At 39.3% G+C, this 230,686-nt stretch carries 203 protein-coding genes, 6 tRNA genes, 3 rRNA genes and 3 pseudogenes (2 of these 215 only partly in view); 88 read left to right on the top strand and 127 right to left on the bottom strand.

The genetic code is table 11. From position 1 onward, the window contains the following. The 3 genes in view from tilS to ppx are tightly spaced (at most 33 nt apart) and all read right to left on the bottom strand, a layout consistent with a single transcriptional unit that may run on beyond the window. Positions 1-211, bottom strand: partial view of a tRNA lysidine(34) synthetase TilS gene (gene tilS / locus H2677_RS03035; protein ID WP_212639119.1) — the 5' end (the start) only. Its footprint begins 1,181 nt before the window's first position; only the first 211 of its 1,392 coding nucleotides appear in the window; its start codon is at positions 209-211; its stop codon lies beyond the left edge, outside the window. Continuing rightward, positions 148-972 (bottom strand): acetyl-CoA carboxylase carboxyltransferase subunit alpha, encoded by an 825-nt coding sequence (locus H2677_RS03030; protein WP_039047753.1) that lies wholly within the window; start codon positions 970-972, stop codon positions 148-150. The genes tilS and H2677_RS03030 overlap by 64 nt, the downstream gene beginning before the upstream one ends. 33 nt (positions 973-1,005) lie before the next feature. Beyond that, positions 1,006-2,526, bottom strand: a complete 1,521-nt coding sequence (gene ppx / locus H2677_RS03025; protein WP_004906756.1) for an exopolyphosphatase — start codon at positions 2,524-2,526, stop codon at positions 1,006-1,008. 274 nt (positions 2,527-2,800) lie between these two features. On the opposite strand from ppx, the gene trxA reads away from it, so the two are divergent. The 3 genes from trxA to H2677_RS03010 all read left to right on the top strand — a co-directional run bounded on the left by trxA (position 2,801) and on the right by H2677_RS03010 (position 5,346). Next, positions 2,801-3,127 carry a thioredoxin gene (gene trxA, locus H2677_RS03020; RefSeq protein ID WP_004906753.1) on the top strand — a complete coding sequence of 109 codons (327 nt, stop codon included), beginning with the start codon at positions 2,801-2,803 and terminating at the stop codon, positions 3,125-3,127. A gap of 327 nt (positions 3,128-3,454) precedes the next feature. Further along, on the top strand, positions 3,455-4,723 hold the full coding sequence (gene rho / locus H2677_RS03015; RefSeq protein WP_004955720.1) for a transcription termination factor Rho: 1,269 nt from the start codon (positions 3,455-3,457) through the stop codon (positions 4,721-4,723). Between the two features lie 389 nt (positions 4,724-5,112). Beyond that, positions 5,113-5,346, top strand: a complete 234-nt coding sequence (locus tag H2677_RS03010) for a hypothetical protein (protein WP_125299418.1) — start codon at positions 5,113-5,115, stop codon at positions 5,344-5,346. Positions 5,347-5,446: 100 nt separating this feature from the next. On the opposite strand, the gene H2677_RS03005 is transcribed toward H2677_RS03010, so the two are convergent. Genes H2677_RS03005 through pheS form a run of 3 tightly spaced genes read right to left on the bottom strand, consistent with a single transcriptional unit; the run spans position 5,447 to position 9,134 of the window. After that, positions 5,447-5,743, bottom strand: a complete 297-nt coding sequence (locus H2677_RS03005; protein ID WP_004664224.1) for an integration host factor subunit alpha — start codon at positions 5,741-5,743, stop codon at positions 5,447-5,449. After that, on the bottom strand, positions 5,740-8,121 hold the full coding sequence (gene pheT / locus H2677_RS03000) for a phenylalanine--tRNA ligase subunit beta (RefSeq protein ID WP_212639118.1): 2,382 nt from the start codon (positions 8,119-8,121) through the stop codon (positions 5,740-5,742). Before pheT ends, H2677_RS03005 begins: the two co-directional genes overlap by 4 nt. A gap of 32 nt (positions 8,122-8,153) precedes the next feature. Next, a complete protein-coding gene (gene pheS, locus H2677_RS02995) occupies positions 8,154-9,134 on the bottom strand; it encodes a phenylalanine--tRNA ligase subunit alpha (RefSeq protein ID WP_004955712.1) in 981 nt (326 codons plus the stop codon). A 231-nt stretch (positions 9,135-9,365) separates the two neighbouring features. Between pheS and H2677_RS02990 the strand changes: the two genes are divergently transcribed. Continuing rightward, positions 9,366-10,367 (top strand): hypothetical protein, encoded by a 1,002-nt coding sequence (locus tag H2677_RS02990; RefSeq protein ID WP_212639117.1) that lies wholly within the window; start codon positions 9,366-9,368, stop codon positions 10,365-10,367. 25 nt (positions 10,368-10,392) lie between these two features. On the opposite strand, the gene H2677_RS02985 is transcribed toward H2677_RS02990, so the two are convergent. The 3 genes from H2677_RS02985 to rpmI form a co-directional block, all read right to left on the bottom strand. Beyond that, positions 10,393-10,896 carry a GNAT family N-acetyltransferase gene (locus H2677_RS02985; RefSeq protein WP_212639116.1) on the bottom strand — a complete coding sequence of 168 codons (504 nt, stop codon included), beginning with the start codon at positions 10,894-10,896 and terminating at the stop codon, positions 10,393-10,395. A gap of 342 nt (positions 10,897-11,238) precedes the next feature. Then, positions 11,239-11,598 carry a 50S ribosomal protein L20 gene (gene rplT / locus H2677_RS02980; protein ID WP_000124858.1) on the bottom strand — a complete coding sequence of 120 codons (360 nt, stop codon included), beginning with the start codon at positions 11,596-11,598 and terminating at the stop codon, positions 11,239-11,241. A gap of 11 nt (positions 11,599-11,609) precedes the next feature. Continuing rightward, complete coding sequence (gene rpmI, locus H2677_RS02975) at positions 11,610-11,804, bottom strand: 50S ribosomal protein L35 (protein ID WP_004637967.1); 195 nt, start codon at positions 11,802-11,804, stop codon at positions 11,610-11,612. Positions 11,805-12,039: 235 nt separating this feature from the next. Between rpmI and H2677_RS02970 the strand changes: the two genes are divergently transcribed. After that, positions 12,040-13,293: an MFS transporter gene (locus H2677_RS02970; protein ID WP_212639115.1), complete on the top strand. Its 1,254-nt coding sequence runs from the start codon at positions 12,040-12,042 to the stop codon at positions 13,291-13,293. A gap of 35 nt (positions 13,294-13,328) precedes the next feature. Here H2677_RS02970 and H2677_RS02965 read toward each other — a convergent pair whose 3' ends face one another. From H2677_RS02965 to thrS, 6 genes are all read right to left on the bottom strand, one after another. Continuing rightward, the gene (locus tag H2677_RS02965; RefSeq protein ID WP_042891713.1) at positions 13,329-13,754 is read right to left on the bottom strand and encodes a YqaA family protein; all 426 of its coding nucleotides are present in this window, start codon (positions 13,752-13,754) and stop codon (positions 13,329-13,331) included. Next, entirely contained in the window at positions 13,754-14,107 is a 354-nt protein-coding gene (locus tag H2677_RS02960; protein WP_212639114.1) for a hypothetical protein, read from the bottom strand. The genes H2677_RS02965 and H2677_RS02960 overlap by 1 nt, the downstream gene beginning before the upstream one ends. A 91-nt stretch (positions 14,108-14,198) precedes the next feature. Further along, positions 14,199-14,816 carry a glutathione S-transferase N-terminal domain-containing protein gene (locus H2677_RS02955; protein WP_004906725.1) on the bottom strand — a complete coding sequence of 206 codons (618 nt, stop codon included), beginning with the start codon at positions 14,814-14,816 and terminating at the stop codon, positions 14,199-14,201. 116 nt (positions 14,817-14,932) lie between these two features. Continuing rightward, a complete protein-coding gene (locus H2677_RS02950; RefSeq protein WP_212639113.1) occupies positions 14,933-15,262 on the bottom strand; it encodes a DUF7709 family protein in 330 nt (109 codons plus the stop codon). 149 nt (positions 15,263-15,411) lie between these two features. After that, positions 15,412-15,963 (bottom strand): translation initiation factor IF-3, encoded by a 552-nt coding sequence (infC, locus tag H2677_RS02945; protein ID WP_075696111.1) that lies wholly within the window; start codon positions 15,961-15,963, stop codon positions 15,412-15,414. A 5-nt stretch (positions 15,964-15,968) separates the two neighbouring features. Beyond that, the gene (gene thrS, locus H2677_RS02940) at positions 15,969-17,891 is read right to left on the bottom strand and encodes a threonine--tRNA ligase (RefSeq protein ID WP_212639112.1); all 1,923 of its coding nucleotides are present in this window, start codon (positions 17,889-17,891) and stop codon (positions 15,969-15,971) included. Positions 17,892-18,157: 266 nt separating this feature from the next. On the opposite strand from thrS, the gene H2677_RS02935 reads away from it, so the two are divergent. Continuing rightward, positions 18,158-19,801, top strand: a complete 1,644-nt coding sequence (locus H2677_RS02935; protein ID WP_099948114.1) for an acyl-CoA synthetase — start codon at positions 18,158-18,160, stop codon at positions 19,799-19,801. A 45-nt stretch (positions 19,802-19,846) separates the two neighbouring features. Here the strand turns inward: H2677_RS02935 and yjgA are convergent, their stop codons facing one another. From yjgA to mazG, 9 genes are all read right to left on the bottom strand, one after another. Next, complete coding sequence (gene yjgA, locus H2677_RS02930; protein ID WP_004955693.1) at positions 19,847-20,383, bottom strand: ribosome biogenesis factor YjgA; 537 nt, start codon at positions 20,381-20,383, stop codon at positions 19,847-19,849. Between the two features lie 2 nt (positions 20,384-20,385). Then, positions 20,386-20,655 carry an HPr family phosphocarrier protein gene (locus tag H2677_RS02925; RefSeq protein WP_004637957.1) on the bottom strand — a complete coding sequence of 90 codons (270 nt, stop codon included), beginning with the start codon at positions 20,653-20,655 and terminating at the stop codon, positions 20,386-20,388. Next, a complete protein-coding gene (gene rapZ, locus H2677_RS02920) occupies positions 20,652-21,503 on the bottom strand; it encodes an RNase adapter RapZ (RefSeq protein ID WP_004906708.1) in 852 nt (283 codons plus the stop codon). The genes H2677_RS02925 and rapZ overlap by 4 nt, the downstream gene beginning before the upstream one ends. Before the next feature lie 22 nt (positions 21,504-21,525). Beyond that, positions 21,526-22,371: a pantoate--beta-alanine ligase gene (panC, locus tag H2677_RS02915; protein ID WP_212639111.1), complete on the bottom strand. Its 846-nt coding sequence runs from the start codon at positions 22,369-22,371 to the stop codon at positions 21,526-21,528. A gap of 3 nt (positions 22,372-22,374) precedes the next feature. After that, on the bottom strand, positions 22,375-23,184 hold the full coding sequence (gene panB / locus H2677_RS02910) for a 3-methyl-2-oxobutanoate hydroxymethyltransferase (RefSeq protein WP_004906704.1): 810 nt from the start codon (positions 23,182-23,184) through the stop codon (positions 22,375-22,377). Between the two features lie 39 nt (positions 23,185-23,223). Beyond that, the gene (gene folK / locus H2677_RS02905) at positions 23,224-23,712 is read right to left on the bottom strand and encodes a 2-amino-4-hydroxy-6-hydroxymethyldihydropteridine diphosphokinase (protein ID WP_004960709.1); all 489 of its coding nucleotides are present in this window, start codon (positions 23,710-23,712) and stop codon (positions 23,224-23,226) included. Then, complete coding sequence (pcnB, locus tag H2677_RS02900) at positions 23,709-25,163, bottom strand: polynucleotide adenylyltransferase PcnB (RefSeq protein WP_212639110.1); 1,455 nt, start codon at positions 25,161-25,163, stop codon at positions 23,709-23,711. Before pcnB ends, folK begins: the two co-directional genes overlap by 4 nt. Positions 25,164-25,300: 137 nt before the next feature. Next, complete coding sequence (locus H2677_RS02895; protein WP_075696109.1) at positions 25,301-25,726, bottom strand: ComEA family DNA-binding protein; 426 nt, start codon at positions 25,724-25,726, stop codon at positions 25,301-25,303. Then, positions 25,695-26,501, bottom strand: a complete 807-nt coding sequence (mazG, locus tag H2677_RS02890) for a nucleoside triphosphate pyrophosphohydrolase (RefSeq protein WP_212639109.1) — start codon at positions 26,499-26,501, stop codon at positions 25,695-25,697. The genes H2677_RS02895 and mazG overlap by 32 nt, the downstream gene beginning before the upstream one ends. Positions 26,502-26,599: 98 nt before the next feature. Between mazG and H2677_RS02885 the strand changes: the two genes are divergently transcribed. Beyond that, the gene (locus H2677_RS02885) at positions 26,600-27,373 is read left to right on the top strand and encodes an SDR family oxidoreductase (protein ID WP_212639108.1); all 774 of its coding nucleotides are present in this window, start codon (positions 26,600-26,602) and stop codon (positions 27,371-27,373) included. A 39-nt stretch (positions 27,374-27,412) separates the two neighbouring features. Here H2677_RS02885 and H2677_RS02880 read toward each other — a convergent pair whose 3' ends face one another. The 4 genes from H2677_RS02880 to cysM all read right to left on the bottom strand — a co-directional run bounded on the left by H2677_RS02880 (position 27,413) and on the right by cysM (position 32,976). After that, positions 27,413-29,719, bottom strand: a complete 2,307-nt coding sequence (locus tag H2677_RS02880) for a RelA/SpoT family protein (protein WP_004906689.1) — start codon at positions 29,717-29,719, stop codon at positions 27,413-27,415. A gap of 31 nt (positions 29,720-29,750) precedes the next feature. Then, complete coding sequence (gene rlmD, locus H2677_RS02875) at positions 29,751-31,160, bottom strand: 23S rRNA (uracil(1939)-C(5))-methyltransferase RlmD (RefSeq protein WP_212639107.1); 1,410 nt, start codon at positions 31,158-31,160, stop codon at positions 29,751-29,753. A gap of 9 nt (positions 31,161-31,169) precedes the next feature. Next, positions 31,170-31,991: a 3'-5' exonuclease gene (locus H2677_RS02870; RefSeq protein ID WP_129261845.1), complete on the bottom strand. Its 822-nt coding sequence runs from the start codon at positions 31,989-31,991 to the stop codon at positions 31,170-31,172. Between the two features lie 61 nt (positions 31,992-32,052). Beyond that, the gene (gene cysM / locus H2677_RS02865) at positions 32,053-32,976 is read right to left on the bottom strand and encodes a cysteine synthase CysM (protein WP_004955667.1); all 924 of its coding nucleotides are present in this window, start codon (positions 32,974-32,976) and stop codon (positions 32,053-32,055) included. Between the two features lie 148 nt (positions 32,977-33,124). Between cysM and H2677_RS02860 the strand changes: the two genes are divergently transcribed. The 5 genes from H2677_RS02860 (at position 33,125) to rsfS (ending at position 38,986) form a co-directional block, all read left to right on the top strand. After that, positions 33,125-35,935, top strand: coding sequence for a GacS-like sensor histidine kinase (locus tag H2677_RS02860; protein ID WP_212639106.1), 2,811 nt, complete (start codon positions 33,125-33,127; stop codon positions 35,933-35,935). A 75-nt stretch (positions 35,936-36,010) separates the two neighbouring features. After that, a complete protein-coding gene (locus H2677_RS02855; protein WP_130575923.1) occupies positions 36,011-36,799 on the top strand; it encodes a crotonase/enoyl-CoA hydratase family protein in 789 nt (262 codons plus the stop codon). Between the two features lie 21 nt (positions 36,800-36,820). Continuing rightward, positions 36,821-37,687: an NAD(P)-dependent oxidoreductase gene (locus H2677_RS02850; protein WP_130575922.1), complete on the top strand. Its 867-nt coding sequence runs from the start codon at positions 36,821-36,823 to the stop codon at positions 37,685-37,687. A gap of 24 nt (positions 37,688-37,711) precedes the next feature. Then, a complete protein-coding gene (locus H2677_RS02845) occupies positions 37,712-38,506 on the top strand; it encodes a hydroxypyruvate isomerase family protein (protein WP_212639105.1) in 795 nt (264 codons plus the stop codon). Between the two features lie 81 nt (positions 38,507-38,587). Further along, complete coding sequence (rsfS, locus tag H2677_RS02840) at positions 38,588-38,986, top strand: ribosome silencing factor (RefSeq protein WP_004906669.1); 399 nt, start codon at positions 38,588-38,590, stop codon at positions 38,984-38,986. A gap of 40 nt (positions 38,987-39,026) precedes the next feature. On the opposite strand, the gene H2677_RS02835 is transcribed toward rsfS, so the two are convergent. Together H2677_RS02835 and H2677_RS02830 are read right to left on the bottom strand one after the other, a co-directional pair. Next, positions 39,027-39,653 (bottom strand): hypothetical protein, encoded by a 627-nt coding sequence (locus H2677_RS02835; RefSeq protein ID WP_212639104.1) that lies wholly within the window; start codon positions 39,651-39,653, stop codon positions 39,027-39,029. Between the two features lie 14 nt (positions 39,654-39,667). Beyond that, positions 39,668-40,990 (bottom strand): ammonium transporter, encoded by a 1,323-nt coding sequence (locus tag H2677_RS02830; protein ID WP_212639103.1) that lies wholly within the window; start codon positions 40,988-40,990, stop codon positions 39,668-39,670. A gap of 297 nt (positions 40,991-41,287) precedes the next feature. On the opposite strand from H2677_RS02830, the gene H2677_RS02825 reads away from it, so the two are divergent. After that, positions 41,288-42,109, top strand: a complete 822-nt coding sequence (locus H2677_RS02825) for an SDR family NAD(P)-dependent oxidoreductase (protein ID WP_212639102.1) — start codon at positions 41,288-41,290, stop codon at positions 42,107-42,109. A gap of 62 nt (positions 42,110-42,171) precedes the next feature. On the opposite strand, the gene H2677_RS02820 is transcribed toward H2677_RS02825, so the two are convergent. The 4 genes from H2677_RS02820 to soxR all read right to left on the bottom strand — a co-directional run bounded on the left by H2677_RS02820 (position 42,172) and on the right by soxR (position 46,280). Continuing rightward, positions 42,172-43,626 (bottom strand): NAD(P)(+) transhydrogenase (Re/Si-specific) subunit beta, encoded by a 1,455-nt coding sequence (locus tag H2677_RS02820; protein ID WP_004906661.1) that lies wholly within the window; start codon positions 43,624-43,626, stop codon positions 42,172-42,174. 3 nt (positions 43,627-43,629) lie between these two features. Then, positions 43,630-43,953: a proton-translocating transhydrogenase family protein gene (locus H2677_RS02815; RefSeq protein ID WP_004681730.1), complete on the bottom strand. Its 324-nt coding sequence runs from the start codon at positions 43,951-43,953 to the stop codon at positions 43,630-43,632. A gap of 11 nt (positions 43,954-43,964) precedes the next feature. Continuing rightward, a complete protein-coding gene (locus H2677_RS02810; protein ID WP_004906659.1) occupies positions 43,965-45,092 on the bottom strand; it encodes a Re/Si-specific NAD(P)(+) transhydrogenase subunit alpha in 1,128 nt (375 codons plus the stop codon). A 699-nt stretch (positions 45,093-45,791) separates the two neighbouring features. Beyond that, positions 45,792-46,280 (bottom strand): redox-sensitive transcriptional activator SoxR, encoded by a 489-nt coding sequence (soxR, locus tag H2677_RS02805; RefSeq protein ID WP_212639101.1) that lies wholly within the window; start codon positions 46,278-46,280, stop codon positions 45,792-45,794. Positions 46,281-46,351: 71 nt separating this feature from the next. Between soxR and H2677_RS02800 the strand changes: the two genes are divergently transcribed. Further along, the gene (locus H2677_RS02800; protein ID WP_212639100.1) at positions 46,352-46,771 is read left to right on the top strand and encodes a RidA family protein; all 420 of its coding nucleotides are present in this window, start codon (positions 46,352-46,354) and stop codon (positions 46,769-46,771) included. Between the two features lie 19 nt (positions 46,772-46,790). After that, positions 46,791-47,987, top strand: coding sequence for an MFS transporter (locus H2677_RS02795; RefSeq protein WP_087539546.1), 1,197 nt, complete (start codon positions 46,791-46,793; stop codon positions 47,985-47,987). A 537-nt stretch (positions 47,988-48,524) separates the two neighbouring features. Here the strand turns inward: H2677_RS02795 and H2677_RS02790 are convergent. The 16 genes from H2677_RS02790 to H2677_RS02715 all read right to left on the bottom strand — a co-directional run bounded on the left by H2677_RS02790 (position 48,525) and on the right by H2677_RS02715 (position 72,274). Next, positions 48,525-54,314 (bottom strand): DEAD/DEAH box helicase, encoded by a 5,790-nt coding sequence (locus H2677_RS02790; RefSeq protein ID WP_212639099.1) that lies wholly within the window; start codon positions 54,312-54,314, stop codon positions 48,525-48,527. Positions 54,315-54,332: 18 nt separating this feature from the next. Continuing rightward, positions 54,333-56,318 carry a coiled-coil domain-containing protein gene (locus tag H2677_RS02785; RefSeq protein ID WP_212639098.1) on the bottom strand — a complete coding sequence of 662 codons (1,986 nt, stop codon included), beginning with the start codon at positions 56,316-56,318 and terminating at the stop codon, positions 54,333-54,335. A 7-nt stretch (positions 56,319-56,325) separates the two neighbouring features. After that, positions 56,326-58,866 (bottom strand): hypothetical protein, encoded by a 2,541-nt coding sequence (locus H2677_RS02780; protein WP_212639097.1) that lies wholly within the window; start codon positions 58,864-58,866, stop codon positions 56,326-56,328. 90 nt (positions 58,867-58,956) lie between these two features. After that, positions 58,957-59,703, bottom strand: a complete 747-nt coding sequence (locus H2677_RS02775; RefSeq protein WP_212639096.1) for a M48 family metallopeptidase — start codon at positions 59,701-59,703, stop codon at positions 58,957-58,959. Continuing rightward, a complete protein-coding gene (locus tag H2677_RS02770; RefSeq protein WP_212639095.1) occupies positions 59,693-62,974 on the bottom strand; it encodes a type I restriction endonuclease subunit R in 3,282 nt (1,093 codons plus the stop codon). Before H2677_RS02770 ends, H2677_RS02775 begins: the two co-directional genes overlap by 11 nt. Before the next feature lie 15 nt (positions 62,975-62,989). Then, a complete protein-coding gene (locus H2677_RS02765) occupies positions 62,990-63,598 on the bottom strand; it encodes an SLATT domain-containing protein (RefSeq protein ID WP_212639094.1) in 609 nt (202 codons plus the stop codon). A 2-nt stretch (positions 63,599-63,600) separates the two neighbouring features. Continuing rightward, positions 63,601-64,905: an SMODS domain-containing nucleotidyltransferase gene (locus H2677_RS02760; RefSeq protein WP_212639093.1), complete on the bottom strand. Its 1,305-nt coding sequence runs from the start codon at positions 64,903-64,905 to the stop codon at positions 63,601-63,603. Positions 64,906-65,022: 117 nt separating this feature from the next. Then, entirely contained in the window at positions 65,023-65,958 is a 936-nt protein-coding gene (locus H2677_RS02755; RefSeq protein ID WP_212639092.1) for an endonuclease NucS domain-containing protein, read from the bottom strand. Beyond that, positions 65,958-67,178 (bottom strand): restriction endonuclease subunit S, encoded by a 1,221-nt coding sequence (locus H2677_RS02750; protein WP_212639091.1) that lies wholly within the window; start codon positions 67,176-67,178, stop codon positions 65,958-65,960. Before H2677_RS02750 ends, H2677_RS02755 begins: the two co-directional genes overlap by 1 nt. Then, positions 67,168-68,691 (bottom strand): type I restriction-modification system subunit M, encoded by a 1,524-nt coding sequence (locus H2677_RS02745; protein WP_212639090.1) that lies wholly within the window; start codon positions 68,689-68,691, stop codon positions 67,168-67,170. Before H2677_RS02745 ends, H2677_RS02750 begins: the two co-directional genes overlap by 11 nt. After that, positions 68,691-69,311 (bottom strand): restriction endonuclease subunit S, encoded by a 621-nt coding sequence (locus H2677_RS02740; RefSeq protein WP_212639089.1) that lies wholly within the window; start codon positions 69,309-69,311, stop codon positions 68,691-68,693. The genes H2677_RS02745 and H2677_RS02740 overlap by 1 nt, the downstream gene beginning before the upstream one ends. A 44-nt stretch (positions 69,312-69,355) precedes the next feature. Then, positions 69,356-69,646: a hypothetical protein gene (locus H2677_RS02735; protein ID WP_007480924.1), complete on the bottom strand. Its 291-nt coding sequence runs from the start codon at positions 69,644-69,646 to the stop codon at positions 69,356-69,358. Between the two features lie 312 nt (positions 69,647-69,958). Next, a complete protein-coding gene (locus tag H2677_RS02730; protein WP_212639088.1) occupies positions 69,959-70,279 on the bottom strand; it encodes a hypothetical protein in 321 nt (106 codons plus the stop codon). Positions 70,280-70,401: 122 nt separating this feature from the next. Then, on the bottom strand, positions 70,402-70,785 hold the full coding sequence (locus H2677_RS02725; RefSeq protein WP_212639087.1) for a hypothetical protein: 384 nt from the start codon (positions 70,783-70,785) through the stop codon (positions 70,402-70,404). 24 nt (positions 70,786-70,809) lie between these two features. Continuing rightward, on the bottom strand, positions 70,810-71,574 hold the full coding sequence (locus tag H2677_RS02720; protein WP_212639086.1) for a hypothetical protein: 765 nt from the start codon (positions 71,572-71,574) through the stop codon (positions 70,810-70,812). 91 nt (positions 71,575-71,665) lie between these two features. Continuing rightward, positions 71,666-72,274, bottom strand: coding sequence for a sortase family protein (locus H2677_RS02715; RefSeq protein WP_002159601.1), 609 nt, complete (start codon positions 72,272-72,274; stop codon positions 71,666-71,668). An 839-nt stretch (positions 72,275-73,113) separates the two neighbouring features. On the opposite strand from H2677_RS02715, the gene H2677_RS02710 reads away from it, so the two are divergent. The 3 genes from H2677_RS02710 to H2677_RS02700 all read left to right on the top strand — a co-directional run bounded on the left by H2677_RS02710 (position 73,114) and on the right by H2677_RS02700 (position 75,156). Then, positions 73,114-73,467 carry a DUF2384 domain-containing protein gene (locus H2677_RS02710; RefSeq protein WP_212639085.1) on the top strand — a complete coding sequence of 118 codons (354 nt, stop codon included), beginning with the start codon at positions 73,114-73,116 and terminating at the stop codon, positions 73,465-73,467. Between the two features lie 503 nt (positions 73,468-73,970). Continuing rightward, complete coding sequence (locus H2677_RS02705; RefSeq protein ID WP_212639084.1) at positions 73,971-74,318, top strand: hypothetical protein; 348 nt, start codon at positions 73,971-73,973, stop codon at positions 74,316-74,318. Continuing rightward, complete coding sequence (locus H2677_RS02700; RefSeq protein ID WP_212639083.1) at positions 74,302-75,156, top strand: hypothetical protein; 855 nt, start codon at positions 74,302-74,304, stop codon at positions 75,154-75,156. Before H2677_RS02705 ends, H2677_RS02700 begins: the two co-directional genes overlap by 17 nt. A 150-nt stretch (positions 75,157-75,306) precedes the next feature. Here the strand turns inward: H2677_RS02700 and H2677_RS02695 are convergent, their stop codons facing one another. Continuing rightward, positions 75,307-76,254 (bottom strand): MobA/MobL family protein, encoded by a 948-nt coding sequence (locus H2677_RS02695; protein WP_212639082.1) that lies wholly within the window; start codon positions 76,252-76,254, stop codon positions 75,307-75,309. Between the two features lie 500 nt (positions 76,255-76,754). Between H2677_RS02695 and H2677_RS02690 the strand changes: the two genes are divergently transcribed. Continuing rightward, on the top strand, positions 76,755-77,462 hold the full coding sequence (locus H2677_RS02690) for a hypothetical protein (protein WP_212639081.1): 708 nt from the start codon (positions 76,755-76,757) through the stop codon (positions 77,460-77,462). Between the two features lie 302 nt (positions 77,463-77,764). Then, positions 77,765-78,043, top strand: coding sequence for a pyocin activator PrtN family protein (locus H2677_RS02685; protein ID WP_212639080.1), 279 nt, complete (start codon positions 77,765-77,767; stop codon positions 78,041-78,043). An 18-nt stretch (positions 78,044-78,061) separates the two neighbouring features. Here the strand turns inward: H2677_RS02685 and H2677_RS02680 are convergent, their stop codons facing one another. Next, a complete protein-coding gene (locus H2677_RS02680; protein ID WP_212639079.1) occupies positions 78,062-79,222 on the bottom strand; it encodes a site-specific integrase in 1,161 nt (386 codons plus the stop codon). Between the two features lie 121 nt (positions 79,223-79,343). Between H2677_RS02680 and dusA the strand changes: the two genes are divergently transcribed. Together dusA and H2677_RS02670 are read left to right on the top strand one after the other, a co-directional pair. After that, positions 79,344-80,363 carry a tRNA dihydrouridine(20/20a) synthase DusA gene (dusA, locus tag H2677_RS02675; RefSeq protein WP_212639078.1) on the top strand — a complete coding sequence of 340 codons (1,020 nt, stop codon included), beginning with the start codon at positions 79,344-79,346 and terminating at the stop codon, positions 80,361-80,363. 258 nt (positions 80,364-80,621) lie between these two features. Next, positions 80,622-81,101, top strand: coding sequence for a CHAP domain-containing protein (locus H2677_RS02670; RefSeq protein ID WP_004777868.1), 480 nt, complete (start codon positions 80,622-80,624; stop codon positions 81,099-81,101). A 14-nt stretch (positions 81,102-81,115) separates the two neighbouring features. Here the strand turns inward: H2677_RS02670 and H2677_RS02665 are convergent, their stop codons facing one another. The 7 genes from H2677_RS02665 to H2677_RS02635 all read right to left on the bottom strand — a co-directional run bounded on the left by H2677_RS02665 (position 81,116) and on the right by H2677_RS02635 (position 90,559). Further along, entirely contained in the window at positions 81,116-81,937 is an 822-nt protein-coding gene (locus H2677_RS02665; RefSeq protein ID WP_212639077.1) for a tRNA threonylcarbamoyladenosine dehydratase, read from the bottom strand. 61 nt (positions 81,938-81,998) lie between these two features. Continuing rightward, on the bottom strand, positions 81,999-83,186 hold the full coding sequence (locus H2677_RS02660) for an MFS transporter (protein WP_212639568.1): 1,188 nt from the start codon (positions 83,184-83,186) through the stop codon (positions 81,999-82,001). Positions 83,187-83,294: 108 nt separating this feature from the next. Further along, positions 83,295-86,051, bottom strand: coding sequence for an aconitate hydratase AcnA (gene acnA, locus H2677_RS02655; RefSeq protein ID WP_212639076.1), 2,757 nt, complete (start codon positions 86,049-86,051; stop codon positions 83,295-83,297). Between the two features lie 124 nt (positions 86,052-86,175). After that, positions 86,176-86,991: a TatD family hydrolase gene (locus H2677_RS02650; protein ID WP_212639075.1), complete on the bottom strand. Its 816-nt coding sequence runs from the start codon at positions 86,989-86,991 to the stop codon at positions 86,176-86,178. After that, positions 86,991-87,899: an RsiV family protein gene (locus H2677_RS02645; protein ID WP_212639074.1), complete on the bottom strand. Its 909-nt coding sequence runs from the start codon at positions 87,897-87,899 to the stop codon at positions 86,991-86,993. The genes H2677_RS02650 and H2677_RS02645 overlap by 1 nt, the downstream gene beginning before the upstream one ends. Positions 87,900-88,019: 120 nt before the next feature. After that, positions 88,020-88,847: a hypothetical protein gene (locus H2677_RS02640; RefSeq protein WP_212639073.1), complete on the bottom strand. Its 828-nt coding sequence runs from the start codon at positions 88,845-88,847 to the stop codon at positions 88,020-88,022. Positions 88,848-88,966: 119 nt separating this feature from the next. Beyond that, complete coding sequence (locus tag H2677_RS02635) at positions 88,967-90,559, bottom strand: peptide chain release factor 3 (protein ID WP_004906585.1); 1,593 nt, start codon at positions 90,557-90,559, stop codon at positions 88,967-88,969. Positions 90,560-90,905: 346 nt separating this feature from the next. Here H2677_RS02635 and H2677_RS02630 point away from each other — a divergent pair, with 346 nt between their 5' ends. Together H2677_RS02630 and H2677_RS02625 are read left to right on the top strand one after the other, a co-directional pair. After that, on the top strand, positions 90,906-91,292 hold the full coding sequence (locus H2677_RS02630; RefSeq protein ID WP_004960891.1) for a carboxymuconolactone decarboxylase family protein: 387 nt from the start codon (positions 90,906-90,908) through the stop codon (positions 91,290-91,292). Positions 91,293-91,483: 191 nt separating this feature from the next. Continuing rightward, on the top strand, positions 91,484-93,013 hold the full coding sequence (locus tag H2677_RS02625) for a hypothetical protein (RefSeq protein WP_407929290.1): 1,530 nt from the start codon (positions 91,484-91,486) through the stop codon (positions 93,011-93,013). A 104-nt stretch (positions 93,014-93,117) separates the two neighbouring features. On the opposite strand, the gene arsH is transcribed toward H2677_RS02625, so the two are convergent. Genes arsH through arsC form a run of 5 tightly spaced genes read right to left on the bottom strand, consistent with a single transcriptional unit; the run spans position 93,118 to position 96,139 of the window. Next, entirely contained in the window at positions 93,118-93,822 is a 705-nt protein-coding gene (arsH, locus tag H2677_RS02620) for an arsenical resistance protein ArsH (protein WP_212639071.1), read from the bottom strand. Positions 93,823-93,827: 5 nt separating this feature from the next. Continuing rightward, positions 93,828-94,868, bottom strand: a complete 1,041-nt coding sequence (gene arsB, locus H2677_RS02615) for an ACR3 family arsenite efflux transporter (protein WP_004906576.1) — start codon at positions 94,866-94,868, stop codon at positions 93,828-93,830. A gap of 7 nt (positions 94,869-94,875) precedes the next feature. Then, positions 94,876-95,349: an arsenate reductase ArsC gene (locus H2677_RS02610; RefSeq protein WP_212639070.1), complete on the bottom strand. Its 474-nt coding sequence runs from the start codon at positions 95,347-95,349 to the stop codon at positions 94,876-94,878. Positions 95,350-95,356: 7 nt separating this feature from the next. Beyond that, positions 95,357-95,677 carry a metalloregulator ArsR/SmtB family transcription factor gene (locus H2677_RS02605; RefSeq protein ID WP_099948095.1) on the bottom strand — a complete coding sequence of 107 codons (321 nt, stop codon included), beginning with the start codon at positions 95,675-95,677 and terminating at the stop codon, positions 95,357-95,359. A gap of 27 nt (positions 95,678-95,704) precedes the next feature. Next, positions 95,705-96,139, bottom strand: coding sequence for an arsenate reductase (glutaredoxin) (arsC, locus tag H2677_RS02600; RefSeq protein WP_148101497.1), 435 nt, complete (start codon positions 96,137-96,139; stop codon positions 95,705-95,707). Positions 96,140-96,400: 261 nt separating this feature from the next. Here arsC and H2677_RS02595 point away from each other — a divergent pair, with 261 nt between their 5' ends. Next, positions 96,401-97,549: an alpha/beta fold hydrolase gene (locus H2677_RS02595; RefSeq protein WP_212639069.1), complete on the top strand. Its 1,149-nt coding sequence runs from the start codon at positions 96,401-96,403 to the stop codon at positions 97,547-97,549. Between the two features lie 74 nt (positions 97,550-97,623). On the opposite strand, the gene H2677_RS02590 is transcribed toward H2677_RS02595, so the two are convergent. From H2677_RS02590 to H2677_RS02575, 4 genes are all read right to left on the bottom strand, one after another. Further along, positions 97,624-99,687: a putative bifunctional diguanylate cyclase/phosphodiesterase gene (locus H2677_RS02590; RefSeq protein WP_004955588.1), complete on the bottom strand. Its 2,064-nt coding sequence runs from the start codon at positions 99,685-99,687 to the stop codon at positions 97,624-97,626. Between the two features lie 678 nt (positions 99,688-100,365). After that, the gene (ilvC, locus tag H2677_RS02585) at positions 100,366-101,382 is read right to left on the bottom strand and encodes a ketol-acid reductoisomerase (RefSeq protein ID WP_004906565.1); all 1,017 of its coding nucleotides are present in this window, start codon (positions 101,380-101,382) and stop codon (positions 100,366-100,368) included. A 103-nt stretch (positions 101,383-101,485) separates the two neighbouring features. Continuing rightward, positions 101,486-101,977 carry an acetolactate synthase small subunit gene (gene ilvN, locus H2677_RS02580; RefSeq protein ID WP_004760770.1) on the bottom strand — a complete coding sequence of 164 codons (492 nt, stop codon included), beginning with the start codon at positions 101,975-101,977 and terminating at the stop codon, positions 101,486-101,488. Beyond that, the gene (locus H2677_RS02575; RefSeq protein ID WP_004906563.1) at positions 101,974-103,701 is read right to left on the bottom strand and encodes an acetolactate synthase 3 large subunit; all 1,728 of its coding nucleotides are present in this window, start codon (positions 103,699-103,701) and stop codon (positions 101,974-101,976) included. Before H2677_RS02575 ends, ilvN begins: the two co-directional genes overlap by 4 nt. Before the next feature lie 506 nt (positions 103,702-104,207). Here H2677_RS02575 and H2677_RS02570 point away from each other — a divergent pair. From H2677_RS02570 to H2677_RS02530, 9 genes are all read left to right on the top strand, one after another. After that, positions 104,208-104,582 (top strand): DUF4124 domain-containing protein, encoded by a 375-nt coding sequence (locus H2677_RS02570; protein ID WP_125297496.1) that lies wholly within the window; start codon positions 104,208-104,210, stop codon positions 104,580-104,582. Between the two features lie 325 nt (positions 104,583-104,907). Continuing rightward, entirely contained in the window at positions 104,908-107,532 is a 2,625-nt protein-coding gene (gene leuS, locus H2677_RS02565; protein ID WP_212639068.1) for a leucine--tRNA ligase, read from the top strand. A gap of 158 nt (positions 107,533-107,690) precedes the next feature. Further along, on the top strand, positions 107,691-108,200 hold the full coding sequence (locus tag H2677_RS02560) for an LPS-assembly lipoprotein LptE (RefSeq protein ID WP_004906557.1): 510 nt from the start codon (positions 107,691-107,693) through the stop codon (positions 108,198-108,200). A gap of 9 nt (positions 108,201-108,209) precedes the next feature. Next, a complete protein-coding gene (holA, locus tag H2677_RS02555) occupies positions 108,210-109,205 on the top strand; it encodes a DNA polymerase III subunit delta (protein WP_004955573.1) in 996 nt (331 codons plus the stop codon). A 24-nt stretch (positions 109,206-109,229) separates the two neighbouring features. Continuing rightward, entirely contained in the window at positions 109,230-110,060 is an 831-nt protein-coding gene (locus H2677_RS02550) for an SIR2 family NAD-dependent protein deacylase (RefSeq protein ID WP_212639067.1), read from the top strand. Positions 110,061-110,169: 109 nt separating this feature from the next. Continuing rightward, positions 110,170-111,498 carry an efflux RND transporter periplasmic adaptor subunit gene (locus H2677_RS02545; RefSeq protein ID WP_212639066.1) on the top strand — a complete coding sequence of 443 codons (1,329 nt, stop codon included), beginning with the start codon at positions 110,170-110,172 and terminating at the stop codon, positions 111,496-111,498. Between the two features lies 1 nt (position 111,499). After that, positions 111,500-113,491, top strand: a complete 1,992-nt coding sequence (locus tag H2677_RS02540) for a MacB family efflux pump subunit (protein ID WP_125299458.1) — start codon at positions 111,500-111,502, stop codon at positions 113,489-113,491. An 11-nt stretch (positions 113,492-113,502) separates the two neighbouring features. After that, positions 113,503-114,900, top strand: coding sequence for an efflux transporter outer membrane subunit (locus H2677_RS02535; RefSeq protein WP_212639065.1), 1,398 nt, complete (start codon positions 113,503-113,505; stop codon positions 114,898-114,900). Between the two features lie 236 nt (positions 114,901-115,136). Further along, positions 115,137-115,889, top strand: coding sequence for a DUF2321 domain-containing protein (locus H2677_RS02530; protein ID WP_212639064.1), 753 nt, complete (start codon positions 115,137-115,139; stop codon positions 115,887-115,889). Positions 115,890-116,151: 262 nt separating this feature from the next. Here the strand turns inward: H2677_RS02530 and H2677_RS02525 are convergent, their stop codons facing one another. The 3 genes from H2677_RS02525 to orn all read right to left on the bottom strand — a co-directional run bounded on the left by H2677_RS02525 (position 116,152) and on the right by orn (position 118,532). Beyond that, positions 116,152-116,955, bottom strand: coding sequence for an enoyl-ACP reductase FabI (locus tag H2677_RS02525; RefSeq protein ID WP_004955561.1), 804 nt, complete (start codon positions 116,953-116,955; stop codon positions 116,152-116,154). 141 nt (positions 116,956-117,096) lie between these two features. Then, positions 117,097-117,831 (bottom strand): Bax inhibitor-1/YccA family protein, encoded by a 735-nt coding sequence (locus H2677_RS02520; RefSeq protein ID WP_004906538.1) that lies wholly within the window; start codon positions 117,829-117,831, stop codon positions 117,097-117,099. Between the two features lie 146 nt (positions 117,832-117,977). Beyond that, the gene (gene orn / locus H2677_RS02515; protein ID WP_005403665.1) at positions 117,978-118,532 is read right to left on the bottom strand and encodes an oligoribonuclease; all 555 of its coding nucleotides are present in this window, start codon (positions 118,530-118,532) and stop codon (positions 117,978-117,980) included. Positions 118,533-118,656: 124 nt separating this feature from the next. Between orn and rsgA the strand changes: the two genes are divergently transcribed. The 4 genes from rsgA (at position 118,657) to secB (ending at position 120,973) form a co-directional block, all read left to right on the top strand. Further along, a complete protein-coding gene (gene rsgA, locus H2677_RS02510; protein WP_212639063.1) occupies positions 118,657-119,715 on the top strand; it encodes a ribosome small subunit-dependent GTPase A in 1,059 nt (352 codons plus the stop codon). Between the two features lie 95 nt (positions 119,716-119,810). Beyond that, entirely contained in the window at positions 119,811-120,227 is a 417-nt protein-coding gene (locus H2677_RS02505; RefSeq protein WP_004955555.1) for a rhodanese-like domain-containing protein, read from the top strand. An 11-nt stretch (positions 120,228-120,238) separates the two neighbouring features. Beyond that, on the top strand, positions 120,239-120,499 hold the full coding sequence (grxC, locus tag H2677_RS02500) for a glutaredoxin 3 (protein ID WP_004774456.1): 261 nt from the start codon (positions 120,239-120,241) through the stop codon (positions 120,497-120,499). A gap of 15 nt (positions 120,500-120,514) precedes the next feature. Continuing rightward, positions 120,515-120,973: a protein-export chaperone SecB gene (gene secB, locus H2677_RS02495; protein ID WP_004906530.1), complete on the top strand. Its 459-nt coding sequence runs from the start codon at positions 120,515-120,517 to the stop codon at positions 120,971-120,973. A 49-nt stretch (positions 120,974-121,022) separates the two neighbouring features. Here the strand turns inward: secB and H2677_RS02490 are convergent, their stop codons facing one another. The 4 genes from H2677_RS02490 to coaBC all read right to left on the bottom strand — a co-directional run bounded on the left by H2677_RS02490 (position 121,023) and on the right by coaBC (position 124,455). Continuing rightward, positions 121,023-121,631, bottom strand: a complete 609-nt coding sequence (locus tag H2677_RS02490; RefSeq protein ID WP_212639062.1) for an alpha-ketoglutarate-dependent dioxygenase AlkB family protein — start codon at positions 121,629-121,631, stop codon at positions 121,023-121,025. Next, positions 121,618-122,460 (bottom strand): methylated-DNA--[protein]-cysteine S-methyltransferase, encoded by an 843-nt coding sequence (locus H2677_RS02485; protein WP_099948082.1) that lies wholly within the window; start codon positions 122,458-122,460, stop codon positions 121,618-121,620. The genes H2677_RS02490 and H2677_RS02485 overlap by 14 nt, the downstream gene beginning before the upstream one ends. Positions 122,461-122,664: 204 nt before the next feature. Next, positions 122,665-123,042 carry a cytochrome b562 gene (locus tag H2677_RS02480; RefSeq protein WP_004906523.1) on the bottom strand — a complete coding sequence of 126 codons (378 nt, stop codon included), beginning with the start codon at positions 123,040-123,042 and terminating at the stop codon, positions 122,665-122,667. 156 nt (positions 123,043-123,198) lie between these two features. After that, positions 123,199-124,455 (bottom strand): bifunctional phosphopantothenoylcysteine decarboxylase/phosphopantothenate--cysteine ligase CoaBC, encoded by a 1,257-nt coding sequence (gene coaBC / locus H2677_RS02475; protein WP_212639061.1) that lies wholly within the window; start codon positions 124,453-124,455, stop codon positions 123,199-123,201. Positions 124,456-124,565: 110 nt separating this feature from the next. Between coaBC and radC the strand changes: the two genes are divergently transcribed. Both radC and H2677_RS02465 read left to right on the top strand, forming a co-directional pair. Further along, positions 124,566-125,306, top strand: a complete 741-nt coding sequence (gene radC, locus H2677_RS02470) for a RadC family protein (protein ID WP_212639060.1) — start codon at positions 124,566-124,568, stop codon at positions 125,304-125,306. 38 nt (positions 125,307-125,344) lie between these two features. Next, the gene (locus H2677_RS02465) at positions 125,345-126,256 is read left to right on the top strand and encodes a bestrophin family protein (RefSeq protein ID WP_004906518.1); all 912 of its coding nucleotides are present in this window, start codon (positions 125,345-125,347) and stop codon (positions 126,254-126,256) included. Positions 126,257-126,263: 7 nt separating this feature from the next. Here H2677_RS02465 and H2677_RS02460 read toward each other — a convergent pair whose 3' ends face one another. Next, positions 126,264-127,115 carry a PHP domain-containing protein gene (locus H2677_RS02460; RefSeq protein WP_212639059.1) on the bottom strand — a complete coding sequence of 284 codons (852 nt, stop codon included), beginning with the start codon at positions 127,113-127,115 and terminating at the stop codon, positions 126,264-126,266. A gap of 45 nt (positions 127,116-127,160) precedes the next feature. Here H2677_RS02460 and H2677_RS02455 point away from each other — a divergent pair, with 45 nt between their 5' ends. The 4 genes from H2677_RS02455 to mnmC are packed head-to-tail and all read left to right on the top strand — an operon-like array spanning position 127,161 to position 130,523. Beyond that, entirely contained in the window at positions 127,161-127,772 is a 612-nt protein-coding gene (locus tag H2677_RS02455; RefSeq protein ID WP_004906514.1) for a septation protein IspZ, read from the top strand. A gap of 24 nt (positions 127,773-127,796) precedes the next feature. Beyond that, positions 127,797-128,099: a YciI family protein gene (locus H2677_RS02450; protein WP_004906511.1), complete on the top strand. Its 303-nt coding sequence runs from the start codon at positions 127,797-127,799 to the stop codon at positions 128,097-128,099. Positions 128,100-128,102: 3 nt separating this feature from the next. Beyond that, entirely contained in the window at positions 128,103-128,600 is a 498-nt protein-coding gene (locus H2677_RS02445; RefSeq protein WP_212639058.1) for a hypothetical protein, read from the top strand. Between the two features lie 12 nt (positions 128,601-128,612). Beyond that, entirely contained in the window at positions 128,613-130,523 is a 1,911-nt protein-coding gene (gene mnmC / locus H2677_RS02440; RefSeq protein WP_212639057.1) for an FAD-dependent 5-carboxymethylaminomethyl-2-thiouridine(34) oxidoreductase MnmC, read from the top strand. A gap of 79 nt (positions 130,524-130,602) precedes the next feature. On the opposite strand, the gene H2677_RS02435 is transcribed toward mnmC, so the two are convergent. Next, the gene (locus H2677_RS02435) at positions 130,603-130,917 is read right to left on the bottom strand and encodes a rhodanese-like domain-containing protein (protein ID WP_004955533.1); all 315 of its coding nucleotides are present in this window, start codon (positions 130,915-130,917) and stop codon (positions 130,603-130,605) included. Positions 130,918-131,007: 90 nt separating this feature from the next. On the opposite strand from H2677_RS02435, the gene H2677_RS02430 reads away from it, so the two are divergent. The 3 genes from H2677_RS02430 (at position 131,008) to H2677_RS02420 (ending at position 132,576) form a co-directional block, all read left to right on the top strand. Next, a complete protein-coding gene (locus tag H2677_RS02430) occupies positions 131,008-131,496 on the top strand; it encodes a YajQ family cyclic di-GMP-binding protein (protein ID WP_004906495.1) in 489 nt (162 codons plus the stop codon). Positions 131,497-131,510: 14 nt separating this feature from the next. Then, the gene (locus tag H2677_RS02425) at positions 131,511-132,005 is read left to right on the top strand and encodes a DUF4442 domain-containing protein (protein ID WP_004955531.1); all 495 of its coding nucleotides are present in this window, start codon (positions 131,511-131,513) and stop codon (positions 132,003-132,005) included. 76 nt (positions 132,006-132,081) lie between these two features. Then, positions 132,082-132,576, top strand: coding sequence for a nuclear transport factor 2 family protein (locus H2677_RS02420; RefSeq protein WP_125299465.1), 495 nt, complete (start codon positions 132,082-132,084; stop codon positions 132,574-132,576). A gap of 38 nt (positions 132,577-132,614) precedes the next feature. Here the strand turns inward: H2677_RS02420 and H2677_RS02415 are convergent, their stop codons facing one another. Genes H2677_RS02415 through H2677_RS02400 form a run of 4 tightly spaced genes read right to left on the bottom strand, consistent with a single transcriptional unit; the run spans position 132,615 to position 134,912 of the window. Continuing rightward, the gene (locus tag H2677_RS02415; RefSeq protein WP_004906490.1) at positions 132,615-133,103 is read right to left on the bottom strand and encodes a GAF domain-containing protein; all 489 of its coding nucleotides are present in this window, start codon (positions 133,101-133,103) and stop codon (positions 132,615-132,617) included. 48 nt (positions 133,104-133,151) lie between these two features. Then, a complete protein-coding gene (locus H2677_RS02410) occupies positions 133,152-133,574 on the bottom strand; it encodes an acyl-CoA thioesterase (protein ID WP_039047703.1) in 423 nt (140 codons plus the stop codon). An 18-nt stretch (positions 133,575-133,592) separates the two neighbouring features. Then, positions 133,593-134,015: a thioredoxin TrxC gene (gene trxC, locus H2677_RS02405; RefSeq protein ID WP_130575896.1), complete on the bottom strand. Its 423-nt coding sequence runs from the start codon at positions 134,013-134,015 to the stop codon at positions 133,593-133,595. Continuing rightward, positions 134,016-134,912, bottom strand: coding sequence for an alpha/beta hydrolase (locus H2677_RS02400; protein WP_004906487.1), 897 nt, complete (start codon positions 134,910-134,912; stop codon positions 134,016-134,018). 122 nt (positions 134,913-135,034) lie between these two features. Between H2677_RS02400 and H2677_RS02395 the strand changes: the two genes are divergently transcribed. Next, the gene (locus H2677_RS02395; protein ID WP_004955517.1) at positions 135,035-135,370 is read left to right on the top strand and encodes a TIGR01244 family sulfur transferase; all 336 of its coding nucleotides are present in this window, start codon (positions 135,035-135,037) and stop codon (positions 135,368-135,370) included. A gap of 59 nt (positions 135,371-135,429) precedes the next feature. Here the strand turns inward: H2677_RS02395 and H2677_RS02390 are convergent. The 7 genes and pseudogenes from H2677_RS02390 to H2677_RS02360 form a co-directional block, all read right to left on the bottom strand. Further along, positions 135,430-136,897, bottom strand: a pseudogene (locus H2677_RS02390) (Ig-like domain-containing protein). 139 nt (positions 136,898-137,036) lie between these two features. Next, positions 137,037-137,180, bottom strand: a pseudogene (locus H2677_RS02385) (hypothetical protein); the annotation flags it as partial. A gap of 150 nt (positions 137,181-137,330) precedes the next feature. After that, positions 137,331-137,445 (bottom strand): 5S ribosomal RNA (gene rrf, locus H2677_RS02380). A gap of 175 nt (positions 137,446-137,620) precedes the next feature. Next, positions 137,621-140,513 (bottom strand): 23S ribosomal RNA (locus H2677_RS02375). Between the two features lie 381 nt (positions 140,514-140,894). Next, positions 140,895-140,970, bottom strand: a tRNA-Ala gene (locus tag H2677_RS02370). 70 nt (positions 140,971-141,040) lie between these two features. Beyond that, a tRNA-Ile gene (locus tag H2677_RS02365) sits at positions 141,041-141,117 on the bottom strand. 59 nt (positions 141,118-141,176) lie between these two features. Beyond that, positions 141,177-142,713, bottom strand: a 16S ribosomal RNA gene (locus H2677_RS02360). Together the 16S, 23S and 5S rRNA genes with 2 tRNA genes alongside form the textbook arrangement of a ribosomal RNA operon. 566 nt (positions 142,714-143,279) lie before the next feature. Between H2677_RS02360 and H2677_RS02355 the strand changes: the two genes are divergently transcribed. Genes H2677_RS02355 through H2677_RS02345 form a run of 3 tightly spaced genes read left to right on the top strand, consistent with a single transcriptional unit; the run spans position 143,280 to position 145,470 of the window. Next, positions 143,280-143,753 carry a YfiR family protein gene (locus H2677_RS02355; RefSeq protein WP_407929294.1) on the top strand — a complete coding sequence of 158 codons (474 nt, stop codon included), beginning with the start codon at positions 143,280-143,282 and terminating at the stop codon, positions 143,751-143,753. 5 nt (positions 143,754-143,758) lie between these two features. Next, on the top strand, positions 143,759-144,982 hold the full coding sequence (locus H2677_RS02350) for a diguanylate cyclase domain-containing protein (RefSeq protein WP_004951965.1): 1,224 nt from the start codon (positions 143,759-143,761) through the stop codon (positions 144,980-144,982). 8 nt (positions 144,983-144,990) lie between these two features. Beyond that, entirely contained in the window at positions 144,991-145,470 is a 480-nt protein-coding gene (locus tag H2677_RS02345) for an OmpA family protein (protein WP_004964195.1), read from the top strand. Between the two features lie 42 nt (positions 145,471-145,512). On the opposite strand, the gene H2677_RS02340 is transcribed toward H2677_RS02345, so the two are convergent. After that, positions 145,513-146,523 (bottom strand): metallophosphoesterase, encoded by a 1,011-nt coding sequence (locus H2677_RS02340; RefSeq protein ID WP_212639567.1) that lies wholly within the window; start codon positions 146,521-146,523, stop codon positions 145,513-145,515. A 163-nt stretch (positions 146,524-146,686) separates the two neighbouring features. Here H2677_RS02340 and H2677_RS02335 point away from each other — a divergent pair, with 163 nt between their 5' ends. Then, on the top strand, positions 146,687-148,252 hold the full coding sequence (locus H2677_RS02335; protein WP_227540274.1) for a phospholipase D family protein: 1,566 nt from the start codon (positions 146,687-146,689) through the stop codon (positions 148,250-148,252). On the opposite strand, the gene H2677_RS02330 is transcribed toward H2677_RS02335, so the two are convergent. Continuing rightward, entirely contained in the window at positions 148,245-149,072 is an 828-nt protein-coding gene (locus tag H2677_RS02330) for a lysophospholipid acyltransferase family protein (RefSeq protein ID WP_005403210.1), read from the bottom strand. The genes H2677_RS02335 and H2677_RS02330 overlap by 8 nt on opposite strands. A gap of 395 nt (positions 149,073-149,467) precedes the next feature. On the opposite strand from H2677_RS02330, the gene hflX reads away from it, so the two are divergent. The 5 genes from hflX to H2677_RS02305 all read left to right on the top strand — a co-directional run bounded on the left by hflX (position 149,468) and on the right by H2677_RS02305 (position 153,124). Then, positions 149,468-150,817, top strand: a complete 1,350-nt coding sequence (hflX, locus tag H2677_RS02325) for a ribosome rescue GTPase HflX (RefSeq protein ID WP_004951954.1) — start codon at positions 149,468-149,470, stop codon at positions 150,815-150,817. A gap of 37 nt (positions 150,818-150,854) precedes the next feature. Beyond that, positions 150,855-151,217, top strand: coding sequence for a hypothetical protein (locus H2677_RS02320; protein WP_005403212.1), 363 nt, complete (start codon positions 150,855-150,857; stop codon positions 151,215-151,217). Between the two features lie 12 nt (positions 151,218-151,229). Further along, positions 151,230-151,898 (top strand): LrgB family protein, encoded by a 669-nt coding sequence (locus tag H2677_RS02315; protein ID WP_004909187.1) that lies wholly within the window; start codon positions 151,230-151,232, stop codon positions 151,896-151,898. Between the two features lie 87 nt (positions 151,899-151,985). Next, positions 151,986-152,429: a DUF2147 domain-containing protein gene (locus H2677_RS02310; RefSeq protein WP_035338543.1), complete on the top strand. Its 444-nt coding sequence runs from the start codon at positions 151,986-151,988 to the stop codon at positions 152,427-152,429. A gap of 236 nt (positions 152,430-152,665) precedes the next feature. Then, positions 152,666-153,124 (top strand): DUF2147 domain-containing protein, encoded by a 459-nt coding sequence (locus H2677_RS02305; protein ID WP_004951947.1) that lies wholly within the window; start codon positions 152,666-152,668, stop codon positions 153,122-153,124. Positions 153,125-153,173: 49 nt separating this feature from the next. Here the strand turns inward: H2677_RS02305 and H2677_RS02300 are convergent, their stop codons facing one another. Then, positions 153,174-155,357 (bottom strand): carboxy terminal-processing peptidase, encoded by a 2,184-nt coding sequence (locus H2677_RS02300; RefSeq protein ID WP_212639055.1) that lies wholly within the window; start codon positions 155,355-155,357, stop codon positions 153,174-153,176. A gap of 235 nt (positions 155,358-155,592) precedes the next feature. On the opposite strand from H2677_RS02300, the gene nagZ reads away from it, so the two are divergent. Then, complete coding sequence (gene nagZ / locus H2677_RS02295; RefSeq protein WP_212639054.1) at positions 155,593-156,612, top strand: beta-N-acetylhexosaminidase; 1,020 nt, start codon at positions 155,593-155,595, stop codon at positions 156,610-156,612. A gap of 129 nt (positions 156,613-156,741) precedes the next feature. Continuing rightward, on the top strand, positions 156,742-157,584 hold the full coding sequence (locus tag H2677_RS02290) for a class I SAM-dependent methyltransferase (protein ID WP_212639053.1): 843 nt from the start codon (positions 156,742-156,744) through the stop codon (positions 157,582-157,584). Positions 157,585-157,627: 43 nt separating this feature from the next. Here H2677_RS02290 and H2677_RS02285 read toward each other — a convergent pair whose 3' ends face one another. Continuing rightward, positions 157,628-158,938, bottom strand: a complete 1,311-nt coding sequence (locus tag H2677_RS02285; protein ID WP_125299767.1) for an alpha/beta fold hydrolase — start codon at positions 158,936-158,938, stop codon at positions 157,628-157,630. A 355-nt stretch (positions 158,939-159,293) separates the two neighbouring features. Here H2677_RS02285 and H2677_RS02280 point away from each other — a divergent pair, with 355 nt between their 5' ends. The 3 genes from H2677_RS02280 (at position 159,294) to pta (ending at position 164,190) form a co-directional block, all read left to right on the top strand. Further along, positions 159,294-160,559, top strand: a complete 1,266-nt coding sequence (locus tag H2677_RS02280) for a glutamate-5-semialdehyde dehydrogenase (protein ID WP_039048171.1) — start codon at positions 159,294-159,296, stop codon at positions 160,557-160,559. Positions 160,560-160,844: 285 nt separating this feature from the next. Next, a complete protein-coding gene (locus H2677_RS02275; protein ID WP_212639052.1) occupies positions 160,845-162,020 on the top strand; it encodes an acetate/propionate family kinase in 1,176 nt (391 codons plus the stop codon). A 34-nt stretch (positions 162,021-162,054) separates the two neighbouring features. Then, positions 162,055-164,190 (top strand): phosphate acetyltransferase, encoded by a 2,136-nt coding sequence (pta, locus tag H2677_RS02270; protein ID WP_004909207.1) that lies wholly within the window; start codon positions 162,055-162,057, stop codon positions 164,188-164,190. A gap of 68 nt (positions 164,191-164,258) precedes the next feature. Here the strand turns inward: pta and H2677_RS02265 are convergent, their stop codons facing one another. Continuing rightward, the gene (locus tag H2677_RS02265; RefSeq protein WP_212639051.1) at positions 164,259-165,155 is read right to left on the bottom strand and encodes a DMT family transporter; all 897 of its coding nucleotides are present in this window, start codon (positions 165,153-165,155) and stop codon (positions 164,259-164,261) included. A gap of 182 nt (positions 165,156-165,337) precedes the next feature. Here H2677_RS02265 and H2677_RS02260 point away from each other — a divergent pair, with 182 nt between their 5' ends. The 3 genes from H2677_RS02260 (at position 165,338) to H2677_RS02250 (ending at position 168,512) form a co-directional block, all read left to right on the top strand. Next, on the top strand, positions 165,338-166,204 hold the full coding sequence (locus H2677_RS02260) for a helix-turn-helix transcriptional regulator (protein WP_212639050.1): 867 nt from the start codon (positions 165,338-165,340) through the stop codon (positions 166,202-166,204). 139 nt (positions 166,205-166,343) lie between these two features. Further along, a complete protein-coding gene (locus H2677_RS02255) occupies positions 166,344-167,870 on the top strand; it encodes a fumarate hydratase (RefSeq protein ID WP_004909213.1) in 1,527 nt (508 codons plus the stop codon). 114 nt (positions 167,871-167,984) lie between these two features. Further along, complete coding sequence (locus tag H2677_RS02250; RefSeq protein ID WP_212639049.1) at positions 167,985-168,512, top strand: DUF2059 domain-containing protein; 528 nt, start codon at positions 167,985-167,987, stop codon at positions 168,510-168,512. Between the two features lie 34 nt (positions 168,513-168,546). Here H2677_RS02250 and H2677_RS02245 read toward each other — a convergent pair whose 3' ends face one another. From H2677_RS02245 to tig, 4 genes are all read right to left on the bottom strand, one after another. Next, the gene (locus H2677_RS02245; protein WP_212639048.1) at positions 168,547-169,263 is read right to left on the bottom strand and encodes a DUF2846 domain-containing protein; all 717 of its coding nucleotides are present in this window, start codon (positions 169,261-169,263) and stop codon (positions 168,547-168,549) included. A gap of 151 nt (positions 169,264-169,414) precedes the next feature. Then, positions 169,415-170,725 (bottom strand): ATP-dependent Clp protease ATP-binding subunit ClpX, encoded by a 1,311-nt coding sequence (clpX, locus tag H2677_RS02240; protein WP_039048174.1) that lies wholly within the window; start codon positions 170,723-170,725, stop codon positions 169,415-169,417. Positions 170,726-170,752: 27 nt separating this feature from the next. Next, a complete protein-coding gene (clpP, locus tag H2677_RS02235; RefSeq protein ID WP_004909225.1) occupies positions 170,753-171,358 on the bottom strand; it encodes an ATP-dependent Clp endopeptidase proteolytic subunit ClpP in 606 nt (201 codons plus the stop codon). A 197-nt stretch (positions 171,359-171,555) separates the two neighbouring features. After that, positions 171,556-172,887 (bottom strand): trigger factor, encoded by a 1,332-nt coding sequence (tig, locus tag H2677_RS02230; RefSeq protein ID WP_212639047.1) that lies wholly within the window; start codon positions 172,885-172,887, stop codon positions 171,556-171,558. Positions 172,888-173,271: 384 nt separating this feature from the next. Here tig and H2677_RS02225 point away from each other — a divergent pair, with 384 nt between their 5' ends. The 12 genes from H2677_RS02225 (at position 173,272) to H2677_RS02170 (ending at position 186,247) form a co-directional block, all read left to right on the top strand. Beyond that, positions 173,272-175,530: a TonB-dependent receptor gene (locus tag H2677_RS02225; RefSeq protein WP_212639046.1), complete on the top strand. Its 2,259-nt coding sequence runs from the start codon at positions 173,272-173,274 to the stop codon at positions 175,528-175,530. Positions 175,531-175,627: 97 nt separating this feature from the next. Beyond that, positions 175,628-176,311, top strand: a complete 684-nt coding sequence (locus tag H2677_RS02220; protein WP_004678505.1) for a Fe2+-dependent dioxygenase — start codon at positions 175,628-175,630, stop codon at positions 176,309-176,311. A gap of 455 nt (positions 176,312-176,766) precedes the next feature. Next, a complete protein-coding gene (leuA, locus tag H2677_RS02215) occupies positions 176,767-178,464 on the top strand; it encodes a 2-isopropylmalate synthase (RefSeq protein WP_005403228.1) in 1,698 nt (565 codons plus the stop codon). Positions 178,465-178,563: 99 nt separating this feature from the next. Continuing rightward, positions 178,564-179,724, top strand: a complete 1,161-nt coding sequence (gene metX, locus H2677_RS02210; RefSeq protein ID WP_004951903.1) for a homoserine O-succinyltransferase MetX — start codon at positions 178,564-178,566, stop codon at positions 179,722-179,724. Then, positions 179,724-180,317 carry a methionine biosynthesis protein MetW gene (metW, locus tag H2677_RS02205; protein ID WP_004909236.1) on the top strand — a complete coding sequence of 198 codons (594 nt, stop codon included), beginning with the start codon at positions 179,724-179,726 and terminating at the stop codon, positions 180,315-180,317. The genes metX and metW overlap by 1 nt, the downstream gene beginning before the upstream one ends. Continuing rightward, a complete protein-coding gene (locus tag H2677_RS02200) occupies positions 180,314-180,901 on the top strand; it encodes a tetratricopeptide repeat protein (protein WP_004951899.1) in 588 nt (195 codons plus the stop codon). The genes metW and H2677_RS02200 overlap by 4 nt, the downstream gene beginning before the upstream one ends. Before the next feature lie 95 nt (positions 180,902-180,996). Continuing rightward, on the top strand, positions 180,997-181,488 hold the full coding sequence (locus H2677_RS02195) for a hypothetical protein (RefSeq protein WP_212639045.1): 492 nt from the start codon (positions 180,997-180,999) through the stop codon (positions 181,486-181,488). A 61-nt stretch (positions 181,489-181,549) separates the two neighbouring features. Further along, positions 181,550-182,173, top strand: a complete 624-nt coding sequence (rdgB, locus tag H2677_RS02190) for an RdgB/HAM1 family non-canonical purine NTP pyrophosphatase (protein ID WP_212639044.1) — start codon at positions 181,550-181,552, stop codon at positions 182,171-182,173. 243 nt (positions 182,174-182,416) lie between these two features. After that, complete coding sequence (tatA, locus tag H2677_RS02185; RefSeq protein WP_212639043.1) at positions 182,417-182,632, top strand: Sec-independent protein translocase subunit TatA; 216 nt, start codon at positions 182,417-182,419, stop codon at positions 182,630-182,632. Between the two features lie 12 nt (positions 182,633-182,644). Beyond that, on the top strand, positions 182,645-183,088 hold the full coding sequence (gene tatB, locus H2677_RS02180; RefSeq protein ID WP_099948062.1) for a Sec-independent protein translocase protein TatB: 444 nt from the start codon (positions 182,645-182,647) through the stop codon (positions 183,086-183,088). 71 nt (positions 183,089-183,159) lie between these two features. Further along, positions 183,160-183,870, top strand: a complete 711-nt coding sequence (gene tatC, locus H2677_RS02175) for a twin-arginine translocase subunit TatC (protein ID WP_373868756.1) — start codon at positions 183,160-183,162, stop codon at positions 183,868-183,870. 181 nt (positions 183,871-184,051) lie between these two features. Then, positions 184,052-186,247, top strand: coding sequence for a PhoX family protein (locus H2677_RS02170; RefSeq protein WP_212639042.1), 2,196 nt, complete (start codon positions 184,052-184,054; stop codon positions 186,245-186,247). 48 nt (positions 186,248-186,295) lie between these two features. On the opposite strand, the gene H2677_RS02165 is transcribed toward H2677_RS02170, so the two are convergent. Continuing rightward, positions 186,296-187,078, bottom strand: coding sequence for an NRDE family protein (locus H2677_RS02165; protein ID WP_004951887.1), 783 nt, complete (start codon positions 187,076-187,078; stop codon positions 186,296-186,298). A 105-nt stretch (positions 187,079-187,183) separates the two neighbouring features. Between H2677_RS02165 and lgt the strand changes: the two genes are divergently transcribed. Further along, positions 187,184-187,996, top strand: a complete 813-nt coding sequence (gene lgt / locus H2677_RS02160) for a prolipoprotein diacylglyceryl transferase (RefSeq protein WP_004951884.1) — start codon at positions 187,184-187,186, stop codon at positions 187,994-187,996. A 41-nt stretch (positions 187,997-188,037) separates the two neighbouring features. On the opposite strand, the gene wrbA is transcribed toward lgt, so the two are convergent. After that, complete coding sequence (gene wrbA / locus H2677_RS02155; RefSeq protein ID WP_212639041.1) at positions 188,038-188,637, bottom strand: NAD(P)H:quinone oxidoreductase; 600 nt, start codon at positions 188,635-188,637, stop codon at positions 188,038-188,040. 112 nt (positions 188,638-188,749) lie between these two features. Between wrbA and H2677_RS02150 the strand changes: the two genes are divergently transcribed. Further along, the gene (locus H2677_RS02150) at positions 188,750-190,000 is read left to right on the top strand and encodes a YihY family inner membrane protein (protein WP_004951878.1); all 1,251 of its coding nucleotides are present in this window, start codon (positions 188,750-188,752) and stop codon (positions 189,998-190,000) included. A gap of 26 nt (positions 190,001-190,026) precedes the next feature. Here H2677_RS02150 and H2677_RS02145 read toward each other — a convergent pair whose 3' ends face one another. Continuing rightward, positions 190,027-190,935, bottom strand: coding sequence for a DMT family transporter (locus tag H2677_RS02145; protein WP_004951875.1), 909 nt, complete (start codon positions 190,933-190,935; stop codon positions 190,027-190,029). 103 nt (positions 190,936-191,038) lie between these two features. Here H2677_RS02145 and H2677_RS02140 point away from each other — a divergent pair, with 103 nt between their 5' ends. Beyond that, on the top strand, positions 191,039-191,839 hold the full coding sequence (locus H2677_RS02140; protein WP_212639040.1) for a helix-turn-helix domain-containing protein: 801 nt from the start codon (positions 191,039-191,041) through the stop codon (positions 191,837-191,839). 2 nt (positions 191,840-191,841) lie between these two features. On the opposite strand, the gene H2677_RS02135 is transcribed toward H2677_RS02140, so the two are convergent. The 4 genes from H2677_RS02135 to H2677_RS02120 form a co-directional block, all read right to left on the bottom strand. Further along, positions 191,842-192,738, bottom strand: a complete 897-nt coding sequence (locus tag H2677_RS02135; RefSeq protein ID WP_212639039.1) for a polysaccharide deacetylase family protein — start codon at positions 192,736-192,738, stop codon at positions 191,842-191,844. A 67-nt stretch (positions 192,739-192,805) separates the two neighbouring features. Further along, positions 192,806-193,447, bottom strand: a complete 642-nt coding sequence (locus tag H2677_RS02130) for a fumarylacetoacetate hydrolase family protein (protein ID WP_099948057.1) — start codon at positions 193,445-193,447, stop codon at positions 192,806-192,808. A 33-nt stretch (positions 193,448-193,480) separates the two neighbouring features. Continuing rightward, on the bottom strand, positions 193,481-193,978 hold the full coding sequence (locus H2677_RS02125; RefSeq protein WP_004909280.1) for a YcxB family protein: 498 nt from the start codon (positions 193,976-193,978) through the stop codon (positions 193,481-193,483). A gap of 186 nt (positions 193,979-194,164) precedes the next feature. Next, positions 194,165-194,241 (bottom strand) — tRNA-Arg (locus tag H2677_RS02120). Between the two features lie 485 nt (positions 194,242-194,726). On the opposite strand from H2677_RS02120, the gene H2677_RS02115 reads away from it, so the two are divergent. Further along, complete coding sequence (locus tag H2677_RS02115; RefSeq protein ID WP_212639628.1) at positions 194,727-204,938, top strand: beta strand repeat-containing protein; 10,212 nt, start codon at positions 194,727-194,729, stop codon at positions 204,936-204,938. A 124-nt stretch (positions 204,939-205,062) separates the two neighbouring features. Here H2677_RS02115 and H2677_RS02110 read toward each other — a convergent pair. The 3 genes from H2677_RS02110 to H2677_RS02100 form a co-directional block, all read right to left on the bottom strand. Then, positions 205,063-205,139, bottom strand: a tRNA-Arg gene (locus H2677_RS02110). Between the two features lie 45 nt (positions 205,140-205,184). Continuing rightward, positions 205,185-205,261 (bottom strand) — tRNA-Arg (locus H2677_RS02105). Positions 205,262-205,272: 11 nt separating this feature from the next. Then, positions 205,273-205,362: transfer RNA gene (locus tag H2677_RS02100), tRNA-Ser, on the bottom strand. A gap of 261 nt (positions 205,363-205,623) precedes the next feature. Here H2677_RS02100 and rnr point away from each other — a divergent pair. Then, complete coding sequence (gene rnr, locus H2677_RS02095) at positions 205,624-208,044, top strand: ribonuclease R (protein WP_212639038.1); 2,421 nt, start codon at positions 205,624-205,626, stop codon at positions 208,042-208,044. Positions 208,045-208,103: 59 nt separating this feature from the next. On the opposite strand, the gene H2677_RS02090 is transcribed toward rnr, so the two are convergent. After that, positions 208,104-208,517: a putative four-helix membrane protein gene (locus H2677_RS02090; RefSeq protein ID WP_023013747.1), complete on the bottom strand. Its 414-nt coding sequence runs from the start codon at positions 208,515-208,517 to the stop codon at positions 208,104-208,106. 299 nt (positions 208,518-208,816) lie between these two features. Between H2677_RS02090 and H2677_RS02085 the strand changes: the two genes are divergently transcribed. From H2677_RS02085 to H2677_RS02070, 4 genes are all read left to right on the top strand, one after another. After that, complete coding sequence (locus H2677_RS02085) at positions 208,817-210,856, top strand: M3 family metallopeptidase (protein ID WP_212639037.1); 2,040 nt, start codon at positions 208,817-208,819, stop codon at positions 210,854-210,856. 38 nt (positions 210,857-210,894) lie between these two features. Next, on the top strand, positions 210,895-211,101 hold the full coding sequence (locus tag H2677_RS02080; RefSeq protein WP_004964287.1) for a YheV family putative zinc ribbon protein: 207 nt from the start codon (positions 210,895-210,897) through the stop codon (positions 211,099-211,101). A gap of 12 nt (positions 211,102-211,113) precedes the next feature. Then, positions 211,114-211,557, top strand: coding sequence for a hypothetical protein (locus H2677_RS02075; protein WP_168154837.1), 444 nt, complete (start codon positions 211,114-211,116; stop codon positions 211,555-211,557). 196 nt (positions 211,558-211,753) lie between these two features. Next, the gene (locus tag H2677_RS02070) at positions 211,754-212,632 is read left to right on the top strand and encodes a DMT family transporter (protein ID WP_212639566.1); all 879 of its coding nucleotides are present in this window, start codon (positions 211,754-211,756) and stop codon (positions 212,630-212,632) included. A gap of 50 nt (positions 212,633-212,682) precedes the next feature. Here H2677_RS02070 and H2677_RS02065 read toward each other — a convergent pair whose 3' ends face one another. From H2677_RS02065 to H2677_RS02035, 7 genes are all read right to left on the bottom strand, one after another. Next, positions 212,683-214,884: a TRAP transporter large permease subunit gene (locus tag H2677_RS02065; RefSeq protein WP_004951836.1), complete on the bottom strand. Its 2,202-nt coding sequence runs from the start codon at positions 214,882-214,884 to the stop codon at positions 212,683-212,685. A gap of 404 nt (positions 214,885-215,288) precedes the next feature. Next, positions 215,289-217,499, bottom strand: a complete 2,211-nt coding sequence (locus H2677_RS02060; RefSeq protein ID WP_212639036.1) for a TRAP transporter large permease subunit — start codon at positions 217,497-217,499, stop codon at positions 215,289-215,291. A 153-nt stretch (positions 217,500-217,652) separates the two neighbouring features. Next, positions 217,653-218,222, bottom strand: coding sequence for a rhombosortase (rrtA, locus tag H2677_RS02055; RefSeq protein WP_004951830.1), 570 nt, complete (start codon positions 218,220-218,222; stop codon positions 217,653-217,655). An 89-nt stretch (positions 218,223-218,311) separates the two neighbouring features. Beyond that, a complete protein-coding gene (locus H2677_RS02050; RefSeq protein ID WP_099948048.1) occupies positions 218,312-219,394 on the bottom strand; it encodes a hypothetical protein in 1,083 nt (360 codons plus the stop codon). Positions 219,395-219,754: 360 nt separating this feature from the next. Next, on the bottom strand, positions 219,755-219,961 hold the full coding sequence (locus H2677_RS02045; protein WP_212639565.1) for a hypothetical protein: 207 nt from the start codon (positions 219,959-219,961) through the stop codon (positions 219,755-219,757). Positions 219,962-220,171: 210 nt separating this feature from the next. After that, positions 220,172-220,438 carry a hypothetical protein gene (locus H2677_RS02040; protein WP_228150891.1) on the bottom strand — a complete coding sequence of 89 codons (267 nt, stop codon included), beginning with the start codon at positions 220,436-220,438 and terminating at the stop codon, positions 220,172-220,174. A gap of 115 nt (positions 220,439-220,553) precedes the next feature. Further along, positions 220,554-220,811: an FAD assembly factor SdhE gene (locus tag H2677_RS02035; RefSeq protein ID WP_004909323.1), complete on the bottom strand. Its 258-nt coding sequence runs from the start codon at positions 220,809-220,811 to the stop codon at positions 220,554-220,556. 184 nt (positions 220,812-220,995) lie between these two features. Here H2677_RS02035 and H2677_RS02030 point away from each other — a divergent pair, with 184 nt between their 5' ends. Further along, entirely contained in the window at positions 220,996-222,168 is a 1,173-nt protein-coding gene (locus H2677_RS02030; protein WP_004909327.1) for an acyl-CoA dehydrogenase family protein, read from the top strand. A 47-nt stretch (positions 222,169-222,215) separates the two neighbouring features. Here the strand turns inward: H2677_RS02030 and H2677_RS02025 are convergent, their stop codons facing one another. Together H2677_RS02025 and H2677_RS02020 are read right to left on the bottom strand one after the other, a co-directional pair. Beyond that, positions 222,216-222,707, bottom strand: coding sequence for a DUF2059 domain-containing protein (locus tag H2677_RS02025; protein WP_212639035.1), 492 nt, complete (start codon positions 222,705-222,707; stop codon positions 222,216-222,218). A gap of 122 nt (positions 222,708-222,829) precedes the next feature. After that, a complete protein-coding gene (locus H2677_RS02020; protein ID WP_004909331.1) occupies positions 222,830-224,320 on the bottom strand; it encodes a flavin-containing monooxygenase in 1,491 nt (496 codons plus the stop codon). A 374-nt stretch (positions 224,321-224,694) separates the two neighbouring features. Here H2677_RS02020 and H2677_RS16150 point away from each other — a divergent pair. Beyond that, a pseudogene (locus tag H2677_RS16150) lies at positions 224,695-225,251 on the top strand (hypothetical protein). A gap of 114 nt (positions 225,252-225,365) precedes the next feature. On the opposite strand, the gene rplQ reads toward H2677_RS16150, so the two are convergent. The 10 genes from rplQ to rpsE form a co-directional block, all read right to left on the bottom strand. After that, positions 225,366-225,731, bottom strand: coding sequence for a 50S ribosomal protein L17 (gene rplQ, locus H2677_RS02010; RefSeq protein ID WP_004641032.1), 366 nt, complete (start codon positions 225,729-225,731; stop codon positions 225,366-225,368). 18 nt (positions 225,732-225,749) lie between these two features. Next, on the bottom strand, positions 225,750-226,757 hold the full coding sequence (locus H2677_RS02005) for a DNA-directed RNA polymerase subunit alpha (protein WP_004660372.1): 1,008 nt from the start codon (positions 226,755-226,757) through the stop codon (positions 225,750-225,752). A gap of 18 nt (positions 226,758-226,775) precedes the next feature. Next, positions 226,776-227,402 (bottom strand): 30S ribosomal protein S4, encoded by a 627-nt coding sequence (gene rpsD, locus H2677_RS02000; RefSeq protein WP_004909337.1) that lies wholly within the window; start codon positions 227,400-227,402, stop codon positions 226,776-226,778. 12 nt (positions 227,403-227,414) lie between these two features. Continuing rightward, entirely contained in the window at positions 227,415-227,801 is a 387-nt protein-coding gene (gene rpsK, locus H2677_RS01995; RefSeq protein WP_001040166.1) for a 30S ribosomal protein S11, read from the bottom strand. A 19-nt stretch (positions 227,802-227,820) separates the two neighbouring features. Further along, positions 227,821-228,177, bottom strand: coding sequence for a 30S ribosomal protein S13 (gene rpsM / locus H2677_RS01990; RefSeq protein ID WP_000090815.1), 357 nt, complete (start codon positions 228,175-228,177; stop codon positions 227,821-227,823). A 107-nt stretch (positions 228,178-228,284) separates the two neighbouring features. Next, positions 228,285-228,401: a 50S ribosomal protein L36 gene (rpmJ, locus tag H2677_RS01985; protein WP_000867907.1), complete on the bottom strand. Its 117-nt coding sequence runs from the start codon at positions 228,399-228,401 to the stop codon at positions 228,285-228,287. A gap of 20 nt (positions 228,402-228,421) precedes the next feature. Continuing rightward, entirely contained in the window at positions 228,422-229,741 is a 1,320-nt protein-coding gene (secY, locus tag H2677_RS01980) for a preprotein translocase subunit SecY (protein WP_171053828.1), read from the bottom strand. A gap of 45 nt (positions 229,742-229,786) precedes the next feature. Then, positions 229,787-230,227, bottom strand: coding sequence for a 50S ribosomal protein L15 (gene rplO / locus H2677_RS01975; protein WP_004909340.1), 441 nt, complete (start codon positions 230,225-230,227; stop codon positions 229,787-229,789). A gap of 3 nt (positions 230,228-230,230) precedes the next feature. After that, positions 230,231-230,407 carry a 50S ribosomal protein L30 gene (gene rpmD, locus H2677_RS01970; RefSeq protein WP_000849088.1) on the bottom strand — a complete coding sequence of 59 codons (177 nt, stop codon included), beginning with the start codon at positions 230,405-230,407 and terminating at the stop codon, positions 230,231-230,233. Positions 230,408-230,413: 6 nt separating this feature from the next. Further along, positions 230,414-230,686 carry the 3' portion of a 30S ribosomal protein S5 gene (gene rpsE, locus H2677_RS01965; protein WP_004657688.1) on the bottom strand. Its footprint extends 225 nt past the window's final position, so the window shows 273 of its 498 coding nt (coding positions 226-498); its start codon lies off the right edge, out of view; it ends in the stop codon at positions 230,414-230,416.

Genomic DNA, 230,686 nt, shown 5'->3' with positions numbered 1-230,686 from the left:
TGCTCGATTGCAACTGATGATCAACATAAATTGAACGGGTTTGACTTGGGAAAATTTCGGACATTAGATACAACAACAGCATGGAATCCATGCCGCCGCTGCACCCAATTAAGAATTGAGTATCTTTAGAAAAATGCTGTGTTTGTGCTAAGACGCGATGCCTAAATTGCTGCTGCCAAACTTCATTAAACGTTGATAACGTGCTTCGCATCGTGCTTGAGCATCCATCTGTTGCAATTCTTCTAAGGCTTGTTTGAGTACATCTTTCAAATCATGCATGACTTTCTCAGGTTGCAAATGTGCCCCCTCACCTTCATCCACAACATACTCCACAATTCCAATCGCTTTCAATTTGTCAGCAGTCAGAGCTAAGGCTTCACTCGCTTGCGCTGCTTTATCAGCAGTTTTCCATAAAATAGAAGCACAACCTTCTGGTGAAATCACAGAATAAATACTGTGTGAAAGCATAATTACTCGATCTGCCACACCTATACCTAGCGCACCACCTGAACCACCTTCACCAAGTACAGTCGCAATCACTGGCACTTTCAAACTAGAAAGCTGAGCCAAACTGGTTGCAATCGCTTCTGCTTGTCCACGCTCTTCTGCACCAACACCTGGATAGGCACCCATGGTATCGACAAAAGTAAATACAGGTAAATTAAAACGCTCAGCCATATCTAGCAAACGTTGTGATTTACGATAGCCTTCTGGGTTACACATACCAAAGTTATGTTGTAACTTTTCACGCGTACTACGTCCACGATGTTGACCAACTACCATTACGGGTTGTCCGTCAAAACGAGCAAGACCACCGATCATGGCACCATCATCACCATACAAACGGTCACCGTGAAGTGCATCAAATTCAGTAAAGATTTCACTAACATAATCTAGAAATTGCGGGCGTTCAGGATGTCGCGCAATTTGAACCGTAGCCCAAGCCTTGGACTGAGTCGCTTTATTTTTCATAAGTCGTAGATAATCCCTAACAAGGATGTATTGTTAATCAACAAAATTGTCTGACTGAATATTTAACTCAATGTCCCAATTCTTAAACTGCACTTGCTCATCATGCAAATCAGCAACCAATAAAGGCCATTGTTTAGCATCGCCAGAAACGCTGAGTTGCCATTGTTGACCATTTACAACACTCAGTTCAATGGCAGGAAGCATCTGATCACTACGACTATGGTTCAGCAAAACAGCGAGGCGTAATAGCAAACACAAATAAAGTAAATGGCTGCCACCCACCTTCATTACATCATTTTTTGCATCTGCACGTAATTTACGGCGATGGTGCGATACAAGATGAGAGAGGTGATTTTGATCGATTTGAGAGAAACCGGGGATATCAGAATGCTGCAATAAATATGCACCATGACGATGATAACCACCATGACTAATCGCTAATCCAATTTCATGTAAATAAGCTGCACGACGTAGTAAGTCACTGTCTTCAGTCGTTAAATTTAAAGCACCTGCTACGCCATCAAACAATTGTTGCGCGGTATTCACTACACGTTCGGCTTGTTTAGGATCAGCGTTGTAACGTCCCATTAATGCTTGCACACTACGGTCACGAATATCTTCATGTTTAAATCGACCTAACAGGTCATACATCACACCTTCACGTAATGCACCGTCAGAATATGCCAATTTATCAATATTCATCACTTCAAAAATAGCGTACAAAATTGCTAGACCAGCTGGCAAAACTGCTCGACGATCTTCGCGTAGTCCCTCAAAATCAATTTCAGAGACATGTTTGAATTTTAACAAACGATCTTTTAACTTATATAAGCCTTCACGGGTCAAATTTTCTTGCTCATCACTTAAACCTAGATTCACAGAAATCTGGCGACAAGCTTTAATCGTCCCGCTGGAACCAACTACTGTATCCCAGCCTTCTGATTTATAAGTATTTGCGATTGCAGAGAGCTCTTTACGCGCAGCAACTACCGCTTTATCAAAGGCTTTTGTTGAAATCTCACCATCTGCAAAATATGCCTTACTAAAGGCAACGCAACCCATTTGCAACGATTCAGTATGCAAAGGCTCAAACTCTTCACCAATAATAAATTCTGTTGAACCACCACCGATGTCAACGACTAAACGTCTGCCACCATTTGCCATGGTATGAGAAACACCTAAATAAATTAGACGAGCCTCTTCACGACCAGCAATAATCTCAATTGGCTTTGGTAAAATTTCAGCAGCTTTTTGAATAAACTCGTGACCATTTTTAGCTTGTCGTAACGCATTGGTTGCCACAATTCTTAAACGATTAGGTTGAACAGAACTTAAACGCCCAACGAATCGAGCTAGACAAGCCAAACCACGCTGTTGCGCAGCTTCAGTTAAATTTTTATTTTCATCGAGTCCAGCGGCCAACTGAACCTTTTCTGACATTGAAGCAACTTTCTTAACCTCTCCGTGATCTACACGAGCAATTGCCAAATGGAAACTATTCGATCCCATATCAATCGCAGCAAGTAATTCTTCATCAATCAGAAAATCAGACATTCTTCATATAAACCCATGCTCAATTCACGCATTAGAGTAATTCACATGCTTAGAATTTTAAAGTCATTTTAAGCAATAAAAGCAGCAGATTTTCTCTTTTTAACACATAAATGATTGTATAAGTCGATAGTGAACATCGTGAGCATCCATTGGACTTTTCATTTTGATACTTGAATAATGGCAACAAACCCTTACATTGAATAAAGTAGCAATGTAATATTCATCGTGAAGATGATTGAATTCGCACTTTATTTCTAAATTTTGGAGCAACCTTATGTCTGCGACTATTGTTAATACAACTGATGAAAACTTCCAAGCAGATGTTTTAGATGCTGAAACTCCTGTACTTGTAGACTTTTGGGCTGGTTGGTGTGCACCTTGTAAAGCAATTGCACCTGTCCTAGAAGACCTTTCTAACGAATATGCAGGTAAAGTAAAAATCGTTAAAGTCGACGTAACTGCATGTGAAGAAACAGCTGTGAAATACAATATCCGTAATATTCCAGCTCTATTAATGTTCAAAAATGGTGAAGTTGTTGCTCAACAAGTTGGCGCAGCTCCTCGCTCAAAACTCGCTGCATTTATCGATCAAAACGTCTAACTTTATTTAGATTGAACCCGACTTGAAATACGTTATTAGTCTAATAGCGTATTTCCTCGTATAAATTGACATTTTTCTTGATTTAACCTATATTACTGGATCAAGAAGCTTTGAATGGAATCTACTTCATCGCGCTTCTTACAAGACACAAACATAAGATCGCCGCTCGGCAATAACAATTGTTTTCACATTTCTCTCTGAAACAATGAACCAGACTACTGAATTGTGGTTGTGTAAATACAATTACATCAGCACGTATGTATGCGGTCGATTTTTTATTCTTTCCCTAACATTATCCTCCACTTATTCCATTCTGTCTGACCACTTATGAACTTAACTGAACTCAAGAAAAAACCCATTGGCGAACTCATTAAAATTGCGGAGTTTATGGGCCTTGAAGGCATGGCACGTAACCGTAAACAAGATATTATTTTTGCCATTTTAAAGCGCCATGCCATGAATGGCGAAGAAATCTTTGGTGATGGTGTTCTTGAAATCCTTTCTGATGGCTTTGGTTTCCTTCGCTCAGCCGCTGGTTCATATTTAGCTGGACCAGATGATATTTATGTGAGCCCATCACAAATCCGTCGTTTCAACCTTCGCACTGGTGATACCATTACAGGTACAATTCGCCCACCTAAAGAAGGTGAACGTTATTTTGCTTTATTAAAAGTAAATCAAATTAACTACGACACACCAGAAAACTCGCGTAATAAGATTTTATTCGAAAACCTCACCCCATTGTTCCCAACTGAACAACTCGTTATGGAACTAGGCAATGGTACAACTGAAGATCTCACTGCACGTGTAGTAGATTTAGTAGCACCAATTGGTAAAGGTCAACGTTCAATCATTGTTGCACCGCCTAAAGCGGGTAAAACAATGTTATTACAAAACATTGCTCAATCAATCGTCCGTAATAATCCAGAAGTATTTCTGATTGTTCTTCTTATTGACGAACGTCCCGAAGAAGTAACGGAAATGGAACGTACAGTACGTGGTGAAGTGGTTGCCTCGACCTTCGATGAAGCACCAGCTCGTCACGTACAAGTTGCTGAAATGGTGATTGAAAAAGCAAAACGTCTAGTTGAGCATAAAAAGGATGTTGTGATTCTGCTTGACTCAATTACTCGTCTTGCACGTGCTTACAATACTGTTATTCCTTCATCTGGTAAGGTACTTACAGGTGGTGTAGATGCTCATGCATTAGAACGTCCAAAACGTTTCTTTGGTGCTGCACGTAATATCGAAGAAGGTGGTTCACTTACGATTATTTCGACTGCTTTAATCGAAACAGGTAGTAAGATGGATGATGTGATTTACGAAGAATTCAAAGGTACAGGTAACCAAGAGATTACGCTTGATCGCCGTATCGCTGAGAAACGTGTATTCCCTGCAATGAACATCAAGAAATCAGGTACTCGTCGCGAAGAGCGCTTAATGGGTGAAGAAAACTTACGTAAAGTCTGGATTCTACGCAAATTATTACATCCAATGGATGAGCTTGCCGCAATGGAATTTTTATTAGATCGAATGAAAGAAACCAAGACGAATGATGATTTCTTTGATCAAATGAAACGCAAAGCATCAACATAACGGCAACATAATAAAGCCACCTCAATGGTGGCTTTTTTTAATTGGTTGACAAGATTACATATTTTTTACATTTAAATTGCATTCCTCAATAAAAATACAAGCAATTGATTTTACTAAAAATAACTAAATACAATCTCAGAAAACAAACAACAAACCAATCAAAAAACAATTATCAATAGTTATTTTCTATCAAAAATTAGCCAATTTTTGTCAAATTTTGTCGTTTTGTTGGACAGAACAGTAGTAATTCATGATTTGCTTTGATAGGATAGCCACAGACCAGTTAGGCTGCTCCCTGCGTTGTTACCTAAAAGCGTTTAGGAATATTAAAAGCACAAACAGACTAGCTAAGGTTTTTTTTAATCTCACAATTTTATGAGAGTGATGCCATGTTATTCAAAAAATTTGCTGTTGTTGCTGCTATCGCTACTACTTTAGCTTTCGTTGGTTGCTCTAAGAAAGAAGAAGCTGCTACTGATGCAAACGCTGCTGCTTCTGAAGCTGTAGCTGCTGCTTCTGAAGCTACTGTTGCTGCTTCTGAAGCTACTGTTGCTGCTTCTGAAGCTGTTGTTGCTGCTTCTGACGTTGCTGCTTCTGACGTTGCTGCTTCTGCTGCTCAATAATCTATATTATAGATTATAAAAAGAGAACCTTACGGTTCTCTTTTTTTATGCCTGATACTTTTATGTTTAATTTTAAATAAATTACGCATAAAAAAGCAGATCAATCGATCTGCTCATTTCCAACACGTTGTCTAAATTTCTGACCCGCTCTAAACGTCACTACACGACGAGCAGAAATTGGAATTTCTTCGCCAGTCTTAGGATTTCGCCCAGGGCGTTCACGTTTATCACGCAATTCAAAATTACCGAATCCAGAAAGTTTGACTTGTTCACCCGCAATTAAGGCTTGGCTTATTTCATCAAAAAATAGCTCAACCATTTGCTTTGCTTCTCGGCGATTTAAGCTAGTAAGCTCACTTAAATGGTCCGCCATCTCTGCTTTTGTTAATGCTGTCATGAGGCCCTCAATGTCGCTTGGTAAGTGTCTTCCAACACTTGAATAATGTTATCCATACCAGATTTGATCTCAGCATCTTCAAGCGTACGAGTCGGATGCTGCCATAACAAAGCAAATGCTAATGAGCGCTTGCCCTGTTCAACCCCTTGCCCCGTATACACATCAAATAACCAAGTTGAGTCAAGTAACTCACCACCTGTTTGTTTGATTAACTGCTGAATATCTCTTACCTCAATCTTATCAGAGATTAAAAGCGCAATATCACGTCTAACCGATGGAAAACGTGATAATTCTGTAAAATTAGATACATAAGATTGCAAAACAGCCTGTTGATCCAATTCCGCAACCCAAGTAATGCCCAAATCAAGTGCATTTTCTAATGATGGATGCAAACGCCCTAAATATCCAATTGACTTGCCATCAACCAATACTTCAGCAGATTGACCAGGATGCAACCATTCTCTTTCGGTACGAATATAATCAACATTCACACGCCCAGCAGCTAAAATCTCTTCTACTTCACCTTTAAAGTCAAAAAAGTCCATCGCTTGCGGCTTGATATGCCAAGACTCAGGAGTCCGCGAGCCCACCGCAATCAATGCCAGTGTTGGAATCTGTTTAAGATCATGAATATCTTTTGCATTTTGATAATCAAAACGCAAACCTAATTCGAAGAAGCGTACACGTTGCTGTTGGCGGTTCAAATTATATTGAACACAAGGAATCAAGCTAGATAATAAAGTACTACGCATTGCCGCTAAATCACTAGAAATCGGATTAGCAAGCATTAAAGGTTGTACATTTGGATTTAACTGTTTTTCCAATTTTGCATCAGCAAAACTAAAACTAATCGCTTCTTGATAACCTAAAGTTGCAACAGTTTGACGAAGCTGCGCGACTTCGAAACGATCCTGATATTTTTCTAATTTCACATCAATTTTTGGCAAACTGATTTGAATGTTGTCATAACCGTGAATACGTGCAACTTCTTCAATCAGGTCTTGATAGATTGCCATATCATAACGATGTGATGGTGGAACAACACTCCACTCACCTTCAGCTTTAGTTTCCACCATACAACCCAAACGAGCTAATGCATCAGCAATAAACTCACCAGCAACTTCATAACCCAGCAACTGATCGACTTGTGATTGCTTCAGTGGAATTGCTTCTCGTTTTGGTAATAACTCAGCTTGCTCTGCTACTGTAATTGGGCCAAACTCTCCACCAGCAAAAGCCTGAATAAGCTCAGAAGCACGGTGCATTGCAATCATTGGTAACTCGAAGTCGACACCACGCTCATAACGTTGAGATGAGTCAGTATGCAAGCCAAAACGACGCGCACGACCAGCAATTGCTAAAGGTGCGAAGAAAGCACTTTCAAGGAAGATATCCTGCGTATCGTCTGTAACTGAGGAATCCAAGCCCCCCATAATTCCAGCGATTGCCAAAACTTTTTGCTGATCAGCAATGACCATAATGTCATCTTGTAATTCAACTTCTTGATCGTTGAGCAAGAGCAATTTTTCTTGAGGCTGTGCTTGGCGAACTTGAATTGTTCCTTCAATTTTTGCTAAATCAAAGGCATGCATCGGCTGACCCAACTCCAGCAATACATAGTTGGTCACATCAACCAAAATACTATGTGTGCGAATCCCTGAACGAGCGAGTGCTTGCTCCATCCATTCAGGTGTTTTAGCTTTAACATTTACATTTTTTACGATACGACCTAAATAGCGCGGTGTACCTTCAGTTGTGATATTAACGATTTTCTCATCAGCAATTGTTGCTGCTATTGATTGAATCTTAGGCTCATTTACATTCAATTGATTGATGACTGCAATTTCACGTGCAATACCACGAATACTAAAACAGTCACCACGGTTTGGCGTGATACTGATGTCAATCACATTGTCATCAAGTTTTAAATATTCACGAATATTCATGCCAACAGGTGCATCAGCAGAAAGCTCTAACAAACCATCAATCTTGTCTTCTAAATCAATTTCAGAAGCACCACATAGCATGCCTTGTGATTCAATACCACGAAGCTTGCCTTTCTTAATTTTGAAATCACCTGGTAGTACTGCACCGATAGTTGCAACAGGTGCCTTCATTCCTACACTGACATTTGGTGCACCACAAACAATTTGTAATGGATCACCAGAGCCAATATTTACCGTCGTAACACGTAAGCGATCTGCATCTGGGTGTTGTTCAACAGTGAGTACTTCTCCAATGACAACACCTGTAAATGGCTTTGCCACAGGTGCAAGTTCATCGACTTCCAGACCAAGCATGGTCAATTGATCAGAAAGGGTTTCGCTATCAATCGCTGGGTTCACCCATGTGCGTAACCAATTTTCACTAATTTTCATCTGTATAAACCTTATTTAATCCTGAAAAACTGTTAGGCAAACTGGCGTAAAAAACGCACATCATTTTGGTAGAACATACGTAAGTCATTGATGCCATAACGCAACATTGCAAAACGCTCTACCCCTAAACCAAAAGCAAAACCTTTGTATTTATCAGGATCAATACCAGAAGCACGAAGTACATTTGGATGTACCATGCCACAACCTAAAACTTCCAACCAACGACCGCGTTCATCCATAATATCCACCTCAGCACTTGGTTCAGTGAATGGGAAGTAAGATGGACGGAAACGCACTTTTAAATCTTTTTCGAAAAATTCATTCAGAAGATTAATCAATAGACCTTTTAGCTCAGCAAAGCTGGTGTTTTCAGCAACGTACAAACCTTCGATCTGATGGAACATCGGCGAATGCGTTTGATCCGAGTCACAACGATATACACGACCAGGACACACGATGCGAATTGGCGGCTGACTTGTCTCCATGGTACGAATTTGTACACCCGAGGTATGAGTACGAAGTAAATGCGTTGCATCGAAATAGAAAGTATCATGCATCGCGCGTGCTGGATGATGACCTGGAATATTTAAGGCTTCAAAGTTGTGATAATCATCTTCAACTTCTGGGCCATGTGCAACCTGAAAGCCTGCTTTGGTAAAGAATTGACAAATACGTTCCTGAACTTGAGTCACAGGATGGATGCTTCCCATACGCTGACCGCGACCAGGCAAAGTGATATCAATCGTTTCGCTTGCTAATTTTTTTGCCAACTCAGCTTGTTGTAGTGTCTGCTGACGTTCAGTCAAAGCAGCATTGATAGCTTCACGAACAGCATGAATCGCAGCACCTTGTACTTTGCGCTCTTCAGGATCCATTTTTCCTAATGCTTTAGACTGCTCTGCAAGCTGGCTTTTTTTCCCTGTAAATTGCACACGAACTTGGTCGAGTGCGGCAAGGTCTTGAGCCGCTGCAATGGCAGCAAGCGCTTCAGTGGTCAGGGCTTCCAGTGACATAGTAACTCTCAAAGCAACAAATTATAGAAATATAATAAAACGCTATAGTTTATCAGCTTTTTACCTAGTTTATGAAGATAAAGGACTGTTTAAATAGAGTACTTTTTAGCGTTAAACTTTATGCCCAAATGGACAACAAATACCCGTGGTGCAATAAATTTTCGCAAAAAAATAATCAATATCTGAATAAAATGTATAAGATACGAGTATCGTCAATGAGAAACAATAACGATGGCGCTTGATCAAATCTGGAAACAACAACTTACACTTGTTAGCTATGGCAATGAATTTCTTGCAGGAAATCTGAACTTTAATCGCTGGATCGAACATCCTATTTTCAGAAAAAACTGCTTAATCTTCAGAGATCTACTATCACAACATTTGCTGGCACAACATTTCCAAATTTGGCTTGAGGGTTTGAAAAAACAAGGGGTCAAAAAACTAAGCTTACATCTTTCTAGTATTCTCAACGACGAACAAAATCCGAATCCTAATGTCGAACTTCTACCATTTGCACATTTTATTGTAAGTCATCAAGCCAATAAAAAAACCGCTTGGATTTGCGGACATGAACTCGCTGAATGGTTTAACACTGATCAGGAATTTGAAACACCTTTTTCTCAAAAAAACACAATAAGAGAAGAGACATTTTGGCGCTATGAATTAAATGATAAATACGCTAAAAAAATCGATACTGATTTACAGAAAATCAATTGGAACGATGTCTCAAAATTTTTAGAGCGCGAATTATTCAATAGCAAATATGCGGAATACTTTTTAGAACCTGAACAACAAGATTTCCCATTTTATGGCTACGAAATAGATCATAATCAGCCTGATGAAACACTTTTAGCGTTGATCCCAACAGATTATCCAGCTGATTGTGCTCATCAATTATTACATCGAACACAAGCACTTATCGACCACTTAGAAGAACAAAAAAAGCACCCTTATACAGATTCTGGTGAACTCATTAGCCCTGAAGAACAAATCAATCTTCGTAATTTTTCACAGAAGGCTGAGGATTTATTCGCTAAATTAATCGTCAAAACAGCAAATCATTATCAGACGGCTCAACTTACCATGGATGAACCAGAGATCATCGACCGAACTATGGAAATCCCACAACAATTCAATGAAGCTCATCCACACAAGGTTGGAACTTCTAGCGTGATTAAATTAATTATTCTCACAGTCATTATTTGTTTGGTTGCTTATTATTTTGGGCTTTAATAAAAGCGTACAGCTTTTAATTATATTAAATTTCCCATTGATAAATTAGCTCCGTTATTCCTTCGCCGAACTCTGGAAGTTCGGCTTCTCCAATCAATTCAGCTCCAATCTTTTCATAAAAGAAACGACTAGGGTTCTTATTAAAAACCTCTAAACGAATAAACTGATATCTTTTCTGAACAACATAGTCGTACAAGCATTGAAACATTTCACGCCCAATACCTTGTTTTTGGATTTCCTGCAAAAGATAAAAAGCGCGAATTTCAGCTACATTATTTTCAGGATTTAAATATCCATCTAAAAAGCCCTTTATTTTTTGATCTTCAATATACACTAACAATTGATGGTCTAAACTTCTTGTGAGTGCTTGCCATAATATCAATTTTTCCTGTACATCTAATTGATCTAATATTTCTTGATTAAGAATACTTGAGTAAGTTTCTTTCCAACACAGCACGTGAATCTCAGCGATTTTAGCTGCATCTCCAAAGTTAGCTATGCGTATTTGACCTTTTCGATTGCTTTGCAATTCAACCTCCACAAAAAATTTGTTTAGCTAAGTGTTGATCACCAAACTTGCATATGAATGTTAAAGAAGCAAAAACTGTGCAAAGGCGAACTGATTATTAAGATAATTTTTCTAAATTTAAAAAAATTTAGCCATAAAAAATAGAGTTTTCACAATTTAAATCAAATACTTAAATTTAGAAATTTAAGCTACTTAGAGCAATGATTTACGGGTATAAAAAATAAATTATGGATGCTCCTATTCTTTTAGGAGATTTTATTGATCTCTCATTATTATCTATTACTAAATCCTAAAACCATAAAAAAGACCGCTAAAAAGCGGCCTTCTTTTGAATCTCTAAGCTTACGCAGCTAATGCGCCTTTAGCTTTTTCAGCTAAAGCAGCAAATGCTACTGCATCATGCATAGCGATGTCAGCTAATACGCGACGGTCGATGATCACTTGAGCTTTTTTCAAGCCATCGATCATACGGCTGTAAGACAAACCGTTTTGACGAGCACCAGCATTGATACGCGCAATCCATAAAGCACGGAATTGACGTTTCTTTTGACGGCGGTCACGGTAAGCGTATTGACCAGCTTTGATTACCGCTTGGAACGCTACGCGGTAAACGCGTGAACGAGCACCATAGTAACCTTTAGCGCGAGCAAGAATTTTTTTGTGACGACGATGAGCCACTACACCACGTTTTACACGAGCCATTTATAATCTCCTTAGATGTATGGGCACATAGCACGAACTGATGCAACGTCACTTACGTGAACCATTACACAACCGCGCAATTGACGGATACGCTTAGCAGATTTTTTGGTCAAAATGTGGCGCTTGAATGCTTGTTTGCGCTTGAAACCGTTTGCAGTCGCTTTGAAGCGTTTAGCTGCACCACGGCGAGTTTTTAACTTAGCCATAGTAACCTCTTTTAGGCACCTGTTCGGCGCGTTTGCACTATTGCAAATCGACCTGCAGGTAAGGAAGGCAGCATAATATAACATCTGCGAATAAAACAAAAGTAAAATGCTCATTTTTTGAGTAAGAGCAAGACTTTTACTCAAACGAAATTTTCCATCATTAATTCTCAAAATACGAGAAATTTACATTAATTACTTGCTTATAATAGCTTCAATTCCATCATAAACACTCGAAATGAATACACAACAAGATGCTTTTGCTGCATTGCGCTATCGAGATTTCTCTATCGTTACTTTGAATCAATTCTGCTTAACACTGGCAATTCTGATTCAAGAAATTATCGTTGCTTATTCACTGTATCAAATCACACGTGATCCACTCACATTAGGTTTTATCGGTTTAGCTGAAGCCATTCCATTTATTGCGCTTTCCTTATGGGGGGGTTATTTTGCAGATAAGCTCAATAAACAAACCATTATGAAGGTCTGTTTATTTTTTGCAGCACCATTGCCAATCGTGCTCTGGGCACTCTTCCATTTATATGGTTTAGAAAAGATTAGTGTCTCAACTTTGTCATGGGGAATTTACGCAGTCATTTTTGCATTAGGAACAATCCGAGGTTTCTACAACCCCTCAGCAACCTCTCTCAAACCATTTCTTATTCCACGTGAACTTTATGCGAATGGTGCAACATGGACGACGATTGGTTGGCAAAGTGGCGTGATTATCGGTCCAATGTTGGGTGGATTTATGCTGGCATTTCTTGGGCGAGAGACCAGCTTGTTCACAGTCACAGGCTTGTTAGCAACTTGTTTTATTCTGATTACCCAACTTCAAAAAAGAACTTTTCCAAAAATGGAAACTGAGAACGTTCTTCAAAGTCTGACAGACGGTTTTCGCTTTATTTGGAAAACCAAAATTGTCTTATGGGCCATATCATTAGATCTTATTTCAGTATTATTTGGAGGGGTAATTGCACTTCTGCCTATATTTGCTGAGGATATTTTAAAGGTTGGTCCAGAAGGATTGGGATATTTACGTGCTGCTCCATCAATTGGTGCGTTGTTAACAATGTTGGTTTTAACCAAATTTCCACCAACGCATCATGCTTGGCGAAATATGTTATTCGCTGTTGCTGGTTTTGGTATTTTTACTATTCTATTTGCATACTCAAATAACATTTGGCTATCTCTGTTTGCACTGGCAATGACGGGTGCATGTGATAGTGTTTCTGTTGTTGTTCGTCAAACCGTCTTACAGATTTTCCCGCCTGAGAATATGCGAGGTCGTGTTGCTGCGGTTAATGGCATGTTCGTTTCTTCAAGCAATGAACTCGGCGCTTTTGAATCTGGTTTAGCCGCTAAGTATATGGGAACCATAACTGCAACCATTTTTGGCGGATGTATGACACTTGCTGTGGTGACTTATTGTTGGTTCAAAACCAGTGATTTATTTAAAGTCGATATCACCAAAGGTTCGGATCATTAGAACACTTAGGGAAAGCCTGTAAGCTTTCCCTCCCCTCAGAAAACACCTAGATATAAAGCATATAATGTTAAATAACGCCCACCTTTGGCAATCGTAACGATCAGCAAAAAGCGCCAAAAGTTTTCTTTCATCAATCCTGCAATTAAAGTGATCGGATCTCCAACGACAGGTGTCCAGCTTAATAATAAAGAATAGAAACCATATTTATGATAAATCTGTTGTGCTTGTACTAAACGTTGTTCAGAAACAGGAAACCATTTTTTATCTTTAAAATGTTCAATTTTCAGCCCTAACCACCAGTTCACACATGAGCCTAATACATTGCCTACAGTCGCAACTAAAATCAAATAAAATGGATTAGAAAGCCCCTGCACCAGTAAAGTCATTAAGACTGCCTCTGACTGTAGAGGCAGTAATGTCGCTGCGCCAAAAGCAGAAATAAATAATAAAAGATAAGAGATCACGAAACTTTTGGCTCTGATTTAGATCGGACAATATAACTTAGGCTTGAATATAAAAATGGAACAATAAAAGCAATCCAAAATGCGGCATCAGATTTAATCATTTTCTGTAATATTGTTAATTGTATCTCACCCTCTGAAACAGCATTCCAATCAATCAACAGTGTGAGATCAACATAAAAAAGTAAGATAAGGTATAAAGCGAAAATGCCTCCACAAATACCTGTATGAAAAACAGAATGCTTTTCTTTGACTTGTAAAAGTGCAAATAGTGAAGCAAAAACAAAGCCTGTGCTTAAGATTAAAACAAGGACCATCAATTCAAAGTTATCTATCGCTAAAAAATAGCGCATTAGACTGCAACTCACTGCTACTACGATCAGTAATCCCATGAGAAGAGCCCAATGCTTAATATAATCATTAAACGCGGTAGTAATAATAAAGTTAAACTTTGATCGATAATGCTTTTTGAATAGCAGGACGTGCGGTCAAACGTTCAATATAGTCTTGAACATATGGATAATCCTCAAGCTGTATGCCTTGCCAATCGTAACGCAACGCCCACGGCAGGATAGCCATATCCGCAATAGAGTATTCACCAGCTACAAACTTTTGACCAATTAATTGTTTATTGAGCACACCATACAGACGTTTAGTTTCATTCACATAGCGCTCTATCGCATAAGGAATACGTTCAGGTGCAAATTTACTAAAATGATGATTCTGACCCAGCATCGGACCGAAACCACCCATTTGCCACATCAACCATTGCTCAACTTCAACACGTTCTTGTTCATCAGTTGGATAAAACAAACCTGTTTTACGACCTAAATATTGTAGAATTGCACCTGATTCAAATACTGAAATAGGTTCTCCACGCGGTCCATTTTGATCGACTATTGCAGGAATTTTATTATTTGGAGATATCCTAAGAAAATCGGGTTGAAACTGATCGTTTTCTAAAATATTAATCGGGAAAATCTGATAATCGAGTTTCATTTCTTCTAAAGCAATCGTTATTTTGTGCCCATTGGGAGTTCCCCAATAATATAAGTCAATCATTTATGTTGCCCTATTCATCGTTATTCTGACTGTTGTTGCGTTATAGCACAGTTCATAGTTATTGATCAGCAGCCTAGCACGAAAAGAAACAATAAAAAGTCTATGCAAAGAGTGATTTAAAAAATTGTGTCTGATTTTTCCAAGAATGCTTTTGCTTTTTCTCCAACAAATTTGCGACCAGCATTATTGCCATTAATCCACTCATCTACACTAAACAAATCAAACAACCCTACTTTCACTAAGGTTGGAATCGCTAAAGTAAGCTCATCTTCCACATCACCACGCGCACCCATGTTATACAAATGAATATTATGTAGCATTGTTGCGACAGTGCCTGTTTGTACACGACTACCATCCCTCAATCTGACTTGAGGTAGAGCTTCGCCTTCTTGCACGACTTTTTGATTAATTTCCGATAACTCATCAGTCCCATTGATAGTTGACATATATCCTCGCTTATCAATAATTCACTTTTCAACTAATTTTACAATATTGTACCTTTTATCATATTTGCTAGTTTTTTAATTTTTTCTATTAAGCAAGAAATTTTAGGCATAAAAAAGCACCGCCTATTGCGGTGCTTTTTTTAGAAAAATTACTTTTTCTTTTTCGGACCAAGTAACATGCCCATCTGACGACCTTCCATCTTCGGAGCTTGTTCTACTACACCAAACTCCGCAACGTCAGCTTCAATCTTTTGCAATTGAGCTAGACCAAGTTGCTGATGCGCCATCTCACGACCACGGAAACGTAAGGTAATTTTCACTTTATTTCCTTCTTCAAGGAAACGTAAAATTGCGCGCAATTTTACCTGATAATCACCTACATCCGTTGCTGGACGTAACTTGATTTCTTTCACTTGCACTTGATGCTGTTTTTTCTTCGCATCTTTTTGCTTTTGTTTCAAATCAAACAAGTGCTTGTTGTAGTCCATGATTTTACAAACAGGCGGTTCTGCATTAGCAACAATCTCAACAAGGTCAAGATTTGCTTCTTCAGCAGCACGTAATGCTTCAGTTAATGAAACGACACCTTTTTGTTCTCCATCTGCAGCAACAAGGCGTACTTCTTTTGCACGGATCTCGTCGTTAATCGCAGGACGGTTACTTTTAGCACCTTGTTGTTGGTTACGGTCAGGCTGTTTAATCTTTATTACTCCACAATGTACCGGCCACGTTCGGCTACGGCAGATTTCACTAGATCAATGAATGCATCCACTGACATAGTACCTAAATTTTTTCCTGAGCGAGTACGGACATTGACAGTTCCCTCTTCAACTTCTCGGTCACCAAGAACCAGAAGATAAGGAATACGCTCTAGGGTACGCTCACGAATCTTAAATCCGATTTTTTCATTTCTCAAGTCAGAAATAGCACGAAGACCATTTTCTTTGAGTTTTGCAACGACTTGCTCACTCGCCTCAGCTTGAGAATCAGTAATGTTCATAACACAAGCTTGAACTGGGGCAAGCCAAGGTGGCATGAAACCAGCGTAATGTTCAATTAGTATACCAATAAAACGCTCAAAACTACCAAGTATTGCACGATGCAGCATGACTGGTTGATCACGTTCGTTTTCTTCCGTCACATATGAAGCATCTAAACGAATAGGTAAATTGAAGTCACATTGGATTGTACCGCATTGCCACACACGACCTAAGCAATCTTTTAATGAAAATTCAATCTTCGGACCATAGAATGCACCTTCACCAGGTTGTAAGTCCCAAGCCAAGCCAGCATCATCTAAAGCATCAGCAAGAGATTTTTCTGCTAAATCCCAAAGCGCATCATCACCTACACGCTTTTCAGGACGTGTTGAAAGTTTCATTTGCACTTCTTCAAAGCCGAAGTCTTTATAAACATCTAAAGTCAGTTTAATAAAGTCTGCAACCTCTTTACCAATTTGCTCTTTGGTACAGAAAATATGTGCATCATCTTGGGTAAAGCCACGAACACGCATAATTCCGTGTAATGAACCAGATGGTTCGTTACGATGACATGAACCAAACTCCGCTAAACGGATTGGTAAATCACGGTATGATTTTAAGCCTTGATTGAACACTTGTACGTGACAAGGACAGTTCATCGGCTTTACTGCATAGCTACGACTTTCTGAATGAGTCGTAAACATGTTTTCAGCATAGTTCGCTGCATGTCCTGATTTCTCCCACAAAGTGAAATCAACAATTTGTGGTGTTTTAATTTCTTGGTAACCATTGTCTTGCTGAACTTTACGCATGTATTGCTCAAGCACTTGGTAGATTGTCCAACCATTCGCATGCCAGAACACCATACCAGGTGCTTCTTCTTGCATGTGGAATAAGTCCAAAGCTTTACCAATTTTACGATGGTCACGTTTTTCAGCTTCTTCAATACGTTTGATATAAGCTGCTAACTGTTTTTTATCAGCCCAAGCCGTACCATAGATACGTTGTAGCTGTTCATTCTTCGCATCACCACGCCAGTATGCACCAGAGATTTTAGTGAGTTTGAATGATTTTAAAAATTTAGTGTTTGGTACGTGCGGACCACGACACATATCCAAATAATCCTGATGGTAGTACAAGCCCATTTGTGTTTCATTTGGCATGTCTGCAATCAAGCGTAATTTGTATTCTTCACCGCGTGCTGTAAATTCTGCAATCACTTCATCACGTGGTGTCATTTTTTTGATGACATCATAGTCTTGATCGATGAGCTTTTTCATACGCTCTTCGATCGCCGCCATATCATCCAAAGTAAATGGGCGTGGCATCCAGATATCGTAATAGAAACCTTCTTCGATCACTGGGCCGATAACCATTTTCGCCTCAGGGAACAATTGCTTAACCGCATGTCCTACCAAGTGCGCACATGAGTGACGAATGATCTCTAGACCTTCTTCATCTTTCGGGGTAATAATCTGAACTGTCGCATCTTCTGTGATTAAATCACAAGCATCCACCAAACGATCATTGATACGGCCAGCAACTGTATTTTTTGCAAGACCTGGACCAATGCTTTGAGCAAGTTCCATCACGGAAATCGGATGATCAAATTGCTTTTGATCACCATTTGGTAAAGTAATGATTGGCATAATAAAATCCTTAAGGAGTGATGCCCTATACGAAGGAGCATATCACCGCGAGATTATGTATTGAGGAGGAATCCTCAAAAGATAAAAAACGGCGGATAAAAAAGTATTCAAGATTTTACACAGGTTTAGATAAGGATGAAACCTTTGATTCAGAAAAACCAAAATCATTCAGGCAACACTTCAGACTAAAGCCTAAATGAATTCCGTTTAACAACACACTATGTTGTTATAGATATATGAAAATAACAGAAATGGAGTACAGACACATGGTGAGTGCATATGATGAATTACCAAGAACCCCTGCAAATTTTGTCGCATTATCTCCTTTACGCTATTTAGAACGTGCTGCGTATATTTACCCTCATCAAGCAGCAATTATTCATGGTGCTCGTCAAATCACTTGGCAGCAAACCTATCAACGCTGTCGCCAGTTTGCACATCAACTCAGAAATCTAGGTATTCAAAAAAACGATACCGTTTCGGTACTGTTACCAAATGTCCCTGCAATGATCGAAGCTCATTTTGCAGTACCAATGGCAGGTGCTGTACTCAATACGTTGAATACTCGCTTGGATGCAAAAACTATTGCTTTCATGCTCACGCATGCGGAATCAAAAGTACTGCTTGTCGACCCTGAATTTAAAACCCTTGCAGAAGAAGCATTAACACTGATCAATCAAGATATTATTGTGATTGATGTATTTGATGAGGAATATGATGCTGAACAAATCGCACTTGGGCAGTACGAATATGAATCTTGGTTAGCTCAAGGTGATCCTGAATTTGAATGGTTACTCCCACAAGATGAATGGGATGCCATTAGTCTGAATTATACTTCTGGAACTACTGGCAATCCGAAAGGCGTGGTTTATCACCATCGTGGTGCTTACCTCAATGCGGCAAGTAATATCTTGGCCTGCGGTATGAAACCTCGTGCTGTTTATCTGTGGACATTACCGCTCTTCCATTGTAATGGTTGGTGTTTTGCTTGGTCTATTGCTGCTAGTGGCGGTACGAATATCTGTTTACGTCGTGTCGACCCTGCTCTGATCTTCAAATATATTTCTGAACACAAAGTCGATTATTTCTGCGGTGCCCCTATTGTGCTGTCTATGCTCATCAATGCCCCAGTAGATCAACGCACATCATTTGATCATCATGTCGAAGTGATGGTGGCTGGCGCAGCGCCTCCCGTTGCCATTATTGAAGGGATGCGAAATATAGGTATCAATGTCAATCATGTCTATGGTTTGACTGAAACTTACGGCCCGTCTGCCTTATGTGCTGCACAAGCAGGTTGGAGTGATTTATCTATCCAAGAGCAAGCTCAATTACATTCACGTCAAGGCGTTCCGTATCCATTACAAGACAGTATGCGTGTACTAGATCCTGAAACCATGCAGCCTGTACCCAATGATGGTGAAACCATGGGTGAGATTATGTTCCGTGGCAATATCGTGATGAAAGGTTATCTTAAAAACCCACAAGCCACCGAAGAGGCATTTAAAGGCGGTTGGTTCCATACAGGTGATTTAGCCGTATGTCATCCTGATGGATATGCGAAAATTACTGATCGCTCCAAAGATATTATTATTTCAGGTGGCGAAAATATCTCATCACTTGAAGTCGAAGATGTTCTTTATCGCCATCCAGCCGTTTTAACTGCTGCAGTCGTTGCAAAACCTGATCCACGCTGGCAAGAAGTTCCCTGTGCTTTTATTGAATTAAAGCAAGGTATCTCAGCTTCAGCAGAAGATATTATTCTGCATTGCCAGAAGGAACTGGCGCGCTTTAAGGTTCCGAAAGATGTGGTGATTACTGAGATTCCAAAAACATCAACAGGCAAATTACAAAAATTTATTTTAAGAGAATGGGCAAAAGAACGCGCGACAGGTGAGTTTGGAAACTAACTCTAAAATAAAAAAAGAAGTTTCATTTGAAACTTCTTTTTTGAATTAACCTTGATCCGATAACAGAGCGACTTGCTGGACATAATTCACAAATTTACGTTTTGATGCCTCAAGTTCTTCTTCACTTACTTGCTGCTTAATATCACGATGAATACGCAGAACATGTTGGCGTAAAGTGTGTCGTTCAGAGGCATTAAAAACCTTACTAAATTCATTGATGATTGGGTCACCTTGATCAATCATACGATCAACCCAACGCATCAATTGCATTTGCTTTTTAGCGCCTTGTTGAGGGGTAAGATAAGACAAAATGGTACTTTCATCTTCATTACGCAAGAGTTTACCGATTCGCTGAAACTGGCGACGACGTGCTTCAAAAGAGCTAATCTTTTGCACTTCAAGCAACGCATCAATCAAACGCTCATCAACAGGAAGTTTTTGAATCTGTTTTACATTTAATTGAGCCAATTGCTCACCTAAAGCTGCCATACGTTGCACAGCTTTTTTCTGTTCGGTTCTACTCGCACGTCCCTCTAATGATTCAAAATCCTCATCGGTATAACGCTGGGTACCACGTGCCACTATTACTCTGCCTCATAAAATTTTGCTGCGAACAGCGTTTGAATTTCTTCCAGTGCTTTATCTTCATCAGCACCGTCTATCACTAATCTTAAAGTCGTGCCTTTACCTGCACCTAACATCAACAATGACATAATATTCTTTGCATCAACCAATTTATCGCCTTTCCCAATTTGAATAGAAGAGCGAAACTTTGTGGTGACTTCGATGAGTTTACCAGAAGCACGTGCATGTAAGCCGAGTTTATTAATTACATCAATCGTTGTGTCTATCATGACCAGTGCTTCATTTCTCTATGTAAAATTTGGACAGCCCATTTTGCCTCAAGAGCCTTTTTGAGTCTATCCACAATATAAACGGAACGATGTTGCCCACCAGTACAACCCACGGATATGGTCATGTAATGGCGATGCCCTTCAGCAAAGGCAGGCAACCACTTTTCAAGAAAAGCATAAATATCAGCAAACATCTCATTGGTTTGCTGATTACTTTCTAAAAATTGACGGACTGGCTCATCTAAGCCAGACAGACGGCGTAATTCTAAATCCCAATGCGGGTTTGGTAAATGTCTTACGTCAAATACATAATCAGCATCTAAAGGAATTCCGTGCTTATAACCAAAAGATTGCAAGATCACAATCAAATTATCTGACTGACCTAATTTTGACAGTAAGATATGTTTTAAATCATGAACACTTTTATCTGTGGTATCAATATGCACTGTAGAGCGAAATTGTATCGGAATAAGCAGTTGCTTTTCTTCTTGGATACATTGCAACAGACTATTAAAACGGCTCGCTAAAGGATGTGGTCGTCGTGATGCACTGAAACGCGCTATCAAATCTTGATCTTGAGTCGTCAGATAAATAACATCAACCGAACCATGTCTTTTTAACTGCTCAAAGACATGATCAAACTCTTGCATATCTGCACGAGTGCTTCGGATATCAACACCTAAGGCAAGTTGCTCCAAATTATTCTCATGATCTAGTTTTGCCACAATCTCAGGCAATAATGCCAAAGGTAAGTTATCTATACAATAATAGCCGAGATCTTCAAGCACTTGTAACGCTGAAGATTTCCCTGAGCCTGACTGACCTGTAACGATAAGAATACGCTTCATGGCATTTTGCCCTTTTATTGTTTTATGTTTTATATTCGACTTGTAAATTATCAATCAATCGTGTCGAGCCAAGTTTTGCAGCAACAAACAGAACTAAGTTTTGAGTAAACTGTTCAATTGGCTGTAAATTTGGCTGTCGAGCCTCGACATAATCTACAACAAAACCTGCTTGAGTCAACTGATCCGAGATTGTGGCCAAAACCGCTGACAAGGCTTTACCCTCATGGAGATCTCGCTCAGCTTGTTTCAATAACTGATAAATCTTCGGTGCTGTTGCACGTTGCTCTTCAGCTAAATAACCATTACGAGAGCTTAAAGCCAAACCATCTTGAGCGCGAACAATTGGCACCCCAATCACTTCAAGTGGAATATTCAGGTCTTGAACTAATTGACGGATAACAGCAAGTTGCTGATAGTCTTTTTGCCCGAAAAATGCATAATCTGGCTGAACAATGTTAAATAATTTTGTCACGACAACCGCAACACCATCAAAATGTCCTGGGCGTGATTTACCACATAAATCGTCAGTAATCTGACCAACACTAATGTTAGTTAAACGTGGCTGTGAACCATACATTTGCTCAACAGAAGGCGCAAAAATAATATCGCAACCAACATCAGCCAATAAACGACTGTCTTGTTCTAGTGTACGCGGATAACTATCAAAATCTTCTCCAGCTCCAAACTGGATTGGATTAACAAAAATACTTACGACAACGACATCGCAAATCTTCTTTGCCTCACGAACTAAGGTCAAATGACCTTCATGCAAATTCCCCATGGTTGGTACGAAACCAATCATTTTTTTTGCAGCACGCGCAGGTGAAAGAGACGCAGTTAAGCCTTGAATTGTTGTTTCTGTTTTCATGAATTACAGCTCAACTTGGAAAGTATGTTCTTTAGCTGGGAAAGACTGATCTTGTACAGCAGCATGATAAGCTTTAAAAGCATCTAGGATTGCTGTTTCACCTGATTGTTCTTTCATAAAATTACGGACGAAACGTGCAACACGCCCAAATGTTAGCCCAAGCATATCCTGTACAACCAACACTTGACCATCGGTTTGATTACCTGCACCAATCCCAATCACAGGTGTGTTTGGAAATAATTCAGCAATTTCTTTACCGAGTTGTGCAGGTACGCATTCAAGCAATAAAACTGCTGCGCCAGCATCAACTACAGCTTGGCAGTCTGCAATCAATTGATCAGCTGCTTCACGTGTTCTCGCCTGTAGTTTATAACCGCCAAAAACATGTACAGACTGAGGTGTTAAACCCAAATGTACACAAACAGGAATACCATTACGTGTAAGCACTTGAACCAATTCACTTAACCATGCACCACCTTCGATCTTGACCATCTGCGCGCCAACTTGCATCACAGCTTTTGCACTTTTCAAACCATCTTCAAGTGTCGCATAACTCATAAATGGCAAATCAGTCATGATCAAAGCATGCGAATTACCGCGACGAACAGCAGCAGTATGGTAAGCCATATCTTCTACTGTTACAGGAAGGGTTGAGTCCCGTCCTTGTATCGCCATTCCGAGAGAATCACCGATTAAAATCGTATCGATTTCAGCCAGTTCCATTGCTTTAGCCATACTTGCATCGTAACAAGTTAGACATGAAAACTTGCGTCCTTCGGCTTTAAACTTTCTTAAGTCACTTAGACTAATCATGATGGTGTCCTCTACAGGCATTTCCAGAACAGACAAATCTTAAGCATTTGCCCAAGATTGATCTGCGATTACAGTCAAATTTGCTTGCTGTAAAAGTTCTAAATCTCTTAAAGAATGACCATTTATTTGTAAATGATCATCTAAATCTAATAATGGAATCACGACAAAATCACGCTCCAACACACCAACATGTGGCACGGTCAAACGCTCATTGTGTATCTGCTCTTGTCCATAAATCAGTAAATCCAGATCAAGAGTCCGCTCTCCCCAATGACGTAAACGAATACGTCCAGCATCTTTCTCAAACTGTTGCAATTGATCAAGCAAATCTAGTGGCGACAATTCTGTATCTAACTGAACCACAGCATTCAGATAATGAGGCTGATCTTGCGGTCCCATCGGTGGACTTTGATATAGTTTAGAGACTTGAACAGTACCCAAACTTGATAATTTCAAAACTGCTTCTGCAAGAATGTGTTTTGAGTCACCTAAGTTTGAACCTAAACCAATATAAGTACGAATCGTCATTGCGTCGGTCCAAAAACAACTTCTGCTAAATCACGTTTTACACGTTTACGTTTCAAAATCGGATGATCAGCATGAATTAAATTTGAATCAGTTGAAGCTTTCTCAATAAAACGATTGACCGAATCATCTGTTCTAACACGCTCTTTTTTAGCACGTCGATTTTTAGGTTCAGGTACATTCACCAAAGGTTCGATTTCAGTAGTCTTTGCATCATCAACTTCAGCAAGCTTACGTCTTGATTTTGTACGTTGGCGATTATATTGACGAATGACCGCTTCTTTTTGATCAATTGACATCTCTTGGTAGTTTTCCCACCAAACACCCATACCCTCTGTGCTTGTGTCACCAGACTTCTCACGAAGCAATAAGAAATCAAATCCTGCGCGAAAACGTGCATGACCTGCTAGGGCTTCTATTTGTTGCGGTTTTGGATTGAGCAAACGTGTCTGCATTTCCCAAACTTCACGAATAAAAGTTTCAGCAAAACGAGGAATAATAGTTCGAGTCGCTTGACGTTTTAAAACATCCAAACCTGCTTGTGCACGAGCCTCTGCAGGAACCATCCCTTTATTTAAATAAAAATCACATCGCTCTAAAAAAGGTTTCCATAACAATACCGCATAGAAAAATGCAGGATTAATGGTTTTGCCAATTTGAATACGCTGATCTGTATTTCTAGCTGCACGCTCAATAAAAGCAGTGATGTTCGGTGGAATTTCAGCAAACAATTGCTTCCAAACACCAAACTCAATCAACATCGGTAGAACACGGTTCAGGTGTCCCATCGTAAATAATTTTTGAGATTCATCATATAAACGATGCGGTGAGACATCACGCAACAATTGCGTCATCTCAGGATTAAATACATCTAAGATCGAAGAATCAATTTGAAAATTTAATTTTGCAGCAAAACGCAAGGCACGTAGCATTCTTACAGGATCTTCTTCGAAACGCTGTGCTGGCTCCCCAAGAAATCGTAATGTACGTGTTTTAATGTCATCAACTGCATGACAAAAATCTAGAACGATGGCTTTACGTGGTTGATAATATAAAGTGTTAATTGAGAAATCACGGCGAGCAAAGTCCTGCTCAATCGTTCCCCAGTTATTATCTCGTAAGATCATACCAGAAGCACTGGTTACTGCTTTTTTAGGCGGTGCGCGAAAGGTCGCAACTTCAATTAATTCTCGACCAGAATAAACATGTGCAAGCTCAAATCGTCGACCAATAATACGGCAACGTCGACCAAAAACCTCTTTAACTTGAGCTGGTGTAGCATTGGTAACTGCGTCAAAATCCTTAGGATTAAGACCAAGCATCATATCGCGAACACCACCACCGACGATATAAGCTTCATAACCTGCTTTAGTGAGGCTATCAATTACATCAAGAATTGAAGGTGGTAGTTGAGTTGTGGACAAACCACATTTTGACGCGCGCAAAGTTTGCAAAAGACACTGTCTCCTACGTCAGGACGTAAATAACATTTTGTCGCTAATCATAGCTCTAACACACACAAAGGGCAATTTATTCTGTTGAAGTTTCAACAGATCAATTGCTCAGATTAGCGACTTTTCCCTATTGAATCTTAAAGTATGAGCTTTGCTTTATTCTTCTCAAGCAGTTTTGGCCCGATTCCTTTTACATTCATTAATTCATCTATTGTTTTAAAACCACCCTTCTTTTGGCGGTATTCAATGATTGCTTGAGCTTTTTTCTGTCCCACTCCATTCAAAGTTTGTAACTGTTCTAGATTTGCCTGATTCAAACTAATTTTATCTGACTGAATATTTACAGAAGATGAAAGTTGTTTGGTGTTTTGCTGACTAGGTCTTGATAAATAGTAACTATTGTTGGGCTGTTTAGCTAACTGCTGGTCACGCGCTTGCTGTTGAGCTTTCCACTTTTCATAAGATTGATCAAATTGCTGCGCATAACCACTTGTATAACACCCAACCCATAGTAAAATCAGTATAAATAGATTATGTCTGCTGCGTGGCTGCGACAAAATCATGTGTTTTCCCCTCAGTTTTTAATTGTCGTTTTGCTTGCTCCCAGAGTTCATCCATTTCTGCCAAACTCATTTCTTGCAAGTCTTTATTTTGTCGTTGTGCTTGTTGTTCAATATAAGCAAAGCGGCTTCTAAATTTATAAATTGTTGCCAACAATGCCATCTCACTCGACTGCCCAAGTTTACGACCAACGTTGATCAAAGAAAATAGGCAGTCTCCGAATTCTTCTTGTATTTCATCATTTTTTTGATTTCTAATTGCTTGTTGCAACTCTCCCAACTCTTCTTCTAATTTCGCATAAGCATCAGCCACCGTTTCAAAATCAAAACCAAGTTGTGCTGCTTTCTTTTGAACCTCTTGTGCTTGAACCAAGGCTGGAGCATGTTTGATTTCATCTAATCTAGATACACTTTTATCTTTTTTTTCTTGTTGCTTAATTTGCTTCCACAATTCACTTACTTGGTCTGAACTCAAATCTTTAAACTGATCTGCTTGGAAAACATGTGGATGACGACGTATCAACTTTTCACTGATTGCAACTACCACATCGTTAAAATCAAATGCCCCTTTCTCACTAAACATTTGTGATTGAAACACCACTTGCAACAGCAAATCACCCAATTCATTTCGAATCTCATCAATATTGCCCTCACGTATGGCAGCTTCGACCTCATAAGCCTCTTCAATTGCATAACGAGTTAAACTTTCAGGTGTTTGTTGTTGATCCCATGGACATTTTTGTCTTAATTCCTGCATGATCTCTAATAATTTTTCCATGATGATCTCCTCAAACCTAAACCGCTAAATTGTTGCAGCATAAAGCCGCTTGTGCGTAATATACACCCACTCAAGAAATATCAATATAAAGGACAGCAATGCAAGCTAGTGTTTTTATCAGTGGTGCTGCACAAGGAATTGGTGCTGAAATCGCACGTTTATTCCATAAGAATGGCTATAAAGTTGGAATTTATGACATTAACCAAGAACTTGCTGAGAAATTAGCCACTGAGTTAGGTGAGAATGCTAAGGCTGGTTACCTCGATGTCAGCAATTACCGTCAATGGCAAATCGCTTTACAAGAGTTTAGAAACTGGGCTGGTGAACTCAATATTTTAGTCAATAATGCGGGAATTTTGTATTCTGGGCCATTTGAAAAAACAGATATCCAATCACACCATCGCACCATTGATATCAATGTCAAAGGCGTTATAAATGGCTGTCATACGGCTTTAAATCATTTGCAACAGGCAAAATTTGCTCGTGTTATCAATTTATCCTCTGCTTCAGCAATTTATGGTCAAGCAGATTTAGCCTCATATTCCGCAAGTAAGTTTGCCGTTCGTGGTTTAACTGAAGCATTAGATGTCGAATGGCAAAAGTACAATATTCGTGTACTTGATGTCATGCCTTTATTCGTTCAAACCAATATGGTGAAGAATATGGATGCAGGTAGTATTCAAAATATCGGCGTTGATTTAACCCCTGCTGATGTTGCCAAACAAGTATTACATTTGGCACAACAAAAAGATCATGCTTTAATTCCGACACATACGCCTGTAGGCATCAAAACCAAACTGATGTATCAATTGTCGAGTATTAGCCCACAATTTTTAAATCGACTCACCAATATTTTCTTATCGAAGCGCTAATACAAAAAAAGCTGCATTTACATGCAGCTTTTTATTAATTTAGCTTCCTTGAACCAAACGCCTAGCGCTAATAATCCCTGGTTGTTGCTCCAAACGAGCTAATAACCGAGACAATTGCGCCAAACCTTTAACTTCAATCAAGAGTTTCATATTGGCGATACCATCTGCCTCAGAAATCGTATTGACCTGACGAATATTAATTTGGTCTGAGAAAATCACCTGTGTGAGATCTTTCAGTAAACCACGGCGATCATACGCTTCCACCACGATTTGAACACTCTGTCCTCGTGTTGGCTGCATTTCCCAATCCGCCTCAACCGCTCTTTCAGGCTCTTGAGTCGTCATACGAATATAATCAGGACAAGCCACTTTATGGATACTTACACCACGATTTAAAGTGATATAACCACCAATTGACTCACCATGAACAGGTTGACAGCACTGTGCAATATGCAATTCTACGTTATCCAAACCATCAATCAAAATCCCATGCGCAGATAAAGTATGGCTTGCACGTGGATTCAATGCTGGTTTCAGCACTAATTCAGGCTCATCTTGATCTAGATGCATTTGACGATTAACTTGATTAATCAATGCATGTAGACTGATATCACCACTCACCAAAGCCACTAAAATATCATCACCAGATTTCAAATTGAAATGTGATGAATAATCTTTTAGATCAATACTCTTTGGATGAATCGCTAAACGCGCCAACTCTTTATTGAGTAACTCACGTCCAACTTCAATATTTTTACTACGATCTTGCTGTCTAAACCAGTGACGTAACTTATCTCTTGCTCGAGCGGTTTTAATATAACCTAAAGAATTCACCAACCAATCACGATTAGGTTCACGATCTTTCTTCGTTAAAATTTCAACTTGCTCACCTGTTTTCAAGGTATAGGTAAGAGGAACATAACGCTGGTTAACACGTGCGGCATAACACTTGTTACCGACTTCAGTATGCACATGGTACGCAAAATCTAAAACTGTCGAACCACGGGGTAATTCTTTAATATCCCCATCACGACTAAACACATAAATCTTTTCAAAATTTTCAAAATCTTGAATATGATCAATACCATTAGACTCATCATCTTCGGCATGTGGTGTGGTTTCAGTACGTTCTTGGTAATGTTCAAGCACTGCACGTAAAGAGTGTAAGCGATCATTAAATGAATGATCGGTATTCTTTGCCCCTTCTTTATAGTTAAAGTGCGAACATACGCCTAACTCTGCCTCATTGTGCATTTCAAACGTACGGATTTGTACTTCAAGCGATTTATTCTCAGCAATCACAGCCGTATGCAAAGAGCGATAGCCATTTGCCTTAGGGTTGGTTACATAATCATCAAACTGATTTGGAATATGACGCCACAACTGATGCACAATACCCAAAGCGTGATAGCAGTCAGGAACTCCCTTAACTAAAACTCGAACAGCACGAATATCATATAACTGATCAAAGCTAAGGTTCTTGCTTTTCATTTTGCGATAAATCGAATAAATGTGTTTTACTCGACCACTAATTTCAGCTTGGATATCATGCTCTGCCAATTCAGTTTTGAGTTTATCAATCACGAATTGGATATATTGTTCGCGCTCTAAACGCTTTTCATTCAACAAAGAAGCAATTTCTTTGTATCGCTCTGGCGCTAAATATCGGAATGCAAGATCTTCAAGTTCCCACTTGAGTTGAGCAATCCCTAGACGATGCGCTAAAGGAGAATAAATCGTTAGAATTTCTCGTGCGACACGCTCTTGACGCTCTTTACTTGCCGTCGCCAATTCACGTAAGGCATAAGTACGCTCAGCAAGCTTAATCAGTACAACACGAACGTCTTCCGTCACAGAGATCAGCATTTTATAAATGCCACTCAGGTGTTCGCGCTGATTATTATTAAAATGATCTTCTAAACGTTTATTTTTTTCGATCAACTCAGAGAGCTTACCCATTGCAAGCGTACCTTTTACAAGGCTCAACACTTGCTCTCCAAATTGTTGTTGAATATCTTCTAAAGTAATCAGACCTTCACGTACACTACGATATAAGACAGCTGCCGAAAGCGTATCTTCATCAACATGTAAGTGTGCCAAAATATCCGCCATACCAATACCTGTACTAAAGGTATTGCTACGATGATTCACCGTTGTTTCTAACTCTTTTTCTAAGGTAAGTTGCGCAACTTTTTGTAGTTGCTTTAACTCTGCCCCACCCAAGATATCGCGCACTCGATCTAACCATGAGACTAGACCACTTTGCGCTTCAGCGGCATGTTCTACAGTCGTTTCCTCTGACAACTCGTGAAGTCGTCCAGGTAACTGCTCACGTACTGTGACCATACCATTCTCCTCTGGATATGTAACTCATTTTCTAATCGTTTATCTCTTGGGTCTTTTCAAGCTGTTCAATTTTTTCAAATAAGGCAATTGACTCAACATGTTCAGTATGGGTAAACATGTCCATCACTGCCGCTTTTTTAAGTTGATAGCCATATTGTGCCAGTACACCTGCATCCCTTGCCAGTGTCGAAGGATTACATGAAACATAAACGATTCTTTTCGCTCCAAAATTAGGTACGTATTGCATAACCTCATAAGCGCCTGATCGTGGAGGATCAATTAATAATGCATCAAATCCTTGCTTTGCCCAAGAATGATGCGAAAAGTCTTTTGTTAAATCTTGTGAAAAGAAGCTGGCTTGAGTCAAATAATTTGCTTGCGCATTTTCAGTTGCTCGTTCAACCATCTCATCACTTGCTTCAACACCGATGACTCGACCCGTTTCACCCACACAGCGTGCTAAAGGTAAAGAGAAATTACCTAACCCACAAAACAGATCAAGTACTCGCTCACCCTCTTTCAAATTAAGCAATTCACATGCCAACTGAACCATACGCGCATTCACATGGCTATTCACTTGAGTAAAATCTAAAGGCGAAAATGCAAACTTCACCTTAAAATCCTCAAGACTATAATGTAAACGCATAGGTGCATGTTCATCGTCAACTCGATGCAAACTGTCTATACCTTTTGGTTGAAAGTATAACTGCCATCCCTTGAGTAACGTAAATTGACGCAATTGGTTGACATCCGACACATTTAATTCATCCAAGTGACGAATTAATAACGCGACCTCATCATCACCCATCGCCAATTCTATATGACCAATGTGGGCTTTGCCTGTTAGACTTTCGAGTAAAGTTTTTAGTTCTACCAACGAATCTGACAGAACCTGATCTAAGACCTTACATTGCTGTATATCAGTCAAATGGTTGCTATGATGTTCTCGAAACCCCATCACTAGTCGATTTTGTTTTGGAATATATCGCACGCCAATGCGAGCACGGCGACGATAATCTGTTTTGACCGAACGAATTGGAGCTAACCATTCTTCTGGTTGTAAACCGGCAAAATGTTCTAAATGTGACTTCAATACATTTTGCTTTAACACTATCTGTTGATCTGGATGAATATGTTGCAAACTACATCCACCACACACACCAAAATGCGCGCACACAGGTGCAACTCGTTGCTCCGAAGCATCACTTTCTAGTGTGATCATTTCCGCTTCTTCTAAACGTGTGGTTTGGTTGGTAATTTTTGCTTTTACTGTCTCACCCACCAGAGCATAACGAATAAACACTTTCTTACCATGCTTTTCTTTAGGATGGTCAGGATGCGTTCCATAGTGCGCTATACCACGCCCTTCGTGTGAAAAAGCTTCAATATCGAAGGTGTAAATCGGATAGTGAACGGGACGTTTTTTTGCTTTGTGCTTCAAAAGATCAACCTAATTTTTTTGCGCAAACGTATCTGCGGTGAATACAGTATATTGCGATGTCTGCTGCCATACCTGTAAAAATTCTGTCTGTTGCGTTTGAGTTTGTAAATAATCAATTGTTGATTGAATCAACTGTTGATGATCAAGTTGATTTAATTGACCTTTCAACAATAACCAACGCAAATAAACCAACCATGTATTTAAGACATCGCCTTCGCAATAACTGGTCAGTTTCAACCACTGTGCCGAGCGCACATACTCTGGTACATGATAACCTGATTCACCACGCTTGCCTGGGAAGCCAAGTAAACAGGCAATATCATCAAGCTTCTGGAAATTGCGACCATTAAACATCGCCATCACATCCATCAAATCTACATGACGCTGGTGATAACGATTTTGGTAGTTATTATACCGCTTCTGATTATCAATTTCGCCTTGATCAAATAAACTTGGAGCAGATAAACCATGATACATCGCCCTAAATAAAATAACGGGCAAGTCAAACTGCGAACCATTCCAACTGATCAACGTAGGCTGTTTTTTATCAAAAATTGATAAAAATTTAGTTAACATTTCTGCTTCAGAGTTATTTTCCTGACTAAATGAAAAAAGTCGAAACCCTTTTTCATCAATCCATAATCCTGAAATACAAACGATCTCATGTAATGGAAGTCGCTGAAAATCCATACCAGATTCTTGACGACGAATTTTTGTAAGCGCTTGCTCCACATCATGATCAGGTAAATCTAAATGATAAAGATGGGCCCCTGCCTTTAGATCGGTGAGTGTTTCAATATCAAAAACTAAAATTGGAAAACGTAAGTTCATCGGAATCTCGCTCAATCCCTCCCAACCTCTCCTTTACAAAGAGAGGGGCTAGGCGGAGATTTTAATCTTGTACGGAGAATAATCCCGTTGATAAGTAACGATCACCGCGATCACAGATAATACATACAATCACTGCGTCAGGATTTTCTTCTGCGATTTTGATAGATGCCCACACTGCACCACCCGATGATGTACCAGCACTGATACCTTCATGGCGAGCGAGCTTACGCATAGTTCGCTCAGCTTCAATTTGTGGAATATCTATAATACGATCAACTCGACTACGATCAAAAATAGTTGGTAAGTACTCTTCTGGCCAACGACGGATTCCAGCAATACTTGAACCATCAGACGGCTGTAGGCCTACAATTTGAATATCAGGATTTTGTTCTTTTAAATATTTGGAAACACCCATGATGGTACCCGTAGTTCCCATTGAGCTTACAAAATGGGTGATTTTCCCACCTGTTTGTTTCCAAATTTCAGGACCTGTCGTGAGATAATGTGCTTCCACGTTATCTGGATTACCAAACTGGTTCAACACCAAGCCCTTCCCTTCAGCTTGCATTTGCATCGCGAGATCACGAGCACCTTCCATACCTTGTTTCTGAGTCACCTCAATTAACTCAGCACCATACGCAGACATTGCGTCTTTACGCTCTTGGCTCATATTGTTTGGCATGATCAGTTTCATTTTATAGCCGCGCATTGCCGCAACCATCGCAAGTGCAATACCTGTGTTTCCACTGGTTGCCTCAATCAAAGTATCACCAGGCTTAATTTGTCCACGCTTTTCAGCTTGGATAATCATGTTATAAGCAGGACGGTCTTTCACTGATCCAGCAGGATTATTGCCTTCTAATTTTGCTAATACCGTGGCTTGAGTATGACTCGCTAAACGCTGTAAACGCACCAAGGGGCTTTTACCGACATAATAATCCAGTAAAAATTCTTCTGCTAAAAAATCAGTTTGCGTATTCGTCATGATCGACACCGATATTAAGGTGGCGACTATTGTATGAAAAAAACCAAAATACTGCACCTTTTCAATATGCTTTTTATTGGCTGGTAAATGCCTCGCTTTTCTCAAAGCATGATAAGATGTTTCGCAGAATGATAAATCTGACCGCACTATGTCAAATTTCAATAAAACCCTATCAAAGCGTTTACGGCTGAATCATGCTTACGGACAGTTGATCGCACTGATTTTAGTGCCGATTGCGGTATTGACCAGCGTTGGAATTCTTTGGGTCTTATCAGAAACGACGAACTCAGCAAAACAACAACAACGTTCAGATGCTTCTGCAATCTTAGCTCGATATCATCAAACTGCCGCAGATTTACTGCGACTGGTGCAAGAACGTCCTGATCAATATTATCGTGCTCAAAACATCATGCAAAAGATGTTTAATGAGAAGAACTTACAACGAGCCGTTTTGATTGATAGTCAAGGACAAACCTATCTTAGCGTCGGCTATCAAAACAATCGTTTCTGGCCAACTTTCCCAAATAACAGTAATTTTTTTGGACCAATACAACACAATCACAACAGCATTTACGGTACAAAAATTAAAAGTGATGCTACCAATCCAGTTTGGTTGATGGTTGAGCTCGATAATCACCCTTTAGAACTGGCTCGCTATAAGATTTTATTATCACTAGTCGTAACAGGTCTGATCACCTTACTCATCCTATTGTTCTGCTTAAATGTATTTTCACGACGTTGGTTAGCTCCACTGTATGAAATACGGATGCAAATGCAACGTTTAAATGCAGATACATTAGATCAACATATTGTAGTGAACAGTACTGGTGAGCTACGTTTATTGCAGCGAGATATTGCCAACGTTGTTAAACGCCTACACTTCAGTTTCTTGGAACTTAAAGAACATACTGAACAGACAGAAGAAGATTTACGCCGCACCTTAGATACCTTAGAAGTCCAAAACATTACCTATCGTCAGGCACGTGACCAAGCAATTTCATCAAATCAATCAAAATCTGTTTTCCTTGCCAATATCAGCCATGAGCTGAGAACACCACTAAATAGTATTGATGGTTTTATTCATTTATTACTCCGCCAACAAAATTTGAGTAATGAACAAAACCTTTATCTTCAGACTATACGCAAGTCATCTGCACATCTATTGGCACTCATTAATGACGTACTAGATTTTTCTAAAATTGATGCAGGAAAACTAGAACTCGAAACTGCACCTTTTGACCTAGAAGAAGCTATTTTTGATGTTATGGATATGCTTTCGCCTTTGGCTGCACAAAAGCATATCAACATGGCGTTCTACTATGCTGAAAATATCCCACAACACGTTGTAGGCGATGCATTACGCTTTAAGCAAATTCTGACCAACCTCATCTCAAATGCAATTAAATTCACCCCCGATGGTGAAATCATCGTGCGCGTTCGAATGGAGGATGATGAAATTGGTCAATGTTTACTACATTTCAGTGTTCAAGATAGCGGGATTGGTCTAAGTGGGACCGATCGTAAAAAATTATTTGAATCATTCTCGCAAGGTGATGCATCCGTTACACGCCAATTTGGTGGTACAGGTCTTGGGTTAGCAATTTCCAAACAATTAGTACACTTAATGCATGGTCATATCGGCTTCGAGGACAATCAAGAACGCGCACCGACAGAAAAAGGATCAACCTTTTGGTTCACGGCGCTGTTTAAAGTTGAAGAGCAAGATGAATATGTTGAGCATCCACACTTTGAGCACTTGCAAGTGGTGTCTTATCTCGCCCACCCTGCAACAGCAAGTGTTTTACGTTCATATTTAGAAAACTATCATGTCTCACATATTGAAACCCAATCAATTCTGGATCTATTCAGTCGCTTAAATCATTTAAGCCAACAAGATAATACATGGTTGATCGTTGATCACAGTGGCGATACAGAAGCATTGCTCAAAGAAATCCGTCAACGTTATAGCGGCAATTTAGCTGTGTACGGATATCAAATGAGCCTAGAACCAAATATGCTCAATGATTACCGCGCTCGACCACTTTATCAGCCTTTGAGTCGTCGTGAACTTGTACAGCTCCTGAGCAACCAACCGATCTTCGAACAAGAGCCTGAAGACTTTAATGGTCAAGGGTTGCATGTTTTAGCCGTTGATGACCACTTGCCAAACCTCATCGTTCTTGAAGCCTTACTTGGTGAGTTAAATGTCACCACAACCAAAGCATTGAGTGGTCAAAAAGCTATTGACCTGATTCAAGAACGCATCGAGCAAAAACTTCCGCCTTTTGATCTTGTGTTCATGGACATTCAAATGCCTGTGATGTCAGGGATAGATACCACGAGAGCGATTCGCTCATTAGAATCAACCTTAGATTCAGGTATGCAGCTCCCAATCATTGCTCTTACAGCACACGCTTTAGCGGATGAAAAACAAAAGCTACTCAAAGTGGGTATGAATGATTACGTCACTAAACCTATTCAAATGGAACAAATCATTCAAATCCTTACCCATTGGACAAAGAATAATTTTAGTTCTCAAACTCAAGTGAACGAGCAAAAACGTCCTGTTGAATCGATTGACCCGCAAATTCTAAATTGGCAACAAAGCATTCAACTTGCCGCGAATAAAGAAGATCTCGCTCAAGACCTACTCAACATGTTAGTCGATAGCTTTGATACTGAACTAGCAGAAATGCAGCAGTTAATCGAACTTGAAGATTTCCCTCAGCTGGAACATGTCTTGCACCGCTTATATGGTGCAACACGTTATGTTGGCACACCTAACCTGCAACGTGTTTCTGGTGAATTTGAGCAATTTGTTTCGACACTGCGCAAGGAGCGTAGAAAAGCGGATGATGCATTTATTCGTGAAACAAATCATCGCTTTAATGAACTTAACATGGCAATCGAACAAGTCAAGCTAGCTGCTAATCTGGTTTTACACTCTCATGACATTTAGCGTGACTGTTGTGTCATGTTTCCACTCTGGGACTCATGCTATGCTGACTTATCGCACACAATAAGAGTTAAGCAAATGTCGCTTTTACGTATTGAGAAAAACAACGGAATTGCAACGGTTTATCTAAACCGTCCAGACAAACGTAATGCAATGAGTTTTGCATTATTAAAAGAGCTTGTTTCCACTGCAAAAAAAATCGAAAAAGATCGTTCGATTCGTTGTGTCATTTTGACAGGTGAAGCACATGTCTTCAGTGCTGGAATTGACTTATCCGACCTGAACAATCCAAAAAATACGGCATTTGCAGCGTGGGAACTGATCAAACCAGGGCAAAGCTTATTCCAAAAAGCATTTCTTATTTGGCAAAATATTCCGATCCCTGTCATTGCTGCGATTGAGGGATATTGTTTTGGTGCAGGAATGCAGCTCGCTCTTGCCGCAGATATTCGAATTGCAACACCTAACACCCAAATGTCTATTATGGAAAGTCGTTGGGGATTAGTACCAGACATGGGCTTAACACGTTCATTAAAAGGTCTGATCGGTGTTGATTTAGCGAAAGAACTCACACTCACTGCACGTATCTTTGATGCAGAATATGCAAAAAATATCGGTTTAGTGACTCATCTTGATCAAGATCCTTTAGCAAAAGCACATGTGATTGCTCAAGAAATGCTGCAACGCTCACCAGATGCATTAATGGCAGCAAAACGAGTGCTCGACGCCATGGAGCACCAACCAGAAAAAGCATTACGCCTTGAAAAATTATGGCAACTCAAACTGTTATTAGGTAAAAATAGTGCCCTCGCTCGTAAGAAAGATAAGAACCCCGAAGTTCAATTCTTACCTCGTCAATACAAGTAATTATGATCTGAGTATTTTCACATGCATGTTAATCAGCAAACACCAATCGCATTCTTAGGAATGGGGTTAATGGGAACGCGTATGGCAATCCGATTACTCCAAGCAGGCTATAAAGTCGCTGTTTGGAATCGAAGTCCACATGCATGTGATTCAATTATTCAACAAGGTGCGATTGCACTCGACTTAGAACAAATAAATGAATATCCCGTTATTCTAATCTGTTTGGCTGATGACTCTGCAGTCGAAAATGTTTTCAGCAAAATTCAACCTCATTTAGCCGCAGGACAGATTCTTGTCGATTTCTCAAGCTTGTCTGTGTCAGCAACACAAAATTTAGCTCGGGCTGCTCAAGAAAAAAACCTAACATGGATTGACTCACCCGTTTCAGGTGGGACTGCAGGCGCTGAACAAGGGACACTGGTCATCTTTGCAGGTGGAGATGAACAAACCATCCAGCAACTTGCTCCGATATATCAAGTATTATCACAACGTGTTACGCGCATGGGGGCATCTGGCACTGGTCAAGCAACAAAAATATGTAATCAATTAATCGTTGCTGCAAATAGCACCTTGATTGCAGAAGCTGTCGCTTTAGCAGACCAAGCTGGTGTTGACACCCAACTACTTGCCCCTGCTCTTGCAGGCGGTTTCGCCGACTCCAAACCATTTCAAATACTTGCACCACGAATGGCAACTCATACATTCGAACCTGTGCAATGGAAAGTGCAAACTTTATCAAAAGATTTAAATAATGCGCTAAAACTAGCTCAAACTTTTAACTTAACAATACCTGTTGCACAAAAAGCTCTATTACAGTTACAAGCTCACCAAGAAAATGGCTTTGCTGAGAAGGATTTAGCGACTATCATTCAATATATAGAACAATAAAGTATTAATTCAAGGAGATTGAACATGAGCCGACTTGCAGTCAATTTATCCATGATTTTTACTGAAGTACCTTTGATAGAACGATTCGAACTCGCTCGAAATCATGGTTTTCAACATGTTGAAATTCAATTTCCATACGAATTAGACATCCTAGACATTCAAACTCAGCTTGAACAACATGGGTTATCACTTTGCTTAATTAACGTTCCAGCTGGGGATCTTATGCAAGGTGGTGATGGTCTTGCAGGGGTGCCAGGTCAGGAAATCGCTTTTCATCACGCACTTGAATTAGCCATCAAATATGCAAAAGCACTCAAGGTACCAAGTGTCAATATTTTGGCAGGTAAGCAACCTTTGGATGCAGACCTTTTACCTTGCCTAAACACGTTATCAAGCAACTTAAAACTTGCCTGCCATATGCTGACAGAACAAGGTATTACTCCTGTATTTGAAATGATTAACGGGACCGACATGCCCCGCTTTCTCGTTCAAAATATTGCTCAAGCCCAAGAAATGTTAGAAGCAGTGAACCACCCTGCTCTTAAAATGCAATACGATTGCTATCATATGGCAATGATGGGGGAAGATGTTCTAGCAGGATTGCAGGAAAATATTGATCTTATTGGACATATTCAATTCGCAGATTGTCCACATCGACATGAACCCGATACAGGTAGTATTGTCTACAAGCCTATTTTCGATTGGTTACTTCAGAGTGACTACGAAGGCTACATTGGGGCTGAATATAGACCAAAAGACCAATCAGATCAATCATTTGGATGGAAAAAAAAGTACTTCTCCAATGATGTGAATACATAAACTGTTACGGCTAAAATTTGAATTTTTTAGAGAAAAACGGTATATTTGACAATGAGCAATTGTCAGGAAAATATACCCTCTATGAATTTAGAACCATCGCCCAGCGCTTCTAATTCTCACGACCTAAAAATCCAACCATCTAATAAAGATGTACAAGCTTGTCTAAAAGTTGTACATGAAGCCCTTGCAGATGTAAAAGCCAAAGATATTTTAGAACTTGATGTAAGTTCAATCAGTAATGTTGCCGATGCAATTGTAATTGCAAGCGGTACTTCTACTCGTCATGTTAAAGCCCTTGCTGATAATGTTGCTGATGAAGCACGTAAAGCAGGTTTCCGCCCACTCGGCGTCGAAGGCGAACGAGATGCTGAATGGATCCTTATCGATCTAGGTTATGTCGTTGTACATGTAATGTTACCTACTGCCCGTAAGTTTTATGATCTCGAAAGCCTATGGCGCACTCCTGAATCAGTAGCTTAAAGCTCAAAAAAAGCGACCTTAGTAGGTCGCTTTTTTATACCTACAATAATGATGCGAGATTCACTTCAGTATAATTCTGTTTGATTTCTTGCCGTATTGCAGCATAAAGCTGATCTGCTTTAATCGGACCGTAAAAATCACAATAAATCGCATATAACATCGTTAACATATCAGCATAATGTTGCTGTGAAATTTGCTTTAATGACTCCCGCTCTGCACCCAGAAGATAAAAATATCCAGCAAGTAATCGATGCTTCTTCATGCTTTTCTGTATTTCTTCCACAAACTCCAGATAATCATCTCGTATCACACCCTTTAATACAGCCATCACGAAATCATAAAACACCAGAAAAAGCGCATTATGATTTTCATTAATTTGAATACTTGGCTGCGTGGTGGATACTTTTTTATCCTTTACTTTAAGATGTTGCTGCTTCTCTAATATTGAGATTTCGTATAGAACTTGACGCAACATTTCTTTGCGCTGCAAACGCAATTCATCATTTGAACAAATTTCACTGAGAAATCGATTCAAAACAAATGATGGCTGATGCCCATATTCACGCTCCCAGTAACTTAAAGCACGCTGCAAAACAGACTCAGGTAAAAACTGAGATAAGCCTTTTTCGATTGCTAATCTTTTTTGCTCAATCGTTAATTCAGCCATAAATACAGCTCCTATTAATGACGATGCGTAATATTGTCAGCATCAAAGGTTAAATCCCTTTGAAACTCTGGGTATGAAAGCTCCGCGTGCTCGGTATAATCCAGGCCTCGTTGTTCATGTTGCTGAGACACTCTCAAACCTCCAAGAACTTTGTCCATAATCTTAAATACCAGCAATGCCAAACCAAATCCCCAAACGAATGCAGCAAAAATTCCTATGATCTGAACATACATCACATTTGCATCAAAAAGATTAGTTTCCAAAAATGCGCCAGCAGCCAATGTACCCCAAGCACCACATACGCCATGAACCGCAACTGCATCTACAACATCATCTAACTGCATTTTGACAAGAAGTTGTGGCACAAAGCTAATCAATATGCCTGCGCCAACACCTGTCATAATTGCGAAAATTGGAGACATCGTGGCACAACCAGCAGTGATCGCGACCAACCCTGCCAGCGAAGCATTAATAGTATTGCGTATTAATACAGCTTTAGATCGGATCAATGCCAAAATCATATAAGTTGAAGCTGCTGCACATGCTGCTAAATGTGTATTCAACGCAATACGACCAATACTGACATTTGCTGAAACAGTTGAAGCAGCATTAAAACCAAACCAAGCAAACCACAAAATAAACCCACCTAGCGCAACTAGAGGTAAATTATGTCCAGCTAAAAAATGGCTTTGTCCTTTACGCCCAAATCGCCCTAAACGAGGACCAAGTACAATAATCCCTGCAAGAGCCACCCAACCACCGATAGAATGCACAACTGTAGAACCTGCAAAATCAATAAAGCCCATTGCTTTGAGCCAACCATCTCCTCCAAACAAACCACCCCACGCCCAACTGCCAAAAACTGGATAAATCACACCACTCACAAAAATGGCACTTACCACATAGGCAACAAAATGGATACGCTCTGCCATTGCTCCACTCGCAATGGTTGTAGCCGTCGCAGCAAACATCATTTGGAAGAAAAGTAAGTTCCAATGCCAATCATCCATCTGATTTGGCATAAAATGGCTCAATCCAATCCATCCCGATTGATTTAAGCCAAACATTAATCCAAATCCAAACAACCAAAATACTAAGCCCCCGATACAGGTATCCATATAGTTCTTCATCAGTACATTGACCGTATTTTTACTACGCACTGATCCACTTTCGATCAATGCAAATCCTGCCTGCATGAAAAACACCAAGATCCCCCCAATAACCACCCAAACACTATCGAGTGAAATACGAATTTCTTGAATATTCGGTGCTGTTGACGCGGATACTGATGTTGAGAGAAATATTAAAAATGTAGAAATCAAAATTATATTTTTCATTAAATTCCCCTTTAAAGATCATTCAATCCAATGCAAGGAGAATGCCAAGATAAACATATATTTCTTTTTATATTTTCAAGTATTTATATTTATTCAATGTAAAAAAATAAAAACTTAGATATGCCATAGATATCTTGTAGAAATCACCTTGAATATCAGTCTCTTCATTGACAAATACGTATCTCAAATAAATATGAATCATCTTACGCACAAAATTGACATGACAAATTGTCAAAATTAAAGCAATATAACAATGCTTTAAAGTTTTAGAAATATAAGTATTGCTGGAGCATAGGAATGAAAATTTTAATTACAGGTGCGAATACTGGGATTGGTTTCGCTACCGCTGAACAACTTGTGAAAAATGAACAACATGTCATTTTGGCTTGTCGTAACCCTCTAAAGGCACAGGCTGCACTTAAAAAGTTACGTGCACTAGACCAAGGGCAAGTGGATTTTATTTCTTTAGATTTAAATAGCCTAGAACATACACGAAAAGCAGCGGATGAAATTGCGGATCGTTATGGTGATTTAGATGTATTAATTAATAATGCAGGATTGTTTGCTAAGACCAAACAACTCACTCAAGATGGCTTTGAACAACAATTTGGTGTGAATTATCTCGGTCACTTCTTGTTTACCCAAAAGCTTCTCCCAGTTTTAGAAAAAGCACCTAAAGCTCGCATCATCCACCTTGCTTCAATTGCACATTGGGCAGGTTCAATCAAACCTAATAAATTTCGCGCAGAAGGTTTTTACAATCCGCTGTTTTATTATGGGCAATCTAAGTTAGCGAATCTTTTATTCAGTAATGCTTTAGCTGAACGTATGGCGAATAGCACCATTACCAATAATGCTTTGCATCCAGGTGGCGTTGCATCAGACATCTATCGCGAACTACCAAAGCCTGTTTATGAAGTTATGAAAATCGGTTTAGTCCCCACTTCTGTTCCTGCTAAGTTAATTACAGATATGGCTATTGCAGATCATTGGGCAAATCGTAATGGTGAATATGTCAGTGCACATATGCCAGACTGGAAATCACCACACGCAAAAAATCAACAACTCGCTCGTGAACTATATGATCAATCCATGGATCTTGTAGAAAGTTTTCTTTAATTGATGAGAACGAAATAAAAAAGCCACCCAAGGGTGGCTTTCTCAATCCTGATGAGGTCAGATTAGTGACCACCACCATTGATTGCTTTCGTCATATCTTCAACAACTTTCTTCGCATCACCGAAGATCATCATTGTTTTTTCATTGTAGAACAAGTCATTGTCTAAGCCAGCATAACCTGTTGCCATAGAACGTTTGATCACCATGATTGTACGAGCTTTGTGAGCTTCAAGAATCGGCATACCATAGATTGGTGAACTTGGATCATCTTTCGCTGCAGGGTTAACTACGTCGTTCGCACCGATTACAAGCACTACATCAGTTGCTGGGAAGTCTGAGTTGATCTCATCCATCTCTAAGATGTCTTCATACGCAACATCAGCTTCAGCAAGTAATACGTTCATGTGACCAGGCATACGACCAGCAACAGGGTGAATCGCAAAACGTACTGTTACACCTTGTTCTTTTAAGATTTCACATAATTCTTTAACTGCATTCTGTGCACGACCTTGCGCCATACCATAACCTGGTACAATCACAACGCTGTCAGCATTTGACATCAAGAAACCTGCGTCATCTGCTGAACCAGAACGATAGTTACGTTGAACTTGTTCGCCTTTGTCCGCTGTAGCAACTGCTGCACCACCCATCGCACCACCAAACAATACGTTGATGATTGAACGGTTCATCGCCTTACACATGATGTAAGAAAGAATCGCACCAGAAGAACCTACAAGTGAACCAGCAACGATTAACATATTGTTTTCTAGTGTGAAACCAATACCAGCTGCAGCCCAACCAGAGAATGAGTTAAGAAGCGATACCACAACTGGCATATCACCGCCACCAACTGGCGCAATCCAAACCCAACCAAATGCAAGTGCAAGTGCTGTCATCGCCCAGAAAGCAGTCATGTTATTCGTCAAGAAGAACATAATGCCTGCCGCAAGCATTGCAGCAAAGATAAGCGCTTGAACAGGTTTAACCCATGCACCAGAAATCGTTTTTGCCCATTTCTTAGCAGCTAATTTACCGTAAGCAAATACTGATGCTGTAAATGTAATCGCACCAACGAAACAACCCACAAACAATTCAAATAAATGAACTTTGCTCATATGAGCATGCTGTACGCCAGCAGCAGTTAAAGCAGCTTCATTTTCAGCAAATAATGCTGTTAATTGATTGTTGTGTAAAATCGCAGCAATCGCAATTAATACCGCAGCCAAACCAACCAATGAGTGCATTAAAGCAACTGTTTCAGGCATTTGAGTCATCGGAACAGTTCGCGCACGAGCGATACCAACCACACCACCAAGTACCATCGCACCAACGATCATCCAAACAACTGGATGTTCTGCAACAAAGAATGTTGTCACTACAGCAATCGCCATAGCGATCATGCCGTAACGGTTACCTGCGATTGCAGTTTTAGGACCTGACAAACCACGCAAAGTTAAGATAAAAAGGACGGCACCAATCAGGTAGAACCAATCCGCATAGTCTCGAATAAATTCCATCTATTAGCCCTCTTTTTTCTTTTGCTTCGGCTTGAACATTTCAAGCATACGAGCAGTTACAGCGAAGCCACCAAAAATGTTGATACTTGCCAAGAACACAGCAATCGCACCTAAGATGCTCACAACGTTTACGCTTTGGAAAGCTACATTTGCTTCAACACCAATCACAGGCATACCCACGGTTTGGATCATTGCCCCAACGATAATGATTGAAGACAATGCGTTCGTTACAGCCATAAGTGGTGTATGTAACGCAGGTGTTACTCCCCAAACTACGTAGTAACCTACGAAGATGGCAAGGACGAAAATTGTAATCGTTTCAACCATGAGAACTCTCCTTAACCGCGCTTGAGCAGTACTTGACCGCCATGAGTCACGAGTAACGCTTTTTGGATTTCATCTTCTTGATTGATCGCAAAGTTTTTGTCTTTGTCGAATAATGTTTCAAGGAAGTTGAAAACGTTACGTGCATACAATGCAGATGCTTCTGTTGCAACTGTGCCTGGAATATTTGGGATACCCAAAATTTTCACGCCATTTTCAGTAACAACAGTCTCGCCTTCTTTAGAACCTTCAACGTTACCACCAGTTTCAACAGCCATATCTAAGATGACAGAACCTGGTTTCATTTTGGCAACAGTTTCAGCTTTGATCAGACGTGGAGCATTACGACCTGGAATCAATGCAGTCGTGATTACGATGTCAGCATTTGATACAGCTTTATCTACAATCGCAGCTTGATCTTTGATGTATTGCTCACCAGGCTGCCAACCGTATCCGCTTTTCGCAGCTTCAGCAGCACGTTGTTTTTCTTCATCGGACATTGGTACGTCTAACCATTTACCGCCTAAAGACTCAACCTGCTCTTTTGCTGTTGGACGTAAGTCTGTTGCTTCTACAACTGCACCTAAACGTTTTGCAGTCGCAATGGCTTGAAGACCTGCAACACCAACACCCATGATCACAACACGTGCAGGTTTTACGGTACCCGCAGCAGTCATTAACATTGGGAACATACGTTGATATTCAGCCGCTGCTAACAATACAGATTTATAACCTGCCAAGTTTGCTTGTGAAGAAAGTACATCCATATTTTGTGCACGTGAAAGTGTACGTGGAAGTAACTCTAATGCAAAAGCAGACACTTGCTGAGTAGCAAACTGGTCTAATTCTGGATTGCGGTAAGGGTCAAACATTGCTACTACAGTAGTGTTAGCCGCAAGCTTTTGAATCTCGTCACCTTTCGGAGCACGTACTTTCAAAATAATTTGGCTACCTGTATATGCATCGTCCGTAATGGTTGCGCCAACTTGTTCATAAGCACTGTCAATATACGCAGCTTTAACACCAGCACCACGTTCAATGACAACGCTATGACCTGCGTTAATCAACTTCTTTACTGTCTCAGGTGTAGCAGCTACACGACTTTCACCGACGACAGTTTCGGTTGGGATTCCGATCTGCATGAGCGTTCCTCAAGCTAGTTTTTCTTAAGTAAACATCGCTTATAGCAATGTTTCCCCCAGGAGTATTCTTTGTAGAATTTTGGATTCTAATGGAAGTTTTTTAAAATTCCACCCAATATTTATTTAATAAATACCTATATTTTGAACTGATGATTCATATTTGCATTTAAACCTTGTATGCTCAGCATGTTTGTCTTCCCGTTAAGCAACGATTCAAATTTATACAAACAAAATAATTCGATTTGATTATTATCAATACAGCTCAATTCTTGCCTAAGCTTTTATTGATATAAAAGCCTGTATAGCGATATCTCATAAATAAACTAAAACCCGCTCTCACTATCTCTGATACATAAAGATCTCAGATCGTCTCTGAATGATTCGATTTGCTTATGTACGTATCAATTGATTAGGTCAATTTGCATCTTAATCATGCATTTAATGATAAGGATTGGCTTCTTTAAAAGTTTTACTGGTTTTAAATGCGACTTTTCTATCAATTTATCTGATAACAACAGCTTATTTCACTTTCACTTGATTCATTTTTCTTAAGATTGGGTTGATCTCACTACGCAAAAAAAGATTGGAAAACTAAAAAAGAAATGTAAAAAGTTTAAATGGCATTTTCTCAAGTGATATTTATAGGAGATTGTCTTACTAAAAGCACCATATTGCACAATTTTAGTGCAAAAGTAGACATTATGTTGAAATATCAATGTCATCTTGATCCATCAAAAACAAAATTTTTTGAAAATGTACTCCCATTGCTTCTTCAGCAAGACAATCGTCAGGGTTTCGTAAAGGACATTGTTCCAGAGATAAGCACCCACATCCAATACATTGATCTAACTGCTGTCGCAATTGGAGTAACATCATAATTTGTTGATCCAGTTGTCCTTGCCACTGTTGAGACATGATTTGCCAATCTTTTTTTGTCGCACTGCGATGTTTAGGTAAAGTTTCGAAGGTTTGCTTGATTTGTTGTAATGATATTCCAACTTGCTGCGCTGTTTTAATAATAGCAATACGCCTCAGCATTGCCCTTTGATAACGACGCTGATTACCTGTCGTTCGTATCCCCCCAATTAATTCTTTTTCCTCATAAAAGCGAATGGCTGGAACACTTACACCGCTTCGTTTTGCAAGCTCACCTATCGTTAGCCAACTTGGAGATTGTTGTCTTTTCAAAATCTGCTTGACCTCTAGTTAACTTGAGCTTTGATACTAACATTTTTAGAATTTCTACGAACGGTTTAGTCATGAAAGATTCAGATTCTCTCGCATTCAAACTCATTAATCCAAATGGGCTGTATGATCCTAGCCTAAATGGATATAGTCACATTGCTGTCGTTCAGCCTAATATGAAGATCATTCATATCTCAGGGCAAGGCGGAGAAAATAATAAAGGTGAACTTTCATATAATTTTGACCAACAGGTACAACAAGTCTTTTATAATATTCAAACAGCACTCAATTCAGTACAAGCACAGCTCAAAGATATTGCTGTTTTGCGCGTGTTAATTGTCAATCACAATGCTGAAAAGCTACATTTGCTCACACAGACTATCCAACACTTTTGGAAAAATGCTGCATTTCCTGCATGTACGCTCATTCCCGTGCCGTGTTTAGCGTTGGAAGGTATGCAAATTGAAATCGAAGCAACTGCATATACTGTGTAAACCAGTTTAAGAGAACATTATGCCTAACACTCAAGATATTAGTGAAAATAAAGCCTTACTCTGGTTTATGGCGGCTGCATGCGGTCTATGTGCCGGTGCAAACTATTATAGTCAACCACTGATCCACTCCATACAACAGTATTTCTCTGTTAGTCAGAGCCAAGCTGCTCTTACAGTTACCTTTGCCCAAGTTTCTTATGCTCTCGGTTTACTTTTTATTGTCCCTATGGGCGATGTGGTGAATAAAACCAAATTTATTCCACTCTTAATGAGCTTATGTGCAGCGGGATTGTTTATCAGTGCGTTCTCTGTGAACTTACCGATGCTTTGGGTCGGTACCATTATGGCTGGATTATTTTCTGTAGCAGCACAAGTATTGATACCGTTGGCAACGATGACTGTTCAACCTGAGAAAACAGGTGAAGTTGTAGGCTTTTTAATGAGTGGACTACTGGTCGGTATTCTTTTGTCGACTAGCCTAGCTGGCTTATTCTCAAACTTGTTTCATTGGAAGGTGATTTATATCGTCAGTGGAATTTTGATGCTGTTTCTTGCCTTTGCACTTAAAAGCCGTCTGCCATACGTCATGAAGATGAAACTAAATTATGGACAAGTATTTGTTTCAATGGGGCAACTCTTAAAACAAGAAAAACGTTTAGTGCTGAGAGCACTGACAGGTGGTTTTGCTTTTGCAGCAGTGAGTATCTTGTACTCAACGATTGCTTTACTACTTAGCTCTGCACATCAATTACCTGATTTATTTATTGGTATGGTGACTTTAGTTGGTATTTTTGGTGCTTTATCAACCCAATATATTGGTAAATATGCGGATCAGGGATTTACCAATCAACTCACTTGGATGGGTTGTGGTTTGTTTATCTTAAGTTGGATATTTTTTTATTTTGGTCAACTCTATTTATTTAGCTATATCTTGGGTTTTGCACTGATTCAGTTGGCGCTTGCATTGGTCCACACGAGCAATCAAAGCATAATCTTTCGCTTACGCCCTGATGCAAAATCACGTATTAATGCCATTTATATGACTGCTTATTTTACCGGTGGCGCGTGCGGTTCTGCTTTAGGAATTTTTGCATGGAACCATGGTGGTTGGACGATGACCTGCTTTGCAGGTATTGGCTTAGTGCTAGCATGTATGATCTTTAGCTTATTAGATTTACTACTCACTCGAAAAAACACTGCAATGCATCAACTTTAGATAAACCAATATTTAGATTTCTCAAGGATGAGGATGATTGGTGAATTTTTCGTAAAACTCGTATAATGCTGCCCTTTCTTTTCTTGTCCACATCCGAGAATATTTTATGCAACCACTTGAATCATTAAAGCCACGTATTTCCGTTGCCCCGATGATGGATAGGATCTATTTATACAAATAACCATATTATTACAAATACTTATTAGCCATAATTATCCGCAGGGTTGCAATATGGTTTCAATATCTGGTTTACAGCAAAAATTGAAATCATAAGAAAAAAGTTCATCTGAAGAATTAGATTGTGAAATTCGAACTCAATACAGTACTATCCAGTAGATTCTACTGTTTGTGCCAAAGACTGTATCGAAGTTATCGTTTAAAGTCTCTAAAAGATACTTTAGATTTGAAAATTGAGGCTTTTTCCATTTGCTTCTCATTCGGTGTTATTTGCTCACACATTAAAGGAATTAAGGGTAATCCCCCCTAAAAATAAAAGGATGCAACTGGTCCTAGCAATGTTAATTATTTCAGTCACATTTAAGTTTTAGGACTTGCTATGCTTCGTACATATTCAAGTGCACCCATTAATCTACGATTGGTCTCAAACGTATCAATAAATCTGATAGAAAAATTCTTATCTATAAGAGATAAAGTTTTTTGTATCTCCGGTGCAATACCATCTACCACGTTCCAAAAAGGATGTACAATGATAAATGCTTCAGGGTTTACTGAATCATGATTATGCAAAACAACTGGCAGCTGTAAGGGACCATAAAAAACAATTTTTCGCTTATTCGGATCTAAACGATAGATATCTTGCGCAGCCTGTCTCGCAATTTCAGGCCAATCTTTAATCTCTGGATATCGCTCAAAATTTCCGTCCAAGCCAACCCTGTACTGAGGGTCAAATAAACATCTTAGGAAACTAAGACCTAATCGCCAATCTAAAAGACCATGATAGCCTCTGTTACCATAACGTTGAATACAACGATAACAAGAACGACTACATTCTTTTCTATGCTTTTCATCTAAGAAAGATGCAACGATAGGGTCTTCAACATCATTTAGCATTGAGTTTATTAATTCCACAATAAGTGGTTCGCTCTTCCCTATTTCGGTTAATCTTCTACAGAAACCTGCTCCATTTACTAATGTATCAGCGATTTGCAATATAGGCTTACCATCTCTTAATCGTGGTTCTAATGGTTCAAATTCTTCTGGCGCAATATCTAACGCTAGAGCTGATCTTTGTACCAATAAATGAGTAGCACTAATCGCTGCAGCCCGTAAATTTGTTCCAGATCTCTGTCTAGGACCAATCCGATCCATAGATAAACCATTAGCAATCTTCAACATACCTAAACTGATAGCATCAGTACGTTTCCTTGAGAATAATTTAACTCGCTGCACTTCTCGCCCATCAGATGGTTCAATCCAATGCTCACGGCTACGTGCTTTATCATTAAGAATAGCTTGGTTAGGCAGACTATCGATTTTTATGTTTTTTCGATCTTGGCAATATATTCGGCTTTGTGTTCTAGTAACCATTTCATAGCTCTCATGCTCACCAACCAAGTTCAGTGATCCACGATTACGTCGTATAACATATGCCTCACTCCCGCTAGCTAAAGAAAGGTTCGTACCGTTAACATTCACCATCCTCATAGGTTCAATAATTGACCCTGTTTCGCGGCGGATTAATGGTCGTGACGGTTCAGTTCCATCGGAGACTTTCGGCTGAAAATCCGTTCTGAATGCTGCTGGAGAATAGTAAGTATCGAAGTGATCCTTTGGTATTAAATTTTTACAATCTTCACAATTTAAACTACTAGTTTGTTGCGAAGAAATTTTAATTGCACCACAAGATGGGCAATCAGCGATTTCAACCTTATCAGTCCACCATTGTTCTCTAGGTTCAGGAATGATTTTTGTTCCACTCTTTGTTGGCTGAATAAAGCCAAGTTGATCAGTAAAACCTATGCTCTCATGTATGCGTTTATCTCGAACAAGACTTTGACCTGGTGCAAATTCGTAAATAGCCATATCTATTTCTCGATCAACCAAATCCCACTCTGCATCTTTTTGTCCAGTTGGTTTCATACCAAGATACATCGGTCTAACCCTAGTAGGCATACCAAACATAGGTAAAAGTCCACTCTCGGCCAAAAATTGTGCCAACCCGATTTCTCTACTGTTACCCTCATTCGCCAATATACTTATTTCTTTGATCAGTTGATCTACTTGCAACTTCTCTAAAAGTAATTCAGCACGCCCAGCGATACCTTCACCTAATGTTCGTGCAAGTTTTTCAGGGACATCGTGTGTTTTGATTAATGTAGATTCGAGTCTTTTCAACCAATTGCCGGACTCACTATAGAATTCCTTGGTAGGAATAAACTCACCATGAATATCAGATGCAGTATGATCACCCGGATAGTTGCTTCCATCTTCCTCTCTTAACTGATTAAAAGCTGCTGTTAACCATGCCTTACGCAACAAACGTAAACTAATATCTATGTGGTCTACCGTGAGGAATGGTGGCGGGGGGGCATCACCAGTGATTGCCTCTGGATGCCGGAAATAGTGCATATCGTGACTACGACCACGGCAAAGTGTCATAGCCAATGAAAATGCCTGTTTACGTCGACCCGCACGTCCTACTCGCTGTTGGTAGTTGAATCGTTGTGGAGGCATGTTTGCTTGGTACACAGCTTGTAAAGCTCCGATATCAATCCCCACTTCCATAGTTGTCGTTACAGAAAGCACATCAATTTCTTCTGCTTTTCGTTTCAGGCTGTTATGTTCTGAATCAATCAGAATTCCCCTAAACCTGCGAAGACGTTCAGCAGGAGAGCCAGTTTGCCCTGTTAATTCTTCACAACGTAATCTGAAAGTTGTTTGCTCTTCAGCAAGTGCTTTATCAAGACGTTTAGAAATATAATTACGTTGTCGCAGGTCTGCTGCGGTACTATTAGGCATCTGCGGCAAGAGTGTATGACAGCGTGTACAAATGCCTGTACCGCGATGCAAGTGAGCCCGACCACAAGTGACACACTCATAAGCTGGGGCATCTGGCTTAACTAGCTGAATATAGAGACGCTCAATGCGGATTATTCCTCCTTGATGTTTTAATTCAGCAATCTCTTGTAAAATCTTGGTCATAGCATTCGCATCAATACCAGATGCTTTCATAAAACTTTTAACTCTACGACTGCTTACAGAATGCCCATCCACCCACTCTTTAATGTTACCTTCTCTAACCCACTTATTAGCTAGTACTCTATAATTATCAGCAAGTACGCGCAAAATTGCATCAAGTGTATCCGTATTGCTTAATTTACTTGGCGTAAAACAAGGATAACCAATACCTGTTTCCTCTAAAGCAAAGTAATTACGGGCAAATAATACATCTTCAACTAATGACCTTTGAGCTTCTGCTACTTCTTTTTTTGCATCAGTGATCTTTAAGCTATCAATGTCATCATTCCAATATATGGCATCTTGTTGAACTTTGAACAGATCTGGCCATTCATAATCGAGAATACGTTTAACCCCTGTCTCATCTGTAGGATGAACACCAATATCGGCCATACCCGCAAGCAGACGCTCGGCTTTAAAACCTCTCTTGACCCCTTTCTCATCAGATTCCAAGATCGTTTCTAATGCGATACGATCTGAATTCCCCCGTTTTTGAATTTGTCTGATTAAGGCATTTAATTCATCAAAACGATCGTAGTCTCCTTGATCCTCTGCTTCAGTCCGTTTATGTTTGAGAGTTTCTAAGTCTTCGGTTGGCTGGTGATTTTTTAAAGCATCAACTAAAATTCTACGGCGAGTATCGTTATGATGATGTCGCTCTATATCTATAGCTGTTTTAGCTGCATCCTGTCTACTGTCGGAGAATGAAACAACTTTAGGGGCATTACCCGCACGCTTGAGAAGTTCAAGAACCTCAGTAGCTAACAACTGGGATGTTTTTGCAAATCCAGTACGGAAGCTACGAATTGGAGATCGGCGATACTGTTCGCTACGATGAAAATAATCTGCACCACACGCTGGACAACAATTAGGTGCTGCTGTACGAGTGCGTCTCTTCTCTTTTTCAGAACCGTTGATAAGTGAAAACACTCGTCCAGGAATTAACTCATGAGCACTCCCTTGTGAATTCCCTGGTCGCAATTGCCCATTATGTGGGTCAAGCCACATAGGAACCCAACTTTCTTTATCATTGTCACCTTGCCTTGCTTCTTGTGCAGATGGCCAAAAAAGCACAAATTCCTCATGACTTAAATCTTCAATTCCTGTTCCTGTACCAAATTCTGGAAGGTGCTCAAGATCCTGGGTTTGGGGCAGAATTTCTAGAGCTGGATTGGGACTGTTCTGAAAACTTCGGCCACGCAGACCACCAATAAACTCCGAATTACACCCCTCACATAAAAATAGTTCAAATATCCTTTGTATGCCTTTGGAAGTCTGCACGTGACTTGTACCGCTCTCGACAGATACTCCCTCATAAACAAGCTTTCCTTCTTGTATCAAGGGACTAGCAAATAAACCTTCAAGACTTCTTAAAAACAAATGTTCTCTGAAAGCAATCGCCTCAGAACCAATCCCGTCACCTAAACCACGAAGAATTGTCAAACCTCTTACAGCATTTTCTGCTGAAGGATCACCGAAAACTTTTTTAGCTATTGTCGATAGTGATCTTGCTTTAATACTTCCATCATCGGCAGTACAACCGAAAGTAAGCCTTGCTGAAGCTTCGTTGACTAGATCACTTAATGTAAAATTATGAGCTAAACCTAAGGCTATAGCGCAAAAAGATAGCCGATTATCCAATTCACTATTTTGACCCAATTGGTAATCTAATTGTCCGAGATAACGTCCATCAGGCACAAGGTAGTTAACTAAAGCTATAAATGGATTTGGCTCGACATAATCATTGGTAGCAGGCTGTGGTATTTTTGCTTGCCCACACACTACAGCTGAAGCCCAGTCTTCTGGCTGCTTTGCACCTTGACTCTCAGTGTTAGCGTATGTGCCAAAAGGACCAAAAAAGTCATACAGATAATTCAAACTATGTACACGTTCTGAACCCTCAAGCGGTAATGAAGCACTTGAGGCTAAAATGCGAAGTTTATGGCGATATTCAGAACGATCTAGCCCAAGTTTATTTATCAAAGTTCGGATCAGAGCCGCCATTTCTGTCCCTGTAGAACCCCGTATTAAGTGAAGTTCATCCAATACAAGGAAGAAGTAAGCATCAGGATCAGTTTCCAACCATTTTCTCGTCTGATCAAAAATCCTAGCATCTACTTCACGGGACAGCATCGCATTCAACATAGAAATGTTTGTAATGAGAAGATCCGGAGGGGTTTCCTGCATATCCCAACGAGTGATTAACTCAGCACCATCAGGTGATGGAAATAGATAACGAGTCGGATCAGAATGCTGATTCTGCTGATCATAAATCCGAGCTTTTTCTTGGTCCTCTGCAATACTACGCAGCGTCGCTTTAGTTCTATCCAGACGACTTTTTGCTCTATTTTTTTCTTGCTGATCTGAACGCCGTGGATGGGCCAGATAACCTGGAACTGGACTTGCACTAGTATAGCGGCCAAAGAAAATTCGATTTCCATTGGCACGTTGATCAAGCACATTGATTGCTTCAGGTGAGTCCAGCATCTTACGTAGACGCACCATTTGATCTTCCACGAGTGCATTCATCGGGTAAAGTAAAAGTGCGCGTACTGCTTTAGGCCGATCAGATGCCTCTCCTTTACGATGTAAATGAAAGCCACCATCTTCACGCCACCACTGTGATTTCAAATAATCGGTAGATGGAGCAGACCATCGTGTCGCTTCCGCAGTAATCTCTGCCAAAATTGGCAGCAAGAAAGATTCAGTTTTACCTGAGCCAGTCCCTGAGGTAACAATCCCTGGCTTTCCAGGGGTGATCCCATGCTTAAGCATTTCAATTTGATGAGCATATGGGATAAACAGCCCGTTACGTGATAACTCACCTTCAGCTGGTTTACCCGGGAACAAACCAGAAAATGTCATTTCAATAATGGCTTGTCGTTCTTCACGTTTAAATTTGCTAAGAGGGTTGTCCTCACGATCTTCAAGGCATTCTTCTAGTCTTATTTTGGCTGGCTGGTAACGTAAAATTGGCTCGATAAAAGGCTGGGGCATTAAGGTCCCCGGCTGTCGTAACAAATTCTGCCGTGCTTTACTTAGATCCTCACGGCGCAACCGATATACCGTATCCAAGTAAGAAAGGTAGAGATCTAAGATATCGTTATATGCACCGATTGGATCCAACATATTATTTTTTCCTTACAACTATTTCTCTAATAAACCTTTAAGCCATTTTTGACCATTTTCACGCAAGGTTGAATATTTTCTTATCCTGTCGCTTATTGAAGCTCTTTCCCCAACAAATAAACTCTCAGCAAGATATAACCTTATTTCTGTTTCCAAAGCATGTGGAGAAAGTTTACGGTCTTCCATTTCATATCTGTATTCATCCATATCCAGATCTATGCAAGACCCTGACTCTTGTAAATTCAATCGTGTTAACTGTTTTTCATTTTCAGTCACTTGCTGTACTAAGTCTTTGGAACGAATGCTAGTAAACTCAGGAACAAGAGGAATACTAAAATTAGGCAAATCTAACCACAAGCGATCAATATCTAAAAAATTGTTCGCAACAGTTGCAACAATTAAAAGATTTTTAGGTCTATTTGAGCTATATAAAACACCTACAAGGCTAGGTAACCATAAATCCATCGCTGTACGCTGAATACCATCTAACCAGACAAGATAATATTGCTCTGGATTTTGAAGTGCTAGAGACCAAGCTCTCGAAAAACCTGTACTCATACCCCGAGATGGCTGAGCCCACAAGTCATCAAGATTAAGAATGTTTGGACCAAGCGGCTCTCTAAAAAATACACCTCCGGCAATTACTTGGGCATATTTTGGTATCATAATTTCAGCTGATTGCTGCGGTAATATGGTTAAAGCACCTGAGCGGACAGAAACATCTAGGAGTTTCATATCTTCAGTTGTAATACCCGTTTTTCTAGCCTGATTTTCGAGCCTTACTGGAAATTCAAGATTATCTATCGATGATATATTTTGAGGTTCAATACCTCGAGACCACGGTGGGATACTGGTATCAGCAGGCGAAATTAATTTACCTGAGTCTTGCAGTGCTTTTTGGAAACGTTTTAAAAGCTCTACCCCTTCTCTGGAGTCCAAATCCTCAATATCACCAAGAATTTGGTTCAGTTGGTTAATTTCATAAACGAGTTGGCGATTTAGATTGGAAACATGTTCTTGTAACTTACTAGAGGTTGCTTTTAGTCCCGTTAACTTTTCTTCTCCTTGCTTAATTTCAACATCCAGTATTTCTCGCTGATCATTAAGCTCCTTTAGTTCACTTTCAATTTTCTGTCTAATAACAGGTTTCATTTCATCGTAATATTTATCACGAACTAATAATTTTAATTTCTCTAACTCTTGACGGACTGATCGCGTTTCAAAAAGTGTATTAGCGATCAGCTCAGGAGCACCTAACGTACGATGAACTCGTTTACTGTAAGCTAACATCCAATCTTTTATAGAGTCCCAGTCATCATTTTCCTCTGTAATCTCTAACGCACGGTTAAGTATAGAAATAATTTCTTCACGTTTAGATTTAGATAGATCAATCTTGTCATATTGTTTTACTTTGTTCAAAACATCACTAAGTAATTCTTGATCTAGTTTCCATGTTATTTCACCAATGAATTCCCCAACTGTATCCTGAGGAATTTCTAGGAATTGTCCATTAAAAGTATCACCGTCAAAAATAGCTTTATTAAAAGCATAAATTTCTATTGTTCCAGGTGAGGCAACGTAACGACCATGGATAGGATGTGGCTTAACCTTTACCACCGTACATTGTGTATCAGATAAGGCAACAATAACTTCATCAGTGTAGGGAGCTATCCTGGCCAATCCAAATTCAATTAATTTGTAACGAATTTGCTCCATCGTCATTGATCTATAATCGATGACTAGGTTGGGGCTAAAAGCATCCTTAACGATATAATGATCTTGACCATCATCAACTTGCTTTGGATTCGTTTCAGTTGTAATTGCAATCAGTTGGTTCTCTTCAACCCATGCAAGTGATGGAGCAAATACTTTACCTACTGCAGGCAAGTCATCGATTAAACTTTGCTTCTTCCATGCACCATTTACAGTCTTAGCAATACAATGAATCCGGGTGTACGGTTTAGGTTTGTAATCTGCCTGACCTAAATAAAATGTTTCTAACATAGTAAATTTAATTCCCGTATATAAAATGACTTAATCTCATACCACGATGACGCTGTTTTGCGATTTTCATTACTTGATTGTTGGATTTGCTTTTTTTATGACCTTGAATCGCGCAAGCAAAGACTTTTTCTAAAACCGCAAGCTGCTGTTCATTCACACCATAGTGATAGGAATAAGATTGATCACAAGTCAGACAAGGCCCAGATTGAATTCCCGTGGAACGCCGTAACCACTGAGCAACTGGCAAAGGAAGATACCCACCTGCTCCTTGACGTTCCAAACATCTATCACGATAAATGAAAAGTGGATTATTGGTTCTTCTAGCATATTCAAGTAATGCCACAATCCGTTGAGTTGAAATAAAAGTGGTGCTTCCTTCTTCTATTCGAAAAACATCTCGGTCATCTTCTCGTACTAATCTGGAAAGAGTCGGTCCTTTTGGTTTTTGTTGAAGTTCGGATACAAATAAACCTGGGTCGGCTTTCCATACGCCAGCTAATTTACGCCCCATCTCTGTTCTGTTTTCTAGCGGCCAACAATTAGGAGCTGTTTTTATTTCTGGTATTTTGGCTCTTAGAAATGGCCAACCGAGTATTTCAGCAAGCTCCCACAACCCTGTTCCGATCAAACCAATCACAGGCGCAGCAAAAGGTAATGCAGAATTAACGTGAATATTAACCCCTACCCTTTGTGCTTCGATCCTTAAGAAATCAAATTCCGCTGCAGCAATTGCACCTTCCACTATAGCTGTATTTTCACCTGTAATAACAATACGAGGGGGTAACACACGCCAAACTCGACCGCGCCAACTTCGTTTAATATCTTGCTCTAACCAACCTGCTTCTTCTAACGAACGCAGTACATCCCAAACCAAATATTTCAGTTTTGAGTCAGTTGGCAATACTGTTCGCAAAATTCCTATGATTTCACTTTCTGATCTTGGCGCACCCGCACGAGCATAAATAGCTTCAAGAGCATCAGATAACTGATTAGGAAAGATGCCTGAAGATGATGTAACGATTTCACTATTTGTTAACGGAACCCCATCTTCATAAGAAAGCTCTACTGCAGCTTCATAACGGTCTGATCTTTCAGGCCATTTAGAAACCAACGGCGCATTTTTAAAAAACCGTACTAATTTAAAACAAGTATTATTTTTTAATTTCCATTCTATTCGCCATTCGCCATCGATTTTAATTAGTTCTATTATATTGATGATATTACCCACAGCTTGGAGTTTAAGCGGTGGTGATATGGATAGCTTTGCGTCTTTCTCAATATATATATTAGGGAGATATCCCGGTCGAGAAAGCCATTTCCCTCTCCCAAGCGGAATACCGCCTTCGATTCTTAACTCAGTATTTTGATGATTCGAGTCAGAAATTCCCTTTCCAGCAGTAATCTGTAATGCTGAACTAAATGACATTGTTTCTGAGCAATACCATCTATGCCCCAGCTTCAATGATTTCTTAAAATTTTTTACGATTTTTTCAGAGCAACTTAAAATAATAGCTTTTTGCTTTTCTTTTGGTTTTCTATCATCTTGCGTCCATAGTCCGCCATAGCTTTCACACAAAATAATACAGCCAGAATCTAAAAGCTTTTTAATTTGAGGAGGTGTTCTATATTCTGTGAGTAATTGACTAAACGTACCATGCCAAAAAGGATTTTCTAACTCTGCGCGTCGATTACCTCGTGACATAAAAACGTCTTCTAATTCCTCACCATCCCAACCGCCAAAACTCACTGATATGGACCACAACAATGTAGAATGCTTAGGTTCTTCTCGAGAAATTTCAACTAGAATATTTTCGATAAGCTGCCAAAAATGATGTGTTTCTATAGATTGATTATTACCATAGCATCGGATTAAATCAGCTAAGTCATCACGCATGCGTTCAGGAAGACGATATGACGAACCCTTTAAATAATTCAATAAAATATTTTGATTATCTAATGCCTTATCGGGCAATTCTTTGAGAATTTTTTTTAGATAAGCACGATCTTTTCTAGAAGGATATGCTAATTTTGCTGCATAACCAATTAAAGTCCAGCTACCTGGTTCAGGAAGGACTATTTCTCGATATAAATCACCTTTTTTATTAACCCAAATAGCTAAAGCTTTCCATAAGCTATTTACACCATCGACTTTTTGCTCTGCTCCTTTACCATCATCTAACAATGCTCCCAAGCGTTCTCTATATTGTTTACTATCGCCTGCGTTGGTTGTGGTAGCAGCAACTACACAAGAAAGAACAAGTAAATGAAAGTTGTTATATGCGTAAAGACCACTACTCTCATGAATTTTTGTTCCTAATATTTTTTGCACATAACTTCTTGAAAATAATGCCATAAAGGCTTTTAACACCACCTCATCAGAACAATCCACTGCATCAACTGCTGCAGCCAGGCCAGCTGGAGTGACATCTAATGAAGTAAGTTTTGTACTGCCATATGGTCCATCAGCTCTTAGGTAATGATTCTGAAGACGTTGCACCCAATCATTAACGCTTAAATTACGGAGTATTGACTCCTCAGTTTGCTGCACAAATCTACCTATTTATAAAAACTATTTAGTAAATTAATTTTTTTAATCCAATGATCTTAAAGGAAATAAAAAATATTTGAAATCCTACTTTTATACTAAAAAATGATTCGCCATACCATCCAATTGCTTCTTAATTTTTTCCCAATCAGGCATCACTTGGCTCATAAGTTGATAAAACCGCTCACTATGGTTATGTTCAGCCAAATGACAGAGTTCGTGCAATATCACATAGTCAATACATTGAGTTGGTGCTTTAACCAGATAAGGATTTAAAACAAGTGTTCCTTGAGGTGAACAGCTTCCCCATTGTGTTTGCATTTTCAAAACCCGAAATTTAGGTATTTCATTAATCCATAGGGTTCTATCCAAGACATGATTTAGACGCTTAAAAAATATACTCTTCGCTTTAGCCTTATACCAACTATCTAGCACTTCTTTAATATGTTCAGTATCCCTTCGGTTCACAGATACTTCAAATTTTCCACGTAATAACTTCACACTCGGAACATCATGACTTTCTATAATTTTCAATAAATACTGTTTACCTAGGTAGTAATGACTTTCTCCACTGACGTACAAGCGTGGCGTAATAAATTCTTTCTGTTGCCGAAAGTCACGGAGCTGCTGATAAACCCATCGACTACGTTTCTGTATCGCTTTTAGTACATCATGATCAGTCGCGATTTCAGGAGCATGCACTACAACTCGGCAATCAGGATGCACCTTAATTAATATTTTGTTCGCCTCTCCAGAACGCGGTACTCTTTCATAGGATATTGTTTCATCCCCATAAACGAAACTAAATGGTCGAGTGCTGATAGCGTCTTTACCCACCATTCAGTCCTACCCGCGTGATTTGTACAATCATTTCTACAATTTTTTTGGCTTGATCCATACCACTCCCAATGGATTTACATTCACGGAACATCTGAGGTAATAGTTTTTTACGGATATCCGCTTCAATATTTTGTGGATTAATTGAGTTTTCAGCCACAGAGCTCATCACAGAACAATCAACCTCGAAAGCAAGTTCAATCCACTTATCTTGATTCTCTTGATCTGTTATCGAGAATGCTTCAGGTAATAGTTTCTTAAAGACACCGAAATAAGCTTGAGCATGCTTATTGCCACTGAACACATCAGGAATTTCATCTAAACGACGAGCTTCAACTTGTTCTTCGAACTCTCTAAACAGCATGTGTTGCTTCAATGGGTGATCAAACTCTTTCTCAGCCTCTTCAATAACTTGACGTAACAGCTTAGAGAAAGCCTCCTGAGCATAGGGATCATCACGCAATTGCTGCTCAATCATCTTCGTTACACGAGTTTTGATGATATCCGTTTCATTACGTGTTTTCTCTTCACTCCAATCTTCAGGCTGAGCTATTTTACCCATCTTGCCGACTTCATAAACTCCATCAGGGTCTTTTACCTCAATACCCACAACATGTTTATCAAGAAGTTTTTTGACTTGCTCAGCATACTGATCATAGTCAATCGTCTCTCCAGCATCTCGTTTCACAATATGACGCAAGCTTGTAAATAGTTTGACTGTTTCTTTGTAGTGCTGACGATCTGCATCAGAAAAGCTTTTATCTTCAAAGAAGGTTGCTGACTGCAACGCAACTTTTAAACAACTGGCAAATTCTGTAAGTGCTTCATAAAAATCATCACGAACTTTCAAGTGAATATCGACTAACTCACCCTCACGTTCTTCAATGCGTGGGACTAAAACTTGGCGCAACTGCTCTGGATCATTTTTATTTTTGACATCAGCAAAAATTGCCCAAAGTGCTTTATACAAACGAGGTAAACGTTTGTATTCAGAGCTCATTTGCGTATATAAGCCTGTAAGATCATTGATATCATAGCCACCTTGGGTACGGGCAGCGAGATCTTGATAATCAAGAATCGTAGCGTCCAATTCTTTTAAAATACCTCGATAGTCGATCAATAAACCAAACTTTTTCATTGGATGAAGTCGGTTTACACGCGCAATTGCTTGAATCAGATTGTGCTGTTTTAAATTTTTATCAATATAAAGAACAGCATTTTTAGGTTCATCAAAACCTGTTAAGAGTTTATCCACCACTATCAGTAATTTCAGCGAATCATCTTTTTCAAAACGCTCAATTACTTGTTTGGTATAAGTTTGCTCATCCTGAGTGCCGACATTGTCTTTCCACCATTGGGTCACTTCAGGGGTAGTCGATTCATCAACATCAGTATTTCCTTCACGACTATCAGGTGGGCTCATCACCACAGCAGACTCAAACAAGCCTGCTTCATCCAAGTACTTTTTATACTTAATCGCTGAAGCCTTGCTATCGCAAGCAAGCTGTCCTTTTAAACCATCATCAATATTTTTCACAAAGTGATTGGCAATATCTAACGCAATCAGGCGAATACGATCATCCGCAGTATAAATTTCACCTTTTCTCGCAAATTTACGTTTTAAATCTGCTTTTTGCTGATCATTTAAACCTTCTGTTATCCGTTCAAACCACGTATCAATCGCTCGTTCATTGACATCTAAATCAGGAATTCGTTCTTCATAGAGCAAAGGCGTTACGGTTTTATCTTCTACCGCTCTTTGCATCGTATACGCATGAACAATAGGACCAAACTTGTTAACGGTCTTTTCATCTTTAAGTAATGGCGTACCTGTAAATGCCACGAATGCCGCATTTGGCAGTGCGAGTTTCATACGCACATGGTTTTCACCACCTTGGCTTCGATGCCCTTCATCAATCAAGACAATGAAGTCAGAACTTGTGTTAACACATTCAGGAAGTTTGGTTGCAGAGTTAAATTTCTGAATCAAAGAGAACATGATTCGCTCTGTACCCTTACCAATTTGTTCAGCCAAGCGTTTGCCTGAAGTCGCCATGGCATTTTGCTTGTCTTTTTTTCCTGCCAGTTCACCACCTGATACAAAGGTTTTACTCAGTTGATCTTCTAAATCGACACGGTCAGTGACAACCAAGATACGGCATTGTTTTAAAGCCTCATGCAAGATCAAAGCTTTACTAAGAAAGACCATGGTAAAAGATTTACCTGAGCCCGTTGTATGCCAAATGACACCACCTTCGCGTCCACCTTTGCTGTTCTTCGTACTAATACGCTCAATGAGGCGTTTGATACCAAAGATTTGCTGATAACGGGCAACAATTTTTCCTGCTTTCTTATCGAAAAGCGTATATAGGCGAACCATTTCGAGTAGTCGTTCAGGCTTTAATAGACTAATCAGCAGTTGATCTTGACCTGTAACAGCTAAGTCTCCACCTGCAATTAGGTTTTCATACCAATTTAAGTCATCGACTGGACGATAAGAAAATAGGCTCTGTTTTTGTGAAGCAGTTAATTTATTATTTTTAAGCGCATACATCTCTGCATCAGAAATATCTTCTTCTCGCCACGCTGCCCAAAACTTAGCAGGGGTATTACATGTGCCGTAACGCCCTTCATGTCCATTTATAGAAAGTAGTAGTTGGCTATATGCAAACAGATGTGGAATTTCATCAGGTCGCTGATTACGAAGCGTCTGAGAAATGCCTTCATTAATCGTTGGACCTTTCTTAGCCTGACTATCAGGGCGTTTTGCTTCAATTACCCCTAAAGGAATACCATTTACAAAGCAAATGATATCGGGTCTTCGTGTATCTACACCACCTGAGCGTGTGACAGCAAATTCTTCAGTATATGAAAAGTCGTTGTTATGAATGTTATGCCAATCAATCAATGGAATCGTAGGGCTAACCTTTTTTCCATTCACAAATTCGGTGACAGGAATGCCATAGAATAAGTGGTTATACATTTTTTCGTTGGCAGTCAGTAGCCCTTCATTCAAAGCAGGACTACAGATTTCGGCAATTAAGTTATCAACTGATTTTGGCGATAATGAATATTCTTGACCAGCAAATGGAAAAGTACGCTTAGAGAGCTCTTTACGTAAAATTTGACGCAAGACAACTTGGTCTTGTTTACCATCACGGGCAACAAGTGCCTGTGATGGCGGTAAAAACGACCACCCCAAATTTGTTAACAATGTTAAAGCGGGGATCTTAGCACTGTATTCTTCTTGAAACTTAATTGAGAGACCGTTCATACCTAACCAAAATTTTTAAAATAAAACTGCGAAACATGCACTAAGATTTGCTTTATAAATAAAGCAAATAGTCATAACAATTACGACAACCAAGAATACATAAAAGCTCAAAGGTACTTTATCCCGAAAAAACCTAAATTTCTTCTGCTCATCAACCCATTCAATTTGATGCTGCCAAAAGAATTTATAGTGTGCATACCAATCACTGAACAATATTTGCTTACTCAGACCTACTGAATAATACTGACTTTCTAACTGCTGATATTCACTAATCAAATTTGTTAAATCATCAGAATCACTTTTACTTTGAACTGAGTAATATAAAGCTCTAAGCTGATTATAAATTTTAGTCAGCTCAACACCTGCCTTTTCATAATCACTTTTTTTTGCATCATACATACTGACATAGAGACCAACCACGCCAAGCACAGTGAAAGATGCTGAAAGAAAGTTTGTTGAAAGCTCCTTGAATGCTAAAGAATAAATACCGAAAGCAATTGATATAAAACTAATCCATCCTGGGGATTTTTCAACAAGATCATAAGTAGCAAAGTGTTTTTTCGCTCCAAATCCTACGTTATAGCCAGTTTCAGCGATACATTTAAGAAAATCAGATCGATTCATATTTAATCCTCAATTGGCACATAAATGCGATCACGAGCTACAACCACACCATTTTGAATGATGTAGCACTCCACTAGATGTTCACCATTAAAACTTGAATATTCATCAATGCGTTCTTTTCCATCATCCAACACAATTTGACCACGAATACAATTACGTCTTTTCGCTTCTTCACCTCTATTCAGCACTTTCCACTTCACAGAATAGTTCTGTAAATTTTTTGGTGTTGTATTTTCTTCAATATAAAAACTTAAACCACGTCCATGATTTAACTTTTTCTTTCTACGTTTAAATCCTCTTAGCCAATCAATCGTTTGACCATCTTGAGTAACTTTAGACTCAATTTTTAGCTTATATCGAATATCAATTGGATATTGATCCTCAATAAACTGCTCTGTATGTTCATAACGCATATCTTCAATGCGTATCGACATTTCTGCTTGTTTACTTGGTGTTTTAGGAAACTGTCGTCCATAAATCATTCGCCACTTACTATAAGCTTTATCGTCAGTACCTAAATCAATAGCCTCTAAACATAAATCATAAGCATCTTGTGCAGCATCTTGGAATTTAGCTTTAACTTTAACATCCTGATTACTGCCTAAAGCTTGATAATGATCACGATCAGGTTGATCAGCTAAAAATTTAAAAAAATCTCGGCTTAACCAGTCATAATACATATAGCTTTTATCATCATAGTAAGTCGTAGATTTCATGAAGTTATAGGCAAGTGTATCAATCAGTAAGCCCCCCATTGAGACACCATGCTTATTTTTCCAAGCTCTAGCCATCTTGCATAAACGACGCAAATTTCGATTTTTTGCATTATTCATATTTTGCATTTCATCAAGTTCAGCTTGCGGTTTTGTAATCTTCCAACTACCGCCATTTTTAGTATCTGGATATTTATATGATCCATCCTCTTGCTTAAATACAGGCTGTACCTCTACATGAAAGTTCGTATATTGGACACATACGACTAATCGATCTACAAACACAGTGGTTCGAGGATAACGTGCAAGAATTGCATCTTTTGTATCCTTTAATAACTTTGATTGACCTCCATTTTTATAATCCTCCCATTTTGAAGATGGCATGATGTACAACATGTCTAAATCTGAAATACCTTTAATCGCAGTCCATCTGCCATAGGAACCAACTTGTAATTGATTTGATGTTTTTGATTCGGTATCACGAAACTTTTTGTTCAACGCACATGTTATCTCTTGATAACGCAACGTGATTTGTTCTTCATTCGCAACCTTAATATTGCTTAAAAAGTCTTGAAACATTTGGGAAATTGACATTACAGCCCTCAAATTTTAATTGTTGATAAAGTATTAAAAACGTCCTTGTTTCTAACAATACATTTAATATTTTGTGACGCCAAACATGATCAATCAGCGCCAAATTTCACTTTTGCATTAGCTTTTATTGAGCTTAAAACTCAACTGATAACGATAAAACTCAATATTCTGAGCCACACTCAAAGCACGACGAATTCTTAAGTCATCTTCTAGTGCAATGATGACCCCTTTTACTTGCTGATCTGCCTCAGCCAACTCATCTTTGACATAGCCCATATAACGTTGAATCTGCCCCATCACACGATCACTAGCACGACCACGTTTTAGCTCAACAACAAGCAATGTCTTCTTATCCTTACTGATTGCCAAGATATCGATAGGACCTGTATCAGATGGATACTGCTGACCGACCAATTGACCTTCTTCGGTATAGATGTCGTATGTTGCACCCAACTCGGTTTTAGACCAGTTCTCTACCAAGAAATGCTCCAGATGCTTTTCTAAAGCAAAAGCTGTTGGGTCTTCGACCACTTCATCAGGTTCGAGATGCTCAACTGTTTCTTTACCATCAATAAGCGTTTTAAGCTCTGCTGCATACTTGGTTAGATTGCAAACTGTACCTGCCGCTGATGAGTTCTTTAGCTCTTGAGACATCAGTTCTCTAGGTAGAGTCTGTTCAAACCATTCGACTTTTCTGCGATGGCTTAACTCACCTGAAGGCACGTAGTAATAGTCTGATATGACTTTACCCACCAAATAATGACCATCCCCACGAGGTGTAAGGATGATGTCTCCCTGTTTAATCCCTTTAGAAAGCGTATGTAACATGCCACATGCTAAACCTGCCGAAATCTTAGTTTTGTCAGGTAGAGCATTGAGATACACAGGAATAAAACGATGATTAAACTCACGCCAATCATCAGGTAAGTCATGTGTTAAGTCTTGGTCAATGTTCCAGTTGGCGGCTATAAAGCCGCCTTCTAGAAACTCTTGAGCAAATACAGACTTTGCACCCGCCATAATGCGGTAATAGCTAGGTGTTATTTGCATCATTAAGCAGCCACCTTGACACGTTTTTTACCTGTCAAAAGTTGTTGCATGAGTGCTTTTTTCTCTTTCTTAAGACAAACGATTTTTCCTTGTAAAACATTCATCTCCTTCTCTACGATAGAAAGGAACTTAGCAATTTTCTTTTGCTCTTGAACCCTTACTGGTATTTGAACTTCAATATCTTTCAGATCAGATCCATAAAGATGAATGATAGTTATCCCTTGAGCACGAGAAGCAATCTCATATTTTTTAATATGAGTTAAAAGATATGCTATAAATTCTGAAGAAATTTCCCCTTTAGGTCTAAGAATATTTATATCCCCCCCCAGAAGAATATTCTCTTCAAGTAATGCTGTTGCATTTGCTAAATCTATGCCACTCGTAGTTGTTGAACTAGGTATTAAAATATCCCCTTTCATTGATAATGTAGCTTCAGAACTATCAGTTTTGCTTACGATCTCATCAATTACCTCTGAATATTTAGTATATAACTCACCATATAAAATACATTTGTTCTGCCCAGTTTCAGAAATACTATCTTTGGATAACCCTTTACCTTTTTTGAAGAAGAATAGTGAATCCAAGCTTAATGTTTGCCATTCATCACTAAACTCAACCCCATTCTCATCAAGCAAACGCTTTTTACCCATCAGCAATTGTTGCATTAATGCTTTTTTCTGCTGTTGGCTATTTTCAAGCAGTTTCTCAGTAGCCAAAATCGCTTGATCCCAAGTTGAAAGGATTTGGGCGATTTTTTCTTGCTCAAAATAAGGAGGTACAAGTACAGGAATAGATTTGACTATTGATCCACTCAAATTTTCCTGACTACCACTATTCGACATATCTCGAATATTTTCATATTGGTATATTAAAAATTGGTAGTAGTAATCTACGCAATAATCCGAAGATAGAATAATTGCAGCACAAGCCTGATTCGTAGAAGCTTCAATCCCTAACTTCGCAACTTGCCCTCTAGTCTTACCTTGTCCATACATTGCCATTAAAATGGTATTTATTGGAAATAGCTTGGCAGAAGAATTAGTTAAACCTTCTTTAGTGATTTTTTCAGCACTATCTAAAATAGTTTTGAACTGTACTTCAGCCGTTGTTACCCATGGAATATCACCATTCCAATATGCCTGTTCTTTTCTGCTTGGAGTACCTCCAGAGGATACGGTTGCAATATCGCCTATAGTCTTAATTTCCCATTCTTTAGGCACCATAACCCAACTCCTCTAAATACTTGGCCATCTGAATTTCAAGCTCAGCAAGTTGAGTCTTTAACTGCTCACGCTCAGCACGTACAGCAACTAAATCAATCTCAGCTTCTTCTTCAAACGTATCCACATAACGAGGAATATTCAGGTTGTAATCGTTGTCTTTTACTTCCTGCAAAGTCGCCAGATACGCATACTTATCAACGCTTTTACGAGCACGATAGGTTGCAATAATCTTGGCAATATTCTCTTCAGTTAAGTTATTTTGGTTTTTACCTGACTTAAACTCACGGCTTGCATCAATAAACAAAACCGAATCATCAGACTTTTGCTTTTTGAAAATTAGAATCGCAGCAGGAATACCCGTACCGTAGAACAGCTTTTCAGGTAAACCAATCACCGCATCTAATAAGTTTTCATTAATCAACTTCTCACGAATCTTCCCTTCAGATGAGCCACGGAATAACACGCCATGTGGAACCACAACGCCCATACGACCCGTAACAGGTTTTAGCGTCTCAATCATGTGCGAGATAAAAGCATAATCACCTTTGGTCTTTGGCGGTAAACCACGACGGAAACGATCAAACTTATCATTTTCAGCTTGCTCATAACCCCACTTGTCTAATGAGAATGGTGGGTTTGCAGTCACAATATCAAACAGCATCAAGTCGCCATTTTGATCCAATAATTTTGGATTACGAATGGTATCGCCCCACTCAATTTTGTGGTTATCTTCACCATGCAAGAACATGTTCATCTTGGCTAATGACCACGTTGAACCAATCGCTTCTTGCCCATACAACGCATATTCTTTGCTGTTGTGATTACTGACGACTTTACGGCCACACTTCATTAACAGTGAACCAGAACCACAGGCAGGGTCACAAATGCTGTCGCCTTTTTGTGGATCAAGTAACTCAGCAATTAAGTCAGATACTTCAGGTGGCGTATAGAATTCACCTGCCTTTTGACCACCACTTGCAGCAAAGTTTTTGATTAAAAATTCATAACCGTTACCAATCACATCAAGCGAACCAATACGGCTTGGTTTTAGATCTAAATCCTTAGAGGCAAAGACTTCAAGTAAATCTTTCAGAATCGTATTCTTTTGCTTTTCTTCACCTAATTTATCTGTATTAAATGAGATATCTTGGAATACACTTTTGCCTGCATCTTTTAGTTTTGTACCATTCGCTTCTTCAAGTGCATGTAAAGCCATATCGATACGCTCACCATTACCTGGTTCATAGCGACGCTCGTATAAACTATAGAAACTAGACTCACGAGGTAATACAAAACGCTCGCTTTTCATCAGTTCTTCAATCAGTTCTGGCTCATCACCATGTTCTTTTTTATAGTTATCATAGTGGTCTTGCCATACATCAGAAATGTACTTTAAGAACAACATTGTCAAAATAAAGTCTTTATACGTGTCTGCGCTAATCGTGCCACGGAATACATCACATGCAGACCAAAGAGCTTTATTGACTGTATCTTGATTAATTTGAGTAACCATTATTTATTTCCTTTGAGCAGTTGTTGGAACATGCCCATCATCATTTGTTCACGATTTTTAAGTAATTGTTGGGTCAAGATCTGCTCTTGCTCCCAAATACGGTTTAATTCGATTATGCGTTGCTGAATGTCCAAGCTAGGGACTTCAACCTCAAACTGGCTGACTGTGGATACGCTTAGCATCGGCATCTTAGAACCCTGACTTTCTTTGCGTAACTCGTATTGCACATGAGGTTGATTCAAGTACCAACATAAGTATTCAGGTAATACATTTTGATTTGGCATCAAAATCAAAAATTGACTGCTCACAATGAGTGGTCGTGCTTTTGATTGATCGTGATGACCTACAAAATAATGTGCTTTGAGATACTCTCCACGACAGGGCAATAATACAGAGTCAGGCGATACGATTGCGTTATCCTTACCCTGCCAATCAATTTGCGGTAAAGCATCAGCAAAAAGCGTATAGCCACATGTATCCGTTGAAATGTTGCGAATATCTTTGATCTGCAATACATGCGCATTGCCTGAATCAACTTCTTCAATCTTTTCACGGAATGTAAAACCTGTGCGAATCTCTGCAAGATCGCTCAGTTTTACTACGTTCTTTAAATTAGACATAAATATTACTCTTAAAGCGATTGAGCCATCCTTGGCTCAGGCAATTATGTTGCGCTACTTAAATTCTTCCGCAACCAATTAGTCACTTGACTATTGGTATCAAAATTAAGTTTGTGCCAAGCTGCTTCTCCATTAAGCCTCGTAACTAGTAGGCCATCATCACTATCTATTACGGAGCGCAATTCATCTCTAATCTGTACAGCAGTTTTTGCTGTAACCACTATCCAACAAGATTCTAAGGGATGACACCAATCATCATAAGACTTAATTTTTTGATAGAGCGCATCATAATTACGTTGTTTACGCAGGTCATAATTGATCTGATATACTTTCATTGTTCGATTCCTTAATGGTTCACGTCGTTAATAAGTTGAGAACATGGCGGCAGGCTGCAACCTGTCGCCAAATCCAATCCTGAACAATCACAGATTTAATACAGTAGAACACCTATGACTAATCATTGATTTAAGATTAGCCTGTGATTTCTGACATGTCAAGAATAATTTATACAGTAGATCATCTATGATAAAAATTATTACACTATCTATATAATCATTAGAATACTTTTTTCCCCTATAGTTTCACTAGCTAGAAAAAAGCATGAAGCGTCATATAGTGACGCTCCTCATACTACGCGAATGTTGATATCAAATAATTTTAGATTTATTTTGTCTTTGCTTTCTGTACTGTTGCTTTCGTCTTCTAGAGTTATGCTTCCAGCTTTTTGCAACTTTATAGACATAAGCAGGTAGATCATCCCTTTCATCAGGCAAGCCCGTACCTCGTGCAACACGTAGTTTTAAAGGATAGTTCTTATATTCAATCAAATGAAGAAAATAAAAACTACGCTCTTGAAGTGTACTGAACTTTTTATGATACACATTTCTCAGATGAGGGTATCGTTCTCGTATACCGTCATTAGGGTGAGTATTTTCAGGTTGTAGGTACTGAAATTTCAGCTTTTTCATATTGCCTCCCAGGTCACATTACCTAGAAGGGGTCCTCTGCGTAGTAGTTCATTGTTTTAAACCTTTAATTTATCGTTGATCCATTGTTTTTAACGAATTCTCTAAGCTGCCAATCCTTCTCTTTATTTAAAATAATAACTGATGGTCGTATCTTTATGATCTCCCCAGCCTGTCGAGATATCCGTCAATTCAACACCATTTTTCTGGTAACTTTTTACTCGGTATAAATAAGTACGTGGTGGAGAAACTTCATTGGTTCGTACTTTCTCAATCAGAATGAAAGTCTTGTCATCCAACCATCTTACTCTTAATGGTAATGGATCTTGGCATTGCCCTATTTCTGCATACATTGCAGCATCTTTTCCATTCTTGGAAAAGGACAAGCCTGCACATTCTACATCGGGTAAATCTAAGACCAGTCGTTTACCAACTAAGCTTTCTTTTACGCCTGCACTTGCCAAGGTTGAAAGACCTAAACATAATCCTGCAAATATTAATTTTTTCATTTGAATAGACTCTTAATTTAGTTGTTAAAACACATTGTCAATAAAGCCACACTGTAAGATGTGTTGTGATGGATTTACTGGATTGTCATAAAGGCTAATAAAAGCAATCATGTCATTGGGATCAGATACATCTAGTTTATAGGGCTGGCTATAGATATAAATTTGTTTGGGGGTATAGACCTTTTGATTGTGGAAGACTTCTCCATCAAAAACCTTTAAATGTGGATATTGTTGGAAGACTTTGTGGGTCTTGCTTCTGTTTTGATCATCATGCATTGAAGCTTTATCCCACTGCTGTTTAAAGCTTTTTAATTGTTGTCCGCTATAGTGACTAAATTGAATATTTAATCCATCCTCAATCTTTTGTTTGGTGGTATTGATATCATCAGCACGATAGATTGCAGTTCTTGCCCCTGCAACACTGACGTGTACTAAGGTTTCAATTCTTTTGATGGGATTGCTTTTGCTGTTGGGTAAATAAACTTCTGTTTCAGGACAATCTTCACAGAAATTTTCATCATCAGGATCATTGATGACGCTGCTCTTTTGTTTGCGGTACTGCTGTTGAAATTGTTGCTGTAATGAGGTGATTCCAGATGGCCATTTCATTTCATTGCCCATCAAGGCTAAGTGGTTACTCAAGGATTGTTCTTTCTTGGCCCAATCCAGACAAGTTAAGCCCTGCTCTAAGGTGAATGGCTTAGATGTAGACAGGGGTTGAGCCGTCACAGTCTGCATGATCAACAATGTCATACTGCTGATCAGTAATGGTTTAAATCTAAATTTCATTTTAATAATCCTCACATCTCCTACGGGCTTTGGCTACCCGCAAGAAGTGCTCGTGTAAAATACTTATTTATTTTTAATCGATTAACATCAGTTATTGATAATGATCCGCTGATAGTAGCTGACGGATTTCACTTGCCATTTGTGGACTACGCCAAGGAAATAGTACTTTTAGGCTGTAATTCGGTTTGAATGGATCTCGTGTACCGATATTGACTTGAAACTCTCGTTTCATCGGTGTGCGATGAACCTGTTGATTGACATGCGTTCCCATCATTGGATTGCTGATCACAGTGGTCGTGGTTCTAAAGTTATCTTCAACTAAGTTGTAGTGTCCAACGGAGGTGATGTAATCAAAGGGATATTTCACGAGGCGTTGATCAGGCTGATCAAACAGGATAATGGTTTTATCTTGGCTATTAATCCAGACACCACGGTTTTGGTAGTTAAAAGTTTCTCCTTGACGCTTCAGTTGTTCAGTCATCCCGTCAAAGTAGGTATTTCCATATTCATAAAGGTAGTAAAGGATCACAAACCAGAACAGGTCAAAGCCAAAGAAGATGTAACCGAAAGCACCAAAAGAGAAGATTTTGGCAACGATGAGAAAGATCACGATGGGTAAGACCACACATTTTATAAAGAGCTTGGATTTTTGTGGACGGTGTTCAATGGGTATGATTTTGGGTTTGCTTAATTCAGTCATGGTTGTTTTCCGCATGTTCAATGCAATGCACAATCACCAGCAGATATAAAAAGGTTTATTTTTTATAGGCGTGACTTAGCCATCCACCGTTGGATTGTTCTTATAAAAATATTGTTTGAATACAGACGAATAATAATAAATTAGCCGTATCGCCCTCGTTGCAAAGCACAACAAGGTTGAACATGGGGTGAAACACAAATTAGAAAAAATTGGTACAGCATGAGAAGCTCCTTGTGTTAAGAAGTTCTACCGATTACTGTCAAATAATGGTGGCAGAACGAGAGCGGGTTGACAGACTGGAACACAAGAATCCAGCACGTCCGAAGACGTCCCCCTCCCGTTCCACCGCAGAGGGGCACGAGGGGATAAACACTAAAAGACAAGTCCTTTAATGCTCTTGTGTTGGACGGTCTGTCAAAACCGACTGGCAATGTAGGCCAGCGAGCCCATATTAATTTTATCCAGCGCTTTAGTCAATTTTACAAAGCACTAAAATCTATACAATTAGATTCGCCAAATGTAATCGCATTAAGTCTTTGATTTTTCCCATAGGGTCAAATTCGTCCGATCGATAGGCTCATTTTGCTTTGATGGATGAGGCTAAAATGGACTGTTGTTCTCTATTAAAATAAAACAATAAAATAAAGAATTAAATCAGGCGCAGTTCAGCTTTTACATTCAACGCATTGAGATGAATCAATGCCTAATGAGCTGTTAATGAGAAGAATGTATTGGCTCAGGCTGATTTAAAGCGATCAAACTGAAGCTCACGCACCTTCAGAAATAGCCTATTAAATGGGATAGAATAAATAATCAGCAAAGCTCAGCGGGTCGCTTGGATGAACTCAGCCAGTACAACAATGGTTTTAGCAGAAGCCGTCTTGAAAACCGCGAATTTACTTGGTCTTAGCAATACTCAACTGGCTGCTGTGATGGGTCTCGATCTCGCTTCGATGAACCAAATCGAACTCTCAGCTGTATTAGAACCCGCATCTGCACAAGGTGAAACTGGATTATTACTGATTCGCCTTTATCAAAGCTTATCAACACTCACGGGCGGTGATTCTGAATGGATTGATTATTTTATGAATGCATTCAATACCGCAACCGATGGTATCCCGATTCAGCAAATTCAAACCAGAGAAGGCTTAGAGAAAGTCTTAATGGTTGTTGAAGCCCTGAACAATCGATGATTTATTTAACTCATTCTTTTAGCGAATCAGCCTCGATTTGATGGATTAGAAATTCTGATCATCATTTTCATCACTTCTTTTAAAAACACATCAAACATTAAAGTTTGTGCTCAATACGCCACTATAAACATGGTTCACACCCAATTTTCTAGCCGTCAGAAATTTAAAATATCTTCAGAAGAATCAATCAATTATTTAATGTTAAGATATGTAAAAATATCCAATCACTGCATTGACAGCTCAAGCGATACCCAGTTAATCTAATTGTACACAGCAAAATCTGTGTACAGGCGTGAGAACCTGTTATATTCTACAAGCGCAAAACAATGTCGCTTATGCGGCTATTTTTTTGTCTACTGTTTAGCAGTCGTTATGGCAGCTTGACAGGGCAGCTTTATGCTGGCCGTACCTTGTAGAACGGTATTCTCACCCCTGTTTTGCTGCCACCATTACCGTGAGAAGTAATGGGGGTAAGTATTAAACTTATCTACAAGGAAACGACTATGAACGCAATTCTTCATGGTGCAAATACGTGCACATCTAAACAACAAGCCTCTCAATTGATTGTTGAACTGGGCAAATCAATTTCAAATCCTCAGCGTCAAACACTCGCCAATCTTTATATTGCTGTTGATACTGCAAACTCCCTGCTCAACGAGCTTGAACAAGCCCATCGAATCATTCGTCAATGCATGCATGAAATGACTGATGAACAAATTCTTGAAGTCGCAAAGCTCAATCAAAATAACAATTTATCGTCGCTCTGGGCATTTCGTACACATCAACGTCACAAGATGATTGAACGTGCACAACGTGTGCTACGTGGGGCGAATCATGTCCAAGACCAATAAGAATAATCACCTCCTGATTTCTGGAGACTATCCTCTGATTGCTTCGCCAACGCTTGCAAAAGCGTTTGGCGTGGCTGCCGCCAATTTTTTACAGAAGCTGCATTACTTTTTAGAAAATAACGAAGGAAAAACCTTTAATGGAAAAAAATATTGGTTCCATAGTTATGAACAGTGGCAAAGCACGCTTGGCGTGTACAGCATCTCAACAATCAAACGAATTGTTGCAAAGTTAAAGCGAGCTGGGATTCTTGTGATTGAAAAGTTAGCACAAAATAAATGGCTGCAAACCAATTTCTATACGATTAACTATAAGAAACTCAAACAATTCATCAAAGTCGACAGTCAACAAGATCATCAGGCTAAAGTGAAATCACCCATTTCTGCTCCAGTCGCTGCACCCAGCTTGCAGAAGCCAGCACCAGCACATACTATTCAACCGAGTGCACTAATTAATTCGATTCAACAGGCATTTCAAAATATCAAGGTTAGATCAAATAGATTTGAACCAACATTAAAAGTGGCAAAAGAATCCCGTATACGCTCCGACTTTGTCACGCGTGAATCTTATTCAGTAGAAGGATTAAGCCAACCACTCCACCCTGCGGCATCCAAGGAAATATTAAAAAATATGGATATGGACTACCGCTGCTTTTATCAAGCACTGAGGCAACAACGAGTAGATATTGCTTATGATGATCAGCGTATTCAACAACTGTTAAAGTATCAGAAGCGAATTCTTCAACATATTGTATATATCAAACAAAATTTTTCAGGACATGAGCGTTATCAATGGCATACGCTTGAACAATTACAGATGGAAAACTATTTTGAGAAATAGGTCAAATTGCACTAAGACCAATTCAGTTGATCCGTCCATAGAAAGTATATAGACAGATCAACTGATTTAATTAAAGGTTGAAGAAGGAATAATACATTCCATCGAGCTTGCTTGTGAGCCGTCATCATCTTTGGTTCATTAATGAGGATATTAGAAGTCAAAATCAAATTTTTTAGATTGATCAAGTTGTGGCTTATTCTGGTTTTCCTGTTCACGTTTTTTAGCCAACGCTAGCTCATACTCTTTTTTATAAAGTTCATACAGATTATTTTGACGAATTTCCCGAATGTTCTTTCTATATTCTGCTACCTTGTTTTGATCTTCAGGATCAGTGCTATAGAGTAATGACCTTGGAATTTGTGGGACTGTTTTTAAATTGGTTCCATGTTTTTTATTATAATCTTCATTAGATAAGCACGATACTGCACTGCTCACTTCGATTTCCATACCATGAATTTCTATAATTTTTGTGGGTGCATATTTTTCTAAAAATTCATTTATTATTTTTTCAGTTTGTGTTCGGTAGTGAAATAATATATTACGACCAAATCCAAGCACATCCGCAGTAATTTTTAATGCACCTCCTTTTTCAGGATTTTTTTGACGATATTGCTTAAAGAACTGCTCTGGGGAACGTTGAATATTATCCAACATACTTTTTTCTGAAAATAATAAATGTAAATGTGGCTGTTCTGACTGTCCATCGAGCGCAGCCACATGATTATGAATTGCGATTGTAGATGGCATTTTATATTGACCACAAAACTCATGCATTAATCTTTCAGACAACTCTATACGGCGATTTTTATCCAGTTCTTTTGGCAAAGCGATTGTAATATGTGATGAGGTTCGTCTAGTCTCACTTGTATATTGATCTGCTGCATACCAAAACTTTTCAGGATTATTTTCAGACCAAATCGGCATATTATAGGATGCACAATATTCAAGTTCTTCAATGTCACTTTTATGCTTAGAAAAATATAAAGTACGAGTAATATAGTGATATGCACTTTTTGATAGTCGACACTTTGAATCACCATCACTCAATTTTATTTGACTATCACCTTTAACGTTGTGACTTAAATGAAAATAATACATTTTTATTTCCGATATTAATTTAACTGGAATATCGGATCCTACAAAATTTTAAAAATTCATGCTTCGTTTCGTGAAGAAAAATGAAAAAAAATATTTTTCAATTAAAACGAATGAGCAACTTCACTCCCATAATTTAAATTTATATAATAAAAACAATAACTTAGTTGTGTGTTTTATTTGTATGTAGTAACAGTAAATCTAAAACATAAGTAACGCATAAATTATATAATAATCAATTGCTTAAAACTAAAAGTGCTGCGCAGCACGAGGTGAAGTGTCTTTTAAAGAGAGCGAAGCGAAATTTAAAAGACACGGAAACGAGATATAAAAATCTTTTTTGCATTCGCAAAAAAGATTTTTTATCTGTCCCACCATTAACAGCCAAAAATTAACAGTTAAAACTAACAGAAGAGTATTTTTTTTGAAAAACTCAACATATGACGATTTTTTTTAAGACTCTGTGATATACCAACATTTTCTTAAATGCAGATGGTTTAAAAATGGCTAGAACTAGATTAACAGTAGATGAAATGATTTTAAGTGTTGAAAAGCACTTAAAACAGATAGCAAGACGCACTCATTCAGATGAGTTAATACTACAATTGATTCGATCAAAAACTGCAAATCAATTTACAGAAGAAGACATTAAAAATTTGAGGAATAAATATCATAAAGTTTTAGAATTAAATAGATTAGAAGAAGTAATGGACACTATCTGCTCAATCAAAAAAAGTGATCGCTCTGATATTGAAAAAGACATTGTTGATTTTAGTGGATATGAAGACCCTTTCTCTCAGACTGATGAAAGATTAAAAATAGCCTTAAGGATGCTAAAAAACTACAATCGAAGAGTTCCTGATTTAATAAAACAAAAAGCACATGATGAAATCAAAAATTCATTTCATAGTTCTTACAGACAAGTAAAACAAAAGATAAAAGATCGAAAGCAAGAGAATCATGAGAAATTTTTTCTTGGAAGTGTGCTTATATCATTTTTTAAATCACAAAATATTGAAATGAATTATCTTGAGAATACACTTAAAATGATAGAGCTTTATCAAATAAAAAATTATTTTAGAAAAGAGCTGTTTTTAGAATCAGAAATCAAAGAATTTAAATTTTCAGAGCAAGGTAGAAGCTTTAACGACAAGAAAAATGTTATTTTGTCTGACCCAAAAAATCCTTTTTATAACAAATCCATAGATTAAAAGAAAAAGTAGTATACGTTAGCTCATTTAAAATAAATGAGCTAAGTAGCTAACGTTGTTATCATCTATAACTAACAAAAGATTATTTACTGATATAATAGACCTCTTGCGTAAGTAAGTTTTTTAATCATTTGGACTTGATGTAATACCTTATATATAAAAGTTGTTATTTCTCAAATTTTGACTAATAAAAGAAATCTAATAAAAAATAAGTCATTTTCTTGATTTTTTAAACATATCTCATCTTTTTTTTTATTTATTTGATAAATTCAACTCAGATCTTATTTTATCAGAGCAGATTAATGAATAGTTTAAATTCAGAATTCACTTTATATTCAATGCTGACAATGCGTTATCAAGCACCTGTTGTTCAACTTGAAATTATTTTGAAAGACTATTTTCCTCATATGAATAAGCAAAGTGCGAACAAGCGTGCATCTCGTCAAGATTTACCTTTTCCAGTTTTCAAAGCAGATAGTTCGCAAAAATCGCCATATCTTGTTGATTTACAGTTATTTGCAATTTACCTTTACAATCAAAGTCAAATATCAGCGAAAGATTGGAGCAATTTGCATGAGTAATCATCATGCAAGTTTCTTTTATTTGAGACTAGACATTGCTAATTCTGCATTCTGTATTGCTTCCTTGAAATCGAGTCTGCTATTTCTACGTCTGATTTGCACATAACGCTCCAGACTTGACCAACTTTCATGTAGTGTATGTTGTTGTAGTTGCGGGATGGTCAAACCATTTTCCGCTAATCTAGTCGCTCCTTCATGCCTTAAATCATGAAAACGGAGGTCTTCAATACCTAGCATCTTCAATCCTTGTTGCCAGCGAGTCGCAAAAGATTTATGGTTGATCGGGATAAGCAAGTCTATGTCCCCTCCCAATTTCAGCATCCGCTCCCGAACATCAGGTTTCATCAACTCATCAATTAAGATTTGTGTATTTTCATCAATGACAAAGAATTTATCATTTCCTTTTCTACCGTTCGGATTTTTAAGATCTCTTACCAACCATTCTTTATGTTTTTTATCATAGTCACTCAGTTTCAACCGTGAAATTTCAGCTTCACGACGACAACTATAAATAGCAAACCAAAAAATCAGATGTACAGGAATCGCTGTACGTCTTTGTTTCCATTTCTTATAAAAATAATTCGTTAATATCTGCAATTCCTCAGATGTGGCTAATCTACTACGCTTTACGGATTTTGTAATAATGCGTGCATCTCGCAGCCCAGCCATTGCCTTATCTAATTCGCTAATATCAACTTTTTCACCCCACGTTTGTTCTGCATATTTCAATACAGATTTGATATATTGTAAATCTTGTAATGCTGTACTTGCCTTGATTGGCAAAGCGTCAATTTCCGGAACACCTTTTTTCCTAAGCAATGTATGTGCACTATAATCTTGTCTTTTTAAGTCCTTTAGTTTTATTTTTCCAATCGGCCAGTTACATAAAAATCGTAATCCCATGCGTTTAGAGCGTCCAAAGCTAGCGACTTCCTCAAGGTATTTTTCCATTGCTTCAGCCAAGGTCAGATTTGATTTGATCTGGGACTTTTTATTCTGATGTAATAATTCTGGATTTGTCTCCAATTCCACTTCACGTTTTTTTAACCAAGCTTCTGCAAGTGATTTTTTACTAAATGTTCTGGATTCGGTATAATTTACGTCTTCCCGACGAATCTGTAGCAAAGCTCGATAGCGAATCTCACCTGTGGATGTAACACGCTTAGTTATTGTACTCATTTCTATTGCAACCTTGGAAATTGAAACCATCGCATGGTTGCAATATGGTTGCATTGATAGCTAAAAATTGCAACCATATGCTAAAATACACCACTATATCCATCTTAAGGAACCAACACAAATGACTGAAATCAATAATAATATAGACAAACAAAAAGATTTCAGGATATCCGTAGCCCCGATGATGGATTGGACAACAAAAGATTATCGTTTCTTTGCTCGTTTATTTAATCCCAATGTAGTGCTTTACACTGAGATGGTGACCACAGGTGCAATTATTTATGGCGGTGCAAATCGTCATTTGGATTTTAATCAGCAAGAACACCCAATCGTATTACAGCTGGGTGGTTCAAATCCACAGGAGCTAGCAACTTGTACTAAAATGGCTGAAGATTGGGGATATAACGAAGTCAATCTAAATGTCGGCTGTCCGAGTGATCGTGTTCAAAATAATAAAATTGGTGCCTGTCTAATGGCAGAACCAAATCTAGTTGCAGAATGCATTCACAGTATGCAAAAAGCCGTCTCAATTCCTGTCACGGTAAAACATCGTATTGGAATTGATGATATGCAGTCTTATGAAGAAATGCTGCACTTCGTCGATACTGTAGCAGCTACAGGATGTACGCATTTTATCGTGCATGCACGCATTGCGATCTTGCAAGGTTTGTCACCCAAAGAAAATCGTGAAGTTCCGCCTCTGCGTTACGAGGACGTGTATCGTCTCAAGTTAGAACGCCCGCACCTCACTATTGAAATCAATGGTGGCATCAAAACTTTTGAAGAAACCAAACAACACTTACAACATGTCGATGGTGTAATGATTGGTCGCGAGGCATATCACAACCCTTATTTACTGGCTGAGTTGGGACAACTTTGGAATTTGGATGCACCCGATCGTTTTGACATCATGCAACAGATGATGCCTTATATTCATCAACGTGTTGCTGAAGGTGCTCCTCTTTCTATTATCACTCGCCATATTTTAGGATTATTTCAAAATCTTCCTGGTGCGCGTAAGTGGCGCCAATCTCTCAGTGGTGGTAATGCAAAGACCATAGCTGATATCGAAAATGCGATTCAAAATATTCAAGCAGCAATGCAAAGAACTGAAGATTATCTTCGAGAGCATCAAGTTTGATTGATGCTCAAAAACGCCAACTTCATCACACTAAGAAATATCATTTTACAAATATTAAAATTTAAATTTTCGCTTTTATAAACTACTTAAAATTAAGAAAATCTTCATTAAGTTTTTCTCGTAAGTTCATTATCAACGGCTTAAATTGTTATATTATTACATTACATTTTAGTCTTTTTGAGATTTATCGCTTACTATGTGCCGCGTACAGATTCTGGCACACGTTCAGTTGTTTTGAAAATGCGGTAGAGATTTACAATGATTTATGATGTTCCCTCAGTTGACCACAGCATGATGCACCCACCTGCCCAACAGTTGGTCATCCCTTATCGAGAAATGCCAAAACCAGCATCAATACACACAATTGATGTCGACAAATTTTCTCAAAAGCTCACCAAACGAGCATCTTATCGAAGTTCATCTCAATGTGCTAAATTCGTTAGAATTGCATTGCAATCCGCAGGAGCTAAAATTGTTCAACATCCTGTCGCAGCATCGGATTGGGGACGTACTCTTCAACAAATTGGCTATCAAAAAATCAAACCAGAGTTTAACAACCCACAACCTGGCGATATCTATATTATCCATCGCACTAAAAAACATCGTTATGGACATATTGCAGGCTTTACGGGTTCACAATGGGTCTCAGACTTCAAGCAAACCAGTTATGATGTTTATAAAGACCCTAACGTGACTTATAGCTATTACCGTTTAGCACCGCAGTACCCACAAGTTTAAATTTTAGGGCTTTCCTAAGCCCTCATCTTATCAAGTTTTTTCAGTACTTCAGCCACAGCAACCATTGCAAAACTCGATGTTACTACAACCGCCGAACCATAACCGCCACAGCGCAATCCTGAGCCTGGATTAAACAAAGCACCGCTTTGTCCAGGCGCAAGATGAGGGCTCTGCCCGAGTGACGTAGGACAGACATCAGCGCTTGAAAACGGATTGTCGATAGAATAGACGCAAGTTATTCCAAATTTTTCTTTTGGCTTTTTGCAAATACCTTTTGAACGAAGTTGAGCACGTAACTTAGCAAGCATTGGATCTTGTTCTGTTTTCGATAAGTCTGCAACGCGTATTTTAAGTGGATCAAGCTTACCACCAGCTCCACCAGACACGATTAACGGAATCTTGTTAAAACGACAATGTAGCATTAACGCCAGCTTGGCTTTGACATCATCAATACAATCTAAAATGATATCAGGAACGGGATCTAGAACATCTTTGACATTCTCAGGTGTCAAATAGTCATCAATTACATTCACCTTAATACGTGGATTGATCTGTCTACAACGCTCAGCCATGACTTCGATTTTTTCTTGTCCTAAAGTAGAAGTCATCGCGGGCAGTTGACGATTGATATTTGATGCAGCAACGACATCCATATCCACTAAAGTTAGCTCACCAATTCCTGAACGAGCGAGAGCTTCCACTGCCCAACTGCCTACACCACCTATACCAATCACCATGATATGACTGGTTTCATAATGACTAAATGAACTTTCTCCATAAATTTTAGCCACACCTGCGAAACGGCGGTCATATTCATCATTTTGGAGATCAGTCATCGTAAAAAATTCTACAGCTAAGAGTTAAGTAGCTATTTTAGCGTGTTTATCCAAATTTAGGCTACATTGATGATACTTGTGCATGCTGTCGACGACTCAAACCAATCAAGACTAAAAGCACAACAAAGGTGAGTGAAAGCGCCAATAAATTTGCATTATTCCATCCCAGACTAGTGAGGATTGGTGCAGGTAAAAAAGCACCTAAAGTGGCGAATAATGCAATCACCGTTTCATTGATTCCTTGAACACGATGCTTTTGTTTTTCTTCCAATCCCGCCAATAACGTCGAAGCACCAGAATAAGCAAAGTTCCACCCCACACCTAAAATAATCAAAGCGATATTAATAAAGATACCTGCTTGCCCCATCATCGGTATAAATGCAGACAACATTAATAAAATAAAACCCGTATAAATAATCGTATGGGTTCCCCAACGTTGAATTAGCTTTGACACAAAAAATGATGGGACAAACATCGCCAAAACATGCAACTGAATTGAAATTGATGCGTAATGAAAAGAGTGATGTTCTTTTAAATGCAAAGACGACATAATCATCATCACATTCATAATATAGTATGCAAATGCTCCACTAATAATCGCAGCAACAACTAGATGCTTTGACATTTTTACTCGATTCAGCGATTCAACCTTTGGCTGTGGAGTTTGTTGTAATTTATGTTTTGAATTCCATATATACAAAATCGGCGATAACAACAAAGCCAATCCGCAGAAGATCAAATAAATTGCTGTGAAATCTGGCAATCCCTTCACTTTCTGAAATTGAATGGCTAATACAGGTGCTATTACAGCTGCCACTACACCACCTGAAATCACCAATGCAGTCGCTTTAGGGATTAATTCAGATGACAAACGATCAGATGCGGCAAAACGATAAAAGCTCGCTGTAGATAGAAAAAGCCCAAGCGAAAAATGTGTAAGACACAGCAGCCAAAAATCTTGTTTTAATAAAGCTTGATATCCCAAAAAACCAGCGGCAAATAAGCAGAGTACACCAAACTGAAATACTACATGGCGCCCCCATCGTTTCATCAGAAATGAAAAAATAAAGGTTGTTAATAGCATCGCCAAAAATTGCAAACCATAAGGAACTGTCGCTAAAGCCTGCGTAGGTGCAAGCTTTAAACCGACGATAGCAGAAACCGTAACCGACAATACTGCGGCAATTAGATTGAATGCTTGTGCAATGAGTAGGTAATACACATATTTAGGTAACTGATTCAACGCTATCGTTCCATGAGATTTAACTCAGATACCATACTGCTAAAACATTTAAACTTAAATAAAAAGATGAAAATCTAATTTTCATCTTTTTATTGATTCATAATCCATTTGAAATTAAGCAGCAATTAAATTTCGAAGCACGTAATGTAAAATACCACCTGCTTTGAAATACTCCACTTCATTTAAGGTATCAATACGACATAACACTTTAAATTGGTCTTGGCGACCATCTTCGCGCATCACACTCACATCTAAAGTTTGATGGGGTTGAATATCATCAGATAAACCATGAATAGAAATTACTTCACGTCCCGTCAGATTTAGAGTTTGACGAGTCTGCCCACCAACAAACTGTAACGGCAACACCCCCATACCAACTAAATTCGAACGATGGATACGCTCAAAACTTTCGGCTATCACCGCTTTAATCCCAAGAAGATTAGTTCCTTTTGCAGCCCAATCACGAGATGAACCTGTACCGTACTCTTTACCTGCAATAATCACTAATGGCGTTTTATCCTGCTGATAACGCATCGATGCATCATAAATTGCCAATTTCTCATTGCTTGGGATATAAATCGTATTTCCTCCTTCCTCACCACCGAGCATTTCATTTTTGATACGGATATTGGCAAATGTACCTCGCATCATCACTTCATGATTACCGCGTCGTGAACCATAAGAGTTAAAGTCTTTTGCATCTACGCCCTGCTCTTGCAAATAGCGTCCAGCTGGACTGTCTTTTTTAATATTCCCCGCTGGTGATATGTGATCAGTCGTCACCGAATCGCCAAGTACAGCCAAAATCCGTGCTTGCTCAATATTGGTAATTTTTGGTGGAGCTTGGCTAATCGTTTCAAAGAATGGTGGATGGCGAATATAAGTCGAGTCACTTTGCCATGCATAGGTTTGACTTTGTGGAATTTGAATCGCCTGCCATGTTTCATCTCCATCAAATACTGCTGCATATTCTTTATGGAACATGTCAGTGTTTACTTTTTGCAGCACCTGATCAATTTCTGCCTGACTTGGCCAAATGTCTTTTAAGTAAATATCTTCGCCATTGTTACCTTGCCCAATCGGTTGAGTGATGAGATCAGTACGGATATTTCCTGCTAAACCATAAGCAACAACCAAAGGTGGTGATGCAAGCCAATTGGTTTTGACTAAAGGATGTACCCGCCCTTCAAAATTTCGATTACCAGAAAGCACAGAAGCGACATTTAAATCCTGACATTGAATGACCTCCTCAACAGCTTCAGGCAAAGGCCCAGAGTTTCCAATACATGTGGTGCAGCCATAACCCACTAAGTTATAGCCAAGCTGATCCAAGTACGGCGTTAATCCAGCCGCAGCTAAGTAATCTGTGACCACTTTAGAACCGGGTGCAAGTGAGCTTTTTACCCATGGTTTACGCTGTAAGCCTTTTTCTACAGCTTTCTTTGCTAATAAACCTGCGGCAAGCATCACGCTTGGATTGGATGTATTGGTACAAGAAGTAATTGCAGAAATCACCACATCACCATGATTTAACTGAAAGCTTTGACCATCCAATGTGCAAGTTGGACTGTCATGAGGTAGATTGGCTTGTTTAGCGGCAACCGCAGTTCCACCACCGCCTTCATTTTCTAAGTTTTCTTTTGCTTCTTTGGCTGGCTTTAACGTGAGTTCCATCAGCGCATTAAAGGTTTTTGGAACATCTGAAAGTAAAACTCGATCTTGAGGTCGTTTCGGACCCGCCAAACTCGCTTGTACCGTACTCATATCGAGACTTAAGGTATCTGTAAAAATCGGTTCATCACCTGCATTTCTCCACAAACCTTGTTCTTTGCTATAAGCTTCAACCAAGTCAATACGATCTTGTTGACGACCTGTCAGTGCCAAATAACCGAGTGTGACCTCGTCTATTGGAAAGAAACCACAAGTTGCACCATATTCAGGTGCCATATTGGCAATCGTCGCTCGGTCAGCTAAAGGTAAATCAGCTAGACCATCTCCATAAAATTCGACAAACTTTCCAACGACGCCCTTTTGACGCAACATTTGAGTAATGGTCAGCACTAAATCTGTAGCAGTGATTCCTTCATTTAGCTTACCAGTCAATTTAAATCCAATCACTTCTGGAATTAACATTGACACGGGTTGTCCTAACATTGCAGCTTCAGCTTCAATACCACCCACACCCCATCCCAAAACACCTAAACCATTAATCATCGTGGTATGAGAGTCTGTTCCAACCAAGGTATCAGGAAAGGCAAATGTCTCACCATCATCGTCACCTAACCAAACCGCTTGAGCCAAATACTCCAAATTGACTTGGTGACAGATACCTGTACCCGGTGGGACGACGCTGAAATTGTTAAATGCAGATTGCCCCCAACGAAGGAATTGATAACGCTCACCGTTACGCTGCATCTCGATTTCAACATTTTCCGCAAAGGCATTTTCATCTGCAAAATGATCGACCATCACGGAGTGGTCAATTACCAAATCCACAGGAGATAAAGGATTAATTCGATTTGGGTCACCGCCTGCTTGTGCCATTGCAGCTCGCATCGCGGCTAAGTCAACCACAGCAGGTACGCCTGTAAAATCTTGCATCAGTACACGCGCTGGACGATATTGAATTTCTTGCTCTGAAGATTTTGTTTTTTGCCAATCTACTAGAGCTTGTATATGCTCCACTTTTACACTTTTTTGATCTTCAAATCGCAATAAATTTTCCAGTAAAACCTTGAGGGATTTCGGTAATCTATCGATATTACCAAGCGTTTGAGCGGCATTAGACAAACTAAAAATTTGATAAGATTTGGAAGCGACAGTTAAGGTTTTTAATGCATTAAAACTATTGATTTGGCTATATCTGGCCATTAGGTTACCCTCCCAGCATTGGCGAGTTTGATTATTATCAAGTTGTCTATTTAATGTACCCTTGTTTTAAAATGCTTATGTTCCCTTTTAGTTATCTTATTATTGGGAATGCTTTCTTATTCTTCTAAAAATCCAGATGTAGAGCGACCAAAGAGTTTTTCCACAATTGTTGTGCCAGTGTTTCTTTCGATAGTCCAAGCGTTTGTGCCAAACTCTCTAACACATAAGGCAAATTCACAGGTGTGTTTCGAGTACGCTGTTCTGTCGAGGTTTGACAGCATAGCGGTGTCATATCTGGACAATCGGTTTCAATCACCAAATGTTCGGCACCTATCGCCTGCACAACTTGATGTAATTTTTTTGCATTCGGATTAGTAATTTGCCCAGTTATACCAATTTTAAAACCGAGTTTGATCAGCGCTTTGGCTTCCTCAACGCCACCACTAAAAGCATGGGCTATACCACCTAATTTGAATTTTTGTGCTTTTAAAATAGCTAGGCTTTCCGCGTGGGCTTTGCGGATATGCAATAACACTGGTTTTTGATAGTGAGTTGCCAACTCAAGTTGAGCATTAAAATAGTCTTGTTGCTTGGCAAACAATTCAGGTTGTTTATGTTCTTTTAAAAAAGTATCTAAACCAATTTCCCCGACTGCAACACAGTCATATTGTTGTAGGACCTGTTCGAGTCGATGTAGATGGGATGACTGATGCTGTTCAATATAAAATGGATGTAAGCCTGGAGCTAAATAGGATTGCGGGACATTTTCCCACGCTTTTAATTGTTGGTGAGTTTGAATAAGTTCATCAAACCGAGATTCAATAAAACCAATTAGTACTAAAGCTTCGACCCCAACCTGCTTTGCCTGAATAGCCAGTTGTTGCCGATCATGATCAAAATCGGCAACATCAAAATGGGTATGAGTATCGAAAAGTTGCATTAAGACGTACTTTTGTCCGTTGCGACGACAGTAGAAGCCGCTGGCGTCTCAACTTTTGGCAAATACTCAGGTTTCAATACACCCTGTAATTGATCAAAAGGAATCACCAAACGTGGCAGCCCGACCACATAAGGACCAATTTCATATTCTCCATATTGCAAGATCAAACCCTGCTCACCCAAAAAGTAATTGTCTGTTACTTGGAATGGCCATGCCTGTTCATATTCATCAGCTGTATTGGCAAGTTTTGAATCAATCACCCATGTTTTAAACGCATCATGTGCAAGCTTATCAAGTTTTGCTTTTTGCTTAGGTAGAAGCAAATCATTGAGCTGAACTTGTTTTTGGTTTTTCAAATCAAAATTATAGTAACGTTGAGCAGTAGAACCATGTGCACCACCCAAGTAACTACTACTGTTCAAAACTACAGTTGCCAATGTGCCTTTGGACTGCAAAATCTTAGGTTTAATCATCAAACTAATTTGATGGCTACTACTTAATGCTTTCAATTCTTCATCGATTTTAATAAAAGCATTTGCATATTGCTGAGCTTGAACATCTAAATGATTGGTTTGCTCACTGCCTTGCGCTGTAGATGAAGCCTGATCTGCATCAACGATTTCTAACATTTTGCTGAGTTGATCTAAAATTTCTTGATCAAGTAATTGGTCTATAAATGGAAAATTACTTTGCAGGCGTTCAACCGTAAAATCTGGACATGTGTTGCCGTTACATTCAGGCAAAGTCACCGCTAGTTTTACCGTTTCACCACGTAGAACAGGCTCTGAGGTCTGATTCACAACTGGATCTTGTGGCTTATCTTCTGGCTCTTTAGGTTCTGATTTTGGTTGACATGCTGCAAGTAAAACAGCACATGCAAGAATGCTATATTGAAAAACTTTTTTCATCTAAAACCTACAAGCATTGTTATGACACAAGAGAATTTAAATGCTATCGAACTTATGCCAAATTCGCCATAAGTACATGCAATTTCTATACGAAAATCAGTGCTGAGTATTTAACAACTGCTAAAACATTTGCTGATATATTTCAGGCTGTAACATCTGTTTACTTTGTTCTGTCGTTAAATAAATATCAAGCTGTGGCGCATCTTTACTGATTTGATTCGCTCGGTAATGCAAACCAATCCCCTCGCCATCAAAGAACCAATCTGATTGACCCCAGTATAATTTTTTAGGGATTTGTTTTTTAACTTCATCAGACTGCTTTTCAATCCATTTTTGATAATGAGTTTGAACGATTTCATTCATCGCATTCTGCTGATTTTTTTGAATCACATCGAGGACGGTTAAATTCTTCTGCAACTTACGGTCAGCGACAAAAAAGTAATAACGATCTTTGACCGCAATATCTTCCTGTTTAGTATCCACCCCAATCTGTAGCAGTACATATTGATTACGTTGCGAAGCAATACGCGTATTCATGCGCAATTCATAGGCTTTATTTTTAGAATATTTTTCCTGCCACTCATCTGACTTTTTAACATAGGCATTAATCGCCTGCTGCAATGTCAAATTCTGATTTTGTTCAATTTGTTGCTGGATGACGTTGGCTTGATTTTTTGCAATCCATGTATTTAGCCATTCATCTTGCGTTTTTATCGTTTGAATATCGAGATCAATACAATTCTTCTTTTCACAGAAAGGCAATGCATACTCAGCCTTTGCTTCCTTCATATTTAAATAAGGTAAAACTTCTGCTTTTTCTAAATTTGTAGTTTGTTGTTCAGTCTTGTCTGCTGATTCAGCTTCATTCTTTTTGGGGTGATCACATGCCGTTAAAGCCATCACACTAACAATCAAACTAGCGCCAAGAAATGGTTTTAAAATATTCATATCGTTCATCCCTTTATTTTTTTAATTCCTCCCTTTTTAAAGAGAGAAGTATCACAAACTCAAATCTATAAGACTTGTGACAAAGTCCCTCTTATCGAAAGAGGGACTTAGAAAGGCTTTTAGTGTTCACGTGTGTTACGGAACTGGATATCAGGCCAACGCTCTTGCATTAACTGTAAATTAACACGGCTTGGTGCAAGATAAGTTAAATGACCACCACCATCTACTGATAATTGATCATGCGCTTTTTTCTTAAATTCATTGAGAATCTTTTCATCATCACAATGAATCCAACGCACGGTATGAACACTTACAGGCTCATAAATACAGTCAACTTTATATTCTTCTTTCAATCGGTATGCGACCACATCAAACTGTAGTACCCCAACTGCACCAACAATCAGATCGTTACTGATTTGTGGCATGAACACCTGAGTCGCCCCTTCTTCAGACAACTCTTTCAAACCTTTCTGCAATTGCTTAGATTTTAAAGGATCACGTAAACGAACACGGCGGAACATTTCTGGTGCAAAGTGTGGAATACCCGTGAAATGAAGTTTTTCACCGCTGGTAAAGGTATCACCGATCTGGATGGTACCGTGGTTATGCAAACCGATAATATCACCAGGCCAAGCTTCTTCAAGATGCTCACGCTCGCCTGCAAGAAAAGTTAATGCATCACTAATACGTACATCTTTACCTATACGCACATGATTCATTTTTAAACCTTTTTCATATTTACCTGAACAAATACGCATAAAGGCAATACGGTCACGGTGTTTCGGATCCATATTGGCTTGGATTTTAAATACAAAGCCTGTAAATCCCTCTTCGTTGGCATCTACAGTTCGCTCTTGAGTTGGATGCGCTTTAGGTTCTGGTGCCCAATTGATAAATGCATCAAGCACATGATCAACAGCAAAGTTACCTAATGCTGTACCAAAAAGTACTGGCGTTTGTTTACCTTGTAAGAATAATTCACGATCCAGTGGCTCATTTGCCATTTGAACCAATTCGAGCGATTCCTCGAAAGAAGCCCACGCCAACTCACCAACTTTCTCACGAATGTCTGCATGATCATAACCATCACGTACTTCAATGTCCGTAATAGTTGAACCGAAACCAGCTTTATAGACATACAATTTGTTTTCAAGCAAATTGTAAACTCCAGCAAAGTCACGTCCCATACCTAAAGGCCATGTAATCGGTACACAACGAATATTGAGGACATTTTCAATTTCATCCAGTAACTCTAACGGCTCGCGGATTTCGCGGTCCATTTTGTTCACAAATGAAATGATCGGTGTATCGCGCATACGACACACTTCCATCAATTTAATGGTTCGTTCTTCGACACCTTTTGCACCATCGATCACCATGAGTGCTGAGTCAACTGCGGTCAAAGTACGATATGTATCTTCTGAGAAGTCTTCGTGCCCTGGTGTATCCAGTAAGTTAATCGTATGGTTTTTATAAGGGAACTGCATCACAGACGTGGTAATCGAGATTCCACGTTCTTTTTCCATTTCCATCCAGTCAGATGTCGCTGAACGGTCTGACTTACGGCTTTTTACCATACCCGCAACCTGAATGGCTTTACCCCATAACAACAGTTTCTCAGTCATGGTGGTCTTACCCGCATCGGGGTGGGAAATGATCGCAAATGTGCGTCGTTGGGCAACTTGTGCCGCTAATTCATCTTTAAAACTCATGAGAAAAATCTTCAATATGTACACAGTTATGTACACATTGCTTAATATGTACCTTAACTGAAAAAGTGAGAATTCAAAATTGGCGCAATTGTAGCAGATTTAGAAGACTTGTTTATTGATTGTTGATAGGTCTTGTTTTATCCACAAGTTCGATTGTTTTTTAGACATAAAGGTTTATCAACTGTATTTCAGTTAACGAATCAAGTTCAATATTAATTCCCTTAAACATTGAGTGAGAGCAACTCAATTCAAAATGGGCTATTTTAAGATTGATATAAAACTGGTTACTATACGTGCATATTTATGGATAACTGCAATAATTTCTTATCTCTATACGAGTCAAAACATGTCACAACAAGATTATGAAAATGGACTAAAAGTTCGCACTGAAGTTATGGGTGAAAGCTTTGTCAAACGTGCTCAAGACAACACTGTTCCTTTTACTCAACCACTCCAAGATTGGATTAATGAACATGCTTGGGGATCAACTTGGCAACGTGAAGGTGTATTGCCACGTAAATATCGCTCATTGGTCACCATTGCATTTTTAACTGCACTCAAAAGCCCAACTGAGCTAAAAGGTCATATTCGTGGTGCTTTAAACAATGGGGCGAGTGTTGAAGAGATACAAGAAGTCTTATTGCATAGCCTTCCATACTGTGGCGCTCCAGCGACGCAAGAGGCATTTCGTGCTGCGCTTGAAGTGATCAACGAATATCAATCTAACACTTAAGATTCATATCGTTTAATCTCGCTCTCACAAGAATGCCGAATAACCCAGATTCGGCATTTTTATATCCTAAATCCCACTAAATTACGTCCAATATCAATCAAATACGCCTCCAATTTCATTAATAAACTTTTTGCCATCACCTTTAGGGTCTGAACTTATTAACATGTTCGAAATGATGCCGAATATTTTAGATGAAATGGAGTACAACATTGAGCAAGAAAATAGAACCCCATCATGATGGTATACAATTTCCAATTCAATCAGGAAAAAAAACTCCGAGCACCACTCACACAGCAAAACAAATTCTAAAAGCCGCACTACAAAGTGTAAATTCCCCTTATGTTTTACAACTAAATAATGAGAAGAACTGGAGAAAAAATTATCCAATTTATTTCCATGAATTAGTTAAAACGGGTATTGAATCTGTCAATAATCCCCTTCCCATCGCTCAAAAAGGATTAGACAAAGCCAAAGAGTTATTCACTTTCAATCGAGCAGAACAAAGTCATACTTTATCTGATGCAATGATCAAGATTAAGGATCAACCCTTTGAGCAGTTCATCTTGAAAGGTAAAGGCGATGCGACGATAAAACCGTGGTTTATCCCTTATCAAGGTCAGAAATTACAAGGTGACGCTTTACTACAACAAATCGATCTTTGGGAGCAGCAAAAGGTCATTGAGCCAACGCATGCCAAAGCTCTACGCTTACTCAATCAACATCCTGAATGGTTTGATTTATCTAATCGCACCATGGTGTTGTTTGGTGCAGGTTCTGAAGCTGGACCATTAAGTTGGTTAGCAAAATGGCGCGCCAATATTGTTGCTATTGATTTACCTCAACCCAAAATTTGGGAAAAAATTACAAAAGTCATAGAACAAGGTAATGCAACGCTTATCGCTCCACAACACACGAACGCAAATGGAACACAACAACTCGGGGCGAATTTACTTACTCAAACTCCAGAAATTGCAAATTGGTTAAATAGCTTTGAACAAAGCTTAGATTTAGCTGGGATCGCCTATTTAGATGGCGAAAAACATGTACGTGTTTCCATAGCAATGATTAGTATCATGGAGCAAGTGAGCCAACATAAGCCTGATAGCAGTATTATGTTTATGCTGACACCTACAGATATTTATGCGATTCCCAAAACAGTAGTGAATTCCATTCAATCTCGTATAAAACAGCGTCCTGTAGCCGAAAAAATTCTGACTAAGTCTATTCACAAAATTTCGTTGTCTAACTTTTTTAAGCCGAATTTCAATCAGTTGATTGAATGTGATAATGGTCAGCAATATGGTATTTCAGATTGTATGGTGATTGAACAAGGGCCAAACTATGCCTTGGCCAAACGATTACAGCAATGGTTTGCAATTACTACACGAGCTCGTGGTCAGAAAACGGTGATTAATATTGCTCCATCCACTACAACTCACTCTGTCGTAAAGAATCCTATCCTCAAAGCTGCTTTTTCTGGTGCTGATTTATTTAAAGTTGAGACTTTTAGCCCTGAAACCACCAATGCAATTATGGCCGCCTTATGGGTTCATGATTTAAACAATCCAGAAAGTGCAACCAATCCTAAAAAAGTATTGGATCATCCACTTGATCTCATCATGGAAAATGCTAATCACGGTGGTTTATGGCATGTTCCATATCTTGCTAGAACAGCATTACCATTTGCAGCAGCTTACGGTTGGGTGAGAGAAAAGTTTTAACTCATAAACGAATGCATTAAATTTAAAAAAAAAGAACCGCTCAATTAAAATGAGCGGTTCTTTTTAAATATTCATCACATCACAAACATCGAGTAAAGTTGATTTTACAAACTTCTCTGGTTCACACGTTTAGACAATTCTTCAGCTGATTCTTTGCGTTCAGAATAACGATCTGTCAAATACTTGCTTTGTCCTTGTGTAAGAAGTGTAAATTTATAAAGCTCTTCCATCACATCAACAATTCGATCGTAATATGCAGAAGGTTTCATACGCCCATCTTCTTCAAACTCTAAAAATGCTTTTGGAATAGAAGATTGGTTCGGTATGGTAATCATCCGCATCCAACGACCAAGTATGCGCATTTGATTCACACTGTTAAATGACTGTGATCCACCACTGACCTGCATCAGAGCAAGTGTTTTACCTTGCGTTGCACGAATCGCACCACCCGCGAGAGGAATCCAATCAATTTGTGACTTAAAGATTGAACTCATCGAACCGTGGCGTTCAGGTGAACACCAAACCATACCTTCAGCCCAAGCCAATAATTCATGTAGCTCTTTCACTTTCGGATGTTCAGTATCTGCATCTTCTGGCAGAGGCAATCCTTTAGGATGAAAAATTTTAACCTCAGCACCAAATTGCTCTAAGATTCTCCCTGCTTCCATCACAGCTAAGCGACTGTAAGAACGCTCACGATTAGAACCATACAACAATAAAATTCTTGGAGCATGGTCTAACGCTTTTGCCTGTACTTTCTCTAAAGTAGGCTGATCAAGCAGACTCATATCAACATTTGGAAGACTCATCACCATTACACCGATTTAAAATACTTTTTTCTTAACCACAAGGACACACTAACTAAAGCAATCAATACAGGAACTTCAACCAAAGGACCAATCACCGTAGTGAACGCCACTGGCGAAGCTAAACCAAATGTTGCAATAGCAACAGCTAACGCCAATTCAAAATTGTTGCCTGCTGCAGTAAACGAAATTGCAGTCGTTTTAGGATAGTCATTGCCCATCCATTTGCTCATAAAGAAGCTAATGAAGAACATCACCACAAAGTAAATCGTCAGAGGGATTGCAATACGGATTACATCCAAAGGTAAGCTCACAACATCACTACCTTTCAAACTAAACATCGCGACAATTGTGAAAAGTAAAGCAAGCAGACTCAAAGGACTAATTTTTGGTAAAAAAACAGTTTGATACCAATCTAAGCCTTTAGCTCGGACGAGAATCAATCGTGTCATAAAACCAAGAAAAAATGGAATCCCAAGATAAACCAATACCGCATGCGTAATGGTCCAGAAGTCAACATTAATGACTTGTCCTGCAATGCCAAAATACGGTGGCAAGAAAGTTAGAAATAACCACGCATAAGTACTGAAGAATAGAATTTGGAAGATACTATTAAATGCAACAAGTGCTGCTACATATTGGTTATCACCACAGGCTAAACCATTCCAAACTAAAACCATTGCAATACAACGTGCCAAACCGATCAAAATCAGTCCAGTCATGTATTCAGGATAATTATGTAAAAACACAATTGCGAGTACAAACATTAATACTGGAGCAATCAACCAGTTTTGCACCAAAGATAAAGTTAAAGTTTTTTTATCTTTGAACACTTCTGGTAAAGCAGCATAATCCACTTTTGCCAAAGGTGGATACATCATCAAAATCAAACCAATCGCGATAGGAATATTGACCGAGTCGACACTCATTTTATCGAGCGTTACTGAAGCCTGAGGGATAAATACACCGATGGCTATTCCTAGTGCCATGGCAATAAAAATCCAAAGCGTAAGATTACGATCTAGAAAAGATAACCTTTGTTGAGCCATGATGTTCTCATTCAATCTCAGAAATTTTATTGATCGCAGCAATTAACTCTGGACGAGTCATACTCTCAGTATCCATTGCAAATAAAGCATCTAAACGGCGATTGATATGATCAACAGTCACTTGGAATGCTTTTAATTTATCTTCTTTCGGCAAGTCTAAATGCGATGGATCTGCTAAACCCCAATGTGCTTTGATCGCTCCGCCTAAATATAGAGGACAAGCTTCTTGTGCTGCAGAATCACATACGGTAATTACCACATCAGGTTGATATTGTTCACAGTCATCAATCGTTTTGCTCCACAAACCCTCAGTTGATAGATTTAAGCTTTCTAAAGTCTCGATCGTCAAAGGATGAACTTGGCCAGATGGCTTACTTCCTGCACTATATGCTTTCCAACCTGCTGGTGCACGATGATTAAATAACACCTCTGACAAAATGCTACGGCAACTATTTCCAGTACATAAAAATAGAAATTTCATATTCAAATTACTCACAATAACTTTTTAGAGATAAAGTCGATAAATCCTGACTAGTTGATGATGAACCGTTGACTAAAAGAGCCAAAATATCATGGCACCATATCGGCAGTTCTGGATTGATGCTGTAATACACCCACTGACTTTGTCTTCGATCTTGTAGTAAGCCAGATGACCTTAATAAGGCTAAATGTCTCGAAATTTTTGGTTGGCTCAAGTTTAATTTTTCAGTCAAATCACAAACACATAGTTCTTTATTTTCCGCCACCAAAATGACAATACTGAGACGTGTTTCATCAGACAAACACTTAAAGAAATTCACTCGATCCATTTCCAACCTCAAATACTGAATTATTATTTAATTAACACGCTGACCATTTTCATCAATCACCTGTTCACCATCCTCTTTGGAAAAAGCACCTTGTTGTGCAACAGGTAAAATATCCAGTACCAACTCCGATGGTCTGCATAAACGAGTACCCTGACTCGTCACAACAAAAGGACGATTAATTAAAATAGGATGTTCAAGCATAAATTCGATTAATTCATGATCTGTCCAAGTCTCACGATCCAAATCAAGTTCACTATAAGGATCAACATTCGTACGGATCGCAGCCCTTACAGACAAACCAGCATCACTAATCAATTGAATAAGTTCAGATTTTGAAGGAGGGTTCAGTAAATATTCAATCACGATAGGTTCAATACCCGTATTGCGAATTAATCCGAGTGTATTTCGAGATGTCCCACATGCAGGGTTGTGATAAATCGTAATTTGTTGTTGAGTAGACATAATGAGTAAAAACATTTTGAATTAATGATAGTGACTTTATATATGAATATTCATATATACGCAATACCATATATTAAGATTGATAAGCTCACTTACGTATACGCCCCAACTGCCTAAATAAGTATTTTTGAGCAATTTACGACCATGCAATATTCGAAATTGATCATTTTCAAAAATAAGTTAAGCAGATGAGTCAGTGAGCAAATGCTTTTTTTCTTCTAATATGCCGCTACACAGTTGCAACCGTAGAGTTCTTGCACGATGACTCAATTGCCTAAAGTTAAAGATACCTTTGTTAACTCTAAAACAACCCAATCCATCTTAAAAACGCGTGCGGGTAAACAAGCTGCACAAGTTTTTTCAAATGCGGCGGATCGTTTCTTGAGAGGACATCAACTGGCATTGTCAGGAAAGACACCTTTTGAAGTCGTTTATGAACGTGAAATTATTAGTTTACGGTTTTACAAGGCAGATGTAGAAACAGGTGAAAATAAACACCGTGTACCTCTCGTCATTATCCCCCCATTAGCAGCCAATACCCTAGTGTTCGATTTGTTTCCTGATCGTAGTTTAATTCGTTATTTTCAAAGCCAAGGTTTTGATGTGTATATGATTGACTGGGGCACACCAAGCCGTAGACAAGCCAAATACAATTTCGGCACCTATATCAAAATCTTTATGCCCGACTTTATCAACAAAATTCGTGAACATAGCGGGCAACAGCAACTATCATTATATGGCTGGAGCCTAGGTGGAGCGATCTCACTTTGCTACACGTCATTATTCAAAGATAAAAATATTAAGAATTTAATGATTTTGGCATCACCGATTAATACCCATCAATCAGGTTATATTGGTAAGCTCTATCAAAAGTTAAACACACCAGCGCAATGGGTGCGAACCAATACCAATTTCCGAATCCGTCAAATTCCTAGCCGCTATTTTCATATTCACGGTTGGCAAAATACGCTCGGATTTAAGCTCACAGATCCTGTGGGTAATTTTAAAAATTATTGGCAATTACTGAAAAATTTGAACGATCGACAGTTTGTCATTAATCACGCAACTTCAAGTTCGTTTGTTGACAATATGCTCGCCTATCCTGGGGGGGTAATGCGCGATATCATTTTGCGCTTTTGGATCGATAACGAACTTTCGACTGGTGTGGTTCAATTTGGCGATCAAACCGCTTATTTTAAAGATATCGATTGTTCTGTTTTAGCGATTGGCGGTGATACTGATATTATCGTCACAGCTGAAGCGGTCAAACCATTAATGGATTTAATCAGCAGTCAAGATAAGCAATTCGAGATTGTTTCAGGAGGGCATATGGGGTTGGTTTCAGGTAGCCAAGCACCTCTACATGTTTGGCCTGTGATTACTAACTGGCTCATTCCACGCTCTGAATAAAGCAAATAAGATTGTCAAATATTGAGTCTATGCTCAATGTTTGACAACTCATCAAATCTGCTTAACGCAGTCGTTTAAGCAAAGTTATGAGTTCGGTTTAATACTAGATTCTCAACATTTACAGGACGACCTAACAGATATCCCTGCAATTGATTGCATCCAAGATGTGTCAAAATATCCGCTTGCTCCTGCGTTTCAACCCCTTCCGCAGTCACAACCAATTCTAATTTCGCAGCCAAGTGAATAATACTTTCTAAGATCGCTTCTTCTTTCGAATTAGGCTGTAAATCAATTAAAAAACCGCGGTCAATTTTAAGCTCATCGATTGGTAAATCTTTTAAATAAAGAAAACTCGAATAACCTGTACCAAAATCATCAATTGCAATTCGAATCCCTAACTTTCTCAACCGCTCTAATGTACGAATACTCGATTCGATATGATGCATCGCAGTTGACTCTGTGATTTCTAAAATGAGATGTTCAGGTTGAATTTGATATTTATCTAAGAGCTTTTCTAATACACAAAACAGTTTTTTATTTTCAAATTGCAAAGCCGAAAGATTGACTGCGATCGGATAAAAAGGACTATTACTCTGTTCCCATTTTTGAATCTGCTGGCAAGCTTGCTCAAGTGCCCAATACCCCATTGGAATGATCAAACCAGTCTTCTCAGCTCCCTCTATAAACATTTGCGGAGTTAACAATCCTAAAGTTGGATGCTTCCAACGAATCAGAGCCTCTACTCCACAGATTTCATAATTGACCGTAAATTTCGGTTGATAAAATAAGATAAACTGTTGTTCATCAACAGCTTTATAAAGATCATTAATTAATTTGGATTGACTGCGAACATCTTGTTGATCACTCGCAGAATGGAAAATAGTAAAGGTATTACGTCCTTGATCTTTAGATGCCAACATCGCGACATCTGCATTGATCAAAAGATCTTGAACATTCGTACCGTGCTCAGGATAAATCGCAATGCCCAAACTGGCTGAAATATTTATCTCTTTATTTGCAATTGAATAACTTTCTTGAATGGCATGTAGAACTTTCTCTGCTAACTCTATCGCCTCATTTGCATCAGTATGCTCTGAGATTAAAACAAACTCATCACCACCAATTCTAAACAGCTTTTGATTTTGGCCGAGTTTCTGATGTAATCGATTAGCCATTTGGATTAATAACTGATCACCAATATGGTGTCCAAAAGCATCATTAACAGACTTAAAGCGATCTAAATCAATATATAAAAATGCAGCTTTTTGTTCTTTTAAACGATGATGACTAAAAATTACTTCAGCATAATCTGTTAAAGATAAGCGATTTGGCAGTTTAGTTAAGGAATCATGTGAAGATTGGTTGGCTAACTCGCGATTGATTTTTGTTAATTGTTGGTTGCGCTCCTCTAGTCTCGCTTCTAAAACTGCAACGGCGAAACCAGCAACAAAGACTAAACTCGTAATAAAAATAATCGTAAATAACAGCACACTTTGGTCAGTTTGAGCAGCACTTAAGATCATCGCTACCCGTTCATCAAATAATGTCGCAGCCATTCCAGTATAATGCATTCCCACAATACTAAATGCCATCAATAAAGCGATAGTCAGTTTCAAAACTGTACGATGGGTAGTCGCTGTCTTATATTTAAAAATAAACCAAAAACTTAATGCAGAACCCAAAATTGCAATCAAGATCGAACTAATGACCAAAAGTGGATCATAGTGTAGTTGATGATCGGTAAATGAGAGTGCAAGCATTCCCGTGTAGTGCATTCCTGAAATGCCTAAGCCCATAAACACAGCACCTAAAACCAATCGCGGTAAAGGTAATGTAGGTCGAGTTGTTAACCACACAGCAAATATAGAAGCCACTGCACCAACTAAATAAGACAATGCAGTCAAACTAAGATCAAAGTGATAGCCTTCTGGCAAATGGCTAGCCAGCATTCCCACAAAATGCATTGCCCATATCGCTAATCCTAAGATTAGACCACTTGCAATCAAAATACTTTTTTCAAATTTTTTATAAGCAGGTTTGAAAACAAGTTCTTCCATCGAAACTGCTGCATAGCAAGTTGCTATTGCAACCAGAATGGAAACGATGACCAATGTGCTATCGTAATCAACGTGTACCATAAAGGACTTCCATGATTATTCAGTACTTTTTTTTATTTTCTGAGCAAATTGCTCAAAATCCGAACGATCCTTCACACTCAAAAAAGATATAAATTTCGCATTCATAAACTTTCCTTAACAATAACATCATCTAGCACAAGGTCAAGTCTTTTTCACTTTATAAATCAATAGAATAAAAACATATATTCATTTCAAACCAATGAAAATTCTTGTTTTTTTACTGCAATTTTCAAACCACATTGCAGATTCAATTGAACTAAGCACTTTGATGTTAATTTTTTTGATTATGAGATACTAAAAGCTGAACCGTCGTACATTTCAATTTTAAAAACAATCAACAATTATAAAAGACACACTCACCTTTAATAAATGCTTTAAACATATATATAGTATGCCTTTTTATCATGCTGTTTGTTATAACTCTGTTATTAAAAAAGACTAAGAATATGAAGTTTTTTATACCGAAAGCAAATAAGTGACTACACTCCTTATCAGGTAATTTATTTTTTATACTCTCAGTAACATCTTAAAAATTCTTACTTCCATACGAGCCGCGAGAATTAACTCAACGACCTAAACTGCAAAATTAGGCTATCATCACAAGATACAGCACTTTAAGTGATGCAATAAAAAAGCCCTTGTATAAACAAGGGCTCTTCAAAGATTAAACTAAAAAAATTAGTTTTTCTCTTTATCAACGATTTTGTTCGCTTGAATCCAAGGCATCATCGCACGTAATTTAGCACCCGTTACTTCAATACCATGTGCTGCATTTTGACGACGACGAGCAGTCATAGATGGGTAGTTCAACGCACCTTCTTGGATGAACATTTTCGCATATTCACCAGATTGGATACGTTTCAATGCATTACGCATTGCTTCACGTGACTGTTCGTTGATTACTTCAACACCAGTTACGTATTCACCGTATTCAGCATTGTTAGATACTGAATAGTTCATGTCAGCGATACCGCCTTCGAACATCAAATCAACGATCAATTTAAGCTCATGCAAGCATTCGAAGTAAGCCATTTCTGGTGCATAACCAGCTTCAACTAAAGTTTCGAAGCCCATTTTAACCAATTCAACAGCACCACCACAAAGAACTGCTTGCTCACCGAATAAATCAGTTTCAGTTTCTTCACGGAATGAAGTTTCGATGATACCTGTACGACCACCACCTACGCCTGAAGCATAAGAAAGTGCAACGTTACGAGCATTACCAGAAGCATCTTGGTGAATCGCGATAAGATCAGGAACACCCGAACCACGTTGGAATTCTGAACGTACAGTGTGACCAGGTGCTTTTGGAGCAACCATGATTACGTCTAAATCTTTACGTGGAACAACTTGGTTATAAAGAACAGAGAAACCATGAGCAAATGCTAAAGTTGCACCTTCTTTGATGTTTGGTTCAATTACATCACGATAAAGTTGAGCTTGGAACTCATCTGGAGTCAAGATCATAACTAAGTCAGCTTGAGCAACAGCTGCTGGCACTTCAGAAACTTTAAGACCTGAATTTTCAGCTTTTTTCCAAGATGCTGAACCAGCACGTAAACCAACAGTTACGTCTACGCCAGAGTCTTTCAAGTTAAGTGCGTGAGCATGACCTTGTGAACCATAACCAATAATTGCAACTTTCTTGCCTTGGATGATTGATAAGTCACAGTCTTTATCGTAAAAAATTTGCATCTGTTTTCTCCGCTAAAATTTTTGTCATTTCCCTTGTTATACAAGGATAGATCCTTTGAAACTTCCCAATTCTTCCATTTCTATATGCAGAATTGGGGAAGCGTTAAATACTTAAAACTTTTTCACCACGTGCGATGCCTGACACACCAGAACGTACAACTTCTAGAATCGTATTCTCAGCAAGTGCATCAATAAAACCATCGATCTTATCAGTCGTACCAGCAATTTGAATCGTATAAGTCGTCGGTGTTACGTCAACGATTTGAGCACGGAAAATATCAGCTGTACGCTTAATTTCCGCACGAGCTGCACCTAAAGCTTTCACTTTAATCAACATAAGCTCGCGCTCAATATGTGCGCCTTCTGACAAATCAACCACCTTAACCACTTCAACTAATTTATTCAGTTGTTTTGTGATCTGCTCAATTTTGTGATCATCACCATAAGTTGTCAGCGTCAAACGAGATAAAGTTTCATCTTCAGTTGGAGCAACGTTTAAAGTCTCAATGTTGTAACCACGTTGAGAGAATAAACCGACCAAACGAGAAAGCGCGCCTGCTTCATTTTCTACAAGTACAGAGATAATGTGTCTCATGCCGTGCGCTCCCCTTTACCTAACCACATATCTTTCATCGACTGGCCTGCAATAAGCATTGGATACACATGCTCAGTACGGTCAACCATGACATTAATGAACACACATTTATCATTAATCGCCATCGCTTCTGCAAGCTTAGATTCAAGCTCATCTGCGTGGTCAATTTGAATACCAACGTGACCGTAAGCTTCCATTAACTTGGCAAAGTCAGGTAATGAGTCAACGTATGAACTTGAATGACGTCCTTCATAGTTCATATCTTGCCATTGTTTAACCATGCCTAGAGCTTGGTTATTTAAGCAAAGAATTTTCACATTTAAGCCATACTGCTTACATGTTGATAACTCTTGGATACACATCTGAATCGATGCTTCACCAGTAATACAAACCACTTGCTGATCTGGGAAAGCAAGTTTAGCTGCCATCGCATATGGTAAACCAACACCCATGGTACCTAGACCACCAGAGTTGATCCATTGACGTGGACGCTTATACGTATAATACAAAGCACCAAACATTTGATGTTGACCCACGTCAGACGTGATAATCGCTTCACCATTTGTAACTTTGCACAAAGCTTTAACCACTTGCTGTGGTTTCATTGAACCATCAGTTGGTGTTTCATATTTCAAACCGTGGACTTTGCGCCACTCATTGATTTGTGACCACCATTCAGCAATAGCTTCTGGGTTTGGCTTTGACACATTCATTTGTTTCAACTGAGCCAACATTTCTTGAAGGACAGGCTCAACAGCACCCACAATCGGGATATGTGCCATAATCGTCTTCGAAATTGTTGCTGGGTCAATATCAATATGAATGACTTTAGCATTTTGACAGAACTTAGCTGGGTTATTGGTTACACGGTCATCAAAACGCGCACCAATTGCCAAAATGACATCTGCATTGTGCATCGTCATATTTGCTTCATAAGTTCCATGCATACCCAACATACCCACAAATTGTGGATCATCGCCAGGGAAAGCACCTAAACCCATTAAAGTATTTGTTACTGGGTAGCCAAGTAAATGCGCAAGTTCTGTTAATAATTCAGAAGCATTACCTTGAACAACACCACCACCAGTATAAATAACTGGGCGTTTAGCAGTAATTAATTCATCAATTGCTTTACGAATCTGACCTGAATGTCCACGTGAAGGCGGTTGATAAGAGCGCATTTTCACTTTTTCTGGATATTCGTAAGCAAATTTCTCTGCTGGGTTGGTCGCATCTTTAGGAATATCAACAACAACTGGACCTGGACGACCAGATGAAGCGATATAGAATGCTTTTTTGATAATTGCTGGAATTTCACTAGCATGACGCACTTGGAAACTATGTTTTACAATTGGACGAGAAATACCAACCATATCTGTTTCTTGGAATGCATCTTCTCCAATTAAATGAGTCGCAACTTGACCAGACAAAATCACCATTGGGATTGAGTCCATATATGCCGTTGCAATTGGAGTAACTGTGTTTGTTGCACCAGGTCCTGAAGTGACGAGCACCACACCTGTTTTACCCGTTACGCGTGAGTATGCATCTGCCATATGACCAGCAGCTTGCTCATGACGTACAAGGTAATGATTAATTTTGTCTTGTTGAAATAGCGCGTCATAGATATGTAAAACTGCGCCGCCTGGATAACCAAAAACATGCTCTACGCCTTCGTCCGCAAGCGCACGAACGAGCATTTCACCACCAGATAAAAGTTCCAACGTGATTCACCCTAGTGTTTGCACAATTTATGGGAGACATAAACTGTGTTCATTCATTAACTTTATGCACTTTTTATAAGTGTGCGTATTCTACTCGTTTTTGCTGCAATAGGAAAAATTTTCTGACTCATCAGCCGTATAAGCTGTTATTACATCTCGAATCAAAATATGTTGGGATAAACATATTTCAAAAAATCATTCTCTCGGCTAGAAAGAATGTCCATTGCAAGCCATGACATTTATCCGAAGGGTGATCAAATAAACGCATATAAAACTAAAGCATGCATTTTTGTTGCTTTCATATACAAAGTCAATAACAAAGAAAAGGTTTTTTAAGAATATTTTTTAGCTGTTGCTTTTTTAAGCACTATTCACGCATTTTTTGAATGTTGCACCACCCCATTTATCAAATAACTATTTTCTTTTTCAGTAAAAATAGGCATTGTTATTCACGCATAAAAGCACTTTGATCGAATGTAGACAAAATTCTCTTGGGGAGATCAAATATGACATCAAATCATTTAAAAACAAGCTTATATACTTTAGCAGCGACAGTTATGCTTCTAAGTTCTAGTCAAAACCATGCACAGCAATATTACAAATGGGTCGACGCTAGTGGCTCCACTCATTACACAGCCACTCCACCTCCAAAAGGTGCAAAACGTTTAGATAAAGTCACAACCTATGGTAGCCACAACTACAGTTCCAGCAATCCAACTAGTACAACAACACAAGCAACTCAAACGCCACAAAGCGATATAAATCAACAAAACAATTCATCGACTACGAATATGCCTACCGATAATTCTAAGCCTGTTCCAACAGTAGAAGCACCAAATGTATCTTCGAATTCAGGTGTAAAAGTTCAGCCAAAACTTTAAATAATAAAATTCGATTAAGGTGATGAAATAAGACATCACCTTAATTCATCTATAAAACGACTAATCTTATTTCCCTATGAAAAACATCTTTCATCTAGTCATAGTAATATTTAGTGCACCAAACGAAAAAGTGAAGTAGCTAATCAAAGAAGACGGAGAAATTAACCAATCCAAGAACATCAAATCGATAAAAGCACTAAAATAGAACCACTGATACTCAATAGCCAGAAGATAAAATCTTGCTCTAAAAACTGACATTCGCCCCTATTTTGCGCTATGCTGTGCGGCAATCTTAACTTTAATTTTTGTTGTATCGCATATCCCTATGACGACTTCTCACATTGACTCCGAATATCAAGCAAGTGCCATTGAGCCTCAAGTTCAACAAGACTGGGACAATCGCAAAGTTTTTAAAGTTGCAGACACTGTAGAGGGCAAACATCGCTATATCCTGTCGATGTTCCCTTACCCAAGTGGCAAACTGCATATGGGGCATGTGCGTAACTACACCATTGGTGACGTGATCAGCCGTTTTTACCGTCTAAAAGGTGAAACGGTATTACAACCAATGGGTTGGGATGCATTTGGTTTACCTGCTGAAAATGCAGCGATCGCTCATCAAGTTGCACCAGCAAAATGGACATTTGAAAATATCGCATATATGCGTGACCAATTAAAAAAATTGGGTTTGTCTGTGGACTGGGATCGTGAATTTGCAACCTGTACACCAGAATACTATCACTGGGAACAATGGTTATTCGTTCAGCTTTATAAAAAAGGTTTGATTTATCGTAAGCTCTCAACAGTAAACTGGGACCCAGTTGACCAAACTGTTTTAGCAAACGAACAAGTTGAAAATGGTCGTGGCTGGCGCTCTGGTGCATTGGTAGAAAAACGCGATATTCCAATGTATTACTTCCGCATCACAGACTATGCACAAGAATTATTAGATGATTTAGACACCTTGCAAGATGGTTGGCCACAACAAGTGTTGACCATGCAACGCAATTGGATCGGCCGCTCTACGGGTATGGAAATCACTTTCCCTTCTGCAAATACAGAAATTTATGCAGATGGCTTAACCGTTTACACAACACGTGCTGATACCTTAATGGGTGTGACTTATGTTGCTGTTGCAGCAGAGCACCCTCTTGCGCTTAAAGCAGCGGAAAACAATCCTGAATTGGCTGCATTTATCGAAGAATGTCGTATGGGATCAGTGGCTGAAGCTGATTTAGCGACTGCCGAAAAGAAAGGCATGGCAACAGGTTTATTCGTAAAACATCCTGTAACTGGTGATGAACTTCCTGTTTGGATCGCAAACTACGTATTAATGTCATACGGTTCGGGTGCTGTGATGGCTGTGCCAGCACATGACGAACGTGATTTTGAATTTGCCAACAAGTTTAATTTACCAATCAAACAAGTGATCGATGCCAAAGGTGCTGATGATGCAGACTACTCTGCAACTGAATGGCAAGAATGGTATGGCTCTAAAGAAGGTAAACTCGTAAATTCAGGCGACTTCGACGGTTTAGATTTCCAAGCCGCGTTTGATGCTTTCCTTGCAAAATTAGAACCACAGAACTTAGCAAATGCTAAGGTTCAATTCCGTTTACGTGACTGGGGGGTATCTCGTCAACGTTACTGGGGTTGTCCAATTCCAATGATTAACTGTAACACTTGTGGTCAAGTCCCAGTGCCAGAAGATCAATTGCCAGTGGTATTACCAACTGATGTGGTTCCAGATGGTTCTGGTAACCCATTAAATAAAATGCCTGAATTCTATGAAACTAAATGTCCTTGCTGTGATGGCGATGCACGCCGTGAAACAGATACCTTGGATACTTTCGTAGAATCATCTTGGTACTATGCGCGCTATGCATCTCCTGACTTTACAGGTGGTATGGTAAAACCAGAAGCTGCTCAAAACTGGCTCCCTGTAAACCAATACATCGGTGGTGTTGAGCATGCAATTCTGCATTTACTTTATGCACGCTTCTTCCACAAATTAATGCGTGATGAAGGTGTAGTACAAGGTAACGAACCATTTACCAACTTGCTTACTCAAGGCATGGTGTTAGCTGATACCTTCTATCGTGAAGCTGAGAATGGTAAGAAGACTTGGTTTAATCCTGCTGACATCGAATTAGAACGTGATGAGAAAGGTCGTATTCTTTCTGCAAAATACTCAGGTGATGGTCAAGAAGTTATCATCGGCGGACAAGAGAAAATGTCTAAGTCGAAAAACAACGGGATCGACCCACAAGCAATTATTGATCAGTACGGTGCAGATACAGCACGTGTATTCATGATGTTTGCTGCACCACCAGATCAATCTTTAGAATGGTCAGATGCAGGTGTCGAAGGTGCGAACCGCTTCTTAAAACGCGTATGGCGTTTAGCTGCTGGTTTCTTGGAAACAGGCAACCAAACAACGACGATTGATACTGCGAACTTGTCTAAAGATGCACAAGATTTACGTCGCAAAACGCATGAAACCATCCAAAAAGTGGGTGATGACATCGAACGTCGCCATGCATTCAATACTGCGATTGCAGCATTGATGGAGTTGCTGAATGCAACTAACAAGTTTGAAGCAAAAGATGATAATGATGCTGCTGTAGCACGCGAAGCAATTACCACTTTGTTAACCTTACTTGCTCCATTTGCACCGCATCTCAGTCAAACTTTATTGACTCAGTTTGGTATCGACTTAACAGCTGCTGCCTTCCCGCAAGTGGATGAATCAGCATTAACACGTAATACACAAACGATTGTTGTACAAGTGAATGGTAAACTCCGTGGTAAGTTAGATGTCGCTGTCGATATTTCAAAAGATGATTTATTGGCTTTAGCAAAAGCTTTACCAGAAGTTCAACAATTCTTAACTGGACCAACCAAGAAAGAAATTGTTGTACCAAATAAACTTGTGAATTTAGTGGTTTAATTTTCTGTTTAAACTCCCTCTCCTAGTGGGAGAGTGAACTTTATCGAAACAAAACCTCATCAAAGCCCGCTGTCATTCAACGGGCTTTGATTCTAAAATGTGGCCAAATTATCAAGATTAAATCTTCCATATTTGCTGGAAGATCATAAGGACAAAGCATGCATATAGCTCAACGTTTCGCTGCGATTGTTTTAACATTAGGCCTAAGTGCAGGCTTAGCCAGTTGCGGTTTCCATTTGAAAGGAAGTAATCCAACGGCAACGCCTTTGGTATATAACAAATTAAATCTTGTTTTACCTGACAATACCGATGAGCTTGAAAATCGTCTGAGCATTTACTTGAGTGCAACAGGTGTACAACTGAGCAATGCGAACGATGCTTATGTACTGCGCATTTTAGACTACACGCCTCGCCGTCAATTATTGAATGGAAAATTAACTGAAGTCTTGCTTCGTCTAACTGTGACTTTCCAAATTGAAGATCGTCAAGGCAATAAAATTACTGAACCTCGCACATTAACTGCATCACGTAGTTATCAATATGATGTCGCAACGGTCAACACCGACAATCAACAAGAAGCTTATTTAAATAAGATTGTAATTGATGATGTGGCTCAACAGATTACACGTCAAATTGCAGCAAATCGTTTACCGAAAGCACAGTCGTAATCGCAATTTATGAAATTAGATTATGTTCAAGCTTTAAAACGTGTAAATGAAGCCCGTGGTGCATGGATCATCCATGGGCAAGAGCCTTTGCTAGAACAAAATCTACTCGATACATTTCGTAAAGCGTGGCAACAACAAGAAGTTGAACGTCAACGCTATGATATTAGCAGTGTGAATGACTGGAAAAATGTCTTTAATGCATTGAATAGCCTGTCATTATTTTCTCAACAACTCGCAATTGAAGTCCATGGCAATATCAAACCCGATGCCAATGGGCTAAAACAGCTCAAAAGTTATATTCAGCACAATGAACATAACTTATTACTTATCGTATTACCGAAACAAGATAGTAGTAGTTTAAAGTCCGCTTTCTTTCAGGTGGTTGAAGCAAATGGTGTTGTAGTTCCCTTAACAGCAACCTATCCACAAGACCGACAACGTATATTAAGTATTGAAGCCGATAAACTCGGAATCCAATTGAATAATGATGCATGGCAATGGCTGATGCAGCATCATGAACATAACCTACTGGCAGCCAAAAACAGTTTAATGCGTGTTGCGGATACCTTTCCCGATATCAAACAAATCCAGATTGAACAACTCTACGCTTGTTTACAAGATCAATCACGCTATACCACCTATGATTTAAGTGATGCATTATTAACAGGAAATTTAGCTCAATCCGTTAAAATCTATCAGTATCTTCTTGCTGCTGGCGAACCAGATAGCTTGATCTTATGGACACTCAGCAAAGAAATGCGTCTACTCATGCAACTTTTTGAGCAGCCACAGAATGCATTGCAATTAGGGATTTGGAAAACTAAAGTTTCGCTTTATCAGCAAGCATTACGCCGCTTAAACCCTCGTCAGTTTTTAAAATGGCCTGAACTTTTATTAGCAATTGATGCTGCAATTAAAGGAATGTCTAAAGAAAACTCAGAACATCTGATGCTTCAAGCAATCAGTGAACTGTGTGGTACAACTTTATTTCCAAGCTTTTCTTAAAGATAAATAAAAAAGGATGACTTTATGTCATTGGATTTAACCACAATCCAGAAAGAACAAATCAAAGATATACTTTCGCGTGCTGATGCTCTTATTATCAGCGCAGGTGCTGGCATGGGTGTTGACTCTGGGCTACCTGATTTTCGTGGTAATCACGGTATGTGGCAAGCCTATCCTGAACTAGGCAAACAACGAATTGATTTTACAGAAATCGCCAATCCAGCCGCTTTTCATCGCCATCCACGTTTAGCTTGGGGCTTTTACGGACATCGTTTAGCACTCTATCGTGAGACTCAACCCCATATAGGTTTTGAATTACTCAATCAATTGGCAGAGAAATTAGCACTACCTTATTTTATATTCACTTCTAACGTCGACGGGCAATTTCAAAAGGCAGGCTTTAGTCCAAAGCAGATTTATGAATGTCATGGTTCAATTCATCATTTACAATGCTTAGCTAGTTGTACTTCAGAAATTTGGTCAGCAGATGACATCTCGCCTGAAATCGACCATCTAAATTGCCAATGGTTAGATGACCTCCCTCACTGTAAACATTGTGGCGGTTTGGCACGTCCTAATATCTTAATGTTTGATGACTACGAGTGGATTGCTCAGCGACAAACACAGCAACGAAATCGTTTAGAATCCTTTATAAATCAATATAAACAACCACTTGTTATAGAGATTGGTGCAGGTACAGCTATTCCAACAGTACGCTATTTCAGTGAACGATTTGCGCCCTCTCTGATTCGTATTAATCCTCGTGATTATGCTTTACCCAAAACAGGTGGAATCGCTCTTGCCATGAATGCTGCACATGGTATTCAAATAATATATGACATTTCCACGACATAGCATCACAGTCAAATAGTAAATAATTCTCATTCTAGATTAAAAATATCCACGCTTTATCCTTATTTCACTTTTATACTAAGTTTATTTTCTTCATTTTGACCTCGTGACCATGCCAAAAACAAGCTCTAAAAAAACTCAACCTCGCAAAATAATATTGATCGCTCTCGGTGTATTGATCATCGCAGCACTAGGTTGGATGTTCTTTAAACCTAAAGCCGAAGCTCCACAATATATTAGTGCTGAAGTTTCGCGTGGCGATATTGAAGATTCTGTTTTAGCGACAGGTGTATTGGAAGCCACCAAAATGGTGAGTGTGGGTGCACAGGTTTCAGGTCAAGTGAAAAAAATGTACGTGCAATTGGGTGATCAAGTTAAACAAGGTCAGTTGATTGCTCAGATTGATTCGATTCGTCAAGAAAATGATTTAAAAACGGCTGAAGCAAGTATTAAAAATCAACAAGCCCAGCTTGCCGTTCAACAAGCCAATTTGGCAAAAGTTGAAGCTGAATACAAACGCCAACAAGCGATGTATAGCCAAGATGCAACATCACGTGCAGAACTTGAAACAGCATTAGCAAACTATAAAACAGCTCAGGCACAAATAGCTGCGATTAATGCTCAAATTGAACAATCTCGCTTAACTCTAGCAACAGCGAAAGAAGACCTCGGATATACCCGTATTGTTGCACCTATGAATGGAACTATCGTGGCAATCGTGACTGAAGAAGGTCAAACGGTAAATGCGAATCAAACGGCTCCAACTATTGTAAAACTTGCAACTCTCGACACGATGACCATTAAAGCTCAGATTTCAGAAGCAGATGTGATGAAAGTTGAGAAAGGTCAAACCGTTTATTTCACCACCTTAGGAAATAGCGAGAAAAAACATTATGCGACTTTGCGTCAAGTAGAGCCTGCTCCAGATTCAATCAATACTGAAACTACGAGCACGAACTCTTCTTCATCAAGCTCTGCGGTCTATTACAACGCGCTTTTTGACGTACCAAATGAAGATGGCAAACTGCGCATTGATATGACTGCTCAAGTCTATATTGTGTTGGCTGAAGCTAAAAATACATTAACAATCCCAGCAGCTGCGATTCAAGCAAAACGATCTAATACGAAAAATACTGCCAAGACCCCAGTCGATAAAACTGAGAGTAATACCAATAATGAGGTTCAGCGTCCAAAACGTTTGGAGTTAACAGCTCAAGAACAGAATCTAATTACTCAAGGAAAAGCATCAACAGGAATGGTTCGTGTTTTACAGGCTGATGGTAGCGCTCAACCACAACAAGTGTTGATCGGACTCAATAACCGTGTAACGGCGCAAGTATTGAAAGGACTCAAACAAGGTGACCAAGTTGTGATTGCAGATGCTTCTGACAACTCAAATGAAGCAGCAAAACGCAGTAACCAACGTGCAATGAGAATGTAATATGACTCAAAATCAAACGCATTCGTCACAGCCGCTACTTGAAGTCAGCAACCTGACTCGGGAATTCCCTGCAGGTGAAGGTACAGTCCAAATCCTCAAAGGCATTGATTTAAAAATTTATGCGGGTGAATTGGTTGCCATTGTTGGGCAATCTGGATCAGGTAAATCCACACTCATGAATATTTTAGGGTGTTTAGACAAACCTAGTTCAGGTAGTTATTTGGTCAACGGACGTGAAACACGTCAACTTGAACCTGATGAACTTGCCCAATTACGCCGAGAATATTTTGGTTTTATTTTCCAGCGTTATCACTTACTCGGTGATTTGAGTGCATCTGGTAACGTTGAAGTCCCTGCAATTTATGCAGGTGTCGATAGTCATCTTCGTCAGGAACGTTCGGCTGAATTGCTCTCTGAACTTGGCTTAGAGGAGCGTCTACATCATCGTCCAAGTCAACTTTCAGGTGGTCAACAGCAACGCGTTTCGATCGCACGTGCATTAATGAACGGCGGTGACGTGATTCTTGCCGATGAGCCAACAGGAGCATTGGATAAGAATAGCGGTATTGAAGTCATGCGTATTTTGCGTGAACTCAATGCTAAAGGTCATACCATCATCTTAGTGACACATGATCTCAATGTAGCAAAAAATGCGACCCGTATTATTGAAATCAGTGATGGTAATATTATTTCAGATCGTGCTAATACACCTGAAAATGATGATCCTGATTTAGAACGTCAGACACTACAACGCTCACCGCAAAAGAAAACCTCAGCTTGGCGATCTTTCTTTGATCGCTTAGGCGAAGCATTCCGTATGGCATTGCTGGCGATGAATGCCCATCGAATGCGTACCTTTTTGACCATGCTCGGGATTATTATCGGAATTGCATCTGTAGTTTCAGTGGTTGCATTGGGTAATGGGTCTCAGAAGCAAATTCTTGAAAATATTAGCAGTCTCGGTACGAATACCATTACTGTGTACCAAGGACGAGGATTCGGTGATAACTCACGAGCCTCACAAACCAAAACACTTGTACCTGCGGATGCAGATGCACTTTCAGAACAACCTTATGTTGATGGAGTCAGTCCTTCTGTTAATACAAGTGTGACCTTACGTTTTAAAGAAACTGAAGCATCTGCAACCGTCAATGGTGTAAGTTCGGATTTCTTCTATGTGCGCGGTATGACTTTTAAATCGGGGCAACCTTTTGATAAAGGCAGTGTGACCCAACGCGCACAGGATGTGGTCATTGATACGAATACCGAGAAAACCTTTTTCTCTGATGGTACTAATCCAGTCGGTCAAGTGATCTTATTGGGCAGTGTACCGAGTCGAGTGATTGGTGTCATAGATGCGCAACAAGGTTTCATGGGTAGTTCCGACAGCTTGAATGTATATCTTCCCTATTCAACGGTAATGAGTCGAATGCTTGGTCAGTCTAATGTGCGTAGCATCATCGTGCGAATCAAGGATGAATATCCAAGTAGTGCTGCTGAAAATGCAATCCTGACCTTACTTGAACAACGTCATGGTGCTCAGGATGTGTTTACCCAAAACTCCGATAGTATTCGTGAAACGATCGAGCAAACCACAGCCACGATGACATTGTTAATTTCAGCAATTGCTGTCATTTCACTGGTCGTGGGTGGTATTGGGGTCATGAATATTATGTTGGTTTCAGTCACCGAACGTACCCAAGAAATTGGTGTCCGAATGGCGGTGGGTGCTCGACAAAGTGATATTTTGCAGCAGTTCTTGATCGAAGCGATTTTGGTTTGCTTACTGGGGGGCGTGCTAGGTGTATTGCTTTCACTTGGGATTGGACAAATTATCGGACACTTTGCCAAAGGCATTATTGAGATGAGCTATTCAACGACATCCATTGTTGCAGCCTTTGTATGTTCGAGTCTGATTGGTATCGTTTTTGGTTTCTTACCAGCACGAAATGCGGCGCAACTCGATCCAGTTGCAGCACTAGCAAGAGAATAAGGAATTTGAGTATGTCTTTTCATTTTAAAAAATTAGGATTAGCACTGGCACTCACAGGTTCTTTAGCTGGCTGCTCTGCTGTTGTTAAAACATCATACAACTCGCCATCCGTACAAGTTCCTCAACAGTTCCAATATGATGTGCAAAAGAATAAAAATGTAAATCTGAGCGATCAATGGTGGACACTCTTTAATGATGCTCAGCTCAATCAGTTGGTTGAACAAGTTCTCGCTAAAAACAGTGATCTTATTGTTGCTGGTATCACACTGAAACAAGCCCGCTTACAAGCTGGCTTGGCTGAAAACCAACAAGGCATTCGTACCAGTTCAAGTGTGTCAACAGGTCATAACTATGATCTACGCTCAGGAAATGGCACTGATCGTGGTTTATCGACCAGTGTGGGTGTCAGTTATGAGTTAGATTTATTTGGTAAACTTGCCAATCAAACAGAAGCCAGTCGTTGGGAAGCTCTTGCAAGCGCACAGGACTTACAAGCAACCGCACAAAGTTTAGTTGCCACCACAGCCAAACTATATTGGCAATTGGGTTATTTAAATGAGCGATATAACACCATCCAACAGAATTTAGCCTCTACACAGAAAATTTATGAATTAGTGCAATCACAATACAAAGCAGGTGCGGTTTCAGGTTTAGATTTAACTCAAGCAGAACAATCGGTTCAAAGCCAAAAAGCCAGTTTGAGTCAGATTGAACAACAACGTGTAGAAACACGTACAGCCATTGCAGTATTGCTACATATGCCTGTACAGCAACTGAGTATTCAAGAACCGAAACAGCTCCCAAGAAATGCTCTGCCGAATATCGCTGTGGGGCTACCTGCGGATATTTTGTCGCGTCGCCCAGATTTACAAGCTTCAGAATTACGTCTACGTAAAACACTATCGAATAAGGATGCAACCAAAGCCAGTTACTACCCTTCGATTAATCTCACAGGTAATTTAGGTGCTTCGAGTACATCGCTGACACAACTTTTGAAGAATCCTGCACTCACTTTAGGTGCGAGTTTAAGCCTACCCTTTCTTCAATATAATGATATGAAGAAAGATATTGCGATTAGTGATCTTGAATATGAGAAAGCAATTACTCAATATCGCCAAACGCTATACCAAGCATTCGCTGATGTAGAAAATGCCTTGTCGAATCGAACTCAACTGGATCAACAGGTGCAATTGCAACAACGCAATCTTGAATTAGCAGATAAAACTGAGCGACTCACTGAAGTGCGTTATCGCAATGGTGCAATCGCCTTAAAGAACTTACTAGATGCGCAAGAGACTACACGTAATGCACGACTCAGCTTAGTTGAAACCAAGCAGAGTCAATACAATGCTTATGTGACCTTAATGCAAGCACTAGGTGGAAGTCCTGTGAAAGAACTACCTGAGTAATAACACACGAGTTGCTATTGTTTACTCACTTACAGTTTTTGGCTCATTTTTAATGAGCTAATAAGTTTAATTAATTTTGGATTGTTTTATATTGATACAAATATCAATTTTTTATATATTGACCAAAACACATTCAAATAAAATCCAATTATTTATATGTAATTTTTACTTTAGTAATACTACAGATGAATAGTATTACCATAACTAAAAATCTCTAAATCTATAAGGTGAATATAGTGGGACAACATGACACTCAGCAAGTGTGTTTAAACGGACATCAGATTACTGACAGTTACTACCGTTCACCAGAGTTCCGTAGAAAATTTTGCCCTCAGTGCGGAGCACAAACCATATATAAATGTGCTAGTTGCAACCATGAAATAAAAGGAGATTATCATGTCGAAGGTGTTTTCGCCGTAGGCTTCAAAACACCCGTTCCTAGCCATTGTGAAAATTGTGGCTCTACGTTCCCTTGGACGTCAGCCAAATTAAAGTTAGCAAAAAAACATACAGAGAAATCAGAAATTGATTATTTTAGCCTTGTTGAACTAATTTGTTCACGTTTTCACCTAGTAGCAAAACAATTGAAAACACGCCACAGTGATCGAGAAAGTTTACACATCAATGACGAATATGATGCTCAGGACTTACTCCACTCCCTTCTACATATTTACTTCGATGATATTAGACCAGAGGAGTGGACTCCGAGCTATGCAGGTGGGTGTTCACGTGTAGACTTTTTACTGAAAGATGAAAAAATTATCATAGAAGTTAAGAAGACAAGACAAACTCTCAAAGCAAAAAATGTTGGAGAAGAATTAATAATTGACTCTCAGCGCTATAGAACACATCCGGACTGCAAAAAACTTTTATGCTTTATATATGACCCAGATGGCTGGATTTCAAATCCTCGTGGGCTTGAAAATGATCTCAATAAAAAGGATGATGACTTCGAGATCAAAGTGCTAATTGTTCCCAAAGGACATTGATTTTAACTGAATCACTTAATAACTAAGGTTAAATAACAAAGCTTTGATCTTAATATTCAATGAATCAAACCAACACTCTCAATACTGGCGCCTAAAATCTAATAAAAGTCAGAATTCATCTTGAAATAACTTTTAGGTTAGGCACTCTTCTGATTCAACAATATTACTTAACATGGCAATATAGTTTTTTTAAAATTTAGGTTTCTTATAATAAACAAAGCCGCTATAAAGCGGCTTTATCTAATAATTTAGATCTATCTAATTATTCATCATCCATCATTGACTGGCTCATACCGACAGTATTGAAACCACCATCAACATAAAGGATTTCACCTGTAATACCTGAAGCCCACGGTGAGCAAAGGAATAATGCTGCATTACCCACTTCTTCAATCGTTACATTACGTTGTAATGGAGCGATTTTTTCATTGGCATCCAACATTTTACGGAATGATTTGATACCAGAAGCAGCCAATGTACGGATTGGACCCGCAGAGATCGCATTCACACGAATCCCCTCTTTACCCAAGCTTAGTGCTAAATAACGAACACCCGCTTCTAAAGACGCTTTAGCCATACCCATCACGTTATAATTTGGCATCACACGCTCAGAACCTTGATAAGTCAAAGTCAATAAACAACCTTGACGTGCTTGTAATAAAGGCTTTGCAGCACGCGCCATCGCAACAAAGCTATACGCGCTAATGTCATGTGCGATTTTGAAACCATCACGATCTGTCACATCTGTGAAGTCACCATCTAATGTATGTGCTGGTGCAAAACCGATTGAATGCACAACACCATCTAAACCGTCCCAATGTTTTGCTAACTCAGCAAATGCACCATCAATTTCTGCATCAACAGCCACATCACAAGGGAAAACTAAGCTCGAACCAAACTGTGCTGCAAAATCATCAACACGTTTTTTCAACTTTTCATTTGGATAAGTAAACGCAAGCTCCGCACCTTCACGATGTAATGCAGCAGCGATACCGTATGCAATTGATAATTTGCTTGCAATACCAGCGATTAAAAAACGTTTACCAGCTAAAAGTCCTTGTGACATCTTATTCTCACTCGAAAAATTTTCACCACATCATGCCAACATTCCTTATTTTTCGGAATTGCATAATCCATCTTTTTTACAAACTTGCATAAAAAAATCGCCCTCAGATGAAGGCGATTTTCTTTTTAAGATAATAATTCGTTAGTCATCACCTTGGATCAGACTCAACAAACGCATAAATGAGTAATACATCCATACCAAAGTTGCTAACAGTGCAATTGCACACAACCATTCAAATGCTTTCGGAGCACGTTGTGCTGCTGCACTTTCAATTAAATCAAAATCTAAAATTAAGTTCAGTGAAGCAATTACAGCAACAAAAGCTGCAAAACCGATACCTAACCAGTTACTTTCAAAGATATAAGGAATACTTGAACTAAATGCCAAACTCATGATGATCTGAACGACAAATACCAAAGCTATTGCAATAGATGCTGAGATCACCACTGCTTTGAATTTCTCAGTTGCACGAATGATTTGGAATTTATATAAACCAAATAGAACTAATGTGGTCACAAATGTTGCAAGTAAAGCTTGTAACGGAACACCTGGAAATTTCAGTTGGAAAATAAAAGAAATACCACCTAAAAATGCACCTTCAAATAAAGCATATGGAATTGCTAAAGCAGGTGCTGTATTGGATTTAAATGTTGTAATCAAAGCTAGAACAAAACTGCCAATTGCCCCGACGATTGCCGCTGCATATGCAATCGAAAGATTTGCTGTGAATGCACAATAGAAAAATAGAGCCATTCCGAGAACCGCTGCGATCACAGTCAAAAGAACCGATTTTTGAATCGCTCCTTGAATGGTCATGGGCTCAGCCAAGTCACTATAGGTTTCAACACGAGTTAAAATTGGATTATTACTTTGCATGTATACGCTCTTTTTATAGTTAGCAATAAAAGGACAAGTTTAAGCGATTTCTTTATTCTGCCCAATATTTTTTTACATTCATTAAAAAAAGGAGCCGAAGCTCCTTTTATATTTCAATGGCATCCTTATAAAAGATAAGCCATGAGTTATTTATTCATAATAAAAAAATATTCACGGTAATATTTTAATTCAGCAATTGAATCACGAATATCGTCCATCGCCAAATGTGAGGCATTTTTCTTTAAGCCACTCATAATTTCAGGTCTCCAGCGTTTCGCCAACTCTTTGACTGAAGATACGTCTAAATTACGATAATGGAAGAACTGTTCAAGTTCAGGCATCAGGCGGTGTAAGAAACGGCGATCTTGGCAAATTGAGTTACCACACATTGGTGATGATTTTGGATTCACCCATTTTTTTAAGAACTCAAGTGTTTGCTGTTCTGCATCTTGCGCAGACAATTTGCTACGGCGTACACGTTCAATTAAACCTGATTGACCATGTTGCTTGGTATTCCATTCATCCATTGCGTTTAGAATCAAATCTGATTGATGAACCGCTAAAACAGGACCTTCAGCAAGAATATTAAGATTATCATCAGTAATAATTGTTGCGATTTCAATAATCTTATCGTTATCCGTATCCAGACCTGTCATTTCTAGGTCGATCCAAATTAATCGTGTATCTGGGGTACTGCTCATAGATCGTGATTCTAAAGTGCTTAAAAACATCAATAGTAGCAAATTAATTACTTCTTGGCTGTAATTCTATAGTGGCTTCATGCTATTTTTGCGGTCTTAAATGTATGGATTTTTTGGGACATGAATGGCTTTAATTCGTAAACGTCGCTTAACCGAACAACAGCAACGTCGTATTGAGAAACAGCACAAATCTCGTCAAGACGACATTGACACATCACAAGATTTGGATGGGCTAGTTGTTCAGCATTATGGTCGTCAACTCGAAGTACAAGCACTCTCCGTACCTGATCAACATCCAGAAAAACCTGAGGTTCAAGATGGTGAGCCTGAACCTTTCTGGAAACCAATTGAATTGGATAGTGTTTGGCGTTGCCATACTCGTACCAATCTCGAATTATTGGTCACTGGTGATCGCGTCAAATGGCAAGCAGATCCAAATACAGGTTTAGGAATCATTACTGCGATCTATCCTAGACAATCTCTACTGTCTCGCCCTGACCGCTATCATAAGGTTAAGCCTGTGGCAGCAAACATCAGTCTGATTGTGATTGTATTTGCACCATTGCCAGAACCTGCACCAACATTGATTGATCGTTATTTGGTTGCCTGTGCTGATGCCAATATTCCTGCATTATTGGTACTCAACAAATCAGACTTACTCACTGAAAATGATCCTATTCTAAATTTACTCAGTGAATATGAAGCATTGGGTTATGAAACCATGATCTGCCAATCACAAGGTGATTTGACTGAACTTGCTCAACGCTTGGACAAGGAAACTGTGGCTTTTGTAGGGCAATCAGGTGTGGGTAAAAGCTCATTGATCAATACCATCGTCCCAAATGCAGCACAGAAAACCAATGTAATCTCAGAAAACTCAGCCCTTGGTCAACACACCACGACTTCAACACGTCTGATTAAATTTGGATCAAACGGCGCATTGATTGATTCTCCTGGGATTCGTGAGTTTGGACTATGGCATCTAAATTTAGAAAAAGTTCGCACAGGTTTTCCTGAAATTGAATCACATCTTGGTCTCTGCCAATTCCGTAATTGCACGCATACGCATGAGAAAAATTGTGCATTGAAACAAGCAGTTGATCAAGGCGAAATCTTACAGCGCCGTCTTGACAGTTATTTACGCCTCATTGATGAAATTCAAGAAGCACAACAAAAAAGTTAACTTTTCTCGATCATTCCCCCTTGAACTAAGGATTTTGATCACCATAGAGATACGTTATACTCAGGATCAATTTTGATTTTAACTTTAGGTGACTTGTGGAACGCTGGTTAGAGTTTATGGGGAATCACCCCTTCTTATTTGGTGCGCTCGGCGTATTGATCGTGTTGTTCTTTGTTTTAGAAGGACAACGTAATGGTCGTAAAATTTCACCGCAATCACTCGGTATTTTGGTTAAAGCAAAAAATGCCATGCTGATTGACCTTCGTGATGCTAAAGATTTCCGTGATGGTCACATCAGCGGTAGCCGTAACATTCCATATAGCCAAATCACAAGTCATGTAGATGAATTAAAAGCAAGTGATCGTCCATTGGTATTTATCTGTAACTTAGGTCAAGTTGCGGGTGCAGCATTGCAAAAAGTTGCGCATGCAGATAGCTATCGTCTAGATGGTGGTATCAGCAACTGGAAAGCTCAAGGCTTACCCTTAGTTAAAAGTAAAACCAAAGCTTAAGGAGCAATAAGATGACAACTCCAAACGTCACAATTTACTCAACGCTGTCTTGCCCATACTGTGTACGTGCAAAACAATTACTTGAGCGTAAAGGCGTTGCTTTTAAAGAAATTAATCTTTCAAATGAAGCACCTGAAGTTCGTATTGAGTTAATGCAACGTACTAACCACCGTACAGTGCCTCAAATTTTTATCAAAGACCAATTCATTGGCGGTTTTGATCAACTTTATGCTTTAGAGCGTGAAGGTAAACTCGACCAATTATTAGCTTAACTTTAAGGAAAAACAATGAGCGAAGAACAAGTTCAACCACAACTTGCATTAGAACGTATTTATACTAAAGATATTTCTTTTGAGGTTCCTGGCGCGCAAGTATTTACAAAACAATGGCAACCAGAACTCAATATCAATTTATCTTCTGCTGCAGAAAAAATTGACCCAAATCATTACGAAGTATCATTAAAAGTTGTAGTTCAAGCAACAAATGAAAATGAAACGGCGTTTATCGTTGATGTAACTCAATCAGGTATCTTCTTGGTTGATAACGTTGAAGAAGACCGTCTTCCATATATCTTAGGTGCTTACTGCCCAAATATCTTGTTCCCGTTCTTACGTGAATCGGTAAATGATTTAGTAACAAAGGGTAGCTTCCCACAATTGTTACTTACACCAATTAACTTTGATGCAGAATTTGAAGCAAACATGCAACGCTTACAAGCGGATGCAGATGCTCAAGGTCAAGCATAATCGTTATTGCGATAGCTGTAAAAAAGGACTGAATATCAGTCCTTTTTTATTACTCAACAATCGTTCTAAAGGTAAGATTAATCCGTGGTGTAAATATTTTTTTGGTTGGCGGTAAACGATGTAACCAATATGTCTGTGTCGTATCTTTCATAACTAATAAACTACCATGTTCTAAAAACACATCAATTTTTTCTTTGGTTTGTTTATGCTTAAACGCAAATTTACGTTCCGCTCCAAAGCTTAAAGAAGCAATTGCACCATTTTTGATGAGATCGATTTCATCATCACTGTGCCAAGCCATTCCCTCTTCTCCAGAATGGTAAAGATTGAGCAAGCAAGAATTGAATGTTTCACCTGTTAATTTTTCGACTAAGGCTTTTAACTCAATCAGTTCTATAGTCCAAGGCAAAGCATATTTATTAATGTTGGAATACGTATATTCGAAGCCTCGATCACCATACCAAGCGACTTTTCTTTTAGTTATAATTTTTCGACCAAAAATAATCGCCTGATCGTTTTCCCATGCAATATTCTTCATAAGCATTTCGAAATAGTGATCTGCTTCTAAACTAATTAAAACTTTACCATAATAATGAACAGTCCCCTCGTAGGGTAAATAGTTCACTGTTGGATCTGCTTCAATATCAAATAATTGCATGAGTTTGCGAACCCTCCCAACCAATAATCGCTGTTTTACGAACTGTTCCCCACTCATATCCACCGATAGCACCAGTCGACTGAATCACGCGATGGCAAGGGATTAAAAATGCAATCGGGTTATTACCAATTGCTGTTCCAACAGCACGAGCTGCTTTGGGATGATCAATCATTTGGGCAAGTTGTCCATAAGTCGAAAGTTGACCCATTGGAATTTTGAGTAAGCTCTGCCAAACTTTTAATTGAAAGGGTGTGCCCTTGAGATGTAATTTAATCATCGGAAGTTGTTCCCAATCCTGACGAAAAAACTTCAGTGCAGCTTCTTGAAACGCGTCAACTTGTTCAATATACATTGCATGAGGAAATTGCTCTTTTAAATGTGCTAATGCTTCAGCTGTATTTTCTACAAATCGAAGTGTACAAATGCCTTTCTGAGTAGATGCAATCAACACCTGACCAAATGGTGTTTCAGAAAACTGATAATGAATCGTTAAATGCTGCCCACCATATTTATACTCAGCAGGTGTCATACCCTCTATTTGAATAAAAAGATCATGTAGTCGACTGGTACTCGATAATCCTGTAGCAAATGTTGCATCAAATACGCTGCCCTGCTGTTGCTTCAGAACCTTCTTTGCATGTTCAATGCTGATATATTGTAAAAATTTCTTCGGACTGGTACCCGCCCACTCAGTAAACAAGCGCTGAAAATGTGCCGGACTAAGATGAATATGTGCTGCTATTTCATCAAGCTGCGGCTGCCTTTGAAAATTATTCTGTATATAAGCAATCGCTTCTGCAATACGCTGATAATGTTGTTGTGAGGACATAGGATTAGCTCTCATCATGCATCGTTTCACTGTATCAATTTAGAAATTTGATGAAAATCCGAATCATGCTCAGTTTATGTTCTCATTCAATATAAATGAATGCGCATAAAAAAACTGCACGTTTAATACGTACAGTTTTATCACTAAACTACTGGCTCGACTTAACAATACATGCTTAGAGTTATTGATCTAAATCCCAATAAATTAATGCATATAATGCTTATGACCTTGATCACGTAAATCTGCAATTTTCTTCGCTTGTTTTTTTGCTTCGTCTAACTTACCTGCTTGAACAAGTACTTTTGCTTTATCAATTTCCACAATAATTTGCTCAAATAACGCTGTTGAAGTCGGAACTTTTTCAGCTGAATGTGAGGCCAACTTATACTGTTTTGAATGGACTGCTGCTGCACGCATATTATTTAAAGCAGCTGTTGCCGCCTGTGGATTTTCAGCCTGATTGAATGCTTTATAGTTTTTACCGAGTACTTTCATATCATCAGATAAACCACCAGCAAAAACTGGGCTACTCAAACTAAAACATGACAACATAAGTGCAGTGGCTAAAGTTTTTTTAATCATCAGGATGTCCTATCAAAACTGTGGCTATAATTGAATTCACGTACAGACTGACATCGCACACAGTTGTGCTTGTAGGTCAGATGACGACGTAAGTTTAGAATACATAAAAAATGCAACGATTTCGTTGCATTTTAATTAAAAGTAAAATGGTTTTATTTACGACTTCTGTAGTAAAGCATCATGTATTGCTTCTACCAACTGTTGCGAAATCTCTTGCTTTGACGCTTTCTCTAACTCACGCTTTTCCATATGGTATGACTGAGCGAAAAATACTGTCATTGCATTTTCATCGGAAGCGAAACCAATATCAGGTCGAGACACATCATTACATGCAATCATGTCTAGTTTTTTAGCAACCAATTTACCTGCTGCATATTCTTCGACATTTTGCGTCTCAGCGGCAAAGCCCACCATAAATGGACGCTGTTGTTGCTGTGCAATGGTCGCTACGATATCTGGATTCTTAACCAATGAAACTGCAAGTTCATCTCCAGACTTTTTAATTTTATGTTCCGCAACTTCAGCAACTCGATAATCAGCAACAGCGGCAGTTGCAATAAAAATATCACAACCTTCTTTGAGCTGACTCATACTAACATCAAGCATTTGCATAGCAGATTTCACATTAATTCTATCAACACCATTTGGTGTATCTAAACTGACAGGACCTGCAACTAAAGTGACTTTTGCACCAGCCGCATAACATGCTGCTGCCAAAGAAAAGCCCATTTTTCCTGTACTGTGATTAGAAATATAACGGACAGGATCAATTGCTTCACGCGTTGGACCCGCAGTGATAGTGACACGCTTGCCAGCGAGTAAACCAAATTTCTCAGCAATTGCACGCTGCGCTTTATGAAAATAAGCGGCTACTTGTTTGGCTAAATCTTCAGGTTCAGGCATACGACCTAGACCAACATCTCCACAAGCTTGTTCACCAGCATCAGGCATAATGACATGCACACCATCTTCAACCAGAGTTTGTAGATTGCGTTGCGTTGCTTTTGCTGCCCACATTTGTTGGTTCATAGCAGGTGCAACCCAAACAGGTGCTTTCGTCGCTAAATATAATGTACTAAGCAAATCATCTGCCAAACCATTGGCAAATTTCGCAATCGTGTCACAACTTGCTGGAGCGACTAACACTAAATCAGCCCATCGCGCCAACTCGATGTGTCCCATACCTGCTTCTGCTTCAGGGTTGAGTAGCTCAGTATGTACAGGATTCCCTGACAAGGCTTGAAATGTTAAAGGTGTGATAAATGCTTGTGCGCCATGTGTCATGACCACGCGGACATCGAAACCAAAATCTTTTAAACGGCGTACTAAAATGGCACTTTTATAGGCAGCAATACCACCCGTAACCGCTAATATAATGTTTTTATGTGGAATTACACTTAGATCGAAGCTCACAAACAGGGTACCTTTCTGTTGCAGTGGCGCTCACAATATCATTAAATATCGCCATACCCAAGTGATGCACTTGGAAAAATTATCATCATAAAAAAATTATGTGAATAAAAATGAATCAATCTATAAAACAATCCATTAAAGCATGGCCAGAACAAGAACGACCAAGAGAACGTTTACTCTCGCAAGGACCTCAAAGTTTATCGGATGCTGAACTACTAGCGATTTTTCTCCGCTCTGGTTCAAAACAACACTCAGCTGTTGAACTTTCTCGTATCCTGATTCAGCATTTTGGAGGATTGAACCCAATTTTTGATGCTTCGTTAGAAGACTTGTCCCAATTTAATGGCATCGCGTCAACCAAATATGCGCAACTCATTGCAGTCAAAGAATTAGGACGACGTTATTTGAATAACTATTTTCATCAACAACGACTATGTTTAGATCATTCTTCTTTGGTTTTGGATTATCTACGTTATGAACTTCTAGGTGAAAAACAAGAAGTGTTTGCTGTTCTGTGTTTAGATACAGAATTGAGGAAGCTTCATTTCAAAAAACTATTTTACGGTTCGCAGCATTCATGTAGCGTTTCATTGAATCAGACCCTACGCTACGCAATTCAACAACAGGCCTGTCAAATCGTCGTTGCACACAACCATCCGTACGGAATAGCCCAACCGTCAAATGAAGACATCTACTTTACTCAACAACTCAAACAAGCTTGTAAATTGGTTGAAATTCATTTGATTGATCACTTTATTATTTCACCTGACGGCTATTTTTCTTTTACTGAACAACAACTACTCAACCCTATTAAAATCAAGCAATCTGATCTTGACAAAGCGCCCATCTAACATGAACATCAACAGATAAAATTAATGATTCAAATAACATGATTGTCCGCGACCAGCCTAGCATTTTTAAAGTTTTATTCTCATGGCGCGGGACGATTTTACCCAAAATTTTACCCTCTTTAGGTTTTGTGATGTTGATCTCTGCAATTATTGGCGGAGTTGAATATATTGACCTGTATCGTTTTCCTGAAATTCCATTGGTTGGTTTTACATTGATCGGCGTTGTACTGTCGATTTTCTTAGGTTTCAAAAATACGGCGTGTTATGACCGTTGGTGGGAAGCACGTAAACTTTGGGGTGTTTTAATTGCGACTTCACGTCATTTTGATCGAGATTGTCGAGTGTTGGCACAAGCTAGACGTGAAAGAATCATTCAAAATGTGATTGTTTTTGCGAATGTGCTGCGTGATCGATTACGCCACCAAACAGCCAACCCAACTGAACTGACCGAAACCAGCGGTTTGAGTCAGCAAGCTTTGAATCAGCTTTACCAACAACATAATGCTCCGCAATACACACTAAGTCTAATTCAATGGGAATTACTGCAAGCGCTGAAAGACGGTGAAATTTCCGATGTCATTTATACACAAATGAACCGTCATGTCGCAGCTTTAAGTGAGATGCAAACAGGTTGTGATCGTATTGCCAATACCCCTATTCCTTTTGCTTATTCGGTCTTATTGAACCGAACTGTTTATTTTTTCTGTTTTATGTTGCCATTTAGCTTAGGTTCTTTACTTGGTTTAGTCACACCGCTCTTAGTCGGAATTTTAGCTTATACCTTTTTGGGACTTGATGCGCTGAGCACAGAAATTGAAGAACCTTTTGGAACGCAAAGCAATGACTTACCTTTAGATGCGATGGTGCGTTCAATTGAAATTGAACTGTTAAGCACGCTGGGCAGACCTACTCCACCGCCCATACAGGCACATGATCACAACTTATTGTAAGGTAGAATTATTGGAAACGATCCCAAATTCCAATTTGCCCTTCTTTTACTCGTGGCGTATTACCCAGTTTAATCCACGGCATATTTTCCCCGTGAAAATCACTGCCTATCGAAACGGCTAAATCAAACTGCTGAATCATTCGATCAACCATTTGACGTGTCGAAACAGGTTCTATACTTGGAGGTAATTCAACTGCATCTCCTCCCGCCTCGGCAAATAATTCAATCAAATAACGGATATTCGTCGCAGACAGGTCATAACGTGTCGGATGCGCCAATACAGCCAAGCCTTGACTGGCATGAATTACATCAATCGTTTCCTTTAAACCAATTCCATCAAATTTTACGAAAGCCTTTTTTCCTTCTTTTAGGAAACGGTCAAATGCCTGCTGTGGACGACTAACGATATTTTTCTCTACCAATGTTTTAGCGATATGTGTTCGGGTCACACGATCTGCTTGCCCATCAACCTTCGCAATTACATCTGGATAAATATCAAAATCAATACATTTCTCTAATAAGTCACAGATGACCTTAGCTCGTTCAGCACGGACTTTTTTCTGATTTTCAAGCATAGCTTGGATCGGTGTTTCATCTTGCATATTCAGCGCCACGATATGCACACCATAGCTTTTTTTCGTGTTTGGTCTTGACCACTGACTCGATATTTCAACACCAGAAATAATCTGAATATCATGATCTTGAGCATACTTTCGTGCAGAGCTTAAACCATCCATAGTGTCATGGTCAGTTACAGCCAACATATGGATTTTCAAATCGACAGCAGCCTGTACCAGTTGCTCAGGAGAGAACGTACCATCAGAAATGTGAGTATGAGTATGTAAATCGACACCGAACATGGTTTGTATTATGCTATCTGACCTATTTCATCATCGTACTGTAACATGAAAGCGTTGCTCGACTACCTTCCGCTGATTATCTTCTTCTACTTTTATAAAACGACCGATCCTAAAGATAGTCAACATCCCCTTCTCCAATTGGTGGGTAGCGCAGGAAATACTGATCAAAATCATATTCTTGTTGCAACATGTGCGCTTCTTATTTCAACCTTAGTGGTTTATGGCTGTTTGTTCTTTTTCCAAAAATTCAAACTGGAAAAAATGCAATGGTTTATTGTGGTGATGTCCATTATTTTTGGAGGAATCACTTTAATTTTCAGTGATGTAACTTACATTAAAATGAAAGCTGTAATCATCAATATTGGAATAGGTATCGGGTTCTTAGTCACACCTTTATTCAATAAAGAACGGATGCCAATTATCCAAAAATTATTAGGTTCGTTACTTGAGTTAAGTCCTCAAGGTTGGATGCGTTTAAACTGGGCTTGGTGTGGGCAATTCTTCTTATTAGCCTCACTACATTTTTTCTTCGGTTTTATCTTTATGCAAGGCAAATATTGGGGCGAATTCACCGCATTTGGCGATATTATCGTTTCTATCAGTTACCTTGCTGTTATACTGTTTTGCTTAAGAAAGCATTTTAAAACCACAGACTAAATTTAAAGTTATTGAGCTACAGCTATGCCCTATTTTGTGCTGACTTGTACTGATCGTGAAGGTACTCTAGAAAAACGTTTAGCAACACGACCTCAACATTTAGAACGCTTACAAAAATTAGATGATGAAGGTCGTCTGATCGCAGCGGGCGCTCATCCTAAAGACCCAAACAATCCTCAAGCAGGATTCTTAGGTAGCACGATTATTGTCGAATTTGATAGTCGTGAAGCTCTCGATGCATGGATCCAAGATGAACCGTTCTTAAAAGAAGGGATATATGCTGATATCGAAGTGAAATTGTTCAACAAAGCTTTTCCAAAAGGGTAAATCATGCAAGTTTCAGTGAGAAGCTTTTTCGCTTTATGTTTACTCAGTTCAACGACTTGGGCTGTTGAACCAATAACGCCATCAGCACCAACAGCGGCTGCACCTACAACCCCCATTACTACACCTGCAACTGTACAACCTAAACCTGCAACAGCAACAACAGGCGGCTCCACAAACAATACAACAACGGCTACAGCGCCTAAGCCGTTGACTGCGGAACAAATTGCAAAAGCCAAACAACAACAAGATGCAAAAGTCAAAGCCATGATTCAAGATCAAGCAACACGCTTGAAACAACTTGAACATGCAAATCTGCAAGCTCTGTCTCAAAACCAAGAATTGCAATTAAAAAATGATAACTTGACTGTACAAGTCCAAGTTCTGCAAAGTGAACGCAGTGCTCAGATGTTTTTATATGGCGCTATGACGATTGCTGTCGGGGTAATTTTAGGTTTCTTTATCGCAAGTTATGTCTACACCAAACGTCGTCGTCAGTGGTAAATATCAATCTTCATGTCACAAACATTAAAACTTCAAACAGCTGAATTAGATTGGGAACTTGTTGATGGTATCGAAGTTCCCATATCTAAACAATTTGGCGACGTGTATTTTTCTAAAGATAACGGTTTACTCGAAACACGCCATGTGTTTTTAAATGGAAATGATCTTAGTACACGATTATCAGAACTCTGTGACTTTCAGTATTTCTGTGTAGGTGAAACGGGTTTTGGTACAGGACTCAATATTCTTACCCTTTGGCAACTTTGGCAAAGTGTTCGCCCAGATAATCACAGTCATTTACATGTCATCAGTGTTGAAAAATTCCCTCTCAGTAAAGCTGATCTCATACGTGCGCTTAGTGTTTGGGATGAGCTTAAACCTCTTGCAGATAAACTAGTACAACAATACCCATTACCGATCGCAGGTTGTCATCGCCTGAGTTTTCCCGAAGAGCGATTTAGCATCGATCTATGGCTCGGTGATGCGCAGGACATTTTCCCAAGTATCCCAAAAACACAATCCGTCAATGCTTGGTTTCTCGATGGGTTTGCGCCTTCATGTAACCCCGATATGTGGCAAGAAAATGTATTAAATCATATTGTGCGCTTATCCGAGTACGGAACGACCTTTGCATCCTTCAGCGTTGCAGGTGTTCTTAAACGCGGACTAAAACAACACGGGATCCAAATCAGCCGACCTAGAGGCTTTGGTCACAAACGAGAAATGTTAAAAGCCATTTGGCTAGACTGCTCAGATCAGGAAAATCCAAAGGCTGAGCCGCTCCAAGAGCTTTCAGCAACATTACCTGAAACAACGCAACTAAAGCAGCGACAAATTGCCATTATCGGCGCTGGAATAGCAGGTTTGACCACCGCATGGGCATTTGCTCAACGTGGACATCAAGTGATGATTTACGAGCAAAATGAACCACTTTCAGGTGCTTCTGGTAATCCTCTTGCGTTACTCAATCCTAAGCTGTGTCCAATTGATCAAGCTCATGAACATTTAATGACTCTAAGCTGGCAGCATGCTTTAAACTTTTATTCACGATTTAAAGCATTCCGTGCAATCCAAGTAGAACAGATCGCAATAAAAAATGCCGATGAGCTACTTGGACTAGAACAACAATATCCTAAATCAGTTTTCGGGACAGCTCGTTCTTCTACCAATCAAACACTCGAAACCCACTATCCAAGTTTGATATTGCAGCAAGCTGGTGCAGTTTCTCCTCATGTATTGCGTGATGAGATTTTAAAACATCCAAATATCAGCATAAAAAAAGCCAAAGTTTCTCGTCTTAAATCAAAATCAACGCAAACAGAAATTTGGCAAGATGAGGACTTAATTTCGGTAGCAGATCACGTCATCGTATGTTGTGCAAAACAAAGTGCTGCCTTATTTGAAAACTATCCTGTATTGAAGCCTATTCGAGGGCAGGTCAGTTGGGTAAATAACACCATACAGCCTTTGGTCTTGGATCAGGCTTATAGCTATGGTGGTTATTGTATGCAGTTAGATGACTCTCAATTGATTTTAGGTGCATCCTTCTACCCTAACCGTGACGATAGTGATGTTCTTGCTGAAGACCATGTGCATAACTACGAACTTATGCACAGTATCTTCCCACAATATGCTGAACAACTTCCATCGATCGACATGTGGCATGGTCGTGCTTCTATTCGGGCGCAGAGTTCAGACTATTTTCCTTTGGTTGGGAAAATGGAATCAAACACTGAAATTTATACTTTTGCAGGTTTAGGTTCTAAAGGATTTTTATTTGCACCATTATGCAGTGAGATTTTAGCTGCATTAGTATTGGGTGAGCTTTGTCCAGCTCCACAATCTTTACTAAGTAAATTGAATCCGTTACGTTTCCAAAAAAAAGTAAAAATGAAGAAACCGTATTATTCGAAGCAAATGTAGTTTTTATATTTTAAATCGAGAATTTGATTTATTTTTGAGTTTGCCAAAACACAAATGTATTTTGGCAAACTTTTTTCATTTACACACCTTCTACAAGAGGTAAACCAGCATCACGTGCTGCACGAGTACCTCCCATCAAAACGACGTATTCACGTGAACTATCTAGACCTTCTAAAAGTTCGGCTGCTCGTGGTGCTTTACTGCCACCACCACATAAAATGTAAATCGGCTGATCCGCTGCAACTTGAGTCAAACTATCCGCAGTTAATTCAGCAATAGGACGATTTACTGCCCCTTTGACATGAGCCTCTGAATACGCTTTGGTATCTCGGACATCCCAAATGATCGCGTCCTCTGGGAACTCAAATGTTGTAATTTCTTGTTTACGGATCATTGCGCACTCCTTTGATGTAAACAACACTTGGCAAATGAAGAAAACACCCTTAGCATCTCAAATATTCTTTCCCTTTGTAAAGGTCTAACCATGCCTTCTTTTGATATTGTTTCTGAATTAGAGTTATTTGAAGTCAATCATGCGGTACAAAACACGCAAAAAGAGATTGGTACACGTTTCGACTTTCGTGGACAAGACGTTTCGATCGAGTTAAATGAGAAAAATAAAGAGATTAAAATCTCGACTGAAAGTGATTTCCAATGTGAACAAGTCTATACCATGCTTGAAAATCATTTCTATAAACGTAAGGTTGATGTACAAGCGCTTGATCCACAAAAAGCCACTGCATCAGGTAAACATGTAGTACAAGTGGTCAAACTCAAAGATGGACTTGACTCAGATACTGCAAAAAAAATTAATAAAGCCATTAAAGAAAGTGGTATCAAAGCGCAATCTTCTATCCAAGGGGACAAAATCCGCGTCACTGATAAAAAACGTGATACGTTGCAACAAGTCATGAATTTTTTACGTGAACAACAATTTGGTCTGCCACTGCAATTTAATAATTTCAAAGACTAAGCAATAGGCTCGCTATGGCAAAAGATAACCGTCTTTATACGTTAGTTAAAACCACTTCTAAATTCCCTAAAGGTATCCGTAGTACCTTATGGAGCAAAGCATTTGGTCGTGTTGTTCCGATGGTAGGAACAGCGAACATACGCTATTTAGAAGTAGATAAAGATCATGTGACTGTTCGCATTGAAAACCAACGTAATATGCAAAATCATATTAAGGGTGTACACGCGGCAGCTATGGCTTTATTGGCTGAGACAGCAACTGGATTTTTAACAGGTTTACATGTACCTGATGATCGCATTTTATTGATCAAATCTTTACATGTAGATTATTTAAAAGTCGCACAAGGCGGTTTAACTGCAACTGCAACATTATCGGCTGATCAACAAAAGTTCATTGCAAATAATGAAAAAGGCGAGCTACTGATTCCTGTTACGGTCATTGATGATTCAGCAAATGAACCGATCCAATGCCAAATGCTTTGGGCTTGGTTACCCAAACGTAAAAAATAATAACTGATCTAAACTTCTTTTAGATAGTTACTCAGCCCAAGATACAAATACCGTTTTGTTTCTTGGGCTTTATATTATGAAAAAAATTTACTTTATTCCCATCATATTTTTGACGACTATCATTACTGCTTGTTCTTCTATTCCATCGAATACGACTCATCTTAACAGCTCGAACCAAACTCTCTCCGATGAGCTATCAGAACAAAATAAGAAAATTGTCGTGGACTTTTATGAAGGTGTTTTTTTGAAACACCAAGTTAAAGCATATGCTGATCGCTATATTGGCGACCAATATATTCAACATAATCCGAATGTTCCCGATGGCAAAGCGCCTTTTGTAAACTTCTTTACGGAGAAATTTAGCAATAATCCAGCAGCAAAAAATGTAATTAAAAAAGCGATTGCTGAAAAAAACCTAGTTGTTCTACATGTTCATTCAACTGAAAATGATACAGATCGGGGACGAGCGATTATTGATATTTTCCGTGTTGAAAATGGGAAAATTGTCGAGCATTGGGATGTGATTCAAAACATCCCAGAGCAAAGTAAAAACAGTAATACCATGTTCTAGCTATAAAGGTATAACCCAAATAAATTTGGGTTATACCTTTATGAATGAGAAATTGATGTTTCAATAATAGAAATAAGTTGCTGCAGATATTTAGCATCGACTTCATCAAACTGATTGAGTTCATCACTATCAATATCTAGTACACCAACACATTCCTTATTTTGCATAATCGGCAATACGATTTCTGATTTAGACGCTGAGCTACATGCAATATGTCCTGGAAACAACTCAACATCAGGAACGATAATAACTTGTTGTTGTTGCCATGCTGTACCACATACACCACGACCTTTCGCTATACGAGTACAGGCAATTGGTCCCTGAAATGGACCTAACACCAATTCATTTTGCTTAACCAAATAAAAACCAACCCATAACCAACCAAATTGCTGATTCAGTGCAGCACAAATATTTGCAAGATTAGCAATCAGGTCAGGCTCACCCTCAACAATTGCTTTAATCTGAGGGATAATACTTTGATATTGTTCGGCTTTATCGCCTTGTTGCAAAATGAGCTCTTCAGCCATGCTTGAATCCTAACGAGATAACTCCCTAATCGTATCAAGCAAATACGCTTAAACCGATAGTGTTGCTGTAAATTTCTGTCTAACTTCTTCTGAAATTTGACGTTTATTACCCTTTACATCGACCGCAACAAAGGTAAACACCCCTTCAGTAATTCGTACTGGTTCACGCGAATCATCATGACTGTTCCATACTTCAATTTGTACTTGAACCGAAGTATTACCAACTTTCAAGATTTTTGTATAGCAACTAATCACATTTCCAACTTTCACAGGGACTAAAAAAGTCATCTGATTAATTGCAATCGTTGCACAACGACCTTTACTGAAGCGCTCGACGTGAATTGCACCAGCCAAATCCATTTGAGATACAATCCATCCACCAAAAACATCACCACTCCAGTTAGTATCAGCAGGCATTGCAATCGTTTGCAAAGAAAGCGTGCCTTCGGGATGGTTCAAACGCTCAGTCATATCAAATATCTCTTGATGTTACTTCAAATGTTGCTCTAGCCATTGCTGAAGTTCAGGCGCACGTAATGCTCCGCTCACTCGAGCAATTTCAGTTGTTTTGTTCATCAGCACTAGAGTTGGAATACTACGTACGTTAAATGCTGCACTCAATCTTGGATTTGCTTCTGTATCAATCTTTGCAAAAATCACATATGGATTTTGGGTTGCAACTTGAGCAAAATGTGGAGCCATCATTTTGCATGGGCCACACCATTCTGCCCACAAATCAATCAATACAGGTAAATCAGTATTAGAAATAAAATTACTGAAATTTTGTTCATTCAATTCAATAGGTTGTTGTGGCAATAATGACTGATGGCATTTACCACAACTTGGATGTGTACTTAATTTCTCTTCTGGTACACGATTTTTTGCACCACATGAACTACAGACTATAATCATTTACATCACTCCAATATGTTGATGCAAAAATTCTAATTGGGTTGTGACTGCTTTTTCAAACCATGAACCATGATAAATATCAAAATGTTTAATATCCCACTCATGATACGTGACAAATGGCGCAATATTGGTCGCTGCTTCACGACTAGACTGAATTGGAATTAAAGTGTCATTTTTAGCAGCAATGAATAAAACAGGAATATTAATTTTTCTTACAAATTGGATTGGGCGATAACGCATTAAATTAAAAAATACACGTGCTGGAACTTCACCACTCCAATAATAATCAGGATTCACTATTGAATGATATCCAAAGTAGCTATCAGATGTAGGTAAAAAACAAAGCTTGTATTGATCAACAACAGGCAGTGTTTTAGGTGCAAGCCCCATTTTTGAGCCCATATAATCCTGACTTGATCGCTTTAATGCTTCAGGATAGCGTTGCAAAGGATAAAGTTTCGCTGTTTCAGCACCATCAACATACGGAACTTGAACCATGATTGCCTGAATGTTTTTTAGGTCTGTCGCTAAACTTAAAGCATAACCGCCGCTTAATGAGGTTCCCCACAAGATAATACGTCTACTATCAATATATTTACAATTTGATGCATACTGAACTATGGTTTTCCAATCATCTAATTGAGCACTTAAAGAGATCAACTCTCGAGGTTTCCCAGTACTCCCGCCCCAATAACGATAATCAAATAAAATAACAGCATAACCCGCTTGTGCAAAACGCTGCGCATACTGAATTAATTTAAACTGACGTAATCCAGCAAAACCATGCGCCATAATAATAACGGCTGGTTTTATGTTGGATTTCGGTAGATAAAAATCAGCAGCAATCGTTTCATCACCACTAGGAACATACAACGGCTCAACTGTATAGGTGTGCATGCGCGCTCCATTGCGTTATCTTTTGCTTATCATCATGTATTTACTATAGACATTTAAACTCAAGATCAAGCTTAATGCTATGATAGAGCATAAAATGTTTTGTTTATTTTTGGAGTGACAAGATGTCAGAAAATGTTGGTTTTGCAGGTCAAATTGGTCCTGAACATGTTGAGCAAGTCGTCGAAAAAGGCTTCAAATCAATCATCAATAACCGTCCTGATATGGAAGGTGGGCCAGAACAACCTACTAGCGCTCAAATAGAAGAAGCAGCACGTTCAGCAGGTCTTGATTATGTATATCAACCAGTCGTATCAGGTCAAATGACTGAGTTAGATGTTCGTACTTTTGCTAATCATTTTAATGAATTACCAAAACCAGTTTTAATGTTCTGCCGTACAGGTAATCGTTCAAATAACTTATATCAATTAGCTAAACAAATGGATTTATTGGATGATTAAATCTTAAATTACTGGCAAATAAAAAACGGCTCGAAAGCCGTTTTTTATTTAAATATAAATTATTGACCATCTAAACAATTTGAAGAGACACCATATGGACTTGTCAAGTTTGGTGCAATTCCATTCGCTATATCAACATCACTTGCTAAATAGCTGAGAGAAAAACTAGTTGAGCCACTAATCGATTTACCACTCACAATTGAATCCGCTAACAACTGTACAGTTAAATAGCCTGCATAAATTTTAGGATACTGAATTTTTAAATCAAAACGACCATTTGCATCAGTTGTGTATTTATTATCTGTAGCTGGTGTGCCTTCAGAATTAATAAACGATACAACTTGTACAGTTTGCCCTTCTTTTACAGGTTTTAATTGATTAACTTGCTTACCATCGCTGTTAACAATAATTGATGGTGTAACACATTGAGTAATTTCAGCAGGTAGATATTTATCAGCCTTACCATCTAACGGAGTATTGGTGTCAAAGAATCCATAGAATCCTTTATTGTAAGTTAAAGCATTTACACCCATCACTACATCTTGGTTTGGTAGAGGTTTACCATCTACATCCGTCACTTGCACAGAAACATTTTGATAATAATAAACGCCACCACCAGAGTTCTCAATTTGAGTTGGATTATATGCAACGGTAATCGCACCGACAGGTTTAGGAACAATAGAATTTACGATATCTAGTTTGTAAGTATAGACTTTTGTTGACTGACCAAAATTCACTTCAAATACTAAATCATCAGCTATGAACTGTTCTGCAGTATAGCTAGAAGCTCTTTGTGCTTCCGTAAACGATAATCTATAAGTAATTTTTCCATTTGCATCAGTTTGTGATGCGTTAGGAGTAAATTTAACACAATTTAAAGCAGAGTTCTTTACTTTTAAAGAAATAGCTTGATTCGCTAAAGTAGCACCATTTGCATCTACCGCAGTCAATGTTACTGTGGTTTGATCTCCACGAACATTTAAAGATGTTTTAGTTGCATCAAATAATACAATACTCGTAGTATCAGAACCAGTAGTTGTATCTGCACCCGTAACAGCGATTGTTTGTTCTTGACTTAATTTACCATCGTTTGTTGAAACAACGATTTTAAAACCATTCTTAATTAAATCAGACAAGGTTGTAGATGTAGCAGGTGTTTTTAAAACAAAAACAGCATTTCCTGATTCATCCGTTTGTTGCTTAGAAAGCCCTGTATTGATGACATTATCAGTTGGGTCTATGATTGATAGTGTAACTGGTGCATCAGCAACACCACCTTTATTAGTATCTAAGGCACGAACCGTTACTATTAACTGACCGTTTGTCGCTGCAATTGCTAATTTATCTAATTCAATCTTCAAACCAGTTGCTGTAACTGTAGAGGGGTTACGACTTCACCACCAGACTCACCACTGGAATCATTATCAGTTGATCCATAATACCCCCACTAACACCATAACTTGATAATAAAACAGATATCGTAATCGCAGAAAGTTTTAACGTTAGTTGCTTTTTATTCCTTAACATCCCATTTCCCCTATGTTCATTTTGATTGTAATTTTCTTTATTATTAGGAAAATATAGGTAATGAAGCCATATTATAGTTTTGGTTTAAATAAAATTTAATTTTGAACCAATATTTAATTTCTGAGCGAATTTAAAACGATATTTTTTTAATCGGAGAATTTGTAAATCTAACTAACCATTGTCGTAGAGCTTCGCCAGCGATTGCTTTTAAGCTATCCGTCATCAGAGACATGCCTAAAAGGAATAAACCGATACCACCTAGCAACTGGATAATTACATTCAATGCTGAATTCCTTTTTATAATTATGAATTTAAATCAATCATAAATTGAAGTAGGGATAAAACAATTGAGATTTTGTAGATTGCTTTTAAATTTTCTTTTTTGCAATAAAAAACACCCCTAACCGTCAGGTTAGGGGTATTTAGATTTAAAAGCTGGCGATGACTTACTCTCACATGGCAAACGCCACACTACCATCAGCGCGAAGAGGTTTCACTTCTGAGTTCGGGAAGGGATCAGGTGGTTCACTCTTGCTATTGTCGCCAGCAAACTGTTGTGGTGTTTTCGGGTCTTATTCACATTAATTAATAATGTTTGCCTTACTTACGATCCAAAGAGTTATTAACGGATTAGATTATTGGGTCTGTATTGTAACTAGTTTGTACACTAAATCAAGTTGTGTATTGAATTTATCTTGAATACAACAACTGTTTGGGTGTTGTATAGTCAAGCCTCACGAGCAATTAGTATTGGTCAGCTTCACACGTCACCGTGCTTCCACACCCAACCTATCAACGTCCTAGTCTCGAACGGCTCTTTAGAGGAATAAATTCCTAGGGAAATCTTATCTTGAGGTAGGCTTCCCGCTTAGATGCTTTCAGCGGTTATCCCTTCCGAACATAGCTACCCGGCGATGCCACTGGCGTGACAACCGGTACACCAGAGGTTCGTCCACTCTGGTCCTCTCGTACTAGGAGCAGATCCTCTCAAATTTCCAGCGCCCACGGTAGATAGGGACCGAACTGTCTCACGACGTTCTAAACCCAGCTCGCGTACCTCTTTAAATGGCGAACAGCCATACCCTTGGGACCTGCTTCAGCCCCAGGATGAGATGAGCCGACATCGAGGTGCCAAACACCGCCGTCGATATGAACTCTTGGGCGGTATCAGCCTGTTATCCCCAGAGTACCTTTTATCCGTTGAGCGATGGCCCTTCCATACAGAACCACCGGATCACTAAGACCTACTTTCGTACCTGCTCGACTTGTGGGTCTCGCAGTTAAGCGCGCTTTTGCCTTTATACTCTACGCGTGATTTCCGACCACGCTGAGCGCACCTTCGTACTCCTCCGTTACTCTTTAGGAGGAGACCGCCCCAGTCAAACTACCCACCAGACATGGTCCTCGTCCCGGATTACGGGACAGAGTTAGAACCTCAACATTACCAGGGGTGGTATTTCAAGGACGGCTCCATTGGAACTAGCGTTCCAACTTCAAAGCCTCCCACCTATCCTACACAAGTAAGGTCAAAGTTCAATGTCAAGCTGCAGTAAAGGTTCACGGGGTCTTTCCGTCTAGCCGCGGGTACACTGCATCTTCACAGCGATTTCGATTTCACTGAGCCTCTGCTGGAGACAGCGCCGCCATCATTATGCCATTCGTGCAGGTCGGAACTTACCCGACAAGGAATTTCGCTACCTTAGGACCGTTATAGTTACGGCCGCCGTTTACTGGGGCTTCGATCAAGAGCTTCGCTTACGCTAACCCCATCAATTAACCTTCCAGCACCGGGCAGGCATCACACCCTATACGTCCACTTTCGTGTTTGCAGAGTGCTATGTTTTTAATAAACAGTTGCAGCGGCCTGGTTTCTGCGGCTGCCAACCGCTCAGGGAGCAAGTCCCATCACCGTCAGCAGCGTACCTTCTCCCGAAGTTACGGTACCATTTTGCCTAGTTCCTTCAGCAGAGTTCTCTCAAGCGCTTTGGTCTACTCGACCTGACCACCTGTGTCGGTTTCGGGTACGATTCCTGTGTAACTGAAGCTTAGAGACTTTTCCTGGAAGCATGGTATCAGCCACTTCACTGTACAAGTACAGCTTGCTATCGACTCTCAGCATAGAGCACCCCGGATTTGCCTAAGATGCATGCCTACGGTCTTCCACCTGGACAACCAACGCCAGGCTGACTTAACCTTCTCCGTCCTCTCATCGCATTACACAGAAGTATTGGAATATTAACCAATTTCCCATCGACTACGCCTCTCGGCCTCGCCTTAGGGGGTCGACTCACCCAGCCCCGATTAACGTTGGACTGGAACCCTTGGTCTTTCAGCGAACGGGTTTTTCACCCGTTTTGTCGTTACTCACGTCAGCATTCGCACTTCTGATACCTCCAGCATACTTCTCAATACACCTTCATCGGCTTACAGAACGCTCCCCTACCACTTGACTAATGTCAAATCCGCAGCTTCGGCACATAGTTTTAGCCCCGTTACATCTTCCGCGCAGGCCGACTCGACTAGTGAGCTATTACGCTTTCTTTAAAGGGTGGCTGCTTCTAAGCCAACCTCCTAGCTGTCTATGCCTTCCCACATCGTTTCCCACTTAACTATGATTTTGGGGCCTTAGCTGGCGGTCTGGATTGTTTTCCTCTTGACTACGGACGTTAGCACCCGCAGTCTGTCTCCCGGATAGTACTCATTGGTATTCGGAGTTTGCATCGGTTTGGTAAGTCGGGATGACCCCCTAGCCGAAACAGTGCTCTACCCCCAATGGTATTCGTCCGAGGCGCTACCTAAATAGCTTTCGGGGAGAACCAGCTATCACCAGGCTTGATTAGCCTTTCACCCCTATCCACAAGTCATCCCCTGGCTTTTCAACGACAGTGGGTTCGGTCCTCCAGTTAGTGTTACCCAACCTTCAACCTGCTCATGGATAGATCGCCTGGTTTCGGGTCTATACCCAGCAACTAAACGCCCTATTAAGACTCGATTTCTCTACGGCTCCCCTATTCGGTTAACCTCGCTACTGAATATAAGTCGCTGACCCATTATACAAAAGGTACGCAGTCACCGAACAAGTCGGCTCCCACTGCTTGTATGCATGCGGTTTCAGGATCTATTTCACTCCCCTCACAGGGGTTCTTTTCGCCTTTCCCTCACGGTACTGGTTCACTATCGGTCAGTCAGGAGTATTTAGCCTTGGAGGATGGTCCCCCCATATTCAGACAAGGTTTCACGTGCCTCGCCCTACTCGTCATCATTATGTGTGCCCTTTCGTGTACGGGAATATCACCCTCTACGTTCGCACTTCCCAGAGCGTTCCACTAAAACACACATAACTTAATGGGCTGCTCCCCGTTCGCTCGCCGCTACTAAGGGAATCTCAATTGATTTCTTTTCCTAAGGGTACTGAGATGTTTCACTTCCCCTCGTTCGCTTCATAAACCTATGTATTCAGTTTATGATACCCGCCTTATAGCGGGTGGGTTCCCCCATTCAGAAATCTCCGGATCAAAGGATATTTGCCGCCTCCCCGGAGCTTTTCGCAGGCTATCACGTCTTTCATCGCCTCTGACTGCCAAGGCATCCACCACATGCACTTAATTACTTGACTATACAACCCCAAACAGTCGTTAACACATACAAGTGAGTGTTATCGTTGCAAACTTAATTGCTACTGGTTTGTTGTCTGTGAATTTAATCACCATACAGCTTCAATCTAAATTCATATACCAAAACGCTTGATTCAGTGTTTTTGCTAGTTCTCAATATGTTTAAATCAATCGAATTACTTCGATCAACTTAAATTCTTGAGTGAACAATTTATTTCAGACTCAATTTTTCTAATCTGTTAATGATTAACTACCACCTCGTCGGTGCGTAGTAAACTGTGATAAATCACAGAGATTAATAAACCAAGATCAATTACTTAATCTTTTTATTCATTAAACTCTATAATCTATTTAGCTCAGAATTAAATATTTCATTTAATTCATGGTGGAGACTAGGAGAGTCGAACTCCTGACCTCCTGCGTGCAAAGCAGGCGCTCTACCAACTAAGCTAAGTCCCCAGCTTTAATCATAATGAACGACATATCTTTTCATCTAGCAGCTTGTGATTATTCATCACTTCGTCAGTAGTGGTGGGTCTGACAAGACTTGAACTTGTGACCCCACGCTTATCAAGCGTGTGCTCTAACCAACTGAGCTACAGACCCTCAGATACATCTTCGAAGAACAACTTGTTGTGGATTCTTACCGGTCACCAATCTTTCGTTAAGGAGGTGATCCAGCCGCAGGTTCCCCTACGGCTACCTTGTTACGACTTCACCCCAGTCATCGGCCACACCGTGGTAAGCGTCCTCCTTGCGGTTAGACTACCTACTTCTGGTGCAACAAACTCCCATGGTGTGACGGGCGGTGTGTACAAGGCCCGGGAACGTATTCACCGCGGCATTCTGATCCGCGATTACTAGCGATTCCGACTTCATGGAGTCGAGTTGCAGACTCCAATCCGGACTACGATCGGCTTTTTGAGATTAGCATCACATCGCTGTGTAGCAACCCTTTGTACCGACCATTGTAGCACGTGTGTAGCCCTGGCCGTAAGGGCCATGATGACTTGACGTCGTCCCCGCCTTCCTCCAGTTTGTCACTGGCAGTATCCTTAAAGTTCCCATCCGAAATGCTGGCAAGTAAGGAAAAGGGTTGCGCTCGTTGCGGGACTTAACCCAACATCTCACGACACGAGCTGACGACAGCCATGCAGCACCTGTATCTAGATTCCCGAAGGCACCAATCCATCTCTGGAAAGTTTCTAGTATGTCAAGGCCAGGTAAGGTTCTTCGCGTTGCATCGAATTAAACCACATGCTCCACCGCTTGTGCGGGCCCCCGTCAATTCATTTGAGTTTTAGTCTTGCGACCGTACTCCCCAGGCGGTCTACTTATCGCGTTAGCTGCGCCACTAAAGCCTCAAAGGCCCCAACGGCTAGTAGACATCGTTTACGGCATGGACTACCAGGGTATCTAATCCTGTTTGCTCCCCATGCTTTCGTACCTCAGCGTCAGTATTAGGCCAGATGGCTGCCTTCGCCATCGGTATTCCTCCAGATCTCTACGCATTTCACCGCTACACCTGGAATTCTACCATCCTCTCCCATACTCTAGCTTCCCAGTATCGAATGCAATTCCCAAGTTAAGCTCGGGGATTTCACATCCGACTTAAAAAGCCGCCTACGCACGCTTTACGCCCAGTAAATCCGATTAACGCTCGCACCCTCTGTATTACCGCGGCTGCTGGCACAGAGTTAGCCGGTGCTTATTCTGCGAGTAACGTCCACTATCCAAGAGTATTAGTCTCAGTAGCCTCCTCCTCGCTTAAAGTGCTTTACAACCATAAGGCCTTCTTCACACACGCGGCATGGCTGGATCAGGGTTCCCCCCCTTGTCCAATATTCCCCACTGCTGCCTCCCGTAGGAGTCTGGGCCGTGTCTCAGTCCCAGTGTGGCGGATCATCCTCTCAGACCCGCTACAGATCGTCGCCTTGGTAGGCCTTTACCCCACCAACTAGCTAATCCGACTTAGGCTCATCTATTAGCGCAAGGTCCGAAGATCCCCTGCTTTCTCCCGTAGGACGTATGCGGTATTAGCATTCCTTTCGGAATGTTGTCCCCCACTAATAGGCAGATTCCTAAGCATTACTCACCCGTCCGCCGCTAAGATAAGGTGCAAGCACCTCATCTCCGCTCGACTTGCATGTGTTAAGCCTGCCGCCAGCGTTCAATCTGAGCCATGATCAAACTCTTCAGTTAAAATCATTTTGCACCTTAGTTAAGACAAGGTGCTAATTCTGGCTCATCAATTTTCTGACTAAAAATTCGCTCAAATAAACTTCGAGAAATTTCTACCATTCAATCAATGAAAATTATTTCGATCGATCAACCAGTAAAAATCCACACAAGTTGTTCTTCTATTCTCTTAATGATCTTCTCGATGATTCGTCATCATCAAGCTAGGTCGGCTATATTACTCTAAATTTCTTTAAAGTCAACAGGTAATTTAGATATTTTTAAAACTTATCAAACAACCCAAGAATCTAACCACTTTAGCCAAATCCTTGTTTCTCAACAAGTTTTTATCCGCATCACCGCCGATGGATGTGCATTCTACAGCATTTCTAAACGCTTGCAATACCTTTCCAAAAAAAAACTTATTCAACAGAACACTTTTTAGACTGAATAGTAATTTTTTATCATTTAGATTTAGTATTAAGAACTTTTTTTAAACAATTAACTCCAGTAGAATGTGCCTCTTGGTTCACATTTTTGGTTTTTTTTGATTGAAAGTACGGTTTTTGCATGCAACGGCTCAATTTATATTGCTTATAGTTTCAATAACTATAGGTCAGCTCAGTTACGCCCTTTCAAATCATACCTTTTATGAACTGACGTTAACTATATTAAGTTATACTAAATGGCCGAACACATCTAAACCCGTGATTTGTGTTTTAGATAATCCAGAAGCAGCCAATCAATTTCAAACGAGTATTAAGCTGCTCACTTACGACTATCAGGTTCAATCTGTTAATACAAAAGAATTTTCTAGAACAGAATGTCATGTGGCGTATTTTTCAAATACCTCACCTCAACAACAACAATCTTTAATTCAGTCTTATCCATCTCGCTATTTACTTTCACTTAGTAACAATAATCCTGCTTGTGAAATAGGCAGTATTTTTTGTCTTTACAATAGAAAATCATTTCCTACGTTTAAAGTTAATTTGGATGCATTAAGTTATTCCAAGGTTCACATCGACCCTCGAGTCTTAATCTTGGCGAAGAACACGGAGTAGTTAAAGTGATTTCAAATTTATATCAATCTACTTCATTACATGCATTATTCCGTAAATCTCAATTTACTATTTTTGCTATTACTTTTGTGATTTGCTCATGTACTTTCGCTACGATTTCTATGTTTACAATGGAAACCTACGCCAAACAAAATCTGCAGTTGTTAAGCCAAACGGTTATTGAACGGATTCAACCAGCAGTCGTGTTTAAGGATAAAGGGGCAATTGATCAAATTTTAAAGGATTACACAACCGAACACGCCATACGTAGTATTCATGTTTATGATCCACAACAACAATTGTTAGCAGAAAGTACAAAAAAAATAGCCAGTACGTCTTTTTTACAAAAAATGTTGGATGAATGGTTCCTGCATGATCCAATTAAACTGATGATTTTCCACCACCAAAAGAAGGTCGGAGAATTGGTTCTTTATGGTAGCTCAGAAAATATTGTTCACTTTTTAAAGACAATTATTATTGGTTTAGCCATTTCAATGTTTTTTATTGTGATTGCATTACTTTGGTCAGTCAATTTAACTTATCGTCAAATTATGCAAGCAATCAAACCACTTACACATATTGCTCAGCTCGTCAGTGATCAAAAAGCTTATAACTTAAGATTTCCTAATAATCACATTAAAGAATTCCAAAATTTGAACAATGTATTTAATGAGCTATTAGAGGAAATTCAAATTTGGAATACAAACTTACAGAAAGAAAATAGGCAGTTGTCCTTCAAAGCTCATCATGATCAACTTACGACACTGCCTAATCGTCATTTTTTCTATGAAGAATTATTGAATATCTTTGAAAATCCAAGTTATAGAGAAAATTCTGCTTTAATTTTTATTGATAACAATAAGTTTAAAGTGATCAATGATCGTTATGGGCACTTAGCAGGTGATGCTGTTTTAAGAGAAATGGCTCTACGTTTAAAACAATCTGTCAGACAAGAAGATTTTATTGCTCGCTTAGGTGGTGATGAGTTTGCGATTATTTTGCATTCAATTCATCACGCTGATCATCTCGAAGCGATTGCTGAAGGTTTACTCGCAAGTTGTAAGGAACCTTTAGATTTTAACGGTGAAATTATTCACTTTGGTTTTAGCTTAGGTATCGCTTTCTCCCAGTATGCAGAGAATCCAGAAGATTTGGTAATGCAAGCAGATCAAGCGATGTATAAAGCTAAAAATTTAATCCCTCATTGGTTTTTATATAAACCAGAAATTTAGGACATGTTATGCGCGCTCAAACCATTAAAATTTCATTTATAGCGTTACTCTGCCTAACATTGGCTGGCTGCTTGAGTTTTGGTCCATTGAAGTATCGTCAGGTCAAAATGTTAAAAAAAGAAGGCTTTGTGCTGACAGAAGAAGGCTGGAGCTTAGGATTACCTGAACGATTACTTTTTGATTTTAATAAATCAGATATTAAACCTGAGAATGGCAAAGAAATTGTTCGCTTGGCTAAACAACTTAACAAGTATGATCTACAAAAACTCAAAATCGTGGGTCATACAGATGATATTGGAAACCCTGAATACAATCAGAAGCTTTCTGAAGAGCGAGCTCAAAGTGTTGCAGGCATTTTCTTGAACGAAGGCTTTAAGCAAACAAATTTAAATGTGATTGGTCGTGGTTCAAATCAACCTTTCGTACCTAACACATCAGATGAAAATCGAGCTAGTAATCGTCGTGTAGCGATTATTATTATTCCTTAAATTAAAACTTACTGAGAAAAGCCAACTGTAATGTTGGCTTTTTTATTTTAGCTCAATGATATCTATTGTAGGTGGAACTCGGAATCGAAATGGTACACCAACCATACCTGTACCTACGGTCACAAATACATCAGCATGTTCGTGGGTATAAAATCCCTTTTTATGCCCTAAAATCGAGACTCGCTTCATAATATAATTAGTAATCCACGGCAACTCAATTTGCCCACCATGAGTATGCCCAGAAACCATCAAAGGTCTTGTAGGCAATTCTGGAACCATATCTACGGTATCAGGGTTATGAGACAGTATTAGCCATGGTTTATCCTGTGGTAATTCAGGCATGTATCGCATGTTCGCTTTACCAGCCCAGAGATCTCCAACACCGATCAATCGAAACTCGTCAAACTCAACAATCTTCCCCTCTATATCTATAACATTATTGTGTTCTAATGCTTGTTTCAACAACGCTTGAATCGGTGGACCAGGATATTGCTCATCATGATTACCGGGTACTGAATAAACTGGCGCATGGATTTCACGCAAAATTGCTAACTCTTGAACCAATCTATTTTCAGGCTCATAAGTCCAATCACCTGCAACGACAACAAGGTCTGGTTGTTGCTGATTCAGTTTTTTGACGATGGTTTTTAATTGGCGTTCATGTCCTGAAAATAATCCAACATGCATATCGGCAACCACTGCCAATTTTATTGGTCTAGTAAACTCTCGGTCTGGATGTAAACGATATTGATGATGCTTCACTTGAACAATATGAGGTTCAATAAATCGAGCGTAAATTAACAAACTACTCAATAAAAATACGAAAGTACTTTGGTGCAAACTATAATAGTCAGACCAACCTGCATATAAGCTAAAAAACCATAGTGGAATTAACAAATAGGATAAATAAAACGCTAATAAATGAATAAACGCTTTAAAAGGATGTATGGTTTCAGTCCGAGATTGATGAATCCAAGCTTGAATCAATCCCCAAAGTGCTAGAAGTGCAAAAATAGCATAGAAAATAATAATAACTGTATCTGAACTATACATTACAGACTTCATCAACCTCACCCAAGGACAGCATGCTTATATTTATCTTTTTTGATGAAATGCTATACTCAAGCACAACATTTAATCAGTAATAATTATGACGCAATTTTCTCAGATAAATAGTCAGCATACACATATAAGTACAACTACTTACAATAAAACTATGCTTGCGATTTATTGCAGTATTGCGATCGGTGTTAGTGGCTGTAGCACCTTACCTGAACATAAAACCTTGCCTACAGCTTCAGTTGCCGTAGAACCTATTGACACTTCAGAAACCACTTTAGCTCAAATCATCGAGCCTTTACAGCAACAAAACCCAAATTTGACTGGGTATCATGTTCTTTTTGAACCTTTAGAAGCATTGGCGGCTCGTCTAAGTTTAATTGATAAAGCTGAAAAAACTTTAGATCTTCAATATTATATTTGGGATAATGACAAAGTCGGTGCACTCGCCTTACATGCACTGATTCGAGCAGCGGATCGCGGCGTCAAAGTACGCTTATTGATTGATGATAATAATGCCAAACAAACTGAAGGGATTTTCCTCGCCTTAGCACAGCATCCTAATATTCAAGTTAAATTATTTAATCCATATCGTTTTCGCAAATATCGTGCCTTAGATATGATTTTTGACTTAAAACGTATTAACCGTCGGATGCACAATAAGAGCTTTATTACAGACCATCAGGTTGCCTTGATCGGTGGTCGGAATATGACAAATCAGTACTACAATGTTAGTGATAGTTATCAGTTCTCTGATGTTGATGTCATGCTTTTCGGTACGGCAGTCAATGATATTTCCCAATCTTTTGATGATTACTGGAATCATGAATATGCTTATGATGTTAGAGAAATCGTCAATCCCAAATCACATCGCTTGAGCTACGAAAGTTTAAAACAACAATTAGATGATCACTATAAAAAATCAACGGTGCAGAATTATCTTGATTTAACCAGCGAATCCACCGCGATCACGTCACTAATGAATCGCGAGATTGCATTAGACTGGGTTAAAGCTGAAGTAGTAAAAGACTCTCCCGACAAAGTGAAATCAAAAGCAAAAAAGCATGAACATTTAAACTTTCAGCTGATCAATCACCTAGAAAAACCTGAAAAAAATATCGACTTGATCTCTGCTTATTTCGTTCCAGAAAAAAAGGGTGCGAAAACATTAGGCGACTTAGCGCAAAGTGGTGTCAAGGTTAGAGTTCTAACGAACTCTTTTAAAGCCAATGATGTCGCTGTAGTACACGCTTTTTATGGTAAGTATCGTCAGAGATTGCTTGAAGACGGCGTTCAACTTTATGAATTTGTGCCAGCTTTAGACAAAGAAGATTTGGATAAGCATACCGATGATTTGGCAAAAAAAGCCAAGGTCAATATGAAAGGTTTAAGCCGTTCAAGTTTACATGCCAAACTGATGGCTTTAGATGAAAAACAGGTATTTATTGGCTCCTTTAATTTCGATCCACGCTCAGCTTATCTCAATACAGAAATCGGAGTTTTATTAAATAGCCCACCTCTAGCCCAAGCTGTTCATAACACGATGGATCAAAACTTAAGCAAGTATGCATATAAATTAGTGTTAGATGCCAACAAAAAAATTAATTGGCAACGTCAAACCAATGAAGGCATGATTAATCACACCAAAGAGCCTCGAATGAAATGGTGGCAGAAAGCTGGTGTAAAATTCCTGTCATGGCTACCTATAGAAGGCTTTATGTAACATCGCTGTCAGGCATCACTTTTAATACCTTACGATGTAACTCAGCAAGTCCCTCTCTCATCTTTTGATCAACTTCTTTGGTCAGTGTATCGACTGTATGCCCAGTTACAGGAATTGCAGGTAAAGTTAGTAAGTGAGCCGTGACTTGAGGCATTTCCAAAACTCTTTGTACATGCTCTGCAAAAGACATTTCACCAATAAAAGGTGCGATCATGTCCAATTCACCTTGTTGGTTGACATAGCAAATCACGCAAATCTGCACAGGACGCTGAGCTTCAATCGCTGCCCCCAATAATCGACCATGAACTTTTTTGACTTTACGACCATCTGTCGTGGTGGCTTCTGGGAAAAAAAGAACAGGAATATCTTTTTTCAAAAACTCAGTGATCTGTTCTTTAATTCGGAGAGAATCACCTGAACCACGTTTAATAAAAAGTGTTCCACCGCCCTTTGCAAGATTGCCTAAAATTGGCCATTTCTCAACTTCAGCTTTTGCCAAAAAGAAAATGCGAGCACCTGAACCAAGCACCGCTACATCTAACCATGAGATATGATTGCTCACCCAAAGCGCTGGCTCACGAGGAATAGTTCCATGAACTTGTACCTCAATATTGAAAACCTCGCATAAACGTCGACAAAAATACTGTACATAACGTGTGTTAACAGGGTTATTAGGATCTTTATATAAGCCGTGACGATAAATGAGATAAAAACCTTCACCAATCGTTTCTAAGCCCGAAGCCAATTTTCTACTGTATAAACTAAATTTTGATAACAAATTTAAAGGTGTACCAGTAACTGCTGCTGTTTCTTGAGTCATAAATCACTAAAACCGTATGCAAGTCTGCATGTTATTAACTTGTTATATCACGCAAATATCTTTGGATAAAAGTTTCATTGATGACAAAAAGCGAACGTGGAGATAATTTTTTTCAATTTTAAATGAATAAATAGATTGATTATCATAAGTAAATCGAAATAACTGATCAAGAGGTAAGATTATGACTCCCGAAATGAGCACTCACCACGAAGACATTAAAATTTCTTATAGATACGCTCTTAAAATGTTTCTAGGTTGGTCAATTCTATATATGGGCACCCTGATTGGTTTTATTGAGCTATTACGTCGCAATCTCTTATAAACAGTCTAACTTTTTGCCCTTTCGTTGAAGTTTATTCTAGAATAGGAGTTCAATACCTAGGATAAGATACAGCGTGGAAAATATTACACAGCGACAAAGTGGTGAGCGAGCAGTTTTAGTTAGTATCTCTGTTCAAATGCTCGATGACCTTGATGCTGAAGAGTTCCAATTGCTCGCACAATCCGCAGGTGCAGAAATTCTTGAACATATTTCTGTACAAAGAAATAAACCAGATCCTAAATTCTTTATTGGTTCTGGTAAGGTAGATGAAATTGCTGAATTGGTACAAGAATTAGAAGCTGAGTTAGTCATTTTTGACCATTCGCTCTCTCCTGCTCAAGAACGGAATTTGGAACGCATCCTGAAATGTCGTGTAATTGATCGCACTGGACTTATTTTAGATATTTTCGCCTTACGTGCCCGTACACATGAAGGTAAACTTCAAGTTGAACTTGCACAACTCAAACACTTATCCACTCGCTTAATTCGCGGTTTCACTGGGAATTTAGAACAACAAAAAGGTGGTATTGGTCTTCGAGGTCCAGGTGAATCACAATTAGAAACAGATCGTCGCCTGATTCGTGTTCGAATTACTCAACTCAAAGACAAGTTAGTTAAAGTACAACAAACTCGATTACAAGGTCGTGCAGCACGTCAGAAAGCGGCGATACCGACCATTTCTTTAGTCGGTTATACCAATGCTGGAAAATCGACTTTATTTAACATCTTGGCAAAAAGTGATGTCTATGCAGCAGATCAATTATTTGCAACCTTAGACCCAACTTTAAGACGTTTGGAATGGGATGGTATCGGTACCGTTGTTTTAGCTGATACAGTTGGTTTTGTCCGCAATCTTCAACACGACTTAGTTGAATCTTTCAAAGCAACCTTAGAAGAAACTTTAGAAGCAACATTGCTATTACATGTTATTGATAGCAGTAGCCCTAATATGGATGAACAAATTGAAGCCGTTGAAAGCGTGTTAAAAGAAATCGGAGCAGATGCCCCTATTTTGCATGTCTATAATAAAATTGATCTCAGCGGTGATGCAGCAAAAATCATTTATAAAGCACCTGATGTTCCAGATCGAGTTTATGTCTCAGCTCATTCAGGACAAGGACTTGAATTATTGAGTCAAGCTGTTCAACAATGCCTTATGGGACAGTTACAACACTTCGATTTAGTTCTTAAACCTGCCTACGGTAAACTACGCACTCAGCTATACACTCTGAATGTTATTCAATCTGAACATTATGATGAACAAGGTAATTTACAGTTAACCGTGTGTATGGCACCAAATAAACTTGAGCAGCTGATTAAACAGGCTCATTTGCCATTCGATGAAATTCTGGGACAAAAAGCGACTCTTTTCCAACGACCATTGGAAGAGTTCGAGCTAAATGACACCACCATATCGCATTAACAGCGACCTTGAGAATATAGATACGAGTTTAAGAGAAATGAAAGATATAGATTGGACAGCTTGGTTTTGCACGATCCTGTTAATTATTGTGTTTCGTGAAGGTGCTGTTGCAATTACCAAAGTCTTTCACCATCCTGAATTAGGTAATTTAGTAGGTCTTATAGGTTTATTGGTCACATTATTAATATGGAGACGTTTCAGAAAAATCTCGAATCGTCTCATTGATACCAATAACAAGATTATGAAAGAGAGTGCTTTCGCCTTTCTTCCTATTTGTGCTGGTTCATTGATTATGTTGGTACATTTGGGCAAAGAAATTCCAATGTTTTTGTTTGTATTAACCCTCAGTACTTTATTGCCATTGTGGATTTACGCAAAAATGGCAAAACGCTGGTTATAGGAGTCTCTAAATATGTTCATGATTATTTATGGCTTTATAATCACGTTAGTTAGCTATCTGATCGCCAAACCACTGAATAAACGTATGCCACAAATTCCACTGATTGTCTTTGCGATGTTTATCGTGATTGGTTTTCTGGCTGTCCTAGGAATCCCCTACGAGCAATACATGAAAAGTGTAAATGATGTTTTTAATCATTTACTAGGTTATGTCACCGTTGCATTAGCAATTCCATTGGCTGCAATGCGCTATGACGATTTACCCCTCAAGTCTATGCTCGGTATTTTATGTTTTGCCAGTATCAGTGCGGTCGCTTTACCAATGGGACTTGCATATCTTTTGCATATGTCTGAACCGACAATTTTGGCTTTTGCAACTCGTGCAGTCACCACGCCTATCGCATTAAATATTGCAACCTTACTGCATGCTCCTTTAATGATGGTGACCTTGATTGTAATTTTATCTGGCGTGATTGGTGCTGCATTTTCTCCATGGATTCTGAAGCATATTCATGACGAGCGTGCATCAGGTTTGGCTTTAGGTTTAGCTGCACATGCAATTGGTACAGCACAAGCTTGGCAACGTGGTCCTGTCACTGGACGCTATGCTGCTTTTGGTATGGCTGTAAACGGAGTATTTACAGCGATTTGGCTGCCTACATTTATCTTGTCTTTATCTTAAAATTTGCCGCAAATATCACATAAAGATTGAACTAGTTGTCACAAATCCTACATAATGGAATATCAAACGTTAAAAGGATTTTTAATGATGGGCAAACAACTTATAGGTGCATTATTTTTATCAGTGATCAGCAGTTTTTCATTTGCAAATGACATTACAGGAATTTGGCAAAGTATAGATGACAAAACTGGCGCACCTAAAGCATTGATTGAAATTCGTGAAGAAGCGAATGGCACATATTCAGGAAAAGTCATCAAAATTACGCCTCGTGCAGGATATACACCAAAGGAAACTTGTGTAAATTGTCCAGCGCCATATACCAACAAACCTATTTTAGGTATGGATGTGGTAACAGGCTTAAAGCATGGTGAGGGTTTGAACTATACCAATGGTCGTATTCTTGATCCAAATACGGGCAAGATTTACAGTATGAAAGCGAAATTAAGTTCAAATGGAAAACGATTACACTTACGTGGATACCTCGGTGTTTCTGCTCTTGGTCGTAATCAAATTTGGATCCGCAATGATTAAATCTTGAAGAATATCGAGCATCTACTCCCATATTACAACTTATTTAAGACTACGGTTCAGTACTAAAAAAGCCTCATTAATGATCATTTAATCATCATGAGGCTTTTTTATTTCTAGTAAAAAATCATTGAAATTTCAAATATTAAAATAATTCACAATTGTAAAATAATGATTGAATCTATTGTTAGTAATCCGAAATAATAGCTAAACAACAATCATGGCTGAGAGGCTCAAACATGTATAAAAAAGGTATTACATTTTTCATTTTATTTAGTCTTAGCCATTTCGCTTTTGCTCAAGATATTACGGGGATCTGGCAAAGTGTGGATGATCTTACGGGAGCACCCAAAGGACAAGTTGAAATTACTCAAGAGGCAAATGGTACTTTCACAGGCAAAATCATAAAAATCACGCCTCGTACAGGTTACACACCGAAAGAATTATGTACTGGTTGCCCAGCACCTTATACAAATAAGCCGATATTGGGATTAAATGTCATTACCAAACTCAAGCACAAAAAAGAGAGTACTTATACAGGTGGAAAGATTTTAGACCCTAATAGCGGAAGAATGTATAGCTTGACAGCAAAACTCAGCTCAAATGGACAACGTTTACATTTACGTGGTTATGTCGGAGTATCAGTATTGGGCCGCAGCCAGATATGGATTCGGGTAAATAATAAAGCTGCCGAGTAATACAAAAGAAGCCCTGATGATCAGGGCTTCTTTCTATGACATTTAAAGATTATCGACCTTGCAATTTTGCATAATCCAATAAAACATTTGCAGCTTCAGTAATAAAAGTTTCTTCCTCAGGTAGCGATGGGCGAAGATGAGCTTTCATTTTTGCACGTGACTCAACCAAAGCATCTATTGAAGCTTGATAACTTTCCCAATTTGCATAAGGAGCCTGTCCAGTCGCTTTACGACGTTGGTTTTCTGCATCTAAAGTTTGCTTCTCAAGATCTATCAATTCAGCTCGACGTTGATCAATATCCAATACTACTTTCTTTTGATCAGCCGTTTTTTGTGAAATTGCTTTACGCTCTTCTAAATACTTAAACTGCGGATCAAGTGCTACACGTTGCTGAGATAACTGAGTTAACTTCACTGTATACGGTTGGACTGAACCTTCACGTTTAAATGGCGCAGTAGGAATGGTATCCCACTTTAAGGCATTCTTAGCTTTACGCTCACCAAATTCATCATTATAAATATCGACCAATTTAATATCAGGAATCACGCCTTTATTTTGAGTACTTCCACCTGTAACGCGATAAAATTTACGCTGTGTTAAGGTCGCCTGACCATGTGCCAAAGAATCTAATTGAACTTGGGCTGTACCTTTACCTGTGGTAGTACTGCCAATAATGATACCGCGCTCATAATCTTGGATCGCTGCAGAGTAAATTTCACTTGCAGATGCAGATGCTAAGTTAACAAGAACTGCCATAGGCCCTGCATAAATTTGCTCACCCCCATCGGTATCTTCAAAGACATTCACATTACCGTTGCCATCTCTGATTTGTACCACTGGTCCAGATTTAATCACTTGTCCAAGCATACGAGCAACTTCTTCTAAAGAACCACCTGGATCATTACGCAGATCGACCAACACACCTTCCACTTTTTGTGCTTTTAATAATTCAAATGCTTTTGCAGTATCTTCAGACACAGAGCGATATTCAGCACCCGCTCGACGTGAACGATAATCAAAATAGAATGATGGAATTTCTATGATACCAAAGACATGCTTTTTGCCATCTCGATTGATTTCAACGGTACGTGAACGAACACCTGCATCTTCTTCTTGGATGACATCACGCACTAAAGTAACGTTACGAGCCTGACTCATAGATGCGCCTGGACCAAGTAAGCGCACAACGACTTTTGTTCCACGTTTACCACGAATCAGACCAACAATCTCTGAACTCGGCCAACCAATGACATCAACCATTTTTTCGCCATCTTGGGCTACGCCAATAATACGATCGCCTGATTTGACTTGACCAGATTTACTTGCTGGTCCACCTTCTACGATGGTTTCAATTTTAGTGTAATCTTCATTGCCTCGTTCAGGACGAATCGACACACCAATACCTTCCAACTGCAAAGTTGTTTGACGATTCAACTCCATTGCATCAATTGGTGGATAGTAATTACTATGTGGATCATAGGTCGCCAACATCGCATTTAGAGTTTTATCTAAAACATCATCACTTTTTACACGACCTATTCTTTCTAACTGACGTGTATAACGCTTAGTGAGTGTTTGAACTGGCGTGAGGTCTTCTGGACCCGTCAAATCTTGACCATTGGCGAGAGAAGGATTTGCCTTTAGTGCCTTTTGCTTCGCTTGCTCTTCTTCTTTGCTGATCGTCAAATTGATCAACTGTGAAACTAGCATTTTCTGCCAATGATTTTGTTGCTCTGCCGATGTTTTGAAATACGGCGCTTTTTCACGATCAATTTCAAGATAAACATCTTTTTGATTTAAGTTTTGTGGCTTCTTCAACTCTGCCAACATGTACTCATAAAACTGCTTTAAACGTTCACGATATTGAGCATGAATGGCATATGGTCCAGTCAAGTTCCCAGCTTTTAAAGCACTACCAAAACTTGAACCATATTTATTTTTATAGTCTTCAACTTCACTGCTTAAAAATAAAGAATGATCTGGATCTAAACTATCCAAATACATATCCAAAATACGATTAGATGTTGCCGCATCTAAACGCATATTTAAATAATGTTGGCGATCAACGAGTGTTGCTAACTGGCGTGCGACTAATGCTTGTTCTTGTGAAGGTTTAATTACCGTCGAAACGACTGGCGACTCTGTCGCTGCAAATGCCTCATTTACAGTATGAGAGAAAAATAATCCACCAGTCGCTATTGCAACTGCACACGCTATCATTTGAAGTTTCATAAAATTTTGGTACTTCCTTGGATATGGCAATTATTACACGCTGATCGAATCGAGATGAACATATTTCATTCGTTTTTAACCAATGTGTCTACTTATCGGCTGTGTTAAATAAATGACCAACAAGTATTTATCATCAATATCATGTAGTTTTATCATATTCTGTACTGACAAAATGTAGCAAATCATTGCACAATTTATCTATCGTTTTTTACATCAAAATTCAAACGGAATCTATATGATCGGCGCATTGATGCTAGATATTGCTGGCACAGAACTTACACAAGAAGATATTGAACTATTACAAGCACCGCAAGTCGGTGGAATGATTTTATTTGCTCGAAATATTGAATCACCTCAACAAGTACGTGCTTTAACCGATCATATGCGACAAGTTCGCCCTGACATTTTGATTGCTGTAGATCAAGAAGGTGGACGCGTTCAACGTTTAAGACAAGGTTTCACTTTACTTCCTGCAATGGGAAGACTTGGTGAACGTTACTCAGACCAGCCAGAACAAGCCGTTACTTTGGCTGAGCAATGTGGTTGGTTGATGGCAACTGAAGTACTGGCTGTAGGTATTGACTTCAGTTTCGCACCTGTACTGGATCTAAATGACATTAGTGATGTGATTGGTGATCGTAGTTTTGCTAAAAATATGCAAGATATCGTACCTCTTGCAGCTGCCTTTATGCGTGGTATGAAAAAAGCAGGCATGGCAACTACAGGCAAACACTTCCCTGGTCACGGCTCAGTCAAAGCCGATTCGCATGTAGCAGCTGCAATTGATAGTCGCTCATATCAAGAAATTTATGACAAAGATATGCAAAGCTTTATTCAGCTTATGCCTGAATTAGATGCTCTTATGCCTGCACATGTGATTTATGATCAAGTTGATCCGAATCCAGCAGGCTTTTCTCCATTTTGGTTACAACAGATTTTACGCCAAGAACTAAAATTTGATGGTGTACTATTCTCTGATGACTTAAGCATGCAAGCCGCATGTGTTGCAGGTGGTGCAGATGCGCGTATTCAAGCAGCATTAAATGCAGGTTGTGACATGGGGTTAGTGTGTAATGACCGTGCAGCTGCATGTATCGCTTTAGATGGTATTGGAACATTGGCTTTACCAAATCAACAACGTTTAGAACGTATGCGCGGTAAAATTCCAAATATCGAAGTGGGTACTACACTCGTGTTAGATGAAAATTGGAACAACGTCAGAAAAGTCATTGAAGAGTTTAAGAATTCGTTTTAACTTGCGATAAATAAAAGATGATTTAACTCATCATCTGATTGACCTGTTCAGGATTGAATGGGTCAACATCCTCGCGCAAATAGGTTGTGCATGGAAATAGAATAAAATTAAGAATTGAGTCTAGGACAGATGACACAACAACTTTCAAAACATCGCCACATTTCATTTACTGCGCACTATACGGGATACATTTGGTATCAAATGGGGATTTCTCATCCTGTCTTTGCTACGGCGAAAGGAAAAACACTGGCTGTGCTTGTACATCCAATCGAAAGCTGGGCTGAGAAATATGTTGGTGGCAGTATGCGCACAACGTTGAAACAACGCCATACGATGCTTGATCAGCATTTAGAAGATCTTATTCAAAAGTATCCAGACCTTCAGGTGCTTGAAATTGCGTGTGGATTATCACCACGTGGATGGTGGTTTAGACAGCACCACCCTAGCATTTGTTATCGTGAATTAGATTTGCCTGATATGGCAGCCACCAAACAAGCGGCACTACAACAAATTGAAACCGATGCAGATGATGTACTTTCTGTTGATTTATTTACCGAAGCTTTTGCTTCTGCTTTTACCGTTTTTGATCCTCATCGCCCCTTGGTTGTGATCAGTGAAGGTTTAATCAACTATTTTGAAAAACCATTGCTACAACAACTCATTCAAGCTATTGCCAATTATGGTCGTGATTTTAAACAATTACATTATCTCACTGACCTTTATCCCGAACCCACCCAAAATAAACTAGCTACAATTATTTGGAATAGCAGCAGATTACTGAAATGGATGTCGAGAAGCGCTTTTAGCTTTCATTTCAAAACACCAAAAGAAGTTGAACATTTTTTCCACGAAGCAGGTTTTCATCAAGTTATCGTACAACAGCCTAAACAATTTTTTGAAAATGTAACGTTGGAAAACTCAGAACAACATTTAGGTGATCTTGTATGGATGATTAAAGCATCAAATTCTTAAAATAAAAAAGTGGTCATATAGACCACTTGTTTTTTCACAATAATTAAGCTTGTTTCTGACGTTCAATAAATCGAAGCAAACGATCTGCAACTTCAAAATTACCATGTTTAAATAAAATACGTAATCCTTGCTCAGTTGCATCAAAGATTAAGCATTCGATTTTAAAATCGCCCTCTTCATCAGATAAATGCAATGCAAGATCACGTGGATGTTGCTTCACAAACTCTAACTGCTCAAGTTGTTCCAACTTTAAGTAAACACCAAAGAAAGTAATATCAACAATTTCTACTGGCGCTTCTGTCACATCATGGCGATGTGATAACTTAGAATGGGGATTGAGTACAGGAATACGCTCTTCACCACGACGCTCAATTTTTTTCATTTGATCACGTGTCATAGTGATAATTCCATCAAGGTTATCGATGGATTCACCCTTTAAAAAGGACGTAAACAAATTCATAGTTTCTTTGCGACGCTGCAATTGAGGCACATGATCAGCATTTGCAATTAAAGCAAATTCCATGTTCTCACACTGAAGCGCAAAATCAGCATTTTCGTGAGGCAAAGTAAAACTATCGTACTGTCCTGCAGCTACCAAAGTTTTACACTGAGGTACAGGTACATCACTTAAGCGCAACAAACGATTGCAGTTGATTTCATAACGCTCACGCTCTGTCGCGGTAAAATCCGCCATCTGTCTAAAGAACAAGCGCTTAGCTGTCGGAGACATCCGCGTTTTATCAAGCTTAGCATGATTTACAAGGTACAAAATCACCGCCTGACCAAACTCCTCCATGCGGTCTTCTCGCATGAGGTGAAGTGATTCTTCAAGTAGCATACGCCAGCTTTTACGGGTCTTTTGCATCACACCCATCAATACCATACGGTCAACCAATTCCGGTCGTTGATAGGCAAATGATGATGCGACAACCGAACCCAATGACATTCCCATCACGGAAACTTTCTCAATTCCGACGATATCAAGCCATTGACCGAGCATCTTAGACAAATCTGGTAATTCTAAAATTCCAGCTGACTCACCTGTATCAACATTGCGAATCTGCTGATTTGCACCCATTGACGGTAAGTCGATTAAAATAACAGGCCCACTCTCAAAGAGTTGCTCAACACAATACTTATAAGAGTTAAAGTTTTGAAATGCGCCCCCGACAATTACAATTGGCGTATTGTTGATCGTTTTAGGATCTGCAATTGCCATATATTCAATTTTCCAACCATCTATCCATGTTGTACGCGCTGGTTGTTTAAAACTGTTTTTATTGTAAATGTCGAAAAAACCAAAACCTGTATAGGTATGATTTAAATCCGAGTCCATTTGGATAATGGAATTCATATCCTTCCTCCATCCTTGTTTATTTTTCTGCTGCAAGAGTCTCATTTTTGGCGATTTCTACTTGCAAATTAACAAATTTATAAAATTTGTATTACATTTATCCTCTACATTTTTCATTCTATACAAATGCACGTTTTATACGCAATCATTTCCTTCACCACTCGTCCTGTTTAAAGCAATAATCTTTTGCAAAATATTTTACCAAAGGTTTATATTTAACATGTGCATCTCATTTATATAAGAAAAATTGCGCTAATTAACAATTTATAATTTCTTGAATTATGAGTTCAGGCTATTCATTGTTCTTCATTTGACTGTTACTATCATTATAAATACATGCAATCGTTAAAATGCTATGCAAGATTCTATTGAAAACTATATGCAACAGGTTGGTACTCAGGCACGTCGTGCCTCTCGAGTTTTAACTAGTGCATCCACTCATTTGAAAAATCATGCACTGTCTGCTATTTACACGGCTTTGGAAAATAACCAAGCGCAAATTTTAGCAGCCAATCAAATTGATATGGAAAATGGGCGCCAACGCCAATTAGATAATGCGCTTTTAGATCGCTTGGAATTAACCCCTGCTCGTTTTAAAGGGATGTTACAAGGATTAAAAGATGTCATTGCTTTGGTCGATCCTATTGGTGAAATCACAGATCTTGCTTATCGCCCCTCAGGGATTCAACTCGGAAAAATGCGTGTACCGCTCGGTGTAATTGGAATGATTTATGAATCACGTCCAAACGTAACACTTGAAGCAGCATCATTAGCTTTAAAATCGGGAAATGCCATTATTTTACGTGGCGGTTCTGAAGCACTTGAATCCAATAAAGCGATTGCAACAGCAATTCAACATGGTTTACAGGTTTCAGGGTTACCTGAACATGCAGTTCAAGTTATTGAAACATCTGATCGTGCTGCAGTTGGTCATTTGATCACAATGACTGAGTTTGTTGATGTGATTGTGCCACGTGGTGGTAAAAGCCTCATCGAACGAATTAGCAATGAAGCTCGCATTCCTGTCATTAAGCACTTAGATGGCAATTGCCATGTATTTGTTGAAGCTCAAGCAGATTTACAAAAAGCATTACCAATTGCATTAAATGCCAAAACACATCGTTATGGTGTGTGTAATGCGATGGAAACACTTTTGGTTGATGAAGTGATCGCAGAAGAATTCTTACCGAGTATTGCTGAACTTTACGCAGAAAAACAAGTTGAACTACGCGGTTGCCCTGAAACTCAACGTATTCTTGGCGATTCAGTAAAAACGGCGACTGAAGAAGACTGGTACACAGAATACTTGGGGCCAATCTTGGCGATTAAAGTTGTCAGTGGCATGGATGAAGCGATTGATCACATCAATAAATATGGTTCACATCACACTGATGCCATCATCACTGAAAATTTCAGTTTAGCGCGTGAGTTCCTTGCACGAGTAGACTCAAGCTCAGTCATGATCAATGCTTCGACTCGTTTTGCAGATGGTTTTGAGTATGGTCTCGGTGCCGAAATTGGTATTTCAACCGATAAAATTCATGCACGTGGTCCAGTTGGCTTAGAAGGCTTAACATCACAAAAATGGATTGTATTTGGTGATGGTCAAATTCGCCAATAAGATAATCCTAGAATAGAACGATCAAACACGATAAAGCATCATTTTGATCTTTATCGTGTTTTTATACAAAAGATACGCTTAAAACAAACAAATCAATTAAAAGAACATTTTAATTTACAGACTATACTGATCAGATTCAATTATAAATCAGTTGTATAGGCTAAAGTCTATCTTCGCCTAAGTTACAACCCATGTTAAAACATTGCGCTTGATTCCACTGCCCCATGCGTTGCAGCAAGATCAAAGTGTTCGTCATAAAATTTAAAATCAGTTAGGTGTTCAAACGTGGCTAAATCTGTACTTGTAATTAACTGTGGTTCATCGTCGATCAAATATGCGCTTGTTTCAGAACGTCGTGAAGATCGTATTTATGGCTTGGCAGAAAACTTAGGCTCTGCTGATGCGCGTATTAAGGGGGTAACGGTCGGTGGAGAACCGCTTGAATTATCAATTCCACATGCAGACCATGCCAAAGCGTTGGAAACTTTGTTAGCTCGTTTAGCAAATTATAATCCTCAAGCAATTGGACATCGTGTGGTTCATGGTGGAAATCTAACGAAAGCTGAACTTTTAACACCTGAAATCGTGAAGCGTATTGAAGCTGCCACACCTCTTGCACCTCTACACAATCCTGCGCATTTGATAGGAATCGAAGCAACCATGCGCTTATTCCCAGAATTACCGCAAGTTGCTGTTTTCGATACTGCATTCCACCAAACGATGCCTGAACGTGCATATCGTTATGCATTGCCACAAAATTTATATACTGAACATCAAGTACGTCGTTATGGCTTCCATGGAACTAGCCATGCCTATGTCACTGAACGTGCCAGCGAACTTGCAGGTGCCAAAAATCAAGGCGGCTGGCTCAGCGCTCACCTAGGTAATGGTAGTTCTACTTGTGCAGTTTGGAATGGTCAAAGCCTTGATACCTCTATGGGTATGACACCATTAGAAGGTGTTGTTATGGGTACACGTAGTGGAGATGTTGATCCAAGCTTACATTTATTTTTAGCTAGTAACTTAGGGTGGGATATTCAAAAGATCGACACCATGCTAAACAAAGAAAGTGGTTTACTTGGTTTATCAGGCTTATCCAATGATATGCGTACCCTCGTGGAAGCTTCTGAAAATGGTCATGAAGGTGCGACTCTAGCAATCGAAGTGTTCTGTTATCGCTTAGCAAAATCTCTGTCAGCTTTAAGTTGCGGTCTACCACGTTTAAATGGTTTAGTATTTACGGGTGGGATCGGTGAAAACTCAGCTTACGTACGTGAAAAAACGTTGGGATATTTACCACACTTCGGCTTACAGTTTAGTCAAGACAAAAACAATGCCCTAGCACGTGGTACTGAAGGACGAATTGATGCTGGAACAGGTCCTCAAATTTGGGTTGTTCCAACCGATGAAGAAGGGCGTATTGCCAAAGAAACGCGTCAAGTCATTGAACAGACTGCTTAAATCACAAAACAGTTAGACAAAAATTAAGGTCATTATGAATACAATTTTATTGATCCCTACAGGTGAAGGTGTTGGTTTAACATCTGCATGCTTAGGTATGATTTACGCATTGGATTGCAAAGGGATTAACGCAGGGTTTCTAAAACCTTTTTCACAAATTGCAGATACCACCATTGACCGTACTACTACGCTGTATAGTCACCTTTTTCAACATAAGTCAGTTGAACCGATTATTTATGAAAAGTTAACTCAACTGATTGCTTTGGGTGAAACTGACGAATTACTCGAAGAAGCAGTTGCCTTACATCGTCAAATCGCTGCAAATCATGATGTCATTATTGTTGAAGGACTTGTTCCAAATGGTCAGGATCATTTTGCTAGTGAAATCAATGCCGCACTTGCACAAGCGCTAGATGCACAAGTCGTATTAGTCAGTACAGCTGATCTTGCAGACCCACGCAAAACAGCTGAAAAAGTTGATGCACATCTACGTCAATTTGGTGGTGCTGCATCAGCACGTACTACAGGTGTGCTCTTTATGCGCACCAAAGGACTTCCTGAAGGCACGGCTGAGATTCCTGTTACACTCGACCCAAGCTTACGTTTAGATGAAAAAATTGCAGAATTCTCAAAAGAACTGCAACGTTATAATCGTTTTATGGGCACAGATGACTTACCGATTATTGGTTTAGTCCCTTTTAGCAACATTCTTAGTGTTCCACGCAGTTTAGATATTGCATCTGTGGTTGATGGGACTTGGTTACATGAGGGCGAAGCGAAGCAACGTCGAATTCTCCATACTAGCCTGATTGCTTCAGATATCGAAGCCGAATTGCAAAAATTCGTTGCTGGTGAGCTGATCATCAGTGCAGCACAGCGAACTGACACTTTACTTGCAGCCAGTGTCGCAACTAGCAACGGGATTCCTTTAGCTGGATTAGTTTTAACAGAACAATCGGCCCCAGCGAATAATGTTCTAGAGTTCTGCCAAGGTGCCATAAAACAAGGCTTACCTATTTTACACACACCTTTAGATACGCTAGAAACAGCTCAGCGCTTACACCATTTTGGTAATGAAATCCCAGTCGATGATACTGAGCGTGCTGAACAAGTAACTCGCTTTGTTTCTAGTCATATTGATAATAACTGGCTTGATCAACACACTCAGAATAATCTACATCCGCGATTATCCCCTTCCGCATTCCGCTATGAGTTGGTACAAAAATCGATTGCAGCCAAGAAGCGTATCGTTCTACCTGAAGGTGATGAACCACGTACTGTTCAAGCTGCTGCAATTTGTCAATCTCGCGGAATCGCGCACTGTATTTTGCTTGCAAAACCAGAATCAGTTGCTGAGGTTGCAAAAGCACGTGGCATTCAACTACCAAGTGATTTAGAAATTATTGACCCTGACAGCATTCGTGACCAATATATTGAACCGATGGTTGAATTGCGTAAAGGTAAGCTTGATGCACTACAAGCTAAAGCTCAACTGCAAGACACTGTGGTTCTCGGTACGATGATGCTAGCACTTGATCAGGTTGATGGTTTAGTTTCAGGTGCCATTCATACAACGGCCAATACTGTACGTCCAGCATTTCAATTAATAAAAACTGCACCAAATTACTCATTGGTTTCATCAATATTTTTCATGCTATTGCCTGATGAAGTTTACGTATACGGTGACTGTGCAATTAATCCTGATCCAAACGCTGAACAGCTTGCAGAGATTGCGATTCAATCGGCTGATTCTGCAAAAGCTTTTGGTCTCGATCCTCGTATTGCAATGATCAGTTATTCAACAGGAACTTCGGGGACTGGTGCGGATGTGGAAAAAGTTGCAGAAGCGACTAAAATTGCAAAACAACGCCGCCCTGATTTATTGATTGATGGTCCTTTACAATACGATGCAGCATCCGTTGAAAGTGTCGGACGCCAAAAAGCACCTGACTCACAAGTAGCTGGTCGCGCCAACGTATTTATCTTCCCTGACCTCAATACAGGCAATACCACCTACAAAGCGGTGCAACGTGCTGCCAATGTTGTAAGTGTCGGCCCGATGCTACAAGGCTTAAACAAGCCCGTAAATGATTTGTCTCGTGGTGCTTTGGTGGATGATATTGTGTTTACCATTGCCTTGACTGCGATTCAGGCAAAACAACAAGACTAGTCTGATCTCTTTACAATAAAGAAAGAGCCATCACTTGATCAAAGTTGATGGCTTTTTTATGTTCTTGGTTATGAAGTTTTAATTGCTCTGAATCGTGGCACTTTGATAAAGAAAATCGCATTACCACATAAAATGAGAATCACACCAATCACAGCATTTAACTGCCAGTGATAACCTTCCCATATAGTCGATATAACCAACGCCACCAAAGGAAATAACAAGGTGCTATATGCAGCTTTCCCCGCTCCAATTCGACCAACCAAATAAAAGTAAGCCGTAAAGCCAATCACTGAACCAAAAATCGCTAAATACAGCAATGCGCTAACCGAACTCCCTGACATGCTCGGAAAAAAGTTGTCATGCTTAAACCATGAAATTAAAGCCATTAGCATAGAACCATACAACATGGCATAAGCATTAGTCGTAAAAATATCCAATCCATGCTTTTGATGGCGCGTACTAATCATGTTGCCTAGAGAAAAACCATAAGTCCCTAAAATACACAGTCCAATACCAATCAAGGTATTGCTATTCAAGGTTGTACCCACGACATCGTGCCAAAACAAAGCGATGATCCCAAACATACCAAATAATGCAGCAGGATAAAAACGTGACGATATTTGCTGAGCAAAAAATAGTTTGGCGTTGATCGTGTTGAAAATCACAGCCATCGAAAAGATCACAGCTTCCAAGCCACTACTAATGTATTGCACCGCATAATAGAAACAGACAAAGTTAAATCCAAAAATACAGCATGCCTGCAACATGCAAAATAAATGATCGTGAGTTGCCAGTTTTTGCAACTTGCGACTCATCACAACAAAAGCGAACAAGACAATTGCTGAAATAAAAAATCGCCAAAACACCGCAACTGTGGTCGATATTTCACTTTGCTGTTGCAGTGTAATTGCAATCCATGTCGTCCCCCAGATCACCACAACCAAAGCATATAACAATGCATTCATAGCTTTTTAACCAAACTTAATACCACACTGTAAAGTTTGCATCTTTGCAGCATTTCATTTCTTTCATTTTCTTGTGATGATTGTCATTTACTTGCGTTTTTTAATGTTCGTTATATTCAGATGACAACTAAGGCTGAACGTCCTACACTTAATACAATCATACTTAACACTTTGTATAGAAGATGAAATATCAGATTCTAGATCAATTACAGCAACACAAAGCTCAATTGCTTGACTCAGTTGAATTGGGTTCAGGTATGCAATTGGCCATGTGGGAAAATAATCAAGATCGCGTCAATGTCTGTAGCAATCACCATACTTTAAGTATGTATATTCACGGTGGTTATCAAAGTTATCAAAAGACACCTCAAGGTTGGCACAATGGCGGTGGGCCTGACCGTATATGCCTCATGCCCCAAGATTATGAGTCGACATGGGACTTGCGTGATCCGCTAACTTTTGTTCATCTTTACTACACAGAACAACATCTAAAACGTGTAGCAGAACAAGTTTGGGATAAAGAACCTAGCCAAATTATTTTAAATCCACAAATCTTCGTCGCCGATCCCCAAATCTCAATGATCTATCGGCATTTTTTACTCAATGCTGAATGGGAAAACCGCGAAAATCATTTACAGATGAGTACAGCAACTACGCTATTGCTTAATCATCTCATCAAGAATTATAGTCATGCACACTGGCAAGCACCTGTCGTAAAAGGTGGGCTTTCACCATATGTGCTCAAACAAGTTTTGCAATGGATTGATCAACATTTGCATTTAAGTTTGACGCTCACGGATTTAGCCGAACAAGCGCAATTAAGTGAATATCATTTTGCGCATATGTTCAAACAATCCATGAAAATGCCACCACACCAATACGTCATGCAACGTCGACTTGAGTTAGCCCACCAAGCTCTACATGTAACCAAATTAAATTTAACTGAAATTTCAATGCGATATGGCTTTAGCTCGAGCAGTCATTTTAGCCATCGTTTTAAAAAACATTTTGGATATGCACCTTCACAGATGCGAAAAAAACTAAGCTAATCTTTGAAGTTTCACATATTTTAAAATCTACTTTTGTATATAGACCTTTAGCCAAAAGTCGTTTAAAACTCCCACAATCCAAGCTTTTTGTCATATAATTTAGCCCGCCAGCTTATCGCCCGCTCAAGAGAATTTTGATATGACAACGATCATCAAACAAGATGACTTGATTACATCAATCAAGGATGCCCTCCAGTTTATTTCTTACTATCACCCTCAAGACTTCATCCAAGCGATGAGCCGTGCTTATGATCGTGAAGAAAACAAAGCTGCAAAAGATGCAATTGCTCAAATCCTCATCAACTCACGTATGTGTGCTGAAGGTCATCGACCAATCTGTCAAGATACAGGGATCGTCAACGTTTTCCTTGAAGTCGGCTTAGATGTTAAATTTGATTTGACCATGAGCTTAGACGATGCAGTGAACGAAGGTGTACGCCAAGGTTACTTAGAAAACTCAAACGTACTTCGTGCTTCAGTGCTTGCTGATCCAGCTTTTGGTCGTAAAAACACCAAAGACAATACACCTGCTGTCATCCACTACAAACTCGTACCTGGTAATAAAGTTGATATTACCGTTGCGGCTAAAGGTGGCGGTTCAGAAAATAAATCTAAACTTGCGATGCTAAACCCATCTGATTCAATCGTAGATTGGGTACTTAAAACTGTACCAACGATGGGTGCAGGCTGGTGTCCACCAGGTATGCTTGGTATTGGTATCGGTGGTACTGCTGAAAAAGCCATGATGCTTGCAAAAGAAGCACTCATGGAAGAAATCAACATGGACGAATTACTTCGTCGTGGCCCACAAAGCAAGATGGAAGAACTCCGTATTGAGATCTTCGAAAAAGTAAATGCACTGGGTATTGGTGCTCAAGGTCTTGGTGGTTTGACGACTGTTCTTGATATTAAAATCAAGGATTACCCATGTCACGCTGCGGGTAAACCAGTTGGTATGATTCCGAACTGTGCTGCCACACGCCACGCACACTTCCAGTTAGATGGTACAGGTGTAGCACACATCCAAGCACCTAAACTTGAAGACTACCCTGCTGTAACTTGGGATTCATCTCAATCAAAACGTGTGAATCTTGATACCATTACACAAGAAGAAATGAACTCTTGGAAACCAGGCGATACATTACTTCTTAACGGTACAATTTATACAGGTCGTGATGCTGCACATAAGCGCATGGTCGACATGTTAAATAATGGTGAAGAACTTCCAGTCGACTTAAAAGGTAAATTCATTTACTACGTTGGTCCTGTTGATCCTGTTCGTGATGAAGTCGTTGGTCCTGCTGGTCCTACAACTGCAACGCGTATGGATAAATTTACGCGTCAAGTCTTAGAAGCAACTGGCTTGTTCGGCATGATCGGTAAAGCTGATCGTGGTCCAGCGGCTGTTGAAGCAATCAAAGACAATAAAGCAACTTACTTAATGGCTGTGGGTGGCGCTGCTTACCTCGTTTCTAAAGCTGTACGTGAAGCTGAAGTTGTTGCATTTGCTGACCTAGGTATGGAAGCAATCTACAAGTTTGTGGTTGAAGATATGCCTGTTTCTGTTGCCGTTGATGTGAATGGTACGTCTATCCACGCAACTGCTCCAAAAATCTGGCAAGCAAAAATTGGTAAGATTCCAGTTGTAGATGCTGCGGCACAATAATCCGCTCATCAAAAAAATAGCCGAATCACTGCATTCGGCTATTTTTTTGGACGATCAATCTGCTAAATTTGCACCATAAATTTCAAAGTAAGTAAATTCATTATGTTTATTTATATGAGTAAAATAATTTTAGGATTAATTCTTATACTAGTTTTTCAGTCTAGTATGGCATCGCCAGCAAAAATGGAATCTGTGAAAGAATTATTACAACTTCTTAATATCAAGAATACAATTCAAATAGAATTAAACGAGTTACAACCTTCTATTGATCGTAATGCCGAAAGATTATTACTAAAGCAATTAAATAAAGAAAAACTTTCTACCGTTGAGGAACATTTAGCCGTAGTCCAGATTGGACAAGTATTCAGAAACACAACTGAGCAATTTTTTCAAAGTCCAGCAACAATGGAGCAAATTGAAAATATTTATGCACAAAATCTAACTCAAGAAGAAATATTATTTTATATACATTTTCTCAAAACGCCTGAAGGCTTTAATATTCACAAAAAGTTAAGCAAAGTAAATCCACAAGTACTCAAATATCTAAACCTTATGAATCGTCAAGAATGGATGAATTATATGCAACTAGAGCAATTTCAAGAGAAAATCAATAAAATCATTGAACCTCTCGTAGAGAAGTAAGAAAGAGCATAGCTCTTTCTTTTCTTATATCAAATTACCAAGTCAAAGGGTTCCAAAGTTTAAATGGTTTAACCAAGTGAACCTCTGACTTTTGATCATATTTAGCAGGTTTTAACTCCTGAGGCTTAGAACGAACTTTACCTGAAGCATCTTGCGCAAAAAAATTATAACTAGATGATTTTAAGCGAGTAAATGCAATTTCTTGACGTGCCACTTTCTCTGGCATGGACATAAATGGACCTGTTGGTTCACTTCTTGGTAACTTATTCTCTTCATCATATTTGATGAAATAAGTTTGAGCTGCATCAACTGTAAAATCTAAATATTTCGGTTTTTGAAAATGCAAACCTGCTAGAGGACGACTTACACTTAAGCGATAAGTTCCAGCTGGTAATTCCAACCAATAATAATGATTATGTAATAAACTTGGAATGCGATGACCATTGATAAATAGATTAGCAGCAGCAATTTCTTGACGATTCCAGCGAGTATCTGGACGATATAAATAGACTACCGCGGCTTGCTCATTTTGTGGCTTGATAGGAGCGTAATATTGACCTAGTTTTTGGTTTACCCATCCACCGACAGTAAACCCCCCTACATGATATTGATCAAATAAACCTGGTTTCTTATCTGTATCGACAGGAGGTAAAGTTGCTGTTAAGACGGCTGGATTTTCTTCAACTGCTTTATGGCTTTGACAGCCCGCCAAAATCCCTACACAACATAATGACAATATTAAATAACGCATGACATCCCTCAAGGCGTTTTCTTGGATTTATTTTTAACAGCGCAAAACTATGCGGATTATTCAATTTTTAAGATTAACACCTCACCGTTCAATTGCAAATAAAAAAAGCATGAAAAGCTAAGCCTTTCATGCTTTTTTAGATGAATGTGAATTAAGCAGATTTTGAATCTACAACTTTCAAATCTTTCTTCTCAATCAATTCAGCCGCTGTCGTTTGTGGTAAACGCTCTGGCTTATATGTCGGTTTAGCTGTTCCATTAATCACAGCCTCATCAACAATAACCGTGCCGACATCTTTGCGACTTGGTAAATCATACATTGTTTCAAGTAGTACATTTTCCAAGATAGAACGTAGACCACGTGCGCCAGTATTACGCTCAAGGGCTTTCTTCGCCACTGCTCGTAATGCAGACTCATCAAATACAAGGTCAACATCTTCCATCGTGAATAAATACTGATATTGGCGAGTTAATGCATTTTTTGGTTCAGTCAAAATCTGCATCAATGCTTCTTCATCCAACTCATCAAGCGTTGCAATCACTGGCAAACGACCGATAAATTCAGGAATTAAACCAAATTTCACCAAATCTGTTGCTTCAACTTGACGGAATAACTCAGAGACTTTTTTACTGTCATCTTTATTTTTCACATCAGCTGTGAAACCGATACCGCCTTTTTCCTGACGTTGCTGTACAATTTTTTCCAAACCTGAGAATGCGCCACCGCAAATAAATAATATATTTGAAGTATCGATTTGGATAAACTCTTGTTGAGGATGCTTACGCCCTCCTTGTGGAGGAATCGAAGCCACTGTACCTTCAATCATTTTTAATAATGCTTGTTGTACACCCTCACCCGAAACATCGCGAGTAATCGATGGATTCTCAGACTTACGCGTGATCTTGTCGATTTCATCAATATAGATAATGCCTTTTTGAGCTTTCTCTACATCATAATCTGCCTTTTGCAGCAATTTTTGCACGATATTTTCAACATCTTCACCCACGTAACCCGCTTCGGTAAGTGTTGTCGCATCCGCCATAGCAAAAGGGACATCAAGTAAACGTGCAAGTGTTTGAGCAAGTAAAGTCTTACCAGAACCTGTTGGTCCAATTAATAAAATATTACTCTTAGCAATTTCGATGTCTTGATGTGCATGATGTGTTTGCCCAACTTTCAAACGCTTATAGTGGTTATACACCGCAACAGATAACGTTTTCTTCGCAAGATCCTGCCCAATGACATATTGATCAAGCGCTGCACGTATTTCATGTGGCTTTGGCAGTGCTTTGGTTGCCCAATCACCCGCTTCAACCTGTTGACTTGTTTGAACTAAGTCTAAGCAGACATCTACACATTCATTACAAATATATGCGTCCTCACCTGCAATCAGTTTCCCGACTTCAGACTGCGTTTTACCGCAAAATGAACAATGTTTTTGTCCTTGAGGATGTTCGGACATATTTACTCCAATCTTGAATCTTAAAAATTACGGACGCTTACTAAGGACTTGATCAACCAAACCATACTGTTTTGCAGCTTCAGCCGTCATGAAATTATCACGATCAGTATCACGAGCAACTGTCTCGTAATCCTGTCCGCTATGTTGCGCCATTAAACGATTTAAACGCTCTTTAATAAACAAAATCTCACGTGCATGGATTTCAATATCAGATGCTTGTCCACGGAAACCACCTAATGGTTGATGGATCATCACACGTGCATTTTCCAAGCAATAACGTTTACCTTTTGCACCAGCATTCAAAAGGAATGCACCCATAGAGGCAGCTTGCCCCATACAGTATGTCACAACATCGGGCTTAATAAACTGCATGGTATCGTAAATTGCCATACCTGCCGTTACTGAACCACCTGGAGAGTTAATATAAAGGTGAATATCTTTTTCTGGGTTTTCTGCTTCTAAAAATAACATCTGCGCGACGATTAAATTCGCCATGTTATCTTCAACTTCACCTGTCAAGAAAATAACACGCTCACGTAACAAACGTGAGTAAATATCAAAAGAACGCTCACCACGAGATGATTGTTCAACGACAACAGGAACTAAAGCATTTTCAATTGTTGGAACATACATATGTTTACTTATTCCTAAATTATTGTGACTCGATCTATGCCAACAATATGAGGGATAATCGCTGAAATTGCAAAAGGTTCAATCTGAAATATTCGAATATTTAGACTAAAATCTGGCATTTTTTAGACAAATTAACACATTCATAACACATATAAAAAAAGGCGCATTACGCGCCTTTCTTTTCAACTTTTAAAAGATTAGCCACGGCGAGCTTGTTGTTCTTTTAATAAGTCTTCGTAACTTACAGCCACATCATTTACTTTAGCAGCAGCCAAGATGTGATCAACAACTTGGTCTTCTAACACAACTGCTTCGATTTGAGCACGTTGTTGTTTGTCATTTTTGAAGTATTCAATAACTTCTGTTGGATCTTCATAAGAAGAAGCCATGTCATTGATATAAGCATCAACACGTGCTTGGTCAACTTCAAGCTTAGCGTCAGCTAATACTTTGCTTACCAATACACCAAGCTTCACTGATTTTTCAGCTTGTTCTTTGAACAATTCGTCTGGAAGCATGCTACTGTCAAATGCGCCTGCACCTTGAGCACCAAACTGTTGAGTGAACTGTTGGATCATTTGTTGACGTTGACGATCAATTTCTTGAGCAACCATTGATGCTGGAACTTCGATTTCATTCGCAGCTACAAGCGCATCAAACGCAGCTTGTTTAACTTGGTTGCGAAGACCGTTACGAACTTCACGTTCCATGTTTTTACGAACGTCAGCTTTTAACTTGTCTAAGCCTTCTTCTTCAGTTAAACCAAAGATTTTTAAGAATTCAGCATCAATCTCTGGAAGCTTTTGTTTTTCAACAAGTTTCACAGTGATTTTAAACTGAGCTGCTTTACCTGCTAAGTTTTCAGCTTGGTAGTCTTCAGGGAAAGTTACATCAATAACTTTCTCTTCGCCTTTCTTCATGCCAACGATACCGTCTTCAAAGCCAGGAATCATACGACCTGAACCAAGAACAAGTTTAAAGTCTTCAGCTGCACCGCCTTCAAACTTCTCACCATCAACAGTACCTTCGAAATCGAAAGTCACTTGCATGTCTTTTTTCGCCATGCCTTTGGTTTCAGTCCAAGAAGCACGTTGCTTTTGTAAGTTTTCAATCATTACATCAACGTCTGCATCGTTGATTTCAGATGATTTACGATCAATCTCTAAGTCAGCAAAAGATTTAACTTCTACTTCTGGATACACTTCTACAGTCGCTTCATAAACTAAAGCGTCATCTTTGTTTTCAACTTTTTCAATGTTCGGCATGCCTACAGCATTGATTTTTTCTTGTTGAATTGCTTCGAATACTGTATCGCGAATAAGGTCATTCACAACTTCTTGATAGATGCTCGCACCATATTCACGGCGAACAACATTTAAAGGCACTTTACCTGGACGGAAGCCGTTGATCTTCACAGTTTTGGCAGTGCGTTTTAAGCGAGCTTCAAATTGCTCGTTAACACGGCTCGTCGGTACAGAAACATTTAAACGACGGGCAACGCCCGAAACCGCTTCAGTCGTTACTTGCATGGCTTCCTCGATATATAGTTAGTAGTAACAATTTTTAAAGTGCCACATTATATGACAACTTTGCTGATATACAAAATTCGACAAGCATTCTAGCAGTAAAAGTTGATCTGAACATATCAGCAAGTCATCCACGATTTATTATTTTTCATAGTTTATGAATAAACTCGGTTGTTCTTGGGTAATTTCATGAAGAATTCTATTAGATCAATATGCTTAATTTTCACCCGATCAATTACAACACAATCTTACATTTCGCTACACTATTCTATTTCTTTTTCCAAATTTATATGATCTAAGCATCGTTAAATCCAATCGAGAAAAATTGCATATAATAATAAGAATAATTATTATTTGCATGAATTTTAAGGTTTACATGGATACGATATGTCTTCTTTTATCAGAACACGTAAGAAGTTTGTTTCATCTGCGATTGCATCATCTCTTTCTATGATTGCAACTGCAGCAATCGCGCAAGATAAAGAAAATGTGGTTCAACTCCCAACGATTCATGCAGAAGCAACTGCTGAACAATTAAAAGTTGATGTATCTGCAAACAAGAAATATGTTGCGCCATTAAAAGACACACCAAAGACAGTGTCTGTCTTATCTCAAAAGTTATTGAAAGAAACAAATTCAAATACTTTATTAGAAGCTCTTCGTAATGAGCCTGGTATCACACTAGGTGCTGGTGAAGGCGGCATTCCGTATACAGATATTCCTTATATTCGTGGTTATAACGGACAAAGCGCGATCTATGTAGATGGTGTGCGCAACTCAACAACTCAAACACGTGATATGTTTGCGATTGAACAAGTCGAAGTAACTAAAGGCTCAAGCTCTGCTTTAACTGGCGGAAGTGGTGTTGGTGGCAGTATCAACATGATTCCAAAAGTTGCGCATGAAGGTGATGAATATCAAGGAAGTGTTGCAGGCGGCACAGATAACTATAAGCATATCGTACTTGACGCAAACAAAGACTTTGGTAATGGAATCGCGGGTCGTGTTATTGCGATGGGTCATGAAAATGAGAAACCAGGACAGCACAATGGTGCAGAATACGCTCGTGTTGGTATTGCACCTAGCCTAGCTTTCGGTTTAGGAACTGAAAATCGTGCGACCTTAAGTTACTACTTTATCAAAAGTAATGATGAGCCAGATTCAGGCATTCCATTTAACAACCCTAACAATCCACCTCCAGGCTCGATCAAAGCTGATGGTCGCCCAGCAAATGTAAAACAAGGTTCTTACTATGGCTGGAAGGATCGTGATTTTGATAAGCGTGAAAACCACATTGGCTCATTGAAGCTTGAACATGATTTTAATGATGACTTAACAGTTTCAAACACTGCAACATATAGCCATTCTAAAGCAAGCTATATGTATACAAATCCAGATGATTCAAAAAGCAATATCTACAAAGGTAAAGTCTACCGTCGTGCAACACAAACCATTCGTGACACCGATGCATTTACCGACCAACTTTCTTTAGCTGGGAAATTCAAAACTGGAGCAATAGCACATAGCTTCAATGTTGGTGCTGAATATAATCGCGAAGAAACTAATCGCGGTAACTACAATATTAGTTATCCTGGATATACAGGTACAACGACTGCTGGTTTGAATGATAAATGTAATGATAACAATGGCTGGTGCACGGATTTAAATAATCCAAACGCGAATGATCCATGGTTAGGCACACTCACACCAAATACTAAACAGACTACAATGACCAATGAAACAGTATCTGTATATGCATTAGACAGTATTGAATTCAACAAATATTGGTTATTAAATCTTGGCGTGCGTTGGGATCAATTTGATACTGAATTAAAATATAACAAAGATGTAACAGCTCGTGGTGTGACAACGCCAGCAGGTACTGTGTATTCAAATGATACAGACTACTTCTCTTATCAAGCAGGTGTAGTATTCCGCCCAACAGAGCATGGTAGTATCTATGCAAGTTTCGCAACTGCTGCCAACCCTGTAGGTATCGATCCTGATCTTGATTCACTTAGTGCTTCAAATAAAGATTTAGAACCTGAAAAGGCTCGTACATTTGAGATCGGAACAAAATGGAGCCTTTGGAACAATCGTGCCAATGCGACAGCTGCAATCTTCCGTACTGAGAAGCAAAATACACGTATTAATATAGATGCGAATACAGTAACTAATGCTGGTGAAAGTAAAGTTGATGGTTTTGAACTTGCTTTGACAGGTCACATTACTGATAAATGGGAAATGGCACTTGGCTATAGCTACTTAGATAGTGAATTAACCAAAGCAGCTTATAACTTAGTTGCTCAAGAAGGTCGCCCTCTTCCATTCGTTGCTAAACAGAGTGCTAACTTGTGGAGTACATACCAAGTACTTCCAAAATTAACACTTGGTGCAGGCGTTCAATATCGCGATCAAGTTTTTGCGAATACCAATCCAAACACAGCCACCACTTCAACGAAAATTTTACCAACGTTTACTATCTACAATGCGATGGCAAAGTATGATGTAAACAAGAATGTAAACTTACAGTTGAATGTAAATAACATTTCAGATAAGCGTTATTTTACAAGTGCTCATGCTTCACACTATGCAAACGAAGGTGATGGCCGCAACGCAGTTCTTGCGATCAACTTTAAGTACTAAATCCCTTAAAAAAATTAGGGTATTTACTTAAACTCATCTAAAATAGCCTCTCTATGAGGCTATTTTTTATAATAATCAATTGAAAGGGATATGCTCAGTGATCCATCACATTCCGAATGTTTTGACAAAAGAACAAGTCGCCGAATTCCGTAAATTAATGGAAGCAGCAGATTGGGTCGGTGGAAAAATTACAGCAGGCACACTCTCAGCATCCGTAAAACGTAATCAACAACTTTCAGAGAGTGACCCTTTAACCCACCAACTTAGTGCACTTGTGATGGATGCAATTTGGAAAAATCCAACTTTCCAAGCAGCTGCACTCCCCAAGCAAATGATTCCACCTTTGTTTAATCGCTACGATGAACACGAAAGTTTTGGTTTTCATGTCGATAATTCAATTCGTTTAGTGAGAGGGACTCATCAACAACTTCGCACAGATTTATCGTGTACTTTATTTTTGAGTGAACCTGAAGAATATGATGGTGGTGATCTCGTTATTGAGGATACTTATGGCTACCATGAAGTGAAATTACCAGCAGGTGATGTCGTACTCTACCCTTCAACAAGCTTGCATGAAGTCAGTAGTATTACGCGTGGTACCCGATTTGCTTCATTTTTTTGGGTACAAAGTTTGATTAGAGATGATCAAAAGCGTCATATGCTCTTTAATTTGGATGAAAGTATTCGTCAACTTCGCATAGATCATGGTGATGCATATCCAGAAGTAATGAAACTCACCAATATTTATCACAATCTCATTCGTATGTGGTCAGAACTCTGACCACTTCATTTTTCGCCATGCTGAATAAATTCTATAATTTTTATTAAAAAATAGACTTATTTAGAAAAAATATCCCACTCAACTATCAATTCTTGCAAAAAACAGGAAAACATTTTCCACAATTAAGAGCTAGAATGCTGTTATAGACCTTTGCAGCCAGCTTATTTTCACCTAGACTGATTTTTATTAGATGATTAATATAGCTGCAAAACCGAATCATAATTTTGAATGGTTGATGATGAAAATAAATTACGGCTTTACCCATCCGTCGAATATAAACCATCTTGCTGCTCTCCTGATGCTGCGCCTCGCGCGCGTATAAATTTTATTGCCTAAGTTTGAAGGCATTCGATCCAAATATTCTCTTTTAATTTATTCGTATAGACACCATATATATTTATAGTACGTTGCATTTATAAAAATCCGCGACCCCTGCTATGACAAGGAGTTACCTCATGATGTTGGCTGACCCAAGCAAAAAATACCGCCGTATGTATCAACGAGTGGATTTACCAGATCGTCAATGGCCGAATAACGAAATCAACCAAGCACCGATTTGGATGAGTACCGACCTTCGTGATGGTAACCAAGCGATTTTTGAACCAATGAATATGGATCAAAAATTAAAGATGTTCAAAATGTTAGTCAAAATCGGCTTTAAACATATTGAAATTGGTTTCCCATCTGCATCTCAAATTGATTTCGATTTTACCCGTATGTTAATCGAAGAAAATTTGATTCCTGATGATGTTTATATCGAAGTCTTGGTTCAAGCTCGTGATCATTTGATTGAGCGTACTTTCGAGTCATTGATTGGTGCTAAACGTGCAATTGTGCATATCTATAACTCGAACTCTCCGACTTTCCGTCAAAAAGTTTTGAATGTAGACGTAAATGGTGCTAAACAACTTGCGATTAATGCTGCGAATAAAGTGAAAGAATATGCAGCACAATATCCTGAAACAGAATGGATTTTCCAATATAGCCCTGAATGTTTCTCAGCAACAGAATTAGAAGTTGCCAAGGATGTTTGTGATGCGGTTACTGAAATTTGGGAAGCATCTCCAACCAATAAAGTGATTTTGAACTTGCCTGCAACAGTTGAAGTTTCAACACCAAATGTTTATGCAGATCAAATTGAGTGGATGCACCGTAACTTGCAACGTCGTGATGGCGTAATTATCTCAGTTCACTGTCACAATGACCGTGGTTGTGGTATTGCTGCATCTGAATTAGCCATTATGGCAGGTGCTGACCGTGTTGAGGGTTGTGTGTTTGGAAATGGCGAACGTACGGGTAATGTCGATGTTGCAGCAATTGCCTTGAACATGTATACCCAAGGTGTTGCACCAAATTTAGATTTCTCGAACATCAACGAAATCATTGCAACTGTTGAAGAATGTACAGGCTTACCTGTTCACCCTCGTCATCCATATGCAGGTGATTTAGTCTTCACAGCTTTCTCTGGTTCTCACCAAGATGCGATCAAAAAAGGCTTTGAGTTCCAGAAAAACGAAGAAATTTGGGATATGCCTTATTTACCAATCGATCCTAAAGATTTAGGTCGTGACTATGACGCTGTTATTCGTGTAAATAGTCAATCAGGTAAAGGTGGTATCGCTTACTTATTAGAATCAAACTATAACGTTGCATTGCCACGTCGTGTTCAGATTGAATTTAGTCAAATTGTTCAACAACATACTGATGAGAATGGTACTGAAATCAGTGCACACGAGATCTGGACATTGTTTGAGAAAACTTATGTCGATATCAAAAACCATCACTACCAAACTAAACATTATCAATTATCAGACATCAATGGCACACAAATCATTGAGTTAGATATTGAAATTGAAGGTGAAATTCAACGCCTACGTGGTGAAGGTAACGGTCCAATCTCAGCAATGTTAAATGCTTTACAGTTGCCGATTGACGTTGTGAACTATGAAGAACGTAGTATTAGTTCAGGTGCAAATGCCAAAGCCCTTGCATTGATTGAACTTCAAGTCAAAGGTACAGGTAAGAGTGCATTTGGTGCAGGTGTACACGACAACATCGTAACCTCTTCAATCGATGCGATTATTGCATGTACAAACCGTTTGATCGAACAAGGTGTATTAACAACTGATCAAGTGGTTGCTGCCGCAGTCTAAGCTTATGTTGTAATAACAGAAAAAATGGCTTTTGAAAGGATACCTGAATTGGTATCCTTTTCATTATTGATAAAAGATTTATACAGGCGAATTATTCCAGTGTCTTTTCCATCGGATTCAGTGGGTTTAGTCACACCACAAAAGTTTCAGTTCGAACAACCTCTTGAACTTGAATGCGGGCGTATTCTGCCCCGTTTTGATTTAATGGTTGAAACCTATGGAACACTCAATGCAGATAAGTCGAATGCCATTTTAATTTGTCATGCATTGTCAGGTCATCATCATGCCGCAGGCTATCATCATGAAGATGATAAAAAGGCGGGCTGGTGGGACAGTTGTATTGGACCTGGAAAAGCGATTGATACAAATCATTTTTTTGTCGTTTCTTTAAATAATATCGGTGGCTGTAATGGTTCTACAGGACCAACTTCACCAAATCCAGAAAATGAAAACCGTCCTTATGGTCCTGATTTCCCACTAGTTACAGTTCGTGACTGGGTAAAAACTCAAGCCATGCTATCTGATCGTCTTGGTATTGATATTTGGTATGCGGTGATTGGTGGCTCCTTAGGTGGAATGCAAGCATTACAATGGTCATTGGATTATCCTGACCGCTTACAAAAGTGTGCCATCATTGCCAGTGCACCTAAACTTTCTGCACAAAATATTGCCTTTAATGAAGTTGCTCGCCAATCAATTCTATCCGATCCAGACTTCCATCATGGTCGTTATCTTGAACATGACAGTTATCCAAAACGCGGTTTGATTTTGGCTCGTATGGTTGGTCATATTACTTATCTGTCTGAAGAAGCGATGAAACAGAAATTTGGTCGTGATCTCAAATCAGGCAAATTTATGTACGGCTTTGATGTCGAATTCCAAGTTGAAAGTTATTTACGTTATCAAGGCGAACAATTTAGTCGCAATTTTGATGCAAATACTTACTTGATTATGACCAAAGCCTTGGATTATTTTGATCCATCTCGTGAGTATGAACATTCATTGACTAAAGCAATGAGCAAGCCTAAATGCAAATTTTTGGTGATTTCATTTACTACAGATTGGCGTTTTAGCCCGAGTCGCTCACAAGAATTGGTTGATGCTTTGATTGATAATCATAAACCTGTCAGCTATTTAGATATCGATGCTGAACAAGGGCATGACTCGTTCTTATTCCCAATCCCGCTTTATGTCAAAACACTTCGAGCATTTTTAGGTGGAGAACAACAGTTGCAATCGACACCGCAGGAGCTTCACTAATGCGTATAGATCAACGACTCGCCGAAAAATGGATTAGCCCTAATTCTAGCGTACTAGACTTGGGTTGTGGTGATGGCGAACTGTTGGCTCATATGAGCAAACAGCACAATATTCGTGCTTATGGCTTAGAAATTGATCAAGAAAAGATTGCAATTGCCATCAGTCGAGGGTTAAATATTATCCAACAGGATTTAAACTTGGGTTTAAGCCGTTTTGCCGACCAGTCGTTTGACTCTGTGGTTATGGCACAAGCTTTGCAAGCTGTAGATGCGCCCGATGTATTACTTCGTGATATGGTGCGTGTCGGAAAACAGGCAATTATTACTTTTCCAAACTTTGCGTATTGGAAGACTCGTTCTTTTCTTGCATTGAAAGGAAAAATGCCTGTTTCTGAAGCTTTACCCTATATGTGGTATAACACCCCAAATATTCATTTATGTACTTTCCGTGATTTCGAAGCCTTATGTGCAGAAAACGGAATTAAAATTATTAATCGACTTGCCGTTAATGGTGACCAACAAGGTAGTGTGCTGAGTAAGCATATGCCGAACCTATTTGGTGAAGTCGCAATTTATCGAGTGAGCGCTCTATGAAAAAGACATTAATCAGCACGTTTTTATTTGGCATAGTCAGCTTTCAAGCGCATGCAGACTATGTTGCTCAACCACAGTCAGTAGCAACACAAGCAGCTAGATACTCTGTGATGAGTATTGGCGAGTTACAAAGCGCTGCAAAAGCTGGTCAAGCTGGTGCGCAGTTTTATCTAGCTACACGCTATCAATATGGTAAAGATGTCGCTAAAGACGAGAAACAAGCTTTTGCATTATTTAAGGCTGCTGCCGATCAAGGTATCTCTGCGGCTCAACTGAATGTTGGTCGTATGTATGCAGATGGCATTGGCACAAAGAAAGATGAAGTATTGGCTCGCAAATATTTCGAAAAAGCAGCAAGTAACGGCGACAATCGTGCAAGCTTCAATCTTGCCATGATGGAAGAGCAAAAGAAAAACTACGTAGGTGCGTATCAGTGGTATGAGCTTTCAACACGTGATGGCATGCTCGATACTAAAGTGATTAGTCTTTCTGAAGGTAAGAAAACAGCTTTGGCTGCAAACTTAACTCAAGAGCAAATCCGTACCGCACGTGACCGTGCTGATAAATGGATTCAAGCGCAATAATCTTGCTTAGAGCTATTGAGTGATTTTAAAAACCGACTTGTAAGAGTCGGTTTTTTATTATATTGATAGCATTCATATTTAATTAAGTTTATTCAATGAGCGATATAGAAAAGGCGATATTCAAAGCAAAACTAGAATTGGAAACAATAACACTAGAAGAAATCCAAAGGTGGGCAATTGAGACATTAGAAAAAGATTCATCGAATGATTTAGCTTTAGAAATATGCTTTCTATCAACACCTGAGCAGATTAAAGATTATTTTAAACAAGTATCCAAAATAATTTTTGATTTAAATCTAACCAAAAATATGATTCAGACATTATTAGAGGAGTATCTCTCAAAAAAAGTAAATTTAACCCAAACACAAAGTGATTTTTATCCATTTTTTTATAAACTTTTTTGTTTTGCTCAGCAATTAAAAAATGAAGAACTGTATGATTTATTAAATTATTATGATGACCAATTTGATCCTTCATTAGAAAGATATAATCAAACTGAACCAGAAGCTGTCTTTCAGGAACTATTGGCTGATTTAGAAACCTTTTGTTCAGAGACATCACACCAAGAATCAAGTAATAATTCTTGACTATCCTCTTTATGCAAAAAGCCCTAAAATTCCACTCAATCTGAGCTGATCTAAAATATATATGTCTACTCCATCATGGCTTAATCAAGGCAGCCTTGTGCTTGCAAGCAATAACAAAGGTAAAATTGCTGAATTTGATCATCTATTTCAACAACTCAATCTACCCGTCGAAATCATTCCTCAAGGTAAACTCAATATCGAAGATGCGATTGAAGATGGTTTAAGCTTTGTTGAAAATGCAATTATTAAAGCTCGCCATGCATCTAAACTTTCAGGCAAACCTGCTATTGCAGATGACTCGGGTTTATGTGTGCCAATCTTAGGGGGAGCACCAGGCATTTACTCAGCGCGATATGCTGGCGAACATGGTAACGATGCTGCCAACAACCAAAAACTTTTAGCTGACCTCGCACATTTCCGCAAAGATGGCGAAGTGATTGAAGGCATGTTTGTTTGCGTACTTGCATTGGTCACCCATGCCGAGGATCCACTACCACAAATCTTTCAAGGTATTTGGAAAGGTGAAATTTTAGAAACTGCTCGCGGAGAAAATGGATTTGGTTATGATCCCCTCTTTTGGGTAGCTGAACGTAACTGTTCAAGTGCTGAACTCAGCAAAGAAGAAAAAAGTAAAATCAGTCATCGTGGCAAAGCGATGCAGCTCTTCAAAGCTAGCTTAATATAAATCGCACTGCGTGCTCTAGTTGATAAAAACTAGAGCTCTTTTAGATAAAATAAAAATCAAACACGCTGAATTTAGAATAACAAAAACCTTGTGTTAAACCTTGATTACAAACCAAAAAGTAAAATTACCTATTCAACTATTTAAAGCTATTTATCCCTCTGTCGCAAAATTGCAATATAAGTGTCACATATTTGTCATGCCAAGCTGTTGAGATATATACAAAGTTTGTATAGGAATAAAATTATGGCTGGTTTATCAATTTGGCACGTACTCATTTTCGCAATCGTAGTTATTTTACTTTTCGGTACATCAAAGCTTAAAAACTTAGGTAAAGATGTCGGTGGTGCAGTTAAAGATTTCAAAAAATCAATGAAAGATGACGAAGCGACAGCATCTCTAAATGAACCCCGTACGATTGATGCACAAGTAAAAAATACTGAAAGCTCAATCAAAAGTTAAGCGAGCAACAATATGTTAGATGTTGGAATGTCCGAACTTTTGGTGTTCGGCATTATTGCTTTACTTGTGCTTGGACCAGATAAATTACCTCAAGCAGCTCGCTTTGTCGGGAAATGGTATGGCAAAGTGAAGCGCCTTGTCAGTAATGTGCAAAACGATATTGATCGTGAATTACGCCTATCTGAATTACGCGAGCAGATGCAGCAAGAAATGCAACGTATTGCTGAACTAGAACAAAAAATGCAAGCTCAAATGTCTGAGCTCGAACAACAAAAACGAGAAATGTTTGTTCAACCAAGTAAACAAGAACAAACAACAGATAACATTAGTTATCCTACTTATCACTATGTGAAAGAGCATTCTTCATTTGTATATGTGGAAAAAAATATTCAAAAGGCTCAGACCACTATTTTTACTGCACCAGATCATCAACCTGAATTTAAGGTGGCCGTATGAGTACATCCTCTCATTCTCAGTTACCTGCTCAATCGATTGAAGAATCAAAACAAAAGATTGAACTTGAAGAAATGCCGATTACCAAGCATTTAATGATCTTGCGTCAGCATTTATTCAAGATCGTTGGAATTTTATTACTCTTATTCTTTTGTTTATTACCATTTGCAAATCGCACCTATCAGTTACTTTCTGAACCTTTGCGAGCTCAGCTTCCTGTTAGCTCATCAATGATCGCAACAGATGTGACTGCAACATTCATGGCGCCCTTTAAGCTGAACTTTTTTGTTGCACTGATGTTAGCAATGCCTTTTATTATTTATCAGATTTGGGCATTTGCTAAACCTGCATTATATGAACGGGAAAAGACACTTGCTCTTCCGTTATTACTAAGCAGTATTTTTCTATTTTATGCAGGAATTGCCTTTGCATATTTTGTTGCATTACCTTCGATTTTACATTTTTTCATCAGTGTTTCACCTGAAACTGTAGCGCCAATGACAGATATCAATAGCTATCTAGCGTTCTGTTTAAAGCTATTCCTCGTATTTGGTTTAACCTTTGAGATTCCAGTGATTACACTACTTTTGATTCTGATTGGAGTCGTGAGTACACAAAGTCTGATTGAGAAACGAAGATTTATCATTGTTGGATGTTTTTTCGTAGCAATGTTTGTTACACCGCCTGATGCTATTTCTATGATCATGTTAGCCGTTCCGATGTGGTTATTGTTTGAGATTGGATTATTTTTTGGCAAGATTATCGAAAAAAGAAAAACAACTTGATTACTTAGTTCTTATAACTACAAACAGGCTTCTCGCCTGTTTTTTTAATTTTATTACTTTAATTTTTAATTGATTTTTCACAAAGCTGTCACACAAGTGTCAAGGCTTCGTCACATTTAAACATTAAGTTTATTGGGGGAAAACTTTTAGAACAACTGTTATATTTTTTAGGAAAAATTCCATGACCGAGCTATCGCCATATCATGAAGATCAAGAGTTGGATAACAACACATCGGATAATATTCATTTCCGTGACATTTTAGAACAGCACATTAGCCGCCGTAGTCTCATCACTAAAACTGCGAGTGGTGCTGTTGCATTAACTTTAGCATCGACATTAACTGGCTGTAACGACGACGATAATAATTCGAGCAATAACGGTGGAACACCGCCAACACCTGTTGATCCAAATAAAAAACCAGAAAAATTAAACTTCTCTCCTGTTGCTAAAAATTTAAATGACATCGTAACAGTGCCTGAAGGTTATGAAGCAACTGTACTTTATGCTTTAGGGGATTCAATCAATCCGACATATGGTGCTTGGGATGATAACAACATTCCTTCTGGTCCAAGTTTTCAATTCCGTTCTGGTGATTGTCATGATGGTATGCACTATTTCGGCATGAATTCAACAACACAACGTTTTGATGAAAGTGTTTCAGATCGTGGTTTATTAGTCATGAACCATGAATATATCAATCCAACATTCTTGCACCCTAAAGGTCCAACGAAAGTTGATGGTCGTCGACCTGAGGATGAAGTTATTCGTGAAGTGAATGCTCACGGTGTTTCGGTGATCGAAATCAAAAAAGACAAAACTTCACAAAAAGTAGAAGTTGTTAAAAACTCAGTTTTTAACCGTCGTATTACAGGCTCTACAGTGATGGACTTGGCAGGTGCTGCTGCAGGCTCAACTCTTCTAGCTACTGCCTATTCTCCAGCAGCTCGCCAAACTCGCGGTACACATAATAACTGCGGTAATGGTTATACACCTTGGGGAACATACCTAACGACTGAAGAAAACTTTATTGGTTACTTTGCTCGTAGTGCGACAGATGACACTTTGCGTCGTCCAGAAGAAATTATTGCACTTAAACGCTATGGTTTAAAAGCGGGTTCAAGTTCTCGTTATGGTTGGGAAACTGCTGTTGGCAGTGTCGAGTCTCAAGACTTATATGATCGTTGGTCAGCTGATGTGAAAGCTACTACAGCAGCCGAAGATTACCGTAATGGTCCTAATACATTTGGTTGGATGGTAGAAATTGATCCGTTTGATGGTCGCCAAAATCCTGTAAAACGTACTTCATTAGGTCGTTTTGCTCATGAAGATAGTGCTTGCCGTGCAATCGCAGGACAACCATTAGCATTCTATATGGGTGACGACTCTCGTGGAGAATATATCTACAAATTCGTTTCAGATGCAAAATGGGATGCCAAAGATATCAACGGTGGCTATGCTGCTGGTGATAAATACATGAATGCAGGTAAACTTTATGTTGCCAAATTCAATAATGACGGTACGGGTCAATGGATCGAATTAGCTTTTGGTAAGAATGGTTTGAACCAAAGTAATTCAGTCTATCCATTTAGCTCACAAGCTGATGTTGTGACTTTTGCTCGTTTAGCAGCTGATGCTGTAGGCGCAACAAAAATGGATCGTCCAGAATGGTGTACGGTAAATCCAGAGAATGGTGAAGTCTACGTTACATTGACCAATAACTCGAACCGTGGTTCAAATTATCCAACAGATGCGGCGAACCCTCGCAGTTATGAAGACTTATATAACAATACAAAAACTCAAAAAGGCAATGTAAACGGTCATATTATTCGTTTCCGTGAAACTGCTGACTTAACTACTGCTGAAAGTTTCAAATGGGATATCTATCTATTTGGTGCTGAAGCATCTATGGCTGCAAACATCAACCTTTCAGGTTTGACAGATAATAATGATCTTTCAAGCCCAGATGGTATGTGGTTTGACCCTCGTGGTGTTCTTTGGATTCAGACAGATGACGGCGCATACACTGACGTAACGAACTGTATGATGCTAGCTGCACTTCCAGGTCAGATTGGTGATGGAGCTAAAGCAACGACTTCAAATGGTACTGAAACCTTAGTTGGTAAGAAAGTAACAGATGAAACCTTGCGTCGTTTCCTTGTTGGACCTAAAGAATGTGAAATCACGGGTATTGCGATGACACCTGATTACAAAGCAATCTTTATTAATGTTCAGCATCCAGGTGAAGACTCTGCAGACTATGCATCTCCTTCAAGTAACTGGCCAGCAACTCAAACGAACCCAAGCAACAAAACTGCACGTCCACGTTCAGCGACTGTTGTGATCACTCGTAAAGATGGTGGTGTGATTGCAGGCTAAACCCTAAAATCACCCCAAAAGAGCCTATCTACAATGATAGGCTCTTTTTTATTTTACTAATGGAATAGTTAATTCGATGAAATTTCCTTGCTGTTCACCTTGTTGTGTTTTTTCAATCCATTGCCACTGGTCTGTTGTCATTCTTAAAAAATTGGAACATCGTGTGCCATATATCGGACTTTGAATAAAAGTCGAAGAAAGTAACTCTTCCATTTCTTTACTAATCCCCGTATCGGGTAATAGATCTGGGATAATTTTCCGCTCATCTTCCAAAATATCCCATGCAGCATAATTTAGATCATGTTGAGGAATGTGAGTCTGCTGTAACATCGGCAAAAATTCTTGGGTAAACCGCTTACGCAAATGCTTCGTTTTCTCCCAGTCCTCTGACATTAGCCCATTTGAAACGACATATACACCATTTGCCAAAACCTGTGGTGCTTCTCCCCGATTACTCATGTAAACAGCTTGTTCTCTATCCCCGACAAACAGGTTAAATCCTGCATAATCCTGTTGTTTGCCTTCCAATTGTTGAGCAAAACGTATAGGTGCTAAATCACTTTCTAAAAAATCTTGAATGAGTTTGCCACGTGAAGGTTCGTAATGATTTTGATCTCGTCCATTACGAAAATTAGTCACAATCGCCCAGCGACCTGAAGCTGTGACCCCCATCCATGATCCACCCGATTGCAAATCTTTGCCTGCTATGATCGAACTCTGCTCCCATGAATGCAGCATTGCGCTCGGTCGATGGTAAAATTCATCTCGATTTGAAAGTAAACAAAGTGGCATGTCTTCAAGCACATGCCATGCAAAAGCAACAATACACATTATTTTGTTCTCACATCTTTACACATTGAATGTACAACATTTTTCAGATCATTCCGCTACAATCTGCTCAAAACTTAATTTCAAATTCAAAATTGAGGAACAGCAATGCTGACCTATCCAAATATAGATCCAGTTGCATTGAGTTTAGGACCTGTCAAAGTACATTGGTATGGACTTATGTACCTATTGGCATTTCTTTTTGCATGGGGACTCGCCTCCTATCGTGCCAAACAACGTGATGGCTGGACAGGAGATATGATTTCCGACCTTGTGTTCTACGGTGCATTAGGTGTAGTGCTCGGCGGACGCGTCGGTTACGTCTTATTTTATGAGTTTGGGAAATTTCTGGAAAATCCACTTTGGTTATTCCAAGTGTGGACAGGCGGTATGAGTTTCCATGGTGGTTTCCTTGGTGTCATTATTGCCATGTTATTTTGGTGCAAAAAATATCAAAAGACTTGGTTCGAGACTTTAGATTTTATCGCCCCATGCGTACCGACAGGCTTGATGTTTGGTCGTTTCGGGAATTTTATTGGTGGTGAACTTTATGGTCGCCAAGTTCAAGATCCGAACTATGCATTTGGTATGATTTTCCCAACTGACCCTTTAGGTTTGGTTCGTCATCCATCGCAAATCTATCAAGCAATCTGTGAAGGTCTGATTCTATTTATCGTCTTATGGTGGTTTAGCTCTAAACCACGCCCTCGCATGGCAGTATCTGCTTTGTTCTTGGTTGGTTATGGAGTCGCTCGTTTCTTTATGGAATTCTTCCGTCAACCCGATGCAGACCAAGGTTTTATCTTATTCGGCTGGATGACCAAAGGACAGATTCTCAGCTTCCCAATGATCATCATTGGACTCTGGATGATTTGGTATGCTTACCGTAAAAATATCTATGATTGGCAGCTTAAAAAATAATTAAAGGGAGCAAATGCTCCCTTTTTATTAACTTTGAAAACTTATAATTGAACCGATAATGCCTTGACCACTTCACCTAAACGCTTACCTTGAGCTTCACACAAGAGTTTTTCATCTTGGCTTAAACTCTGATCATGACGCGGCCCACTAACATGACTCGCCCCATAAGGTGTTCCACCTGTTTTGGTATTTGATAATGCAGGGATTGAGTTAGGTAGACCTAAAATGATCATGCCGTGATGAAACAAAGGAGGCAGCATGGTTAGTAATGTACTTTCCTGTCCACCATGCATCGAACCAGAAGAGGTGAATACACAGACAGGTTTATTATGTAATGCCCCATTCAACCACAAGCTGGTCGTTTGATCCCAAAAATATTTCATTTCACTCGCCATATTTCCAAAACGAGTTGGTGAACCAAGCGCCAAACCAGAACAGTGGGTTAAATCATCTAAAGTACAATAGATGTCGCCTTCACTAGGGATACTTGCTTCCGCTTGAGTCACAACAGTCGCAAGATTGGGGACTGTTCTGATACGAGCCGTAACGCCAGTTGCTTCTACACCATCAGCAATCAAATGTGCCATTTGTTTGGTTGAACCATATTTACTGTAATAAAGTACAAGAACGTAAGGTTGCATCGCTTTCAAGTATTTTGTTAAAAAGAACACTATACGACATTTTTTATACTTTTCGCGGTAGTAATTCCTATGTATGCATAGGATTTGATTAAAAATAATTAGGATAGAACCCATGATCTTAGACCGTTATCTAAAAAACCGAGCGTTTTTAGAGAAAACATGGTTTCAATTTATTGTATTTGTGTTACGACGTTTTGAGGCTGACCGATGCCGAGAGCAAGCTGGATCACTTACCTATACGACCCTTTTTGCTGTTGTTCCGATGTTGACAGTTTTTTTAGTCATCATCTCCTCCATCAAAGCATTAGAGCCAGCAAGACAACAGTTACAACAACTGATCTATAGTAATTTTTTACCTAAAAGCACAATCGCCTTTGACAAAGCCCTGAATGCATTTACTGAAAAATCCAGTAATTTGACTGTGATTGGTGTGTTGTTTTTATTTGTGACCACAGTCTTAATGCTGACTTCGATTGAAACAGTATTTAATCGCATTTGGCGTGTCAAAGAAACACGAACTGGTCTTGTCGGCTTTATGCGCTATTGGACAATCATTTCATTAGGTCCAATTGTGCTGGGAAGTGCGTTTGTACTTTCTTCAACTGTCGCATCAATGAATGTTTTAAGTAATAACTTCGCGGGTTATCAGCTTGATGGTGCGTTAATTTTATGGCTCATTTCCTTTATTTTGACCATTGTCGGATTCTTCATTTTATATTGGACGATCCCCAATCGGACGGTACCAATTTTTTCAGCTGTGATTGCGGCATGTTTCAGCGCGACCGTTTTTGAAATTTTAAAACGTTTATTTGGCTGGATCATGAGTAATTTCACCAGCTATGAAATCGTTTATGGTGCTTTTGCAGCAGTTCCTATTTTTCTACTTTGGATCTATCTGTCTTGGAATATCATTTTATTGGGTGTAGAAGTGAGTTATGCACTCACCGCCTTTCATTCTGGTAAAGAAAAAAAGCGCCATCCAATTTTGATGTTATTGGATATTTTAGAATTGTTTTACCGTAAGCAACAAATCGGTGAAAGTGTTAGCGAACAAGAGCTACTCAATATTATTGGTCGTGGTGAGCTTGGTCGTTTACCCTCTTACATCCTTCAGCTTGAAAAGCAAAATCTGATTAAACGCACCGATACGGACGAATATGTTCTGGTACGAAATCTAGCACAAGTCGATTTTTGGAGCTTTTTTACAGCTCTACCGTATCCATTGCCATTACGCCATGATGTTGCCAATATTCATGAAGACGATGAATGGATTGAACGCCTTGGGCCATCGCTAGTGGAAAGTAATGACTACTTAGCAGCAAAACTTTCCATCCCACTTTCAACTATTTTTGAACAGAAATAATTGAATAGACCTCTTCGGAGGTCTTTTTATTTCCTCAACCACCCCTGCAAACTCACAACTAAAATTCCAAGTAATACCAATGCCGTCCCAAAAATGAAATTTGCTTCTATATTCTCATCTAACAGCCATACGCCAAATATGATTCCAAACAAAGGAGTGAGAAATGAAAATACTCCCAGTCGAGAGGCTAAATAATTTCGTAATAACCAAAACCATGCTAAAAAACTAGCAAAAGATACGATCAAAGTATGAAAAGCTAAACTCCCTATTACTAATGGTGTCCACTGTACAACTGCTTGCCCCATGAAAAATGCTAAACCTAGCAACAGAATAAAGCTACCAGCCAACTGATAAAATAAAGTTTGGGTGACTGCAGCTTGTGCCAAAGAGGATAAACGTACCGTAACTGTAGTGGCCGCCCAGGCAATTGCCGCAGCTAAGGCGTATAAATCTCCCCATAACATCTGTTGCTGAAATGTATTTACCCCTATCTGTTGCGGACGAATAAAAGTCACCACAATACCGATAAAAGCGATACCAATGCCAGTCCATTGCAATAACGTTAGGCGCTCAGATGGTAACTTCCAATGTAAACCTAGCGCCACAAAGATAGGGGCTGTATAAAGCAAAACAACTGCATGCGAAGCAGAAGTCAACTGGAGTGCTTGTGCGAGTAAAAAGAATTCTAGAGAAAATAGAACAGCGACTAATGCTCCAGCTTTCACGTTCTTGGGATTCATTAATTGACTTTTTTGATCAAGCAACACCAACGGCAATAAAAGTAATGCTGCTAACCCAGATCGCAAAGCAATTTGCATCAAAGGACTAATGTCTGAAGCTGCCATTTTTAAAATAACTTGCTGTAGCCCCCAAACCATACACAACACGATCATTAGACTTGAGGCTGTCTGATCTAAGGCCTTACGCTCGTCCATAGCAAGCTCCATATACACGATATTGAACCACTATAAGACTGTCGTATTTTAATGATATAGTGAAAAAAAGACAAAATATGTGTGTTTTCAGGCAATTCTTTCTATGAAAAAATCAGCACAGCGAGTTCAAGATTTTCAGGAACTCCCTGCATATAACGAAATACCTGAACTTCTGTGGCTCAGCATACGCGATGCACCTGCTGCAACGGTTTATCCTCAACATGTGCATGCTTGGGGAGAGTTTATCTATGCTTTTGATGGTGTTTTAGAAGTAAATATTGATCAGATACATTATCTCACTCCACCACCGTATGGGATTTGGTTACCGCCACATACTCAACATAGTGGTGTGAATCGAAATGATGTAACGCATTGTACCCTTTATGTTCATGAATCACTTTGTGAAAAAATGCCTCAACGGGCAGGAATTTTACTGACCGCACCACTGGTGCCAGCACTACTTGAACATATACAAAAACATGCTTTTAAAGATCACGATCCGGAATATTTGCGAATATTGCATGTTCTACTTGATACCTTAACCCATGCCGAAATCATCGGGAGTTATTTACCCAGTACAGAGCACCCTGCTTTAGCTCAAATATTAAATCACCTACATTTACATCCTGCTGACAACAGCACTCTAGCTGAGCTGGCAGCGATGATAAATATGACTGAAAGAACATTGGCGAGACATTGTCAAAAAGAACTCGGGATGTCCTTGCACGAATGGCGACAACGTTTAAAGGTGATGAAAGCGATGTCTTTATTAAATCAAGGTTACACGATTGAAAGTATTGCTCTAGACTTAGGTTATGCAAGTTCATCAGCCTTTATTTATATGTTTAAACGTTGGATGAATTACACTCCTGATCAGTTTAGAAAATACTATCAAGGACGCTAAATTTATTCCAAACCAAACCGATTTAGTCGTTCAAGTTCATATGGCGCATCTTCAGCAGGATAACGCAACTGAGCCTTAGCTTGCTGTTTAGCTAAAGACCAAACAATACTTTCCCCTGCTGGCAAAATATTTGTTTTTAATCGATATATCGGATCTTGGTAAGCAGTTTCACTATCTATAAATTGCCACTGATGCAGCTTAAATGCCTCGACTACATCATTGAGAAATGCTGCATTGATTGCATTTACGTGAAGTAGCAATACATGCTTTGGAGAATACCCAACAGTCTGTATCGCCAATTGATCATAATAATTTGCTCGATCCAATAAATGATCAATATAAGCATTCTTTAATTTTTCAAGCTCAGCTGTTTGTCCATTTTTAGTATAAGAAAGATATTTTAAATTATAAAACCAGTCACTAGCATCAATACTCACAGCACCTGATTGATAACCCTGCTGTTGTAAATAATGCGCAACTCCATCTCTTTTTTCTATGGTATTGCCTTCTTTCAAAAACGGATACCGATATCTAGGAACCCAACCAGTCAATGGTTTAAATACTTGTTCGGCTCTGAAAATTTGATCAATATACTGCTGCGTTGTGACCTGTTCCTTATTTAAATTGGAATGCAATTCACTGTGGTTACCGATTTTATGCTCTTGCTTTCCCCATGCGGCAACCAAACTCAAGCCTTTATAATCACCGATTTTAATTACACTTGGATAAACAATACTTCGTATATGATTTTGTTTAAGTTGTTCTAGAATTCTTTGATTAATTTGTTGGGCATTCGGATTTAGATCAGGATTGACCCCATCATCAAAACTTAAAGCAAGCTGCTTGCTATGACTGATAGTTGTGATCAATAAGATCACAAGGAAAAAACACATTTTCATTTTATTTTTCATTCTGTATATAAAAAATGGCATTAATTCATTCAAATCAATGCCATAAGATCATGCATTATGCATTAACAAAAGTATCCCAATCATACTCACCAGTCTGAGTAATCAATTTCATTGTCAATTTATCATGGGGTTTCAATGCCCCTACACCTGCTGGAGTACCTGTCATAATCACATCACCAGTTTGTAAACTAAATGATTGATTGATCTCAACTAACAAAGCACCGATATCAAATAGCATATCGCGACTAAATCCATGTTGACGTTCAACTCCATTGATCATCAGAATAAGTTCTAGCTCTTGCAAATCGCCAATTTCATCAATCTCAATCCATTCCGCAAGCAAGCAAGCGCCATCAAATGCTTTTGCTCGCTCCCAAGGCTGCCCTTTTTCTTTTAAATCACTTTGCAGATCACGAAGAGTCAAATCCAAACCTAAAGTAATTGCACCTACGGCTTCTAATGCCTTTGAGATGTCTGTTTCTTTCGAAAGTGGATGTGCAATTTGTACGCAAATTTCACATTCGTAGTGACACTCACCCAATGCTTTATTCCAATCAATTCCTTTTTCTAAGGAACCTAAACTACTTGGAGGCTTCATGAATAAAATCGGGCGATCTGGAATAGCATTTCCTAATTCTTTTGCATGTTCTGCATAATTTCGACCCACACAAACAATTTTTGAAGGATGTGTACTCATGAAAGCTCCTTGCTTTTATAACCGATGAAAAATTTATTTTTTAAAGCTATTTTCAAACTTATTTTGATCAATAGAATCTGTAAATGCGCGTTTAGGCACAATAACAACAGTATGGTTTTTTAACTCCAACATATACGTCAGCTTTCCAATCGCAAAAGATTGAACCTCTGTGTATTGTACTGTTTGCTTTTTCCCTGCTGCGTAAAGCTCAAATTGGTCTTGATATAAATCAATTCCCTGTTCACTTTTGCCAAACTGGTAACGAACAAATTGTCGTTTAAACAGCAATGGTAATAACCAATAACGCATTAACCCTTGCATAAGCAAGAAAAAAACACCCAATGCAACATAATAACGACCAACACCCGTTAAACCTAAATAGAATCCCCATAGAATCACTGCAATACTAATCACTGGTGTCAGAAAACGAGTGATCGTTTTCTTGCCAAAAGTCACTAAAGCAAAACCATCTTGAGACTCTTCTAAATTGAGATAATAACGCAGCGATAGTGTTGGACGTTGTTCAGACATTTCTTATTTCTTACATTTGAAAGACGTGCCCTATTAGAACATAAATTAATTTTGGCAAACTATCACTGTTGTTTTTTTTGCTATGAACTTTGCAACAGATTCAGTTTTTGGATTTGTAAACTTATATGCAAATTACATAAATTTTAGACACAAAAAAACCGCTGTTAAGCGGTTAATTCTTCAAATTGGTGCGCTCAGAGAGATTCGAACTCCCGACCCCTTAGTTCGTAGCCAAGTGCTCTATCCAGCTGAGCTATGAGCGCATATTTGATAGGGGGCATTATACGCACTTTTTTCATATTGATAAGCGTTTTTTCATCTTATCGTCGTCAAATGGTGATAGATTCGCCTATCAATCTTAAATTCAAATAAAAACACATTGCTAAAAACCTTAACGCCTAAATATTTAAATACAATTTTCAGACGAATAGCAATAAATTGTGACCAGCATCACATTTCTGTCCTATTGGTAAAAATGGTCAGCATAAACATATGATATTCATAATATATAAACAAATATAATCATTAATATTGAATTTTATTAGCCTAGCTGATTATTTTTTAAAAACCATAAATCATTGAATAAAATGACTATTTACACACTTTTATAGATTTATTACTCAACATTGACAAAGAAAACGACAAACATAACACTAAAAAAGATTAATGTGATATTAATCACAAAAACAATATCATCGATCAAAAAATATTCGAAATGGAATCATTTTAATAATATATAGGTACCCTTATGCACTTTAAAAGTCTTCTATCGCCAATTCAAAGCATTACCTCAGATTCGTTTGATGGTAATTTTGCGGTGTCACCAGCAGGTAGCTTAACGCAAGTTCCTTACTCACTTACATCTCAATTTCTTGCCATGCAAAGCATAAGCAGCATGGTGAGTAGCATTACCAGCAATATCAACACGAATTCATTTAGTTCAGTTACGAATATTCTAGGAGGCTTTAATCCCGTCACAACCTTTACCAGTAGTTTTGACGATCTATCGAGCAGTGCTGGGAATTATAAAAGTCTAGTAAGCATTCCATTCAAAGTTGTACCCAATATGAGTGGTGGTGTTCCGAACCTTCCAAGTAGCAATCCTTTAGATGCACCAATTAATATTGTTGGAAACGTCAAAAATGCTGCTGTAACGCAACAATTTGTTGAGCAATCGAGTAGTACAATTACAAATACTTTCAGCTCTAGCCAATCAACTACATTTACCACTGTTACCAACACTGTCCAAACAATCACAAGTAGTAGCAACAGCGGCTCTTTTAGTTTTTTAAGCAACACGATTAATCAATCAATGAATGGTGATGTTCTTAGCCAATTCAATAATAGCAATGATTTAATCAATTACTTTAAAGGACAGATTAATCCTAGTTCCGTGTTCTCTATCACTAATTTCATGGGGGGATTAAATGGTGGTTTCAATGATGGAACTGGAAGTTCAAATGGGAATATCAATACCAGTCTTGGTGTACTTAGCGGAGCGTTAACTGGTGGACCAGATGGTGCTGGTGGTGGCATAGGAGGTAATTTAGGAGGCTTTAATTTTGGCTTTAATGGTAGCTATCCTTTTAATACCATCACAAATGCTATTTATAATTTTACTGGCGGTCTCACGAATCCAGCCACACCTATTACAAACATTATTAATAATTTCACAGGTGGAACGAATCCAACGCAAACATTAACTAATATTGTCTCTGGTTTAACAGATGTAAATGGCAATCCAACTGAAACTATAACAACAGTTATCAATAGCTTTACAGGTGGAAATAACCCAGCAGTTGAAACGATTCAGGGTGGAATTGATCAACTACAAGAACTAGAAAGCTTTAAGACTGAAATTATTAATTCAGGCATCAATACTTTAGCCAATACAGCAATTGATACGATTCACCAATCTGAAAGCCCTATTGCGGATGGCGCAAGTTTAGGCACACTCACTTTTGAAACTTCTCGCGATACTGTGAATGGTTCTTTAGAAACCGTCTCTGATTTTGTAGGAGGTGATTTTGATGGTGCGATGGATTCTGCTACGGGTGTGATTGATACCTTAATTACCAATGGTTCGACTGCGACTGAGATTGTTCAACATATCGGTGAAGATCTTGGCAATTTAGGTGATTTGGCTGATGGTTCTCCACTTGAAATGGTGACTGATGCAATCGAAGGTTTCACCGGTGGTGATTTAGGTGATAACCCTGTAACAGGTGTGATTGATACCATCACTGGCGGTACTGACGGTTCTCCATTTGAAATGGTCACTGATGCAATCGAAGGATTCACTGGTGGTGACTTAGGTGATAACCCTGTGACTGGCGTGATTGATACTATCACTGGCGGTACGGATGGTTCGCCTCTTGAAATGGTCACTGATGCGATCGAAGGATTCACGGGTGGTGATCTTGGTGATAACCCTGTAACAGGTGTGATTGATACCATCACTGGCGGTACTGATGGTTCACCTCTTGAAATGGTCACTGATGTGATCGAAGGATTCACCGGTGGTGATCTTGGTGACAACCCTGTAACTGGCGTGATTGATACCATCACTGGTGGTACTGACGGTTCGCCTCTTGAAATGGTGACTGATGCAATCGAAGGTTTCACGGGTGGTGATCTTGGTGATAACCCTCTAACTGGCGTGATTGATACCATCACGGGCGGTACTGACGGTTCTCCATTTGAAATGGTCACTGATGCAATCGAAGGATTCACTGGTGGTGATCTTGGTGATAACCCTGTAACAGGTGTGATTGATACCATCACGGGCGGTACTGACGGTTCTCCTCTTGAAATGGTGACTGATGCAATCGAAGGTTTCACCGGTGGTGATTTAAGTGATAACCCTGTAACAGGTATTGTTCAACAAGGTATTGATGTAGTTCAGGGCGTTGAAAGCTTAAAAACTGAAATCATCAATACAGGTATTGATACTGTTGCTGGCACGATCATTGGTGCATTCCCTGAGTCTGAACATCCTGTTGGTGATTTAGCTGATCTAGGTACGCTTACTTTTGAAACTTCTCGCGATACTGTGAATGGTTCTTTAGAAACGATCTCTGATCTCGCTGGCGCTGATTTTGATGGTGCGATGGATTCTGCTACAGGTGTGATTGATACATTAATTACCAATGGTTCGACTGCGACTGAGATTGTTCAACATATCGGTGAAGATCTTGGCAATTTAGGTGATCTAGCTGATGGTTCTCCACTTGAAATGGTGACTGATGCGATCGAAGGTTTCACGGGTGGTGATCTTGGTGATAACCCTGTAACAGGTGTGATTGATACCATCACGGGCGGTACTGACGGTTCTCCTCTTGAAATGGTGACTGATGCAATCGAAGGATTCACAGGTGGTGATTTAGGTGATAACCCTGTAACTGGCGTCATTGATACTATCACTGGCGGTACTGATGGTTCTCCTCTTGAAGTGGTGACTGATGCGATCGAAGGTTTTACGGGTGGTGATTTAGGTGATAACCCTGTAACAGGTGTGATTGATACCATCACGGGCGGTACGGATGGTTCTCCTCTTGAAATGGTCACTGATGTGATCGAAGGATTCACCGGTGGTGATTTAGGTGATAACCCTGTAACAGGCGTGATTGATACCATCACTGGTGGTACTGACGGTTCGCCTCTTGAAATGGTGACTGATGCAATCGAAGGTTTCACGGGTGGTGATCTTGGTGATAACCCTGTGACTGGCGTGATTGATACCATCACTGGTGGTACTGACGGTTCTCCTCTTGAAATGGTGACTGATGCGATCGAAGGTTTCACCGGTGGTGATTTAAGTGATAACCCTGTAACAGGTATTGTTCAACAAGGTATTGATGTAGTTCAGGGCGTTGAAAGCTTAAAAACTGAAATCATCAATACAGGTATTGATACTGTTGCTGGCACGATCATTGGTGCATTCCCTGAGTCTGAACATCCTGTTGGTGATTTAGCTGATCTAGGTACGCTTACTTTTGAAACTTCTCGCGATACTGTGAATGGTTCTTTAGAAACGATCTCTGATCTCGCTGGCGCTGATTTTGATGGTGCGATGGATTCTGCTACAGGTGTGATTGATACCTTAATTACCAATGGTTCGACTGCGACTGAGATTGTTCAACATATCGGTGAAGATCTTGGCAATTTAGGTGATCTAGCTGATGGTTCTCCACTTGAAATGGTGACTGATGCGATCGAAGGTTTCACGGGTGGTGATCTTGGTGATAACCCTGTAACAGGTGTGATTGATACCATCACGGGCGGTACTGACGGTTCGCCTCTTGAAATGGTGACTGATGCGATCGAAGGTTTCACCGGTGGTGATTTAAGTGATAACCCTGTAACAGGTATTGTTCAACAAGGTATTGATGTAGTTCAGGGCGTTGAAAGCTTAAAAACTGAAATCATCAATACAGGTATTGATACTGTTGCTGGCACGATCATTGGTGCATTCCCTGAGTCTGAACATCCTGTTGGTGATTTAGCTGATCTAGGTACGCTTACTTTTGAAACTTCTCGCGATACTGTGAATGGTTCTTTAGAAACGATCTCTGATCTCGCTGGCGCTGATTTTGATGGTGCGATGGATGCTGCTACAGGTGTGATCGATACCTTAATTACCAATGGTTCGACTGCGACTGAGATTGTTCAACATATCGGTGAAGATCTTGGCAATTTAGGTGATCTTGCTGATGGTTCTCCTCTTGAAATGGTGACTGATGCAATCGAAGGATTCACGGGTGGTGATCTTGGTGACAACCCTGTGACTGGTGTGATTGATACCATCACTGGCGGTACTGATGGTTCGCCTCTTGAAATGGTGACTGATGCGATCGAAGGATTCACTGGTGGTGATCTTGGTGATAACCCTGTAACAGGCGTGATTGATACCATCACTGGCGGTACTGATGGTTCTCCACTTGAAATGGTGACTGATGCAATCGAAGGTTTCACTGGTGGTGATTTAGGTGATAACCCTGTAACTAGCGTGATTGATACCATCACTGGCGGTACTGATGGTTCTCCTCTTGAAATGGTGACTGATGCAATCGAAGGTTTCACAGGTGGTGATTTAGGTGATAACCCTGTTACTGGCGTGATTGATACCATCACAGGCGGTACTGACGGTTCTCCGCTTGAAATGGTCACTGATGCAATCGAAGGTTTCACGGGTGGTGACTTAGGTGACAACCCTGTAACAGGTATTGTTCAACAAGGTATTGATGTGGTTCAGGGCGTTGAAAGCTTAAAAACTGAAATCATCAATACAGGTATTGATACTGTTGCTGGCACGATCATTGGTGCATTCCCTGAGTCTGAACATCCTGTTGGTGATTTAGCTGATCTAGGTACGCTTACTTTTGAAACTTCTCGCGATACTGTGAATGGTTCTTTAGAAACGATCTCTGATCTCGCTGGCGCTGATTTTGATGGTGCGATGGATTCTGCTACAGGTGTGATCGATACCTTAATTACCAATGGTTCGACTGCGACTGAGATTGTTCAACATATCGGTGAAGATCTTGGCAATTTAGGTGATCTTGCTGATGGTTCTCCTCTTGAAATGGTGACTGATGCAATCGAAGGATTCATGGGTGGTGATCTTGGTGACAACCCTGTGACTGGTGTGATTGATACCATCACTGGCGGTACTGATGGTTCGCCTCTTGAAATGGTGACTGATGCGATCGAAGGTTTCACCGGTGGTGACTTAGATGACAACCCTGTAACAGGTGTGATTGATACCATCACGGGCGGTACTGATGGTTCGCCTCTTGAAATGGTGACTGATGCAATCGAAGGTTTCACAGGTGGTGACTTAGATGACAACCCTGTGACTGGCGTGATTGATACTATTACTGGCGGTACTGATGGTTCTCCTCTTGAAATGGTGACTGATGCAATCGAAGGTTTCACAGGTGGTGATTTAGGTGATAACCCTGTTACTGGCGTGATTGATACCATCACGGGCGGTACTGACGGTTCTCCGCTTGAAATGGTCACTGATGCAATCGAAGGTTTCACGGGTGGTGACTTAGGTGACAACCCTGTAACAGGTATTGTTCAACAAGGTATTGATGTGGTTCAGGGCGTTGAAAGCTTAAAAACTGAAATCATCAATACAGGTATTGATACTGTTGCTGGCACGATCATTGGTGCATTCCCTGAGTCTGAACATCCTGTTGGTGATTTAGCTGATCTAGGTACGCTTACTTTTGAAACTTCTCGCGATACTGTGAATGGTTCTTTAGAAACGATCTCTGATCTCGCTGGCGCTGATTTTGATAGTGCGATGGATTCTGCTACAGGTGTGATCGATACCTTAATTACCAATGGTTCGACTGCGACTGAGATTGTTCAACATATCGGTGAAGATCTTGGCAATTTAGGTGATCTTGCTGATGGTTCTCCTCTTGAAATGGTGACTGATGCAATCGAAGGATTCACGGGTGGTGATCTTGGTGACAACCCTGTGACTGGCGTGATTGATACTATCACGGGCGGTACGGACGGTTCTCCGCTTGAAATGGTCACTGATGCAATCGAAGGTTTCACAGGTGGTGATCTTGGTGATAACCCTGTAACAGGTGTGATTGATACCATCACTGGTGGTACTGATGGTTCGCCTCTTGAAATGGTGACTGATGCAATCGAAGGTTTCACAGGTGGTGATCTTGGTGATAACCCTGTAACTGGCGTCATTGATACTATCACTGGCGGTACTGATGGTTCGCCTCTTGAAATGGTCACTGATGCGATCGAAGGTTTCACCGGTGGTGATCTTGGTGATAACCCTGTAACAGGTATTGTTCAACAAGGTATTGATGTGGTTCAGGGCGTTGAAAGCTTAAAAACTGAAATCATCAATACAGGTATTGATACTGTTGCTGGCACGATCATTGGTGCATTCCCTGAGTCTGAACATCCTGTTGGTGATTTAGCTGATCTAGGTACGCTTACTTTTGAAACTTCTCGCGATACTGTGAATGGTTCTTTAGAAACGATCTCTGATCTCGCTGGCGCTGATTTTGATGGTGCGATGGATTCTGCTACAGGTGTGATTGATACCTTAATTACCAATGGTTCGACTGCGACTGAGATTATTCAACATATCGGTGAAGATCTTGGCAATTTAGGTGACCTTGCTGATGGTTCGCCTCTTGAAATGGTGACTGATGCGATCGAAGGTTTCACAGGTGGTAACTTAGGTGACAACCCTGTAACAGGTGTGATTGATACCATCACTGGTGGTACTGATGGTTCTCCTCTTGAAATGGTGACTGATGCAATCGAAGGATTCACAGGTGGTGACTTAGGTGATAACCCTGTGACTGGCGTGATTGATACCATCACGGGCGGTACTGATGGTTCTCCTCTTGAAGTGGTCACTGATGCGATCGAAGGTTTCACGGGTGGTGATTTAGGTGATAACCCTGTTACTGGCGTGATTGATACCATCACTGGTGGTACTGATGGTTCGCCTCTTGAAATGGTGACTGATGCGATCGAAGGTTTCACGGGTGGTGATTTAGGTGATAACCCTGTGACTGGCGTGATTGATACCATCACTGGTGGTACTGATGGTTCGCCTCTTGAAATGGTGACTGATGCGATCGAAGGTTTCACGGGTGGTGATTTAGGTGATAACCCTGTAACAGGTGTGATTGATACCATCACTGGTGGTACTGATGGTTCGCCTCTTGAAATGGTGACTGATGCGATCGAAGGTTTCACCGGTGGTGATTTAGGTGATAACCCTGTAACAGGTGTGATTGATACCATCACGGGCGGTACTGATGGTTCGCCTCTTGAAATGGTGACTGATGCGATCGAAGGTTTCACAGGTGGTGACTTAGGTGATAACCCTGTTACTGGCGTGATTGATACCATCACTGGTGGTACTGACGGTTCTCCTCTTGAAATGGTGACTGATGCGATCGAAGGTTTCACAGGTGGTGACTTAGGTGATAACCCTGTAACAGCTGTGATTGATACTATCACGGGCGGTACGGACGGTTCTCCGCTTGAAATGGTCACTGATGCAATCGAAGGGTTCACAGGTGGTGACTTAGGTGATAACCCTGTAACAGGTATTGTTCAACAAGGTATTGATGTAGTTCAGGGCGTTGAAAGCTTAAAAACTGAAATCATCAATACAGGTATTGATACTGTTGCTGGCACGATCATTGGTGCACTCCCTGAGTCTGAACATCCTGTTGGTGATTTAGCTGATCTAGGTACGCTTACTTTTGAAACTTCTCGCGATACTGTGAATGGTTCTTTAGAAACGATCTCTGATCTCGCTGGCGCTGATTTTGATGGTGCGATGGATTCTGCTACAGGTGTGATTGATACCTTAATTACCAATGGTTCGACTGCGACTGAGATTGTTCAACATATCGGTGAAGATCTTGGCAATTTAGGTGATTTGGCTGATGGTTCTCCACTTGAAATGGTGACTGATGCAATCGAAGGTTTCACGGGTGGTGATTTAGGTGATAACCCTGTGACTGGTGTGATTGATACCATCACGGGCGGTACTGATGGTTCGCCTCTTGAAATGGTGACTGATGCAATCGAAGGTTTCACCGGTGGTGATCTTGGTGATAACCCTGTAACAGGTATTGTTCAACAAGGTATTGATGTGGTTCAGGGCGTTGAAAGCTTAAAAACTGAAATCATCAATACAGGTATTGATACTGTTGCTGGCACGATCATTGGTGCATTCCCTGAGTCTGAACATCCTGTTGGTGATTTAGCTGATCTAGGTACGCTTACTTTTGAAACTTCTCGCGATACTGTGAATGGTTCTTTAGAAACGATCTCTGATCTCGCTGGCGCTGATTTTGATGGTGCGATGGATTCTGCTACAGGTGTGATTGATACCTTAATTACCAATGGTTCGACTGCGACTGAGATTATTCAACATATCGGTGAAGATCTTGGCAATTTAGGTGACCTTGCTGATGGTTCGCCTCTTGAAATGGTGACTGATGCGATCGAAGGTTTCACAGGTGGTGACTTAGGTGATAACCCTGTTACTGGCGTGATTGATACCATCACTGGTGGTACTGACGGTTCTCCTCTTGAAATGGTGACTGATGCGATCGAAGGTTTCACAGGTGGTGACTTAGGTGATAACCCTGTTACTGGCGTGATTGATACCATCGCTGGTGGTACTGATGGTTCGCCTCTTGAAATGGTGACTGATGCGATCGAAGGTTTCACCGGTGGTGATCTTGGTGATAACCCTGTAACAGGTATTGTTCAACAAGGTATTGATGTGGTTCAGGGCGTTGAAAGCTTAAAAACTGAAATCATCAATACAGGTATTGATACTGTTGCTGGCACGATCATTGGTGCATTCCCTGAGTCTGAACATCCTGTTGGTGATTTAGCTGATCTAGGTACGCTTACTTTTGAAACTTCTCGCGATACTGTGAATGGTTCTTTAGAAACGATCTCTGATCTCGCTGGCGCTGATTTTGATGGTGCGATGGATTCTGCTACAGGTGTGATTGATACATTAATTACCAATGGTTCGACTGCGACTGAGATTGTTCAACATATCGGTGAAGATCTTGGCAATTTAGGTGATCTAGCTGATGGTTCTCCACTTGAAATGGTGACTGATGCGATCGAAGGTTTCACGGGTGGTGATCTTGGTGATAACCCTGTAACAGGTGTGATTGATACCATCACGGGCGGTACTGACGGTTCTCCTCTTGAAATGGTGACTGATGCAATCGAAGGATTCACAGGTGGTGATTTAGGTGATAACCCTGTAACTGGCGTCATTGATACTATCACTGGCGGTACTGATGGTTCTCCTCTTGAAGTGGTGACTGATGCGATCGAAGGTTTTACGGGTGGTGATTTAGGTGATAACCCTGTAACAGGTGTGATTGATACCATCACGGGCGGTACGGATGGTTCTCCTCTTGAAATGGTCACTGATGTGATCGAAGGATTCACCGGTGGTGATCTTGGTGACAACCCTGTAACTGGCGTGATTGATACCATCACTGGTGGTACTGACGGTTCGCCTCTTGAAATGGTGACTGATGCAATCGAAGGTTTCACGGGTGGTGATCTTGGTGATAACCCTGTGACTGGCGTGATTGATACCATCACTGGCGGTACTGATGGTTCTCCTCTTGAAATGGTGACTGATGCGATCGAAGGTTTCACGGGTGGTGATTTAGGTGATAACCCTGTGACTGGCGTGATTGATACCATCACTGGTGGTACTGACGGTTCGCCTCTTGAAATGGTGACTGATGCAATCGAAGGATTCACAGGTGGTGATCTTGGTGATAACCCTGTAACTGGTGTGATTGATACCATCACTGGTGGTACTGATGGTTCTCCTCTTGAAATGATCACAGAAACTGTAAGTGAATTTACAAACACTGATGAATCATTGAGCACGATTACAGATTTACTGGGTAGCATCACAGGTGATTTGAATGGTGGAGCATTAGGTGAGATCACAAATCTTACAGAAACAATCAGTGGAAGCCTGAACGGTGATTCTCTAGATCCAATCACAGGTGCGATTGACGGATTCTGTAGTGATATTGGTTTTGATCTTAATAGTGAAAGTATTATTCTCGGAGTATCAGAACCAACACAAACGATTATCAGTAGTGGTAACTCTGTAATTGATAGTGTTCAAGAAAGTTCTACTGCGATATTTAGCGATAGTACGTTTGAAAGTATTAGTAGCTTGATTAGCTTAAGTGTTGAAAGTGGTGATGATTGTGGTTGTGATGGCGGTGTTGATAGTATCTTGACTGCAATCACAGGTTCGACATCTATACTTACTTCAGTTACGGATACAAGTACTTCAACTGCACCATTAACTGAAACTGTGACTCCACAAACATCGTTAACTAATTTATCAGACAATCTCTTCCATTCATTAAGCTTATTCTAAAAGCTTAAATTGAAAACAAAGGCCGCTATCATTAGCGGCCTTTGCTATTTAAATATACTGTAAAATAAATATCTTCAAAATTTGGGCACAAAAAAACCGCGATTAAGCGGTTAATTATTTAAGTTGGTGCGCTCAGAGAGATTCGAACTCCCGACCCCTTAGTTCGTAGCCAAGTGCTCTATCCAGCTGAGCTATGAGCGCATTACTTATGTGCCTATTTCGGCATGTGTTACTTTAATCTTTACTTGGTGCGCTCAGAGAGATTCGAACTCCCGACCCCTTAGTTCGTAGCCAAGTGCTCTATCCAGCTGAGCTATGAGCGCCTTAAGTAAAGTGGCGGTGAGAGAGGGATTCGAACCCTCGATACAGTTACCCGTATGCATCCTTAGCAGGGATGTGGTTTCAGCCACTCACCCATCTCACCGTAACACGAGCGCAATAATACAAACTAAAACCACATTACACAAGGGATGATCCTGTTTTTTTCATCTTTTTTAAATCAATCAAATATTTTTTAAACAATTTCTGTATTTTTTCAGCATTTTTTCGTCCAACGCTTGTTAAGATAGTCTTCTCTTTATTTATTTAGATCATTTACATAAACAGAATCTTGCAATCTTTGACGTGCAGTCCAAGTTTGGATGACTTATGCTAAAGTGATCTGCCAGATGTGAAATGGAACGATATGACTAATAATTGGGTTGATCCCGAAGCAAAAGCAGAAGCTGAACGTTACGATAATCCTATTCCTAGCCGAACTCTTATTTTAACTACATTAGAACAATTACAAACTGCAAAATCTCATGCGGAACTTGTTGATCATTTCAACCTACCAGATCAAAAAAGTATTGATGCGTTAAATCATCGCTTAAGCGCAATGGTACGTGATGGTCAGCTCATGAAGGATGGTTTTAAATATCAACCTGCAACAGATTTACCAACACACGAAGCAACGGTTTATATTAATAGTAAAGGTTTAGGTACAGCGAATATTGCTGGACACGATGATGTGCTATTACCTGAACGTGAATTAAGACTCGTTTTTAACGGCGATCGCGTTAAAGTACGTCAGACTTCAGTTGATCGCAAAGGTAAACCTTGGGGTTTTATTACTGAAGTTGTACAACGTCGTGTCAAACAGATTATTGGTAAAGTCGCTGAGCATGAAGGTGAATACTTTATTCAACCGAGTAATCCAAATCAGCACCAACCGATTACTTTAGAAAAAGAATTAATTGAGCATGCCAATGCCAAAGTTGGCGATATGCTACGTGTTGCGATTGATGACTACCCGACCCGTGAAGAATTGGCAACAGGTCATGTCGTTCAATCCATGGCAGATAAAGCGGATACAGAGATTATCATTCCGCAGACTATTTTAGAATTTGGCTTGCCTTATGAGTTTCCTGAAGCAGTAATCAAAGAAGCTGAAAGCTTTAAAGAACCTTCTGAACAAGATATTAAAGGTCGTGTTGATTTACGTGACTTACCATTAGTTACTATTGATGGTGAAGATGCACGAGACTTTGATGATGCTGTCTATGCTGAAAAACGTTCAGGTGGTGGTTATCGTGTGGTTGTTGCGATTGCTGACGTAAGCCATTACGTTCGTTTAGATTCACCTTTAAATGAAGAAGCAGAAGAACGCGGTACCTCAGTTTATTTCCCACACTTTGTCTTGCCGATGCTTCCTGAAGCATTATCAAATGGTTTGTGTTCTTTAAATCCACATGTAGATCGTCTATGTATGGTCTGTGACTTAAAGTTATCTCGTGCTGGAAAAGTGACAGGTTATGAATTCTATCCTGCGGTAATGCATTCTAAAGCGCGTCTGACTTACACACAGGTTGGTCGATATTTTGAGGGCGTAACAGATGCTATCCCTGAAGATAAAACTATTCATAAATCACTAAATACTCTTTTCCAGCTTTATCAGACCCTCAAAGAGTTACGTGCTAAGCGTCATGCGATGGAATTTGAAACCATCGAAACCTACATGACTTTTGATGAGTTAGGTGGAATCAAAGAAATCCTGCCTCGCTCACGTAATGATGCGCATAAGCTCATTGAAGAATGTATGTTATTAGCCAATGTCGCTGCTGCGGAATATGCTTTAGAACATGACATCCCAATGCTCTACCGTGTACATGAGGCTCCTGAGTTTTCACGTATCCAGAAAGTTCGTGATTTCGTAAAATTACTTGGTTTACCATTCCCAGAACAACCTACTCAGGCTGATTATCAACGTGTTATTGAAGCGACCAAAGATCGCCTAGATGCGCCAAGCATTCATGCTGTGTTATTACGCTCAATGATGCAAGCGTATTACGGTGCAAAGAATTCTGGGCATTACGGTTTAGCATATGAAGCCTATACGCACTTTACTTCACCAATTCGTCGTTACCCTGACTTATTATTGCATCGTGCGATTAAAGCCTATTTAGGTAAAAAGGTTTACCCTCTTTCAGGTGCAGCACTAGATGATGCGGGTGAGCATTTCTCACAAACTGAACGTCGTGCTGATGAAGCATCACGCAGTGTCACGACCTGGTTAAAATGCCACTATATGCAACAGCATTTAGGTGATGAATTTGTCGGCATCATCAGTGCAGTAACAGAATTTGGCTTATTTGTTACCTTAAAAGACCTCTATGTAGATGGCATGATTCATGTCAGCCAATTGGGTGAAGATTTCTTCCTCTATGATCAAGCTAGCCAAAGTCTAATTGGTCAGAATCGTGGACAGTCATTTAGCCTCGGTGATGAAGTAAAAATTAAAGTGGCTGGTGTGAATTTGGAAGAACGTAAAATCGACTTCCAATTGGTACAACAACTCACTCATTTAGGTCGTGTGATTCGTCAAAAAGCACCGCGTACAACATCAACTCGAGCAGCCACTACAGAAGAAGTTTTTGGCAAGGCACCAACGGCATCCAAAGTAAGTGAAGATGGTGAAAAGCCTGTGCGTAAGAAAAAGGATAAGAACAAACCAAGTTCTTATACTAAAAAACCTGCTAAAAAAGCTTCGACTAAGCCCGAAAATAAAGAAAAGGCAAAGAAAAAAATAAAAAAGAAAAAGTCGAATGCAAAAGCAAAGAGTGAATAACTCATAAAATAAGAGAGCTTCGGCTCTCTTTCTGTTTTAGAGTTTCAGCTTTTCTTAAATTAAGTTCTATCAAAAAACACGAGTACTCCCCAAAAGCCCAATAAGACAAGATACCAAATCTGCCCTACCAATTCTTTCCCACCAAAAGTACTCAGTATTTCAAAAGTGAGTCCAGATGCAAACAATGCTAACAGCCCAAATACCGCCAGCATGATTGCCCAATCTCCCAAGCCATATAAACGTTGTGGTTTTTCACCACTTTTCTTACGTTTAAACCAGCTTAGGAATAATTTATAGTAGACATAGAGTGCCCCAGCACCACACACAAGAAAGAACAACGTCGAAGCTGGACTATTGGCAGATGGACTTCCAATCCCCCTAGAGCCTACATATACCGCATTGTTTACCGTAGCGCTGGAGTGAGCAGAAACACACAAAGTTAAGAAAAAAACACTGATACTTTTTAATCTCATGATTAGGTTTAACCTATCTAGTTACGCATCGCGCTACAAAAAATTCTTCGTTAGATTTTCTTTGATCATGAGTTTAGTAAGAAATCGGTTTTCATCAAGACATTTACACTGAAGATAAAATTTCTTTTAAATTATAATTGCTTATAAAAATTTTCAGCCACCATCCTAAACCACATACAGGCGTTTATAAATAAAAAATGAATCTAGATATAAGAGATGAAGCATAGTTACACTTGATTTCTCCCTCGCTAAGCCCTACATCTATAACTATGTTTAAAGATGAATATGGCAAAAATACAATGACACTACAGCAAGCGACACTCCCCACTCCCCAGTTTGATCAAATTCAACTTGCAGAATTAAAACAACAGATTGAACAGACTATTCAAAATGGTCAAAACTTCTTAAATCAACTCAATGAAGTTCCACAAGCTCCTGAAGACCAACTGGCAACTTTGGCGGAAGTCGATCAGCTTGAAAATAATATGAGTGAATCATGGGGAATTTTGTCACACCTCAATGCAGTCATGAACAATGCCGAAACCCGTGAGGTTTACCAGTCATTGTTACCAAGCCTAAGCGAATATTACACTCAGCTTGGACAGCACACGGCGTTGTATCAAACTTATCAACATATTCATGATAGTGCAGTATTTCAAACGCTGAGCGAAGCACAACAAAGTGCAATTAAACTCGCTTTACGTGATTTCAAACTATCAGGCGTTGCTCTTGAAGGCGAAGCCAAAAAACGTTATGCGGAAATCTCAGCACGTTTATCACAACTGTCTTCAGATTTCTCTAACCACGTACTTGATGCAACACAAGCCTACTTCAAACCATTAACCGAGGAACAGCTCAAAGGCCTACCACAAAGTAGTGTTGAATTATTAAAGCAATACGGCCAACAACGTGAGCTTGAGCAAGCCGTTGCCACACTCGACTTCCCTGCTTATTTTGCGATTATGACCTATGCCGATGATCGAGAACTTAGAGAGGAACTCTACAAAGCCTACGTGACTCGTGCCTCAGAACAATCAGAAAAAACTGAATTCGATAATACCCCTGTGATGGAAGAAATTCTGAGCTTGCGTCAAGAAATGGCTCAACTGCTTGGCTTCAATAATTTTGCTGAATATTCATTGGCTAGCAAAATGGCACCTGATGTTGATACCGTCGATAAGTTTTTGGTCGACTTGGCAGAACATGCCCGCACACCAGCCCTTGCTGAAATCGCTGAACTGAAAGCAATTGCACAACAAGATGGTGTTGAAGAATTAAAACCATGGGATGCAACCTACTATTCTGAAAAATTGAAACAACAACAATTCAATTTGTCTCAAGAAGCGCTTAAACCGTATTTCCCAGCACCCAAAGTTGTGGATGGTTTATTCCAAATCGTTCAACGTCTTTATGGTATTCAAATCATCGAGCGCCATGCTCCTGTATGGCAGAATGATGTTCGTTATTTTGAAATTGAAGATCAAGGTCAAGTCGTTGGTGGTTTCTACTTCGACCTTTATGCGCGTAATGGCAAACGTGGTGGCGCATGGATGAGTGGTTTCCGTTCTCGTGTGCAAACTGCGAATGGTCTACAAAAACCAATTTGTTATATGGTGTGTAACTTTACCCCACCGATTGGCGATCAGCCTGCTCTATTGACTCATGATGAAGTGATTACGCTATTTCATGAATTTGGTCATGGCTTACATCACATGCTGACCGAAGTGGATAATATCTCAGTTGCAGGTACGCATGGTGTAGCATGGGATGCCGTTGAATTACCAAGCCAGTTCATGGAATTTTGGGCTTGGGATAATGAAAGTTTAGATGTACTCAGTGAACATACTGAAACTAAGCAAACTTTACCGCAAGAATTGCTATCAGCGTTATTGAATGCACGTTTCTTCCAGTCAGGTATGCAAACTCTGCGTCAGATTGAATTCGCTCTGTTTGACTTAACCATTCACCGTCAAACACCCGCTTTAAACAGCGAGCAAATCCAAACTACATTAGATGACATTCGTGCTAAATTTGCGGTTGTTCCTACTGTTCCTTATAACCGTTTCCAACACAGCTTTAGTCATATTTTCGCTGGCGGTTATGCAGCAGGTTATTATTCTTATAAATGGGCGGAAGTTTTGGCGAGCGACGCCTTCGATCGTTTCGAAAATGAAGGTATTTTTAACACCGAGACTGGAAAAGAATTTAGAAAGTTTATTCTAGCAGTTGGCGGAAAAGTTACAGCACTTGATGCGTTTCGCAATTTCCGAAAAAGAGAACCAAAAATAGATGCATTATTACGTCATCAAGGTTGGACGAATACGCATAAAACCGCTTAAACTACGTCATTATTGTTCACAGGATGTAATTAACTGACATGAAAAGACAGTTCATCGCGGGTGCTAAATGCCCAAAATGTGGAGCCTTAGATCGTGTGGTTAAGATCATCTCTGTGGATGACGAATGGATTGAATGTATCGAATGTGCTTATAGTGAACAGCGTCCTACTCACGTAGAACCAGCTGAACCCGCTGAGCCAGATGAAATTGGGGTGATACAATTCAAGCCTCGTCATTTTGACTAGAAAGGTTAAAAAATGATGTCCTCGTATCAAAATGAAAACTCTAAATTATTATGGATGATCATCGGTGGAATCAGTATCGTCGTGGTACTGATTTTTGCAGTACAGTGGTTTCTATCTCAAAAAAATCATGAAGCAACTGTTACACCAACAGTACCAACGATTAGCAAAGCTACGCCCTCAGCACGTCCAGTCGAAACGACTGAAACTGTACAAGCTGCAAGCGAAGTTACTGCACCTATCCAACTAGTTGAAGAGTCAATTATCAAAGATCCAATTCCCGCAAATGACACTTTAGCCAAAGAAGAAATTGCTAAACTGGATGATATTCATCAACAACTTAAAGATCAGCAAAATGAGCTAAAGCAACAACATACTGATGTTGATACTTTAGTAAAACTGAAAGAAGATCAAATTAAGCTTCTCGAAGCTCAACTTGCAGCACAAAATAAATCATAAATAAATAAGGCTTTAACATGGGTTATAGCCTTAATGTCTTCGATGATTTGTTGGCCATGCTTGATTTAGTTCATCCCTTAATGTGAGGTCTTAACCTCTCTACTTTATATAATTCAATCGAAAATAATAATCGTACATTTCTTTAAAGGCAGCAGAGGCTTAGAATACAAGCTGCATCCTTGCACTCACAATGATTATGACGCTGAATCAACCTAATCGTAAGCTCTTCTTAGCGATTAGCTGCCTGACCATCTCGGCTTTTCTTTTCTCCATCATGGGCATCTGCATCAGATACGCATCTCAAACTGTAGATAATTACACGATTGTTTTTTTCCGTAATTTCGTTGGGCTGATACTTTTCCTACCATTGATTATGAAACAAGGTGCAAGCTTTGTTAAAACAGAAAAATTGTGGATGCATACTTGGCGAAGTCTGGTTGGGCTTGCGGCAATGTATGGTTTTTTCTATGCGATTGCACATTTGAAATTGTCCAATGCCATGGTATTTACGTATTCCTCACCTATTTTTATTCCACTGATTGCTTGGCTATTTTTAAAAGAACGTATTACTAAAGCAATGTTAATAGCAGCTGCATTAGGATTCTTAGGCGTATTTTGTGTTGCAAAACCTGATCAAGGATTGTGGAATTGGGTGTCTGCGATAGGGATAGCATCTAGCCTACTTGCATCAATGGCGTTTGTAACCGTAAGAGCACTAACCAAAACTGAACCTCCAGAACGTATCGTGTTTTATTTTTGCTTGATCGGCTCCTTACTTTCAGCCATACCGATGTTTTGGGTTTGGCGACCATATGCTTTGAAAGAACTTTTTTTTCTTATTGCAGCAGGAATACTTGCGAATGTAAGCCAAATTTTTATGTCTCATGCTTATCGCCTTGCTCCAGCTGGACAGATAGCACCAGTCAACTATATGGCGATCATTTTTGCGGGTGTTTGGGGCTTCTTTCTATGGCAAGAAACACCTGATTTTTATAGTTTATTCGGTTTTGGATTAATATTACTGGCAATTATTTTATGTAGTCCTTTGAGTCAAAGGCAAAGAAAAAGTCTCTAATAAAGCACAAATAAAAAAGCACCCGAAGGTGCTTTTTTAGGAGATAAGAGTTAGTGTTTATACCAACCAAACATTTGGAAAATGTATGGTGCGTAAGTTACCAACACTAAAGATGAGAACAATACGATAATAGGTAATAACCAACGCTCATATCGGAAGTAGAAACTTGTATATTTCTCTTTCGCTTCCTTATCAGCTGCCGTAACCTCTTCATCACCGACGGAGAGTCGCGTCAACAAATGGTTCAGCGCAACAGGCGGTGTCACATAACCAAACTCAAATGCAACCAATACGATCATCCAGAAGTGAATTGGATGGATACCATTCTCGTAAGCCACTGGAGCAATGGTTGCAGCAACAAGAATTACCGCACCGAATGGATCGGTTGTCATACCAATAATTGCTAGTAAAAGCGCAATAAATGCCAGTGAAATATAGATATTACCCAAGTGTGTAGGCAATAACTCAACCACTTCTGCACGTTCGATTAGACCACCAACACTTGCAGACAGAGCCATCAACAAGATTAATGCACCAATATGTCCTACAGTTTCTGATGTTGCAAAACGTAAAGCCCCACCAAAACCAAAGCCTTTGCTGCCATGTGGATCATGAGACTTTAAGAACTCTGACTTTTTCTCATGCTCACGAACTAAAGCTTCGTGCTTTGGATCTGTAACTGGTACTGGATGTTTAGCCGCAAATAATTTGTCGAACAAAATCATCGCGATCAATACCAATGGAAGAATCATTGGTGCTGTAAATTCATTGATTGATGTATCTAGAGCAAGCTTATAGAACATCACCACGGCGAAACCAATGATCACATAAGGAATCACAGGAATACACGCGCGTAACATACCAGGTACAGCAACTTTCGGTGAATTCACACGGAATTTTTCTTCAGCAAGAATCAATGAAACGCCTAAGAAAATAAATGCGGTTAACCAGAAGACATAAATACCGTGATCAAATAACTCTGTTGAAGTCACATGACGACTATCAAGCATCGAAATCAAAATCACAAGTAAACAAGGACGGATCACTACACCTAGCGAACCTGACATTGCCGATACCGCTAAGGCATATTGACGACGTGCACCAGAGTTCCAAACCTCTTTATAGATGATCGCACCAGCTGCAATAACGAAAATACCAGAAGCACCTGTATATGCTGTTGGAATCGCTGCTGCAATCAAGATTAACCAAGTTAAAGTTTCTGGAGCCAAGTTCCATGGACGTAAAATATTCAGGAACAAATCCATGACACGCGTTTGGGTCAGTAACATACCTGCCCAAATGAACAATGCTAGGTTTAAGAAAATCCCTGAGAATTCAACCAAAATACCGAGGTAAATACCTTGCCCCATTGGATAATCCATGAAGAAGGTAAAAACAATACCTGTCACAAGTGACATATAGGCATATAAAGGTACGCTTAAGAATGCTAAACCAACATTTCCTTTTTCTTGAGCATTTTTAGGGACCAAGAATAATTGGAATACACTGATAATGGTCATGACTACGAATAAAATAATCCATAACCATGAAATCGCCATCGTTTTAGCTGTAACTTCAACACCAGAATTGAGTAAGGACTGATATTGGCTCCAAACAGAAGCACTTAATAATCCATTACCTAAGATCATCAAAGTTGAGTAAACACGATAGTCAATTTTGCTTTTTGGCGCACGTAAACCAATATGGTGGTAGCGCAAAGATGCTGTAATCGACGTAAACAAGACCATAACTAATAAAAGAACAGTCTGGTTTTCCGATCCAACCTTAAAGATACCGAAGAAAGATGTTTCAACTTGACGATATGTACGAATGCTTGGATGTGCTTCCAAATGCTTCATAGCTTTATCGTAAAATTGATATTTCTCTTCACACTGTTGTTGCGCACCCATTAAAGATGCACGAACATCTGCTTCAGAAGCAGCACCAAACATGCTTGCAAACTCATCTGCAGCATTTGCTTTCATTTGCGCTTGAACTTGTGCTTCGATGTCAGGATGTCGATCACAAGAAGGTTTTTCAGGTTCAGCTCGTAAATACGAGTACTGCATGCCTGTAGTTTGATCACCGTAAAGACGCTCACCCATGCGGAGCATCTGACCGTGAATCATTTCGCCAGTACCAATAAGCAAAGTCATTAGCAACAAAGCAAGAATGATAAATGTAGATATCCAATCATTCCAGATATAACCCAAACGAGCTAATCCAGACTTTTTGTCTTGATCATTTTGCATGTGTATTCCAGTTTATTTTTTCTCAACATCCATCCAAAGATGTTGAATCATGCGTGTCCTTGGTTGATAGATAAATGAATTACCCTCTTCGGAACCAATCCCTTTTTAAACCGCCTAAATTTGCAGCAAACTTTTCTAAAAAATAATGACTGCAATCACTTTTTTGTGAGTTTTTTTTATCAATGTAAACAATGAATAATTTTAACTCTTGTAAGTATATTAAATAAAAAACCACTTAAATGGTATTAAAGCATACTGCCTTACTCAGATTTGCAAAACACTTCACAAAAATATTTAAAACGATTAACTATCTCAAATTTATTCAAATTTCTTATTTAGAGAAAATTGATGAGCTATTTCTAGAAATAAAAAAAGCACCCGAAGGTGCTTTTTTGGTTATTGATTTAGTTATACCAACCAAATAATTTAAAGAAATAAGGAACGTAAGCAATAATTAAGATTGCAGGTCCCATCACCAATAAAGGCAATATCCAACGTTCATATCGATAGTAGAAAGACAAATGACGTACTTCTGCATCTGCTTCAGCCACTTCCGCATCACCAATCGATTGTCGAGCCAAGAGATGGTTTAACGCTACTGGAGGTGTGACATAACCCAACTCAAAACCAATAAGTGCAATCATCCAGAAGTGAACAGGATCAATACCATATTGATATGCAACAGGTGCGACTGTAGCCGTGATCAAAATCACAGCACCAAATGGATCCATGATCATACCTACAAAGATCATCAACAATACAATCAGTGTAATCACCACAAATAGACTATTGATGTTTTGCGGGAAGGTTTCCATGATATGAATCTGTTCAAGAAAACCACCGACGCTTACTGAAAGTGCCATCAGAATCACAAGTGCACCAATATGCCCAACTGTTTCACTCGAAGAGGCATGCAATGCTTTAGCAAAGGAGATATTACGCTCTGGTTTGCGTGGATCATCTTCTGGATTGATTTTTGGTGCAGGTTGACTACCATCCGCAGGCAATGTGTAGCTATTCAAAGTACTGTCCCAATGACCAACTGGTGCCAACGGTGCAGGTTCTTTACGTAACTTATCAAACAATACCATCATCAATAGAATCACAGGCATCATCACTGGTGCAGTAAATTCATTGAGATCAGTTGCTAATGCATGTTTGTAGAATAGCCAAATCAGAACAAAGATCACGATATATGGTGATACAGGTACAAATGCACGTAATGATTTAGGCAATGCAATTTTGAATGGTGCGATACGGAATTTCTGCTCAGCAAACAGCAATGCAACGACCAAAAATAACGTTGAGGTCAATAGGAATGTGTACATCCCGTATTTATAAAGCAAATCGGTTGTTACTTCTTTGTTCAGCGAAGCCACCACAACGATCAATAAACACGGACGTAGAACAACACCCATTGAACCCGATAGTGCCGTTGCAGCTAAAGCAAACTGGCGACGACCACCCGCGTTCCACACTTCTTTATAAATAATTGCACCCGCAGCAATAACGAAAATACCAGATGCACCTGTATAGGCTGTTGGTAATGCCGCTGCTATTAGGATTAACCACGTTAGAGTCTCTGGAGCCAAATTCCAAGGACGTAAAATATTGAGGAATAAATCAACAATACGTGTTTGCTTGAGCAACATACCTGCCCAAATAAACAATGCTAGATTTAAGAAAATATTAGAGAATTCAACTAGCTGTCCCAGATAAATACCTTGCCCCATTGGATAATCCATGAAGAAAGTAAATGCAACCCCTGTGATAATTGCCATATAGGCATACAAAGGAACGCTGAGGAAAGCTAAACCGACACTTCCACCTTCACGAGTTGGGGTTGGAGATTTTATCAATTGGAACAAGCTAATCAGTGTCAGAACACCAAACAAAATCATCCATAACCAATAAATCACATTCATTTCGGGGGTGATTGGAACACCCGAATTCATAACCGATTTATATTGGCTAATCACAGATGAAGTGAGTAAAGCATTACCCAGCAACATTGCAATACTGTAAACACGGAAATCAATTTTGGTAGCAGGACTACGCAAGCCAATATGATGTGTTTTTAAAGATGCAGTAATTGCAGCGAATACAACCATGATGACGAGAAATAACGCACGGTTCTCTGTACCAAATTTAAAGATACCAAAGAAACTTGTTTCAATTGTACGATAAGTACGAACGCCAGGATTGGCTTCGATATGTTTCATCGCCTTATCGTAGAATTGGTATTTCTCATCACATTGTTGTTGAGCTGCTATCAGCGAAGCTCGAACATCCGATTCAGATGCCACACCAAACATACTCGCAAACTCATCAGCAGCGTTGATTTTCATCTGCTCTTGAACTTGTGCATCTATATTTGGATTTCTGTCACAGGTCGGCTTTTCAGGTTCAGCCCGTAGAAATGAATATTGCATTCCTGTATCAGGATCACCATAAAGACGCTCCCCCATACGTAAAAGCTGACCATGAATCATCTCTCCTGTTCCAATGACTAGTGTCATTAGAAGCAAAAAAAGTATGACAAAAGTCGAAACCCACTCTGTCCATATATGGCTAAGCAGACCTAATCCAGATTTTTTCTCTTGATCATGTTGCATGTCTATTCCACTTTATTGTTCTCAACATCCATCCAAAGATGTTGAATCATGCGATGTATATGGTTGATAGAGAAATAACACCCTCTTGATAACCAATCCCTATTTAAACCGTCTAAGTTGTTGATAAGTTTGTATGAAAGTGACTTAATGTTTTTATTTCTTAATCCTTTTTAATAGCAAATAACCAAGTCCACAAAATACACCTCCAATTGCTCCAATCAAATGTGCTTCTGTTAGTACAGGACTTCCTATTAATTGTGCTGTACCTGTTTGACCAAAGGTATTTTCCCAAACAAGTTTGGCAAATATGAGCACTAAAACTAAAATTGCGAATGTTCTTTCCTTTGGATATTTTAGATAAACCAAACTTACCGCTGTATAAAGACCATGCAATACGCCTGATAAACCTGCATAAGCTTCAATATAAGGAAAGTAAAAATAAAAAATGAGGCTGATAAATGGTGGTAACAGTAATAACAACCAAACTAGATGTCTATTACGCGCATGTGGAAAAATAAAAGGTAAACAAGCAAATGCAAGCATATTCAAAAAGAAATGCATCCATCCAACATGTACCCAATGGGCTGTCCATAAACGCCAGACTTCGACCAGTACACTAGGCTTCCAATAGATGAAATGATCAGCAAAAACTTGCAGACTTGCAGAGATCGAAATACATACTGCGATCAATATGACTTTCCGTATCCATATTTGATCTTTCATTTACGTACCCCCTCTTTTAAAACGAACCTTTTACATTCAACATTAATCAGTAATGTACTTAAATAATGTAAAAGGTCGTTTAATCTAGGTTACTGAGCTGGGGTCTCTTCTGCAGGAGCAGATGCACCATCCCCACCACCATCAAATAGCTCATCTAATTCTGAAGAACTTTCTTGTTTATCATCCCAGAATGTTGATAGACCTTCATCGGTAGCACGTATGCCAGTATTTTCTGTCCAGTAACGATCCGCAATTCCACGAACCATTAGACCTGCCATTTTGTCAATTAATCTAAATTGAGGGTTTGCAGGTTTATCTTCCCCTGTTGCAGCAGCATATGAACGGAATGCATCTCTAAGTTTTGCATCATCACCACTTGCTTGTGCAGCAACAGCATAAAGTGCATGTGCTAAGCGAACACCTTTTTTCTCACCAATTTGCATCGATTCTTTCATCGTTGCATAAGGTTCAGGTTTACCATCACCAGCACCTGGTAATAATGTCCAAATCACAGCACGAGTCGCCATTGGAGCGCCCCAGAACTTTTCATTATCTAGACATGCCATACCACGTTCTACAATACCCGCAATATCTTTCGGTACATTGATTGCACCACCAGAGTTAATATCATTGGTCATCGCTTGTAGACCATTCACCATACCCAATAAATATACGGTTTGATCTAAATCATTACGCATAGTTGGACATGAATCGCCTAATTTATACTTATATTTAGTTTCCCAACGATTTGCGAAAAGCTTGTAGCTTGCATATTGACGTTCTGCTGCGATACCAGCCCAACGTTTTTGCTCAATACGAGCATCTTGAGCTTCAGTCACTTGACCCGCTTTAGAAGCACGCAAATAACGTAATTCAGCCTCAAGCGCTTGATTTTCGGCACAAATACCCGCGGCAGTATACAATAAAACAGCCATTCGAGTCGGGTCGGCACCCATATCTTTGGTTGACATAATTGCAGGAGTTAATGCATTTCCTGAATTACATACCATTTCAGCATCTTCCATTGCTAAAATTGGTGGTACGATATGTTTTTCACTGAATCCTAACGCGACATTTGCACCAGTTTTAATGACATATGAACACCCTGATAACATTGAAGTTGTAACCAAAGCAACCGCCACACCCTGTCCAATTTTGTGGAGTTTAGACATTCTTCCTGTCCTCTAATTAATTTGTTTTTCCTTTTAGATGTACCTTATCAGATGCAATACTTGAATTAAAGAGTAATTGCTCTAATTTTAACGTGGACATTTTGACACAAGTCACAGAAAAGAGAATTGACAGAGAATTGAAGATCTAAAAATTTCAGGCAAAAAAAAGTAGCATTGCGACGGTTCAGCACATGCTACTTATTAACTGGTTAAAACGTGAAACTCTTTTATATTTTAGTTTTGTTGCAAATAATCCTTGAGTAATGTTCCAGCTCTTCCTATAACAATCGCCATAACGACTGCAATTACTAGAAACATCCACATTGAAATCTCCATAGAGACCTCCTACACTTTTTGTATCTACTTTTGATAGATACTAGATCGACGTTCGACATCAGCATTCACGGGATTGTGATATATTGATGACACCTTCAATCTCTTTCTCTTGGTCACTGCAACATTACGTTGACGTGATTCAAGAAGTTCCCTGAGTAAAGTTCCTGCTCTTCCTATTACAATTGCAAAAACGATTGCAATCACCAGAAACGACCATGTTGGAATTTCCATCATTTTAGGACCTCCACCACACTTTACGTTGGTGTTTGTACTTTAGCGAAAAGGTAGCGATCTTGATGCTCAGATTGTCTGACAATCATCATTTTCATTATTTTTTAGAGTATTTAATCTAACAATTGTTTTTAAAGTTGAGTAAAAAACACTATCTAAATGATTTATATTAAATTAATTAAATTATACAAATGTAGAGTTGTCTAACAATTATGCAAGTTTTGAGAGTAATTTCAGCATTTTCCATTGATTTAAAGACAATTGATCCCACCAAATTACACATATTTTTGATTCAATATTAGAAAAATACAGCACAATATATAAATGATGATCAACAATTTTGAGTAATTTTCCTTGCTCAATATTAGGCACGGCTCCATCAAAACGAATCGACCAATCATCGTCACAGAGATACTCAATTTGATTTATTTTCGGTTTGTTTAATGCCGACCAGCCCGCCCATCCCATAATCAACAAGCACACTAACCATAAAAAAGCTGACAATAATTGATAAAGCAGGATATTGATTCCCAAAAAACAAAACAGCTGCAATCCTAGCGAAAATCGACTAGATTGCAGCTCAAAAATACGTTTAGCCGTGTACATATTTTTTTAATTTTAAAATAAACGCTTTTAACTCTTCACGTGGTGGCTCACCCACTTCCATGAACCAATCCAACAAATCAGGATCTTCTTGATCCACCAACTCTGCAAATAATGCTTTTTCTGTTGGGTCTGCAGTCAAATAATATTGTTTAACATAAGGGTCAAAGTACACATCAATTTCTTTTAACCCACGACGTGCACGATAAATCACCTTGCGCTCTTCCAGTGTCATTTCATCAGACATTACTTATTCCACTTGCAACAAAGACAGCATAGTGTACCTGATCCAGTTTTATCTGCGCATAGATTTTTATAAGGTGACCAAATACATCAATCAAAATGAGCATTGATCACATTGTTGAATAATTCAGCTTTCTTGTATCTTCATGATGATCATTTAATCCAATGAACTAGGGAAAAAATAACAAATGCAATCAGGTGCAATTCGTCCAATTCCAAACATGCTTCCACGTAAACTTTTTACTCCAGACCATGAAGCATTCCGTGAAACTGTTCGTAAGTTCTACGAAAAAGAAGTTGTTCCAAATATCGAAAAGTATGAGAAACAGCAGCATGTAGATCGCGATTTATGGAACAAAGCAGGTGCGCTAGGTTTGTTATGCACAACGATGCCTGAAGAATATGGTGGCTCAGGTGTGGATCGACTCTATAGTATGATTCTGATTGAAGAACAAGCATATGCGATGGACTCAAGCACAGGTTTTTCTTTGCATTCAGATATCGTTGCTAATTACATTAATAATTTTGGTAATGAAGATCAGAAGCAAAAATGGTTGCCAAAAATGGCATCAGGCGAAACGGTTACGGCTATTGCTATGACAGAACCAGGTACAGGTTCAGATTTGCAAGCTGTTCGTACGACGGCTGTACTTGATGGTGATGAATACGTTATCAATGGTTCTAAAATTTTCATTACCAATGGCTATCTTTGCGACATGGCAATTGTTGTTTGTAAAACAGGTAACAGCGACAAAGGTTCAGCCAATCTTTCATTAATTATTGTCGAAGCTGATCGTGCAGGTTTTAGTAAAGGTAAACCTTTAAACAAAATTGGTATGAAAGGACAAGATACATGCGAACTTTTCTTTGACAACGTCCGCGTACCAAAAGAAAATTTACTAGGTATGGAAGGCATGGGCTTTATCATGCTCATGAAAGAATTAGCATGGGAACGTATGTTAGTTGCGATTATTTGCCAAGCAGGTGCTGAGGCAGCTTTTGCACATACAGTTCAATATACTAAAGACCGTAAAGCATTTGGAAAACCAATTGGGACTTTCCAAAATACTCGCTTTAAGCTAGCTGAACTAAGAACTGAAATTGATTTCTGTCGTACCTATTTAGATCGTTGCATGGAATTACAGTTAGAAGAAAGTCTAGGTGTCGATGCTGCTGCGGCAGCCAAATACAAAATTTCTGACATGTTCTCTAAAGTTGTAGATGAATGCTTACAATTGCATGGCGGATACGGTTATATGCTTGAATACCCAATCGCACGTGCCTACATCGACAACCGTGCAAACCGTATTTATGCTGGAACCAATGAAATCATGAAAGAGCTGATTTCTCGCACCCTATAATAAGATCTAAAGGGATAGCACTATCGATAATGCTATCCCTTTTTAAATCACTTCTGTTGTGTTTTTTCTGAGTCTTGCGCATTCATACGCATCATGATTTTCTTTATAGTGGCATGTTCAGCATGTTGTTGCATCGTAGTATTCAGTGCTGCTCGAGCATCTTGTGTTGTGAAATGAGCAATCTCGCCACCAATACCACTTGCTTTCTTCGCCCAAGCCTTTCCCTCAGCGGATTCATAGAATTTCAACGCTGCTTCTAATTCTTTTTGATTAAAAGTTTCCACATAACGTTGAACAATAAACTGCTTTCGTTTTTCGCTATTCAAATTCTTGCTCAAATCAACATAAAACTGCTCAGGAATATCTTTAGGCAGTCGCATACGAATTTGCTCGATAATCATTTTATCAGTGTTCTGTAATCCCTGTTCAGTTCCGTCCATGGATACCAGCTTCTGTGCAACGGTCTCTTTCTTTTTAATATCTTCTGCAAAAGCCACTGTGCTTAACATTAAAGTTATTAAAAGCAAGCCTATCCTCATGATTTCTTCCTTGATCGTTATTTAAATTTTGAATCAATATACTCGAATTCTTAACAGAAATTAAAATTTAGAAATAAAAAAACCTATGTATTAACATAGGTTTTTTTTATCAAACAAAAAATTTATGAAACTAATTTAGGCTTACGATCCGCTTGCTCACCACGTTTATGGAATTGCAATACGCCATCGTTAAACTTAGCATCTTTTAGATCTTTACGATCTGCAAGATAGTTATTGGTAATTTTCCAAGGCGCTTGCTTACCTTGTTTTGGCATAACATCTGCTGCACGTGCGATATAACCAGAAGACAATTTACCCATAATAGTATCCTGTTCAAACTGACTTGGGTCAGCATGAGCAATCACTTCATCATAGCCATTCTTATCCATATGATTAATCAAGCGGCAAATATAATCAGCTGCGATATCAACTTTTAATGTCCAAGAAGCATTGATATAACCAATAATCATAGCCATATTCGGCACATCACTCACCATCACACCTTGATACAACATGTGTTTAGAGGTATTAAGTGGCTTACCATCGATTGAACCTTGCACACCACCCAAGATTTGGATCTCTAAACCAGTTGCTGAGATCACAATATCTGCTTCTAAGTGTTTACCAGATTTTAACTGAATACCATTTGCGGTGAATTTTTCAATTTGATCTGTTTCAATACTTGCTTGACCTTCACGTAAAGCTTTGAATAAATCACCATCAGGAACAACACACAAACGCTGATCCCATGGGTTATAGCTTGGAGTAAAGTGTTTCATATCCACTTTACCTTTTAACTGTAACTCGATTCCTTTCAATAGCAAACGACGAACAGTTTTAGGATGCTTTTGTGCTAATGCATAAATTGCACGTTGCATGCCGATGTTACGAGCACGAGTAAATTTATATGCTGTTTCTTCAGACATAAATCGACGTGTCTTTTCATAAATAAAGTCAATTGAAGGCACTGTTGCAATATATGTTGGTGAACGTTGCAACATGGTTACATGACCTGCCCCACCTTTTACCATCGAAGGAACAAGTGTAATGGCAGTTGCACCACTACCGATAATTACAACTTTTTTGCCTTTATAATCTAAATTCTCAGGCCAATGTTGTGGATGGATAAATTGCCCTTTAAATTTATCTTGATCTTGGAATTGTGGTGCATAACCTTGGTCATAATTATAGTAACCAGTACATCCCATCACAAAATTAGCTGACCAAGTCTGCTTCTTCTTGTTGTTGTCTTCAATTTCAACCAACCACTTTTTCTTAGCAGAATCATAGTTTGCAGAAAGTACACGATGACCAAAGTGAATTTTCTCTTTTAATTTATTTTCAGAGATAACTTCACCTAAATAACCTTTAATTTCAGGACCGCTTGCTAAAACTTTTTCTTTTGCCCATGGTTTAAAGTTAAAACCAAAAGTAGACATGTCTGAATCCGAACGAATACCAGGATAACGGAATAAATCCCAAGTCCCACCAAAGCTATCACGACGCTCTAAAATTTCAAATTGGCGTTGCGGACAGTTCTTAGAAAGATGCACAGCTAACCCAATCCCAGAGATACCTGCACCAATAATTAATACATCAACTTGCTTTTCCATTTTTTTTATACCCTGTATAAACCATGTCTTTATTAAAGCACAAATTTGACAATACACAATGTCAAGTTTAGTCATTCATCGGTTTTTTTATATCAGTTCGGGACATTTTGAAAAAAAAGAGGGTAAAAAAATCCTGAGATTTTTGCTTGGATTTGCTATTTTCGGAAACTCGAAATTAAGAACACATCCTTAGTTTATTATAAAAAACTAAGTTAACTAATTAATATTTATAGAACATAAAATAAATTAAGCACATCAAATGTAGAGACAATTTATAATTAAATTTTAATGTAAATAGGAAGCTTTAATAGCTCATATACATTGTTTTACAAGCGAATAATCCTATAAACAAACCGTGAAGACAGTGTGTAGCATTGATGCCGAATTTATTTGCTAAAATCATACCAGCTCAATCTGCTGCAGGAATTACATTAGGGTTAGATTTCAGCACTTTTAAAGCAGTTTCAGATTTTCAAATCATTCATGATTATGAAGAATCAGACAACTTATCTTATGAGCAAAATAAATGACTAGTTTTATACCGAAATTTGCTACAGACAAGTGGACATTCTATTCGTGAAATATGTTGCTATTGGAATAAGAGCATTACGCTAACATTCAGCGCAAAGACAAAAAGACTAGAATTCATCTATGTAGACGAAGTATATCAAGGAAAATTATTAGGTTTGTTAGGAATAGGAGATCGGTTAGATTCAGTCAAAGTACAAAATAACTTTCATTTTGAAGGTTATAGACATTATCTTGAATATACAGAAGATAGCAGCCTTACCTTGCTGGAGAAATTATTCCTACTGAGATAGTAACAAACTACAAAATAGAGTACTCAGAAGGATATTCAGACCAAATAATTCAAGGTTTCTTGATCTACTTGCCGCCAATCGAAAGAAATGATCTAAACATAATTGCTTAACTTAATGCTCCTTCAATACATTTGAATACAAGATCCAGAACCTTAAACAATAAAAAAGGTCGGTTATTACACCGACCTTTTTTGGAACAACTGACTGTTCTACACTTAGAAGTATTATTTTACTTCACGGTCAACGAGTTCAACGTAAGCCATCGGTGCAGCATCACCTGCACGGAAGCCCGCTTTAAGAACACGTAGATAACCGCCGTTACGCTCTTTGTAACGAGGGCCAAGAACGGTAAATAATTTACCAACAGTTGCTGCAGAACGAGTACGAGCAAACGCTAAACGACGGTTTGCTACTGTATCGTTTTTAGCTAAAGTGATTAAAGGCTCAGCAACGCGGCGAAGTTCTTTCGCTTTAGGCAAAGTTGTTTTAATTAACTCATGCTCAACTAAAGCATTTGTTAAGTTTTGGAACAACGCCTTACGGTGGCTGCTTGTACGGCCTAATTTCACACCACTATTACGATGACGCATGGTGATAGTCCTACTTAATTAACGGCTACGATAGGCAAAACGGTCATCCATACGGAGACTAGCAGGTGGCCAGTTCTCTAAACGCATGCCGAGTTGTAAACCTTTCGATGCCAAAACATCTTTGATCTCAGTTAACGATTTTTTACCTAAGTTAGGAGTTTTTAACAACTCAACTTCAGTACGTTGAACAAGATCACCAATGTAGTAAATATTTTCTGCCTTCAAACAGTTAGCAGAACGAACAGTTAGCTCGAGATCATCTACTGGACGAAGCAAAATTGGATCAACTTCTTCGCGAGGTTCTTGAGCAACTGGAGTTTGATCTTTCTGAAGATCAACAAAAATTGCAATTTGTTGTTGCAAGATTGTTGCCGCTTTGCGGATTGCTTCTTCTGGATCAACAGTACCGTTTGTTTCAAGATCGATCACTAGCTTGTCAAGATCAGTACGTTGTTCTACACGCGCGTTTTCAACGGTATAAGAAACACGTTTAATCGGGCTATATGAAGCATCTAATTGTAAACGACCTACAGGGCGAGTTTCGCCTTCTGGGAAGCGTGAATCAGAAGTTTCGTAGCCACGACCTTGAGCAACTTTAAGGCGCATTTTTAATGAACCGCTAGAACTCAAAGTACCAATTAAATGATCAGGGTTAACCACTTCAACATTATGAGGTAAACGAAGGTCAGCTGCTGTTACGTCACCTGCACCTTGCTTCTCTAATGTTAAATATGCTTCGTTTTGATCGAACAGCTTAATAGACAATCCTTTTAGGTTCAGCAAGAGCTCGACGATGTCCTGCTGCAAGCCTTCTAAAGTACTGTACTCGTGCTCGACACCTTCTATTTCTACTTCAACCACAGCAGCGCCAGGTAAAGAAGACAATAGAATGCGACGTAAAGCATTACCTAGAGTATGACCAAAGCCACGCTCTAAAGGTTCCAGAATCACTTTTGCCGAGGTCCCGCTCACCGCTTCGACCTTGATCGCTTGCGGAGTTAGAAACTCGTTTGCAGTACGCGTCATTTATTGCTACCTCAAGGATTATTTAGAATACAATTCTACAATCAAGCTTTCGTTGATTTCAGCAGGTAAATCAGAACGATCTGGAGCAGCTTTGAACGTACCTTCTAACTTAGAATGGTCAACTTCCATCCAAGCAGGGATACCACGTTGAGCAGCTAATTCAATCGCGTTTTTAATACGCAATTGTTGTTTAGCGCCTTCATGCACTGCAATTACATCGCCCGCTTTAACTTGAATAGACGCAATGTTTACACGACGACCATTTAAAGTAATAGAACGGTGACTTACTAACTGACGAGCTTCTGCACGTGTAGAACCAAAACCCATGCGATAAACTACGTTATCAAGACGGCTTTCAAGCAATTTCAACAAGTTTTCACCTGTTGCGCCTTTAACACGAGCTGCTTCTTTATAGTAATTACTAAATTGACGCTCTAACACACCGTACATACGACGTACTTTTTGTTTTTCACGTAATTGTAGTGAGTACTCAGATTGCTTTCCACCGCGTGCCTGACCATGTTGACCAGGTGCTTTGTTAGCTTTTTTTGTTTTGACGTCAAATGGTTTAACGCCAGATTTAAGTTGCAGGTCTGTCCCTTCGCGGCGAGAGAGTTTGCATTTTGGACCAATATAACGAGCCATGAATGTTTCTCCTTACACGCGACGTTTTTTAGGTGGACGGCAACCGTTGTGAGGAATTGGAGTCACATCGGTAATGCTGTTAATCTTATAACCCACTGCGCCTAATGCACGAACCGCAGACTCACGACCTGGACCAGGACCTTTTACAAGGACGTCTAGGTTTTTCAAACCGTAATCTAAAGCTGCTTTACCAGCAACTTCAGCAGCTACCTGAGCAGCGAACGGAGTTGATTTACGTGAACCACGGAAGCCTTGTCCACCTGAGGTAGCCCAAGCCAATGCATTACCTTGACGATCGGTAATCGTTACAATGGTGTTATTAAAAGACGCGTGAATGTGTGCAACACCTTCAGAGACGGTACGAGTGACCTTCTTGCGTGTGCGAGTATCTTTAGCCATCTTTTAGCTTCCAGAAATCTTACTTTTTAATCGGTTTGCGCGGACCTTTACGGGTACGTGCGTTAGTTTTGGTGCGTTGTCCGCGAACAGGCAAGCTGCGACGATGACGAAGACCGCGGTAGCAGCCTAAATCCATTAAACGTTTAATGTTCATGGAAATTTCGCGACGTAAATCACCTTCGGTCGGAACCTTAGCAACTTCTGCACGAATCGCATCAAGCTGAGCATCATCTAATTCACGAATTTTTGTAGTCTCAGTGATACCTACAGCAGCTAAGATATTCTTAGCAGTGTGGCGACCGATACCAAAAATATACGTGAGAGAGATAACAGCATGCTTGTTATCCGGAATGTTTACACCGGCAATACGAGCCATTCAATTTTCTCCAAAAAGGCAGTCAAGATAATCAACCGCCCCACAAAAATCTTGAGGGGCGGATAATAACCTAATTAGCCTACTGAAATCAACAGGTCTTAATTAAATTAACCTTGACGCTGCTTATGACGAGGTTCTGCGCTACAAATCACGCGAATAACCCCATTACGACGGATAACTTTACAGCTACCACAGATTTTCTTTACAGAAGCTTGTACTTTCATGATGAAACCTCTAAGTGCGCTTATCCCTGAGGATGAGCAGTCGTTTTTCTCATTAACGTTTGATTATCATATTGATGCGAAGTTAGATGCGCTTGAAGTTGCGCCATAAAATCCATCACTACAACAACTACAATAAGCAATGATGTTCCACCCAAATGGAATGGAATACCAAATGAACTTTGTAAAACCATTGGCATTAAGCACACAACGGTGATGTAGATTGCACCAATAAACGTCAAACGGTTAAGGATATGATCTAAATAACGAGCCGTTTGCTCACCTGGGCGGATACCAGGCACATACGCTCCGCTACGTTTCAAATTCTCTGAAACTTCTTTCGGGCTAAAAACAAGCGCGGTATAGAAATAACAGAAGAAAATAATTAACGCACCAAAGAGCATTAAATATAACGGCTGTCCAGGCGATAACACCAATGCCAAGTCTTGCAGACTACGCTTAATAATCCCTGCATTAGGATCAGCACTACCTAACCATTGACCCAAACTCGCTGGAAATAATAACAATGAGCTTGCGAAAATTGCTGGGATTACACCTGCCATATTAATTTTCAATGGCAAATGTGTTTGCTGAGCAGTAAATACACGACGCCCTTGCTGCTTTTGAGCATAGTTCACTGGAATACGACGTTGTGCTTTTTCAATAAACACAATCGCAGCTAAAACTGCTAAAGATAATAATCCAAATACAGCTAAACCAATTAAACTACCTTGACCATTTTGCACTGTTGTAAATGACTGAATTACCAAGTTTGGTAAACCTGCCACAATACCTGCGAAAATGATCATTGAGATACCATTACCGACACCACGTTCAGTAATTTGCTCCCCCAACCACATCAAGAACATTGTTCCAGCAACCAATGAGGTTACCGCTGGAACATAAAATGCCAATCCCGAAGTCAAAGTAATACCCTGACTAATGAGACCAGCACACATCCCTACCCCTTGCACTAGTGCAAGGAATAAAGTTCCGTAACGTGTATATTGATTAATCTTGCGTTTGCCTTGCTCGCCTTCTTTTTTCAAAGCCTCTAACGAAGGGATCACTGTCGACATTAACTGCACGATAATCGAAGCAGAAATATACGGCATGATACCTAACGCTAGAATCGACATGCGTTCTAATGCACCGCCAGAAAACATGTTAAATAAACCTAAGAAGGTACCTTCATTAGCTTTAAAAAAGCGTGCCAGCGCTACATTATCAATACCCGGCAACGGAATATGCGCTCCTAGTCGAAAGACCAATAACGCGCCAATTAAAAACATTAATCGGCGGATAATTTCACGATATTTCACATGAAACGGCTGGCCTTTCATCATGTTAACATGACCAGTAGAACTAGGAGTCATAGACACTCGAGATTACTCCTCGACTTTACCGCCAGCAGCTTCAACAGCAGCTTTAGCGCCTTTAGTCAACGCAACACCTTGTACAGTGAACGCGCGAGTGATTTCACCAGAAAGCACGATGCGAGCACGAATTTGGTCACGACGAACAACATTCGCAGCTTTTAAAGTTTCAAGGCTAACAATGTCGCCTTCCACTTTATTCAACTCAGACAAACGCACTTCAGCAGTTTTCAAAGCGATTTGGCTAGTGAAACCGAATTTAGGTAAACGACGATATAATGCAGTTTGACCGCCTTCAAAGCCTGGACGAGTACCACCACTTTTACGTGAGTTTTGACCCTTGATACCACGACCACCAGTTTTACCAACGCCAGAACCGATACCACGGCCTAAACGACGGTGTTCACGCTTTGCACCTTCAGCAGGTGAAAGTTCATTTAAACGCAGAGTCATGGCTTATTCCTCTACACTAACCATATAGTAAACTTTGTTGATCATACCACGGTTAGAAGGCGTATCTTGCACTTCTACAGTATGACCAATACGACGCAGACCTAAACCTTGTAGGCAAAGTTTATGATTTTTTAAACGATGCGAAGAAGATTTAGTCTGGGTAACTTTAATCGTTTTCATGATTGATTACCCTTGAATTTGTTCTACTGAAAGACCACGTTTCGCAGCGACTTTCTCAGGAGAAGTCATATCACGCAAACCTTTGAAAGTAGCGTTTACTACGTTAGCAGCATTAGTAGAGCCATAACATTTAGCAAGTACGTTATGTACACCTGCAGCTTCTAAAACGGCACGCATAGCACCACCAGCAATTACGCCAGTACCTTCAGAAGCAGGTTGCATGTATACACGGCTTGCACCATGACGAGCATTCACAGGGTGTTGTAAAGTAGTACCAGC

The organism is Acinetobacter junii (assembly GCF_018336855.1).
Classification (GTDB): domain Bacteria; phylum Pseudomonadota; class Gammaproteobacteria; order Pseudomonadales; family Moraxellaceae; genus Acinetobacter; species Acinetobacter junii.
Note: the sequence above shows the minus strand (reverse complement) of the source record. Positions and strands in the feature narration are given on the sequence as shown.

Excerpts from the sequence above, each read along its gene's own strand:
- pheT (WP_212639118.1), bottom strand. The coding sequence starts at position 8,121 with ATGAAAATTAGTGAAAATTGGTTACGCACATGGGTGAACCCAGCGATT.
- H2677_RS02140 (WP_212639040.1), top strand. The coding sequence starts at position 191,039 with ATGAAAAAATCAGCACAGCGAGTTCAAGATTTTCAGGAACTCCCTGCA.
- H2677_RS02595 (WP_212639069.1), top strand. The coding sequence starts at position 96,401 with ATGACTCAATTGCCTAAAGTTAAAGATACCTTTGTTAACTCTAAAACA.
- H2677_RS02650 (WP_212639075.1), bottom strand. The coding sequence starts at position 86,991 with ATGCAACTTTTCGATACTCATACCCATTTTGATGTTGCCGATTTTGAT.
- H2677_RS02750 (WP_212639091.1), bottom strand. The coding sequence starts at position 67,178 with ATGGTGCCTAAAGAATGGGAAATTAAGACTATAGGCGATATTGCAACC.
- ilvC (WP_004906565.1), bottom strand. The coding sequence starts at position 101,382 with ATGCAAATTTTTTACGATAAAGACTGTGACTTATCAATCATCCAAGGC.
- H2677_RS02690 (WP_212639081.1), top strand. The coding sequence starts at position 76,755 with ATGGCTAGAACTAGATTAACAGTAGATGAAATGATTTTAAGTGTTGAA.
- H2677_RS02755 (WP_212639092.1), bottom strand. The coding sequence starts at position 65,958 with ATGATGCAAATAACACCTAGCTATTACCGCATTATGGCGGGTGCAAAG.
- holA (WP_004955573.1), top strand. The coding sequence starts at position 108,210 with ATGAAATTAGATTATGTTCAAGCTTTAAAACGTGTAAATGAAGCCCGT.
- rplT (WP_000124858.1), bottom strand. The coding sequence starts at position 11,598 with ATGGCTCGTGTAAAACGTGGTGTAGTGGCTCATCGTCGTCACAAAAAA.
- H2677_RS02080 (WP_004964287.1), top strand. The coding sequence starts at position 210,895 with ATGAAAAGACAGTTCATCGCGGGTGCTAAATGCCCAAAATGTGGAGCC.
- H2677_RS02700 (WP_212639083.1), top strand. The coding sequence starts at position 74,302 with ATGTCCAAGACCAATAAGAATAATCACCTCCTGATTTCTGGAGACTAT.
- H2677_RS02770 (WP_212639095.1), bottom strand. The coding sequence starts at position 62,974 with ATGAACGGTCTCTCAATTAAGTTTCAAGAAGAATACAGTGCTAAGATC.
- rpmJ (WP_000867907.1), bottom strand. The coding sequence starts at position 228,401 with ATGAAAGTACAAGCTTCTGTAAAGAAAATCTGTGGTAGCTGTAAAGTT.
- H2677_RS02290 (WP_212639053.1), top strand. The coding sequence starts at position 156,742 with ATGACACAACAACTTTCAAAACATCGCCACATTTCATTTACTGCGCAC.
- H2677_RS02005 (WP_004660372.1), bottom strand. The coding sequence starts at position 226,757 with ATGACGCGTACTGCAAACGAGTTTCTAACTCCGCAAGCGATCAAGGTC.
- rpmI (WP_004637967.1), bottom strand. The coding sequence starts at position 11,804 with ATGGCTAAGTTAAAAACTCGCCGTGGTGCAGCTAAACGCTTCAAAGCG.
- H2677_RS02540 (WP_125299458.1), top strand. The coding sequence starts at position 111,500 with ATGACTCAAAATCAAACGCATTCGTCACAGCCGCTACTTGAAGTCAGC.
- H2677_RS02090 (WP_023013747.1), bottom strand. The coding sequence starts at position 208,517 with ATGAGATTAAAAAGTATCAGTGTTTTTTTCTTAACTTTGTGTGTTTCT.
- rsfS (WP_004906669.1), top strand. The coding sequence starts at position 38,588 with ATGAATTTAGAACCATCGCCCAGCGCTTCTAATTCTCACGACCTAAAA.
- rnr (WP_212639038.1), top strand. The coding sequence starts at position 205,624 with ATGACTAATAATTGGGTTGATCCCGAAGCAAAAGCAGAAGCTGAACGT.
- H2677_RS02200 (WP_004951899.1), top strand. The coding sequence starts at position 180,314 with ATGAAAAAGACATTAATCAGCACGTTTTTATTTGGCATAGTCAGCTTT.
- H2677_RS02895 (WP_075696109.1), bottom strand. The coding sequence starts at position 25,726 with ATGATTTTGTCGCAGCCACGCAGCAGACATAATCTATTTATACTGATT.
- H2677_RS02850 (WP_130575922.1), top strand. The coding sequence starts at position 36,821 with ATGCATGTTAATCAGCAAACACCAATCGCATTCTTAGGAATGGGGTTA.
- trxC (WP_130575896.1), bottom strand. The coding sequence starts at position 134,015 with ATGATTATAGTCTGTAGTTCATGTGGTGCAAAAAATCGTGTACCAGAA.
- cysM (WP_004955667.1), bottom strand. The coding sequence starts at position 32,976 with ATGACGAATACGCAAACTGATTTTTTAGCAGAAGAATTTTTACTGGAT.
- H2677_RS02645 (WP_212639074.1), bottom strand. The coding sequence starts at position 87,899 with ATGAAAAAAGTTTTTCAATATAGCATTCTTGCATGTGCTGTTTTACTT.
- H2677_RS02670 (WP_004777868.1), top strand. The coding sequence starts at position 80,622 with ATGATTTATGATGTTCCCTCAGTTGACCACAGCATGATGCACCCACCT.
- H2677_RS02955 (WP_004906725.1), bottom strand. The coding sequence starts at position 14,816 with ATGATTGACTTATATTATTGGGGAACTCCCAATGGGCACAAAATAACG.
- radC (WP_212639060.1), top strand. The coding sequence starts at position 124,566 with ATGAATCAATCTATAAAACAATCCATTAAAGCATGGCCAGAACAAGAA.
- H2677_RS02225 (WP_212639046.1), top strand. The coding sequence starts at position 173,272 with ATGTCTTCTTTTATCAGAACACGTAAGAAGTTTGTTTCATCTGCGATT.
- H2677_RS02525 (WP_004955561.1), bottom strand. The coding sequence starts at position 116,955 with ATGTCACAAGGACTTTTAGCTGGTAAACGTTTTTTAATCGCTGGTATT.
- H2677_RS02680 (WP_212639079.1), bottom strand. The coding sequence starts at position 79,222 with ATGAGTACAATAACTAAGCGTGTTACATCCACAGGTGAGATTCGCTAT.
- thrS (WP_212639112.1), bottom strand. The coding sequence starts at position 17,891 with ATGCCAATCATTACTTTACCAAATGGTGATCAAAAGCAATTTGATCAT.
- H2677_RS02170 (WP_212639042.1), top strand. The coding sequence starts at position 184,052 with ATGACCGAGCTATCGCCATATCATGAAGATCAAGAGTTGGATAACAAC.
- H2677_RS02705 (WP_212639084.1), top strand. The coding sequence starts at position 73,971 with ATGAACGCAATTCTTCATGGTGCAAATACGTGCACATCTAAACAACAA.
- H2677_RS02435 (WP_004955533.1), bottom strand. The coding sequence starts at position 130,917 with ATGATCCGTAAACAAGAAATTACAACATTTGAGTTCCCAGAGGACGCG.
- tatB (WP_099948062.1), top strand. The coding sequence starts at position 182,645 with ATGTTAGATGTTGGAATGTCCGAACTTTTGGTGTTCGGCATTATTGCT.
- H2677_RS02075 (WP_168154837.1), top strand. The coding sequence starts at position 211,114 with ATGATGTCCTCGTATCAAAATGAAAACTCTAAATTATTATGGATGATC.
- H2677_RS02800 (WP_212639100.1), top strand. The coding sequence starts at position 46,352 with ATGAAAGATTCAGATTCTCTCGCATTCAAACTCATTAATCCAAATGGG.
- H2677_RS02820 (WP_004906661.1), bottom strand. The coding sequence starts at position 43,626 with ATGGAATTTATTCGAGACTATGCGGATTGGTTCTACCTGATTGGTGCC.
- H2677_RS02550 (WP_212639067.1), top strand. The coding sequence starts at position 109,230 with ATGTCATTGGATTTAACCACAATCCAGAAAGAACAAATCAAAGATATA.
- rho (WP_004955720.1), top strand. The coding sequence starts at position 3,455 with ATGAACTTAACTGAACTCAAGAAAAAACCCATTGGCGAACTCATTAAA.
- H2677_RS02305 (WP_004951947.1), top strand. The coding sequence starts at position 152,666 with ATGTATAAAAAAGGTATTACATTTTTCATTTTATTTAGTCTTAGCCAT.
- rsgA (WP_212639063.1), top strand. The coding sequence starts at position 118,657 with ATGGCTTTAATTCGTAAACGTCGCTTAACCGAACAACAGCAACGTCGT.
- H2677_RS02480 (WP_004906523.1), bottom strand. The coding sequence starts at position 123,042 with ATGATTAAAAAAACTTTAGCCACTGCACTTATGTTGTCATGTTTTAGT.
- dusA (WP_212639078.1), top strand. The coding sequence starts at position 79,344 with ATGACTGAAATCAATAATAATATAGACAAACAAAAAGATTTCAGGATA.
- arsH (WP_212639071.1), bottom strand. The coding sequence starts at position 93,822 with ATGAGTCTTCCAAATGTTGATATGAGTCTGCTTGATCAGCCTACTTTA.
- H2677_RS02520 (WP_004906538.1), bottom strand. The coding sequence starts at position 117,831 with ATGCAAAGTAATAATCCAATTTTAACTCGTGTTGAAACCTATAGTGAC.
- H2677_RS02130 (WP_099948057.1), bottom strand. The coding sequence starts at position 193,447 with ATGAGTACACATCCTTCAAAAATTGTTTGTGTGGGTCGAAATTATGCA.
- tig (WP_212639047.1), bottom strand. The coding sequence starts at position 172,887 with ATGCAAGTAACGACTGAAGCGGTTTCGGGCGTTGCCCGTCGTTTAAAT.
- H2677_RS03030 (WP_039047753.1), bottom strand. The coding sequence starts at position 972 with ATGAAAAATAAAGCGACTCAGTCCAAGGCTTGGGCTACGGTTCAAATT.
- secY (WP_171053828.1), bottom strand. The coding sequence starts at position 229,741 with ATGAAAGGCCAGCCGTTTCATGTGAAATATCGTGAAATTATCCGCCGA.
- rplO (WP_004909340.1), bottom strand. The coding sequence starts at position 230,227 with ATGACTCTGCGTTTAAATGAACTTTCACCTGCTGAAGGTGCAAAGCGT.
- H2677_RS02845 (WP_212639105.1), top strand. The coding sequence starts at position 37,712 with ATGAGCCGACTTGCAGTCAATTTATCCATGATTTTTACTGAAGTACCT.
- arsB (WP_004906576.1), bottom strand. The coding sequence starts at position 94,868 with ATGGCTCAACAAAGGTTATCTTTTCTAGATCGTAATCTTACGCTTTGG.
- H2677_RS02765 (WP_212639094.1), bottom strand. The coding sequence starts at position 63,598 with ATGAATCGATCTGATTTTCTTAAATGTATCGCTGAAACTGGCTATAAC.
- H2677_RS02715 (WP_002159601.1), bottom strand. The coding sequence starts at position 72,274 with ATGACTGAATTAAGCAAACCCAAAATCATACCCATTGAACACCGTCCA.
- H2677_RS02730 (WP_212639088.1), bottom strand. The coding sequence starts at position 70,279 with ATGAAAAAGCTGAAATTTCAGTACCTACAACCTGAAAATACTCACCCT.
- H2677_RS02050 (WP_099948048.1), bottom strand. The coding sequence starts at position 219,394 with ATGTCTAAACTCCACAAAATTGGACAGGGTGTGGCGGTTGCTTTGGTT.
- H2677_RS02285 (WP_125299767.1), bottom strand. The coding sequence starts at position 158,938 with ATGAATTCCATTATCCAAATGGACTCGGATTTAAATCATACCTATACA.
- rpsD (WP_004909337.1), bottom strand. The coding sequence starts at position 227,402 with ATGGCTCGTTATATTGGTCCAAAATGCAAACTCTCTCGCCGCGAAGGG.
- mnmC (WP_212639057.1), top strand. The coding sequence starts at position 128,613 with ATGTCACAAACATTAAAACTTCAAACAGCTGAATTAGATTGGGAACTT.
- H2677_RS02740 (WP_212639089.1), bottom strand. The coding sequence starts at position 69,311 with ATGTCTAATTTAAAGAACGTAGTAAAACTGAGCGATCTTGCAGAGATT.
- pta (WP_004909207.1), top strand. The coding sequence starts at position 162,055 with ATGAATACAATTTTATTGATCCCTACAGGTGAAGGTGTTGGTTTAACA.
- H2677_RS03010 (WP_125299418.1), top strand. The coding sequence starts at position 5,113 with ATGTTATTCAAAAAATTTGCTGTTGTTGCTGCTATCGCTACTACTTTA.
- H2677_RS02025 (WP_212639035.1), bottom strand. The coding sequence starts at position 222,707 with ATGAGGATAGGCTTGCTTTTAATAACTTTAATGTTAAGCACAGTGGCT.
- H2677_RS02250 (WP_212639049.1), top strand. The coding sequence starts at position 167,985 with ATGAGTAAAATAATTTTAGGATTAATTCTTATACTAGTTTTTCAGTCT.
- H2677_RS02490 (WP_212639062.1), bottom strand. The coding sequence starts at position 121,631 with ATGCAATTATTTGATATTGAAGCAGATCCAACAGTGAACTATTTACCC.
- H2677_RS02695 (WP_212639082.1), bottom strand. The coding sequence starts at position 76,254 with ATGTATTATTTTCATTTAAGTCACAACGTTAAAGGTGATAGTCAAATA.
- H2677_RS02635 (WP_004906585.1), bottom strand. The coding sequence starts at position 90,559 with ATGAGTTTTAAAGATGAATTAGCGGCACAAGTTGCCCAACGACGCACA.
- H2677_RS02045 (WP_212639565.1), bottom strand. The coding sequence starts at position 219,961 with ATGGAAATTCCAACATGGTCGTTTCTGGTGATTGCAATCGTTTTTGCA.
- H2677_RS02795 (WP_087539546.1), top strand. The coding sequence starts at position 46,791 with ATGCCTAACACTCAAGATATTAGTGAAAATAAAGCCTTACTCTGGTTT.
- H2677_RS02335 (WP_227540274.1), top strand. The coding sequence starts at position 146,687 with ATGCTTGCGATTTATTGCAGTATTGCGATCGGTGTTAGTGGCTGTAGC.
- H2677_RS02870 (WP_129261845.1), bottom strand. The coding sequence starts at position 31,991 with ATGAACTTACGTTTTCCAATTTTAGTTTTTGATATTGAAACACTCACC.
- H2677_RS02425 (WP_004955531.1), top strand. The coding sequence starts at position 131,511 with ATGGCAAAAGATAACCGTCTTTATACGTTAGTTAAAACCACTTCTAAA.
- H2677_RS02990 (WP_212639117.1), top strand. The coding sequence starts at position 9,366 with ATGGCGCTTGATCAAATCTGGAAACAACAACTTACACTTGTTAGCTAT.
- leuS (WP_212639068.1), top strand. The coding sequence starts at position 104,908 with ATGACGACTTCTCACATTGACTCCGAATATCAAGCAAGTGCCATTGAG.
- H2677_RS02420 (WP_125299465.1), top strand. The coding sequence starts at position 132,082 with ATGAAAAAAATTTACTTTATTCCCATCATATTTTTGACGACTATCATT.
- H2677_RS02960 (WP_212639114.1), bottom strand. The coding sequence starts at position 14,107 with ATGCGCTATTTTTTAGCGATAGATAACTTTGAATTGATGGTCCTTGTT.
- H2677_RS02255 (WP_004909213.1), top strand. The coding sequence starts at position 166,344 with ATGACAACGATCATCAAACAAGATGACTTGATTACATCAATCAAGGAT.
- H2677_RS02410 (WP_039047703.1), bottom strand. The coding sequence starts at position 133,574 with ATGACTGAGCGTTTGAACCATCCCGAAGGCACGCTTTCTTTGCAAACG.
- H2677_RS02825 (WP_212639102.1), top strand. The coding sequence starts at position 41,288 with ATGAAAATTTTAATTACAGGTGCGAATACTGGGATTGGTTTCGCTACC.
- H2677_RS02460 (WP_212639059.1), bottom strand. The coding sequence starts at position 127,115 with ATGTTCGGTGTCGATTTACATACTCATACTCACATTTCTGATGGTACG.
- H2677_RS02430 (WP_004906495.1), top strand. The coding sequence starts at position 131,008 with ATGCCTTCTTTTGATATTGTTTCTGAATTAGAGTTATTTGAAGTCAAT.
- rplQ (WP_004641032.1), bottom strand. The coding sequence starts at position 225,731 with ATGCGTCATCGTAATAGTGGTGTGAAATTAGGCCGTACAAGCAGCCAC.
- H2677_RS02125 (WP_004909280.1), bottom strand. The coding sequence starts at position 193,978 with ATGTCTGAACAACGTCCAACACTATCGCTGCGTTATTATCTCAATTTA.
- lgt (WP_004951884.1), top strand. The coding sequence starts at position 187,184 with ATGCTGACCTATCCAAATATAGATCCAGTTGCATTGAGTTTAGGACCT.
- H2677_RS02830 (WP_212639103.1), bottom strand. The coding sequence starts at position 40,990 with ATGAAAAATATAATTTTGATTTCTACATTTTTAATATTTCTCTCAACA.
- H2677_RS02570 (WP_125297496.1), top strand. The coding sequence starts at position 104,208 with ATGACATCAAATCATTTAAAAACAAGCTTATATACTTTAGCAGCGACA.
- H2677_RS02065 (WP_004951836.1), bottom strand. The coding sequence starts at position 214,884 with ATGCAAAATGATCAAGACAAAAAGTCTGGATTAGCTCGTTTGGGTTAT.
- H2677_RS02400 (WP_004906487.1), bottom strand. The coding sequence starts at position 134,912 with ATGCACACCTATACAGTTGAGCCGTTGTATGTTCCTAGTGGTGATGAA.
- H2677_RS02885 (WP_212639108.1), top strand. The coding sequence starts at position 26,600 with ATGCAAGCTAGTGTTTTTATCAGTGGTGCTGCACAAGGAATTGGTGCT.
- H2677_RS02810 (WP_004906659.1), bottom strand. The coding sequence starts at position 45,092 with ATGCAGATCGGAATCCCAACCGAAACTGTCGTCGGTGAAAGTCGTGTA.
- H2677_RS02345 (WP_004964195.1), top strand. The coding sequence starts at position 144,991 with ATGCGCGCTCAAACCATTAAAATTTCATTTATAGCGTTACTCTGCCTA.
- H2677_RS02150 (WP_004951878.1), top strand. The coding sequence starts at position 188,750 with ATGATCTTAGACCGTTATCTAAAAAACCGAGCGTTTTTAGAGAAAACA.
- H2677_RS02145 (WP_004951875.1), bottom strand. The coding sequence starts at position 190,935 with ATGGACGAGCGTAAGGCCTTAGATCAGACAGCCTCAAGTCTAATGATC.
- H2677_RS02640 (WP_212639073.1), bottom strand. The coding sequence starts at position 88,847 with ATGAATATTTTAAAACCATTTCTTGGCGCTAGTTTGATTGTTAGTGTG.
- ppx (WP_004906756.1), bottom strand. The coding sequence starts at position 2,526 with ATGTCTGATTTTCTGATTGATGAAGAATTACTTGCTGCGATTGATATG.
- H2677_RS02195 (WP_212639045.1), top strand. The coding sequence starts at position 180,997 with ATGAGCGATATAGAAAAGGCGATATTCAAAGCAAAACTAGAATTGGAA.
- rpsK (WP_001040166.1), bottom strand. The coding sequence starts at position 227,801 with ATGGCTAAAGATACTCGCACACGCAAGAAGGTCACTCGTACCGTCTCT.
- H2677_RS02060 (WP_212639036.1), bottom strand. The coding sequence starts at position 217,499 with ATGCAACATGATCAAGAGAAAAAATCTGGATTAGGTCTGCTTAGCCAT.
- tatA (WP_212639043.1), top strand. The coding sequence starts at position 182,417 with ATGGCTGGTTTATCAATTTGGCACGTACTCATTTTCGCAATCGTAGTT.
- panB (WP_004906704.1), bottom strand. The coding sequence starts at position 23,184 with ATGATTAGTCTAAGTGACTTAAGAAAGTTTAAAGCCGAAGGACGCAAG.
- pheS (WP_004955712.1), bottom strand. The coding sequence starts at position 9,134 with ATGTCACTGGAAGCCCTGACCACTGAAGCGCTTGCTGCCATTGCAGCG.
- H2677_RS02605 (WP_099948095.1), bottom strand. The coding sequence starts at position 95,677 with ATGGATCGAGTGAATTTCTTTAAGTGTTTGTCTGATGAAACACGTCTC.
- H2677_RS02450 (WP_004906511.1), top strand. The coding sequence starts at position 127,797 with ATGCCCTATTTTGTGCTGACTTGTACTGATCGTGAAGGTACTCTAGAA.
- H2677_RS02535 (WP_212639065.1), top strand. The coding sequence starts at position 113,503 with ATGTCTTTTCATTTTAAAAAATTAGGATTAGCACTGGCACTCACAGGT.
- H2677_RS02085 (WP_212639037.1), top strand. The coding sequence starts at position 208,817 with ATGACACTACAGCAAGCGACACTCCCCACTCCCCAGTTTGATCAAATT.
- H2677_RS02320 (WP_005403212.1), top strand. The coding sequence starts at position 150,855 with ATGAAAGATATAGATTGGACAGCTTGGTTTTGCACGATCCTGTTAATT.
- mazG (WP_212639109.1), bottom strand. The coding sequence starts at position 26,501 with ATGGAAAAATTATTAGAGATCATGCAGGAATTAAGACAAAAATGTCCA.
- H2677_RS02725 (WP_212639087.1), bottom strand. The coding sequence starts at position 70,785 with ATGAAAAAATTAATATTTGCAGGATTATGTTTAGGTCTTTCAACCTTG.
- H2677_RS02280 (WP_039048171.1), top strand. The coding sequence starts at position 159,294 with ATGCAAGATTCTATTGAAAACTATATGCAACAGGTTGGTACTCAGGCA.
- H2677_RS02445 (WP_212639058.1), top strand. The coding sequence starts at position 128,103 with ATGCAAGTTTCAGTGAGAAGCTTTTTCGCTTTATGTTTACTCAGTTCA.
- H2677_RS02710 (WP_212639085.1), top strand. The coding sequence starts at position 73,114 with ATGAACTCAGCCAGTACAACAATGGTTTTAGCAGAAGCCGTCTTGAAA.
- acnA (WP_212639076.1), bottom strand. The coding sequence starts at position 86,051 with ATGGCCAGATATAGCCAAATCAATAGTTTTAATGCATTAAAAACCTTA.
- H2677_RS02925 (WP_004637957.1), bottom strand. The coding sequence starts at position 20,655 with ATGATAGACACAACGATTGATGTAATTAATAAACTCGGCTTACATGCA.
- H2677_RS02465 (WP_004906518.1), top strand. The coding sequence starts at position 125,345 with ATGATTGTCCGCGACCAGCCTAGCATTTTTAAAGTTTTATTCTCATGG.
- rrtA (WP_004951830.1), bottom strand. The coding sequence starts at position 218,222 with ATGAAAGATCAAATATGGATACGGAAAGTCATATTGATCGCAGTATGT.
- H2677_RS02260 (WP_212639050.1), top strand. The coding sequence starts at position 165,338 with ATGAAATATCAGATTCTAGATCAATTACAGCAACACAAAGCTCAATTG.
- H2677_RS02860 (WP_212639106.1), top strand. The coding sequence starts at position 33,125 with ATGTCAAATTTCAATAAAACCCTATCAAAGCGTTTACGGCTGAATCAT.
- H2677_RS02245 (WP_212639048.1), bottom strand. The coding sequence starts at position 169,263 with ATGCGTTATTTAATATTGTCATTATGTTGTGTAGGGATTTTGGCGGGC.
- H2677_RS02415 (WP_004906490.1), bottom strand. The coding sequence starts at position 133,103 with ATGGCTGAAGAGCTCATTTTGCAACAAGGCGATAAAGCCGAACAATAT.
- H2677_RS02745 (WP_212639090.1), bottom strand. The coding sequence starts at position 68,691 with ATGGTTACTCAAATTAATCAAGATACAGTCAATAAAGCTCTTTGGTCT.
- grxC (WP_004774456.1), top strand. The coding sequence starts at position 120,239 with ATGACAACTCCAAACGTCACAATTTACTCAACGCTGTCTTGCCCATAC.
- nagZ (WP_212639054.1), top strand. The coding sequence starts at position 155,593 with ATGATCGGCGCATTGATGCTAGATATTGCTGGCACAGAACTTACACAA.
- H2677_RS02030 (WP_004909327.1), top strand. The coding sequence starts at position 220,996 with ATGCAATCAGGTGCAATTCGTCCAATTCCAAACATGCTTCCACGTAAA.
- H2677_RS02610 (WP_212639070.1), bottom strand. The coding sequence starts at position 95,349 with ATGAAATTTCTATTTTTATGTACTGGAAATAGTTGCCGTAGCATTTTG.
- H2677_RS02485 (WP_099948082.1), bottom strand. The coding sequence starts at position 122,460 with ATGTCCTCACAACAACATTATCAGCGTATTGCAGAAGCGATTGCTTAT.
- H2677_RS02970 (WP_212639115.1), top strand. The coding sequence starts at position 12,040 with ATGAATACACAACAAGATGCTTTTGCTGCATTGCGCTATCGAGATTTC.
- H2677_RS02020 (WP_004909331.1), bottom strand. The coding sequence starts at position 224,320 with ATGGAAAAGCAAGTTGATGTATTAATTATTGGTGCAGGTATCTCTGGG.
- H2677_RS02590 (WP_004955588.1), bottom strand. The coding sequence starts at position 99,687 with ATGGTACACGTTGATTACGATAGCACATTGGTCATCGTTTCCATTCTG.
- trxA (WP_004906753.1), top strand. The coding sequence starts at position 2,801 with ATGTCTGCGACTATTGTTAATACAACTGATGAAAACTTCCAAGCAGAT.
- ilvN (WP_004760770.1), bottom strand. The coding sequence starts at position 101,977 with ATGAGACACATTATCTCTGTACTTGTAGAAAATGAAGCAGGCGCGCTT.
- H2677_RS02560 (WP_004906557.1), top strand. The coding sequence starts at position 107,691 with ATGCATATAGCTCAACGTTTCGCTGCGATTGTTTTAACATTAGGCCTA.
- H2677_RS02455 (WP_004906514.1), top strand. The coding sequence starts at position 127,161 with ATGAAAGCGTTGCTCGACTACCTTCCGCTGATTATCTTCTTCTACTTT.
- H2677_RS02545 (WP_212639066.1), top strand. The coding sequence starts at position 110,170 with ATGCCAAAAACAAGCTCTAAAAAAACTCAACCTCGCAAAATAATATTG.
- H2677_RS02735 (WP_007480924.1), bottom strand. The coding sequence starts at position 69,646 with ATGAAAGTATATCAGATCAATTATGACCTGCGTAAACAACGTAATTAT.
- tatC (WP_373868756.1), top strand. The coding sequence starts at position 183,160 with ATGCCGATTACCAAGCATTTAATGATCTTGCGTCAGCATTTATTCAAG.
- H2677_RS02950 (WP_212639113.1), bottom strand. The coding sequence starts at position 15,262 with ATGTCAACTATCAATGGGACTGATGAGTTATCGGAAATTAATCAAAAA.
- metW (WP_004909236.1), top strand. The coding sequence starts at position 179,724 with ATGCGTATAGATCAACGACTCGCCGAAAAATGGATTAGCCCTAATTCT.
- H2677_RS02790 (WP_212639099.1), bottom strand. The coding sequence starts at position 54,314 with ATGTTGGATCCAATCGGTGCATATAACGATATCTTAGATCTCTACCTT.
- clpX (WP_039048174.1), bottom strand. The coding sequence starts at position 170,725 with ATGTCCGAACATCCTCAAGGACAAAAACATTGTTCATTTTGCGGTAAA.
- H2677_RS02630 (WP_004960891.1), top strand. The coding sequence starts at position 90,906 with ATGTCACAACAAGATTATGAAAATGGACTAAAAGTTCGCACTGAAGTT.
- H2677_RS02310 (WP_035338543.1), top strand. The coding sequence starts at position 151,986 with ATGGGCAAACAACTTATAGGTGCATTATTTTTATCAGTGATCAGCAGT.
- wrbA (WP_212639041.1), bottom strand. The coding sequence starts at position 188,637 with ATGCAACCTTACGTTCTTGTACTTTATTACAGTAAATATGGTTCAACC.
- H2677_RS02070 (WP_212639566.1), top strand. The coding sequence starts at position 211,754 with ATGACGCTGAATCAACCTAATCGTAAGCTCTTCTTAGCGATTAGCTGC.
- H2677_RS02760 (WP_212639093.1), bottom strand. The coding sequence starts at position 64,905 with ATGTCAATTTCCCAAATGTTTCAAGACTTTTTAAGCAATATTAAGGTT.
- folK (WP_004960709.1), bottom strand. The coding sequence starts at position 23,712 with ATGACGATTCGTACTTATATTGGTTTAGGTTCAAACTTAGGTGACTCA.
- leuA (WP_005403228.1), top strand. The coding sequence starts at position 176,767 with ATGATGTTGGCTGACCCAAGCAAAAAATACCGCCGTATGTATCAACGA.
- H2677_RS02165 (WP_004951887.1), bottom strand. The coding sequence starts at position 187,078 with ATGTGTATTGTTGCTTTTGCATGGCATGTGCTTGAAGACATGCCACTT.
- H2677_RS02300 (WP_212639055.1), bottom strand. The coding sequence starts at position 155,357 with ATGAAACTTCAAATGATAGCGTGTGCAGTTGCAATAGCGACTGGTGGA.
- H2677_RS02625 (WP_407929290.1), top strand. The coding sequence starts at position 91,484 with ATGAAATGGAGTACAACATTGAGCAAGAAAATAGAACCCCATCATGAT.
- H2677_RS03005 (WP_004664224.1), bottom strand. The coding sequence starts at position 5,743 with ATGACAGCATTAACAAAAGCAGAGATGGCGGACCATTTAAGTGAGCTT.
- H2677_RS02035 (WP_004909323.1), bottom strand. The coding sequence starts at position 220,811 with ATGTCTGATGAAATGACACTGGAAGAGCGCAAGGTGATTTATCGTGCA.
- H2677_RS02115 (WP_212639628.1), top strand. The coding sequence starts at position 194,727 with ATGCACTTTAAAAGTCTTCTATCGCCAATTCAAAGCATTACCTCAGAT.
- panC (WP_212639111.1), bottom strand. The coding sequence starts at position 22,371 with ATGAAAACAGAAACAACAATTCAAGGCTTAACTGCGTCTCTTTCACCT.
- H2677_RS02855 (WP_130575923.1), top strand. The coding sequence starts at position 36,011 with ATGTCGCTTTTACGTATTGAGAAAAACAACGGAATTGCAACGGTTTAT.
- H2677_RS02265 (WP_212639051.1), bottom strand. The coding sequence starts at position 165,155 with ATGAATGCATTGTTATATGCTTTGGTTGTGGTGATCTGGGGGACGACA.
- clpP (WP_004909225.1), bottom strand. The coding sequence starts at position 171,358 with ATGTATGTTCCAACAATTGAAAATGCTTTAGTTCCTGTTGTCGTTGAA.
- H2677_RS02720 (WP_212639086.1), bottom strand. The coding sequence starts at position 71,574 with ATGAAATTTAGATTTAAACCATTACTGATCAGCAGTATGACATTGTTG.
- H2677_RS02835 (WP_212639104.1), bottom strand. The coding sequence starts at position 39,653 with ATGGCTGAATTAACGATTGAGCAAAAAAGATTAGCAATCGAAAAAGGC.
- H2677_RS02785 (WP_212639098.1), bottom strand. The coding sequence starts at position 56,318 with ATGTTAGAAACATTTTATTTAGGTCAGGCAGATTACAAACCTAAACCG.
- rpmD (WP_000849088.1), bottom strand. The coding sequence starts at position 230,407 with ATGAAAACGATTAAAGTTACCCAGACTAAATCTTCTTCGCATCGTTTA.
- H2677_RS02395 (WP_004955517.1), top strand. The coding sequence starts at position 135,035 with ATGTCAGAAAATGTTGGTTTTGCAGGTCAAATTGGTCCTGAACATGTT.
- orn (WP_005403665.1), bottom strand. The coding sequence starts at position 118,532 with ATGAGCAGTACCCCAGATACACGATTAATTTGGATCGACCTAGAAATG.
- H2677_RS02135 (WP_212639039.1), bottom strand. The coding sequence starts at position 192,738 with ATGAAAATGTGTTTTTTCCTTGTGATCTTATTGATCACAACTATCAGT.
- rapZ (WP_004906708.1), bottom strand. The coding sequence starts at position 21,503 with ATGAAGCGTATTCTTATCGTTACAGGTCAGTCAGGCTCAGGGAAATCT.
- H2677_RS02340 (WP_212639567.1), bottom strand. The coding sequence starts at position 146,523 with ATGTATAGTTCAGATACAGTTATTATTATTTTCTATGCTATTTTTGCA.
- H2677_RS02330 (WP_005403210.1), bottom strand. The coding sequence starts at position 149,072 with ATGACTCAAGAAACAGCAGCAGTTACTGGTACACCTTTAAATTTGTTA.
- secB (WP_004906530.1), top strand. The coding sequence starts at position 120,515 with ATGAGCGAAGAACAAGTTCAACCACAACTTGCATTAGAACGTATTTAT.
- H2677_RS02315 (WP_004909187.1), top strand. The coding sequence starts at position 151,230 with ATGTTCATGATTATTTATGGCTTTATAATCACGTTAGTTAGCTATCTG.
- H2677_RS02935 (WP_099948114.1), top strand. The coding sequence starts at position 18,158 with ATGGTGAGTGCATATGATGAATTACCAAGAACCCCTGCAAATTTTGTC.
- rdgB (WP_212639044.1), top strand. The coding sequence starts at position 181,550 with ATGTCTACTCCATCATGGCTTAATCAAGGCAGCCTTGTGCTTGCAAGC.
- H2677_RS02775 (WP_212639096.1), bottom strand. The coding sequence starts at position 59,703 with ATGGTGGGTAAAGACGCTATCAGCACTCGACCATTTAGTTTCGTTTAT.
- H2677_RS02815 (WP_004681730.1), bottom strand. The coding sequence starts at position 43,953 with ATGGTTGAAACGATTACAATTTTCGTCCTTGCCATCTTCGTAGGTTAC.
- H2677_RS02685 (WP_212639080.1), top strand. The coding sequence starts at position 77,765 with ATGAATAGTTTAAATTCAGAATTCACTTTATATTCAATGCTGACAATG.
- H2677_RS02665 (WP_212639077.1), bottom strand. The coding sequence starts at position 81,937 with ATGACTGATCTCCAAAATGATGAATATGACCGCCGTTTCGCAGGTGTG.
- arsC (WP_148101497.1), bottom strand. The coding sequence starts at position 96,139 with ATGTCTACTCAACAACAAATTACGATTTATCACAACCCTGCATGTGGG.
- H2677_RS02880 (WP_004906689.1), bottom strand. The coding sequence starts at position 29,719 with ATGGTCACAGTACGTGAGCAGTTACCTGGACGACTTCACGAGTTGTCA.
- rpsM (WP_000090815.1), bottom strand. The coding sequence starts at position 228,177 with ATGGCTCGTATTGCCGGTGTAAACATTCCGGATAACAAGCATGCTGTT.